The 230,686-nt window shown below is 71.2% G+C and carries 197 protein-coding genes, 3 tRNA genes and 2 pseudogenes (2 of these 202 cut by a window edge); 100 read left to right on the forward strand and 102 right to left on the reverse strand.

The features are described from left to right. Window positions 1–344 carry the 5' portion of a pyruvate dehydrogenase (acetyl-transferring) E1 component subunit alpha gene (pdhA, locus tag AC3IX6_RS17830; RefSeq protein WP_385367010.1) on the reverse strand. It extends 862 nt beyond the left edge of the window, so only the first 344 of its 1,206 coding nucleotides appear in the window; the start codon lies at window positions 342–344; its stop codon lies beyond the left edge, outside the window. 325 nt (window positions 345–669) lie between these two features. Here pdhA (AC3IX6_RS17830) and AC3IX6_RS17835 point away from each other — a divergent pair, with 325 nt between their 5' ends. Next, window positions 670–1,332: a response regulator gene (locus tag AC3IX6_RS17835; RefSeq protein ID WP_266906697.1), complete on the forward strand. Its 663-nt coding sequence runs from the start codon at window positions 670–672 to the stop codon at window positions 1,330–1,332. Window positions 1,333–1,475: 143 nt separating this feature from the next. Then, window positions 1,476–1,892 carry a pyridoxamine 5'-phosphate oxidase family protein gene (locus tag AC3IX6_RS17840; protein WP_327253906.1) on the forward strand — a complete coding sequence of 139 codons (417 nt, stop codon included), beginning with the start codon at window positions 1,476–1,478 and terminating at the stop codon, window positions 1,890–1,892. Window positions 1,893–2,008: 116 nt separating this feature from the next. On the opposite strand, the gene AC3IX6_RS17845 is transcribed toward AC3IX6_RS17840, so the two are convergent. Next, window positions 2,009–3,547 carry a protein kinase domain-containing protein gene (locus AC3IX6_RS17845; protein WP_489371112.1) on the reverse strand — a complete coding sequence of 513 codons (1,539 nt, stop codon included), beginning with the start codon at window positions 3,545–3,547 and terminating at the stop codon, window positions 2,009–2,011. A gap of 294 nt (window positions 3,548–3,841) precedes the next feature. Here AC3IX6_RS17845 and AC3IX6_RS17850 point away from each other — a divergent pair, with 294 nt between their 5' ends. From AC3IX6_RS17850 to AC3IX6_RS17900, 11 genes are all read left to right on the forward strand, one after another. Further along, window positions 3,842–5,551, forward strand: a complete 1,710-nt coding sequence (locus AC3IX6_RS17850) for a protein kinase domain-containing protein (RefSeq protein ID WP_489371113.1) — start codon at window positions 3,842–3,844, stop codon at window positions 5,549–5,551. Between the two features lie 117 nt (window positions 5,552–5,668). Further along, entirely contained in the window at window positions 5,669–6,103 is a 435-nt protein-coding gene (locus AC3IX6_RS17855) for a hypothetical protein (RefSeq protein ID WP_489371114.1), read from the forward strand. Between the two features lie 65 nt (window positions 6,104–6,168). Beyond that, window positions 6,169–6,654 (forward strand): hypothetical protein, encoded by a 486-nt coding sequence (locus tag AC3IX6_RS17860; RefSeq protein ID WP_489371115.1) that lies wholly within the window; start codon window positions 6,169–6,171, stop codon window positions 6,652–6,654. A gap of 85 nt (window positions 6,655–6,739) precedes the next feature. Next, window positions 6,740–7,423, forward strand: coding sequence for a PadR family transcriptional regulator (locus AC3IX6_RS17865; protein WP_489371116.1), 684 nt, complete (start codon window positions 6,740–6,742; stop codon window positions 7,421–7,423). 33 nt (window positions 7,424–7,456) lie between these two features. Further along, window positions 7,457–8,188, forward strand: coding sequence for an ABC transporter ATP-binding protein (locus tag AC3IX6_RS17870; protein WP_489371117.1), 732 nt, complete (start codon window positions 7,457–7,459; stop codon window positions 8,186–8,188). Then, on the forward strand, window positions 8,185–11,034 hold the full coding sequence (locus tag AC3IX6_RS17875) for an ABC transporter permease (protein WP_489371118.1): 2,850 nt from the start codon (window positions 8,185–8,187) through the stop codon (window positions 11,032–11,034). The genes AC3IX6_RS17870 and AC3IX6_RS17875 overlap by 4 nt, the downstream gene beginning before the upstream one ends. Window positions 11,035–11,129: 95 nt before the next feature. After that, entirely contained in the window at window positions 11,130–11,669 is a 540-nt protein-coding gene (locus tag AC3IX6_RS17880; protein ID WP_384658525.1) for a bacterial proteasome activator family protein, read from the forward strand. A gap of 378 nt (window positions 11,670–12,047) precedes the next feature. Next, window positions 12,048–12,971, forward strand: a complete 924-nt coding sequence (locus AC3IX6_RS17885) for an NTP transferase domain-containing protein (RefSeq protein WP_489371119.1) — start codon at window positions 12,048–12,050, stop codon at window positions 12,969–12,971. After that, a complete protein-coding gene (locus tag AC3IX6_RS17890) occupies window positions 12,968–14,278 on the forward strand; it encodes a molybdopterin molybdotransferase MoeA (protein ID WP_489371120.1) in 1,311 nt (436 codons plus the stop codon). Before AC3IX6_RS17885 ends, AC3IX6_RS17890 begins: the two co-directional genes overlap by 4 nt. Then, a complete protein-coding gene (locus AC3IX6_RS17895) occupies window positions 14,266–15,366 on the forward strand; it encodes a potassium channel family protein (protein WP_489371121.1) in 1,101 nt (366 codons plus the stop codon). Before AC3IX6_RS17890 ends, AC3IX6_RS17895 begins: the two co-directional genes overlap by 13 nt. 27 nt (window positions 15,367–15,393) lie before the next feature. Then, a complete protein-coding gene (locus AC3IX6_RS17900; protein WP_489371122.1) occupies window positions 15,394–16,371 on the forward strand; it encodes an NAD(P)H-quinone oxidoreductase in 978 nt (325 codons plus the stop codon). A 217-nt stretch (window positions 16,372–16,588) separates the two neighbouring features. On the opposite strand, the gene AC3IX6_RS17905 is transcribed toward AC3IX6_RS17900, so the two are convergent. Genes AC3IX6_RS17905 through pdhA (AC3IX6_RS17915) form a run of 3 tightly spaced genes read right to left on the reverse strand, consistent with a single transcriptional unit; the run spans window position 16,589 to window position 20,150 of the window. Beyond that, on the reverse strand, window positions 16,589–17,989 hold the full coding sequence (locus AC3IX6_RS17905; RefSeq protein WP_489371123.1) for a dihydrolipoamide acetyltransferase family protein: 1,401 nt from the start codon (window positions 17,987–17,989) through the stop codon (window positions 16,589–16,591). Further along, complete coding sequence (locus AC3IX6_RS17910; protein WP_489371124.1) at window positions 17,989–19,002, reverse strand: alpha-ketoacid dehydrogenase subunit beta; 1,014 nt, start codon at window positions 19,000–19,002, stop codon at window positions 17,989–17,991. The genes AC3IX6_RS17905 and AC3IX6_RS17910 overlap by 1 nt, the downstream gene beginning before the upstream one ends. Next, window positions 18,999–20,150: a pyruvate dehydrogenase (acetyl-transferring) E1 component subunit alpha gene (pdhA, locus tag AC3IX6_RS17915; RefSeq protein ID WP_489371480.1), complete on the reverse strand. Its 1,152-nt coding sequence runs from the start codon at window positions 20,148–20,150 to the stop codon at window positions 18,999–19,001. Before pdhA (AC3IX6_RS17915) ends, AC3IX6_RS17910 begins: the two co-directional genes overlap by 4 nt. A gap of 177 nt (window positions 20,151–20,327) precedes the next feature. Between pdhA (AC3IX6_RS17915) and AC3IX6_RS17920 the strand changes: the two genes are divergently transcribed. From AC3IX6_RS17920 to AC3IX6_RS17930, 3 genes are all read left to right on the forward strand, one after another. Further along, window positions 20,328–20,912: an Lrp/AsnC family transcriptional regulator gene (locus tag AC3IX6_RS17920; RefSeq protein WP_489371125.1), complete on the forward strand. Its 585-nt coding sequence runs from the start codon at window positions 20,328–20,330 to the stop codon at window positions 20,910–20,912. Window positions 20,913–21,005: 93 nt separating this feature from the next. After that, window positions 21,006–21,425, forward strand: coding sequence for a hypothetical protein (locus tag AC3IX6_RS17925; RefSeq protein ID WP_489371126.1), 420 nt, complete (start codon window positions 21,006–21,008; stop codon window positions 21,423–21,425). A gap of 97 nt (window positions 21,426–21,522) precedes the next feature. Continuing rightward, on the forward strand, window positions 21,523–22,140 hold the full coding sequence (locus tag AC3IX6_RS17930; RefSeq protein ID WP_489371127.1) for a DinB family protein: 618 nt from the start codon (window positions 21,523–21,525) through the stop codon (window positions 22,138–22,140). 41 nt (window positions 22,141–22,181) lie between these two features. On the opposite strand, the gene AC3IX6_RS17935 is transcribed toward AC3IX6_RS17930, so the two are convergent. Both AC3IX6_RS17935 and AC3IX6_RS17940 read right to left on the reverse strand, forming a co-directional pair. Next, window positions 22,182–22,769 carry a TetR/AcrR family transcriptional regulator gene (locus tag AC3IX6_RS17935; RefSeq protein ID WP_274548577.1) on the reverse strand — a complete coding sequence of 196 codons (588 nt, stop codon included), beginning with the start codon at window positions 22,767–22,769 and terminating at the stop codon, window positions 22,182–22,184. After that, a complete protein-coding gene (locus AC3IX6_RS17940; RefSeq protein ID WP_489371128.1) occupies window positions 22,766–24,307 on the reverse strand; it encodes a 3-hydroxyacyl-CoA dehydrogenase in 1,542 nt (513 codons plus the stop codon). The genes AC3IX6_RS17935 and AC3IX6_RS17940 overlap by 4 nt, the downstream gene beginning before the upstream one ends. A gap of 157 nt (window positions 24,308–24,464) precedes the next feature. On the opposite strand from AC3IX6_RS17940, the gene paaN reads away from it, so the two are divergent. Then, window positions 24,465–26,147 (forward strand): phenylacetic acid degradation protein PaaN, encoded by a 1,683-nt coding sequence (paaN, locus tag AC3IX6_RS17945; RefSeq protein WP_489371129.1) that lies wholly within the window; start codon window positions 24,465–24,467, stop codon window positions 26,145–26,147. 3 nt (window positions 26,148–26,150) lie between these two features. Here the strand turns inward: paaN and AC3IX6_RS17950 are convergent, their stop codons facing one another. The 3 genes from AC3IX6_RS17950 to AC3IX6_RS17960 form a co-directional block, all read right to left on the reverse strand. Then, on the reverse strand, window positions 26,151–26,924 hold the full coding sequence (locus AC3IX6_RS17950; RefSeq protein ID WP_489371130.1) for a TrmH family RNA methyltransferase: 774 nt from the start codon (window positions 26,922–26,924) through the stop codon (window positions 26,151–26,153). A gap of 186 nt (window positions 26,925–27,110) precedes the next feature. Further along, complete coding sequence (locus tag AC3IX6_RS17955) at window positions 27,111–28,334, reverse strand: HTTM domain-containing protein (protein WP_489371131.1); 1,224 nt, start codon at window positions 28,332–28,334, stop codon at window positions 27,111–27,113. Further along, on the reverse strand, window positions 28,319–29,017 hold the full coding sequence (locus tag AC3IX6_RS17960; RefSeq protein WP_489371132.1) for a DUF5819 family protein: 699 nt from the start codon (window positions 29,015–29,017) through the stop codon (window positions 28,319–28,321). The genes AC3IX6_RS17955 and AC3IX6_RS17960 overlap by 16 nt, the downstream gene beginning before the upstream one ends. A 145-nt stretch (window positions 29,018–29,162) precedes the next feature. On the opposite strand from AC3IX6_RS17960, the gene paaA reads away from it, so the two are divergent. From paaA to AC3IX6_RS17990, 6 genes are all read left to right on the forward strand, one after another. Then, entirely contained in the window at window positions 29,163–30,224 is a 1,062-nt protein-coding gene (paaA, locus tag AC3IX6_RS17965) for a 1,2-phenylacetyl-CoA epoxidase subunit PaaA (RefSeq protein ID WP_489371133.1), read from the forward strand. Further along, complete coding sequence (gene paaB / locus AC3IX6_RS17970; RefSeq protein ID WP_254382163.1) at window positions 30,221–30,505, forward strand: 1,2-phenylacetyl-CoA epoxidase subunit PaaB; 285 nt, start codon at window positions 30,221–30,223, stop codon at window positions 30,503–30,505. Before paaA ends, paaB begins: the two co-directional genes overlap by 4 nt. Continuing rightward, window positions 30,502–31,260, forward strand: a complete 759-nt coding sequence (gene paaC, locus AC3IX6_RS17975) for a 1,2-phenylacetyl-CoA epoxidase subunit PaaC (protein WP_489371134.1) — start codon at window positions 30,502–30,504, stop codon at window positions 31,258–31,260. Before paaB ends, paaC begins: the two co-directional genes overlap by 4 nt. Further along, window positions 31,254–31,784, forward strand: a complete 531-nt coding sequence (gene paaD / locus AC3IX6_RS17980) for a 1,2-phenylacetyl-CoA epoxidase subunit PaaD (protein WP_489371135.1) — start codon at window positions 31,254–31,256, stop codon at window positions 31,782–31,784. Before paaC ends, paaD begins: the two co-directional genes overlap by 7 nt. After that, window positions 31,785–32,954: a 2Fe-2S iron-sulfur cluster-binding protein gene (locus tag AC3IX6_RS17985; protein WP_489371136.1), complete on the forward strand. Its 1,170-nt coding sequence runs from the start codon at window positions 31,785–31,787 to the stop codon at window positions 32,952–32,954. A 144-nt stretch (window positions 32,955–33,098) separates the two neighbouring features. Continuing rightward, on the forward strand, window positions 33,099–34,259 hold the full coding sequence (locus tag AC3IX6_RS17990; RefSeq protein ID WP_489371137.1) for an acyl-CoA dehydrogenase family protein: 1,161 nt from the start codon (window positions 33,099–33,101) through the stop codon (window positions 34,257–34,259). A gap of 26 nt (window positions 34,260–34,285) precedes the next feature. Here the strand turns inward: AC3IX6_RS17990 and AC3IX6_RS17995 are convergent, their stop codons facing one another. The 5 genes from AC3IX6_RS17995 to AC3IX6_RS18015 all read right to left on the reverse strand — a co-directional run bounded on the left by AC3IX6_RS17995 (window position 34,286) and on the right by AC3IX6_RS18015 (window position 39,714). Further along, window positions 34,286–34,630: a rhodanese-like domain-containing protein gene (locus tag AC3IX6_RS17995; RefSeq protein ID WP_250738739.1), complete on the reverse strand. Its 345-nt coding sequence runs from the start codon at window positions 34,628–34,630 to the stop codon at window positions 34,286–34,288. A gap of 119 nt (window positions 34,631–34,749) precedes the next feature. After that, the gene (locus AC3IX6_RS18000) at window positions 34,750–35,589 is read right to left on the reverse strand and encodes a J domain-containing protein (RefSeq protein WP_489371138.1); all 840 of its coding nucleotides are present in this window, start codon (window positions 35,587–35,589) and stop codon (window positions 34,750–34,752) included. Between the two features lie 215 nt (window positions 35,590–35,804). Further along, window positions 35,805–37,301 carry a DUF2252 domain-containing protein gene (locus AC3IX6_RS18005; RefSeq protein ID WP_489371139.1) on the reverse strand — a complete coding sequence of 499 codons (1,497 nt, stop codon included), beginning with the start codon at window positions 37,299–37,301 and terminating at the stop codon, window positions 35,805–35,807. A gap of 44 nt (window positions 37,302–37,345) precedes the next feature. Continuing rightward, window positions 37,346–37,993 carry a response regulator gene (locus AC3IX6_RS18010; protein WP_489371481.1) on the reverse strand — a complete coding sequence of 216 codons (648 nt, stop codon included), beginning with the start codon at window positions 37,991–37,993 and terminating at the stop codon, window positions 37,346–37,348. A 20-nt stretch (window positions 37,994–38,013) separates the two neighbouring features. Then, a complete protein-coding gene (locus AC3IX6_RS18015; RefSeq protein WP_489371140.1) occupies window positions 38,014–39,714 on the reverse strand; it encodes a sensor histidine kinase in 1,701 nt (566 codons plus the stop codon). A gap of 330 nt (window positions 39,715–40,044) precedes the next feature. Here AC3IX6_RS18015 and AC3IX6_RS18020 point away from each other — a divergent pair, with 330 nt between their 5' ends. The 6 genes from AC3IX6_RS18020 (at window position 40,045) to AC3IX6_RS18045 (ending at window position 45,206) form a co-directional block, all read left to right on the forward strand. Then, a complete protein-coding gene (locus AC3IX6_RS18020; protein WP_489371141.1) occupies window positions 40,045–40,656 on the forward strand; it encodes a MerR family transcriptional regulator in 612 nt (203 codons plus the stop codon). Window positions 40,657–41,018: 362 nt separating this feature from the next. After that, complete coding sequence (locus AC3IX6_RS18025; RefSeq protein ID WP_489371142.1) at window positions 41,019–41,927, forward strand: sensor histidine kinase; 909 nt, start codon at window positions 41,019–41,021, stop codon at window positions 41,925–41,927. Next, entirely contained in the window at window positions 41,911–42,609 is a 699-nt protein-coding gene (locus AC3IX6_RS18030; protein ID WP_489371143.1) for a response regulator, read from the forward strand. The genes AC3IX6_RS18025 and AC3IX6_RS18030 overlap by 17 nt, the downstream gene beginning before the upstream one ends. Before the next feature lie 232 nt (window positions 42,610–42,841). Continuing rightward, on the forward strand, window positions 42,842–43,666 hold the full coding sequence (locus AC3IX6_RS18035; RefSeq protein ID WP_489371144.1) for a UbiA family prenyltransferase: 825 nt from the start codon (window positions 42,842–42,844) through the stop codon (window positions 43,664–43,666). A gap of 101 nt (window positions 43,667–43,767) precedes the next feature. Beyond that, window positions 43,768–44,544 carry an AfsR/SARP family transcriptional regulator gene (locus AC3IX6_RS18040; protein WP_489371145.1) on the forward strand — a complete coding sequence of 259 codons (777 nt, stop codon included), beginning with the start codon at window positions 43,768–43,770 and terminating at the stop codon, window positions 44,542–44,544. Then, window positions 44,541–45,206: a 4'-phosphopantetheinyl transferase family protein gene (locus AC3IX6_RS18045; protein WP_489371146.1), complete on the forward strand. Its 666-nt coding sequence runs from the start codon at window positions 44,541–44,543 to the stop codon at window positions 45,204–45,206. Before AC3IX6_RS18040 ends, AC3IX6_RS18045 begins: the two co-directional genes overlap by 4 nt. 93 nt (window positions 45,207–45,299) lie before the next feature. On the opposite strand, the gene AC3IX6_RS18050 is transcribed toward AC3IX6_RS18045, so the two are convergent. The 4 genes from AC3IX6_RS18050 to AC3IX6_RS18065 all read right to left on the reverse strand — a co-directional run bounded on the left by AC3IX6_RS18050 (window position 45,300) and on the right by AC3IX6_RS18065 (window position 50,753). Next, complete coding sequence (locus AC3IX6_RS18050; RefSeq protein WP_489371147.1) at window positions 45,300–46,544, reverse strand: lactonase family protein; 1,245 nt, start codon at window positions 46,542–46,544, stop codon at window positions 45,300–45,302. Continuing rightward, on the reverse strand, window positions 46,541–47,497 hold the full coding sequence (locus AC3IX6_RS18055; RefSeq protein ID WP_489371148.1) for a hypothetical protein: 957 nt from the start codon (window positions 47,495–47,497) through the stop codon (window positions 46,541–46,543). Before AC3IX6_RS18055 ends, AC3IX6_RS18050 begins: the two co-directional genes overlap by 4 nt. A 251-nt stretch (window positions 47,498–47,748) precedes the next feature. Further along, a complete protein-coding gene (locus tag AC3IX6_RS18060) occupies window positions 47,749–49,977 on the reverse strand; it encodes an MMPL family transporter (protein ID WP_489371149.1) in 2,229 nt (742 codons plus the stop codon). 122 nt (window positions 49,978–50,099) lie between these two features. Beyond that, window positions 50,100–50,753 carry a DedA family protein gene (locus tag AC3IX6_RS18065; RefSeq protein ID WP_489371150.1) on the reverse strand — a complete coding sequence of 218 codons (654 nt, stop codon included), beginning with the start codon at window positions 50,751–50,753 and terminating at the stop codon, window positions 50,100–50,102. A 217-nt stretch (window positions 50,754–50,970) separates the two neighbouring features. Here AC3IX6_RS18065 and AC3IX6_RS18070 point away from each other — a divergent pair, with 217 nt between their 5' ends. Then, a complete protein-coding gene (locus tag AC3IX6_RS18070) occupies window positions 50,971–51,603 on the forward strand; it encodes a class I SAM-dependent methyltransferase (RefSeq protein ID WP_489371151.1) in 633 nt (210 codons plus the stop codon). On the opposite strand, the gene AC3IX6_RS18075 is transcribed toward AC3IX6_RS18070, so the two are convergent. Beyond that, window positions 51,591–52,256, reverse strand: coding sequence for a MerR family transcriptional regulator (locus tag AC3IX6_RS18075; RefSeq protein ID WP_489371152.1), 666 nt, complete (start codon window positions 52,254–52,256; stop codon window positions 51,591–51,593). The two genes, AC3IX6_RS18070 and AC3IX6_RS18075, sit on opposite strands and share 13 nt — an antisense overlap. 214 nt (window positions 52,257–52,470) lie before the next feature. Here AC3IX6_RS18075 and AC3IX6_RS18080 point away from each other — a divergent pair, with 214 nt between their 5' ends. From AC3IX6_RS18080 to AC3IX6_RS18100, 5 genes are all read left to right on the forward strand, one after another. Beyond that, on the forward strand, window positions 52,471–53,460 hold the full coding sequence (locus AC3IX6_RS18080) for an AfsA-related hotdog domain-containing protein (protein ID WP_489371153.1): 990 nt from the start codon (window positions 52,471–52,473) through the stop codon (window positions 53,458–53,460). Beyond that, window positions 53,457–54,122 (forward strand): HAD family hydrolase, encoded by a 666-nt coding sequence (locus tag AC3IX6_RS18085; RefSeq protein WP_489371154.1) that lies wholly within the window; start codon window positions 53,457–53,459, stop codon window positions 54,120–54,122. The genes AC3IX6_RS18080 and AC3IX6_RS18085 overlap by 4 nt, the downstream gene beginning before the upstream one ends. 43 nt (window positions 54,123–54,165) lie before the next feature. Beyond that, entirely contained in the window at window positions 54,166–54,870 is a 705-nt protein-coding gene (gene fabG / locus AC3IX6_RS18090; RefSeq protein ID WP_489371155.1) for a 3-oxoacyl-ACP reductase FabG, read from the forward strand. Window positions 54,871–54,911: 41 nt separating this feature from the next. Then, window positions 54,912–55,355, forward strand: coding sequence for an ester cyclase (locus AC3IX6_RS18095; RefSeq protein ID WP_389694438.1), 444 nt, complete (start codon window positions 54,912–54,914; stop codon window positions 55,353–55,355). A gap of 111 nt (window positions 55,356–55,466) precedes the next feature. Further along, window positions 55,467–56,873 carry an MFS transporter gene (locus AC3IX6_RS18100; protein WP_489371156.1) on the forward strand — a complete coding sequence of 469 codons (1,407 nt, stop codon included), beginning with the start codon at window positions 55,467–55,469 and terminating at the stop codon, window positions 56,871–56,873. Here the strand turns inward: AC3IX6_RS18100 and AC3IX6_RS18105 are convergent. From AC3IX6_RS18105 to AC3IX6_RS18125, 5 genes are all read right to left on the reverse strand, one after another. Continuing rightward, window positions 56,776–57,183: a MaoC/PaaZ C-terminal domain-containing protein gene (locus tag AC3IX6_RS18105; RefSeq protein WP_489371157.1), complete on the reverse strand. Its 408-nt coding sequence runs from the start codon at window positions 57,181–57,183 to the stop codon at window positions 56,776–56,778. The two genes, AC3IX6_RS18100 and AC3IX6_RS18105, sit on opposite strands and share 98 nt — an antisense overlap. Then, window positions 57,180–57,608 (reverse strand): FAS1-like dehydratase domain-containing protein, encoded by a 429-nt coding sequence (locus AC3IX6_RS18110; RefSeq protein ID WP_489371158.1) that lies wholly within the window; start codon window positions 57,606–57,608, stop codon window positions 57,180–57,182. The genes AC3IX6_RS18105 and AC3IX6_RS18110 overlap by 4 nt, the downstream gene beginning before the upstream one ends. A 110-nt stretch (window positions 57,609–57,718) precedes the next feature. Further along, window positions 57,719–58,852 carry a beta-ketoacyl synthase N-terminal-like domain-containing protein gene (locus AC3IX6_RS18115; protein ID WP_489371159.1) on the reverse strand — a complete coding sequence of 378 codons (1,134 nt, stop codon included), beginning with the start codon at window positions 58,850–58,852 and terminating at the stop codon, window positions 57,719–57,721. Beyond that, on the reverse strand, window positions 58,849–60,105 hold the full coding sequence (locus AC3IX6_RS18120; protein ID WP_489371160.1) for a beta-ketoacyl-[acyl-carrier-protein] synthase family protein: 1,257 nt from the start codon (window positions 60,103–60,105) through the stop codon (window positions 58,849–58,851). The genes AC3IX6_RS18115 and AC3IX6_RS18120 overlap by 4 nt, the downstream gene beginning before the upstream one ends. Further along, window positions 60,098–60,373, reverse strand: coding sequence for an acyl carrier protein (locus AC3IX6_RS18125; protein WP_489371161.1), 276 nt, complete (start codon window positions 60,371–60,373; stop codon window positions 60,098–60,100). The genes AC3IX6_RS18120 and AC3IX6_RS18125 overlap by 8 nt, the downstream gene beginning before the upstream one ends. A gap of 341 nt (window positions 60,374–60,714) precedes the next feature. Between AC3IX6_RS18125 and AC3IX6_RS18130 the strand changes: the two genes are divergently transcribed. From AC3IX6_RS18130 to AC3IX6_RS18140, 3 genes are read left to right on the forward strand one after another with little or no spacing between them, the layout of a single operon-like run. Then, window positions 60,715–61,632: an ACP S-malonyltransferase gene (locus AC3IX6_RS18130; RefSeq protein ID WP_489371162.1), complete on the forward strand. Its 918-nt coding sequence runs from the start codon at window positions 60,715–60,717 to the stop codon at window positions 61,630–61,632. After that, window positions 61,629–63,332, forward strand: coding sequence for a phytoene desaturase family protein (locus tag AC3IX6_RS18135; protein ID WP_489371163.1), 1,704 nt, complete (start codon window positions 61,629–61,631; stop codon window positions 63,330–63,332). Before AC3IX6_RS18130 ends, AC3IX6_RS18135 begins: the two co-directional genes overlap by 4 nt. Further along, window positions 63,329–63,826 carry a TetR/AcrR family transcriptional regulator gene (locus AC3IX6_RS18140; protein WP_489371164.1) on the forward strand — a complete coding sequence of 166 codons (498 nt, stop codon included), beginning with the start codon at window positions 63,329–63,331 and terminating at the stop codon, window positions 63,824–63,826. Before AC3IX6_RS18135 ends, AC3IX6_RS18140 begins: the two co-directional genes overlap by 4 nt. Window positions 63,827–63,836: 10 nt before the next feature. Here the strand turns inward: AC3IX6_RS18140 and AC3IX6_RS18145 are convergent, their stop codons facing one another. From AC3IX6_RS18145 to AC3IX6_RS18200, 12 genes are all read right to left on the reverse strand, one after another. Further along, window positions 63,837–65,702: a YcaO-like family protein gene (locus tag AC3IX6_RS18145; protein ID WP_489371165.1), complete on the reverse strand. Its 1,866-nt coding sequence runs from the start codon at window positions 65,700–65,702 to the stop codon at window positions 63,837–63,839. Between the two features lie 493 nt (window positions 65,703–66,195). Beyond that, a complete protein-coding gene (locus AC3IX6_RS18150; RefSeq protein WP_489371166.1) occupies window positions 66,196–67,434 on the reverse strand; it encodes an MFS transporter in 1,239 nt (412 codons plus the stop codon). A 159-nt stretch (window positions 67,435–67,593) separates the two neighbouring features. After that, the gene (locus AC3IX6_RS18155) at window positions 67,594–68,433 is read right to left on the reverse strand and encodes a thioesterase II family protein (protein ID WP_489371167.1); all 840 of its coding nucleotides are present in this window, start codon (window positions 68,431–68,433) and stop codon (window positions 67,594–67,596) included. Window positions 68,434–68,484: 51 nt separating this feature from the next. Then, window positions 68,485–75,810 carry a hybrid non-ribosomal peptide synthetase/type I polyketide synthase gene (locus AC3IX6_RS18160; RefSeq protein ID WP_489371168.1) on the reverse strand — a complete coding sequence of 2,442 codons (7,326 nt, stop codon included), beginning with the start codon at window positions 75,808–75,810 and terminating at the stop codon, window positions 68,485–68,487. Beyond that, entirely contained in the window at window positions 75,810–81,566 is a 5,757-nt protein-coding gene (locus AC3IX6_RS18165; protein ID WP_489371169.1) for an amino acid adenylation domain-containing protein, read from the reverse strand. Before AC3IX6_RS18165 ends, AC3IX6_RS18160 begins: the two co-directional genes overlap by 1 nt. Next, window positions 81,563–85,249: an ATP-binding cassette domain-containing protein gene (locus AC3IX6_RS18170; RefSeq protein ID WP_489371170.1), complete on the reverse strand. Its 3,687-nt coding sequence runs from the start codon at window positions 85,247–85,249 to the stop codon at window positions 81,563–81,565. Before AC3IX6_RS18170 ends, AC3IX6_RS18165 begins: the two co-directional genes overlap by 4 nt. 11 nt (window positions 85,250–85,260) lie before the next feature. After that, entirely contained in the window at window positions 85,261–85,821 is a 561-nt protein-coding gene (locus AC3IX6_RS18175) for a DUF6817 domain-containing protein (RefSeq protein ID WP_489371171.1), read from the reverse strand. Between the two features lie 9 nt (window positions 85,822–85,830). Beyond that, on the reverse strand, window positions 85,831–86,808 hold the full coding sequence (locus AC3IX6_RS18180) for a TauD/TfdA family dioxygenase (protein ID WP_489371172.1): 978 nt from the start codon (window positions 86,806–86,808) through the stop codon (window positions 85,831–85,833). 32 nt (window positions 86,809–86,840) lie between these two features. After that, a complete protein-coding gene (locus tag AC3IX6_RS18185) occupies window positions 86,841–94,940 on the reverse strand; it encodes an amino acid adenylation domain-containing protein (RefSeq protein ID WP_489371173.1) in 8,100 nt (2,699 codons plus the stop codon). Further along, a complete protein-coding gene (locus tag AC3IX6_RS18190) occupies window positions 94,937–95,176 on the reverse strand; it encodes an MbtH family protein (protein WP_489371174.1) in 240 nt (79 codons plus the stop codon). Before AC3IX6_RS18190 ends, AC3IX6_RS18185 begins: the two co-directional genes overlap by 4 nt. A 287-nt stretch (window positions 95,177–95,463) precedes the next feature. Further along, window positions 95,464–95,772, reverse strand: coding sequence for a hypothetical protein (locus AC3IX6_RS18195; protein WP_489371175.1), 309 nt, complete (start codon window positions 95,770–95,772; stop codon window positions 95,464–95,466). A 7-nt stretch (window positions 95,773–95,779) separates the two neighbouring features. Then, window positions 95,780–95,956 (reverse strand): hypothetical protein, encoded by a 177-nt coding sequence (locus AC3IX6_RS18200; protein WP_489371176.1) that lies wholly within the window; start codon window positions 95,954–95,956, stop codon window positions 95,780–95,782. Window positions 95,957–96,347: 391 nt separating this feature from the next. Here AC3IX6_RS18200 and AC3IX6_RS18205 point away from each other — a divergent pair, with 391 nt between their 5' ends. Further along, window positions 96,348–97,319 carry a LuxR C-terminal-related transcriptional regulator gene (locus AC3IX6_RS18205; RefSeq protein WP_489371177.1) on the forward strand — a complete coding sequence of 324 codons (972 nt, stop codon included), beginning with the start codon at window positions 96,348–96,350 and terminating at the stop codon, window positions 97,317–97,319. 118 nt (window positions 97,320–97,437) lie between these two features. Further along, window positions 97,438–98,052: a 4'-phosphopantetheinyl transferase family protein gene (locus AC3IX6_RS18210; RefSeq protein WP_489371178.1), complete on the forward strand. Its 615-nt coding sequence runs from the start codon at window positions 97,438–97,440 to the stop codon at window positions 98,050–98,052. A gap of 130 nt (window positions 98,053–98,182) precedes the next feature. Here AC3IX6_RS18210 and AC3IX6_RS18215 read toward each other — a convergent pair. Beyond that, window positions 98,183–98,265: transfer RNA gene (locus AC3IX6_RS18215), tRNA-Leu, on the reverse strand. A 293-nt stretch (window positions 98,266–98,558) separates the two neighbouring features. On the opposite strand from AC3IX6_RS18215, the gene AC3IX6_RS18220 reads away from it, so the two are divergent. From AC3IX6_RS18220 to AC3IX6_RS18255, 8 genes are all read left to right on the forward strand, one after another. Next, entirely contained in the window at window positions 98,559–99,422 is an 864-nt protein-coding gene (locus AC3IX6_RS18220) for an FHA domain-containing protein (protein WP_489371179.1), read from the forward strand. A gap of 10 nt (window positions 99,423–99,432) precedes the next feature. Further along, window positions 99,433–99,936, forward strand: coding sequence for an FHA domain-containing protein FhaB/FipA (locus AC3IX6_RS18225; protein ID WP_327305713.1), 504 nt, complete (start codon window positions 99,433–99,435; stop codon window positions 99,934–99,936). A 93-nt stretch (window positions 99,937–100,029) separates the two neighbouring features. Continuing rightward, window positions 100,030–101,562, forward strand: coding sequence for a PP2C family protein-serine/threonine phosphatase (locus tag AC3IX6_RS18230; protein ID WP_489371180.1), 1,533 nt, complete (start codon window positions 100,030–100,032; stop codon window positions 101,560–101,562). 31 nt (window positions 101,563–101,593) lie between these two features. After that, on the forward strand, window positions 101,594–103,018 hold the full coding sequence (locus AC3IX6_RS18235) for an FtsW/RodA/SpoVE family cell cycle protein (RefSeq protein ID WP_382977772.1): 1,425 nt from the start codon (window positions 101,594–101,596) through the stop codon (window positions 103,016–103,018). Beyond that, the gene (locus tag AC3IX6_RS18240; protein ID WP_489371181.1) at window positions 103,015–104,481 is read left to right on the forward strand and encodes a peptidoglycan D,D-transpeptidase FtsI family protein; all 1,467 of its coding nucleotides are present in this window, start codon (window positions 103,015–103,017) and stop codon (window positions 104,479–104,481) included. Before AC3IX6_RS18235 ends, AC3IX6_RS18240 begins: the two co-directional genes overlap by 4 nt. A gap of 214 nt (window positions 104,482–104,695) precedes the next feature. Continuing rightward, the gene (gene pknB / locus AC3IX6_RS18245) at window positions 104,696–106,729 is read left to right on the forward strand and encodes a Stk1 family PASTA domain-containing Ser/Thr kinase (protein ID WP_489371182.1); all 2,034 of its coding nucleotides are present in this window, start codon (window positions 104,696–104,698) and stop codon (window positions 106,727–106,729) included. A gap of 68 nt (window positions 106,730–106,797) precedes the next feature. After that, the gene (locus tag AC3IX6_RS18250; protein WP_489371183.1) at window positions 106,798–107,187 is read left to right on the forward strand and encodes a hypothetical protein; all 390 of its coding nucleotides are present in this window, start codon (window positions 106,798–106,800) and stop codon (window positions 107,185–107,187) included. Between the two features lie 88 nt (window positions 107,188–107,275). Continuing rightward, a complete protein-coding gene (locus AC3IX6_RS18255; protein ID WP_489371184.1) occupies window positions 107,276–107,512 on the forward strand; it encodes a hypothetical protein in 237 nt (78 codons plus the stop codon). A 60-nt stretch (window positions 107,513–107,572) separates the two neighbouring features. Here the strand turns inward: AC3IX6_RS18255 and AC3IX6_RS18260 are convergent, their stop codons facing one another. From AC3IX6_RS18260 to AC3IX6_RS18285, 6 genes and pseudogenes are all read right to left on the reverse strand, one after another. Then, complete coding sequence (locus tag AC3IX6_RS18260; protein WP_489371185.1) at window positions 107,573–108,292, reverse strand: class E sortase; 720 nt, start codon at window positions 108,290–108,292, stop codon at window positions 107,573–107,575. Between the two features lie 10 nt (window positions 108,293–108,302). Further along, window positions 108,303–109,145, reverse strand: a pseudogene (locus tag AC3IX6_RS18265) (class E sortase); the annotation flags it as partial. Then, a complete protein-coding gene (locus AC3IX6_RS18270; protein ID WP_243331047.1) occupies window positions 109,112–109,750 on the reverse strand; it encodes an aminodeoxychorismate/anthranilate synthase component II in 639 nt (212 codons plus the stop codon). The pseudogene AC3IX6_RS18265 and the gene AC3IX6_RS18270, both read right to left, overlap by 34 nt. Further along, window positions 109,747–109,947 carry a hypothetical protein gene (locus AC3IX6_RS18275; RefSeq protein ID WP_254382427.1) on the reverse strand — a complete coding sequence of 67 codons (201 nt, stop codon included), beginning with the start codon at window positions 109,945–109,947 and terminating at the stop codon, window positions 109,747–109,749. The genes AC3IX6_RS18270 and AC3IX6_RS18275 overlap by 4 nt, the downstream gene beginning before the upstream one ends. Window positions 109,948–110,012: 65 nt before the next feature. Next, window positions 110,013–110,762 carry a class E sortase gene (locus AC3IX6_RS18280; RefSeq protein WP_489371186.1) on the reverse strand — a complete coding sequence of 250 codons (750 nt, stop codon included), beginning with the start codon at window positions 110,760–110,762 and terminating at the stop codon, window positions 110,013–110,015. Further along, window positions 110,731–111,507: a DUF881 domain-containing protein gene (locus AC3IX6_RS18285; protein WP_250738678.1), complete on the reverse strand. Its 777-nt coding sequence runs from the start codon at window positions 111,505–111,507 to the stop codon at window positions 110,731–110,733. The genes AC3IX6_RS18280 and AC3IX6_RS18285 overlap by 32 nt, the downstream gene beginning before the upstream one ends. Before the next feature lie 91 nt (window positions 111,508–111,598). Between AC3IX6_RS18285 and crgA the strand changes: the two genes are divergently transcribed. After that, window positions 111,599–111,853 carry a cell division protein CrgA gene (crgA, locus tag AC3IX6_RS18290; RefSeq protein WP_403711817.1) on the forward strand — a complete coding sequence of 85 codons (255 nt, stop codon included), beginning with the start codon at window positions 111,599–111,601 and terminating at the stop codon, window positions 111,851–111,853. A gap of 106 nt (window positions 111,854–111,959) precedes the next feature. Here crgA and AC3IX6_RS18295 read toward each other — a convergent pair whose 3' ends face one another. Together AC3IX6_RS18295 and AC3IX6_RS18300 are read right to left on the reverse strand one after the other, a co-directional pair. Further along, window positions 111,960–112,829 carry a rhomboid family intramembrane serine protease gene (locus AC3IX6_RS18295; protein ID WP_489371187.1) on the reverse strand — a complete coding sequence of 290 codons (870 nt, stop codon included), beginning with the start codon at window positions 112,827–112,829 and terminating at the stop codon, window positions 111,960–111,962. Between the two features lie 112 nt (window positions 112,830–112,941). Further along, window positions 112,942–113,469 (reverse strand): peptidylprolyl isomerase, encoded by a 528-nt coding sequence (locus AC3IX6_RS18300; RefSeq protein ID WP_489371188.1) that lies wholly within the window; start codon window positions 113,467–113,469, stop codon window positions 112,942–112,944. A gap of 175 nt (window positions 113,470–113,644) precedes the next feature. Here AC3IX6_RS18300 and AC3IX6_RS18305 point away from each other — a divergent pair, with 175 nt between their 5' ends. Further along, window positions 113,645–114,397, forward strand: coding sequence for a DUF5324 family protein (locus AC3IX6_RS18305; RefSeq protein ID WP_489371189.1), 753 nt, complete (start codon window positions 113,645–113,647; stop codon window positions 114,395–114,397). Between the two features lie 79 nt (window positions 114,398–114,476). Here AC3IX6_RS18305 and AC3IX6_RS18310 read toward each other — a convergent pair whose 3' ends face one another. Both AC3IX6_RS18310 and AC3IX6_RS18315 read right to left on the reverse strand, forming a co-directional pair. Then, window positions 114,477–114,983, reverse strand: coding sequence for a LysM peptidoglycan-binding domain-containing protein (locus AC3IX6_RS18310; protein WP_489371190.1), 507 nt, complete (start codon window positions 114,981–114,983; stop codon window positions 114,477–114,479). A 113-nt stretch (window positions 114,984–115,096) separates the two neighbouring features. Continuing rightward, window positions 115,097–115,576, reverse strand: a complete 480-nt coding sequence (locus AC3IX6_RS18315) for a MarR family winged helix-turn-helix transcriptional regulator (protein ID WP_489371191.1) — start codon at window positions 115,574–115,576, stop codon at window positions 115,097–115,099. A gap of 102 nt (window positions 115,577–115,678) precedes the next feature. On the opposite strand from AC3IX6_RS18315, the gene AC3IX6_RS18320 reads away from it, so the two are divergent. After that, the gene (locus tag AC3IX6_RS18320) at window positions 115,679–117,163 is read left to right on the forward strand and encodes an MFS transporter (protein ID WP_489371192.1); all 1,485 of its coding nucleotides are present in this window, start codon (window positions 115,679–115,681) and stop codon (window positions 117,161–117,163) included. A gap of 44 nt (window positions 117,164–117,207) precedes the next feature. Here the strand turns inward: AC3IX6_RS18320 and AC3IX6_RS18325 are convergent, their stop codons facing one another. Continuing rightward, entirely contained in the window at window positions 117,208–118,026 is an 819-nt protein-coding gene (locus AC3IX6_RS18325) for an isocitrate lyase/PEP mutase family protein (protein WP_489371193.1), read from the reverse strand. A 267-nt stretch (window positions 118,027–118,293) separates the two neighbouring features. On the opposite strand from AC3IX6_RS18325, the gene AC3IX6_RS18330 reads away from it, so the two are divergent. The 4 genes from AC3IX6_RS18330 (at window position 118,294) to AC3IX6_RS18345 (ending at window position 122,274) form a co-directional block, all read left to right on the forward strand. Continuing rightward, complete coding sequence (locus AC3IX6_RS18330) at window positions 118,294–118,968, forward strand: hypothetical protein (RefSeq protein WP_489371194.1); 675 nt, start codon at window positions 118,294–118,296, stop codon at window positions 118,966–118,968. 155 nt (window positions 118,969–119,123) lie between these two features. Further along, window positions 119,124–120,329 (forward strand): argininosuccinate synthase-related protein, encoded by a 1,206-nt coding sequence (locus AC3IX6_RS18335; protein ID WP_489371195.1) that lies wholly within the window; start codon window positions 119,124–119,126, stop codon window positions 120,327–120,329. A 101-nt stretch (window positions 120,330–120,430) separates the two neighbouring features. Continuing rightward, complete coding sequence (locus AC3IX6_RS18340) at window positions 120,431–121,165, forward strand: 2OG-Fe dioxygenase family protein (protein ID WP_489371196.1); 735 nt, start codon at window positions 120,431–120,433, stop codon at window positions 121,163–121,165. Window positions 121,166–121,215: 50 nt separating this feature from the next. After that, window positions 121,216–122,274 carry a DMT family transporter gene (locus tag AC3IX6_RS18345; RefSeq protein ID WP_489371197.1) on the forward strand — a complete coding sequence of 353 codons (1,059 nt, stop codon included), beginning with the start codon at window positions 121,216–121,218 and terminating at the stop codon, window positions 122,272–122,274. Here AC3IX6_RS18345 and AC3IX6_RS18350 read toward each other — a convergent pair. Next, complete coding sequence (locus AC3IX6_RS18350) at window positions 122,209–123,222, reverse strand: LuxR C-terminal-related transcriptional regulator (protein WP_489371198.1); 1,014 nt, start codon at window positions 123,220–123,222, stop codon at window positions 122,209–122,211. The genes AC3IX6_RS18345 and AC3IX6_RS18350 overlap by 66 nt on opposite strands. A 244-nt stretch (window positions 123,223–123,466) precedes the next feature. On the opposite strand from AC3IX6_RS18350, the gene AC3IX6_RS18355 reads away from it, so the two are divergent. Then, window positions 123,467–123,592, forward strand: a complete 126-nt coding sequence (locus AC3IX6_RS18355) for a hypothetical protein (RefSeq protein WP_489371199.1) — start codon at window positions 123,467–123,469, stop codon at window positions 123,590–123,592. A gap of 2 nt (window positions 123,593–123,594) precedes the next feature. Beyond that, the gene (locus AC3IX6_RS18360; protein ID WP_489371200.1) at window positions 123,595–124,437 is read left to right on the forward strand and encodes a hypothetical protein; all 843 of its coding nucleotides are present in this window, start codon (window positions 123,595–123,597) and stop codon (window positions 124,435–124,437) included. A gap of 82 nt (window positions 124,438–124,519) precedes the next feature. On the opposite strand, the gene AC3IX6_RS18365 is transcribed toward AC3IX6_RS18360, so the two are convergent. After that, window positions 124,520–124,592: transfer RNA gene (locus AC3IX6_RS18365), tRNA-Ala, on the reverse strand. A 159-nt stretch (window positions 124,593–124,751) separates the two neighbouring features. Between AC3IX6_RS18365 and AC3IX6_RS18370 the strand changes: the two genes are divergently transcribed. Both AC3IX6_RS18370 and AC3IX6_RS18375 read left to right on the forward strand, forming a co-directional pair. After that, window positions 124,752–125,303: a helix-turn-helix domain-containing protein gene (locus tag AC3IX6_RS18370; protein ID WP_243331094.1), complete on the forward strand. Its 552-nt coding sequence runs from the start codon at window positions 124,752–124,754 to the stop codon at window positions 125,301–125,303. Window positions 125,304–125,353: 50 nt separating this feature from the next. Next, window positions 125,354–126,682 (forward strand): serine/threonine-protein kinase, encoded by a 1,329-nt coding sequence (locus AC3IX6_RS18375; RefSeq protein WP_489371201.1) that lies wholly within the window; start codon window positions 125,354–125,356, stop codon window positions 126,680–126,682. A gap of 13 nt (window positions 126,683–126,695) precedes the next feature. Here AC3IX6_RS18375 and AC3IX6_RS18380 read toward each other — a convergent pair whose 3' ends face one another. The 12 genes and pseudogenes from AC3IX6_RS18380 to dnaA (AC3IX6_RS18435) all read right to left on the reverse strand — a co-directional run. Beyond that, window positions 126,696–128,003 carry a hypothetical protein gene (locus AC3IX6_RS18380; protein ID WP_489371202.1) on the reverse strand — a complete coding sequence of 436 codons (1,308 nt, stop codon included), beginning with the start codon at window positions 128,001–128,003 and terminating at the stop codon, window positions 126,696–126,698. 124 nt (window positions 128,004–128,127) lie between these two features. After that, window positions 128,128–128,262: a DLW-39 family protein gene (locus tag AC3IX6_RS18385; protein ID WP_208809277.1), complete on the reverse strand. Its 135-nt coding sequence runs from the start codon at window positions 128,260–128,262 to the stop codon at window positions 128,128–128,130. A 145-nt stretch (window positions 128,263–128,407) separates the two neighbouring features. After that, window positions 128,408–128,481: transfer RNA gene (locus AC3IX6_RS18390), tRNA-Ile, on the reverse strand. Window positions 128,482–128,587: 106 nt separating this feature from the next. Beyond that, on the reverse strand, window positions 128,588–129,133 hold the full coding sequence (locus tag AC3IX6_RS18395) for a DUF3566 domain-containing protein (protein ID WP_489371203.1): 546 nt from the start codon (window positions 129,131–129,133) through the stop codon (window positions 128,588–128,590). An 86-nt stretch (window positions 129,134–129,219) separates the two neighbouring features. Beyond that, the gene (gene gyrA / locus AC3IX6_RS18400) at window positions 129,220–131,835 is read right to left on the reverse strand and encodes a DNA gyrase subunit A (protein ID WP_489371204.1); all 2,616 of its coding nucleotides are present in this window, start codon (window positions 131,833–131,835) and stop codon (window positions 129,220–129,222) included. Between the two features lie 40 nt (window positions 131,836–131,875). Then, on the reverse strand, window positions 131,876–133,933 hold the full coding sequence (gene gyrB, locus AC3IX6_RS18405; RefSeq protein WP_327253836.1) for a DNA topoisomerase (ATP-hydrolyzing) subunit B: 2,058 nt from the start codon (window positions 133,931–133,933) through the stop codon (window positions 131,876–131,878). 537 nt (window positions 133,934–134,470) lie between these two features. Then, window positions 134,471–135,022 (reverse strand): DciA family protein, encoded by a 552-nt coding sequence (locus AC3IX6_RS18410; protein WP_489371205.1) that lies wholly within the window; start codon window positions 135,020–135,022, stop codon window positions 134,471–134,473. Beyond that, window positions 135,019–136,155 carry a DNA replication/repair protein RecF gene (recF, locus tag AC3IX6_RS18415; RefSeq protein ID WP_489371206.1) on the reverse strand — a complete coding sequence of 379 codons (1,137 nt, stop codon included), beginning with the start codon at window positions 136,153–136,155 and terminating at the stop codon, window positions 135,019–135,021. Before recF ends, AC3IX6_RS18410 begins: the two co-directional genes overlap by 4 nt. A gap of 102 nt (window positions 136,156–136,257) precedes the next feature. Continuing rightward, a complete protein-coding gene (gnd, locus tag AC3IX6_RS18420; RefSeq protein WP_243331108.1) occupies window positions 136,258–137,133 on the reverse strand; it encodes a phosphogluconate dehydrogenase (NAD(+)-dependent, decarboxylating) in 876 nt (291 codons plus the stop codon). A gap of 308 nt (window positions 137,134–137,441) precedes the next feature. Further along, the gene (dnaN, locus tag AC3IX6_RS18425) at window positions 137,442–138,572 is read right to left on the reverse strand and encodes a DNA polymerase III subunit beta (RefSeq protein ID WP_243331110.1); all 1,131 of its coding nucleotides are present in this window, start codon (window positions 138,570–138,572) and stop codon (window positions 137,442–137,444) included. 879 nt (window positions 138,573–139,451) lie between these two features. Then, window positions 139,452–140,687, reverse strand: a complete 1,236-nt coding sequence (gene dnaA, locus AC3IX6_RS18430; RefSeq protein ID WP_489371482.1) for a chromosomal replication initiator protein DnaA — start codon at window positions 140,685–140,687, stop codon at window positions 139,452–139,454. Window positions 140,688–140,698: 11 nt separating this feature from the next. Further along, window positions 140,699–141,260 (reverse strand): annotated as a pseudogene (gene dnaA / locus AC3IX6_RS18435) (chromosomal replication initiator protein DnaA); the annotation flags it as partial. A gap of 359 nt (window positions 141,261–141,619) precedes the next feature. Here dnaA (AC3IX6_RS18435) and rpmH point away from each other — a divergent pair. The 9 genes from rpmH (at window position 141,620) to AC3IX6_RS18480 (ending at window position 148,113) form a co-directional block, all read left to right on the forward strand. Next, on the forward strand, window positions 141,620–141,757 hold the full coding sequence (gene rpmH / locus AC3IX6_RS18440; protein WP_100597229.1) for a 50S ribosomal protein L34: 138 nt from the start codon (window positions 141,620–141,622) through the stop codon (window positions 141,755–141,757). Between the two features lie 23 nt (window positions 141,758–141,780). After that, on the forward strand, window positions 141,781–142,155 hold the full coding sequence (gene rnpA / locus AC3IX6_RS18445; protein ID WP_267754555.1) for a ribonuclease P protein component: 375 nt from the start codon (window positions 141,781–141,783) through the stop codon (window positions 142,153–142,155). Continuing rightward, window positions 142,152–142,433: a membrane protein insertion efficiency factor YidD gene (gene yidD, locus AC3IX6_RS18450; protein WP_007265231.1), complete on the forward strand. Its 282-nt coding sequence runs from the start codon at window positions 142,152–142,154 to the stop codon at window positions 142,431–142,433. Before rnpA ends, yidD begins: the two co-directional genes overlap by 4 nt. 3 nt (window positions 142,434–142,436) lie before the next feature. Beyond that, window positions 142,437–143,543, forward strand: coding sequence for a membrane protein insertase YidC (gene yidC, locus AC3IX6_RS18455; RefSeq protein ID WP_489371207.1), 1,107 nt, complete (start codon window positions 142,437–142,439; stop codon window positions 143,541–143,543). 15 nt (window positions 143,544–143,558) lie between these two features. Then, window positions 143,559–144,068 (forward strand): Jag family protein, encoded by a 510-nt coding sequence (locus AC3IX6_RS18460; protein ID WP_243331117.1) that lies wholly within the window; start codon window positions 143,559–143,561, stop codon window positions 144,066–144,068. A gap of 168 nt (window positions 144,069–144,236) precedes the next feature. After that, window positions 144,237–144,947, forward strand: a complete 711-nt coding sequence (gene rsmG / locus AC3IX6_RS18465) for a 16S rRNA (guanine(527)-N(7))-methyltransferase RsmG (protein ID WP_489371483.1) — start codon at window positions 144,237–144,239, stop codon at window positions 144,945–144,947. Window positions 144,948–145,211: 264 nt separating this feature from the next. After that, window positions 145,212–146,303, forward strand: a complete 1,092-nt coding sequence (locus AC3IX6_RS18470) for a ParA family protein (protein ID WP_489371208.1) — start codon at window positions 145,212–145,214, stop codon at window positions 146,301–146,303. Beyond that, on the forward strand, window positions 146,300–147,394 hold the full coding sequence (locus AC3IX6_RS18475) for a ParB/RepB/Spo0J family partition protein (protein WP_489371209.1): 1,095 nt from the start codon (window positions 146,300–146,302) through the stop codon (window positions 147,392–147,394). Before AC3IX6_RS18470 ends, AC3IX6_RS18475 begins: the two co-directional genes overlap by 4 nt. Window positions 147,395–147,495: 101 nt before the next feature. After that, window positions 147,496–148,113: a GNAT family N-acetyltransferase gene (locus AC3IX6_RS18480; RefSeq protein ID WP_250738631.1), complete on the forward strand. Its 618-nt coding sequence runs from the start codon at window positions 147,496–147,498 to the stop codon at window positions 148,111–148,113. Window positions 148,114–148,220: 107 nt separating this feature from the next. Here the strand turns inward: AC3IX6_RS18480 and trxA are convergent, their stop codons facing one another. From trxA to AC3IX6_RS18515, 7 genes are all read right to left on the reverse strand, one after another. Beyond that, window positions 148,221–148,559, reverse strand: a complete 339-nt coding sequence (gene trxA, locus AC3IX6_RS18485; RefSeq protein WP_266906852.1) for a thioredoxin — start codon at window positions 148,557–148,559, stop codon at window positions 148,221–148,223. 53 nt (window positions 148,560–148,612) lie between these two features. Next, complete coding sequence (gene trxB, locus AC3IX6_RS18490) at window positions 148,613–149,572, reverse strand: thioredoxin-disulfide reductase (protein WP_489371210.1); 960 nt, start codon at window positions 149,570–149,572, stop codon at window positions 148,613–148,615. 123 nt (window positions 149,573–149,695) lie between these two features. Next, a complete protein-coding gene (locus tag AC3IX6_RS18495) occupies window positions 149,696–150,649 on the reverse strand; it encodes an anti-sigma factor family protein (RefSeq protein WP_489371211.1) in 954 nt (317 codons plus the stop codon). Beyond that, window positions 150,646–151,347, reverse strand: coding sequence for an RNA polymerase sigma factor SigM (gene sigM, locus AC3IX6_RS18500; RefSeq protein WP_489371212.1), 702 nt, complete (start codon window positions 151,345–151,347; stop codon window positions 150,646–150,648). Before sigM ends, AC3IX6_RS18495 begins: the two co-directional genes overlap by 4 nt. A 29-nt stretch (window positions 151,348–151,376) precedes the next feature. Continuing rightward, the gene (locus tag AC3IX6_RS18505) at window positions 151,377–153,104 is read right to left on the reverse strand and encodes a protein kinase family protein (RefSeq protein ID WP_489371213.1); all 1,728 of its coding nucleotides are present in this window, start codon (window positions 153,102–153,104) and stop codon (window positions 151,377–151,379) included. Between the two features lie 117 nt (window positions 153,105–153,221). Beyond that, on the reverse strand, window positions 153,222–155,399 hold the full coding sequence (gene murJ, locus AC3IX6_RS18510; RefSeq protein WP_489371214.1) for a murein biosynthesis integral membrane protein MurJ: 2,178 nt from the start codon (window positions 155,397–155,399) through the stop codon (window positions 153,222–153,224). 46 nt (window positions 155,400–155,445) lie between these two features. After that, complete coding sequence (locus AC3IX6_RS18515) at window positions 155,446–157,716, reverse strand: DUF6049 family protein (protein ID WP_489371215.1); 2,271 nt, start codon at window positions 157,714–157,716, stop codon at window positions 155,446–155,448. Between the two features lie 187 nt (window positions 157,717–157,903). On the opposite strand from AC3IX6_RS18515, the gene AC3IX6_RS18520 reads away from it, so the two are divergent. Next, the gene (locus tag AC3IX6_RS18520) at window positions 157,904–159,370 is read left to right on the forward strand and encodes a CCA tRNA nucleotidyltransferase (protein ID WP_489371216.1); all 1,467 of its coding nucleotides are present in this window, start codon (window positions 157,904–157,906) and stop codon (window positions 159,368–159,370) included. Between the two features lie 85 nt (window positions 159,371–159,455). Here AC3IX6_RS18520 and AC3IX6_RS18525 read toward each other — a convergent pair whose 3' ends face one another. The 3 genes from AC3IX6_RS18525 to AC3IX6_RS18535 form a co-directional block, all read right to left on the reverse strand. Then, the gene (locus AC3IX6_RS18525; RefSeq protein WP_489371217.1) at window positions 159,456–160,736 is read right to left on the reverse strand and encodes an MFS transporter; all 1,281 of its coding nucleotides are present in this window, start codon (window positions 160,734–160,736) and stop codon (window positions 159,456–159,458) included. A 104-nt stretch (window positions 160,737–160,840) separates the two neighbouring features. After that, the gene (locus AC3IX6_RS18530; RefSeq protein WP_250738618.1) at window positions 160,841–161,923 is read right to left on the reverse strand and encodes an inositol-3-phosphate synthase; all 1,083 of its coding nucleotides are present in this window, start codon (window positions 161,921–161,923) and stop codon (window positions 160,841–160,843) included. A 49-nt stretch (window positions 161,924–161,972) separates the two neighbouring features. Next, entirely contained in the window at window positions 161,973–162,575 is a 603-nt protein-coding gene (locus AC3IX6_RS18535) for a PadR family transcriptional regulator (protein ID WP_250738617.1), read from the reverse strand. A 275-nt stretch (window positions 162,576–162,850) separates the two neighbouring features. Between AC3IX6_RS18535 and AC3IX6_RS18540 the strand changes: the two genes are divergently transcribed. After that, a complete protein-coding gene (locus AC3IX6_RS18540) occupies window positions 162,851–165,394 on the forward strand; it encodes a transglycosylase domain-containing protein (protein WP_489371218.1) in 2,544 nt (847 codons plus the stop codon). An 89-nt stretch (window positions 165,395–165,483) separates the two neighbouring features. Continuing rightward, complete coding sequence (locus AC3IX6_RS18545; protein ID WP_489371219.1) at window positions 165,484–166,944, forward strand: glycosyltransferase family 87 protein; 1,461 nt, start codon at window positions 165,484–165,486, stop codon at window positions 166,942–166,944. Between the two features lies 1 nt (window position 166,945). On the opposite strand, the gene AC3IX6_RS18550 is transcribed toward AC3IX6_RS18545, so the two are convergent. From AC3IX6_RS18550 to AC3IX6_RS18560, 3 genes are all read right to left on the reverse strand, one after another. Beyond that, window positions 166,946–167,977 carry an alanine racemase gene (locus AC3IX6_RS18550; protein WP_489371220.1) on the reverse strand — a complete coding sequence of 344 codons (1,032 nt, stop codon included), beginning with the start codon at window positions 167,975–167,977 and terminating at the stop codon, window positions 166,946–166,948. Window positions 167,978–168,044: 67 nt separating this feature from the next. After that, the gene (locus tag AC3IX6_RS18555; RefSeq protein ID WP_266879257.1) at window positions 168,045–169,163 is read right to left on the reverse strand and encodes a lipid II:glycine glycyltransferase FemX; all 1,119 of its coding nucleotides are present in this window, start codon (window positions 169,161–169,163) and stop codon (window positions 168,045–168,047) included. 129 nt (window positions 169,164–169,292) lie between these two features. Beyond that, on the reverse strand, window positions 169,293–169,607 hold the full coding sequence (locus AC3IX6_RS18560; protein WP_422523529.1) for a hypothetical protein: 315 nt from the start codon (window positions 169,605–169,607) through the stop codon (window positions 169,293–169,295). A gap of 250 nt (window positions 169,608–169,857) precedes the next feature. On the opposite strand from AC3IX6_RS18560, the gene rpsF reads away from it, so the two are divergent. The 4 genes from rpsF (at window position 169,858) to rplI (ending at window position 171,568) form a co-directional block, all read left to right on the forward strand. After that, window positions 169,858–170,148, forward strand: coding sequence for a 30S ribosomal protein S6 (gene rpsF, locus AC3IX6_RS18565; RefSeq protein WP_015034882.1), 291 nt, complete (start codon window positions 169,858–169,860; stop codon window positions 170,146–170,148). Window positions 170,149–170,220: 72 nt separating this feature from the next. Beyond that, window positions 170,221–170,823, forward strand: a complete 603-nt coding sequence (locus AC3IX6_RS18570) for a single-stranded DNA-binding protein (RefSeq protein ID WP_243331151.1) — start codon at window positions 170,221–170,223, stop codon at window positions 170,821–170,823. A 43-nt stretch (window positions 170,824–170,866) separates the two neighbouring features. Beyond that, complete coding sequence (gene rpsR / locus AC3IX6_RS18575; RefSeq protein WP_005315025.1) at window positions 170,867–171,103, forward strand: 30S ribosomal protein S18; 237 nt, start codon at window positions 170,867–170,869, stop codon at window positions 171,101–171,103. Between the two features lie 18 nt (window positions 171,104–171,121). Continuing rightward, a complete protein-coding gene (gene rplI, locus AC3IX6_RS18580; RefSeq protein ID WP_243331152.1) occupies window positions 171,122–171,568 on the forward strand; it encodes a 50S ribosomal protein L9 in 447 nt (148 codons plus the stop codon). 157 nt (window positions 171,569–171,725) lie between these two features. Here rplI and AC3IX6_RS18585 read toward each other — a convergent pair whose 3' ends face one another. Next, window positions 171,726–173,063: an MATE family efflux transporter gene (locus AC3IX6_RS18585; protein ID WP_489371221.1), complete on the reverse strand. Its 1,338-nt coding sequence runs from the start codon at window positions 173,061–173,063 to the stop codon at window positions 171,726–171,728. A 452-nt stretch (window positions 173,064–173,515) separates the two neighbouring features. Between AC3IX6_RS18585 and dnaB the strand changes: the two genes are divergently transcribed. Both dnaB and AC3IX6_RS18595 read left to right on the forward strand, forming a co-directional pair. Next, window positions 173,516–174,979 carry a replicative DNA helicase gene (dnaB, locus tag AC3IX6_RS18590; RefSeq protein ID WP_489371484.1) on the forward strand — a complete coding sequence of 488 codons (1,464 nt, stop codon included), beginning with the start codon at window positions 173,516–173,518 and terminating at the stop codon, window positions 174,977–174,979. Window positions 174,980–174,989: 10 nt separating this feature from the next. Next, window positions 174,990–176,375: a serine hydrolase domain-containing protein gene (locus tag AC3IX6_RS18595; protein WP_489371222.1), complete on the forward strand. Its 1,386-nt coding sequence runs from the start codon at window positions 174,990–174,992 to the stop codon at window positions 176,373–176,375. A gap of 9 nt (window positions 176,376–176,384) precedes the next feature. Here AC3IX6_RS18595 and AC3IX6_RS18600 read toward each other — a convergent pair whose 3' ends face one another. From AC3IX6_RS18600 to AC3IX6_RS18610, 3 genes are read right to left on the reverse strand one after another with little or no spacing between them, the layout of a single operon-like run. Beyond that, window positions 176,385–177,560 carry a winged helix DNA-binding domain-containing protein gene (locus tag AC3IX6_RS18600; protein WP_489371223.1) on the reverse strand — a complete coding sequence of 392 codons (1,176 nt, stop codon included), beginning with the start codon at window positions 177,558–177,560 and terminating at the stop codon, window positions 176,385–176,387. 51 nt (window positions 177,561–177,611) lie between these two features. Beyond that, window positions 177,612–178,076, reverse strand: a complete 465-nt coding sequence (locus tag AC3IX6_RS18605) for a GNAT family N-acetyltransferase (protein ID WP_489371224.1) — start codon at window positions 178,074–178,076, stop codon at window positions 177,612–177,614. Window positions 178,077–178,093: 17 nt separating this feature from the next. Next, a complete protein-coding gene (locus AC3IX6_RS18610; RefSeq protein WP_489371225.1) occupies window positions 178,094–178,981 on the reverse strand; it encodes a GNAT family N-acetyltransferase in 888 nt (295 codons plus the stop codon). 166 nt (window positions 178,982–179,147) lie between these two features. Between AC3IX6_RS18610 and AC3IX6_RS18615 the strand changes: the two genes are divergently transcribed. After that, window positions 179,148–179,798: an HAD family hydrolase gene (locus AC3IX6_RS18615; RefSeq protein WP_489371226.1), complete on the forward strand. Its 651-nt coding sequence runs from the start codon at window positions 179,148–179,150 to the stop codon at window positions 179,796–179,798. Window positions 179,799–179,919: 121 nt separating this feature from the next. Continuing rightward, window positions 179,920–181,131: a globin domain-containing protein gene (locus tag AC3IX6_RS18620; RefSeq protein ID WP_489371227.1), complete on the forward strand. Its 1,212-nt coding sequence runs from the start codon at window positions 179,920–179,922 to the stop codon at window positions 181,129–181,131. Window positions 181,132–181,160: 29 nt separating this feature from the next. On the opposite strand, the gene AC3IX6_RS18625 is transcribed toward AC3IX6_RS18620, so the two are convergent. From AC3IX6_RS18625 to AC3IX6_RS18640, 4 genes are all read right to left on the reverse strand, one after another. Beyond that, window positions 181,161–181,640, reverse strand: a complete 480-nt coding sequence (locus tag AC3IX6_RS18625; protein WP_389689729.1) for an NUDIX domain-containing protein — start codon at window positions 181,638–181,640, stop codon at window positions 181,161–181,163. Between the two features lie 117 nt (window positions 181,641–181,757). Continuing rightward, entirely contained in the window at window positions 181,758–182,921 is a 1,164-nt protein-coding gene (locus tag AC3IX6_RS18630; RefSeq protein WP_489371228.1) for a cystathionine gamma-lyase, read from the reverse strand. Next, window positions 182,918–183,409 (reverse strand): low molecular weight protein-tyrosine-phosphatase, encoded by a 492-nt coding sequence (locus AC3IX6_RS18635; RefSeq protein WP_489371229.1) that lies wholly within the window; start codon window positions 183,407–183,409, stop codon window positions 182,918–182,920. Before AC3IX6_RS18635 ends, AC3IX6_RS18630 begins: the two co-directional genes overlap by 4 nt. Window positions 183,410–183,421: 12 nt before the next feature. Further along, on the reverse strand, window positions 183,422–183,802 hold the full coding sequence (locus AC3IX6_RS18640) for a phage holin family protein (protein ID WP_489371230.1): 381 nt from the start codon (window positions 183,800–183,802) through the stop codon (window positions 183,422–183,424). A gap of 90 nt (window positions 183,803–183,892) precedes the next feature. Here AC3IX6_RS18640 and AC3IX6_RS18645 point away from each other — a divergent pair, with 90 nt between their 5' ends. The 4 genes from AC3IX6_RS18645 (at window position 183,893) to AC3IX6_RS18660 (ending at window position 186,169) form a co-directional block, all read left to right on the forward strand. Beyond that, window positions 183,893–184,210 (forward strand): cupin domain-containing protein, encoded by a 318-nt coding sequence (locus AC3IX6_RS18645; protein WP_250738593.1) that lies wholly within the window; start codon window positions 183,893–183,895, stop codon window positions 184,208–184,210. A 164-nt stretch (window positions 184,211–184,374) separates the two neighbouring features. Beyond that, window positions 184,375–184,593: a DUF5326 family protein gene (locus AC3IX6_RS18650; protein ID WP_489371485.1), complete on the forward strand. Its 219-nt coding sequence runs from the start codon at window positions 184,375–184,377 to the stop codon at window positions 184,591–184,593. Window positions 184,594–184,884: 291 nt separating this feature from the next. After that, on the forward strand, window positions 184,885–185,622 hold the full coding sequence (locus tag AC3IX6_RS18655) for an IclR family transcriptional regulator (RefSeq protein ID WP_489371486.1): 738 nt from the start codon (window positions 184,885–184,887) through the stop codon (window positions 185,620–185,622). 97 nt (window positions 185,623–185,719) lie between these two features. Continuing rightward, complete coding sequence (locus tag AC3IX6_RS18660) at window positions 185,720–186,169, forward strand: SsgA family sporulation/cell division regulator (RefSeq protein ID WP_243331178.1); 450 nt, start codon at window positions 185,720–185,722, stop codon at window positions 186,167–186,169. A gap of 253 nt (window positions 186,170–186,422) precedes the next feature. Here AC3IX6_RS18660 and AC3IX6_RS18665 read toward each other — a convergent pair whose 3' ends face one another. Then, a complete protein-coding gene (locus AC3IX6_RS18665) occupies window positions 186,423–187,829 on the reverse strand; it encodes a YibE/F family protein (protein WP_489371231.1) in 1,407 nt (468 codons plus the stop codon). A gap of 211 nt (window positions 187,830–188,040) precedes the next feature. On the opposite strand from AC3IX6_RS18665, the gene thiC reads away from it, so the two are divergent. Then, window positions 188,041–189,828, forward strand: coding sequence for a phosphomethylpyrimidine synthase ThiC (gene thiC, locus AC3IX6_RS18670; RefSeq protein ID WP_489371232.1), 1,788 nt, complete (start codon window positions 188,041–188,043; stop codon window positions 189,826–189,828). A gap of 73 nt (window positions 189,829–189,901) precedes the next feature. Here the strand turns inward: thiC and AC3IX6_RS18675 are convergent, their stop codons facing one another. Continuing rightward, window positions 189,902–190,765, reverse strand: a complete 864-nt coding sequence (locus tag AC3IX6_RS18675; protein WP_489371233.1) for an FkbM family methyltransferase — start codon at window positions 190,763–190,765, stop codon at window positions 189,902–189,904. A gap of 81 nt (window positions 190,766–190,846) precedes the next feature. Next, window positions 190,847–191,959 (reverse strand): tetratricopeptide repeat-containing glycosyltransferase, encoded by a 1,113-nt coding sequence (locus AC3IX6_RS18680; protein WP_489371234.1) that lies wholly within the window; start codon window positions 191,957–191,959, stop codon window positions 190,847–190,849. Window positions 191,960–193,281: 1,322 nt separating this feature from the next. On the opposite strand from AC3IX6_RS18680, the gene AC3IX6_RS18685 reads away from it, so the two are divergent. From AC3IX6_RS18685 to AC3IX6_RS18695, 3 genes are all read left to right on the forward strand, one after another. Continuing rightward, window positions 193,282–193,707 (forward strand): hypothetical protein, encoded by a 426-nt coding sequence (locus AC3IX6_RS18685; protein ID WP_489371235.1) that lies wholly within the window; start codon window positions 193,282–193,284, stop codon window positions 193,705–193,707. A gap of 118 nt (window positions 193,708–193,825) precedes the next feature. Beyond that, complete coding sequence (locus AC3IX6_RS18690) at window positions 193,826–194,875, forward strand: aldo/keto reductase (RefSeq protein WP_489371487.1); 1,050 nt, start codon at window positions 193,826–193,828, stop codon at window positions 194,873–194,875. A 309-nt stretch (window positions 194,876–195,184) separates the two neighbouring features. Beyond that, on the forward strand, window positions 195,185–196,015 hold the full coding sequence (locus AC3IX6_RS18695; RefSeq protein WP_489371236.1) for a hypothetical protein: 831 nt from the start codon (window positions 195,185–195,187) through the stop codon (window positions 196,013–196,015). Between the two features lie 3 nt (window positions 196,016–196,018). Here the strand turns inward: AC3IX6_RS18695 and AC3IX6_RS18700 are convergent, their stop codons facing one another. From AC3IX6_RS18700 to AC3IX6_RS18710, 3 genes are all read right to left on the reverse strand, one after another. After that, window positions 196,019–196,831, reverse strand: coding sequence for a hypothetical protein (locus AC3IX6_RS18700; RefSeq protein WP_489371237.1), 813 nt, complete (start codon window positions 196,829–196,831; stop codon window positions 196,019–196,021). A 148-nt stretch (window positions 196,832–196,979) separates the two neighbouring features. Beyond that, a complete protein-coding gene (locus AC3IX6_RS18705) occupies window positions 196,980–198,233 on the reverse strand; it encodes a metallophosphoesterase (protein ID WP_489371238.1) in 1,254 nt (417 codons plus the stop codon). A gap of 229 nt (window positions 198,234–198,462) precedes the next feature. After that, window positions 198,463–199,578 carry a LacI family DNA-binding transcriptional regulator gene (locus AC3IX6_RS18710; protein ID WP_214954921.1) on the reverse strand — a complete coding sequence of 372 codons (1,116 nt, stop codon included), beginning with the start codon at window positions 199,576–199,578 and terminating at the stop codon, window positions 198,463–198,465. Between the two features lie 362 nt (window positions 199,579–199,940). Between AC3IX6_RS18710 and hisC the strand changes: the two genes are divergently transcribed. Beyond that, a complete protein-coding gene (gene hisC, locus AC3IX6_RS18715) occupies window positions 199,941–201,023 on the forward strand; it encodes a histidinol-phosphate transaminase (RefSeq protein ID WP_489371239.1) in 1,083 nt (360 codons plus the stop codon). 15 nt (window positions 201,024–201,038) lie between these two features. On the opposite strand, the gene AC3IX6_RS18720 is transcribed toward hisC, so the two are convergent. After that, window positions 201,039–201,407, reverse strand: coding sequence for a cyclophilin-like fold protein (locus AC3IX6_RS18720; RefSeq protein ID WP_489371240.1), 369 nt, complete (start codon window positions 201,405–201,407; stop codon window positions 201,039–201,041). Between the two features lie 188 nt (window positions 201,408–201,595). Between AC3IX6_RS18720 and AC3IX6_RS18725 the strand changes: the two genes are divergently transcribed. The 4 genes from AC3IX6_RS18725 (at window position 201,596) to AC3IX6_RS18740 (ending at window position 209,535) form a co-directional block, all read left to right on the forward strand. Beyond that, the gene (locus tag AC3IX6_RS18725) at window positions 201,596–203,101 is read left to right on the forward strand and encodes a cytochrome ubiquinol oxidase subunit I (protein WP_489371241.1); all 1,506 of its coding nucleotides are present in this window, start codon (window positions 201,596–201,598) and stop codon (window positions 203,099–203,101) included. A gap of 18 nt (window positions 203,102–203,119) precedes the next feature. Beyond that, a complete protein-coding gene (cydB, locus tag AC3IX6_RS18730) occupies window positions 203,120–204,121 on the forward strand; it encodes a cytochrome d ubiquinol oxidase subunit II (protein WP_489371242.1) in 1,002 nt (333 codons plus the stop codon). Between the two features lie 88 nt (window positions 204,122–204,209). Beyond that, complete coding sequence (cydD, locus tag AC3IX6_RS18735; protein ID WP_489371243.1) at window positions 204,210–207,776, forward strand: thiol reductant ABC exporter subunit CydD; 3,567 nt, start codon at window positions 204,210–204,212, stop codon at window positions 207,774–207,776. A gap of 10 nt (window positions 207,777–207,786) precedes the next feature. Continuing rightward, window positions 207,787–209,535, forward strand: a complete 1,749-nt coding sequence (locus AC3IX6_RS18740) for a sensor histidine kinase (RefSeq protein ID WP_489371244.1) — start codon at window positions 207,787–207,789, stop codon at window positions 209,533–209,535. Window positions 209,536–209,553: 18 nt separating this feature from the next. Here the strand turns inward: AC3IX6_RS18740 and AC3IX6_RS18745 are convergent, their stop codons facing one another. Then, window positions 209,554–210,489 (reverse strand): HAD hydrolase family protein, encoded by a 936-nt coding sequence (locus AC3IX6_RS18745; RefSeq protein WP_489371245.1) that lies wholly within the window; start codon window positions 210,487–210,489, stop codon window positions 209,554–209,556. A 137-nt stretch (window positions 210,490–210,626) separates the two neighbouring features. On the opposite strand from AC3IX6_RS18745, the gene AC3IX6_RS18750 reads away from it, so the two are divergent. Further along, window positions 210,627–210,875, forward strand: a complete 249-nt coding sequence (locus AC3IX6_RS18750; RefSeq protein ID WP_489371246.1) for a hypothetical protein — start codon at window positions 210,627–210,629, stop codon at window positions 210,873–210,875. A gap of 33 nt (window positions 210,876–210,908) precedes the next feature. Further along, on the forward strand, window positions 210,909–211,814 hold the full coding sequence (locus AC3IX6_RS18755) for an LLM class flavin-dependent oxidoreductase (protein WP_489371247.1): 906 nt from the start codon (window positions 210,909–210,911) through the stop codon (window positions 211,812–211,814). A gap of 85 nt (window positions 211,815–211,899) precedes the next feature. Here AC3IX6_RS18755 and AC3IX6_RS18760 read toward each other — a convergent pair whose 3' ends face one another. The 3 genes from AC3IX6_RS18760 to AC3IX6_RS18770 form a co-directional block, all read right to left on the reverse strand. After that, window positions 211,900–214,941, reverse strand: a complete 3,042-nt coding sequence (locus AC3IX6_RS18760; RefSeq protein WP_489371248.1) for a tetratricopeptide repeat protein — start codon at window positions 214,939–214,941, stop codon at window positions 211,900–211,902. After that, the gene (locus tag AC3IX6_RS18765) at window positions 214,938–216,833 is read right to left on the reverse strand and encodes an HSP90 family protein (protein ID WP_489371249.1); all 1,896 of its coding nucleotides are present in this window, start codon (window positions 216,831–216,833) and stop codon (window positions 214,938–214,940) included. The genes AC3IX6_RS18760 and AC3IX6_RS18765 overlap by 4 nt, the downstream gene beginning before the upstream one ends. Window positions 216,834–216,995: 162 nt before the next feature. Further along, the gene (locus AC3IX6_RS18770; RefSeq protein WP_489371250.1) at window positions 216,996–217,535 is read right to left on the reverse strand and encodes an RNA 2'-phosphotransferase; all 540 of its coding nucleotides are present in this window, start codon (window positions 217,533–217,535) and stop codon (window positions 216,996–216,998) included. 135 nt (window positions 217,536–217,670) lie between these two features. Here AC3IX6_RS18770 and AC3IX6_RS18775 point away from each other — a divergent pair, with 135 nt between their 5' ends. Continuing rightward, window positions 217,671–218,528, forward strand: coding sequence for an aquaporin (locus AC3IX6_RS18775; protein ID WP_489371251.1), 858 nt, complete (start codon window positions 217,671–217,673; stop codon window positions 218,526–218,528). Window positions 218,529–218,633: 105 nt separating this feature from the next. Here the strand turns inward: AC3IX6_RS18775 and AC3IX6_RS18780 are convergent, their stop codons facing one another. Genes AC3IX6_RS18780 through AC3IX6_RS18795 form a run of 4 tightly spaced genes read right to left on the reverse strand, consistent with a single transcriptional unit; the run spans window position 218,634 to window position 223,126 of the window. Then, on the reverse strand, window positions 218,634–219,548 hold the full coding sequence (locus tag AC3IX6_RS18780; RefSeq protein WP_489371252.1) for a MerR family transcriptional regulator: 915 nt from the start codon (window positions 219,546–219,548) through the stop codon (window positions 218,634–218,636). A 10-nt stretch (window positions 219,549–219,558) separates the two neighbouring features. After that, a complete protein-coding gene (locus AC3IX6_RS18785; protein ID WP_489371253.1) occupies window positions 219,559–220,482 on the reverse strand; it encodes a metal-dependent hydrolase in 924 nt (307 codons plus the stop codon). Next, the gene (locus tag AC3IX6_RS18790) at window positions 220,479–222,251 is read right to left on the reverse strand and encodes an SDR family oxidoreductase (RefSeq protein ID WP_489371488.1); all 1,773 of its coding nucleotides are present in this window, start codon (window positions 222,249–222,251) and stop codon (window positions 220,479–220,481) included. Before AC3IX6_RS18790 ends, AC3IX6_RS18785 begins: the two co-directional genes overlap by 4 nt. Before the next feature lie 5 nt (window positions 222,252–222,256). Continuing rightward, window positions 222,257–223,126: a M24 family metallopeptidase gene (locus AC3IX6_RS18795; RefSeq protein ID WP_375949808.1), complete on the reverse strand. Its 870-nt coding sequence runs from the start codon at window positions 223,124–223,126 to the stop codon at window positions 222,257–222,259. A gap of 227 nt (window positions 223,127–223,353) precedes the next feature. Here AC3IX6_RS18795 and AC3IX6_RS18800 point away from each other — a divergent pair, with 227 nt between their 5' ends. The 5 genes from AC3IX6_RS18800 (at window position 223,354) to AC3IX6_RS18820 (ending at window position 227,641) form a co-directional block, all read left to right on the forward strand. After that, window positions 223,354–224,391: an ABC transporter ATP-binding protein gene (locus tag AC3IX6_RS18800; RefSeq protein WP_389689780.1), complete on the forward strand. Its 1,038-nt coding sequence runs from the start codon at window positions 223,354–223,356 to the stop codon at window positions 224,389–224,391. Next, the gene (locus AC3IX6_RS18805) at window positions 224,381–225,268 is read left to right on the forward strand and encodes an ABC transporter permease subunit (RefSeq protein WP_489371254.1); all 888 of its coding nucleotides are present in this window, start codon (window positions 224,381–224,383) and stop codon (window positions 225,266–225,268) included. The genes AC3IX6_RS18800 and AC3IX6_RS18805 overlap by 11 nt, the downstream gene beginning before the upstream one ends. Beyond that, window positions 225,265–226,176: an ABC transporter ATP-binding protein gene (locus tag AC3IX6_RS18810; protein ID WP_250738573.1), complete on the forward strand. Its 912-nt coding sequence runs from the start codon at window positions 225,265–225,267 to the stop codon at window positions 226,174–226,176. Before AC3IX6_RS18805 ends, AC3IX6_RS18810 begins: the two co-directional genes overlap by 4 nt. Window positions 226,177–226,190: 14 nt before the next feature. After that, the gene (locus tag AC3IX6_RS18815) at window positions 226,191–226,910 is read left to right on the forward strand and encodes an ABC transporter permease (protein WP_250738572.1); all 720 of its coding nucleotides are present in this window, start codon (window positions 226,191–226,193) and stop codon (window positions 226,908–226,910) included. Window positions 226,911–226,999: 89 nt separating this feature from the next. Continuing rightward, entirely contained in the window at window positions 227,000–227,641 is a 642-nt protein-coding gene (locus AC3IX6_RS18820; protein WP_489371255.1) for a rhomboid-like protein, read from the forward strand. Window positions 227,642–227,781: 140 nt separating this feature from the next. Here AC3IX6_RS18820 and AC3IX6_RS18825 read toward each other — a convergent pair whose 3' ends face one another. The 3 genes from AC3IX6_RS18825 to pheA form a co-directional block, all read right to left on the reverse strand. Further along, window positions 227,782–228,594: an HAD family hydrolase gene (locus AC3IX6_RS18825; RefSeq protein WP_389689788.1), complete on the reverse strand. Its 813-nt coding sequence runs from the start codon at window positions 228,592–228,594 to the stop codon at window positions 227,782–227,784. Then, the gene (gene serS, locus AC3IX6_RS18830) at window positions 228,591–229,868 is read right to left on the reverse strand and encodes a serine--tRNA ligase (protein WP_489371256.1); all 1,278 of its coding nucleotides are present in this window, start codon (window positions 229,866–229,868) and stop codon (window positions 228,591–228,593) included. The genes AC3IX6_RS18825 and serS overlap by 4 nt, the downstream gene beginning before the upstream one ends. A 527-nt stretch (window positions 229,869–230,395) precedes the next feature. Continuing rightward, a protein-coding gene (gene pheA / locus AC3IX6_RS18835) for a prephenate dehydratase (RefSeq protein ID WP_383940088.1) crosses the window boundary here: on the reverse strand, window positions 230,396–230,686 show its 3' portion. 645 nt of this gene lie beyond the right edge of the window; 291 of the gene's 936 nt are visible here — the last part of the coding sequence; the start codon falls outside the window, past its right edge — the gene reads right to left on this strand; its stop codon occupies window positions 230,396–230,398.

A 230,686-nucleotide genomic window follows, 5' to 3' on the forward strand; every position in this document is an offset into this window, starting at 1 on the left:
TGGGCGGCCTCCTGGCCGAGCAGCGAGGCCCACAGGCCCAGCTCGCCCTGGCGCTGGAGGGCGGTCGCCTCGCCGTCGAAGCGGCGGGTCATGACCATGTCGCGGTAGAGACCGCGCAGGTCATCGGTGGTGATGTCGGCGACGAAGGGCGCGAATTCCGCGACGTCGGGATTCTCCGCGACGTCGACGCGCACCCCCTCGGGCGTCAGCAGCTGTACGAGCTGAGGCTCGGCGTCATGCGTCTTCGCGGTGGCAGCGGCGGGCTTGGCGGCGCTTGCCGCGCCGGCCGGCCGCTTGGTGCCGCTGCGGCGCGGCTTGCGCGCGGCAGTGCTCTCCACGGTCACGATTGCTCCTCCGTCGGTCCGGCACCCGGGTTCTCCGGGGTCCAGTGCGGCTCACCTGGATCTCTGCCCGCGCACGGGGTGGGTGCGCTTCGGGTCTGGGATTCAGGCGTGACAGGTGCCCCGGCGAGTGCCCTGCGCAATGCACGTTACCCAGTGCGTCGCATAACTGCGAAACCCCGTTTGACCTGCGATTTTGCTTGGATTTCCAAGTAAATCGGCGGAACCGGGAACAACCACTGGTCACAGCCTTGCAGGGGGCCGGAACAACGGCACGTTATCCCGCTCGCCACCGGCAGGGAAGGGGTGAGTGTGTGAAACTGAGTTCGTGCGCGAAAACGGAAAAATCAAGGTATTCCTCCTGGACGACCACGAAGTGGTACGTCGGGGTGTTCACGAGCTGTTGTCGATGGAATCGGACATCGAGGTCGTGGGTGAGGCCGGTACGGCCGCCGACGCACTGGTCCGGATCCCCGCCACCCGCCCCGACGTGGCCGTCCTCGACGTCCGGCTGCCCGACGGCAGCGGCGTGGAAGTGTGCCGCGAGGTGCGCTCCCAGAACGAGGACATCAAGTGCCTGATGCTCACCTCGTTCGCCGACGACGAAGCGCTGTTCGACGCGATCATGGCCGGCGCCTCGGGCTACGTGCTCAAGGCGATCCGCGGAAACGAGCTGCTCAACGCGGTGCGTGACGTGGCGGCCGGCAAGTCCCTGCTGGACCCCGTCGCCACGGCCCGGGTGCTGGAGCGGCTGCGCGACGGCAAGAACGGCAAGGGCGACGACCGGCTCTCCAACCTCACCGAGCAGGAGCGCAAGATCCTCGACCTGATCGGCGAGGGCCTGACGAACCGCGTGATCGGCGAGCGGCTGCACCTTGCCGAGAAGACGATCAAGAACTACGTCTCCAGCCTGCTGTCGAAGCTCGGCATGGAGCGCCGGTCCCAGGCCGCCGCGTACGTGGCCCGCCTGCAGGCCGAGAAGGGGCGCTAGCCTCCCCGCATTCGCTACACAGCGTTACGCCCCGTGGTCGCACCATTCCACGGGGCGCGCTGTTTAATTCGGGACTAACGTCCCCGATGTGCGGGGCGGGCTCCTCTTTTCCCACACGGTGTCGGTACCCGACAGTGGATGACATGTCCCCAGAGGAACTCCACGCCATCGAACTGCTGCGCCGCGTGCCGTACGGCCGAGCCGCCACCAGCATGCGCGCGCTGCCCTTCCTCGCCGTCGCGCGCCACATCGTGGTGAACGGCAAGGTCGTCCTGAGAATGCACGCCGGTTTCGGCTACCACCACGCCTGCAACGGCAGCGTGGTCTCGTACGGAGCCGACAACTTCAATTCCGGCGAGTCCCAGCTGTGGTCGGTGCAGTTCACCGGCACCGCGAACCTCGTCGAACCCACCACCGCCGAGTTGGAACTGTTCGGACCCGGTCCGCACTTCGTGGACGGTGCGGTCTTCGACCCCGTCTACATGCGGATCGAGCCGCACCTCGTCACCGTCCACACCCTCGCGGGCAATCTGGACCGGCAGTACCAGCACGCGCTCTGATCGATCCGCTCCGCGCCGTCCCCCCCGGGACTTTGGTCCCGTCCGGCCCGGTCGACGAAGAACGGCCCGGCGGCCTCTCACCGAGAGGCCGCCGGGCCGTTCTTCATGACACAGGGCTACTCCCCGTCGTCCCCGATGCCGTTGCCCTCGGGCGACTTCGACGGGCTCGGCGACGGCGTCTTCGACGGGCTCGGCGTGGGCGTCGGCGTCGGAGTGGGGGTCGGCGTGGGCGTCGGCGTCGGGGTCGGGCTGGGCGAGTACGAGTAGCTCGGCGACGCGGACTTGCTGCGGCTCGCGGACGGCGAGTAGGAGTACGAGCTCTCCGGCGCCGACTTGGACGCCGAGTTCTCCGGCGACGGGCTCTCCGGCGTCGTACTGGCCGAGGAGGACACGGAGCTCGCCGGCGGGGTCGGGCCCGTGCCGGGGTCCTTCTTGCCGCCGAAGTTGTCGACCGCGTAGGCCACACCGCCCGCGACCGCGAGGACGGCCAGGACCGCGAACAGCCACAGCTTCCAGTTGCCGCCGCCGGAGGGACGCTCGTTGTACCCGTCGTAGCCGCCGGTCCCGCCGTTGCCGCCCCCGCCCGGGTAGGCGGAGCCGTCGTCCGGGTTCAGCGGCGGCACCATCGGCTGCTGGAACTGCGAGGTGTTGGAGTGGGAGCCGTACTGCGGCTGCCCCTGGCCGGGCGTCGCCATCGCGGTGGTCTGCGCCGGGCCGCGCCCGTGCGGCAGCGCCATGGTGACCGGGCCGGTGTTCCAGGTGCCGGTGTTGGCCCCCTGGTCGTGCAGCATCTGCAGGGCGTACTGGACCAGCCCGCGCATCTCCTCGGCGCTCTGGAACCGGTCGTCCGGGTCCTTCGCGAGGGAGCGCATGACGAGCCCGTCGAGCTCCTGCGGGATGTTGCCGCCCTCCGGCAGCTGCGAGGGCGGGATCGGCGCGTCCTGCACGTGCTGGTAGACCACCGACAGCGGGGTCTCCCCGGTGAACGGAGGACGCAGCGAGAGGAGTTCGTAGAGCAGGCAGCCCGTCGCGTACAGGTCGGAGCGGTGGTCCACGGCCTTGCCGAGGGCCTGTTCGGGCGAGAGGTACTGCGGCGTTCCCATGACCATGCCGGTCTGGGTCATCGTCGACTGCGCGCCGTGCAGGGCGCGCGCGATGCCGAAGTCCATCACCTTGACCGCACCGGTGTCCGTGATGATCACGTTGGCGGGCTTGATGTCACGGTGCACGATGCCGTGCTGGTGCGAGTACGCGAGCGCTTCGAGCACGCCGGAGGTGATGATCAGCGCCTGGTCGGGGCCCGGGGCCTCGGCACTGATCAGCAGGTCGCGGATGGTGCGGCCCTCGACCAGTTCCATGACGATGTAGGGGACGACGTTCGGGCCGACCCGGTCCTCGCCCGAGTCGTACACGGCGACCACGGCATGGTGGTTGAGGCCGGCGACCGACTGCGCCTCGCGAGTGAAGCGGGCCTTGGACACCGGGTCCTCGGCCAGGTCCGGGCGCAGCAGCTTGACGGCGACGGTCCGGCCCAGCCGGACGTCCTCCGCGGCGAAGACCTCGGCCATGCCGCCCCGGCCCAGACGGTGGGTCAGCCGGTAACGGCCGTCGCCCACCAGGCCGCCCGCGCCCCAGTGCTCAGGACCCTCTGCCATCCCGGCGCCGCTTCCCTCGGGTTCGGGTGCCATCAGTCCTCACCGTCGTCTGTCTCGGCCGCCGCTCAGCGGTAGGTCCTCATCGTGTGCTCCGACGAACGCTACAGCCTCAGAACCGGTCACCGTTCGGACAAGGAGGTCCGCGCGCGACGACGCGGACCGCCTGTGGACCCCCTGTGGCCTTGTGGTCACGGAACGGGAACCTGGCTTGACGTCTGCTTGCCCTCCGGCAGACTGAGGCCGACATGCGCTCAGCCAGGGGCGTGGGGACCATCCCGAGGGGAAGCAACAGTCATGAGCCAGGACGGCACTCAGGGCCAGTACGCGGGCGGCTCTTTGGCCGGTGGCCGTTACCAGCTGAGGGACTTGCTCGGCGAGGGAGGCATGGCCTCCGTGTACCTCGCCTACGACTCCGCGCTCGACCGGCAGGTCGCCATCAAGACCCTGCACAGCGAACTCGGACGCGAACAGTCCTTCCGCGAACGCTTCCGCCGCGAGGCCCAGGCTGTAGCGAAACTGTCGCACACCAATATCGTCTCGGTCTTCGACACCGGTGAGGGCGTCGTCTCCTTCGCGGACCCCGGGGCGGCCGACGGCGCGGTCATGCCGTACATCGTCATGGAGTACGTCGAGGGACAGCCGCTCGGCTCCGTCCTGGACGGCGACATCAGGCAGTACGGGGCCATGCCGGCCGACAAGGCGCTGAAGGTGACGGCCGACGTGCTGGCGGCTCTGGAGAGCAGCCACGAGATGGGGCTGGTCCACCGCGACATCAAGCCGGGCAACGTCATGATGACGCGGCGCGGAGTGGTCAAGGTCATGGACTTCGGCATCGCGCGGGCCATGCAGTCGGGGGTCACCTCGATGACGCAGACCGGCATGGTCGTCGGCACCCCGCAGTACCTCTCCCCCGAGCAGGCGCTCGGGCGGGCCGTGGACGCCCGATCCGACCTCTACTCGGTGGGCATCATGCTCTTCGAGCTGCTGACCGGGCGGGTCCCCTTCGTCGCCGACTCGGCCCTGGGCATGGCGTACGCGCACGTCCAGGAGGAGCCGGTCGCGCCCTCCGCCATCAACCGCTCGGTCACCCCGGCGATGGACGCGCTGGTGGCGCGGGCCCTGAAGAAGAACCCGAACGAGCGCTTCCCCACCGCCGCCGCCATGCTCGACGAGGTCGCGCGGGTGGCGGGCGCCGGGCACACCGGGGCCCCGGTCATCGTCCCGGGCGCGCACCCGACGAACAGCGGTGCCGGCCTCGGCTCGGCCGTGTTCCCCCCGGTGGACTCCGCCCTGCAGGCGCCGCCGCACTCGGTGCAGCAGCCGTACCAGGCGCCGCACACCCCGGTGCCCTCCGCGTACGCGCCGACGCCGCCGCCGGCGCCGCAGTCCGGGGCGTACGGGTACCCGCAGCAGCACCAGCAGCACCAGCAGCACCAGCCGATGCACCAGCAGGCGCCCACCCCGGCGCCGTACTCGGCCTCGACCCCGCCGCCGTACACGATCTCGCCGCAGGGCGGGCAGAACAGTCACGGCCCGGCCGCGGGCGGGACCGGCAAGAAGAAGAACAACCAGCTCGTGATCGGCGCCATCGTCGTGGCGCTGGTGGCCATCGGCGGGCTGATCGCCGTGCTGAACATGGGCGGCGACGGCGACAAGGACAAGGCCGGGCCGTCGACCCCGGGCGCCTCCAACTCGGCGTCCGGCCCGGCGAAGGCCGGGCACAAGGGGCCGGACCTCTCGCGGACGATCGAGGAGTCCAAGTGCAAGGAGCCCCGGAAGGGCTCCGACGCCACCAAGGTGGTGGCACCGGACTTCCGGTACATGAACGAGGTCTCGGTGAAGGCGTGCATCCGGGCCGGAGGCTGGAAGTACGACCCGAAGCCGAGGGACGAGGCGGTCTACGGCGAGGGGACCATCGTGGAACAGCAGCCCGCGGGCGGCGCCGAGATCAACCCGAAGGGCACCACCTTCACCCTGTGGATCTCGACCGGCGACCCGGAGTAGATCCGGAGTAGACCCGGAGCAGGGGCACGCCCCGGAAGGGTGAAGCGCGGTTCGCCCGCGGGGCGCCGGTACTGATACATACGCGCAGGTCACACCCGCCGCACTCCGGGAGTCCTGTTGCACCACCGCGCACGCAACCTCGTACGTCTCCTCACCGCCGGCGCCGCGGCGCTGGCGGTGGGCGCGCTCGCCGTCTCGCCCGCCTCGGCCGCGGGGGCCTCGTCCAGCTGCGAGACCACCGGCGCCTACGGCAGCGCCGACTGGACGTGGCTGAACCGCTCCACCCTGATCCACATCAAGCTCACGTCCGTGGACACCTCGGACGACGCCCGCGTCGCGGGGATCCGGCTCTACACGCTGGACCACAGCGGCGGCTCGCACGACTGGCCCTGGCGCTTCAACAAGCGCGGGGCCGGCAAGAGCCAGACCTGGGAGACCACCCTCCAGGACAAGCGCGGGATCGACCGGGTCGGCGTGGAGGCCGCGGCGTTCAACGACGCCGGCTACCGGAGCCTGTGCGGCTCCGCTTCCGTCAGGAACCCGACCTTCTAGACGGGCGGCATCCCGAACGGCCCGTCCGGGATGCCGCTTATGTCCCTTTATGTAAATCTGAGTCCGTGACCTACGCCCGCGCGCTGCGCTGGACCGCCGGGGCAGCGATGGCAACCGCCGCGCTGCTGATCACGGCGCCCGCGCAGGCCGCGGCCCTCACCCCGCTCGCCCCCCTCGCCGCTCCCGTCGCCGCGTCGTCCAACGACCCCGCGCCCGCGACCGAGGTGGCGGACCGGGCCTTCGAGGATCTCGCCGGAAGCTCCGCCGGAGCCGGCCGGGAACGGCCCGGACGGCCGGTGGGCGAGCCCGCGAATCCCGAGACGGTGCTCGCCGCGCGTCCCGTCCCGGCGCACCCGCGCACCGAGCAGGTCCCGGCGGTTCCCGCGGCCCCCTCCGTCCCTCCGGTGAACGAAGTGATCGGCGCGTTCGGCACCGAGCCGAACGAGCGGGCCGCCGACCTGGCCGCGCACATACTGCCGCTCGGAACGGGATTCGCCCTGATGGGGCTGGGTCTCGGGTTCATGGGAATGCGGCTGCGCCGGGGCATGTAGCCCCCCGTCCGACCCCCGGGTCCCCCTTGGGACGTAGGCCCCAGGATGGTTGCGGTGAGGTACATACTCGGTATACATACTGAGTATGTCGATCCGCCACGGCCTTCTCGCCCTGCTGGAACGGGGCCCTAGGTACGGGTCCCAGCTCCGCACCGAATTCGAGTCCCGCACCGGTTCCACCTGGCCGCTCAACGTCGGGCAGGTGTACACCACGCTCGCCCGTCTGGAGCGCGACGGCCTCGTCGCCCCCGGTGGCGCGGACACCGCCGGGCACACCCTGTACGCCATCACCGAGACCGGACGCCACGAACTGCGCGCCTGGTACGAGCGTCCCGTCGACCGGGCCAACCCGCCCCGCGACGAGCTCGCCATCAAGCTCGCCATGGCCGTCGGCGCACCCGGCGTGGACATCCGCGCCGTCATCCAGGCCCAGCGGCACGCCACCGTCCAGGCCATGCAGGACTACACCCGGCTCAAGGCCCAGGCGCTCGCCGCCATCGAGAACGGGCGCTCCGGCGAACGCGACGACATCGCCTGGCTGCTGGTCCTGGAACAGCTGATCTTCCAGACCGAGGCCGAGGCCCGCTGGCTCGACCACTGCGAGTCCCGGCTCGTACGGCTGTCCGCGCGCGGGGAGCTCGCGCCGGCCGAGGCCGAACCGCCCGAGGGCACCGCGGCCTCCGGGGCCCCCGGCGCCCCCACCGTCCCGACCACGCCCACGACCACCGACCGGTCTCTTTCCCGTACCGCCCGCACGCGGCGGGTCTGAACCACCGCTCCACGTCCCAGGGGGGAACCCTTCATGCCCGACCAGCCCGTATTGCAGCTGGACCAGCTCGTCCGCATCCACGGCAGCGGCGCCACCGAGGTGCACGCCCTGCGCGGGATCGACCTCTCCGTGTACCCCGGCGAACTCGTCGCCGTCATGGGCCCCTCCGGGTCCGGCAAGTCCACGCTGCTGACCCTCGCCGGCGGACTCGACACCCCGAGCCGCGGCAGGGTGATCGTCGAGGGCACCGACATCACCACCGCGAGCCGCAAGCAGCTGGCCGCCCTGCGCCGCCGCAGCATCGGATACGTCTTCCAGGACTACAACCTGATCCCGGCGCTCACCGCCGCCGAGAACGTCTCCCTGCCGCTCGAACTCGACGGCGTCTCCGCCCGCAAGGCCCGGGTCTCCGCGCTCGCGGCCCTGGAGGAGATGAACCTCGGACAGCTCGCCGACCGCTTCCCCGACGAGATGTCCGGCGGCCAGCAGCAGCGCGTGGCCATCGCCCGCGCGCTGGTCGGCGACCGCCGCCTGGTCCTCGCCGACGAGCCGACCGGCGCCCTGGACTCCGAGACCGGGGAGTCCGTCCTCGCCCTGCTGCGCTCGCGCTGCGACGCCGGCGCCGCCGGGATCCTGGTCACCCACGAACCACGCTTCGCCGCGTGGGCCGACCGCGTGGTGTTCCTGCGCGACGGCAGCGTCGTCGACGAGACCCTGCGCAGCCAGGCCGACTCCCTGCTCTCCGGGCAGGCGGCCGCTCAGTGATCTCCTCGTACCACTCCTGGATCGCGGCGATCCGGATAGCCCGCCGCGACGCCTGGCGCTCCAAGGGCCGCAGTGCCCTCGTCCTGGCCATGATCGCCCTGCCGATCGTCGGCGTGAGCGCCGTCGACCTCACCGTGCGCAGCTCGGAACTCTCCCCCGAGCAGCGGGTCGTACGGGTGCTCGGCGCCGCCGACGCCAAGGTGCGCGACCCCCACATGGGCACGCCCATCTACCAGAGCCCCGACGCGCAGAGCTACGCCCCCGTCGGCGGATTCGACGACTACCAGCCGAGCGCCGGCGGCGGGGAAGAGGTCACCACCGCGCCCCAGCTCCCGGCCGGATCCCAGTCCGTCAAGGACAGCCTCTCCTACGCCAAGGTCCGCACCCGGTACGGGATCCTGGACACCGAGCTGCGCGAGATCGACCCGGCGAGCCCGCTGGTCAAGGGCCTGTGGACGCTGGAGCGCGGCCGACTGCCGCAGGCGGCGGGCGAGATCCTCGCCACCGGCGCCTTCCTGGAGGAGTCCGGGTACTTCCTCGGCTCCAGCGTGACCCCGCGCGAGTCGAAGACCTCGTACAAGATCGTCGGTGTCTACGAGCTGCCCGACGCGCTGGACTCGGCGCAGCTCCTCGCCCCGCCCGGGACCCTGCTGGCCCCGCTCGACCGGGACCTCAAGGCCGCCGGCGGCACGGGAGTTCGCCCCCAGGACGAGTTCCTGGTGAAGGTCGGCGGCGAAGGTTTCACGTGGAACATGGTCAAGGAGACCAACGCCAAGCAGCGCCTCGTCGTCGAGTCCCGCGCCGTGCTGCTGAACCCGCCGGCCGACTCCGAAGTGCCGCTCTACACGGAGCAGCCCAGGGACGCCTGGCGCCCCGGCGCCATGATCGGACCCGCCGAGCTCGCGATCGTCACCACCGTCGTCGGCCTCGCCATGCTGGAGATCTGCCTGCTGGCCGGACCCGCCTTCGCGGTCGGCGCCCGGCGCTCGCGCCGCCAGCTCGGCCTGGTCGGCGCCAACGGCGGTGACCGGCGGCACATCCGGGCCATCGTGCTCTCCGGCGGCCTCGTCATCGGCGCCGCGGCGGCCGTCATCGGCACCGCCCTCGGCATCGCCCTCACCCTGGCGCTGAGCCCGCTGCTGGAGTCGACGATCGGCCAGCGGTTCGGCCACTTCGACGTCCGCCCGCTGGAACTCCTCGCCATCGGCGGGCTCGCCGTCCTGACCGGGCTGCTGGCCGCGATCGTCCCGGCCGTCAACGCCTCCCGGCAGACCGTGCTGGCCTCCCTCACCGGCCGCCGCGGGGTGCGCCGGGCCAACCGGGTGCTGCCCGTCATCGGCCTGATCGCCATCGCGGGCGGGGCCGCCATCGCCCTGTTCGGCTCCGTCTCCAAGATGGGCGCCACCGTCGTCGCGGGCGGCAGCGCCATCGCCGAGCTCGGCGTCGTCGCCCTCACCCCCACCCTGGTCGGCCTGTTCGGCCGGGCCGGCCGGTGGCTGCCGCTGTCGCCCCGCCTCGCGCTGCGCGACGCCGTCCGCAACCGGGGGCGTACGGCACCGGCCGTGGCCGCCGTACTGGCCGCCGTCGCCGGCACCGTCGCCGTGGCCACGTACCAGCACAGCAAGGAGATCCAGGCGCGGCACGAGTACGTCGCCAGCCTGCCCTTCGGCACCGGACTGATCGAGACCAACGAGTTCACGGCGTACCGGGACGTGCCCGTGATGCGCGAGACCCTGACGAAGGAACTCCCGGTGGCCGTACGGGCCGACGTGGAGCGTCCCGTCGTCGGCAAGCCGGGCTGCACCCCGTGGGGCGACAGCCCGGACTGCGGGCGGGCCGAGATCATCATCCCCAAGGTGCAGCGCTGCCCGCTCTACGGGGCCGAGAACGGACCGAGTTCGTTCACGCTGGCCCAGCAGAAGGAGCTGCGCAACGACTGGCGCTGCCAGCACGACCGGTTCGGGGTTGCGAACTCCCTGGTCGTCGCCGACGAGAAGCTGCTGTCCGTGCTGGCCGTCGAGGACCCGGGCGCGGTGGCCGCGCTGAAGGCCGGCAAAGCCGTCTCCTTCAAGAAGCAGAACGTGCTCGCGGACAAGGTCACCGTCCGGCTGATCATGGGCCGGGGCGAGCCCGCCCCCGGGTCCGCCCCCGATGAGCCGGGAGCCGGCCAGGACAAGGTCTTCGCCGCCTACCAGGTGCCCGAATCGGTGAAGGGCTACGGCGTGGAGCTCGTGCTGCCGCCCACGGCCGCGAAGAGCGCCGGGATCGCCTCCGTCCCCTTCGGCTCGTACTTCACCCTCGACGGGGACGCGAGCTCCGAGCAGCGCCAGCGGCTCGAAGGGGCCCTCGACAAGCTGGGCATGGACACCAGCGTGCGGATCGAGAAGGGCTACGAGGGCGACGACAGCCTCGTCATGCTCGTCCTGACCGTCTTCGCGGGCCTGGTCACCATCGGCGCGGCCGGCATCGCCACGGGCCTGGCCCAGGCGGACGCCGAGGGCGACCTGAAGACCCTGGCCGCCGTCGGCGCACCGCCGCGGGTGCGGCGCACGCTCAGTGGCTTCCAGTGCGGGGTGGTCGCCCTGATGGGCGTCGTCCTCGGCTCGGCGGCCGGGATCCTGCCGGCGGTCGGGCTCCGGCTCACCGAACGGCGGGCCGCGGCCGATCTGGTCCGCAACGGCATCGAGAACGGCTACTCGGCCGCCTCCGAGGCCATTCCGTACATCCCGATCTCGGTGCCGTGGGCCACGCTGGGCGGCCTGCTGATCGTCGTCCCGGTGGGCGCGGCGCTGCTGGCGGCCCTGGTCACCCGTTCGAGCGGAGCACTGGCCCGTCGCGAGGTCTGACGAATCCGGTACCGGTTGGTGCCCCCGCACAGGGTGGATCACGCCCGTGCGGGGGCACACCGTGTGAATACGAAGGTGTGCGAGAGAATGACGGCATGGAGATGCCGAGGAGTGAACGGTCGCAGGACAGCCCCCCGCACGGCCTGATCGTGGGGCAGGACGGGATGCCGGTCGGCGGCGCCGATGACGAGTCGCGCGAGGTCCCGGTGACGGAGATGGTCGAACAGCCCGCCAAGGTCATGCGGATCGGCAGCATGATCAAGCAACTCCTGGAAGAGGTACGCGCCGCACCTCTGGACGAGGCCAGCCGGGTCCGTCTCAAGGACATTCACGCAGCGTCGGTGAAGGAGCTGGAAGACGGCCTGGCTCCCGAGCTGGTGGAGGAACTGGAGCGGCTCTCCCTTCCCTTCACGGAGGAAGCCATCCCCTCCGAGGCGGAACTGCGGATCGCCCAGGCCCAGTTGGTGGGCTGGCTGGAAGGCCTGTTCCACGGCATCCAGACGGCCCTGTTCGCGCAGCAGATGGCGGCGCGGGCCCAGCTGGAACAGATGCGCCGAGCCCTCCCGCCCGGCTCCTCCCACGAGGACGACGAGGAAGGCCCCCACGGCGCCATCCGCTCGGGCCCCTACCTCTAACCACCCCACCCACCCCACCGGGGCCGCCCCAGGGCGGCCCCGGAGCCATGTCCAGCCACCCACCACTCAAGGACCGGGGTCCGGTCCCTTTCAGCCGTCCGGCGTCTGAGGACCGGGGTCCGGGGCGGAGCCCCAGGGGGTCCGGGCGCAGCCCGGCACCCCTCCCAGCCCGTCCGGCGCTTGAGGACCGGGGTCCGGGCAGAGCCCGGGGAACGGTGGAAGGGCGGGTAGGGGACTTCGCCCCGCGCAGCGGCAAAGGTCGCAGCTGGGACTCCGCCCCGCGCAGGCGGCACACCTCGACCGCCCCCACGGGCCACCGGGTAAGAACCCGGTAAACGCCACAGCCCATCCGGCCCCAACCCACCGCATACTCGGGGAATGACCTACGACGCCATCGTCCTGGCAGGCGGCGCCGCCCGCAGACTGGACGGAGCCGACAAGCCGGGCCTCCTGGTCGGCGGCCGCCCCCTCCTGGACCGCGTCCTGTCCGCCTGCGAAGACGCCCGCACCACCGTCGTGGTGGCCGGCCGCAGGCCGACCGCCCGCCCCGTGCGCTGGGCCCGGGAGGACCCCCCCGGCGGCGGCCCCCTCGCCGCGCTGGACGCCGGGCTGCGGCACACCACCGCCCCCCTGGTCCTCGTACTCTCGGCCGATCTGCCGTTCCTGGACCGCGACACCGTCGCCACCCTGCTCCGCACCCTCGACGCGCCCGAACACCACGCCCGGGACGGAGCGCTGCTCCGGGACCCGGCCGGCCGCGACCAGCCCCTGGTCGCCGCCTACCGCGCCGAGCCCCTGCGCAGGGAAATCGCCCTGCTGGCCACCGAACACGGCTCGGTGAACGGCCTCCCCCTGCGCGCCCTCACCACCGAACTCGACCTCACCCCGGTCACCGCGGCCGCGCCCCTCGCCTCCTTCGACTGCGACACCTGGGACGATCTCGCCGCCGCCCGCGCCCGAATCAGAGAGCATGGAACCGTGCTGGAGCAATGGATCACCGCCGTCAAGAACGAGCTGGGCATCGACGTGGCCGTCGACACCAAGACCCTGCTCGACCTCGCCCGTGACGCCGCGCACGGCGTCGCCCGGCCCGCCGCCCCGCTGACGACCTTCCTCGTCGGCTACGCGGCGGCCCAGGCCGAAGCCACCGGGGCCGACCCCGCGCAGGCCGTGGCCGAGGCCTCCCGCAAGGCCGCCGAACTGGCCCTGCGCTGGGCCGCGGAAGGCGAGGCCGCGGAAGCCGCCGGGGCTCCGGGAGCCGGCCGCGAGGCCACCGGCCCCGAAGCGACCGGCTCCGGATGACCGCCGACCCCGGCACCGACGCCGACCGCGCCCTCGACCAGGCCCTCGCGCTGGTCAGCCGCGACCCCCGTTCCGCCGCCGCCGGCGGCCACCGCGCCGCGCCCTGGCACCGGGCCCGGGAGACCGCGACCCGTGCCGGTTCGGCCGTCCCCGGCCGCACCCACCGGATCTCCCTGTCCGCCGCCCTCGGGGAGGTGCTGGCCGCGCCCCTCGACGCCCTGGGCGACCTGCCGTCCTTCGACACCTCCGCGATGGACGGCTGGGCCGTCGCCGGGCCCGGCCCGTGGGCCATCCGCCCCGGCGAGAGCGCCCTGGCCGGGAGCGAGCGCCCCGCGCCCCTCGCGGACGGCGAGGCCGTACGGATCGCCACCGGCGCCCGGATCCCCGCGGACACCACCGCCGTGATCCGCAGCGAGCACTCCCGCGAGGCCGGCACCCTGCTGTACGCCGAACGTCCCGTCGCCACCGGCCAGGACATCCGCCCGCGCGGCCAGGAATGCCGCTCCGGCGACCTGTTGCTGCCCGCGGGCTCCCTGGTGACCCCGGCCGTCCTCGGCCTCGCCGCGGCCGCCGGGTACGACGAGCTCACCACCCGCCCCCGGCCGCGCGTGGAGATCCTGGTCCTCGGCGACGAACTGCTCACCGAGGGGCCCCCGCACGACGGGCTCATCCGCGACGCCCTGAGCCCCATGCTGGGCCCGTGGCTGACCCGGCTCGGCGCCGAGGTCATCGCCGTCCGGCGGCTCGGCGACGACCCGGCGGGCGCCGAAGCACTGCTGGCGGCCGTCACCGGCTCCGCCGCCGACGTGGTCATCACCACCGGCGGCACCGCCTCCGGCCCCGTCGACCACGTCCACCCCGTGCTCGCCAAGGCCGGCGCCGACCTGCTCGTCGACGGCGTGGCCGTACGCCCCGGGCACCCGATGCTGCTGGCCCGCATCGGCGGGGCCCCCGGCCCGGACCCGGTCCGCCACCTGGTGGGGCTGCCCGGCAACCCGCTGGCCGCCGTCTCCGGGCTGCTCACCCTCGCCGAGCCGCTGCTGCGCGCCCTGGCCGGCCGGCGCCCGCGCCCCCGGTACGCGGTGCCCGTGGAGGGCGACGTACCGGGTCACCCGCACGACACCCGGCTCGTACCGGTCCTGCTGACCGAGGACCACGCCGTACCGCTTCGCTACAACGGGCCGGCGATGCTGCGCGGCGTGGCCGCCGCCGACGCGCTGGCCGTCGTGCCTCCGAACGGGGCGCGGTCCGGACAGGAGTTGGAGATCCTCGATCTCCCGTGGGCCTCGGGGGGATGTTTCACGTGAAACTTCACGGATCCGACGCGATGGCGCGCGGCGCCGACGAGAAGCTCGTCTCGCGCCGCATCAAACTGCCCAAGCGCGTCGTCGAGAAACCGCTCCGGCAGGTCTCCCGGCGCCTGTTGATGGCGCTCTTCGTGATGTCCCTGACCGTGCTGATCGTGTGGATCGACCGCGAGGGCTACCACGACAACGCCAACGACAAGGTCGACTTCCTCGACTGCGTCTACTACGCGACCGTCACCCTGTCGACGACCGGCTACGGCGACATCGTCCCGTACAGCGACAGCGCGCGGCTGGTCAACGTCCTGCTGATCACCCCGCTGCGCGTGCTGTTCCTGATCATCCTGGTCGGCACCACCCTGGAAGTCCTCACCGAACGCACCAGGGAAGAGTGGCGGCTCAGCCGCTGGAGGAAGAACTTGCGTGACCACACGGTCGTCGTCGGCTTCGGCACGAAGGGCCGCTCCGCCCTGCAGACCCTGCTGGCCACCGGCCTCAGCAAGGAGCAGGTCGTCATCGTCGACCCCAGCGCGAAGGTGATCGACATCGCCAACGCGGAGGGGTTCACGGGGGTCGTCGGCGATGCCACGCGCTCCGAAGTCCTGCTGCGCGCCGAGATCCAGAAGGCCCGTCAGATCGTCATCGCCACCCAGCGCGACGACACGGCCGTCCTGGTCACCCTGACGGCACGCCAGCTCAACCGCGGCGCGAAGATCGTGGCGGCCGTCCGGGAAGAGGAGAACGCGCCGCTGCTGCGCCAGTCGGGCGCCGACGCGGTCATCACGAGCGCGAGCGCGGCGGGCCGGCTGCTCGGCCTCTCGGTGCTCAGCCCGAGCGCGGGCACGGTGATGGAGGACCTCATCCAGCAGGGCAGCGGGCTCGACCTGATCGAGCGTCCGGTGAACCGGGCCGAGGTCGGCAAATCGGTCCGGGACACCGACGACCTGGTCGTCAGCGTCCTGCGCGGCCACCGCCTGCTTCCGTACGACGATCCGCACGCGAGCCCCCTCCAGCTGACGGACCGCGTGATCACCATCGTCCGCGCGGCCCCGTCGGCCACCCCGCCCGTGGTGCTGGGTTCACCGGACTGAGCGCTCCCGGGGCGATAGCCTCCGGCCATGCATGCGATCACCATCGAACAGCCCGGCGGTCCCGAGGCCCTGGTGTGGGCCGACGCACCCGACCCGGTGGCCGGCGACGGCGAGGTCCTCGTCGAGGTCGCGGCGAGCGCCGTGAACCGCGCCGACGTCCTGCAGCGGCAGGGTTTCTACAACCCTCCGCCCGGCGCCTCGCCCCATCCCGGCCTGGAGTGCTCCGGACGGATCTCCGCGATCGGGGCCGGGGTGTCCGGCTGGTCCGTCGGCGACGAGGTGTGCGCGCTGCTCGCCGGCGGCGGGTACGCCCAGCGGGTGGCCGTCCCGGCGGGCCAACTGCTGCCGGTACCGGCGGGCGTGGACCTGGTGACGGCGGCGGCCCTCCCCGAAGTCGTCTCGACGGTCTGGTCGAACGTGTTCATGGTGGCCGGCCTGCGCCCGGGCGAAACCCTGTTGGTGCACGGCGGATCGAGCGGCATCGGGACGATGGCGATCCAGCTGGCGAAGGCCGTGGGCGCGCGGGTCGCGGTCACGGCGGGCGGCAAGGAGAAGCTGGCGCGCTGCGCCGAGCTGGGCGCCGACATCCTGATCGACTACCGCGAGCAGGACTTCGTGGAGGAGATCCGGGCGGCCACGGACGGCGCCGGGGCCGACGTGATCCTGGACATCATGGGCGCGAAGTACCTGAGCCGGAACGTGGACGCGCTGGCCGTGAACGGCCGCCTCGCGATCATCGGCCTCCAGGGCGGCGTCAAGGCGGAACTGAACCTGGCCGCCCTGCTGGCGAAGCGGGCGGCCATCACCGCCACCACGCTCCGGGCCCGCCCCCTGGAGGAGAAGGCCGCGATCGTCGCGGCCGTACGCGAACACGTCTGGCCCCTGGTCGCGGCAGGCCGCATCCACCCGGTGGTCCACGCCACGTACCCCATGAGCGAGGCGCCCGAAGCCCACCGAGTCCTGGAGGCAAGCACCCACGTGGGCAAACTCCTGCTGACCACATGAGCTGACCGGGGTGCCGGGCGCCGCTGCGCGGGGTCGAGTCCCCTACCCGCCCTCAAACGCCGGACGGGCTGGATGTGCCGCTGCGCGGCAAAACTTCAGCCCCGCCGGCGTTTGAGGCGCGGGGTCCGGGGCGGAGCCCCGGGGAACGGGCGAAGGGCGGGTAGGGGACGGCCCCGCAGGGCAGACCACCCACACCCGCCCCGCCACACCCGCGGAGCTACAGGCTGCGCAGCAGCACCGAAGGCGACTCGACGCAATCGGCGACGTACCGCAGGAACCCGCCCGCGGTCCCCCCGTCACACACCCGGTGATCGAAGGTCAGCGACAGCTGGACGACCTGCCGGACCGCCAACTCCCCCTGATGCACCCACGGCTTCGGAATGATCCGCCCCACCCCGAGCATCGCCGCCTCGGGATGGTTGATGATCGGCGTGGAGCCGTCGACCCCGAACACCCCGTAGTTGTTCAGGGTGAAGGTGCCCCCGGTGAGATCGGCCGGCGCCAGCTTCCCCGCCCGGGCCAGCTCGGTGAGCCGGGCGAACTCCGCCGACAGCGACTCCGCGCTGCGCGTCTGCGCGTCCCGGACCACCGGCACCATCAGGCCCCGCTCCGTCTGCGCGGCGAAACCCAGGTGCACGGCCGGGAGCCGGACGATCTCGTTCGCCGCGAGGTCCACCGTGGAGTTGAGCTCCGGGTGACGGGCCAGTGCGGCCGTGCAGATCCGGGCGAGCAGCGCGAGCACCGAGATCTTGGGGCCGCCCGCGGCGTTCATCGCCGCCCGGGCCGCCATCAGCTCGGTGGCGTCCGCGTCGACCCAGCAGGTGGCGTCCGGAATCTCGCGCCGGCTGCGCGACAGCTTGTCCGCGACCGCCCCGCGCACCCCCTTGAGGGGGATCCGCACGGCGCCCTCCGACGCGGCGGGAGCCACGGCCGACGCCGACGCCGACGCCGACACCGACGCCGACGCCGCCGGAGCCGGTGTCGCAGCCGGAGCCGGTGCGCGCAGCGCCGTCTCGACGTCCGCACGCAGGATCAGGCCCTCGGGTCCCGATCCGCGCAGGGCGCGCAGGTCCACGCCGTGGTCCCGGGCCAGCTTGCGCACCAGCGGCGAGATGACCGGCACCGGCCCGGCGACGACGGCCGGTGCGGTGGCCGCCGGTGCCGTGACGGCGGGTGCCGTGACCGCCACGCCCCCTGGGAACACGGCCGGAGCCGGGCCCGCGGGAGCGGCCCCCGGCGCGGCGGAGCCGGGTCGCACCCGCCTCCGACGCGCCGGACGTGAATCGTCCGAGCCGTACCCGATCAGCGGCCGGGGCGCGTTCGCGGAGTCCGGGGCTCCTTCGGGGGCGACGGCATCGGCCGGCATGCACTCCGCACCCACCGCCACCGTGATCAGCGGTGCGCCGACGGGCAGTTCGGTCCCCTCCTCGCCGAAGCGGGCGGTGACCACGCCCCCGTACGGGCAGGGCACCTCCACCATCGCCTTGGCCGTCTCGACCTCGACGACGGGCTGGTCGATGGCGACGACGTCGCCGACGGCCACCAGCCAGCGGACGATCTCCGCCTCGGTGAGCCCTTCTCCCAGGTCCGGCAGCTTGAACTCCATGACCTGCGGCATCAGTTCTCCCACTGCAGACGGGCCACGGTGTCCAGGATCCGGTCCACGCCGGGAAGGTGGTGCTTCTCCAGCATGGGCGGCGGATACGGGATGTCGAAGCCGGTGACGCGCAGCACGGGCGCCTCCAGGTGGTGGAAGCACCGCTCCGTGACCCGGGCGGCGATCTCCGCGCCCGGTCCGCCGAAGCCGCCGGACTCGTGGACCACCACCGCGCGCCCGGTCCGGCGTACGGAGGCCACGACGGTCTCCTCGTCGAAGGGGACCAGCGACCGGAGGTCCACGACCTCCAGGTCCCAGCCCTCCTCGCGGGCCGCCTCGGCCGCCTCCAGGCACACCGGCAGCGAGGGCCCGTAGGTGATCAGCGTCGCGCTCGTGCCGGTCCGCCGGACGAGCGCCTTGCCGATCCCGGGGACCGCCGCGGGCGCCTCGGGCGACCAGTCGGCCTTGGACCAGTAGAGCCGCTTCGGCTCCAGGAAGATCACCGGGTCGTCGCTGGCTATGGAGGCGCGCAGCAGTCCGTACGCGTCCTCGACCGTCGCCGGGGTCACGACGGTGAGCCCGGGCGTGGCCACGTAGTACGCCTCGGAGGAGTCGCAGTGGTGCTCCACCCCGCCGATCCCGCCGCCGTACGGCACCCGGATGGTGATCGGCAGCGGCATCGCGCCCCGCGTGCGGTTGCGCATCTTCGCCACGTGCGAGATCAGCTGCTCGAAGGCCGGGTAGGCGAAGGCGTCGAACTGCATCTCCACGACCGGCCGCAGCCCGTACATGGCCATGCCGACGGCCGCGCCGAGTATGCCGGCCTCGGCGAGCGGGGTGTCCGTACAGCGGTCCTCGCCGAACTCCTTCGCGAGGCCGTCCGTGATGCGGAAGACCCCGCCGAGCGCCCCGACGTCCTCGCCCATGACGTGGACGGCCGGGTCCTCGGCCATCGCGTCGCGCATCGCCCGGTTCAGGGCCTGGGCCATGGTCGCCGGCTTGGTGGTCGCCGGCTTCACCGCCACGGTGGTCATGATCCGTCCCCCTCTTCCTGCTCGGCCGCGTCCAGCTCGGCACGGAGCATGGCCGCCTGTTCGCGCAGCCGGCCGGTCTGCTCCGCGTAGACGTTTTCGAAGAGGTCCATCGGGTCGAGCACGGGCTCCGCGTTCATTCCGTCGCGGAGGGCCGCCGCCATCGCCTCGGCCGCGTCCTTGGCGGCCTTGATGCCCGCCTCGTCCAGCAGGCCGCGGGCGGTGAGCTCGCGCTCCAGCAGCTCGATCGGGTCGTGCGCCTTCCAGGCCTCGACCTCGGCGTCGCCCCGGTAGCGGGTGGCGTCGTCGGCGTTGGTGTGGGCCTCGATGCGGTACGTGACGGCCTCGATCATGGTCGGTCCGCCGCCGGACCGGGCGCGCCGGACCGCCTCGGACAGCACCTCGTGCATGGCGGCGATGTCGTTGCCGTCGACGAGGCGGCCGGGCATCCCGTACCCCACGGCCTTGTGGGCCAGGGTCGGGGCGGCCGTCTGCTTGGCGAGCGGGACGGAGATCGCGAATCCGTTGTTCTGCACGAGGAAGACGACCGGCGCCTGCCAGACGGCGGCGAAGTTCATGGCCTCGTGGAAGTCGCCCTCGCTGGTGCCGCCGTCGCCGACCATGGCGAGGGCGACCACGTCGTCCCCGCGCAGCCGGGCGGCGTGCGCCAGGCCGACCGCGTGCGGCAGCTGGGTGGCGAGGGGCGTCGAGAGGGGGGCTATCCGGTGCTCGCGCGGGTCGTACCCGGTGTGCCAGTCGCCGCGCAGCAGCGTCAGCACCTGTACGGGATCCAGTCCGCGCGCCACGGCCGCGAGGGTGTCGCGGTAGCTCGGGAACAGCCAGTCCTGCTCCTCCAGGACCATGGCTGCGGCGATCTCGCACGCTTCCTGGCCGACGGTGGAGGGATATACGGCCAGACGGCCCTGCCGGGTGAGGGCGGTGGCCTGGGCGTTGTAGCGGCGGCCGCGCACCAGCTCGGCGTAGCACCGGCGCATCAGCTCGGGGTCGAGCCGGTCGGCGGCCGGGGTGCCCAGCACCCGGTACGGCTCGGGGTCCGGGAGCAGCGGGGCGGCATCCGTACGGGGCCTCCAGGCGGGCGGCGGGGTGGAGCGGTGGGACGCACCGGCACCGGGCAGCTCTTGGACCGTCATGGCGGTGTACACCTCCTCGTGGGAAGCGGGCAGGGAGGCCTCGGGTGTGAGGCCCCTCACCTACCGATTGTTCGGTTGCCCGGGCAATTTGGCTACAGGCGGCGTCAGGCTGTGGACAAAGTGGCGCCGACGCCCTGGTATGGGTGCAGGACGTCCAGGAGAGGCAGGCATCGGGCGATGACGGATGAACAAATGGCCGGAGCGGGTTCCGGGGCGGCTTCCGGAGCGGGGGGCGCACTCGGGGGCGCGCCCGTACCGCCGGTAGCCCCCGGGCCGACGGCACCTCCCCGCCCGCTGGACCCGATCGACCGGGCGATCGTGCGCCTGCTCCAGGCGGACGGCCGCGCCTCGATACGCTCCGTCGCCGAACAGGTCCACGTGTCCCGGGCCAATGCCTACGCCCGGATCAACCGGCTCATCGACGACGGGGTGATCCGCGGGTTCACCGCCCGCGTCAACCACGAACGCGCAGGTCAGGGCGCTTCCGCCTATATCACCCTGAAGATCGTCCAGAACTCCTGGCGCACGGTCCGCGAACAGCTCCGCGAGCTCCCCGGCGCGGCCCACATCGCCCTGGTCAGCGGCGATTTCGACGTCCTGCTCCTGGTCCACACCCCGGACAACCGCACCCTGCGCGAACTGGTCCTGACCCGCCTCCAGTCCATCCCGGAGGTGCTCTCCACGCGCACCCTGCTGGTTTTCGAGGAAACGGATCTGCTGGCCCGCGACCAGAGCGCCGGCCCCACGATCACCGAGGACTGAGGTCCGCCCCCGAAGGGCCGTCTAGCCCTTCCGGCCGGGACCCTCCTCCTCGCGCATGACAACCGGAGGTCCCGGGGCCCCGTCTGCCGGGACATGAACACCAGCACCACCCCTGACACCGGCCCCGCCCCCTCCCCCGCGCCGCGCCTGCCCGAACCGCTGCGCTCCCTCGCCTGGGCCGCGGCCCTGACCGCCCTCGTCACGGCCCTGGGCTACGCGGCCCACCACTGGGCGGGCCCCGGCACGGGCACGCCCCTGGAACCCCTCCCCGGCTCCCCGTGGCCGTACCTCACCGCGTGGGCCGTCCTCGGCTTCTGGGCGTTCCTGCTCGTGCGCTGGGTGGCGCACCACCTGGAATGGGACGCCGTCCTCACCGCAGCGCCCGTGTTCATCGGCCTGCGCACCGGCCTGGCCCACCGCCCCGACCCCGCCCTCCTGTACGGCTACGGCGCCCTGACCCTGGCCGTCGCGTCCGGCGCCGTCCTGCTCTGGCGCCTGCGGGCCCGCACCTGAAACCGGGGAGCGCCGCGGTCGCCGCCCATGGCAACCTGACACGTCACCGCGATGCGTCCCCCTTGCGGAGCGAGCCGTCCACCACCGGAGAACACCCGTGATCCCACCCCGCCTGGTCCCTCTGCTCGATCAGTTCGACTTCGCCCGCGAACGCCTCACGGCCCGGATGGCGGGGCCCGTCATGGACAGCGGGGACGGTTCGGACACCGAGGTCGGCCCGATGACCGACGAGGAGTACTTCTGGGAGCCGGTGGCGGACTGCTGGTCCGTGCGCACCCGCGCGGCCGGACCCGGGCCGCGCGCGACCCTGCTGGCGGGCGCGGGCCCCTGGGGGCGCGACGCCGCGGCCTACCCGCACCCCTGGCCGCCCCCGGTCACCACGATCGCGTGGCGGCTCAGCCACCTCGGCGAGATGATCGCCCTGCGCGCCGACCACGTGGCCGGCAGCCGCACGCTGACCCGGGACGTCCACCCGGTGCCGGGCGGCGCCGTGGAGGCGGTCGCCGCCTTCGACGCGGCCGCCGCGGCCTGGCGCACGGCACTGCTCACCGTGGACGACGGCGCGCTGGACACGGTCGGGTACTCCAGTTATCCCCACGGCAGCGATCCGCAGGACGCCCTCGTCGACGTCGTGTGGTGGGTCAACCAGGAGCTGCTGCACCACGGGGCCGAGATCGCCCTGCTCCGCGACCTGTACCGGGCGCGCCCGCGCTGACCCGCACTGCTGAACCTCCCCGCTGACCCGCCCCGCGGGCCTTAGCGCTGCGTGCGCAGCCCGTCCAGGGCCATGCTGACCACCGCGTCCGCGAGCTGGTCGGGGGTGGTGCCCGGGTGCGGGCGGTACCACTCGACCAGGGAGTTGACCATGCCGAAGAGGAGGCGGGTGGCGAGCCGGATGTCCACGTCCGCCCGCAGGTCGCCCTCGGCGGCGGCGGCCTTCAGCAGCTCCGCGACCTGGTGGTCGAACTCGCGGCGGCGCTCCAGGGCCCAGCGCTCGGTGCGGGTGTTGCCCCGGACCCGCAGCAGCAGGGTCACGTAGGGGAGCTCTGCGACGAGGACCTCGACCGTGCGGCGCGTGACGTACTCGACGCGTTCGACCGCGCGGCCCCGTATCGCCCCCGGCTCCGCCAGGACCGCGAAGAGCTCGTCCAGGGCCCGGCTGACGGCGCGGTGGAGCAGCTCCTCCTTGCCGGCGACGTGGTGGTAGATCGAGGACTTCGAGATGCCGGCCGCCTTGGAGAGGTGCTCCATCGAGGTGCCGTCGTAGCCGCGCTCGTTGAAGACCTGGACGGCGACGGACAGGAGCGTCTCCGGCGTGTACGTGTCCCGCTTGGCCGTGGTCATTCCGTCTCCCCCGCCTCGTCGTCCGGACCCTCGTCGTCGCCCGCCGCGTAGCCCAGCTTGTACAGCGCCAGCGAGGGCGCGTACCGGCCGCCGGGGCAGCGCTCGTCGAGGTGGTGCAGCAGGTCGTACGCCCAGTCGCGGCCCAGCCGGTCGTGCCATTCGGCGGGGCCCACCGGGTAGTTGACCCCGAGCCGCATCGCCGTGTCGATGTCCTCGGCGCCCGCCACCCCGCGCGCGACGGCGTCGGCGGTGAGGTCGATCAGCATCGCGACCGTCCGGGCGACGATCATGCCCGGCACGTCGCCGATGACGGAGACCTTCTTGCCGAGCTTCTGGAACAGCCCGACGGCCTCGGCGAGCGTCCGCTCGCTCGTGTCCTCGCTGACGGAGAGCGCGATCCGGGTGGCGTCGCGGTAGTCGAAGGCGAGGTCGAAGTAGACGACGTCGGCGAACTCGATCGCCGTCTTGCCGTCGGCGAGCACGAGCTGCCCCTCGCCGGGGAGCTGGATGTACGGGCCCCCGTGCTCGACGGGCGCGACCTCGATCCCGGCCTCCTCCATGAGGTCGAGGAGGGCGGCCGCCGGTCCGAGGTCGCCGACGACGGTCACCTTCGCGGGCGCGTCGGCCGGGTCGACGGGAGCGGCGGTGTGCGGGGCCGGGGCCTTCGCGTCCGGGCCGTACGGGTACCAGCCGTGGCCCGACTTGCGGCCGAGGCGGCCCGACTGGACCAGCCGCCGCTGCGCGAGCGACGGGGTGAACTTGGGGCTGCGGAAGAAGGACTCCCACACCGAGCGGGTGACGGCCTCGTTGACGTCCTGGCCGATCAGGTCGGTCAGCGCGAAGGGGCCCATCTTGAAACCGCCGCTCTCGCGGAGCACGGCGTCGATGGTCGCCGGGTCGGCGCCCTGCTCCTCGTACACCGCGAAGGCCTCGGCGTAGAAGGGCCGGGCGATCCGGTTGACGATGAAGCCCGGGGTGTCGGCGCAGCGCACCGGCGTCTTCCCCCAGCCCAGGACGGTGGCGTACGCGCGGTTCGCGGCGGCCGGGTCCGTCGCGAACCCGGAGACCACCTCGACCAGCGGGAGCAGCGGGGCCGGGTTGAAGAAGTGCAGGCCCAGGAAGCGGCCGGGGTGCGCGAGTCCGGCGGCGAGCTCGGTGACCGAGAGGGAGGAGGTGTTGGTGGCCAGCAGCGCGTCCGGCGAAACCACCTCTTCGAGCGCCGCGAAGAGCGCCCGCTTGACGGTGACGTCCTCGACGACCGCCTCCACTACGAGGGCGGCGCCGGCCAGCTCCGGCAGCCCGGCCGCCGCCGCGATCCGGCCGATCGCGTCCTCGGACTCGGCGCGGTCCAGACGGCCCTTGGCGGCCATCCGCTCGACCCGGTCCTGGACGAATCCGACCGCGTCGGCGGCGAGCGCGGCGTTGATGTCGTAGATCAGCACGCGGTGACCTGCGAGAAGGGCGACTTGGGCGATGCCCTGCCCCATGGTGCCGGCGCCGACGACCGCCACTGTGCGGGACCGCTCGATTGCTGTCATGCCCAGATCCTCCCGCACCGACTTGTCCACAGGTCTGCCGGGCCCTCTTGTCCCGACCGATCGTTCGGTTACTCTAACTCCAGTCTGCTCTTGTTCATCCCTTCTTGCCTGCCCCGATCGCCTGATCCCGCCCGGCTCAAAGAGGAGTTGGTCCCTGATGGCCGCCGAGCTCACCGTCCCCCAGCTGTCCGCCAAGCACCGGCCCACCCTGGACCAGGCGCTGGCCACCATCCGCAGCCGCGCCTACTGGTCCCCGCACCCCGAGCACCCCAAGGCGTACGGGGAGACCGCGCCGGCCGACGGCCTCGCCGCCTTCGAGGCGCTGCGCGGCACCCGGCTCGACCTCGGGCAGCCCGGCACCGACGGCTGGACGGGCGCGGAGACCTCCCCGTACGGGGTGGAGCTCGGCGTCGAGTACCCGCACGTGGACCCGGAGGTGCTGCTGCCCGCGATGCGGGCCGGCATGGGCGCCTGGCGGGACGCCGGGCCCGAGGCGCGCGCCCTGGTCTGCATCGAGATCCTGGCCCGGATCTCGGCGCGGACGCACGAGTTCGCGCACGCCGTCATGCACACCAGCGGCCAGGCCTTCATGATGGCGTTCCAGGCGGGCGGCCCGCACGCCCAGGACCGCGGTCTGGAAGCGGTGGCCTACGCCTACGAGGAGCAGACCCGCGTCCCGGGACAGGCCGACTGGTCGAAGCCGCAGGGCAAGAAGGACCCCCTCGAACTGGGCAAGACCTTCACGGCCGTCCCGCGCGGCATCTCCCTGATGATCGGCTGCAACACCTTCCCCACCTGGAACGGCTACCCGGGGATCTTCGCCTCCCTCGCCACGGGCAACCCGGTGCTGGTCAAGCCGCACCCGCGCGCCGTCCTCCCGCTGGCGCTGACCGTCCAGGTGGCCCGCGAGGTCCTGGCGGACGCCGGCTTCGACCCGAACCTGGTCGCGCTGGCCGTGGAGCGCCCGGGCGAGGGCATCGCCAAGGAGCTCGCCGTCCGGCCCGAGATCAAGGTCATCGACTACACCGGGTCCACCGAGTTCGGCGACTGGCTGGAGGTCAACGCCCGCCAGGCCCAGGTCTACACGGAGAAGGCCGGCGTCAACACCGTCGTCCTGGACTCCACCGACAACTACAAGGGCATGCTCTCCAACCTGGCCTTCTCGCTCTCCCTCTACAGCGGCCAGATGTGCACCACCCCGCAGAACCTGCTGATCCCGCGCGACGGCATCGAGACGGACGCCGGGCACAAGTCCTACGACGAGGTCGTCTCGGACCTCGCGGGCGCGGTCGGCGGCCTGCTCGGCGACGACGCGCGGGCCAACGCCCTGCTGGGCGCGCTGGTCAACCCGGACGTGAAGGCCCGTCTGGAGGCAGCGGCCGGGCTCGGCGAGGTCGCGCTCGCCTCGCGCGAAGTCACGCACCCCGATTTCCCGGGCGCCGTCGTGCGCACCCCGGTGATGGTGAAGCTGGACTCGGCCAAGCCGGACGACTCCGCCCCCTACCTCTCGGAGTGCTTCGGCCCGGTCTCCTTCGCGGTCGCGGTCGACTCCACGCAGAGCGCCCTCGACCTGCTGCGGCGCACGGTCCGTGAGAAGGGCGCCATGACGGTCGGGGCGTACACCACGTCCGCGGACACCGAGCGGGCCATCGAGGAGGTCTGCCTGGAGGAGTCGGCGCAGCTCTCGCTGAACCTGACGGGCGGGGTCTATGTGAACCAGACCGCGGCCTTCTCCGACTTCCACGGCTCAGGCGGCAACCCGGCGGCGAACGCCGCGCTGTGCGACGGGGCCTTCGTCTCGAACCGCTTCCGCGTGGTGGAGGTCCGCCGCCAGGGCTGACCCCTAGAAGGTCTCCTTGGGCCCGCCCCAGTGGAAGAGGGTCATGGCCACGCTGGTGGCCAGGTTGTAGCTGGAGACCTGCGGCCGCATCGGCAGGGACACCAGGTGATCGGCGCGGGCGCGCAGCTCGGGCGAGATGCCGTGGCGTTCGGAGCCGAAGGCGAGCAGGGCCTCGTCCGGGAGGGTGAGGGCGCGGATGTCCTCGCCCTCCGGATCGAGGGCGTACAGCGGGCCGGGCGGCAGCGTGTCCAGCTCCACCCGGTCCACGGTGGTGGCGTAGTGCAGCCCCGCGCCGGCCCGGACCACGTTGGGGTGCCAGGGGTCCAGATCCCCCCGGGTGACCACGCCGGTGACGCCGAAGCCGGCGGCGAGCCGGACGACGGCGCCGACGTTGCCCAGGTTCCGGGGGTTGTCCAGGACCACGATCGGGGCCGTCCTGGGCCGTGCGTCGAGCCGGGCCCGCCCCTCGGCCCGGCCGGGCCGGACCGCGAGGGCCGCCACCCCGGTGGGGTGCACCCGCGCCAGCAGCCCCTTGAGCGGAGCCCGCCGCACCAGCCGGGCGACATCCGCCTCCACGTCCTCGGCCAGCTCGCGCGCAAGGCCCCGTACGGCGTCCGGCTCGTCGGCGACGACCATCCGCACGTCCGCCCCGAACCGCAGGGCGTGCTTCAGCGCATGAAACCCGTCGAGAAGCACCAGGTCCTCCCGCCCGACGGCCTCCCGCCAGCGCCGTTCGGTGTCCTCGATGCCGTCGGGGGTCCCGTGCTGCTCACTCATACAGCCGACCCTACGGCCCACCGGCCGAACCCCACCCCTCCGCCCCGAACCCCACCCCGCCGCCCCGATCCAGCCCCTCCGGCGTTTGAGGAGCGGGGTCTGGGGCGGAGCCCCAGGGGGGTCCGGGGCGCAGCCCCGGGGAACGGGCGAAGGGCGGGTAGGGGACAAGCCCCCGCAGGGCCGGCCTCAGCGCGGAACCGGGCTGGGGAGCGCAGGCTCCGGATCCGGATCCGCGTAGGGCTCCCGGTCCGCGACGGACCGCCCCCCACCCACCCGCCGCGCAGCGACCCACGCGCCGAGCCAGACCAAAAACGCCGTCGGCAGAAACACCGCGTCAGCGGCGATCATCGCCATCGAGAAGAACGGCAGCCCCAGCAGCACCGCGATCCCCGCATGCTCCAGCATCATCAACGCCAGCAGCACGTTCTTGATCCGCCGGTTGAACAGGGTGAACGGGAAGGCCACCTGCACCGCGACCGTCCCGTAGGACAGCAGCATGACCAGCGTGCCGCTGCTCCCGAGGAAGGCCGAGACCCCGGGCCACGGGGTGAAGTAGTCGAGGTTCAGCGGGTAGTACAGCGCCGTGCCGTCCTGCCACCGCGAACCCTGGATCTTGTACCAGCCGGCCGTCGCGTAGATCAGGCAGACCTCCACCATGATCACCAGCATGCCGGCGTTGTGCAGCAGGTTGGCCAGCACGTCGAGGACGGCCCGCCCCTCCCCCTCCGGCTCGTAGCGGTCGACCATCCACCACAGCGCGGTGAGCACCCACAGGGCCGTGAAGACCACCAGCCAGCCGGTGCTGAACCGCCCGGTCGCGGCCCCGTACACGAACACCGCGCCGAGCACGAGCCACAGCACCGGCCCCGCCCGCCCGGCCGAGGCCGCGCCGAGCCGGCGGGCGCGGCGGGCGTCCAGCGACCAGACCTGCGCGCACCGGGTCAGCACGAGGTAGATCGCCATCAGGTGGATGACGTTGTCCCCGCCGTCGCCCATGAAAACGCTGCGGTTCTGCAGGGACAGCACTCCGACCGCGAACACCACGGAGGTCGCCCGGGTGCGCCAGCCCAGCACCAGCAGCACCGACGCCAGCACGGCCACGGCGTAGACGATCTCGAACCAGAGCGCCGAGTCCGACCACATCAGCACCGTGAAGGCACGGTTCGAGTCGATCAGCCGCCGCGCCAGCTCCCAGCTCCACGGCCCGTCCGGCCCGTACAGCTCGTGGCGGTGGGGGAACTCCCGCAGCAGGAAGAACAGCCAGGTACCGGCGAAGCCGATGCGGACCACGGCGCTCTGGTACGGCCCCAGCGCCTGCCCGCTGACCCGGGCCAGCGCCCGGCCGGCGGAGGCCCTCAGCCCCGCGATGCCGGACCCCGCCGCACCGGGCCCCTTCACACCGTCCACCACGGCAGCTCCCGGTAGTACGTCTGGGTGTCGGCCTTCTCGTCGGACCACTGGGGCGCGGCGACCTCCGTCGTCGCCCCGCGCAGCTGGATCCGTACGATCTCGCCCTCCGCCGGATGCCCGCCCTTGCCCACGGCGGTATCGGCCGGGGTGCGCGGGTCCAGCCGGTCCAGGGCGATCCGGCGCAGGTACTGCTCGGCGAGTTCGCCGCGCTCGCCGGTGGACTTGTTGTCATCGTCGTGGGAGGCCGTGAAGAAGTCCCAGGCCCGGCGGAGCTCGTTCTGCTCGGTGTGGCTCGGCAGCAGGCTGTGGCGGATGGCCGCGCCGTCCTCGGCGGACAGCCCGCGCCAGTTGCCCGTCACCAGCTGTCCGTCGTCCGTCCGCACTTCCGCGCGCACCTCCACGGCGATGTTCTGCTGGAGCGGGTTGGGGGCGAAGAGCTTCCAGTTCTGTTCGAACTCGGGGTAGATCCAGTAGTCGATCACGCCCGCGTGCCGCTTGCTGACCGTGTTGGACGGGGCCACGTGCAGGAAGACGAGGGCCAGGTGCCCGCAGGCGGCCACCGCCACCGCTCCGAGGGCGAGGGCCGTGACGACCCGGTACGGGGTGGACAGGCCGGCGATTCCCGGCGCCCTGGGCGGGAGCGGAGCCGCTCCCGCGAGGGGCTCGCGCTCGTTCGAATCCATCCCGCCCCGATCATCCGGTGTCCACAGGGTTGACCACAGAGGTTGACACCCTACGGGCCCTCGTCCCACCATTGAAGAGCATGAACCGAACGATCGGTCGGTCGGGCGGGACGAGGCGGGAAAAGACCTCTGACAGGGGGCCGTGATGGTGGCAGTGACCCCGGCAGTGACATCGGGGACGGAGGGGCGGAGCGCGGAGCAGGACGCCGAGCGGGGCGCGGGGATCGGCGTGAGCGCCGACCTCGGCGCACAGCTCGCGGCGGCCTTCGACGCGGCCGTGGCGGCCGACGAGCGGGTGGAACCGCGCGACTGGATGCCCGACGAGTACCGCGCCTCCCTGGTCCGCCAGATGGCCCAGCACGCCCACTCCGAGATCATCGGCATGCAGCCCGAGGCGAACTGGATCACCCGCGCGCCCTCCCTCCGCCGCAAGGCGATCCTGATGGCGAAGGTCCAGGACGAGGCCGGCCACGGCCTGTACCTGTACAGCGCCGCCGAGACCCTGGGCACCAGCCGCGACGAGCTCCTCGACAAGCTCCACGCCGGGAAGCAGAAGTACTCCTCGATCTTCAACTACCCCACGCTGACCTGGGCCGACGTCGGCGCGATCGGCTGGCTCGTGGACGGCGCGGCGATCACCAACCAGGTCCCGATCTGCCGCTGCTCCTACGGGCCGTACGCGCGGGCCATGGTCCGGATCTGCAAGGAGGAGTCCTTCCACCAGCGCCAGGGGTACGAGCTGCTCCTCGCCCTCTCCCGGGGCACCGAGGCCCAGCACGCGATGGCGCAGGACGCCGTCGACCGCTGGTGGTGGCCCTCGCTGATGATGTTCGGCCCGCCGGACGCCGAGTCGGGGCACTCCGCGCAGTCGATGGCCTGGCGGATCAAGCGCCACACCAATGACGATCTGCGCCAGCGCTTCGTGGACATCGCCGTCCCGCAGGCCGAGTCACTGGGGCTGACCCTGCCCGACCCGGACCTGAAGTGGAACGAGGAGCGCGGGCACCACGACTTCGGAGCCATCGACTGGGCGGAGTTCTGGGAGGTCCTCAAGGGCAACGGCCCGTGCAACGAGGAACGGATCGGCCAGCGCCGCACGGCGCACGAGGAAGGCGCCTGGGTGCGCGACGCGGCCGCGGCGTATGCGGAGAAGCAGGCGGCGGCCACGGCCACCGCGGCGACCATCGGAAGCGAGGCTCGGGTATGACGCGGAACTGGCCCCTGTGGGAGGTGTTCGTCCGCTCGCGGCGCGGCCTCTCGCACACGCACGCGGGCAGCCTGCACGCCCCCGACGCGGAGATGGCCCTGCGCAACGCCCGCGATCTCTACACCCGGCGCGGCGAGGGCATCTCCATCTGGGTGGTGCCCTCCACGGAGATCACCGCCTCCTCCCCGGACGAGCGGGACCCGTTCTTCGCCCCGTCCGCCGACAAGCCCTACCGGCACCCGACCTTCTACGAGATCCCCGAGGGGGTGCAGCACCTGTGACGAGCACCGAGATCAACACCGAGACGAGCACCGCATCGGGAACGGCCGCCGTGGCGGCGGCGCTGGCCCTCGGCGACGACGCGCTGATCCTTTCGCACCGCCTCGCCGAATGGGCGGGCCACGCGCCCGTCCTGGAGGAGGAGGTCGCCCTGGCCAACATCGCCCTCGACCTGCTCGGCCAGGCCCGCGTCCTGCTGTCGACGGCCGGTGACGAGGACGAGCTGGCCTACCTCCGCGAGGAGCGGTCCTTCCGCAACCTCCAGCTGGTCGAGCAGCCGAACGGCGACTTCGCCCACACCATCGCGCGCCAGCTCTACTTCTCGTTCTACCAGCACGAGCTCTACGGGGAACTCGCGGTCGGCGGCGGCCCGTTCGCGCCGCTCGCCGCCAAGGCGGTCAAGGAGACCGCCTACCACCGCGACCACGCCGAGCAGTGGACGCTGCGGCTCGGCGACGGCACCGAGGAGAGCCGGCGCCGGATGCGCGCCGGCCTGGACGGGCTGTGGAAGTACACCGGGGAGATGTTCCGGCCGGTGGACGGGCTCGACGAGATCGACTGGGCCGCCCTGGAAGGCCGTTGGCTGGCCGCGGTGGGCGGCGTACTGGAGCGGGCCGGTCTGGAGCCGCCCCAGGGGCCGCGGCACGGCGCCTGGGCCGCCGGAGCCGGCCGGCAGGGGCTGCACACCGAGTCGTTCGGCCGACTGCTCGCGGAGATGCAGCACCTGCACCGCAGCCACCCGGGGGCATCGTGGTGACCGGCACCGGTGCGGGCGCTGCCGGCGCCTGCACCGAGCAGACCCGGCTGGAGGTGGAGCTCGCCGCGCTGGCCGGCTCCGTCCCCGACCCCGAACTGCCCGTGCTCACCCTCGCCGAGCTCGGCGTGATGCGCGGGGTGCGGATGCACGAGGACGGCCACGTGGAGGTCACCCTGACCCCCACCTACACCGGCTGCCCGGCCATCGAGGCCATGTCCGCCGACATCGAGCGGGTCCTGACCGACCACGGCATACCGGAGGTCCGGGTGCGGACCGTGCTGGCCCCCGCCTGGTCCACCGACGACATCAGCGCCGAAGGCCGCCGCAAGCTGGCGGAGTTCGGCATCGCCCCGCCGCGGCCGCACGCCGCCGGCGGACCGGTCCCGCTCACCCTGTCCGTCCGCTGCCCGAACTGCGGATCGACCGACACCGAGCTGCTCAGCCGGTTCTCCTCCACCGCATGCAAGGCGCTGCGCCGCTGCATCGCCTGCCGTGAACCGTTCGACCACTTCAAGGAGCTGTAGATGGCCGTGTCACCGCCGTCACCCACGCCGGTGTCGCCCGCAGGCCCGGCGGCCGCCGCGTCGGCGCGCCCCGCGCGCCACGGTGCGTTCCACACCTTGACGGTGACGACGGTCGACCGGCTCACCGAGGACTCCGTGGCCCTGACCCTGGCCGTCCCGCCGGAGCTGCGCGCCGAGTACCGGCACGCCCCCGGCCAGCACCTCACCCTGCGCCGCGGCGGCTCCGGCACGGCGGGCACCGCGGAGGTGCGGCGCACCTACTCGATCTGCTCCCCCGCCCCGGCCGCGGACGGGCCCGGCCCCGCCGCGCTGCGGGTCGGGGTGCGGCTGGTGGAGGGCGGGGAGTTCTCCTCCTTCGCCCACAAGGAGATCGCCGCCGGGGACGTCCTGGACGTGATGGTCCCGGCCGGCCGCTTCGTCCTGGACCCCGCGGCCGCGCCGGCCGCCGCGCACTACGCCGCGATCGTCGGCGGCAGCGGCATCACCCCGGTGCTGTCGATCGCCGCCACCCTCCTCGCCGCCCGCCCCGACGCGCGGTTCTGCCTGGTGCGCAGCGACCGCAGCGCGGCCTCGACGATGTTCCTGGAGGAGGTCGCCGACCTCAAGGACCGCTATCCCGACCGGTTCCAGCTCGTCACCGTGCTGTCCCGGGAGGAGCAGGAGGCCGGTCTGCCCTCGGGGCGGCTCGGCGAGGAGCGGCTGACGGAGCTGCTGCCCGCCCTGCTGCCGGTCACGGAGGTGACGGGCTGGTTCCTGTGCGGGGCCTACGGTCTGGTGACGGGAGCGGAGCAGGCACTGGCCGCTCTCGGTGTCCCGCGGACCCGGGTCCACGAGGAGGTCTTCCACGTCGAGGACACGGCGCCGCCCGCGCGCACCGCTTCGGCCGACACCACCCGCGGCCGGGTCACGGCGCGGCTCGACGGCCGCTCGGGCACCTGGCCGGTACGCGACGGCGAATCCCTGCTCGACGCGGTGCTCCGGGCCCGCGCGGACGCCCCGTACGCCTGCAAGGGCGGGGTGTGCGGCACCTGCCGGGCCTTCGTCGTATCGGGCGAGGTGCGGATGGACCGCAATTTCGCGCTGGAGGAGCAGGAGACGGAGGCCGGGTTCGTGCTGGCCTGCCAGTCGCACCCGGTGTCGGAGGACGTGGAGATCGACTTCGACCGGTGAGCGGGGGACGGCGCGGACTGCGCCGTCCCTCTTGCTGCCGCTCCTGCCGTCGCCCCTGCCGTCCCCCTGTCAAATTTCCAGAACGTGTTCTATCTTGACGCACCGTCAGGCAGAGCGCGATCCGGGTACGCGGGAGGACAGGCAGTGGACTTCACCTTCACCGAGGAGCAGCAGGCCGCCGTCGAGGCGGCCAAGGCCGTGTTCGCGGACGTGGCCCCCGACGGCGTGCCCAGCCCCGCACTCACCCCGAGGGCGGTGGCCGAGGAGTTCGACCGCGAGCTGTGGGCGAAGCTCGCCGACTCCGACCTGTTGAGCCTGGTCCTCACCGAGGAGCACGGCGGCTCCGGACTCGACGCCATCGCCCTGTGCCTGGTCCTGCGCGAGTCGGCGAGGGTACTGGCCCGGGTGCCGCTCCTGGAGCACTGCGCCACCGCCATGACCGTCCAGGCCCACGGCAGCCCCGAGCTGGCCGGCGCCCTGCTGCCCGGCGCCGGGCAGGGCAGCCTCGTCCTCACCGTCGCCGCGCACGGCCGCAGCGGCCACGACCCGGCCGAACTGGCCGTCACCGCACGGCGGGAACGACAAGAACGACAAGAAGGGGACACCTGGGTCCTGGAGGGCCTCCAGACGGCCGTCGCCTGGGCGCACAGCGCCGACTGGATCGCCGTACCGGCCCACACCGGGGAGGGCGAGGCGGTCCTCGCGTTCGTCCCCCGGGACGCCGGGGGCCTGTCCCTCGCGGAGCAGTACTCCACCAGCGGGGAGCGGCTCGCCGAGCTCACCCTCGACGGCGTACGGGTCCCGGCCGCGCACCTGATCGAAACGCCCGGCGCCTGGGACCACCTGCGCCAGCTCCTGGCCACCGGGACCTGTGCGCTCGCGCTCGGCCTCGGCGAGAACGTGCTCACCATGACCAGCCAGTACACGAGCAAGCGCGAGCAGTTCGGCTTCCCGGTGGCCAGCTTCCAGGCCGTCGCCGTCCAGGCCGCCGACCGCTACATCGACCTGCGCGCCATGGAGGTCACCCTCTGGCAGGCCGCCTGGCGGCTCGACGCCTCCACGGGCGGGGCGGGCGGGCCGCTGCCGAGCGCCGGCGATGTGGCCGTGGCCAAGATCTGGGCCTCCGAGGGCGTACGCCGCGTCGTGCAGACCGCACAGCACCTGCACGGCGGCTTCGGCGCCGACACCGACTACCCGCTGCACCGCTACCACGCCTGGGCCAAGCAGCTGGAGCTCCAGCTCGGCCCGGCCGCGGCCCACGAGGAGGCGCTGGGCGACCTGCTGGCCGCCCACCCCCTCGCCTAGCCCGTCGCCTTCGGCAGGCAGTCGTCTCAGACGACGAAGCCCGGGGTGCCCGCGTCGGTGACGACCGGGCGGCCCGCGGCCTCCCAGTCCTGCATGCCGCCGGCCACGTTCACGGCGTCGATGTCCTGGCCCCGGAGGTACTGGGCCACCTGGGCGGAGCGTCCGCCGACCCGGCACATCACGTAGACCGGGCGCTCGTCCTCGATCTTCTCGGTCAGCTCACCGATGCGCGCCACGAACTCGCTCATCGGGATGTGCAGTGCGCCCTCGGCATGGCCGGCCGCCCATTCGTCGTTCTCGCGAACGTCGAGGACAAAGGCTTCGGAGGGCAGCGCGGAGGCGGCCACCGAGGGAAGCGGTCCGGAGTTCATGTCTGTCGCCTTCTCTCGTCACGGATAGCTGAGCCAACCTATCCGACCCGGCCCGCCGACCGGTCCGCCGCGGCCCCGGCCTCAGACGGGGGCCGGCAACGGCAGCCGCGGACTCGGCCTCACTCGGCGGTGAGCGCCGCCAGCTCCGCCTCGCGCTTCTCGACGTCGCCGAGCAGCTGCTCGGCGATCTCCTCCAGCAGCCGGTCCGGGTCCTCCGGAGCCATCCGCAGCATCGACCCGATCGCACTCTCCTCGAGGTCCCGGGCCACCACCGACAGCAGCTCCTTGCGGCGCGAGAGCCACTCCAGGCGCTCGTACAGCTCCTCGCTCTCGCTCAGCCGCTGCTCGGCCGGCGCCGGGCCCTCCGCCCACTCCTGCGCCAGCTCGCGCAGCGCCTGTTCCTCGCCGCGCCCGTAGGCCGCGTTGACCCGCGCGATGAACTCATCGCGCCGCTCGCGCTCGGCCTCGTCCTGGGCCAGGTCGGGATGTGCCTGGCGGACCAGCTCGCGGTAGAGGCGGCGCACCTCCTCCGAGGGGCGCACCCGCTCCGGCGGCCGCACCGCGCGGTCCGTGAGCATCGCGGAGGCGTCGTCGGACATCCCGTCCGAGTCCAGCCAGTCGTGGAACAACTCGTCCACCCCGGGCATCGGCATCACCAGCGAGCGGGCCTCGCGCGCACGGCGCAGGTCCTCCGGGTCCCCGGTGCGCTGCGCCTTCGCCTCGGCGATCAGCGCGTCCAGCTCGTCGAGCCGCGTGTACATGGGGCCGAGCTTCTGGTGGTGCAGGCGGGAGAAGTTCTCCACCTCCACCCGGAAGGTCTCCACGGCGATCTCGAACTCGATCAGCGCCTGCTCGGCGGCCCGTACGGCGCGCTCCAGGCGCGCCTCGGGCCGCTCGTCGGCAGCGGGGCCGGGGCCGGAGCCGGGCTCGGACGCTTCGGGAACAGTCTGCTCGCTCACCCGGCCAGCCTAAGGCCCGGAGGCCCGGCTGTTTCACGTGAAACATCCACCGGTTTCACGTGAAACATCCCGGCTGCTCGACCCCGGACACAGACCCGGCACAGCCCCGGGCACAGACCCGGATCCAGACCTCTGCCTCAGACCTCTGCCTCAGACCTCTACCTCAGACCGCCGGCTCAGACCCGCGGCTCAGACCGCCGGCTCAGACCCGCGGCTCAGACCCCGGACTCCGCCGCGATCCGGCCGGACCGCACCGCCGCCACCAGCACCGCGTGGTCGGCCTCGCTCCGGTCGGCGTAGGCCACGGCGAAGCCGGCGATGGCCTCGTCCAGCTCGTCGCTCTTGCCGCAGTACCCGGCCAGCAGCCGCGGATCCGCGCTGTGCGCGTGCGCCCGCGCCAGCAGGGCTCCGGTCATCCGCCCGTAGTCGTCGAACTGGTCGGCGGCCAGCGCCGCCGGGTCCACGCTGCCCTTGCGGTTGCGGAACTGGCGGACCTGGAAGGGCCGCCCCTCCACCGTCGTCCAGCCCAGCAGGATGTCGGAGACCACCTGCATCCGCTTCTGCCCGGCCACCACCCGGCGGCCCTCGTGCTCCTCCGGCGGGGAGACGAAGCCGAGCCCGGGCAGGTGCGGCAGCAGTGCGGAGGGCCTGGCCTCCTTCACCTGGAGGACCAGCGCCTCACCCCGGTGGTCCAGCAGCAGCACCACGTACGAGCGGGTGCCGACACTGCCCGTGCCCACCACCCGGAAGGCCACGTCGTGGATCGCGTACCGGGCCAGCAGCGGCAGCCGGTCGCCCTGGAGGGTCTCCAGGTACGGGCCCAGCGCGGCCGCCACGGCCGCCGCCTCCTCGTCCCCGACCCGGCGCAGCACGGGCAGCGCGTCCACGAAGGCCCGGCCCCCGTCGGCCGTGAGCTCGGTGGACTTGGCGGCGAACCGGGCGGAGGTGTTGTTGCGGGCCTTCTCGGAGACGCGTTCCAGTGTGCCCAGCAGGTCACGGGCATCGGTGTGCGAGACCAGTTCCTCGTCCGCGATGGCGTTCCACGCGTCGAGGGCCGGCAGTTTGGCCAGCAGGCGCATCGTGCGCCGGTAGGCGCCCGCCGCGTCGTGCGCGGCCGCCCGGCAGGTCGCCTCGTCCGCACCGGCCACCCGGCCCGCGAGGACCAGCGAGGTGGCCAGCCGCTTGAGGTCCCACTCCCACGGACCGAAGACGGTCTCGTCGAAGTCGTTGAGGTCGATGACCAGCCGGCCGCGCGCGTCCCCGTACAGGCCGAAGTTGGCCGCGTGGGCGTCTCCGCAGATCTGCGCGCCTATCCCGGTCACGGGACCGCCGGAGAGGTCGTGGGCCATCAGCCCGGCCGCCCCGCGCAGGAACGCGAAGGGAGTGGCGGCCATCCGGCCGACCCGTATCGGAGCGAGTTCGGCGACCCGCCCGACGTTGGACTCCTCCACCGCCCGCACCGCGTCCGGACGGTCGGCCGGGGCCTCGAACCGCGCGTGCGCCGACCGGGGCACCCGCGTGCGCAGGGCCTTGCCCGCCTCCCGGGGCGAGACGGTGGGCGAACCGGCCGCCGAACCGGCGGCGGAACCGGCCCGCGCCCCCGCACCGCGCGCCGCCGGGCCCGCGGAGTGCCGCGGAGCGAACCCCTCGACCACCGGGATCCGTACCTTCGACTCCGGTCCCACGCCCTGCTGCTGCGCTACCGCCGTCATGCGCCCCGCCCCCTGATCGCCATCGGATTTCGGCCCGACCGTACCTACAGCCCGGCGTCCCTGGCCAGCAGGGCCGCCTGTACCCGGTTCTCGCATTCCAGTTTCGCCAGGATCCGGCTCACGTACGTCTTCACCGTGGCCTCGCTCATGTGCAGCCGCCGCCCCGCGTCCGCGTTCGACAGCCCCTCCCCCAGCAGCGCCAGCACCCCGCGCTCGCGCTCGCTCAGTTCGGCCACCCGGCGCCGCGCTGCCTCGTCACGGCCGGCCGTCCGGCCCGACGCGATTTGGTCCACCACGTGCCGGGTCGCCCCCGGGGACAGGTACGCGTCCCCCGCCGCGGCCGCCCGGACGGCGCCGATGAGTTCTCCGGGCGCGGAGTCCTTCAGCAGGAACCCCGCTCCGCCGCCGCTCAGCGCCCGCAGCACGTTCTCCTTCTCCCCGAAGGTGGTCAGGATCAGCGCCCGCACCTCGGGTGCCGCCCGGCCGAGCTCGGCCAGCGCCGTCAGCCCGTCCATCACCGGCATCTGGATGTCCAGCAGCACCACGTCCGGGCCGTGCGCCCGGGCCAGTTCCACCGCCTCCCGGCCGTTCGCCGCCTCGGCGACGACCTCGATGTCCGCCGCCGAGGTCAGGATCATCCTGATCCCGGCCCGGATCAGCGGTTCGTCGTCAGCGATCACCACGCGGATCACCTTGGCTGTCACCCGTGCTCCTACTGCTTGGCCTGGTACGCCTGCTTGTCGACGAGCTTGCCGTCCTTGAAGCAGAACCGGAAAACGCTGTCGCTGCCCAGATCGGAATCGTCGTCCGCCAGGAAGACCACACAGGCCGCGCCCTGCGGACGCGGCGGTCCCTTCCGGTCGAGCCCCTCGGTCAGGATGCTGTCCCCGCTGGGCAGCTGCGACCGTACCGCCTCCTCCGGCTCGCCCACGTGGACGGCGTCGTACTCGTCCTTGCCGATCATCGCGTCGCTCACCGAGCCCACGAGCAGCGCCACCGCGGCCCCGATCACGATCACCAGCACCACCGCCGCCGCGACCGCGATCCCGCAGCCCAGCGTCACGCCCCCGGCGCGGCCGCTCCCGCTCAGCAGCTTCCGGTCGACCGCGTCCCAGTCCACCGGTCCGGCGCTTCCGCTCAGTGTCCTGGCCTGCATCTGCTGTCCGAAGTCGTCGGCGATCCCGGCCTCCTCGGCCGCCGCCTCCTCGGCCCCGGCCGGCTCGGTCCCGTACGGGAGCACCCCGGCCACCCGGAACCCGCCGCCCTCCACGGCCCCCGCGTAGACCATGCCGCCGACCAGCCGGGCCCGTTCGCGCAGCCCGGTCAGCCCCTGGCCGCCGGACACCACCTCACCGGCGCCCGGGCCGGCCGCCGGACCGTTGGCGATCTCCACCACCAGGGAGTCGTCCTCGTACCTCAGTTCCACCGTGATGGGCGCGCCCGGCGCGTGCTTGTAGGCGTTGGTCAGCGCCTCCTGCGCGATCCGGTACGCCGCGTGGTCGCACGCCGCGACCAGCGGCCTGGGCTGCCCCGCGGTGGTGAGCCGTACGTCGGTCCCCGCGCTCCGCGCCGACTCCACGATCCCGGCGATGCCCGCCACCCCGCGCGCGGCGGGCTGCGCCTCTTCGACCGGCAGCGGCGCCTCCACCCCGTCCCGCAGGATGCCGACGACCTCGCGCAGCTCGTGCATGGCCGCGACCGACGCCTGGCGCAGGACGCCCACCGCCTCGCGCTGCCGGTCGGTCAGGACCGGATCGACCTCCAGCGCACCGGTGTGCACCGAGATCAGCGCGAGCTGGTGGCCGAGGCTGTCGTGCATGTCCTGGGCGATGCGCTGGCGTTCGCGCAGCCGGGCCTGCCCCGCGACCATCGCACGCTCCCGCAGCAGCTGGGCGTTGCGCTCCTGGAGGGCGCGCAGCAGCGTGTGGCGCTGGGACCAGTAGCGGCTGGCCAAACCGGGCATGACCACCATGGCCAGGAACATCAGCGCGCTGAAGACGACGATCAGCACCGCGCGGCCCTGCGGGAACTCCTTGACCACGCTGAGGCCGATGGCCAGGGCGAAGGCCACGGTGAAGGCACCGAGCGCCCGTCCGACGCCGACGATGCGCCGCCCCGCCGACCAGCCGAGGGGGATCACCACGAGGAAGGCCCCGGGCAGGTAGACACCCACCGCCGAGCCCGCCACCAGGGTGCACACCGGCAGCCGGCGCCGCAGCAGGGTCAGCGCCACCACGACCACGGAACTGGCCAGCATCCGCGCCCCGGAGCCGTTGTCGAGGTCCTCGACCCCCAGCCCGAGCAGCACGAGCACGCCGGCGAGCGACAGATCCCCCGCCAGCATCCGCCGGGTCCAGGGCTCGGGCCCCTTCACCCAGTCCCAACCCGCACGCACCCTCGCCGTCGCATCCACCCGCCCGACCCTAGACACCCGGCCGCCGCCGGGCTGCCCTCTTTCGTCGCGCCCCGCGCGACGAAAGTCGTGCGGCACAGCGCTGACCGGGGGTGGTACGCACCGGGTGCGTCCGTTGCGTGCCTCCCGGGGAAGGCTTCCGCCTTCTCCGCTACAGGCGGCCTGCCTCCGAAGAGGAACACCCTCCTACCTCTTTCGAGGCAGCACCGCCGCCGGCGGGCCGCTCCGCCTTGTGAGCCCCGTCTCTCCTACCTAAGGTCCTGCCATGACCGAACGGAATGGATCACGCGGGGAAACCGGCGGCACAGATGATCGGCGGGTGGAAGCGGCGTGCAGCTACCGGACCTGAGCGCCGAGATCCACATACCCCTCCGTGTCCTTCAGCTTTACGTGCGCATGGGACTGCTCCCCGCTCTTCCCGCGTACGACGAGTCCCACGTCCGCAGAGCCGTATTGGTCAGAACGCTGCTGGACGTCGGCGGTCTTTCGTATTCCTCCGCGCGCCGCGTCGTGCGGAAGATAGAGATGTCGCCGCCGCCGATCGGCGAACTGTGCGGCACCATCCAATACGCCCTGCCCGCGCCCGGTTCGGAGGCGCAGGACCAGAATTGGGACCGGGCCCGGGAGCGTGTTCAGGCACTGGCACTGGCGCGAAACTGGCGGGTGAGTCCGGAGAATCCGGCGTGGCACACGCTGACGCAGACACTCGTCGCCGTGGAGTGGCTCGGACACGACGATCTTCTGCGCCTCCTGGACACTTATGCGGACGCCTTGGAACCGGTTGTGGCCGCCGAGGTGCGCCTCCTGCACGAACAGCCTGACCCGGAGAGTGCGGCCGCCCACATGGTGACGGGAACCGTTCTCGGGGACGTCGCATTCTCCGCACTGCGCCGCCTTATCCACGAGCACGCTTCCTCCCAAGAACCGTCTGAATGTCCGTAACGGTAACTACCGCCCAGTAAGTACCTTAAGGTTGACGCCCCTACGGTTGACGTGCATGCTGTTTGGTGATCACTGGAGCCCACTCCTTCCGAACAGAACGACCGTAAGGGGACGGCGACTTCGGGCTACAGCAAGGGCGGGGGATCTTGCGGTACAACCCAGACGGACACGGGATCGATACACCAAACAAAGCAAGAGAAGAGGTGGGATTAGCAAAGAAATTCCAGCACCAGCAGCCAGAACTCCTCGAGGATTACCGAAACACCCTGGTCGAGCATCACAATCCATTAGGCTCGAACCCGGAAGCATGGGCCACCTGCAGAGAACAAGCCCAGCACATTCTCGCCGAATGCCTCCGCGCGTTGGAAGACGGAGCCGAGGAAGAACCACTCGACACCCACCTCATCGCGAAGACCCGAAGGCTCAGCGGCGCCCGCATCTCGCAGGGAATCGCACCCATCCATTCGGTGCGCGCCGGAGCCCTGCTCTTCCAGGTCGCGACGAGCCACCTCATCCGGATCGCCTCGGCAGGGCCCGAGGACCAGCGCTGCCTGATGAAGATCCTGCCCGTGCTGCAGTCATCGATCACCCAGCGGCTCGAAGCCGGCTCCACCGGGCACGACCTCTTCCTGCTCGACGTCGTACGCGATGCCACCCGGCACGGCCGTGACGGCATGGCCCGCGAGATCCACGACCGCATCGGCAGCTCCGCCAGCCTCGCCCTGCGCCAGCTGGAGCTCTACGAGCTCACCCGGCACCCGTCGGGGACGGACCCCCGGCTGGAGGCCCTGAAGCAGGCCATCCTGGAGACGCTGTACACCACCCGGGACATCGTGACGGACCTGCGGACCCGGGCGGAATCCACCCAGTCCCTCTACGTCTCGCTCTCGGCCTTCGTCTCCGCCATGGCCATGGACGACCTGCAGGTCGACATCCACGTGACCGATCCGGGCGACCTCCTGCCGGACGAACTCACCGAGGACCTCTACCTGATGCTCCGCGAATGCCTGCGCAACGCCTTCACCCACTCCCGTTCCTCACGGATCGACATGGAGGTCCGCGTCGAGGCGGGCCGGGTCGACGCATCGGTACGGGACGACGGCAAGGGCTTCGAGCCACACGCCCACCGCCGGGGAAACGGACTGTCCTCCCTGACCGAGCGCACCAAACTGCTGGGCGGCCGGTTCACCATCGACAGCTCTCCGGGGCACGGGACGGCGATCGCGCTGTCCATCCCCTTCGACACGGAGAACCATGCACACGCCAACTGAGCAACGCCCGGCCCCCGAACCGCTCCGCATCATCGCCGTCGACGATCACTCGCTGCTCCGCCGGGCCCTGTGCGAGCTGATCGAATCGGAGGACGACCTCACCGTCGTCGCCGATACGGACACCTCCGAGGGACTGGCCGAGCTGGTGGAACGCACCAGACCGCACGTGGTCCTCCTCGACGTGGAAATGCCGGGTCACCACGCACCCACCGTGGTCCGCGCCCTGACCACCCGATTTCCCCAGGTGCACGTACTGATCCTGACCATGCACAGCGACGCCCAGCTGGTACAGGAGCTGCTGGCCCACGGAGCCCGCGGCTACCTGCACAAGAGCGTCCCGCGCGAATCGCTGCTCGCCGCGCTGCGCAACACCGCCACGCGCGATCCGCACGTCACGATCGCCCTGCCGAGCAGCGGCGTCCCCACCGTCGGATTCAGCACCTCGCACCAGACCCTCTCGCCACGGGAGCGGGAGGTGCTCACCTTCGTCGCCGCCGCCCTGAGCAACCGGCAGATAGCCGTCCGGTTGCGCATCACCGAGGGCACCGTGAAGCGGCACTTGCGCAACGTATTCGAAAAACTCGGCGCGATATCACGTATCGACGCGGCGAACAAGGCAATTGATGCGCGGCTCATCAGGAGGCCGGGGCCGGAAGACCGGCCGGGCGCCGGAAGGGGATAGGACCAAAAAGCCGCACAACAGGCCCTCCCACATACCTCTTTGAGAGTATCGGGGTTACTCCCAGCGGGTCTGCCCCGGGTTGGGGCCGTCCGAATATATTCAAGCCATGCCGTCAAAGACGCCCATAATTTCCGATGGAATTGAGCGTTCCACAAGACCGTTATCTCCTTCGGCCGCACCCCTCAAATGGGTCCGGGTCCTGCTGCTCTGCTTCCAGGAATCCCGGGCAGCGGTGCAGGCCATTTTCCTGATGCGCTTCCTGCTGGCCGCCACAGCCGGAGCCACGTCCTATCTGACGCTGCCCCCCGCCCTGTTCGGCGGGGCCGGCGTCTGGCTGCTGGCCGCGACGTCCGTCTACCTGTTCAACGGGGTGACGGACGTCGACGAGGACCGGGCCAACGGCTCCACCCGGCCCATCGGACGCGGCGCGCTCTCACCCGCGGACGCCCGTCGTACCGCGCACGTGATGGCCGCCGCGGCGCTGGCCGGCGGTGCGTGGATCGGCCCGGCGATGCTCACGGCGACCGCGTGCATGCTCCTCCTCGGCTTCGTCTACTCCGCTCCGGGCATCGCCCTCAAGACCAGCACCCCCGGCACCATGGCCACCGTGATCGGCAGCGGCGCCCTCACCTACACCGCCGGCATCGTGTGTTCCGGGAGCCCCGTCTCGCCGTCGCTGATCGCGTTCTGCACCGCGATGTGCCTGTGGATGGGGCTGGTCGGGGCCGTTACGAAGGACTTTTCCGACGCCGCCGGCGACGCCCGGCACGGCCGGCGCAACTGGACGGTCCTGTGGGGGTACGCGAGGACGGCCGCCGTCGTCTCGCTGAGCGCCGTGGCGGTGGGGGCGGGGCTGCTGGTGTCCGCCCTGGCCCTGGAGGCGCCGCAGCTGCTGGTCCCCGCCTTCGTCCTGCTGGGCGGGGCCCTGGCGCTGGCGGCCGCGGCACTCACCGGGCGGTCGCAGGACTCGCGCTCCCGGCGCAGGCTGCCCTACCGGATGTTCATGGTCACGCAGTACGCGGCGCATCTCGTCGCTTTCGCCCAGCCCATCGGCTGAACGACAACGGGGGAACCACAGTGAGGCACAGTCAGATCCATCCCTGGGCATCCACCCGCCCGGACGCACGACCCGGTGCCACTGCCGACACCGGCGCCGCGATGCGCCACGACGGGTTCGGCATCCGCATCCTCGGCCCGCTGGAAGCGGTCAACGGCGCCTCCGCGCACCGCCCGCGCGGCCCCAAGGTGCGCAAACTGCTCGCCCTTTTGGCCGTCCGCGCGGGGGACATCGTCGAGGTGGACACGCTCGTCGAGGAACTGTGGGACGGATCGCCCCCGCCCACCGCGGTCAGCACGGTCCGTACGCACGTCTACCACCTGCGCCAGGAGCTGGGGCGGGAACTGGGCGACACCGACGTCCGCCGCGTCATCACCACCGAGGGCACCGGGTACTCGCTGTGCCTGGCCCCCGGCCGACTGGACCTGGAGCAGTTCACCCAGCTGTACGGACAGGCCCGCACCGACCTGCACGCCGGCAACGCCGAAGCCGCGCTGGAGCGGCTGGACACCGCGCTCGGCCTCTGGCGGGGCCGCGCGCTCGCCGATGTGAGCCGGGGCCGCGTGCTGACGGGACACGGCGCCCGCATCGAGGAACTGCGCTCGCGGGCCCAGCAGTTGTGGATCGAGGTCATCATGGTCCTGGGGCGCCACGGCGAGGTCGTGCCGGAGCTGCTCCGGCTGGTCACGGTGGATCCGCTGAACGAATGGCTGCACGCCCGTCTGATAGACGCCCTGTACCGGAGCGGGCGGCGGGGCGACGCCCTGCGCGCCTTCCACCACGTACGGACCGTACTGGCCGAGGAGTTGGGGCTGGAGCCCTCCGACGACCTGCGCCGGCTCCAACACCACATCCTGGCGGGTGGAGCGGCCGCGTGAGCATCCGGATCTGGACCGTCCCGACCGCGGACGCGGCGGCCTGGGCACCGTACGAAGAGGCGTACGCGGTGATGGACTCCCGGGAGCGGCACCGGCTGGCCCGCTTCGGCCGCGCGACCGACCGGCTGCGCTACCTCGCCATCCACCACGTCTACCGGAGCCTGCTCGGGCGGGAACTCGGCATCCACCCGGCCGAGGTGGTCTTCCGCCGGTCCTGCGCCCGCTGCGAGAGCCGGGAGCACGGCCGGCCGGTGCCCCACGGGCCGGACGGGACCACCCTGTCGGTGAGCCTGTCCCATTCGGCTGCGTACGCCGTCGTCGCGATCGGCGACAGCCCGGACGTCCCGGTCGGAGTGGACATCGAGCGGGTGCGGCCGCACATGGACTGGAGCCGCATCCCGTGCGTCCAGGGCGTGCGCACGACCCACGGCTTCGAGCAGTGGACGCGGGCCGAGGCGCTCGTGAAGGCCGCGGGCACCGGCCTGGAGGCCGACCCGCCCCGCTACACCGGCCACGCCTTCGGGCCGTGGCGCGCCGCGCTCGTACCGGGCTCGGCCCAGGACTGGTACGTACGCAGCATCCGCTCCCCCGAGGGGTACGCCGCTTCGCTGGCATCCGCGAGCGCGGACGCGACGGTCACCCTCACGCAGTGGCGGCCCTGACGGCCGTCAGGGCCGGAACGGCAGAAGGCAGAAGGCAGAAAGAGGCCGGCCCCCGGGAAGTTCCGGGGGCCGGCCTCCTGTCTGTGCGCGCCCCTACCGCAGCAGGACGCAGCTGGGGCTGGGCACGGCGAGCGGCGGCGCGGCCGGGGTGAGCCGGCCGGTGGCCGGGTCCAGGCGGAAGGCGCTGACCGACTGCCCGGCCTGGTTGGCCGTGTACACGTACCGGTCGGAGGCGTCGAGGGCCACGTCCCGCGGCCAGCAGGTGCCCGGCGCCTTGGCGCTGACGGGCTGGGACTCGATGAGCGCGAGGCTCCGGCCCGCGTTGCCCACCCGGAAGGACTCGACGGTGTCGAGCCCCCGGTCGGCCGTGATCAGGAGCCCGCCGTCGCGCGTGAGGTGCACGGCGGAGGGGGCGTTGCGGGGGTTGATGCCGGGCGGCGCGACGGACGCGTGGGTGACCGGGCGGAGCTCGCCGGTGCCGGCGTCGTAGGACAGCACGGTGACGGTGTGCCCGAGTTCGTTGGTCACGTAGGCCAGGTCTCCCCGCGGGTGGAAGACCAGGTGCCGCGGGCCGATGCCGCTGCCGAGCCGGACCCTGCCGGCCGGGCGCAGGCCGCCGGTGGCGGAGTCGAAGTCGTAGACGTGGATGTGGTCGTCGCCCTTGTCGGGAACCAGCACCCGGCGGCCCGCGGGATCGAAGGCGATCATGTGCGGATGCGGGCCGCGCTGCTCCTCGGGGTGCGGGCCGCGGCCGTCGTGGCGTACGACGGTCACGGGCTCGCCCAGCGATCCGTCGGCCGCCACGGGCAGGACGGCGATGTGCCCCGAGTCGTAGTTGGCCGTGAGCAGGAAGCGGCCTTCGGGATGGACCGCGAGGTGCACCGGCGCCGCGCCCGCGCTGGAGCGGGGGCTCCCGAGCGGGTGCAGCCGGTCCCCGTCGATCCGGTAGGCGTGGACGGCTCCGGTGGCTCCGTCCGGAAGCTGGCTGACGGCGTAGAGGCGGGCCCCGTCGGGCGAGAGCGCGAGGAACGAGGGGTTCTCGATCCCCCGCTGCCACCGCCTGACGTCGAGCCGCCCGTCGGCGCCGACGGCGGCGATCCCGATGCCGGGAAGGCCCGGCAGCCCGTACTCGCCGATGGTGAAGCCGCCGATGTAGGCGTGGCGGGCATCGGGACGGGGTGCTTCGCCCGCGGCGGTGGACATGCCGGTCCAGCCGATCCCCGCGAGGGCGCCCGCCCCGGCGAGCGCGAGGAATCCGCGCCGGTCGTAGGAGGAGGAAGAAGAAGAAGAAGGAGATGGGGCCGGGGCCCGTCCACCAAGTCTGCTGCGGCGGTTCACAGTGCGGCTCCGAAGATCAGCCCGGGTGCGAGGAGGACGGCGAGCCCTCCGCCGGCCAGGGCCAGCAGGACCTGCCACCCGGTGCGCAGGTTCCTGATCCGGGCCCGGCGGCGGGCCAGGGCGAGCACCGCGACCGACGCCGCCCAGGCGGGGAGTGCGATGCGCAGGCTGACCTCGCCGGTGAACAGGAGTCCGGCGCGGCCCGTGATGCATTCGGCCGCCGAGCACCCGTCGGGCGGGGCGGACGAGGACCACAGGACCCCGAGCCCCAGGAAGAGCAGCGGGGCCAGGGCCGCGAGTCCGGTGGTCCACACGTAGGGCGACAGTCCGGTGCTCCGGCGGGCCCGCCGCCGGGTGATGGCGAAGGCGGCCAGGGCGGGTACCCACCCCGTCAGCACGCCGAACAGTCCCGCGTGCGCGGCCTCGGAGAGCGCGGCCCAGGCGCCGTCCGCCCCCCAGCCGCCCCGCAGCAGTGCGAGGAGGCCGGTGGCGGCGGCGAGTCCGGCCGCGGTGTGCGCCCAGGTCCGTGCGAAGGAGGGGGCGCCGGCCCAGCCGACGAAGACGCCGGCCAGCGAGACCAGCAGTACGGGCGGACCCGCGGTCACCCCCCAGGGCAGCGGAAACCCGGGCAGCCCGTCGCCCAGGGGCGCCGACCAGCCTCCCCAGTCGCCGAACAGGGCCGCCAGGACGGCGGTGACACAGGCGGCGACGGCGCCGGCGTGCTGCACCCGGTCGGTCTCGGCCCGGGCCCGCTCGGCCCGTTCGGCCTCCGCCCGGGCCCGCCGCATCCGGTCGGCCTCCGCCTGATCGGCGCCCGCCTGATCCGCCTCGGCCTGATCCGCCTCGGCCTGATCCGCCTCCGCCTGATCCGCCTCCGCCAGAGCACGCTCCCCCCGATCAGCCGCGCCCCCGGACTCCCCGGACTCCCCGCCGCCTGCCAGGACGAGCGCCACGCCCCGGCCCCGGAACGGGGGAGGTCCGGAGACGGGGCGCGGCGCCGCCTGCGGGATCGCCGGGCCGGTGGAAGCCGGCCCGGTCGCGGCCCCGTGGGCAGCCTCGGAGGGAAGTCGGGGGACCATCCCCTCCGAGGCGGTTCGTGGCTTCGGGCCGAGGGGGCCGGCGGCTATGTCCGCCTCCGGCTCCCCGGAACCCTCCGCGGTCGCGGGGCGCCCGGCTGCGGACGCTCCTGCGGGCCGGGCCGTGGTCATCGCCCGGCCTCGGCGGCGTGGGCGGTGTCGGCGGTGTCGGCGGCTCGGACACCTGCCTGCGGCGCAGGGCCCGTACGCTCCCCGGCCTCGGACTCGCGGAAGCCGTAGCGGGACCACCAGCGGGCCAGCGGCGCCGGTGCCCACCACGCCCACTTGCCCATCAGGGCCATGGTGGCGGGCACGAGCAGGCCCCGGACCACGGTGGCGTCGATCACCACCGCGATCACCAGACCCACCCCGATCATCTTCATGAACAGGATGGACGAGGTCGTGAACCCGCCCACCACCACGACGAGCAGCAGCGCGGCACTGGTGATGATCTTCGCGGTGCGCTGGAGCCCGATGGCCATCGATTCGACCGGGTCACCACTGGCCTCCCACTCCTCGCGCACACGGGAGAGCAGGAAGACCTCGTAGTCCATGGCCAGGCCGAAGGCGATCGCCACGATGAGCACGGGGAAGTTGGCGTCCACCGCGCCGATGGGCTCGAAGCCGAGCAGCCCGGAGAGGTGCCCGTCCTGGAAGATCCACTTGATGGCGCCGAAGGTGGCCAGGAGCGACAGCAGGTTGAGGATCACGGACTTCAGCGGGAGCAGCAGCGAGCCGAAGGCCAGGAAGAGCACCAGGAAGGACACGACGGCCACGAACAGGGCCATCCAGGGAAGACGTCCGCCGATCATGTCGACGATGTCCACGCGGGAGGCCGGCATGCCGGTCACCAGCGTCTTCGCGCCCTCCGGCGCCGCGGTGCCGCGGACCCCGTGCACCAGGTCCACGGCCGGGCGGGACATCGGGTCGGGCGCGTACCGCACGGTCACCCGCGCGTCGTTGCCCGCGAAGGCCGTGGGCGTCGCGGACGTCACGCCCGCCACCCCCTCCAGCCGGTCCGCGTACGCCTCCACGGCGCCGCGGTCGGCCGGGCCGTCGAAGCGGACGACCGAGGTCATGGTCCGGCCGGGGTTGGTGTCGAAGTCGGCGGCCAGGGTCTTGCTGACGACCTTCGCGTCCCCGCTCGACGGCAGGACCCACTCGCCCGGCCGGGCCCAGTTGATGCCGAGCAGCGGCGCACCGAGGCCGACCAGGACGGCGACGATCGCCAGCGAGGACAGCAGCGGTTTGCGCATGACCGCGTGCGCGGTGCGGTACCAGCGCCCCTGGGTCAGCGGCTTCGCCGCGCCGCCCCGGCCGCCCGGCAGCGGGATCCGCCACTTGTCGATGCGGTGTCCCGTGTAGCGCAGCAGCGCCGGGAGCAGCGTCAGCGAGCCGACGACCGCGAAGGAGACCACGGCGACGGCCGCGTAGCCCATGGAGGACAGGAACCGCGACGGGAAGAGGGCCAGGCCCGCGAAGGAGATGGCCACGGCGAGACCGGAGAAGGCGACCGTGCGCCCGGCCGTGGCCGTCGCGCGCCGGACCGCGGTGTCCACGTCCGCGCCGGCGTGCAGTTCCTCGCGGAAGCGGTTGACCAGGAAGAGGGCGTAGTCGATGGCCAGACCGAGGCCCAGGATCGTGATGACGTTGATGACGGTGCTGGAGATCTCGGTGAACATCGTCAGCACGCGCAGCACCACGAAGGATCCGAGTGCCACGAAGGTGCCGACGGCCAGCGGCAGCAGCGCGGCGACCGCACTGCGGAAGATCAGCACCAGCAGGACGAGCAGGACCGGGATCGAGAGCATCTCGGCCCGGGCGATGTCCGAGCCGGTCAGGGCGTTGACCTGTTCCGTCATGGCGGCCACGCCGCCGAAGCGGGCGGTGACCCCCTCCGCCTCGAACTCTTCCTTGATCTTCGTCAGCGTCTCGACCTGGTGCTGGTCGTTGTCGTCGGCGAACTGCACGGTCGCGTACATGCGGGTGCCGTCCCGCGATACGTAGGCGTCCGCGCCCTGGGCGCCTGGGTCCCAGAAGGAGCTCAGGCGTGCGATGCCCTCGCGCGGGACTCCGTCGAGCGCCGACCGGACGGCGCCGCCGAACTCCTCGGCGCTCCGGCCGGCGACCTTCGACTCGTAGAGGACGATCACGTCGTTGGACTCGCGCCCCAGCGGGCCTTCGAGAACCTTGTCGGCCTCGACCGACTCACTGGCCGGATCGTCGAATCCGGCACCGCCGGTGAACGAGCCGAAGACGCCGGTACCCCACACGCCTGCGAACAGTGTGAAGACGACCGCCGCGATCACGACCCATTTGCGACGCCGCGCGGTGAATGCTCCGATGGCGGCAAACAATTTTCTCTCCCTGGCTGGTATCGCTCTTGCTGAGGCTTGCTGAATACGTCGACCCCGCGCAGGTTCGGTTCCCGACTCTTTCAGAGCCGGTAATTACGCGGAATGCACATTCGGGTTGTTCGCTATACCTCTTTCGACACATTCCCGGCCGAGGTCCGCACGGGAAGGGCGAGCCGGGTGGTGCGCCGCTGCGCGAGCGAGGCGGCCACGCCCACCACCAGCGACAGCCCCAGACCGATGGCGACCGAGTGGACCGGGTCGTCGCTGAGCGCGTCGCCGAAATAGCCCACCCCCACGGAGTACGCGGTCCATATCAGCTCCGCGAGCGCCGCCCCGGAGGCGAACCTGCCCAGCGGGTACCCGGCGGCGCCCGCGGAGAGCCCGCCCAGCAGCCGCCCGCTCGGCAGGAAGCGCACGCCGACGACGAACGGAATGCCGCGCCGGCGCACCTGCCCGGACATCCACTCGAAGAGCTCGCCGCGCCGCCCGCGCGCCAGGGCGCCCAGGCGCGCCCGGTCCCCGAGGAGCCGGCCGCAGCGGTGTATCAGCAGGTCACCGAGGAGCGCGCTGCCGGCCACCGACAGCACGACCAGGACGATCGACATCTCCCCGCGCGCCGCGAGCACACCGCTGGTCACCAGCAGCACGTTGTTCGGCAGCAGCGGCGGCAGGGTCGTGAGCGCCAGGATCACGTACGCCCAGCACGCCGCGCCCGACAGGTTCCCCGCCAGGCCGGAGGTGACGTCGACCCAGGACACGAGCGAGTTGATGTCCACGGCCTTCCCTCCATCCGTTTCGTCCCCGGCCACGAAGGGTCCGGGGCAGCCGGCACTACCTCTTTCGAGGCATGTGCCGGGTCATTGGTGAGTGATGACCCCAGGTCGGCGGGTCACTAGCGTCGGTTCGGCAGCGGACGAACGCGCCTCCACAAGAACTGTAACCTAAGGTATCGATAGATTCACTATCACCTATGACCAGGCTAGGCGGGCGCACATGACCGACGTGATGCTGTTCCTCAGAGAGTTCGCCCGGACCCGTCGGGACACGGGAGCCATCGCTCCCAGCAGTCCCTTACTGGCCCGGGCCCTCACCCGCTACGTGATCCCCAGTCCGGGCAGGCCGCGCGCCGTGCTCGAAGTCGGCCCCGGCACGGGCGCCGTGACCCGGCACATCCAGCCGGCACTGGGTCCCCTCGACACCCTCGAACTGATCGAGCCCAACCCGCGGTTCGCCGACCTGTTGCGGCACACCTACCGGGACGACTCGCGCATAGGCCTGCTGCCCGGCCTGGTCCAGGACCACGAACTCGGCTCCTACGACACGATCGTGTGCGGCCTGCCCTTCGCGAACTTCGAGGCCCCGGTCGTGGAGGACATCCTCGGGCAGCTATTGGGCGCGCTGAACCCGGGCGGCACGCTGTCCTTCTTCGCGTACGCCGGGGTCCCGCCCCTGCGCCGGGCCCTCACCTCGGGCGAGACGCGCGAGCGCACGCTGGGCACCCAGGCGGTACTGGAACGCACCCTGCGGCGCCACCGGTTCCGCACCGAGACGGTGCTGTGGAACGTACCGCCCGCCCACGTGCACCACCTGGCCCTGGTGGCACCCGCGCTCGCCTACAGCGCCTGATCCCCCACCGGCACCTGGTCCTCCGCCCCGGCGGACACCCGGCCGGACGCGTCCTCCTGGGCGATGCGGCGCAGGGCCGACATGGCCGCGTCGCCGAGGAGGGTGCCGAGGACCACGCCCTCCACCTTGCCGTCCACGCTGGGCACCCGGGCGAGGGCGGCCAGCTCGGCGCCGGCCAGGCGCCCGGCCACGGCCGCGTACTCGTCGAGCAGGGACAGCAGGTCGCCCCGGCCCAGGTCGCGGTAGGTCACGACGATCTGGGCCAGCGCCTTCCAGCCGGGGTTCTCGGGCTTGACCGCCCAGCCCTGGCGCCGCACCAGCTCCTCGACGGTGCGCTCGGCGCCCGCCCAGTCGCCCTCCGGATTCGGGTCGGCCACGGCGCGGGTGACCGCGGACTGGGCGACGCCGAGCATGCCGTGGACCGTGCGGTGGGGCGAGTCGACCTCGGCGAGCACCTCGCGGACGGCGGCGATCGACAGACCGCCGACCTCCAGCATCGCCCGGATCAGCCTGAGCCGGTGCGCGTGCTCCTCGGAGTAGCTCACCTGGTTGGGGCTCGTCCGCTCGCCGGACGGCAACAGCCCTTCACGGGCGTAGTACTTGACCGTCGCTACCGAAACTCCGGTACTCCGCGCCAGCTCTCCGATACGCATTCCCACAGGATACTGCGTTTCCCCTCCACGTTTACCCCCCGGCCACAACAACCCGGCCACGGTCCGCCGCATCCGCGAATTGCCCAGCTTTTATCGGTCTTGAATTTGCGCACGATCACGCTTCCATGCCGGACTGCCAGGCTCAATCCGTACCCGAACTCTCCTCTTGGAAGCCAAAGAACCCAGCCGAAGAACACAGCCGAAGGAATCAGGTATGACCACAGAAGTGGTTCCGGAGCTTCCCTCGGAGCCCGGCGATCTCGCCTACGGGCGCACCGTGGACCGCTCCCTGGTCCACCGGGCCGCCGTCTCCGAGGTCTTCGTCACCGACATCAGGCCCCTGACCGCCATGCGCGTACGCACCGCGGTCCAACTACCCCTGACGCACGGCTACTACAGCGACCACGTGCAGCAGCCCGCCCTCTACGACGCCCTGCTGCTCCTGGAGTCGGGCCGGCAGGCCGCGATCGCCGGATCGCACGCCCACATGGGCATGTCCCAGGGCACCACGATGATCGTCGACAGCTTCCGCATGGACCTGTACGGCCTCGCGGCGCTGAAGATCGGCTCGAAGCCGGGACGGCTGCGCATCGACACCGAGTACTCCGGCAAGGCGAACCGGCGCGGCCGGGTCCGCAAGGGCATGGTCGCCCAGCGGTACTTCATGGACGGCGTCGAGGTCGGCGACCACGAGATGGACGTGCTCTTCCTCAACCCGCACGAGAACGAGGTGCTGCGGCACGCCCAGCGCGGCACCGCGGCGCCCCTGACCTCGGACTACGGCCGCCACGGACCGGGCGACGACGGCAGCGGACAGCAGCAGCCCGGACAGGTCGGCCGGGGCAACCCCCTCAACGTCGTGCTGTCCGGCGCCCGGTACGCGCCGGACGCGGTCACGGCCCGGGTGACGCCCCGCTACGACAACCGCGCGCTCTTCGACCACGTCTACGACCACCTCCCGGCCATGACCCTCGTCGAGGCCGCCCGCCAGCTCGCCCTGCTCACCACCGGCGAACCCCTGGCCACGTACGCCGTCGGCTTCGAGGCCCGGTTCGACCGGTTCGCCGAACTGGACGACACCGTCCTGGCCGAAGCGGCCCGCCCCGCCGGGGGTGCACCCGGAACGGTTCCGGTGCGCTTCGTCCAGGCCGGGGCGCAGATCGCCCACGTCACCGTCACCACCGCATCCGGGAGCCAACTGTGAGTACGCGGCGCCTTGCCGTCTGGACCGACTTCGGCGGTGTTCTGACGCCTCCGATCTCCCACACGATGGCCGCCTTCTGCGCGGCACAGAACCTCGACCAGCAGGTGCTCGGGCAGGCCCTCGGAAAGGTCACCGCCCGCTACGGCACGGTCGACCCGATGGAGCCCATCGACACGCCCCTGATCACCGAGGAGCAGTGGCTCGACGAGATCTCCGCCGTGCTGGCGGCCGATCACGGCATCACCGGCCGCAAGCTGACGACCCTCGCCGACACCTGGTTCGACGGCCGCGAGACCAACCACGCGTGGGTGGCCGAGCTGCGCAAGGCCCGCGCGGGCGGCGCCTTCGTCGGGATGATCTCGAACATGGTCCCGACCTGGGACGCCCACTGGCGCCGCATGGTCGACGTGGACGAGCTCTTCGAGGACGTCCTCCTCTCCTTCGAGGTCGGCCACCGCAAGCCCTCGCCCGCCATGTTCGCGCTCGCCGCGGAGCGGGCCGGGGTCCCCGCCGCCGACTGCGTCCTGATCGACGATCTCGCGCACAACGTCGCGGGAGCCGAGGCCGCCGGCTGGACGGCGATCCACTTCACCGACACGAGCACGGCGGCGGAGCGGCTGAGCTCCCTGCTGGCGTCCACCTCCGTCTCCGCGCCCGCGTAATCGACCCCGTTGCCGTCCGACCTTCGATAAGGAGCCCCACACCGTGAGCCGTTCCGTGCTCGTCACCGGCGGGAACAGAGGCATCGGCCTCGCCACCGCCCGCGCCTTCGCCGAACAGGGCGACAAGGTCACCGTCACCTACCGCACCGGCGAGCCGCCCGAGGGGCTCTTCGGCGTGCGCTGCGACGTGACGGACCCCGAGTCCGTGCGCCGCGCCGTGGAGGAGGCCCGCATCCAGCACGGGCCGATCCAGGTACTGGTCTCCAACGCGGGCATCACCCGCGACGAGCTGTTCGCCGGCATGCACGCCGAGGACTTCCGCGCCGTCGTCGAGACGAACCTGCTCGCGGCGGTGGCCGTCACCAAGGAGGTCCTGCCGGACATGCTCAAGGCCCGCTGGGGCCGGATCGTCCTCGTCGCCTCGGTGAGCGCCATGTCCGGCGCCCCGGGCCAGACCAACTACGCCGCCTCCAAGGCCGGCCTGATCGGGTTCGGCCGCTCCCTCGCACGGGAGGTCGGGCGCCGCAAGGTCACCGTCAACGTGGTGACTCCGGGCCTGATCGAGACCGACATGGTCAAGGACGTCACGGGCCCGCGCCGCGAGCACCTGCTCAGCCAGACCTCCCTGTTCCGTGCGGGCGAGCCCGAAGAGGTGGCCGGCGTCGTGAAGTTCCTCGCGAGCGACGAGGCCTCGTACGTCACCTCGGCGATCGTCCCCGTCACCGGCGGCCTCGGCGTCGGCTACTGACCGTCCCCACCCGTCACATCCATCCGCAGGAAAGGAAACCCATGGCGAACGACAAGGTCCTCGAGATCGCCCACCAGATGGGCCGGATCTTCAACGACCTGGACGCGGAGGCCGCCCACGCGCTGGTCGCCCCCGACTTCGTCGACTACGAGGCCCCGCCCGGCACCCCCGGCGGCCCCGACGGCTACCTCGGCACCGCCCGCTGGATGAACTCCGTGTTCTCCGAGGCCGGCTGGGACCACCTCGACTCCTTCGCCGACGGCGACAGGGCCGTGATCCGGGTGCGGTTCACCGGAATCCACACCGGCAACTTCCTCGGCTTCGAGGGCACCGGCAACAAGGTCGACGTCGAGCACATCCACATCTACCGCGTCGGCGACGACGGCCTCGTCCACGAGCACTGGGCCTGCCGCCAGGACCTGTTCCTGCTGGCCCAGATCGGCGCGGTCGAACTGAAGCTGCCGCCCACGGGCACGCAGGCGTAACCCCTTCCCCGCTCCACCACTCAGGTCGCCGAACACCCCACGGGTTCGGCGGCCTGTGTGCATGTGCGGCAACAGCGCACGACAGACACCACAGAGAGGAACGAAGCCGTGATGAGAGCCGACCGGCCGGCGTGGGCCCTGGTGGCGACCTCGCTGCCCATGTTCATGGTCGCCGTGGACAACCTGGTGGTCACCAACGCCCTCGCCGTGATCGCCGATGACCTGAACACCACCCAGACCGGCCTGCAGTGGGTGGTCAACGGCTACATCCTGCCCTTCGCCGGACTCCTGCTCGCCGGCGCCGCACTGGGCGACCGGATCGGCCGGCGCCGCGTGTTCGTCTGGGGCATCGGCGTGTTCACCGCCGCCTCGGCCGCGTGCGCGCTCGCCACCTCGGTGGGCGCCCTGATGGCCGCCCGCGTCCTGCAGGGCGCCGGAGCCGCCGCGATCCTGCCGGTCTCCCTGACCCTCGCGGTCGCCGCGGTCGGCCCGGCCAAACGGGCCCTGGCCGTCGGCGTGTGGGGCGGGGTCAACGGCCTGGGCATCGCCATCGGCCCGATGGCGGGCGGGATGGTGACCCAGGGCCTGGACTGGCACTGGATCTTCTGGCTCAACGTGCCGGTGGGCCTGCTGGCCCTGCCGCTCGCCCTGTGGGCCGTACGCGAATCGACCGGTGCGGCCCGCCCCCTCGACGTGTGGGGGACCCTGCTCTCCTGCGGCGCCGTCGTGGCCGCGGTCTGGTCCATCATCCAGTCCGCCGGCGAGGACGTGTCACTGCTCCGCACGCTCCTCGGCGTCGCGCTGACCGCCGTGCTCGCCGCCGCGTTCGCCTACCGCCAGCGCACCGCCGCGCACCCGCTCATCCCGCTCCACCTCTACCGGGTGCGGCCGTTCATGCTGAGCAACCTGCTGGCAATGGCCATGTACTTCGGCGTGTTCGGATCGATCTTCTTCCTGGCCCAGTTCCTCCAGGGCCCGATGGGCTACTCCCCGCTCGAAGCGGGCCTGCGCACCCTGCCCTGGACCGTGGCCCCGATGGTGGCCGTACCCGTGGCCAGCGCCCTGCTGGACCGGGTGGGCGGCTGGCGGCTCCAGGCGGCCGGCGCTCTGGCCCAGGCCCTCGCGCTGGCCTGGCTCGGGCTGATCGCCCGGCCCGGCGTGTCCTACGGGCCGATGGTCGTCGCCATGGTGCTCGCCGGCGTCGGCATGGGCCTGGTCTTCGCGGCCAACCCCGCGACGGTGATCGGCTCCGTGAAGGAACACGAGCACAACCTGGCGTCCGGGGTGAACAACACCGTCCGCGAGTTCGGCGGCGCCCTCGGCATCGCCGTGCTCACCCTCGTGTACGTACAAGGCGGCCTCCGCAGCGCTGTGCTGACGGGGGCCGCCGTGGTGTTCGCGGGTGCCTTCGCGGGACTGGCTATCGGGCGTACGACAGCACGGCCCGGGTCCGTGCCAGCACCTTCCGGGCCCCCGAGCGCACGGTCAGATCGACCCGAACCGAGCCGTCTTCCCTGACCTCCGCCACCGCGCCGTCGACGGTGATCTCCACACCGTCGGCGGTGTCGGGGACCACGACGGGGCGGGTGAACCGGGTCCCGTACTCCGCGAAGACGGCCTCCTCCCCCACCCACCCGCGCAGGGCCGTCGCGGCGAGGCCCATGCTGAGCATCCCGTGGGCGATCACCCCCGGCAGACCCACCCGGGCGGCCGTGGAGTCGGACCAGTGGATCGGGTTGTGGTCACCGGAGGCCGCCGCGTACCGGACGAGATCGGCCCGGGTCACGCGGAAGGTGCGGGTGGGGAACGTGTCTCCTGCGGCGGTCACCGGCCGGCCTCCTCTTCGTGCCGCGAAACGAGCGTGGACGTCGTCGTGCACACCAGCGCGTCGCCGTCCGCCTCCCGGACCAGCCCGCGCAGGGTGAGCACGTCGTTGCCGTCGACGGTGGCGGCGGCGAGCACCTCGATCACGACGACGAGGCGGTCCCCCGACCGGACCGGCCGCACCGCGTCGAACCGCTGGTCGCGGTGGAGGACCCGGGAGAAGTCGAAGCCGAGCCCCGGATCGTCGATCACCTGCCGCTCGGCGTGCATGGACAGCACGATGGGGAACGTGGGCGGCGCCGTCAGGCCGTCCCCGGCCTCGGCGCCCACGGCCCGCGAGAACTCCCGGATGGTCTCGCGGCCGACTTCGTAGGGCTCGCTCGGCGGATACGTACGCCCCGCGAAGGACGTGTCGAAGGCAGCTGGCATGGGACCTCTCCTCGGAAAGTGCGGACGAACGAACGGACGACACCAACGGCCGGACAGCACAGCGGCGCCCGCGTGAGGGTTCGCGGGCGCCGCTGTGAGCCGGCCGGACATCAGCGGGGTGAACGCACCACCAGGGCGGCCGCGTTGCCGTCCCACCCGACGGAGGTGATGAGCGCGGTCACCCGCCGCGCGGGCGGCCGCGCCTTCCACTGCGCGAGGAGACCGGCGAGCTGCATCGCGCCGCTCGCGCTGTACGTCTCACCGAGCACGTCGGCGATCCGCAGGGTCGCCGCGGGCGCACCGCCCAGCGCGACCCGCACGCCGCGCCGTTCGACCGCTTCCAGACCGCGCTGGTGGCCGGCCCCGAAGGAGACCACGTCGATCTCGGCGGGCTCGACCCCGCTGCGCTCCAGCGCACGCGAGACGGCGAAGGCCAGCCCGTCGGCGTAGTCGCGCGGATCGGCGGTGAACCGCGACTCGCACGCGAGGAGCTCGGCCAGCTCGCCACCGGCCGGCCGGTCGGGCTGGACGGTGAACACCGCGGCGCCCTCGCCGAGCGCGGCGCCCTCCCGCAGCACCCCGGTACGGTGCCAGCCCCAGGCCGCCGGAGCGCTCAGCTCCTCCACGCCGCCGACCAGCAGCCGGTCCGCGCGCCCGAGCGTGAGCGCCAGCCGGGCGTGCCGGAAGGCGAGCAGGGAGGCCGTCTGGCCGCCCGCCACCGTGGCGTTGAGCCCGCGCAGTCCGTTGCGGATGGCGATCTGGCCGGTGGTGCTGTTCATGACCGTGTTCGGGAACCGGCCCGGATTGACCAGGTACGGCTTCTCCAGCGTCAGCGTGTCGTAGAGCAGGGTGCTGTGCGTGGACACCGATCCGGTGTTCGTGGCGAGCACCACGCCCGTGCGCGCCCCGTCGACCTCGATCCCCCGGAGCACCTCCTTGCAGGAGACCAGCCCGAAGGAGGTCAGGCGGTCCAGGTACTTCGTGCCCTTGCGTCCGAGCTGTTCCTTGGCGTCCAGGCCCCGCACCGCGCGGACCGGACGCGGCGGGTAGTCGGCCGCGTCCTCGCCGACCGGTTCGTCACGGGACCCGTCGGGGGCCTCGTCGCCGCCGAGCAGCCGCTCGGCCAGCGCGTCCAGGCCCAGACCGGCCGCGGAGACGACGCCCGCCGAAGCCACGTAGAGCGGTTCGACGACGGTCACCTTCCGCTCTGCGGCAGCGCCGGCGGCCTCGGTCGTGGCGGTCACGAAACCCTCCCCAGGATGGTGATGACGTTGTTCCCGCCGAAGGCGAAGCCGTGGTTCTGCACGATGTTCAGGCGGGCCTCGCGGCCGGTGCCCGGCACGCAGTCGACGCCCTCGCCGAGCTCGGGGTCCGGCTCGGTGACGTGTGCGGTGGGCGGCAGGAAGTCCTGCTCCAGCGCCTTGCAGCAGGCGATCGCGCCGAAGCCGGAGGCCGCGCCCATGGTGTGTCCGAGCATCGACTTGATCGAGCTGATCGGCGGGATGCGGTCGCCGAACACCTCACGCGCCGCCGCCACTTCGGTGGCGTCGTTGGTGGGGGTGCCCGTTCCGTGCGCGCAGATGTAGTCGATCTGCCCGGGGTCCACCCCCGCCGCCTCGTGCGCGGCCCGGATGCCGGACGCGATGCTGGCCGCGTCGGGGTGCACCATGTGGGAGGCGTCGCAGTTCGCCGCGTAGCCGAGTACCTCGGCGTACATGCGGGCACCGCGCCGCCTGGCGTGCTCGTACGTCTCCAGCACCAGGACCGCGCCGCCCTCGCCGGTGACGATGCCCGTGCGGTCCGCGGAGAAGGGCCGCGGAACGTCCTCGGCCATGGCGCCGAGGGCGTAGAACCCGGCGTGCGTCAGCCGGTTGACGGCATCGGCGCCGCCCGCCAGCATCACGTCGGCCTCACCGCTGCGGACCAGGTCGAAGGCGTACCCGAGCGCGTAGTTGGAGGCGGAACAGGCCGTCGGGATCGTCTGGGTGTCGCCGCTGAGCAGCAGCTCGGAGCTGACCGCGTTGGCGATCCGCGCGGCCGGGGTCTGCCCGGCCAGGCCGCCGTCGATCGACTCCAGGCCGCCCCGGATCCACTGCTCGGCCAGCTCCTGGACGACGGCGGACTCCCCGCTGGTCGTCCCCATGATCGCGCCGGCACCGGCGGCTTCCAGCTGGCCCTCGTCGATCCCGGCGTCGGCAATGGCCAGCCGGGCGGCCGCGGCGGCCAGCAGGCCGCTGCGGCCCCAGCGGGCCGGGTCGAGCCGCTTGAGGTGGTCGGTCGGATCGAAATCGAGGACCTCGCCGGCATTGCGCCGGGGAAAAGCACTCGCGTCGAAACTCTCGATCGGCCCGGTACCGCTCTCGCCCGCACGGATGGCGGCGGCGAACACATCGGCACCGATACCGACCGGAGACACCGCGCCGAGCCCGGTGATGACCACCCGGCGGTACGTTCCCGCCGCCTTGCCGGCAGTACGCGCGGGTCCGGTCTCAGCCATTCGCGTTCTCCTTGGCATACCGCTCGACACCGTCCACCAGGAGGCGCAGGTTCACGAGTTCGGTGAGGTCGGTCTTCGGAATGACCACACCCAATTCCTTCTCGATCCTGGCAACGACGGTGATGAGGGAGAGCGAGTCGCTGTCGTAGTCGTCGATGAAGTGGCCACCGTCGGTGAGCTCGCCGTCTTCGAGCTCGAGCTCTTCGTTCACGATCGCGCTGACAGCCGCGTAGAAGTCACTCACGGTTGCCGCAGTCTGCTGAGTCATGCGCTTGCCTCTCGTCGCCTTCGAACCGTTCGAACAGGACCGTATGCGGGTATGAATTGACCGGGCAAGGCCCACTCAACCAAAGAGGCAGCACATTCCCCCAAAGTGGCAAGAGTACTCCCCGACTCCCTTGGCCCGCCATTTGTACGGGGTTTTATCGACGGTTTATTGCGGGTTTATCGAGGGTTTATCGAGATTCCAAACCTCCCTGCCAGAATCATCGGGACGGTGATATCGGGACGGCGGAAGAGGTCGAGATGAGCGGTCCGAGCGGCCCACGAGGTCAGCGTGGTCCACGATTGGCTTTGATATTTCCGGGCCAGGATGCGCGGCATCCCGGAATGGGGCGGACCTGGGCCGACTCCCCGAGCTGGTTCCTGACCGGGCGCGCGAGCGAGGTCTCCGGGCACGACGTGGCCCGCCTGCTGCTGGACCCCGCCCACGGCGCGGACGGCACGGACCACCCGCCACGGACGGACGCCGCCCAGATCGCCACCTTCGTACTGGAGATGGTGATCCTCGCCGACCTGCGCCAGGCCCTGCCCGCGGCCTCCCGGCCCCTCGTCTGCGCCGGCCACGGCCTGGGCGAGTACTCCGCGCTCGTCGCCGCCGGGATCATCGGCTTCGACGAGGGCGTCCGCCTGGTCGCCGCCCGCGGCAAGGCGATGCACGAGGCGTCCGACGCGGTCCCCGGCACCATGGCGGCCGTGCGGGGGCTGTCCCCCGAAGCCCTGGAGCGCGCCGCGGAGTCGGTGCGCGAGGCCGGCGGCCGGGTCTGGGTGGCGCACCTCGACTCGGGCGGGCAGGGCGTCCTGTCGGGCGACCCGGCCTCCGTGGCCCGCTGCCGCACCCTGGCACGGGAGCTGGGGGCCGCCCGGATCCTGCCGGTCCCCCTCGGCGGCGCCTTCCACACCCCGCTGATGGCCGGCGCCGCGGCGGGCCTCTCCACCGCCCTCGCCGCCACGGAGTTCCATCGCGGATCCGCGCCCGTCGTGGCCAACGCGGACGCGCGGCCGCACCACGGCACGGACGGCTGGCCGGGCCTGCTGGAGCGCCAGCTGACCGGCCCGGTGCACTGGGCGGACTCGGTGCGCACGATGGCCGACGGCCTGTACTGCGACATGTTCGTGGAGGTCGGCCCCGGCCGGACCCTCACCGCGCTGGCCCGCGAGAGCGCGCCGCGCGTATCCCGCCTGACCATCTCGGAGCCGGGTCAACTGCCCGCCGTCCCGAGGACCCTCGTACGGAGCGCCGCATGAACACGACCACGACCACGCACCCCCGCACCGACGCGGCCGCGACCACGGCCGCCCGCACCCACTGGGACGCGATCGTCATCGGCTCGGGCATCGGCGGCCTGGTGTGCGCCGCCTACCTCGCGGTCGGCGGCAAGCGGGTCCTGGTCGCCGAACAGGGATCGGTCGCGGGAGGCAACAGCCACGTGTTCCGCAGACGCCGCGCCTACGAGTTCGACGTCGGCGTGCACTACCTCGGCGACTGCGGCCCCGACGGCATCCTGCCCGCCATCCTGGACGGCCTGGGGCTGCGGGGCAGGGTCCCGTACGAGGAGATGGACCCCGACGGCTTCGACCACATCGTGGCCGGGGGCACCACCCTCGACATGCCGGCGGACTGGAAGCGGTACCGCGAGCGGCTCCAGGAGGCCTGCCCCGCGGACGCCGCCGGGATCGGCACCTTCCTGGACGTGGTGGCGGGGCTCGGCGCCGAGCGCCGCGACGCCATCGTCTCCGCGGCGGACCTTCCCATGGCCGAGCTGCAGCGCCTCGCCCCGCAGTCGGTGGCCTGGGGCCGCCGGACGCTGACCGAGCTCTTCCACCACTGCGCGCTCTCCACCCGCGCCCGCACCCTGCTCGCCGCCCAGTCGCCCAACTACGGGATGTCGCCGAACGAGGCGACCGTCGCCACGCACGCCACCCTCGTCGACCACTACGTCCGCGGCGCCTACTACCCGCAGGGCGGCGGGCAGATGCTCGCCTCGGGGCTGCTCGAAGTGATCCGCGCGCACGGCGGGGCCCTGCGGACCCGCGCCAGGGTGACGCGGATCGCGATCGAGGAGGGCCGCACCCGCGGGGTCGAGTTCGCGGACGGGACCGCCGCCACGGCTCCGGTCGTCGTCTCGAACGCCGACTACCGCCGCACCATGCTCGACCTGGTGGGCGAGGACCGGCTGCCCCGGCGCCTGGCCGCCAAGACCAGGGACGCCCGGATGGCGCTGCCCTGGGCCACCGTCTACGTGGCCCTGGACAAGGACATCGAGCGCCACGCCAACGTGTGGTGGTACCGCGGCGAGGACATCGGCCGCTTCTACGCGGACCTCCGCTCCGGCGCCCCGTCCCCCACCACCGACTTCCTCTTCATGTCCTTCGCCTCCGGCAAGGACCACGTCGGCCGCCGCATCTGCCCGCCCGGCCACTCCAACTTCCAGCTGATGACGCTCTGTCCGCCCGGCCTCGACCGCTGGGGCCTCGCCGACGGCCCCGCGGACGGCGGGACGTACCGCGACAACCCGGTGTACCGCAAGGAGAAGGCACGGCTCACCGAGTCCGTCCTGGATGCCGCGGAGGAGGTCCTCGGCCCGTTCCGCCGCCACATCACCCACGTGGAGACCGCGACCCCCCTCACCCAGGAGCGGTACACGCTCTCCACCGGCGGCACCCCCTTCGGCATGGCCCAGTGGGGCGCCACCGGCGCCCGCCCGGACACGGCCACCCTCATCGAGGGCCTGCACATCGCCGGGGCCAACACCCGCTACGGGAACGGCATCACGGGCTCGGCCGTCAGCGGCATCGCCTGCGCCGGCCAGATCCTGGGCCGCCGCCTCATGCACGAGGTGCACACGGGCTCGGTCCTCGGGGACCCCGCGCTGCTCCCGGACCGCGGCGCGGACTGGGACCCCCTGACGGTGTCCCACGGGCCGTCGCCGCGCAGGCCGGCATGAGGCTGAGCGCGGACGAACGCCGGGAAACGGTGCTCCGGGCCGCGATCGCCGAGTTCGCCACCGGCGGCTACCACGGCACCTCGACGGAGGCGATCGCCCGCCGGGTCGGGGTCTCGCAGCCGTACCTGTTCCGGCTGTTCCCGACCAAGCGCGCCCTGTTCCAGGCCGCGGCGGTCCGTTCCTTCGAGCGGACCGCCGCGGTGTACGAGCTGGCCGCCGCCCGGCTGCGGGGCACCGAGGCGCTGGACGCCATGGCCCGCGCCCGCGACCGCCTCCTCGCCGAGGAACCCCTCCCCCTGATGCGGCTCCAGGCCGTCGCCGCAGCGGCGGCCCTGGACGACCGACCCTTCGCCGCCCTCGTCCGCCGCTCCTGGTGCGACCTGTGGGACCTGGTCCACACCGCCTCCGGCGCCGCCCCGGCCGAGGTCACGGCCTTCTTCGCCCACGAAGCCCTGGCCACCGCACGAGCGGCCATGACCCTGCCGGCGCCGTAGACGTGCAGGCCTACGCGGGGATCCCGTGGGCCCAGACGGCTCCGCGCAGCTTTCGGCCTCCGGCACTTGCGGAGGCCCACTGGTTGGTCGTGGCCCCGGGAACCAGGACGCGTACGGCCGTCCAGCCGAGGACGGGGTTGGGCAGTTCGGCCACCAGGACATCCCGGCCGGCCGCGCCCAGCGTCTCCACGAGCGATGCCAACTGCTCGGAGGCGCCGGCGGATTCCGGTCCCGTGGGATCGCCCTCCGGGAGGTGTTCGAGGTAGTCCAGCAGCTCGGACGTCACCTCGGGACGGCACCATGCGTCGAAGGCGTCCGCGAGGGAGAGCTCTCGGCCCCGGTGGGACTGCGCCAGCAGCTGGCGAGCCTCCTCCAGTGCCCGCTCGCGCGCCTCCCGCCAGGTGAGGCCGCTTCCGGTGCCCCGAGCCGCTACCGGCGTGTCCGTCTTACTACTGTCCACGACGAAGGCATGCACCAGGGGGACCGGCGCATCCGGATACACCACGCAGAACGTCTGCTTGTCGTCGAAGACGGCGTCCGGCTCGGCCCGCAGCAGGGTTCCCGGGCGCTGGTGCATGAAGTTCGGGTAGAGAGAATCCCTTTCCAGGACTTCGCGCAGGCCTCGCAGTACCGCTTCGTCGCGTCCGGGGTAGGAGGCGAGTCCCGAGGTGTCGCCCTTGCTCGGCCGGGTGTGGCCCGAGCTCGGCAGGTACGGGAACGCGACCAGGCAGGCCGGGACGTCGTAGGAGTCACCGGATACCAGTGACACGGCCGTGGCCCACTCGATGTCGGGCGAGCCTTCGCACCGGTGAGCCTCATACAGCTCGCCGAAAGCGTGGAAGTCCTCAAGTCCGTATCGCCGCGGGTGCCTTCGCGCTCCGTGGGCGGCGTTCGCCTGCCACGCCGCGAACCGTTCTGCGGTCTCACCGAGGGCGCGCTCGGTGGCCTTGCGTACGGTGGCACCCTTTCCGCTGTTCGACTCGTACTCGGCAGTGCCCACCCCGCACGGGGTCCGGCAGGTCACCACCTGGATCCCCACATCGCCGCTCAGTGGCTCGGTCACGAGATCCTTGACGAGGCCCTTCGCCCAGTTCAGCTCACCCAGCAGGTCCTCGGGCGGCCGGGGCCGCGTCCGGAGACCGGTCCACAAGGCCACCTCCCTCGTTCCGTCGACGAGCACCGCCCCGTCACAGCGGCCGCCGCCCAGGACGGCGGCAACGGCCCGCGCCAGGTCCCGGGGCCCTTCGGGCACTCCGGAGAGCAGCGGGAGCGGACGCTCGCGCATGCCCAGGTCGCGCAGGTATCGATCGGAGGCCCAGACGTCGGTCGCCTCAAGGTAGTCGTCGAGGTGCGATTCCTCGGTGAACAGCGGACCGATGTGTGTGCCGTCGGAGCACTCTCCCGCCCACAGCACCGGCCGTGAGCGCAGCAGTTCCCGCATCCATGCCGAGGGGATCACGGGCTCACGATCAGCGAGAACGAGCACCGGCGTCCGGTCGGATGCACCGAGCTCCTGCGCGTCAGGGAGGACCGACGTGGTCACGATGCCCTGGTGAGCGAGTGCGTCGCGCAACAGCCGCACGTCCGGCCGCCCGACGAGGTCGAGGAGGATCAGGTCGGGAATGCCATGTCCGCGTACCGAGTCGAGAGTGAGGTCGATGAGCGGTTCGGGGACTGCCAGGGTGAAGTCCTGACGGCCGGCGGCCACCAGCGCAGCGCCGGTGACGCCCTCGCGGGTCCCCAGCAATGCCATGCGCGGGCCCACCAGGTACAGCTTCCCGGATCCCTGCGGCATCGGCACGACCCAGGGCGCGAGTGTGAAATGGCTGGTGCGCACTACGGTCGACCCAAGGCCGGGATATTCGGTGTCGGTCATGTTCCCCCCTTGGGATCGCCAGAAATATAAGGCCAGGTAGGCGGCGACACGAGGTGCCGCCGCCTATCCTGAATTCAGCGCACTTTTGCCGGGACTACTACCAGGACTTCGACTGGACCACGATCGAAGGGCCCTCGGTGTCCAGGGTCTCAATCTCGAACTGGTTGTCCTGCATGTCACTACCTCCGGTTTAGGTTTATCTGGGAATACTTGCTCAACTGCGGCGACACAACATGCCACCGCCTACTGCGAGTCCGACGGCTACGAGCCGGCTCTACCAGGACTTCGACTGGACCACGATCGAAGGGCCCTCGGTGTCCAGGGTCTCAATCTCGAACTGGTTGTCCTGCATGTCACTACCTCCGAATTGAATTCCTCCGGAAAGGTTTCTCCTTTCCGGCCGAACAAGAACTACATTAACCACTGATTCCCGCGGCGCAACCCCTTTCCGGGGGGCGATCGAGAATTTCTCGCACATCCGCGGCGCTGCGGCCTATTTGAATTCACGGATACGCCAGATTCTGGTGGTGGCCAGCACGCAGGGGATGAGGACGAAGCCGATGGCGACCAGAACCAAGGCGGTGCGTACGCCGACCGCGTCACCCAGCGATCCGCCCACCAGGGCGCCGACCGGCAGGGCGCCCCAGGTGACCGTTCTCGTGGAGGCGACCATGCGGCCGAGCAGCTCGGGCGGACAGGAGGCCTGCCGCCAGGCACCCGTGATCACGTTGAAGATCGCGATCCCTCCCGCGAGGAAGGCCGCACCGATCGCGAACAGCGAGACCCACCAGCCCGGTTGGGCCAACGGGACGCACAGGCCTCCCACCGGTCCCAGGACCAGGCCGATCCGCACGGCCGTCCCGCTGGACAGCCGTTTGGCGAGACGACTCGCCAGCAGCCCGCCGGCCACGCCCCCGACCCCGGTGAAGGCGAGGAGCAGTCCGAGGACCCCGGTCGGAACATCCAGGACCCGCAAGAGGAAGACGGTCACCAGAGTGTGCTGTGCGGCCACGCAGAAGTTGAGTGCCGCTCCCGTGCCCGTCAGCGCACGCAGCACCGGATCCGCGAAGACGTACCGGAGCCCCTCCCCGATCTGCTCGCGCAGCGGCTGGCGGACTTCCTGTTCCGGTCTTCGCTCCTCCACCGGCAGGGAACGGAGCAGGAGCGCCGAGGCCATGAAGGACACCGTGTCGAGGAGGATCGCCACCGGCGCGGTCAGGGCTTGGACCAGCACCCCGCCGAGCCCCGGGCCGGCCACGGACGTGGTGGCCTGGCTGGTCGCCAGTCGTGCGTTCGCGTCGACGAGGCCCTCGTGCGGGACCAGGCTCGGCAGGTACGCCTGGTAGGCGATGGTGAAGAACACGGTGAGGGCCCCGACGAGCAGGCCCACGACCCACAGCTGGCTCATCGTGAGGATGCCGAGCCACCAGGCCAGCGGAATGCTCGCCAACAGCAGCCCCCGCCCGGCGTCGGTCCACGCCACGACCCGGCGCTTGCTCCATTGGTCCACCCACGCCCCGGCCAGCAGGCCGATCAGCAGCCAGGCACCCTCCTCCGCGGCCACCAGAACGCCCACGTCGGAAGCCGACGCGTTCAGCTGGGTGACGGCGATCACGGGAAGGGCCACCGCAGAAATCTGCGTGCCCGCCATGCTGACGGTGTCGCTCAGCCAGAAACGGTGGAACACCGGCCCGAGCCGGATGACACGGTGCCTCTCGGCGACAGTCGTCATGTCACACCCCAGCCATCCGGCTCTCGGAGAACCGGGGTGCGCCGGGTTCGACAGCCGTCTCGGACTCCGGGGCCGGGGCTGTGAGCGGACCGTCGCGCCACGATATGAGGTGGGCGCAGCACTGGGGAAGCGTCAGGCTGGGGAGCTCTGTCGGGTGCATCACTGTCCCTTTCGGTTGGGTCGGTTCACCAGGTCGGTCGGGCGCCCAGCGGCCCCCGGCGGTGGCCCGGCGGTGGCCGTCAGCGCGGCGCGGACCGTGTCCACGAGCGCGGTCTGCGCGCTGTTCAGGAAGAAGTGGTCGCCGGGCAGGACATGGCGGCTGAAGCCGCCCGTCGTCTGCTCGTGCCAGGAGGCCACCCGGTCGGGCGGCACCTCCCGGTCCTCCGTTCCGGCGAAGGCCACGACGGGGCACCCGAGCGGCGGCTCGGGCCTGTGCACGTACGTTTCGACGACCGAGAAGTCCGCGCGGATCGTCGGCATGAGCAAGGCGAGCAGTTCCGGTTCGGCGTACACCTCCTCCGGGACGGCGCCCAATGCGCGCAGCCTGGCCACCACGACCTCGTCCGGCTGATCGTGGATCCGGTGGAGCCGGCGCGGGAGCTGGGGGGCGGGGCCGGCGGAGACGAAGAGGACGCGCGGCTCGGCGGCGCCGCGTCGGCGCAGCGCCCGGGCCAGCTCGAACGCCAGCAGGGCGCCCATGCTGTGCCCGAAGAGTGCGTAGGGGACGTCGAGTTCGCCCTCCAGCGCGGTGGCGAGCGCCTCGGCGAGCGGCTCGGCCCGTTCGAAGGCGCTCTCGCTCCAGCGGGTCAGCCGGCCGGGCAGTTCGACCGGGCAGACCTCGATGTCGTCCGGGAAGAGGGCGGGCCACGCGGCGTAGGTCGAGGCCCCGCCGCCGGCGTACGGGAGGCAGAAGAGGCGGACGGACGGTGCGGCGGGGCGGGGCGCGCCCACGATCCAGCCGTGGGCGCGCGTCACGCGCAGTGGTGCGGTTCGGTTCACGTTCGGGTCTCCGTCGCTGATCGGCTCAACTGATCGGCTCAACTGAGCGGCTCAGTCGGTGAGCAGGGCCTGAGCTTCTTCCTCGGACAGTTCTTCGATCTCGGCGAGGAGGTGGTCCTCTACGACGAGCGCGGTGTCCTCCAGCGTCTGGCTGTCGAACAGGACGCGGATCGGGACTTCGGTGCCGAGCGCCTTGCGCAGGTGGACCACCGCGCGCATGGCCATGAGCGAATCCCCGCCGAGGGCGAAGAAGTTGTCGTGGATGCCGACCCGCTCGATCTTGAGCATGCTCGCCCAGATCTCGGCGACGACCTCCTCGACCGGTGTGCGCGGGGCCTCGTAGGGCGGCGCCGCCTCCCCGGCCACGTGCTCGGGGACCACCAGCGCCCGCCGGTCGACCTTGCCGTTCGCGGTGAGCGGCAGGGTGTCGATCTGCACGTAGACGTCCGGCACCATGTAGCGCGGCAGCTTGGTGGTGAGGAACTCGCGGAGGTCCTGCGGCACGCTGTGCTCGGCCTGCGGGACCACGAAGGCGATCAGCCGCTTCGCACCGCGCGGCTCCCCCTGGACCACGGCCACGGCCGCCCGGATGTCCGGGTGCTGCGCGATCGCCGCCTCGATCTCGCCGAGTTCGATGCGGTAGCCCTGCACCTTGACCTGGAAGTCCTCGCGTCCGAGGAACTCGATCTCACCGCTCGGCAGGAAGCGTCCGAGGTCTCCGGTGCGATAGAGGCGCAGGCCGGTCTCCGGGTGGACGATGAAACTGGCCTTCGTCTTGACCTCGTCGTGCAGATAGCCCTGGGCCAGACCCACGCCGCCGATGTAGAGCTGGCCCGGCACCCCCGTCGGCCGGGGCCGGAGTGCATCGTCAAGGACATGGAACGTCTGGTTCCGCATCGGCCTGCCGTACGGGATGCTCGGCCAGTCGGCGGGCACGTCGCCGATCGGGTGGAGGATGGACCAGATCGACGCCTCCGTCGCACCGCCGAGGCTGACGACCTCGGGGGCGCCGAGCACCTGCCGGATGCGGTCCGGCAGCGCAACCGGCAGCCAGTCGCCGCTGAGCATCACCAGCCGCAGCGCCGTGCTGGTCGCCTGCTTCACGCTCATGTGCTCGACGAGCAGCTCCATCAGCGCCGGCACGGAGTTCCAGAGGGTGACCCGGGCCGATTCCAGCAGGTCGAGCCAGGCCGCCGGGTCGCGGTGCGCGCCCGCGTCCGGCATGACCACGGCGCCGCCGACGGCCAGCGGGCCGAAGACGTCGTACACCGACAGGTCGAAGCTCAGCGAGGACAGGGCCAGGACCCGGTCGTCCGCCCCGACACCGAAGCGGTCGTTGACGTCCACGACCGTGTTGAGGGCGCCGCGGTGGTCGATCATCACGCCCTTGGGGAGACCGGTCGACCCCGAAGTGAAGATGACGTAGGCGAGGTCGCCCGGCGTGGCGGGACCGTCCAGCCGCAGACCGCCGGCCGCGTCCTCCTCCAGGGGGAGTTCGTCGACCCGGAACACGGCCGGCACCCCGGCGAAGCGGTCGCCGCGGCCCTGCACGACCCGGCCCTGGGTGAGGACCGCGCGGGCCTGCCCGTGTTCCAGCAGGAGCCCGATGCGCTCATCGGGCAGCTCGGGGTCGACGGGCAGATAGGCGGCGCCGGCGGCGAGGATGCCGAGGACCGCGGCGCACTGCTCCCAGCCCTTCTCCATCACCACGGCGACCAGGTCGTTGGGGCGCACGCCGAGGTCGGCCAGGCGACGGGCGATGCCGCCGGCCCGCGCCGCCAGTTCCCCGTAGCTGAGCGTGCGGCCCGGGGTGACGACAGCGGTGCGCTCGGGCGTCCGGGCCGCCGTGGCGAAGAACGGCGCGTGCAGCAGCCCCGACGGCAGCGGGCCCTCGGTCCGGTTGTAGGCCTCACGCTCGGCCAGTTCGGTGCGCGGCACGAGCAGCGGCGCGGGCCGGCTCCAGTTCCGCTCGTCCCCGGCGAGCCACTGCAGCAGCTCCAGGGTGGCCGAGTGGATCGAGGCGACCAGGCCCTCGGGGAAGAGCTGCTCGACCGCGTCGATGTCGAACGCGAGGGCGCCGTCCACCTCGTAGACCTGTGCGTCGATCCAGACCTGCGGGGTCTGCGAGATGCTGTAGGCCACCTCGCCGATCGGGGTGTCCTGACCGTGGTCGAGGAAGAGGCTGGTGAACACGACCGGCATGGCCGCCGCCGCGTCACCGCGTGCCTTCTTCATCTCCCGTATCACGCGGACGCCGCTGAACACGCGGTGGTCGATGTCGGTGATCAGCCGGTCCCGCACGGCGCAGGCACGCGCCTCGAAGGTTGCCTCGCTCGCCGCGTCGACCTCCAGCAGCGTCACCGAGGTGAAGTCACCGACGATGGCGTCCACTTCCGGATGGAGCGGGAGCCGGTTCGCCATGGGGAGGTTGAGCGTGAAGCTGCGGTTCTTGGACCAGGTGGCCAGCGCCTCGCTGTAGGCCGTCAGCAGCAGCGCCGTGGGCGTGATGCCGCGCCGCGCCGCGCGTCCCTTGACCAGGTCCCAGGTCTCCCGGGGGAGCAGGCCCTCCACCCGCTTGAAGTGCGGGGAGTCGATGGTGCGCGGTTCGCAGGCCAGGGGCAGCTCCGGGGCGAGCGCCAGGGTGGGAATCCGCTCGCGCCAGTAGGTCTCCGCACGGTGGTACAGCTCGGAGGACTCCAGGCTCTTCTCCGCCAGCACGTAGTCGCGGAAGGACAGTTCCAGCGGGGGCAGCTCGACGTCCGGCTGCTCGTAGAGACGGGCGAGTTCGCGCAGCAGCACGTTGGAGGCACGGGCGTCGGTGACGAGGCCGTCGATGCTGTAGTGCAGTCGGGTGCGGCCGCCGTCCAGGACCGAGGCGCGCAGTTCGAACAGCGGCCAGCGGTCGGCCTCGAAGTTCTGGTGGGACATGGCCGCGCGGGTGCTCGCGAGCGCCGCGTGCACCTCGTTCCCGGGCAGCCCGCGCAGGTGCTCCGTCTCGATGACGTAGTCGGGCACGTCCGCCAGGATCTGCTGCTCGCCGTGTGGGAGCACGATGGCGCGGAGCATGCCGTGCCGCTGGATGAGCCGGCGGAAGGCGCCTTCCATGCGGGGCAGGTCCAGGTCCTGGACGTCGAACTCCTCGTACCCGTGCATGCCGACGTTGCCGATCTCGAAGACGCCGGTGCGGCCGATCCAGTACGCCTGCTGGACGTCCGTCAGCGGGAAGGGCACGCCCTCGTTCGCGGGGTCCGGGTCGACGGCCGGCAGCGCCTCCGGCAGGGTGTCTCCGGCCTCGTCAAGGGCGGTGCGCACGGCGGCGGCCAGCCCGTGGATCGTCGGCTCGGCGACGAAGGCGCTCAGCGGGACCTCGGCGCCGCAGACCGTACGGACCTGCGCGACGAACTGCGCGGCGAGCAGGGAGTGCCCGCCGAGCTCGAAGAAGTTGGTGTCCGGTGCGATGTCCGGCACGCCGAGGAGGTCCGTGAAGATCGCGGCGATCTGACGCTCGATGTCGTCGGCGTACTCCGGGCGGGTCTCGGCGGTCGCGTCCGGCGCGGCGGACGCGGCGGACGCGGCGGACGCGGCGGACGCGGAGTCCTGCGCGAGCTCGGCCGCCGGTTCCACGACCGCCTGGCAGCTGCCGGGAGCGGCGCCCACCACGCGGGCGGCCCACCGCTCGGCGGTGGCGGGATCCGCGTGCGACCACACGAACCCGCTCCACGGGATCTCGGACTCGCGGCGCGCGAGCGCGACCTGTGTCTCGACCTGTGCGGCGACTAGCGAGAGGGACGGCTCCAGTGCGGCGTCGCCCACGAGATGGACCTCGCAGGCACGCAGGAGCCCCTCGGGCATCCGGGCGATGGCCGCCGTGGCGCGCTCCAGTGTCTCCAGCACCTGGTGCCGCGGCGCGCACGCGTCCAGCAGTACGAGGACGGTGGCCGGTGCCGCCGGGTCCTGGGCGGCGGACAGCGGGGTCACCGTGGCGCCCGCGTACGACAGGGCCCGGGCGAAGGCGGCCGCGATCGGCTCGTCGCCCACCGATGCGTAGGACGCACCGGTGTGCCGGGCGGTGGTGGTGCCCGGTGCCGAGCTCAGGGGAACCAGCTCGGGCACGAAGCGGTGCACGCCGCGGAACGCGACCACGGGCTCCTCGGCCGCGGCGCCGAGCTCCGCGAGCAGCGCGTCGACCAGCCGGCGGACGGCCGCGGCGGTCCCGGGTGTGTTCACGTCGAGGAGTGTCCGGGCTCCCGGCCGGCCCGTACGGGCCCACGCGGTCAGCGCGCCCTTCCCGGGTACGAGCGGTTCCTCACCGGTGACGTCGAGCGCGCCGGACACCACGGTGACGAGCCGTGCACCGGTGTCGCCCCGTGCCGCGAGGGCCCGCTCCAGTGCCTCCAGCTCCTGCGGCGCGCGGCCGGCCCGGGCCCCGTCACCGGTGCCGAGCAGTACCGCGTGGATCACGCCCGCGATGCGCTCGCCCTCGGGGAAGGAGGATCCGAGGAGCCGGGCGCAGTCGTCCTCGGTGCCCACGGCGCCGGCCGGGACCTCGACCACCCGGCGGTGCGTGCCGCGCAGGCGTTCGGCGAGGCCGTGGAGGGCGCCCGCCTCGTCCGCGACGACCAGCCACGCGGTCGGTGCCGCGGCGTTGCCCGCGGCCGCGGGGGTTGCCGGGCCCACCCGGCGGAAGCCGCGCACGGCCAGCCCGTCCGCGTTCGCACGCGCCGTGCGGGTACCGCGCGGCGGGTCGACCCAGCATCGCTCGCGTTCGAAGGGATACGTCGGGAGGACCGTGCGACGCGGTGTCTCCTCGCCGTGCAGCGCCTCCCAGACGAGCGGCGCTCCCAGCCGCCACAGCTCGCCGGCGGCGCTCAGCATCTCCTGCTCGGCGTCGGTGTCGGGGGTTGCCGACGGGAGCGAGGCGACCGCCCCGTGCAGGTCGTTCCCCCGCGGCGCGAGGCTTGTCAGGACGCGGCCCGGGCCGACTTCGAGGAGCGTCGCCTCCGGGCGGCACACCGTGCGCAGGCCGTCGGCGAACCGCACCGTGGAGCGCAGTTGGCGCGCCCAGTACGCCGGACTGGTGGCCTCCTCGTCGGTGATCCACGTGCCCGTCACATTGGACACGAACGGGAGCTGCGGCGCCGTCAGCACCACGCCTGCGACCTCCGCCTCGAACGCGTCGGCGGCGCCGTCCATCATCCGGGAGTGGAAGGCGTGCGAGGTCCGCAGCCGCTTGGTGGTGACCCCGCGCTCGGCCAGGCGGGCCTCGACGGCCGCGACGGCCTCGAAGGGGCCGGACACGACACACTCGCGCGGTCCGTTCACCGCGGCCAGGACCACTTCGGTGCCCAGGAGGGGCGTGACCTCGTCCTCCGGCAGCGGCACCGCCGCCATCGCGCCGGCGGGCGCGCCCTGCATCAGCCGCCCGCGTACGGCGACCAGGTGCAGCGCGTCCTCGTACGACACGACGCCCGCCAGGCACGCGGCGACGAACTCGCCGAGGCTGTGGCCGAGCATGGCCGCCGGGCGGACGCCCCGGGAAGCCCACAGCGCGGCGAGGGCGTACTCCACGACGAAGAGGGCGGGCTGCGCGTACTCGGTCCGCCGGATCTTCTCCCGGGCACTCTCCCGGTCCGCCTCGCCGGGGTACAGCAGGCCGCGGAGGTCCTCGCCGAGGACCGGCAGGAGGATCTCGGCGGCGCGGTCGACCTCCGCACGGAAGACCGGCTCGCGCTCGTACAGGGCGCGGCCCATGCCGATGCGCTGTGCGCCCTGCCCGGGGAAGGCGAAGACGACCTCGCGGTCCCGGTCCGTCTCGGGCTCGGCGGCGTGCGCCGGGACGGGCCCGGTCAGCGCCTCGGCCGCCTCCTTGGTGCTGCCGGCCACGACGAAGCGCCGGTACGGCAGGGTCCGCCGGCCGCGCTGCAAGGTGTACGCCACCTCGTCGAGGCGCTCCTGCGGGCGGGCGCCCAGATGGGCGGCGAGTTCCGCGGCCGCGGCGGCGAGCGCGGTGGGCGTGGCGGCCGAGAGGGGCAGCACGTGCCGACCGCGCCCCGGCCCGGCGGGGGAAGGCTGCGGCGCCTCCTCCAGGACCACGTGGGCGTTGGTGCCGCCGATCCCGAAGGAGCTGACTCCGGCGCGCAGCACGTCGCCCCGCCACGGCGCGAGTTCGGTGTTGACGTAGAACGGCCCTTCGGTGAGGGCGAGGTCGGGGTTGGGCGTGGCGCAGTGCAGCGACGGCGGCAGCTCGCGGGCTCGCAGCGCCAGGGTGGCCTTGATCAGGCCGACGACGCCGGCGGCGGTGTCCAGATGGCCGATGTTGGTCTTCACCGAGCCGAGGGCGCAGCGGTGGTCCGCGCCGGTGTTCCCGAAGGCCTGGTGCAGGGCCGCCACTTCGATCGGGTCGCCGATCCGGGTGCCGGTGCCGTGGGCTTCGACGTAGGTGACGGTGGCCGGGTCGACGTCGGCGACGGAGAGGGCTTCGGCGACCGCGTCGGCCTGCCCCTCGATGCTGGGGGCGGTGAAGCCGACCTTGCGCGAGCCGTCGTTGTTGATGGCGGTGCCGCGGATGACGGCGTGGATCACGTCTCCGTCGGCGAGGGCGTTGTCGAGACGCTTCAGGACGACGACGCCGGCGCCGCTGGCCGGCACGGCGCCGCCGGCCCCGTCGGCGAAGGCCCGGCAGTGGCCGTCGGGCGACAGGACGCCCCCTTCCTCGTACCGGTATCCCTGCTGCTGCAGGGCGTTGACGGTGGCACCGCCGGCGAGTGCGACGTCGCACTCGCCGTTGATCAGCGCCTGGAAGGCCAGGTGGACGGCGACCAGGGAGGTGGAACAGCCGGTCTGGACGCTGACGCTGGGGCCGCGGAGGTCGAGCTTGTACGACACCCGGGTCGGCATGAAGTCCTTGTCGTTGCCGAGGGCGCTCTGGAAGGCGCCGATGCGCTCGACCAGGCCCTTGTTCGCAAGGAGGTTGTGGTGCAGGTAGGAGCTCTCGCCCACACCGGCGTACACGCCGGTGACGGTGGTATCGGGGTCGGCGGGACAGCCCGCGTGTTCCAGAGCGTGCCAGGCGCATTCGAGGAAGAGGCGGTGCTGCGGATCGAGCATCTGCGCCTCGCGCGGGGAGAACCCGAAGAAGCGCGGGTCGAAGTCGCCGACACCCTCCAGGGCGCCGAACGCCTTCACATAGGCGGGATCCGCCAGGTCCTGGGCGGCCACGCCGGCGGCGAGCAGTTCCTCGTCGGTGAAGAACGTGATGGATTCCACGCCGTTGCGCACGTTCTCCCAGAACTGCTCCGGGGTACCGGCGCCCGGGACGCGCAGGGCCATCCCGACGATCGCGATGGAGTCGGCCGGCATCGAGTTGTCGTCAATCATCAGTTGTCTCCAGTGTTTCGGGGCGCGGCAGTGTTTCGGGGCGCGACCGATCGCCTGCGAGGCGTGCGCGAGCCTTGTTGCAGCTTTCGTTCCGCGGCGCGGCGGCGCCCTGCGGCGCCTCCGGCCGGCCGGGGTCCGTCACCGTCGGCGAGGTGCCTCGCGAGTGTGCGCACCGTCGCGTACCGGAACAGGTCCACCACGGGAATGTCCCGGCCCATTACCTCGGTCAGCTGGGCCTGCACCCGCAGGATCAGCAGGGAGTGGCCGCCGAGATCGAAGAAGTTGTCGTCGGCGCCGATGTGTTCGGAGCCGAGCACATCGCCCCAGACGGCGGCGACGGTCCGCCCGAGTTCGGTCTCGGGCCGGTCGCCGGGCCGCGGGGCGCCGGGGACCGCAGCGGTCGCGGGCGCGGGGAGGGCGCCGCGGTCGGTCTTGCCGCGCTCGCCGCGCGGCAGCCGGCCCAGGGGCACGACAGCGCTCGGCACCATGTAGCCGGGCAGCCGCTGCGCGAGGTGGGCCCGCAGGTCCGGCGGCGCGGCGCCGCCGTCGACGGCTATGTAGCCGACCAGTTGGGGCCGACCGGGGGTGTCCTCGCGCAGGAGTGCGGCGGAGTCGCGGACGTCCGGGTGGGCGGCGAGGGCCGCCTCGATCTCTCCGAGATCGATCCGGAAGCCGCGCAGTTTGATCTGGTCGTCGCCGCGGCCGAGGAACTCCAGCTCTCCGTCGGTGGCGCGCCGGGCGCGGTCGCCGGTGGCGTACATGCGCGCGCCGGGGCGGCCCCACGGGTCGGGCAGGAAGACCGCGGCGGTACGGGCCGGATCGCCGAGGTAGCCCTGGGCGATGCCTTCGCCGGCCAGGTGGAGCTCGCCGGGGACGCCGATCGGGACGGGCCGCAGCTCGGCGTCGAGCACGTAGGCGCGCACGCCGGGCAGGGGGCGCCCGATGGGGACGGTCGCATCGGCCGGCCGGTCCGCCCCGGGCCTCGGGGCCGCGCGGTCCGGCTCGTACAGGGTCGCGGTGATGGTGGCCTCCGTGGGGCCGTAGGCATTCAGCCAGCGGACACGGCCGGGCGCGGCCGCCTGCCAGAGGGCGAGCCTGCCGCCGTCGACGCGTTCGCTGCCGGTGACGACCAGCCGCAGGGCCGGGCAGGAGGAGGGCGGGAACCGGTCGATCACCGCCACCCACTCGTGCCAGTACGAGGCGGGCAGGTTGAGCACCGTGAGCTGCTCGCTCCGTACGAGCGAGATCAGTTCGTCGATGCCGGGCACCGGCCCGGCGGGCGGCAGGACGACGGTGGCGCCCCGGACGAGCGCGGAGAACAGCTCCTCGGCGGCTACGTCGAAGGTGAGCGCCGCGAACTGGAGCACGCGGTCGCACGGTCCGAGGCCGTAGCGGTCGGCGACCGCCCGGATGGTGTGCGCGAGGTTCGCGTGGCTGACGACCACTCCCTTGGGCCGTCCGGTGGTGCCGGAGGTGTAGAGCACGTACGCGGGGGTCTGCGGGTGGACGGCCGCGGCGGGCTCCGGTGCCTGCACGGTGGTCTCCCGCAGAGCGTCCTCCACTGCGGCGAAGGGCACCGTCGTGCCGGTCGGCGGGGTGTCGGCGTGCGAGCCGAGGACGAGGGCGGCACGGGCGTCGCCGAGCATGGCCTCGAAGCGCCGCTGCGGCGCCTGCGGATCGGTCGGCACGTACGTCGCGCCGGTCTTGAGGATGCCGAGCAGGGCGGCCGGCCAGAGCGGGGTGCGCTCCAGCCGGACGACGACGGTGGCGCCGTGACCGATGCCCCGGGCGCGCAGGAACGCGCAGATCCGGTCGGACTGCTCATCCAGTCCGGCATAGCTGAGGGTCCGGCCGGCCTGGCTGATCGCGGGCTGGTCGGGCCGCTCGGCGGCGACCGCGCGGATCAGCTCGTGCACCGGCCGGGCCGCTTCGCCGGCCGGCTGTGGACCGCGGTCGGCCGCTCCGACCAGCTCCGCGGTCTCCTGCTCGCTCATGGCGGGCAGCCCGCGCAGCGGGGTCCGCGGTGCGCCGAGCGCTGCCTCCAGCAGGCGGAGATAGTGCCCGGAGAGCCGCTCGGCGGTCGCCCGGTCGAACAGGTCTACGTCGTACTCGATGTATCCGCCGAGGGTGCTGGAGGGCAGCGTCCCTTCGTCCCAGACCACGGTGAGGTCGAACTTGGAGGTGCGGACGGCCGACTCGTGCACGATCACGTCGAGCCCGGCCAGGGCGGTGGTGGTCTGCGGCACGTTCTGCATCGCCAGCATCACCTGGAACAGCGGTGCCCGGCCGGCCTGGCGCGGCGGCCGGACCGCCTCGACGACCTGCTCGAACGGCACGTCCTGGTGCGCGTACGCGCCGAGCGTGACCTCCCTGACCCTGCCGAGCAGGGCTTCGAAGGTCAGCTCCTCCTCCCAACGGGTGCGGATCACCAACGTGTTGACGAAGAACCCGACGAGTTCCTCGAATTCGGGACGCACCCGGCCGGAGACCGGCGTCCCGACGCTGACATCGCGCGTGTCCGAGTAGCGGCCCAGCAGCAGCTGGAACACCGCCATCAGGACCATGAACCTGGTCACCCCGTAAGTGCGGCACACCTCGTCCAGGCGCAGGGTGAGCTCCGGTCCGAGCCGCACCGGGAAGGTGTCGCCCCGGTACCGGGGCACGTCCGGGCGGGCCCGGTCGACGGGCAGGTCCAGCGCGGGCGGCGCGTCGCGCAAACGCTCGCGCCAGTAGCCGAGCTGCTGCTCGCCGACCCCGCCGGCCAGGTGCTCGCGCTGCCATGCGGCGTAGTCCGCGTACCGGACGGGCAGCGGGGCCAGGGCGGACGGGCCGCCCTCGGCGGCGGCCGCGTAGAGCGCGCCGAGATCGCGGACCAGTACGCCCACGGACCCACCGTCGAAAACCGTGTGGTGCAGCGTCAGCAGCAGGTGGGCACGGTCCTCGGCCAGGCGCAGCAGGCGGGCCCGCAAGAGGGGCCCGGTGGCGAGATCGAAGGGGCGCTGCGCCTCCTCGCGGGCGAGCCGGTCCGCCTCACGTGCGCGGACGTCTTCGGGAAGGTGCGCGAGTTCGGTGACGCCGAGGCGGTCGGCGGCCTCGTCGACGACCTGGTGGGGCTCGGTGTCCCCGCCGGCGAAGCGCGTGCGCAGCGCCTCGTGACGGTCGAGCAGCCCCCGAAGGGCGGTGCGCAGCGCCGGCAGTTCGAGCGGGCCGGTGACCTCCAGGACGAGGGGCACGTTGTAGAGCGCGCTCCCCGGGGTGAGGCGGTCGAGGAACCAGAGCCGCTGCTGCGCGAAGGAGAGCCGGTGCGGCCCGGCTCCGAGGCGCGGGACGGGGGTGTGCGCGGCGGCCCGGGGGGCCTCGGCGGCACGGGCGGCGAACCGCGCCACGGTGGGGGCCTCGAACAGGTCGCGGACGCCGAGTTCCACGCCGAGCCGTTCCGCGACCCGGGCGACGGCCCGGGTGGCGAGGAGCGAGTGACCGCCGAGAGCGAGGAAGTCGTCGTGGACGGAGATCCCGGGCAGACCGAGCAGTTCGGCCCAGACCAGCGCGACGGTTTCCTCCGCGGCGTTGCGCGGGGCGACGTGCTCGGCGGCCTGGACACGGTCGTCGGCCGTCGGATCCGGGAGGGCTCGGCGGTCGACCTTGCCGTTGGGGGTGACCGGCAGTTCGGGGAGGGTCACGTACCAGGACGGGACCATGGCGGCGGGCAGCCGGGCGGCGAGGCCGGCGCGCAGCGCAGCCGGGTCGGCGGGGAGACCGTCGTGGGTGGTGACATAACCGACGAGGCGGCGCTCCTCGCCCTCGCCGCGCACGTCGACGACGGCGGACCGTACGGCCGGGAGGTCGGTCAGGGCCCCGGCGATCTCCTCGGGTTCCATCCGCACCCCGCGGATCTTGATCTGGGCGTCGGCGCGGCCGAGGTACTCCAGTTCCCCGTCCTCGCGCCACCGCACGATGTCACCGGTGCGGTAGAGCCGCTCGCCGTGGCCGAAGGGGCTGGGCACGAACTGCTCGGCGGTGAGGTCCGGCCGTCCGACGTAGCCGCGGGCCAGGCCGGCGCCGCCGAGGTGGAGTTCGCCGGGCACACCGATACCGGCTTCGCGCCGCCACGGGTCGAGCACGTGGAGCCGGGTGTCGGCGATCGGCCGGCCGATCGGCAGCCGGAAGCCATCGGGCGCGCCGGCGGACACGGGGTGGACGGCGGCGATGGTGGTGCCCTCGGTGGGGCCGTACGCGTTGACCAGGCGCAGCCCGGGATTGGCGCGCCGCAGGGCGCTCACCCGGCGGGTGTCGGCGGCCTCGCCGCCGAAGAACAGGGTGCGCAGCGGGGCGAACATGGCCGGGTCGTGCTCGGCGCAGCGGTTGGCCAGGACCGTGGTGAGCAGCATGGCGGTGACACCGTGCTCGACGATCCGCCTGCTCAGCCGCTCGGGTGCGAGGACGTCGTCCTTGGCGACGCCGACGAGCCGGGCGCCGTTCAGCAGGGCGCCCCAGATCTCGAAGGTGGCCGCGTCGAAGGAGGTGTTGGCGACCTGGGCGACGACGTCGGACGGGCCCAGCCCGAGGTACTCGGCGTCGTGGACCAGGCGCACGATGCCGCGGTGGGTGATGGCCACGCCCTTGGGACGGCCGGTGGAACCGGACGTGTAGAGCACGCAGGCGCGCTGGTCCGGGTGCGGGACCGGGAGCGGGCCCGCGAAGGGGCGTGCCGCGCCGGCCGCGGGGGTCGTGTCCGGCTCCTCCGGTGTGTCGTGTGCCGGACGGTCGGTGCGCAGCACCGGTACGTCGCCGGCGAAGGCGAGGTCCCGGTCGGCCAGGACCAGACAGGCGCCGCTGTCCGCCAGCATGTGGGCGAGGCGGGCGTCGGGATGGCCCGGGTCCAGCGGCAGGTAGGCGCCGCCGGTGGCCAGCACGGCGATCATGGCGGTGACCAGCGCGGCGGAGGACTCCATGGCCAGTCCGACCACGCTCTCGGGGGTGACGCCGTGTCCGGCGAGCCGCTCGGCGAGCAGGGTGGCGCGCTCCTGGAGTGCGCCGTAGTCGAGCGTCCCGTCGGCGAAGTGGAGCGCGACGGCGTCGGGGGTCTTCCCGGCCTGGGCGCGGAAGGCCTCCACGACGGTACGGGCGCTGGTCTCGGCGGGCCGCCGGCCCCATGTGGTGAGGAGTTCGCGCTCCTCGGGGGTGGTGTGGGTGAGGTCGCGGACCGGCACGCCGGGTGTGGTGAGGGCGGAGTCGAGCAGGGCCAGGTAGTGCCCGCAGAGCCGCTCGGCGGTCGCCCGGTCGAACAGGTCGGTGTCGTAGGCGAGCAGACCGTGCGGCTCGGCCGAGTCGAGCGCCGGCCCGTCCCACAGGCATGCCACGTCGAACCGGCCGCCCAGCGGCAGGTCGGGGCCGCCGCCGGCGACGAAGAGCACCGCTCCCGGCGCGGCGGTGCCGGCGGCGGCGTCCCGCTCGTTGCGGGCGCCTTCGAGCAGAGCGGCGAAGGTCGTGCCGTCGTCCCAGGCCGCGCGGGCCGGAGACAGACCGCCTCCCGGGTGCCCGACGACGATGGTGACGTCGCGGGTGCCCGTGGAGCGGCCGATCAGCAGCCGGTAGGCCGTGAGCAGGATGGCGAACCGTGTCGTGCCGTGCGCCCGGGCCAGCTCGTCGAGCCTGCGGGTCCGTTCCCCGCCCAGAGCCAGGGCGAGTCGGCCGTGGGCCGGCCGGCCCACGGGGGGCCGGGCCCGGTCGGCGGTCAGCTCCGGAAACTCGCTCATGCCGGGACTCCTGCCGCGGAGGGCGCGTCATCGCTTTCGGTGATGCGCGCGACGCGGCCGCCGTCCAGGCGCACGATGCGGTCGGCGTCGAGCAGGACATCGCGACGGTGCGCGATGACGAGGACGGTGGCACTCGCCAGTTCCGTCTCGAAGGTGCGCCGGATGCGCGCGTCGGTCTCCGCGTCGAGGCTGGCGGTCGCCTCGTCGACGAGGACGATCCGTGCCCGGCGGAGCAGGGCGCGGGCCAGGCAGAGCAGCTGGCGTTCGCCGGTGCTCAGCTGGGCTCCGCCCGAGGTGACGCCGTGGGCGAGACCGTCGGGCAGGGCGAGCAGCTTGTCGGCGAGGCCCACCTTCTCCAGTGCGGATTCCAGCTCCGTGTCGGAGAAGGTGCCGTAGGGGTCGAGGTTCTCCCGCAGCGTGCCGGGCAGCAGCACCGGGTCCTGGGGGATGATCTCGATCCGGGAGCGCAGGTCGCCGAGGCGCAGGGTGGAGACGTCGACGCCGTCGATCAGGATCCTGCCGCGCTCGCACTCGGTGAACCGCAGCAGCGCGGTGAACAGGCTCGACTTGCCGCTGCCGGTCCGCCCCTCGATGCCGGTCTTGCGTCCGGCGGGAGCGTGGAAGGTGATGCCGTCCAGCGCGGCCGGGGCGCCCGGCGCGTACCGCAGGGTCACGTCCTCGAAGCGGATGTCACCGGCGGACGGCCAGTCCGCGGGCGCGGCCACGCCCGCTGCGGACTCGACCTCCAGCTGCGTGTAGTCGTGGACCCTTTCGTAGCTGGCGAGGGCGAGGTCCATCATCTGGACGGTCATCAGGCTCATGGCCAGCGTTTCGATCAGCATGTAGACGAAGCTGATGCCGACTCCGGCGTAGCCGGCCCCGATGCCACCCTGGACGACGAGCAGCGCGGCATAGCCGAACAGCACGAGGGCGCCCATGAGGTCGAGTCGCAGGTTGAAGTGGCGGGAGAGCGAGTTGACGGTGTAGTCGGCGTAGTGCGCGGCCTGCGCGCGGCCGCGGAAGGTGGCCTCGTAGCCCTTGACCCGCGCCTCGCGCCCCTCGATGGAGGCGACGCCCTCGATCGCCTCGGTGAGCAGCGCGATCACCGGCTCCTTCGCCTGCTTGGCCAGGCGCGAGGCCTCGACCGTGCTGGAGCGGGTTCCCCGCTGCCACCGGAGGTAGACCAGCAGCACGATCGGGGTGAAGACCGCGGTGAGCGGGCTGGTGAAGGCGAGCGACAGCAGCGGGACGATCATGCCGACGGCGATCTTGAGGGTGTCCATCGTGTACTCGGGCAGTTCGAGGTCGATGGTCTCGGTGTCGGCCGAGAAACGGGTCAGGACACCGCCGGAGGAGTTCTTCTCGAAGAAGGAGAGCGGTGCGCGGAGCACCCGCGTCAGCATCGAGTCGTGCATGGTCTTGCCGGCCTTGACGCCGCGCGAGAAGCCGAAGGTGAACAGGGTGCGGTCGAGCACGAGGGTGAGCAGGCCGATGCCCGCGAAGACGCCGGCGTACCACGCGGTGTCCGCGTCCGTGTGCTCGGTCCAACGGCCCAGCCAGAAGGAGGAGGCGCCGAGCATGCTCTGCCCCGCCACGGCCAGGCCGACCAGGGCGACGAGCAGGATGCCGGGGGTCAGCACCCGCAGGTAGCCGCGGTAGGTGTCGCGGAGCACCCTGCCCCTTCGCACCGGGTCCGCGGTCTCCTCGGCCGTGGCCGCCTCGGCTTCCACGGCTTCCCCGTCCGCGTCGGCGGGCTCCGCCGCCGCGCATTCGGCCGCGTCGCGGTGGGCCTCCGGCAGCAGCTCGGGCATCTTGGCCTGGACCTCGTCGAAGGTGCCGACGGCAACCACCCGGCCGCCGTCCATGACGACGACGCGGTCGGCGCGCCGGGCGAGGTCGAGCCGGTGGGTGGCGACGATCCTGGTCCGGCCGCCGAGCACCTCCGAGAAGAGCGCGTTCGTGATCCGGGTGGCGACGGCGTCGTCGACGGAGCTGGTCGGGTCGTCGACGAGGTAGACGTCGGCGTCCTCGTAGGCGGCGCGGGCGAGCGCGACGCGCTGGCGCTGGCCGCCGGAGAGGGTGGTGCCGCGTTCGCCGAGAACGGTCGCGTCCCCGGCCGGCAGGGAGGCGAGATCGGCGTCGAGAGCGGTGGCGCGCAGGACGGCGGCGTACCGCTCGGGGTCGTACGGGGCGAAGCAGCGGATGTTGTCCGCGACGCTGGCCTGCATGACCCAGGGGCGCTGCGGCAGGTAGACGGTGCTGCCGTGGGTGTGGGCCGTTCCGGAGAGCGTACGCATGGTGCCGGCGAGCGCGCCCAGCAGCGCGGTCTTGCCGCTGCCGACCTTGCCGAGGACACAGACGAGTTCGCCGGGCGCGATCCGCAGATCGACGTCTTCCAGGCAGGCGGTGGCCTGCTCGTCCTTCCCGGGCCACGCGAAGGAGGCTCCCGTCAGCTGGACGGTGCCCGCGGGTGCCTGGTCGGTTCCGGATTCGCTGCCGGCGGCCGGCGCATCGGCGGCCTGCGCGTCGGCGTCGGGGGTGTCGAGGAAGGCGGAGACCTTGCCGAGCGCGACCCGCCATCCGTTGCGCAGGTCGAAGTAGCGGACCAGCTCGGGCAGTTGGGAGCGCAGGACCGTGAGCACCGCGATGGCGGCGAAGACGTCGGCGGCGCGCAGGCGGTGGCCCAGGGCGACGTAGGTGACCAGCGTCGCGGTGACCATCAGGACGGGCGTGGCGGCGTTGACCAGGTAGAGCGTGGCCAGCCGCTTCTGCCGGCCGACGAGCAGGCCGTTCAGCTTGGCGCGCTCGCGGGTGACGGTCCGCTCCGCGACGTCCTCCCAGCTGTGCGAGCGCAGGGTGCGCATGGCGCCGAGGTACTCGCCGACGAGACCGATGCGTACGCCGTTGGCCTCGCGGATGTCCGGTTCGACGGCGTACAGGCGGTCGTTGGCCATGGTCGACAGCTGGAGGCCGCCGATGAGCACGGCGATGCCGACGAGGCCCGCCCAGCCGAGCAGCACGCACAGGATCACGCAGGAGCCTGCGATGCCGAGCGGCACCGCCCACGCCATGTGGAAGAACGCGAGCTGCCCGGCCTTCAGCGAGTCCCTGGACGCGAGGGTGATGACATCGCCGGCGGGGTGCGCCAGCCGTGCGCCGCGGTCCATCCGCAGGTATTTGTGCAGGATCTGGGTGCGCAGGAGGGCGTTGATGGAGTGGGTGGTCTTCCACGCCTCCGACCACTGGTGTTTGTGCGCCAGCGAGTCGGCCACGTGGAAGAGCCCGAGGGCGGCGGCGATGAGCAGGCCCTGGCTCATCACCCCGTGGCCGGTGCCCTCGAACCACTGGATGAGCTCGCGCACGAACAGCGGTCCGAGGGTGGCGCAGACCTGATAGGCGCAGAAGACGAACGCGGCGAACCAGAAACGCCGCCGGTAGGTGTCGTACAGTGCCCGGCGCAGTCCGTCTTTCTGGTCGCGCCGCTGTGCCCAGGCGCTCTCGAAGGCGGGGGTGACGCGTTCCAGGTGGTCGTACGTCGGGGGGACCAGACTGTCCGACGGTTCAAGTGCCCGCTGGGATCCGGTGGCCACAAGAGCGGCGGGCCAATGGATGAAGATGCGGGAGATCAGTCCCGCCCTTCCTTCGGCACTCGGACGGCTCGGCAGCGTGTCTGTGTTCGCCACGTCGTCTCGTTTCAGGTCGTCGGCTGGGTCAGCGGGCGGAAGCGGTAGGCCTCTTCCAGCGCTTGCCGGGGGGCGGCGGGCAGGAGTTGGCACATCGTGCGGAAGTCACGCGCCCGGCTGTTGCGGCTGGATTCCGGGAAGCGGGGCCGCTGTTCGAGCCAGTTGGCCACGGTGAGCACCGCGAGGTCGGTGTACTGCCGGTCGGTGATGCCGACCTGCCCGCCCGTACGGGTTTCCAGGAGGAAGGGGGCGCCGTCGAACGCGGCGTCGAAGATGGAGCTCCGGGCGACCGTGCCGAAGAGGTGGACGAGGGTCTCGGCCTCCTCGCCGATCAGACCGCGCACGACCGGGCGCAGTTCGATCGGGACGGCTCCGGTGGGGAAGATCTCGGTGCCGTACACCGAGTGGAAGAGCCCGGCATCGCACAGCTGGGTGTGGCAGCCCCATGCGCGCAGCAGATCGTGGACGCCCTGCAGGTGTGCGAGGAGGTCGGCGCTGGAGTGAGCGAGACCGTCAACCCCGTGCTGCTGGAGGAAGGCGACCTTCTTCTCGAAGGATTCGGTGCTGGTCACGGCCGGCCGTCACGCTTCCGAGCGGCTGGACAGCGAGCCGGTCATGGCGACGAGCACCTTGCGGGGGCCCTCGAAGCGATTGCGCCCGTGGGAGAGCGTCAGGTTGTCGATGACCATGAGGTCCCCGGACTGCCAGGGGAAGGCAAGGGTCTGGGCCTCGTACGCCTTGCGGACCGCGGCCAGGTCGGCGTCGGAGATCGGGCTGCCGTCGCCGTAGTAGGCGTTGCGCGGGAGGTCCTCCTCCTTCATCAGCTCCATCAGGGCGAGCCGGGTCGCCTCGTTGAGGTTGGAGACGTGGAAGAGGTGTGCCTGGTTCATCCACAGCGTTCTGCCGGTCACCGGGTGCACGGTGACGGCCTGGCAGGTCTCTGTGGTGCGCAGCGAGTCGCCGCCGTCCAGCCATTCCACGGCGATGTCACGTTCGGCGCAGAAGCGCTCCACCGCCGCGCGGTCCATGCCGGGGAAAGTCTCCTGCCAGGAGATGCCGAGGCCCGTGCGGTAGTTGCGGACATAGCGCACGCCGTGCCGTTCGAAGCGGTCGCGGACATCGGCGGGGATGCTCTCGTAGACCGCGTGGCTGTCGGCGAGGGGGGTCTCGCCGCCGGAGACGGCCGCGAGGGCGGAGTAGAACCAGAGCCGCTCGGGCCAGGTGCTGGTGTACGCCATCTCGTTGTGCTGCGGGATGATCTCGCTGGCCGGGTACTCCGTCGAGGTGTAGACGTCGCCGACCTTGGTACGCGGGGTCGAGCGGTAGGTGTACTCGTTGAGCTCCTCGCCGAAGACGCGCACGAACCGGGAGAAGACGCTCTCGTCCGGGACGTCGAAGCCGCGCAGCAGGCAGGCGCCGGCCGTGGCGAGCCGCTCGGCGACCAGGCCGGAGTTCTGCTCGGCCCATGCCACCGGGGAGAGGCCCGGCTCCGTGGCCTCGAAGAGGGCCACGCACTCCCGTTCGGGGAAGAGCAGGGATTCCTTCACGTTGTCGGTCATCTCGTGTGATCCGTTCTCTGGGTTCGTGGGGTTCAGGACTCGGCGCCGTCCGCCATCTCGCGGAGCACGCCCTCGACGAGGGCTGCGAGCTTGGCGATGTTGTCGCGGTCGTTGAGATTGCGGCTGAAGCGGAATCCGAGGCGCAGCGCGCCGTCGTAGACGCGACCGTCGACGATGAGCCGGTGCATCCGCTGGAGTTCGGGCGCGGGCCAGGCGTCCTCGATGGGGGCGCCGAGCAGCGGCGAGTCGTCGGTGAACTTCCCGACCTCACCCCAGTTGTTGACGAGGATGTCCGGCTTGCCGAGCGGGGCGAGGGCCTGGGCGACGTCCGGCCGGGCGCCGATGTACCGGAGCAGGCCGAACCCGAGGCCGCTGCGCGGCACGGCCCGGAGCTGTTCGGCGACCGAGTCGAGCAGGGCGCGGGTGCCGGGGACGGCCGGCAGGTCGAGCAGTCGCGGCGAGGTCATCGAGAACCGGCCGATGGCGCGCGAGAGGTCGAGCTCCTCGCCGCCCAGTTCACGGCCGCGGGAGACCAGGTCGAGGAGGACCGAGTTCTGCCCGGTCCACTCGGCGAAGCCCTTCACGACGGCGGCGACCAGCAGGTCGTTGAGGGCCAGCCCGTAGTCGCGCCGGATCAGCCGCTGCAGGGAGGCGGTGTCCGCGCTGCTCAGGTCGACGAGGACCGAGTCCTCGGACGCCATGCTGTCCACGCCGTTCTGGTGGTCCAGCGGCCAGTGCGAGACGGCCCGTCCGGCGAGGGCCCTCCAGTAGGCGGCGTCCTCGTCCAGTGCGGCGGAGCGCGCGAGTGCGTCGAGGTTGCGTGCCCACTGGGCGAAGGACGCGGTCAGCGGGGCGAGTTGCGGCTCCTTGCCGTCGGCAACGGCGAGGTAGGCGGCTTGCAGGTCTTCGGTCAGAACGCCCCAGGAGCTGTTGTCCATCAGCTGGTGGTGGACGATGGCCACCAGCCGGTCGGGCCGCTCGGCGCCGAAGCGCACCAGGGCGAAGTGCAGGAGCGGCCCGTGTGCGAAGTCGACCTTGCGGTGCAGGGTGGTGTCCAGCCGCCGGAAGGCGACGTCCTGGGCCGCCGGGTCGAGCGCGGAGAGGTCGACGAAGGTGAACAGCGGCTGTTCGAAGCGGTCGTGGATCTTCACCCGGTGGGCGCCGCCCTCCTCGGGGAAGGAGATGCGCAGCGAGTCGTGGTGGGAGACCACCGCGGCCACCGCCCGCTCCATGAGCCGCGCGTCCAGCCGTTCGAGGGTCTCGAACATGAAGATGTGCGTGTAGAGGTGCTTGTCGGCGAAGTCCCGCTCCTGGAAGGCCAGGTTCGAGGGCACCAGGGGGACGGTGCCCGTCTCGGCGGGCCCCGCACCCGGCTCGGTGCGCTCGGTGGCGACGGCGGCGAGGCCGGCGACGGTGGGGTTCGCCATGAACTGCGCCGGCGTGATCCCGATACCCGCCCTACGGGCCCGGTCGACCACCCGGATCGCATGCAGCGAGTCACCGCCGAGCTCGAAGAAGTCCTCGTCGTCGCCGACCTCCGACAGCCGCAGCACCTCCTTCCAGATCCCCGCCAGGGTCTCCCGGTGGCGGGCGCCGGGCGCCTGCGGATCGGTGGCGACGGCGGCGAGGCCGGCGATGGTCGGATTCGCCATGAACTGCGCCGGCGTGATCCCGATACCCGCCCTACGGGCCCGGTCGACCACCCGGATCGCATGCAGCGAGTCACCGCCGAGCTCGAAGAAGTCCTCGTGCGTACCGACCTTCGCCAGCCGCAGCACCTCCTTCCAGATGGAGACCAGCTCGACGACCCGGTCGAGGTAGCCGGTGTCGTCGGCGGCGAGGCGGGGAGCCCCGGCCGTAGGGGTGGTGCGGGTCTGCACTGGTGTCGCCTCCGTCGCGAGGAGCGCCACGCGGTCGACCTTGCCGTTGGAAAGACGCGGCAGGGAGCCGACCGTGACGATCGTGGGAATCATGTAGTCGGGCAGCTTCTCCCCGAGGCGGGCGCGCAGGCCCGCGGCCGTGACGCCGGTGTCCGGCCGGAGCGTGACGTAGCCGACCAGACGCCGCTCGTCCGCTCCGTCCTCGACGCAGAACACGGCACACTCGCGCACACCGTCGAGCGCGGCGAGCTCCGAGGCGACCTCGCCGGGCTCGACCCGGTGACCGCGGATCTTGGCCTGGTCGCCGATGCGGCCGAGGAACTCAAGCGCGCCGCCGGGCAGGAACCGCCCGCGGTCGCCGGTGCGGTAGAGGCGTCCGCCTGCCGGGCCGTACGGGTCCGGGACGAACCGCGTTGCGGTCAGCTCCGGGTCGCCGAGGTAGCCACGGGCGAGGCTCGGGCCACCGACGACGATCTCCCCGGGGTGACCGGGCGGGACACGGCGCAGTTCGTCGTCGACGATGTGGATGCGCGTGCCGTCGAGCGGGCGGCCGAGCGGTACCACCACACCGCGGCCGGCGCGGTCGGGGGCGACCGGCGCGGTGGCGACGATGCCGGTGGTCTCGGTCTGGCCGTACATGTTGGCCAGGCGCGGCGCGCCGGGCCGGCTGCGGATCGCCTCCGGCAGGTCTTGGAGCAGTGGCTCGCTGGCGGTCAGGACGTACTGCGGCTGCCAGGCCTGGCGGGCGAGTGCCGGTGCGACGACCCGAAGGTAGGAGGGCACGAGGTCCAGTACCTGCACACCGTTGCGGGCCGCGTAGGCCAGGAGCTCGTCAGGGGAGGCGAGCTGCTCCCGGGTGGCGACGACGACCCGGCCGCCGTGGGCGAGCGGCACCATCAGCTGGCGGACGGAGGAGGAGAAGGCGAAGGAGGCGGTGTGCAGGACCACCGGGCGCTCGGGCAGCTCCAGGTCCCGGGGCAGTGAGCGCACGTAGGCGTCCAGCCCGGTGTGGGTGAGCACAACGCCCTTGGGCTTCCCCTGGGTGCCCGAGGTGTAGACCACGTACGCGGGGCGGTCCGGTGAAAGGCACTGCGCCGGCGGCAGCTCACCGACGGCCGCGCCGGCGGTGTCCTCCAGGACGAGCAGCCCGCCCGGTACGACCGGGGCCGCGGCGTGAAGGGCGCGCGAGGTCAGGACCAGCGCGGGCCGCGCGTCGGCGACGATCTCGGCCACGCGTTCACGCGGGTAGCCCGGGTCCAGCGGCAGGTACGCGCCGCCGGCCTGCAGCACCGCCAGTACGGCGACGACGAGGTCCGTCCCGCGTTCCAGGTACACCGCGACCGTCGTCTCGGGGCCGACTCCGTTGCCGCGGAGCATCCGGGCGAGCTGTTCGCTGCGGCGGCCCAGCTCTCCGTACGAGAGGGTGCTGGCGCCGCAGGTGACGGCGGGCTCTGCGGGCATGCACGCCACCTGCTCCCGGAAGCGCTCCAGGAAAGTGCGGCCGTCCGCGCCGGCACTGTCAGCGGTACCGGACAGGGCGTCCAGCTCGGCGTGCTCGCCGGACAGCAGGAGGTCGGTGTCGAAGACCCGCTGTGCCGGATCGGCGACGAGCCGTCCCAGCAGCGTCTCGAAGCGCTGCATCAGGCGGGCGATGGTCTCCGCGTCGAAGAGGTCGGTGCTGTACTCGGCGTGCCCCTGGAGACCGTCCGCGGTCTCCCACAGGTCGACGACGAGGTCGAAACGGGCCGTGACCTGCTCGCTCTCGATCTCGCTGAGCGTGAGCCCTTCCCCCGCGTCGGGCAGGCCGCCCGACATGTTCTGGAGCGCGAACCGCACCTGGAACAGCGGCGAATGGCTGAGGCTGCGCTGTGGGGCGACGGCGTCGACGACCATTTCGAAGGGGACGTCCTGGTGCACGTAGGCACCGTTGGCGGTCTTCTTGACGCGTGCGAGCACCTCGGTGAAGCTCGGATTGCCGGCGAGGTCGACGCGCAGCGCCAGGGTGTTGGCGAAGAAGCCGACGATGCTCTCCAGCTCGGTCATCGTCCGGTTGGCGATGGGCGTGCCGACGGTGACGTCGTGCCGGCCGCTCACGCGTGCCATGAGGACGTCGAATCCGGCGAGCAGCGCCATGAACAGCGACACGCCCTCGCGGCGGGCCAGCTCCGCGACCGCGTCGGACAGCTCGCGCGACCACTCCACCTCGTGCCGGGCGCCCCGGTAGCTCTGCACCGCCGGCCGCGGCCGGTCGGTGGGCAGGTCGAGCATCGGCGCACCGCCGAGCTGCTGCTTCCAGTAGCCGAGTTGTGCGTCGCGGGTCTCCTCGTCCAGCCAGGAGCGCTGCCAGAACGTGTAATCCACGTAGGTGTGCGGCAGCGGGGCGAGCGGTGAGGGCTGGTCGGCGGCGAACGCCCGGTAGAGGGCCATGAGTTCGTCCATCAGGATGGAGACGGACCAACCGTCGGACACCGAGTGGTGCAGGGTGAGGAGGGCCAGGTGGGCGTCGGGGGCCAGCCGCAGGAGCCGTCCGCGCAGCAACGGCCCGCGCGCCAGGTCGAACGGCCGGCTGGCCTCCTCCCGGACGAGCGCGTCGAGCCGGGCCCCGGTGACGGCCGTGCCGGTCAGGTCGCTCTCCTCGAAGGGGACCTCCCCGGCTGGCAGGAACTCCTGGACCGGGTCGCCGTCGGGGGACGCGAAGCGGACGCGCAGCCCCTCGTGCCGGTCCCAGAGCGCGGCGACCGCGGCCCGGAACGCGTCCGGCCGGAAGACGCCGTCGAAACGCAGGGCGATCGGAACGTTGTAGAAGGAACTGCCCTCGGCGAGACGGCTCATGAAGTAGAGGCGTCCCTGTGCGTACGACAGCGGGACCGGGCCGGTGCGGGGGGCGGTCACCAAGCCGGGGCGCGGCGCGCGGCCGCCGAGGGCCTCGATGCGCTGGGCGAGGTCGGCGAGGGTCTGCGCCTCCAGGAACAGTGAGAGCGGCAGGTCGATGTCGAGAGCCTTGCGCAGGCGGGCGGCGGCCTGCACGGTGAGCAGCGAATGCCCGCCCAGCGCATTGAAGTTGGCGTCCCGGCCGACCGAGGACAGGCCCAGGACGTCGGCCCAGATCTCGGCGATGACCCGCTCCAACGGGGTGGCCGGGAGGTCCGCGGCCGCATCGGGGGCGTTCGTGGCGGGCTGGGGCAGCGCGCGGCGGTCCACCTTGCCGCTCTGGGCGAGCGGCAGTTCGTCCAGCACCACGAAGTGGTCCGGGACCATGTACTCGGGCAGGCCGGCGCGGAGCTCGGCGCGCAGGTCCTCCTCGGCGCACCGGAAGGCCCCGTCGTTCACCGGGGTGACGTAGGCGGCGAGCCTGCGCTCACCGGGCCGGTCCTCGCGGAGCAGCACCACTGCCTCGCGGACCGCGGCCAGCCGGGTCAGGGCGGCCTCGATCTCCTCCAGCTCGACGCGGTAGCCGCGCACCTTCACCTGGGTATCGACCCGGCCGAGGCACTCCAGCTCGCCGTCGGGGCGTACCCGGACCAGGTCGCCGGTGCGGTAGAGGCGCTCGCCGCTCCCGTCCGCGAACGGGTCGGGAACGAAGCGCTCCGCGGTGAGGTCGGGGCGGTTCCAGTAGCCGCGGGCCACTCCGGCACCGCCAATGAACAGCTCACCGACCGCGCCGCGGGCGACGGGCTTCAGGTTGGTGTCGAGGACGTAGAGCCGGGTGTTGGCGATGGGCCGGCCGATCGGAACGGTGCCCGACAAGTCGGTGTGCTCGTCCACCTCGTACACGCAGCAGCCGACGACGGTCTCGGTGGGTCCGTACTCGTTGACCACGCGCAGGCCGGGGGCGCGCTTGCGCCAGGCCGCGACGGTGCCACCGTGCAGGGACTCCCCGCCGACGACCAGGTAGCCGTCCGCCGCGATCTCGACGGGCGGCACCGACTTGTCGAGTGCGTCCAGGTGGGCGGGCGTCAGCTTGACCAGCCCGTGGTCGAGGTCCCGGCCGAGCATGCCGGAGAGCCGGTCCAGCTCCTGTCCCTCCGCCACCAGGGTCAGCGGCCGGCCCGCGAGCAGCGGGCCGAAGAGAGTCGTCACGGACAGGTCGAAGCGCAGCGGCGAGACGAGGGGGGCGCCGCCGCCGTCGGCCACCCGGTAGGCGCGGAGGCTCCACTCCAGGTAGTTGCCGAGCCCCCGGTGGGTGACGACGACGCCCTTGGGGCGTCCGGTCGAGCCCGAGGTGTAGATGACGTAGGCGGCGTTGTCGGGGTGCGGGCGGGGGTGGGCCGGGGCATCGACGGGCACCGGGGTTCCCAGGGCCTCCTGCGCGATCAGCACGTGCGCCCCGGACTGCGGAAGCACGGCCGCTCGGCGGGTGTCGGTGACGACCACCCGGGCGTCCGCGTCGGCGAGCATGTGGGCGATGCGCTCGGCGGGGTCGCCGATGTCCAGCGGCACGTAGGCGCCACCGGTCTTCAGCGTCGCCAGTACCGCGACCACCAGGTCGACGCCACGCTCCAGGAAGAGCGCGACGCGCTGCTCCGGGCCGACGCCCTCACACCGCAGGCGGTGGGCGAGACGGTCGGCGAGCGTGTTCAGCTCCGCGAAGGTCAGCCGCTGCTCGTCGGTGACGAGGGCGATCGCGTCCGGCGTACGGCCCGCCTGGTCCTCGAAGAGCTCGTGGACGGGCCGGTTGCCGAGGGTCGGGTCCTCGGTGCGGTTCCGGCCGACGACCAGCTCCCGCAGCTCCTCCTCGGCGAGGAGGGGGGCATCGCCGATCCGGGTCCCGGGGTCCTCGGTGAGCGCACCGAGGAGGATGCCGAGGTGGGTACCGATCCGGGCCACGGTCGCCTCGTCGAACAGGTCGGTCGCGTATTCGAAGACACCGTGCAGGACGTCGTCGGCGCCGGGCCAGACCTCCAGGCTCAGGTCGTACTTGGCGGTCGCGGTGTGGTGCTCGACCACGCTGACCCTCATCGCGTCCACGGCGACGTCCATCGCGGGATCCTGGACGAGCGCGAACAGCACCTGGGCGATCGGCGTGTGGCTGAGGTCGCGGGCCGGGTCGACCGCCCCGACGACCCGGTCGAAGGGCACCTCGCCGTGCGCCAGGGCCTCCTGGGTGAGGTCGCGGACCCGGCCGACCAGCTCGCGGAAGTCCGGTTCTCCCGAGGTGTCCACCCGCAGCGCCAGGGAGTTCACGAAGAAGCCCACCAGGGACTCCAGCTCGGCGCGCGGCCGGTTGGCCACGGGAGTCACCGCCGTCACCTCGTCGTGCGAGGTGTAGCGCGACAGCAGCGCGGCGAAGCCGGCGAGCAGCACCATGAACGGGGTCGCACGGTTCTCCGCCGCGATCGCCTCCACCCGCGGCCAGACGCCGGCCGGCAGCGAGAAGCGGTGGCGGGCGCCGCGGAAGCTCTGCACCGCCGGGCGGGGCCGGTCGAAGGGCAGCTCGATGACCGGTACGGCGCCGTCCAGGGACCGGCGCCAGAAGGCCAGCCCCTCGTCCAGCTGCGCGGTGCGCTCCGGCCCGGCTTCCCAGGCGGCGTAGTCCGCGTACTGGAACGGGAGCGGCTTCAGGTCGACTTCGTCGCCCTTGGACAGGCCCCCGTAGAGCGCGAGCAGTTCGTCGATGACGATGCTCATCGACCAGCCGTCACACACGCTGTGGTGGACGACCAGCAACAGGACGTGGTCCCCGGTTCCGGTCCGGAAGAGCGTGACACGGGCGAGGGGCCCGTGTTCCAGGGAGAAGGGCTGCGACGCCTCTGCGACCAGCGCCTCCCGCAGAACGTCCTCGTGGCTCCCGGCGGTGGGGGCCGCCAGGGTGACGGGCGTGAGGTCCACGTCGAGATCCGGGAGGATCCGCTGCACCGGGTCGTCGCCGACGGAGGGGAACACGGTGCGCAGGGACTCGTGCCGGCGGAAGACCTCGCGGATCGCCCGCTCCAGCACGTCCGGCCGCAGTGCCCCTTCGAAGCGCAGGGCCACCGGGACGTTGAACATCATCCCGCCGGGGTTCAGCTGATCCATGAACCACAGGCGGCGCTGGGCGTACGACAGCGGCAGCCGCCCCGCGCGCGACACCGGCTTGATGGCGTCCTCGTCCGCCTGGCGACGCCCGGCGATCCGCTTGGCGAGAAGGGCGCGCTTCGCCGCGGACATCGTGTCCAGGCGGGCTCGTGCGGTGCCCGGCTCGCCCGGTACGCGGGCCGCCTCTTGACCGTCGGTCTCCGTCCCGAGGACGGCACCGGTGCTGTCGGAGGTCATCGCTGCTCCCCCGGACAGTCCGCGGAGGTCTGCGCCATGTGAGCCACCAGGCTCAGCGGACGCATGTCGGTCCAGTGCGCGTTGATGTACTCAAGGCACACGGACCGGTCGGTCGCGCCGTGGCACACCGTCCATCCGGCCGGGACGTCAACGGCCTCGGGCCAGATCGAGTACTGGCCTTCGTCGTTGACGACGACGTAGAAACTGCCGTTGGGGTTGTCCAGCTGGTTCGACATCACACCTCTGCTTCGCCTGGGTTCAAATGGGATTGCGCCGACCGCCGGGTCGGCCGTGGTCAGGCCGCCGCACGCTGCGACCGGCCCGGGGTTCGACGAGACATGCCGGGTTTATGCGTCGTTGCGGCTTTCCTTAGGGAACAGCCGTCGCGAAGACCTGGCGAAGGGAAATGGCATGGGGCACGAAGCGCTCCGACGGCTCGGTGCCGGACTGCTGTCCTGCAGGAACAGCGGTCGAAAGACAAAGACCGGCCGTGGCGGCGTGCGGAAAGCGGTGGGTGACGCGACTACACCAGCGCGTCGGGCCGCAGATAGCGGAGCTGCATCAGCGGGGAAGCCACATGGCAGCGGTGGAGCAGAGAGGCGGCGCGGTGTGTCGCGCTGCGGAAGCCGGGCGCGGTGGAATCGCGCGTGAGCAGGTACACGAGCAGGTCGACACGGTCGCTCTGAGCACGGCCGGAGGCGTGCTCCAGACCGTCCTCCAGTGTCGCGTGGGCCCAGAGGGCGCCCAGCACCTCGGAGACCTCGGACACCTCGCTCGCCGGATCGGCAAGGGCCCTGCCACGCCGGCTCAGACTGGTGTAAACGATGTCCATGCCCCGGTCAGCCGCCCCAGGTACCGGTGTCCTGGGACTCCGTCCGGGGGCCAGCGGCCAGGTCGGCCGTGGCCGTGACCGTGGTGGAAGGTGCAGCCGCGACCGTGGCGGGGGTGAAGAGCACGGTGACGCCGAGCACGAGGGCGGCGACCGCGGTGGCCTTGGCAATACAGGTGCGGATCATGGTGGCCGTTCCTTTCACATCACATGGCGAGGTGTCCTGCTCCGGCCTCGCGTCCCGCGGTTGACGCTTCGGCCGGCTGCCGTACGGACTGTCCCGTGTCGACGATGAGTAGCTTCGCCGCAAACCCGGGCCGCTGGAAAGGCTTCCGGGAGTCCTGAACAGGGCCTATCCGGATCAGGACACGCGGCCACGCCCATTTTGGGCAGATGCCAGTTTCGTCCGGTTAGCGCGCCTGGACGATGTGCCGATATGCCATCGGCGGAATTCCCATCGGCCGGCTCTGAGAGCTGTGGGCCAAATTACCTTGAAAGGTGGTGCTCAATATTGAGAGTATGGGCTCGACGCCGACCGGGGGGGGACGGCGTTCAGGGGGAACAAGGGGAACAACCACATGCTCCAAGCACTCGGAGTCAGCATCGACGCCGCAGACGTTTACCAGGCGATGCTCGACCACCCCGACCACGGTGTCGACCAATTCGCCGACGTATGCGGCCTGACTCCCACACAAGTCCACGCTTGTTTCGACGAACTCGGCGAGCTCATGCTGGTCCGGGCGTCCAGCGAGCACCCCGGACAGATGCGGGCCGTCGATCCCGACATCGGACTGGCCGGCATCGTTGCCCGCCAGGAGGCCGAACTGGCAGCCCGGCAGGCCCAACTGGCCGCATCCCGCGCGGCGGTCACCCGCATGGTCGCCGATCGCGCCCAACAGCGCTCCGCCCACGGCGGACGCCTGCTCGGCATGGACGCCATCCACAACCGGCTCGAACACCTGTGCCGCACTGCCCAGACCGAGATCATCGGCGTTCAACCAGGCATCCAGCGTCCCGAGGACCTCAGCGCCGGACGCGACCACGACCTCGCAGCCCTTGGCCGTGGGGTCGCCTTGCGCGCCCTGTATCAGGAGCACGCCCGCCACCGCTCCCACATCGCCACGTACGCTCAGGAGCTGCTCAGCCACGGTGGAGAGGTCCGCACGGCCCCCACCATCCCCCAGCGCATGGTCATCGTCGACCGAACCCACGCCTTGGTGCCGACCGACCCCGCCGACAACCGCAAGGGTGCGCTGCACGTCACCGAACCCGGCATCGTCACCGCCCTGCTCGAACTCTTCGAGCAGGCTTGGAACACAGCCGTACCCCTCGGGACCACCCGCCCCGACGACCCTCAGGCCGGCCTCACCGACCACGAACGCGAACTCCTGCGCCTGCTCGGCACCGGCCTCACGGACGAGGCGGCCGGACAGCGCCTCGGCCTCACCGATCGCACCATCCGGCGACAAGTCGCCTCAATCATGGAACGCCTCAACGCCTCCAGCCGCTTCGAAGCAGGCATCAAAGCTGCACAACGCGGCTGGTTTTGACGAAACCGATTTACCACGTCCCGGCATTGAACATATCCGTGAACCGCGACTAATGACTTGAGTCATGAACAATATGAGGGAACTGGAACCGACATCCCACAGCTCTGCGCAACTGTGGTTGATACGCACGGATGTCGGGCACAGCGGCGCGCTCGATCTGCTTGACGAGAGCGAACAACAGCGCGCGGCGGCCTTGCATTTCGAGGAGCACCGCCGCCGCTATGTCGCTGCCCATCTGGCGCTGCGCAGGATCCTGGCCGAGGCCGTCGGGGACGGACCGGGTGACCTCCGCTTCACGCGGTTGCCCTGCCCGGGATGCGGCGCGCGGCACGGGCGGCCTGCCCTCGCGGACTTCCCCGATGCCCACTTCTCCCTGTCCCACAGTGGCGACCTGGCGCTGGTGGCACTTGCGGCGGTCCCGGTCGGCGCCGACGTGGAGGAGCTGCCCTCTCCCGAGGCCGTCAGGGAGCTGACGCGGCTCCTGCACCCGCGCGAGCGCGCCGAGATCGCGGCGCTCGACGCGCCCCCCGAGCGCCGGCTCGCCGTTGCCAGGACCTGGGTGCGCAAGGAGGCGTTCCTGAAGGGGATCGGCACGGGCCTGTCCCGCGGCATCGACCGCGATTACGTAGGCGCCATGCCCGACCCCTCGGCCGCGCCCGACGGCTGGACCCTGTCCGACGTTCCCGTGCACGCCGACTACGCAGCAGCCGTCGCCCTCGCCCCGGCCCACTGACGAGCCCGTACAGCGAGACATGGGGGAACAGTCACACCCACCCCAAGACCGGCGCCCCGGCCCGGTCCGCCCGTCCGGGCACAGCAAAACGGTCGTCATCGTTATCACGATGACGACCGTTCCGTCGTTGTGCGCGAGGGGGGATTTGAACCCCCACGTCCCGAAGGACACTGGCACCTGAAGCCAGCGCGTCTGCCGTTCCGCCACTCGCGCAAAGTGACTACCAGCGGTTCTTCCCTTGCGGGCCGTTCCCCTGGCGACATCGGAACATTAGCACGTCGGAGGGGCTGGATTCACATCGCTTTTCGTGCTCTCCCGACGCCCGCCGACGACCGCCCCTCCCGTACTCGGCCGCCGGTGCGGGACACTGTCCTCGGGGCGCCCCTACGATCGCTTGTGAGGACCAACACTCATGCGCACGTGACCGATGGGGAACCACCCGAATCCGCCACGCGTGGATACGATCAGTAAGCAGTACAGGGCGACAACGACGGAGGAGGTGCCCCATGGGAGTCCTGAAGCGGTTCGAGCAGCGACTCGAAGGTCTGGTGAACGGCACCTTCGCCAAGGTGTTCAAGTCCGAGGTCCAGCCGGTGGAGATCGCGGGCGCCCTCCAGCGCGAGTGCGACAACAACGCCACCATCTGGAACCGCGAGCGCACCGTCGTCCCCAACGACTTCATCGTGGAGCTGAGCACGGGCGACTACGAGCGCCTGAGCCCCTACTCGGGCCAGCTCGGCGACGAGCTCGCGGGCCTCGTCCGCGACTACGCCAAGCAGCAGCGCTACAGCTTCATGGGCCCCATCAAGGTCCAGCTGGAGAAGGCCGACGACCTGGACACCGGGCTCTACCGGGTCCGCAGCCGCACGCTCGCCGCCAGCACCTCCCAGTCCCCCGGCCAGCCCGGTCCGGGCCAGGGACAGGGCCACCAGGCCCCCCCGGCCCAGCCCGGCGGCTACGGGTACCCCCCGGCCTCCGCGCCGCCCATGCCCGCAGGACCGCCCCCGGGCGGCCCCGGCGCACGCCGACAGAATCCCGGCGCGCTCGGCGGACCTGGCGGACCGGCTCCCGTACCTTCCGGCGGCGCCGTCCGGCGCCACTGGATCGAGATCAACGGCACCCGCCACCAGATCTCGCGCCCTACGCTCGTACTCGGCCGGAGCACCGAGGCCGACGTGCGGATCGACGACCCCGGCGTATCGCGCCGGCACTGTGAGATCCGGACCGGAACGCCCTCGACGATCCAGGATCTTGGGTCCACCAACGGCATCGTGGTGGACGGGCAGCACACCACCCGCGCTACGCTCCGCGACGGTTCACGGATCGTCGTGGGCAGCACCACCATCATTTACCGGCAAGCCGAAGGGTGAAGCGGGGGCAATGTCAGAGCTGACCCTGACGGTCATGCGGTTGGGTTTCCTGGCCGTTCTGTGGCTGTTCGTCATCGTGGCCGTTCAGGTCATCCGCAGCGATCTCTTCGGTACGAGAGTCACGCAGCGCGGTTCCCGACGCGGCGGGGGCGCTTCCGGCGCCCCGGCGCAGCAGGGCCGCCAGGCCGCTGCTCCACCACAGCAGCGCCAGCGCCGCGGTGCGCCGACCAAACTCGTCGTCTCCGAGGGCACCCTCACGGGCACCACGGTGGCCCTCGCCGGCCAGACGATCACCTTGGGCCGCGCCCACGACTCCACGATCGTGCTGGACGACGACTACGCCTCCAGCAGGCATGCCAGGATCTACCCCGACCGTGACGGTCAGTGGATCGTCGAGGATCTCGGGTCCACCAACGGCACGTATCTCGACCGGACCCGGCTGACCACCCCGACGCCCATTCCGCCGGGCGCCCCGATCCGCATCGGCAAGACCGTCATCGAGCTGCGGAAGTAGTACGAGAATGAGCGAGCGGAGCGAGCGAGCCGCAGCGGTCCGTCCCACCGGGGACACGGACCCGAGCGCGCTCCAGGCCGGAGGGTGGGCAGTGTGGCTCGAGACCGGTTGTACCCCGAGGCAGCATCAGCGTCGACAGGGCAGGTGCGCATGAGTCTGTCCCTGCGGTTCGCCGCCGGATCGCACAAGGGCATGATCCGGGAGGGCAACGAGGACTCCGGCTACGCCGGTCCCCGTCTCCTCGCGATCGCCGACGGCATGGGCGGCCAGGCCGCCGGCGAGGTCGCCAGCTCCGAGGTGATCTCCGCCCTCGTGCAGCTCGACGACGACGTCCCGGGCTCCGACATGCTCACCGCGCTCAGCACCGCGGTGCAGCGCGCCAACGACCAGCTGCGCGTCATGGTCGAGGAGGACCCCCAGCTCGAGGGCATGGGCACCACGCTCACCGCCCTGCTGTGGACGGGCCAGCGCCTCGGCCTGGTCCACGTCGGCGACTCCCGCGCCTACCTGCTCCGCGACGGCGTCCTGACACAGATCACCCAGGACCACACCTGGGTGCAGCGCCTCGTCGACGAGGGCCGGATCACCGAAGAGGAAGCCACCACCCACCCGCAGCGCTCCCTGCTGATGAGGGCCCTGGGCAGCGGCGACATCGTCGAGCCCGACCTCTCCATCCGCGAGGTCCGGGTCGGCGACCGCTACCTGATCTGTTCCGACGGGCTCTCCGGCGTGGTCTCCCACCAGACCCTGGAAGAGACCCTCGCCGACTACCACGGCCCCCGCGAGACCGTGGCCTCGCTCATCCAGCTCGCGCTGCGCGGCGGCGGCCCCGACAACATCACCTGCATCGTGGCCGACGTCCTCGACACCGACAGCGGCGACACCCTGGCCGCGCAGGTCAACGACACCCCGGTCGTCGTCGGCGCGGTCGCCGAGAACCAGCACCACCAGCTCTTCGACGGCGGCAACGCCATGCAGACCCCGGCCGGCCGCGCCTCCGGGCTCGGCCGCCAGAGCCCCCCGCCCGCCGGCGCCTTCGGCCCCCCCGGCAGCGGCGAGGCCCCGGGTTACGGCGGTTACGGCGCCCAGGGACAGGGCGGCGGAGCCGACGCGTACGGCAGCTTCGGCGACCCGGACCCGTACGACGGGGACTCCGGGTACGAGGACACGTACGACCACCCGCGCAGGCGCCGCGGCAAGGGCCGCAAGTGGACCACGCGCACGCTGACGCTGCTCGTGGTCCTCGGTGTCATCGGCGGCGGCCTGTACGCGGGCTACCGCTGGACCCAGACCCAGTTCTACGTCGGGGTCAAGGACGAGCACGTCGCGCTCTTCCGCGGGATCAGCCAGAAGCTGGGGCCGCTGGAGCTCTCCAAGGTGGAGACCGACCGCCCCGACATCGAACTGAAGTACCTGCCGCCCTTCAAGCGCAAGCAGGTCGTGGACACGATCAGCGAAAGCAGCCTCGACTCCGCCCGTACGAAGATCGACGAGCTCGGCACCCAGACCTCCGCGTGCAAGAAGGACGAGGAGCGGCGTGCCGCCGAGGCCCAGGGCAACCAAACACCCGGCCCCGTCCTGACTGCCGCCGAGCAGCAGGTCGTCGGCCTGTGCGAGAAGCAGTAGACATACGCGGGCACAGGGGGCCCGCCACACCATGAGCGTTGTCACCAACACGACCACCATCGGCGCCATCGAGGCGCCGAGCCGGCGGAACACCGAGCTCCTGCTGCTCGCCTTCGCCGTGGTCATCCCGATCTTCGCCTACGCCAACGCGGGCATGTCGCTCCACGGGAAGCTGCCCCCGGGCATGCTCACCTACGGGCTCGGCCTCGGCGTCCTGGCGGGCATCGCCCACTTCGTCGTACGGCGCTACGCCAAGTACGCCGACCCGTTGCTGCTGCCGATCGCCACGCTCCTCAACGGGCTCGGCCTCGTCCTGATCTGGCGCCTGGACCAGTCGGAGCGGCTGCAGAACCTGGCGAAGCGGTCCTTCGGAGCCTTCTCCGAGTCCGCGCCCCGCCAGATGATGTACACGGCCCTCGCCATCGCCCTGTTCGCCGGCGTCCTGCTGGTCCTCAAGGACCACCGCGTGCTCCAGCGGTTCACGTACATCTCCATGGCCGCCTCGCTCGTGCTGCTGATCCTGCCCGTGATCCCGGGTCTGGGAGCCGACGTCTTCGGCGCCAAGATCTGGATCAGCGTCGGCGGGTTCTCGATCCAGCCCGGCGAGTTCGCGAAGATCGTCATCGCCGTCTTCTTCGCCGGCTACCTCATGGTCAAGCGCGACGCCCTGGCCCTCGCCAGCCGCCGCTTCATGGGCCTCTACCTGCCGCGCGGCCGCGACCTCGGCCCGATCCTGATGATCTGGGCGATGAGCCTGCTCGTCCTGGTCTTCGAGAACGACCTCGGCACCTCGCTGCTCTTCTTCGGCATGTTCGTGATCATGCTGTACGTGGCCACCGAGCGGACCAGCTGGATCGTCATCGGCCTGCTCATGAGCGTGGGCGGAGCCACCGTGGTCGGCGCCACCGCCAGCCACGTCAAGGCCCGCGTCACCGCCTGGCTCGACCCCTTCGCCTGCTACCAGAAGTCCGGCGCCTGCGAGCAGGTCGGCCAGTCGATCATGAGCTTCGGCTCCGGCGGGGTCCTCGGCACCGGCTGGGGTCAGGGCAACTCCGACCTCATCGGCTTCGCCGCCAACTCCGACTTCATCTTCTCCACCGTCGGCGAAGAGCTCGGGCTCGCCGGGGTCATGGCCTTCCTCCTGCTCTACGGCCTGATCATCGAGCGCGGCGTGCGCACCGCCCTCGCCGCCCGCGACCCCTTCGGCAAGCTCTTCGCGATCGGCCTCTCCGGCGCCTTCGCGCTCCAGATCTTCGTGGTCGCCGGCGGAGTCATGGGCCTCATCCCCCTGACCGGCATGACCATGCCCTTCCTCGCGTCCGGCGGCTCGTCCGTCCTCGCGAACTGGATCCTCATCGCCATCCTCATCCGGATCAGCGACACCGCACGCCGCCCTGCCCCGGCCCCGGCACCGTCCCCCGACTCCGAGATGACCCAGGTGGTCCGCCCGTCATGAACAAGCCCCTGCGCCGCATCTCGATCTTCTGCGGGCTGCTCGTCCTGGCACTGCTCGTGCGGACCAACTGGCTCCAGTACGTCAAGGCCGAGGAGCTGAGCACCCGCAAGGAGAACCGCCGGGTCCAGATCGCCCAGTACGCCACCGAGCGCGGCAACATCATCGTCGAGGGCAAGCCGATCACCCGCTCCGACGTCACCGACGGCAGCGACTACAAGTACAAGCGGGGCTACCTCAACGGCCCGCTCTGGGCGCCCGTCACCGGATACGCCTCGCAGGCCTTCGGCTCCACGCAGCTCGAATCCCTTGAGGACGGCATCCTCACCGGCAACGACGACCGGCTCTTCTTCGACCGCACGATCGGCATGTTCACCGGCGAGAAGAAGCAGGGCGGCAACGTCGTCACGACGCTCAACGCCGCCGCCCAGGAGGCCGCCTTCAAGCAGCTCGGCGACAAGAAGGGCGCCGTCGCCGCGATCGACCCGCGCACCGGCGCGATCCTCGCCCTGGTCAGCACCCCCTCGTACGACCCCACGTCCTTCGCCGGCAACTCCAAGGCCGACGAGAAGGCCTGGGTCGAGCTCAAGGACAGCGAGGACAAGAAGCTGGTCAACCGCGCCCTGCGCGAGACCTACCCGCCCGGCTCCACCTTCAAGGTGGTCACCGCGGCCGCGGCCCTGGAGAACGGCGTCGTCACGGACATCAACGCGCCGACCGACACCGAGGACCCGTACATCCTCCCGGGCACCAAGACCGAGATGGTCAACCACGCCCCGAACTGCGGCAAGGCCACCCTCAACTACGCCATGCAGGTCTCCTGCAACTCCGTCTTCGCCCGCATGGGCGACAAGGTGGGGCGGGACAACATGGTGAAGACCGCCGAGAAGTTCGGCTTCAACAACGACAAGATCGACACCCCGGTCCGCGCCTTCGCCAGCGTCTACGACAAGACCATGGGCAAGGACGGCAACGCCCTCAGCTCCATCGGCCAGTTCAACACCGCGGCCACCCCGCTCCAGATGGCCATGGTCACCGCCGCCATCGCCAACAACGGCAAGCTGATGAAGCCGTACATGGTCGACCAGTTGCAGTCGCCCAACGTCGACGTCATCGAGAAGCACGAGCCGCAGGAAATGAGCCGGCCCCTCTCCCCCGAGAACGCGGAGAAGATCCGGGCCATGATGGTCAACGTCGTCGACAACGGCACCGGCCGCACCGCCAAGATCAAGGACACGATCGTCGGCGGCAAGACCGGCACCGCCCAGCACGGCGAGGGCAACAAGAAGCGCCCGTACGCCTGGTTCATCTCCTACGTCCAGAACTCCGACGGCAGCTCGCCGGTCGCCGTGGCCGTCGTCATCGAGGACAGCGGCGCGGACCGCGAGGACATCTCCGGCGCCGGCCTCGCCGCCCCCGTGGCCAAGGCCGTCATGCAGGCCGTACTCAAGAGCAACAAGGGGTGACGGGCGGGGCCCAGCGCCACGCGAGAGCCGCAAGGGGCACACAGATGTGATCCGGGTCACCGTTCCCGCCCGGATCCGAGCGTACGGTACCGGTCCGGTATCAGCCTGTGGTCACGAACCGATCACCGACGATCGGCCGGTAGCCTTTGCGCGAACAGCACACCGCCGGACCACACACGGGTGCGGTCGGGACTGACGGAGAGGGCTGCACGTTATGGAAGAGCCGCGTCGCCTCGGCGGCCGGTACGAGCTGAGCCACGTGCTCGGCCGTGGTGGCATGGCCGAGGTCTACCTCGCCCACGACACCCGGCTCGGCCGTACCGTCGCCGTCAAGACCCTGCGCGCCGATCTCGCCCGCGACCCGTCCTTCCAGGCCAGGTTCCGCCGCGAGGCCCAGTCGGCCGCATCGCTCAACCACCCGGCGATCGTCGCCGTGTACGACACCGGCGAGGACTACGTCGACAACATCTCCATCCCGTACATCGTGATGGAGTACGTCGACGGCTCGACCCTGCGCGAGCTCCTGCACTCCGGCCGCAAGCTGCTGCCCGAGCGCACCCTGGAGATGTGCATCGGCATCCTCCAGGCGCTGGAGTACTCGCACCGCGCCGGCATCGTGCACCGCGACATCAAGCCCGCCAACGTCATGCTGACCCGCTCCGGCCAGGTCAAGGTCATGGACTTCGGCATCGCCCGCGCCATGGGCGACTCCGGCATGACCATGACGCAGACCGCCGCCGTCATCGGCACCGCCCAGTACCTCTCCCCGGAGCAGGCCAGGGGCGAGCAGGTCGACGCGCGCTCCGACCTCTACTCGGCCGGCTGCCTGCTGTACGAGCTCCTCGCCGTCCGGCCGCCGTTCATCGGCGACTCCCCGGTCGCGGTCGCCTACCAGCACGTACGGGAAGAGCCCCAGCCCCCGTCGAACTTCGACTCCGAGATCACGCCCGAGATGGACGCGATCGTGTTGAAGGCACTGGTCAAGGACGCCGACTACCGCTACCAGTCCGCCGACGAGATGCGCGCCGACATCGAGGCCTGCCTCGACGGCCAGCCCGTCGCCGCCACCGCCTCCATGGGCGCCGCCGGCTACGGCTACCCCGACCAGGGCAACGGCTACGGACACCAGGGCTACGACCAGCCCACCACCGCCCTGCGCACCGCCGACCCGAACCAGACCTCCATGCTCCCGCCGATGCCCCAGGGCGACGGCGGCTACGGGGGCCCCGGATACCCGGACCAGGGCGGCTACGACCAGGGCGGCCGCGGCCGGCGTCCGCAGAAGAAGAGCAAGGCCTCCACGATCCTGCTGGTCACCGCCGGCATCCTCGTCCTGGTCGGCGCGATCCTGATCGGGCGCTCCCTCTTCAGCACCAACGCCGACAACCGGCCCGCGGTCCCCAAGCTCATCGGCGAAACCCTCGAAGCGGCCAAGTCCAACGGCACCAACGTCGGCCTCGTCGTGCAACAGGACGGGGAGATGCCCTGCGACGCCGCCCCCAAGGGCAGCGTCTGCGAGCAGAACCCGGCCGAGGGCACCAAGGTCGCCAAGAACTCCGTGGTCAAGGTGAAGGTCTCCACCGGCGCGCCCAAGGTCCTCGTTCCGAACGTGATCAACCTGGCGATCGCCGACGCGGAGAAGGCGCTCCAGGAAAAGGGCTTCCAGATCGAGAAGAAGGTCGTCGAGTCCGAGCGGCCCGCAGGCACCGTCATCGACCAGAGCCCGAAGAACGGCGAGGCCGAGAAGGGCTCGACCATCCAGCTGACGGTGGCCAAGGAAATCTCCAAGGTGACCGTCCCCGACCTGACCGGCAAGAGCCAGGCCGACGCGTCGAAGGCCCTGCAGGCCGTCAAGCTGAAGCTCGGCAGCATCACCGAGGTGGACGCGCCCCCCGGCACGGCCCCCAAGACGGTCGTCAGCCAGGACCCCGGCATCAACAGCCAGGTCGACGTCAACTCGACGGTCAACATCTCGGTCGCCAAGCCGATCCAGCAGCTCACGGTCCCGAACCTGGTCGGCAAGACGATCAACCAGGCCAGGAACGAGCTGGCCTCCAAGGGCCTGATCTTCGGATCCGTCCTGTCGGGCTCCTCGGACGGCAGGGCGAAGATCCTGAGCACCGACCCGATGATCGGCACCCAGGTGGCCCCCAACACGGTGATCAACGTGAACACGGTCCCCGACAACCAGCAAAACGGCGGCAACGACGGCGGCGGCGGCTTCTTCGGCGGCCTCGGCGGCAACTAGCCACCCGGCACCACGCACCAACGGGTCCGGCCCCTCTCACAGAGAGGGGCCGGACCCATTTTTCGTACGTGTCTTCGTATGTGGCGGCGTATTACGAGGTCACCGAGGGCGTCGTTCGCGCCCTACTGTTCGACCACCGCGAGGAGCTGGAGTCCAACGGCTACCGGGTTCTGACAGGTACAGAACTGAGTTACTTCAAGCAACTCAGTGACCTCGACGCCGAGACCGAGGTCCGCACACGTCCTGTGGATAACCTTGTCCACAAGGACAGTTGGGACGAGCTCGACGAGCGGATCGACAACCGCATCACCGACGTGCTCGGCAAGACCCTCGTGCCGATGCTGAACGTCCTGATCGAGACGTCGGGCGAACAGCGGCGAGAGCTGATCTCCCTCCGGGAGGACGTCCAGCAGATCCAGATGAAGCTCGTCGAGCACGACCTCCAGCTCAGGACGTGAGGGCCCTCACCGGGGTCATCGGCACGATCGACGCCATGACCTGGAAGGAGTTCGAGCTGCACGTCGCAGAGCTGCTGCGGAGGGACGGGTGCACCGACGTGGAGGTGTACGGCGGGCACGGCTGCGGCACGTGCTCAGCGGCGAGATGCAGAAGTTCCTCGGCTCCTCCAAGGTCCTCCACCGGGCCGACGTGGCCCTCTACGTGGCCGCCTGCGCCTTCACCCGGGAGTCCCTGGCCATCGCCGCTCAAGGAGGTGTCACGGCCGTCCACAGGGGGCTTCTGGAGGCCTGGAGCGCCGGAGTCCGGCTCCAGGTGCTGCGCTGATTTCGAAAGAGACAGGCTGTCTCTTTCAAGCGGGAGTCGTCCACAGCCCCGTAGCGGGGCTCAGCGGAGCTCCGCCGGGAGGGTCCGCTTCGTGTCGACCTTTTCCGTGCGGACCAGCTCGCCCCACACGATGTAGCGGTACTTCGAGGTGTACACCGGCGTGCAGGTCGTCAGGGTGATGTAGCGGCCCGGGGCCGTGCGGCCCGACTCCTTGGGGATCGGGCTGATCGAGTCCACGTTGTACTTCGAGGTCTGGCTCAGCTCGGCGAAGACCTTGTACACGTACCAGGTGTCGCGGGTCTCGAAGACGACCGCGTCGCCGTTCTTCAGCTTGTCGATGTTGTGGAACTTGGCCCCGTGCCCGTCGCGGTGGGCCGCCAGCGCGAAGTTTCCCCCCGCCGGGTCCCACGGCAGCGCCGACTTCACCGGTTCCGTGTAGTACCCGGCGACCCCGTCGTTCAGGACCTCCGAGTCGGTGCCCCGCTTGACCAGCACCTCGCCGTTCTTCATCGCCGGCACGTGCAGGAAGCCGATGCCGCCCTGGGTGTCCAGCGCCCCCGGCGCCGCCGCCGACGTCTGCGAGGGCGCCGCCTTGTCCCACTGCTCGCGCACCGCGTCCCCGCGCGCGGACGCGTCCCGGTCCGCGAGGACGTTCGTCCACCACAGCGAGTACGCCACGAACAGCCCGAGCACCAGGCCCACCGTGATCAGGAGCTCGCCCAGCAGGCTCAGGAACCCCGCGAGGGCGCTGCGGCGCGGGGGCGGTGCGACACGTGACACTGCGGATCCTCTACGGGCTGGTCAGCTCGGGCGGAGCACCCTGGCTGCGGGGGCGTTCACCGGTCATCCTGCCCCATACGATCATCCGGTAGGTGCTGGTGAACTCCGGGGTGCACGTGGTCAGCGTGATGTACCGGCCCGGGGAAGTGAAGCCCGATCCGACGGGCACCGGCTTGATGACCGACACGTTCGACGGCGGGGTCTGCGCGAGCTGCGAGCTCATCTCGTACGTGTAGTACGCGTCCCGCGTCTCCACCACGATCTTGTCCCCCGGCACCAGCCGGTTGATGTAGCGGAACGGTTCGCCGTGCGTGTTCCGGTGGCCCGCCAGTGCGAAGTTGCCCTGCGGATCGGCCGGCATCCCGGTCGCGAGCGGCCCGTCGGCGTAGTGCCCGACCATGCCCTTGTCGAGGACCTTGGCCTTGTTCGTCCCCTCCGCGACCGGCACCTTCACGTCCAGCTTGGGGATGTACAGGATCGCGAAGCCCTGGCCCGGCTCGAACGCCGCCACGGGCGGGGCGGCCGCCCCACCCGGATCACGGTCCCAGTTCTGGAGCAGGGAGCCGGCGGCGTCATCGGCCGTCCGGCCCGCCAGGAAGTTCGTGTACCAGAGCTGGTAGCCGACGAAGAGGAGCATCACCAGGCCCAGCGTGATGAACAGCTCCCCGGCGAGCCTGCTGGCGACCACGACCGGCCCGCCGGAGGCCGGCCTCCTGCGCCGCCGCCCCCGGCCCCGCGCGCGCCCGCGCTTCTCGGCCGCCTGCGCCGCCCTGCGTCGCGCTGCCCGGCCCTCGGTGGGCGCGGACGGCGCGAGCGCCGTCACGCGACGGCCTTGCCCACCACCGGGGCGAGCCCCACCGAGCGCTCCACGGCGCCCGCGTCACCGCAGCGCACCAGCCAGTTCGCGAGCATCCGGTGGCCCCACTCGGTCAGCACGGACTCGGGGTGGAACTGCACGCCCTCGACGTCGTGCTCGCGGTGGCGCAGGCCCATGATGATCCCGTCCTCGGTCCGCGCCGTGACCTCCAGCGTGTCCGGGAGGGTCGGGGGCTCGGCCGCGAGGGAGTGGTACCGGGTCGCGGTGAAGGGCGAGGGCAGTCCCTCGAAGACGCCGAGGCCCTCGTGGACCACCGGCGAGGTCTTGCCGTGCAGCAGCTCCGGAGCCCGGCCGACGACCCCTCCGTAGGCGACGGCCATCGACTGCATGCCGAGGCAGACGCCGAAGACCGGTACGCCCGTGTCCGCGCAGTGGCGGACCATGTCCACACAGATGCCGGCCTCTTCCGGCGTCCCCGGGCCCGGGGACAGCAGGACGCCGTCGAAGCCGTCCTGGGCGTGGGCGAGCTCGACCTCGTCGTTGCGCAGCACCTCGCACTCGGCGCCGAGCTGATAGAGGTACTGGACCAGGTTGAAGACAAAGCTGTCGTAATTGTCGACAACCAGAATGCGCGCGCTCACGGAGTCGCTCCCGATCCCTCGTCCACCGTCACATCGTTGAACGGAAGCAGCGGCTCGGCCCACGGGAAGACGTACTGGAACAGCACGAACACCACCGCGAGCACCAGCACGAGGGAGATCATCACGCGTACCCACGCGTTACCCGGCAAATGCCGCCAGATCCAGCCGTACATGCCGCCTGTGTCCTTTTCGTCCACGATCGTTCAACGCACCGCAGGGGCGGTACGTCCACAGCCTAAAGCCACCCGCCCGGCGCGGAGGGTCACCTTGCCAAACCCTCCGGTGAGCCCTGTGCGAGGGTCCGCATACCGGTCAGTTCGGCCCAGACCACGAGCCGGTGGCTGTGGCCCCATTCCGGGTCGCAGGTGGTCAGCGTCAGGTACTTGCCCGGCCCGGTGAAGGGCGAGCGGCTCGGCACCGGATCGACCACTCCGACCTCCGTGGGGAGCGTGCGCAGCACCTCCGCGCGGACGGTGTACGTGTACCAGCCGGTGGCGTCCTTGAGGATCACGAGGTCGCCGGGGCGCAGCTTGGGGATGTCCTTGAAGGGGTCCCCGTACGTGCGCCGGTGGCCGGCCACCGCGAAGTTCCCGGTGCCGCCGAGCCGGGCCGTGCCGGCGTAGTGGCCCAGGCCCTTCTTCAGCAGCTCGGTGCCCGTGCCCTCCAGGACGGGCTTGTTCCAGCCGGGTCCGAAGCGCGGGACGAACATCTCGGCGAAGGCCCGGCCCGGCGGGTACGCGGCGGTCTCCGGTGCGGCCGGAGCCGCGGACGGCGCCGCCGAAGGGGCGGGCTGCGGGGCGGCCGCGGGCGCCGCGGACCAGCGGTCGCGCATGCGGGCCATCTCCCCGTCCATGGCCTGGTCGGCCTTGACCCCGGTCCACAGCAGCACGTAGGCCACGAAGAGCACGATGAGCGAGCCCGCGGTCAGGCACACCTCGCTGAACGTCCGTACCAGCAGGCGCGGCACGTCGACGCTACGGTCACGGGGTGGCGGACTCCAGCGGCTTCGCATAGTGGAGGTCCACTGTGCCGGAGTAGCCCGGCAGTGTCAGCGCCTTGTGCTCGTCCACTTTCCAGCCGAGCCCGTACGCGTTCACGTACAGCTGGTAGTTCTGCAGCGCCGGGGAGGCCGCGAGGGCCTTCTTCAGCGCGCCCGGGTCGCCGACGGCCGTCACCTTGTACGGGGGCGAGTACACCCGGCCCTGGAGGATCAGGGTGTTGCCCACGCAGCGCACGGCGCTGGTGGAGATCAGCCGCTGGTCCATCACCTGGATGCCCTCGGCGCCGCCCTGCCAGAGGGCGTTGACCACGGCCTGGAGGTCCTGCTGGTGGATCACCAGGTCGTTGGGCTGCGGCTCGGGCACGTTGGGGATGCGGGCCGTGGCGTTCGGGGGCGCGTCGTTCAGGGTGACCGTCACGGCCTTGCCGGTGAGCTCCTCGGTGCCGGAGGCGGCGCGCAGGGCGGCCAGTTTGGCGTCCTCGGCCTTGGTGCTCCCGTTGTCGCGTTCGGCGAGGGCGTCGACCTGGCCGCGTGCGGTGGCGGTGCTCTTCTCCAGCTCCAGATTGCTCTGGCTGCGCTCCTGGATCAGGTCGGACAGCTTGAGGAGCGAGGCGTCCGTCCGGATGTTCGTACCCTTGGAGGTGTTGAAGCTGGTGACGAAGATCAAGCCGGCCAGGGCGAAAACGGCGGCCGTGAGCAGCCGGACCGGTCTGGCACGGCGACGGGGACCCGCGGAGGAGTCGTCGGAATTGCTCAACGTACCCTTCTCCTTCAACGCCACAGGTCCACTACGCTAACGGACGCCCGGGGCAGGCCAGGTCCCCAGCCCATCGACAGGAGAGCCCCTCGTGCCGAAGTCACGTATCCGCAAGAAGGACGACTACACGCCGCCCCCCGCGCGGACGCCGCAGTCGATCAAGCTGACGAACCGCAACTGGGTCGCCCCGGTCATGCTGGCGTTCTTCTTGGTCGGTCTGGCATGGATCGTCGTTTTCTATCTGTCCGAGACCCAGCTTCCGATCGAAGCCCTCGGAAATTGGAACATTGTGGTCGGATTCGGCTTCATTGCGGCAGGATTCGGCGTCTCCACGCAGTGGAAGTAGCCCGGCTCCGCAAGCTCTCCCCATGAGTTATCCACAGCGTCATCCACACCTGAGGAAAAGACAGAAGATCTGTGGATAACTCTGTGGAGAGTTGACGCCGGTGTGATCAGGTGAGTACGGAAAGTTCGGCCGTACGGATCGCGATCAAGGCTGTGGCCAGCAGGAACACCGCCACACAGGTGCCCCACTGGACGAATTTGCGATTCCGCGCGCCCATGTCCTTGGTGGGCCACAGGAAGCCCGAAGCGACCAGGGCACCGGTGACCAATCCACCGATATGGGCCTGCCACGACACGTTCAGCCCCGGCATGAAGGTCAGCACCAGCATGAACACCGCCATGGTGATCAGCGGGCGCATTTCGTACCGCATCCGCCGGAACAGCACCACGGTGGCGCCGAGCAGACCGAAGACGGCGCCGGAGGCGCCGAGGGTCGCGACCATCGGCTCGGTCAGCAGATAGACCGCCACACTGCCGCCCAGGGCGGACAGCAGGTACACGGTGAGGTAGCGGGACCGGCCGAGCGCCTGCTCCAGCGGTCCGCCGATGAACCACAGGCCGAGCATGTTGCTGAAGATGTGCCACCACTCGACGTGGAGGAACGGCGAGGTCAGCAGCCGGTAGTACTCGCCGGTGGAGACGCCGGCCTGGTCGCCGTACCAGGCGAGCATCACCAGATCGAAGTTCAGCCCGGGGACGGCCTTCACCAAGAGGTACACCGCCACGTTGATCCCGATCAGGATCTTGGTGAGCAGGTACGGATCGGCCGCGACCACCCCGCCCGCGATCGTGCGCGGGGCGTTGGCGGCTCGGCCGTGGCCCGTTCCCGAGCCCCCGCGGACGCACTCGGGGCACTGGAAGCCGACCGAGGCGCTGATCATGCACTCGGGGCAGATCGGCCGCTCACAGCGCGTACAGCTGATCCCGGTCTCGCGGTCCGGGTGCCGGTAGCAGCCCGGAAGACGGTCGGTGTCCATCGGTCCCCTCGATCGGCGGCGGAGAACGCAGCGGCCGGGACGGCGGATCAGCCCGCGCCCGTCCGGTACGTATCGAGGACGGACGGGCGGGGCCGAAAGGTTCCCCCCGGGGTCAGCGCTTCTCGATGACGACGGAGTGGATGATCACGTCGTCCAGCGGGCGCTCGGTGCGCGGGTTGGTGGGACCTGCGGCGATGGTGTCGACGATCTTCTGGCTGGCCTTGTCGCCGATCTCGCCGAAGATGGTGTGCTTGCGCGTCAGCCAGGCGGTGGGGGCGACGGTGATGAAGAACTGCGAGCCGTTGGTGCCCGGGCCGGCGTTCGCCATGGCGACCAGGTAGGGCTTGGTGAAGGCCAGGTCGGGGTGGAACTCGTCGGCGAACTGGTAGCCGGGGCCGCCGGTGCCGTTGCCCAGCGGGTCACCGCCCTGGATCATGAACCCGCTGATGACGCGGTGGAAGACGGTGCCGTCGTAGAGCGGGTCCGTGGTCTTCTGGCCGTCCGTGGGACGCGTCCACTCGCGCTCACCGGTGGCGAGTTCGACGAAGTTCCGCACGGTCTTCGGAGCGAAGTTCGGCAGAAGCTCGATCTCGATGTCGCCGTGGTTGGTCTTCAGGGTGGCGTAGAGCTTCTCGGCCACGGATCTGCCTTCCCTCGTCATCACTGTCGGTTTCAGATCCTCCCACGGAGAGCTGCACCGGGCGGAAATCGTCCACTCGTATGCCCTGTCGCGCATGCCGGTCGGCGGTATGGGAGGCATGATCCGACAAAGGGTGGAAAGGTGAACTGTGTCCGCCACCGAGGAGGAGGATCCCGTGACAGGCAAGGAAAGCGTGCGCCTGGCAGCATCAAGTGCCAGGGATACGGCGCGGCACGCAGCGGAAGTGGTGGCGCCGTACGCGGAATCCGCCAAGCACGCTGCGGTGCATTACGCCCACGAAGCAAATGAACGGCTCGCACCGAAGGTCTCGTACGCGGCCGGCGAGGCCGCCAAACAGGCCCGCTCGACGTACTGCTGCCACGTCCAGCCCCGGATCAGATCGGTCCGCGCCCATGTGCCGCCGAATGTGGACCGGGCGGCGTCCAATGCCGTGAAGCAGACCCGCCTGGCGGCCCGGTCCGCGGTGGACTACACGCAGCCACGGCTGGAGAGCGCCCTCGCGGCGGCCCAGCCGGTGGCCGAGGAGGCCGCGTCCCGGTCGACGGCGGCGTTCGCGGCGCTGCGCGGCCAGGTGTCGGCCAAGGAGGTCCAGAAGCTCGTACGGCGTCACGAGCGGCGTGCGCGCTGCGGCCGGTGGGTCAAGGGCGCGGCGGTGGCCGGCGTCCTGGCCGGCGGCGCCTACGCCGCGTGGCGCTGGTGGGACCAGCAGTCGAACCCGGACTGGCTCGTCGAGCCGCCGGCCGCGACCGAGCTGTCGGCGCGGGAGGAGGAGGCCCCGGCCTCCTTCGACGAGGAGCTGGCGGTGAAGGAGCGCGAGGCCAGGGAGTCCGTGTCCAGCCTGGAAGCGGAGGCCGAGGCCGTGCAGGAGCGGATCGACGCGGAGGACGCGAAGCGCAAGCACCGCTGAGGAAACGCGCGAGGACAACGAGAGTGGGGCCCGGATCCTCTTCCAGGATCCGGGCCCCACTCTCGTTGCTCGGGTCCCGCTAGCTGGGGAGGGTGAGCTTCATCCCCGGGTGGATCATGTCGGGGTTCGAGCCGATGACGCCCTTGTTCATCGCGTAGAGCTCGCGCCAGCGGCCCTCGTTGCCGAGCTCGCGGCGGGCGATCGCGGAGAGCGAGTCGCCCGAGCGGACGGTGTACGTGCGCTGCGCCTTGGGTGCCGGCTTCGGCATCGGCGCCGCGGGCACCGCCTTGTGCGCGGCGGAGGCCGGCGTGGGCGTGTGCGGGGCGGGCTTCGCGGCGGGGGGCATCGATGCGGCCTTGGGCGGCATCGGTGCGGGCTTGGGCGGCGCCGCTGCCGCCATGCGTTCGGCGGCCGCCTTGGTCGCCGCTGCCGAGTCGGTGTACTTGGTCCCGGTGTCGCCGGGCATCGCGGACGGCGGCGCCGGGGCGTCCGCGGCCTGCTGCTGCACCTGCTCAGCCGCCTTTTGGGCGGCCTTCTCGGCTTGTTCCTTCTTCTTGTCGGACCTCATGAAGTCGAACAGTCCCATGTGCGTACGCCTCCGGCATGGTGGTGCCCCCCTGGGCTGAGTGCCTTGTTCCACTGTCTGCCAGAAGGCGCGGGACGGCCCTGTGACGGGGCCATCCGGGGGATCCCGGGCTGCTACTGGCGAGCCCTGCGGGCCGGCCTCGGGCTCTCCGACGGGGTCTCCAGATCACCCTTGACCAGCAGGTTCAGTACTCGCAGCACGGCCTCGCGGTCCGCGTCGGCGAGGGAGCCGAGGGCCTCGGCGTGCACCTGGTCGACGATGCGGCTGCTCTCCTGCGCCAGGGCCGCGCCCTTCTCCGTGACGACGATGACGCGCGCCCGGCGGTCCGTGCCGGACTGCCGCCGCTCGGCCAGTCCGGCCTTCTCCAGGGCGTCGACGGTGACGACCATCGTCGTCTTGTCCATGCCCCCGATCTCGGCGAGCTGGATCTGCGTCCGCTCCACCCCCAGCGCGTGCACGAGCACGCAGTGCATCCGTGCCGTGAGCCCGATCCGGTCCAGTGCCGCCGCCATGCGGGTGCGCAGGACGTGGCTGCTGTGGTCCAGGAGGAAGGAGAGGTCCGGCTCGTTCTGTGCGGGCGCCATGGCTGTCATGTCCACCAGCCTACCAATTCAGTCTCCAACAGATCGTCCGCAACGGAACTATCTGATACGGTCCTACCAAGTCAGCCCGCCGCTCACCGACTGGGGACACAGATGCCTGCCACCTCCGCTCCCGCTCCTGCTCCCACCCCCTCCGCCTCCGCCACCGCGGCCACGCCCACGGCCGCACCGCGCGGGCTGCGCTCCCGCTGGACCGCCCTCGGGGTGCTGTCCACCGGCGTCCTGATGACCGTCCTCGACGGCAGCATCGTCACCGTCGCGATGCCGGCCATCCAGAAGGACCTGGGCTTCACCCCCGCCGGCCTCAGCTGGGTCGTCAACGCCTACCTGATCGCCTTCGGCAGCCTGCTGCTCCTCGCCGGCCGGCTCGGCGACCTCATCGGCCGCAAGCGGATGTTCCTGGCCGGGACCGGCGTCTTCACCGGAGCCTCCCTGCTCGCCGGATTCGCCGGATCGCCCGAGGTGCTGATCGCCGCCCGGTTCCTGCAGGGCCTCGGCAGCGCCATGGCCGCCGCCGTCAGCCTGGGCATCCTGATCACGCTGTTCACCGAACCGCGCGAGCGGGCCAAGGCCATCGCCGTCTTCTCCTTCACCGGCGCGGCCGGAGCCTCCCTGGGCCAGGTGCTCGGCGGGGTCCTGACCGACGCCCTCGACTGGCACTGGATCTTCTTCATCAACCTGCCCATAGGCCTGGCCGCCCTCGCACTGGCCCTGCCCGCGCTCCCCGCCGACAGCGCTCATGCCGGACCGGGCCTGCGCGCCGGAGCCGACGTCATCGGCGCCCTCCTGGTCACCGCGGGCCTGATGCTCGGCATCTTCACCGTCGTCGAGGTGGAGCGCTACGGCTGGGTCTCCGCGCACACCCTCGGCCTCGGCACGCTCTCGGTCGCCCTGCTCGCCGGCTTCACCGCACGCCAGGCCAGGACCCGCACCCCGCTGGTACCGCTGCGGATCTTCCGTTCGCGGACCGTGGTCGGCGCGAACCTGGTCCAGATGCTGATGGTGGCCGCGCTGTTCTCCTTCCAGGTCCTGGTCGCCCTGTACCTCCAGAACGTCCTGGGCTACGGGGCCGCCGAGACCGGCCTGGCGATGCTCCCGGCGGCCGTGGTCATCGGCGGGGTCTCCCTCTTCGCCTCGGCCCCGCTGAACTCCCGCTTCGGCGAACGGGCCGTCCTGCTCGCCGGACTCGCCCTGCTCGTCGCCGCCCTGGGCCTGCTGACCCGGCTCCCGGTCCGCGCCGACTACGTCACCGACCTGCTCCCCGTGATGCTGCTGGCCGCCGGCTTCGGTCTGGCCCTGCCCGCCCTCACCGCGCTCGGGATGTCCGGCGCCGACGAGCGGGACGCGGGCCTCGCCTCGGGTCTGTTCAACACCACCCAGCAGATCGGCATGGCCCTCGGCGTCGCCGTCCTCTCCACCCTGGCGGCCGCCCGCACCAACACAGCGCTCGACACCGGCCTCGACCGCGCCACCGCCCTGACCTCCGGCTACCACCTGGCCTTCACCATCGGAACCGGTCTGATGCTCACCGCCCTCGCGCTCGCAGCGACCCTGCTGCGGACCGGCCGGCGCCGGTGAATCCCGCCCGATGTTTCACGTGAAACATCGGGCGGGCCGGGCGCCTACTTCACGAAGAGGCCGTTGAGCGTGCCGTAGTCGACCGCCCCTTCGAGCGCCCCGTACGTTCCCTGCTCCAGCACCTCGACCGCAGCGGCGCGGGCCGCCGTGTACGCCGCCTGCGCCACGCCCGTCCCGACGCTGACCCGGCGCACCCCGGCCTTCGCCAGCTCGGCGACGGACGGACCGCCCGGCCCGGCCATGGCGTTGACCGGCAGCGGGCCCCGCGCGATCTCGCTCAGGGCGTCCAGGTCCAGCAGCCCCGGCACGAAGATCCCGTCGGCCCCGGCGGCCGCGTACGCCTCCACCCGCGCCAGTACGTCGGCGAGGCGGCCGGACTCCTCGCCGATCCCGAACAGGAAGACATCGGTACGGGCGTTGATCACCAGCTCCGGCAGTCCGGCCCCGGCGGCCGCCGCACGGGCGGCGCGGATCCGGTCGGCCTGCTCCGCGGCGGTGTGGAGCGTACCGTCGGCCGCCTTGGAGTCCTCCAGGTTGATCCCGACGGCGCCCACCGCCACCACCTCGCGCACGGTGGCCGCGACGTCCTCGTAGCCGCCCTCGATGTCCACGGTGACCGGGACCTCCACGGCCGCCACGATCCGCGCGGCCGCCGCCAGCATCTCCGCCTTCGTCGCGTGCTGCCCGTCCCCGCGGCCGATCGACCAGGCCACGCCACCGCTGGTGGTGGCGATGGCCACCGCCCCGGCCGACTCGATCACCGCCGCGCTGCCCGCGTCCCAGGCATTGGGGAGCACGATCAGCGACCCACCCAACTCCCGCAGCCGCAGGGCCTTCTCGGTGGTATTCGGTTCCACGGGCATCCGAACTCTCCTCAGCCGTAGCGTTGCCGAGTGATCGTCACATCGGCTCACAGGTAGTGGACCTTAGCCCGAGAGCGTGCTGGTCATCCGGCGGTTTTCCGACCGGTTCGCCGTTACGCATCCAGGACAGGAATCCCACGTTCCGACCGATCGAGATCCGTAGATTCCTCATCAGCAGCCCCGCAGACCTGACCGGACGAAACCCCGACAGAGACACCGCGGCATGCGACTCTCCGCCCCGCCCCGACCATGCTCCAAGGAGTCGTTATGCGTCCCGCCCTCCGCACCTCGATCGTCATCGCCGCCCTCGCCGGAGCCCTCCTGGCACCCGCCGCGACGGCCATCGCCGCGCCCGCCCGGGCCGCGACCACGGTGTCGGCGGTGTCGGCGAGCGGTACGGGCCACGACCGCTACGACGGTGAGATCGTCCCGCTGGGCAAGGGCCGGATCGCGGTGCTGCGCAACGAGTCCGAGGGCCCCGAGGTCTGGATCCGCGCCGTCTCCCCCGACTGGAAGCCGGGCCACGGCTGGGCCGGCCGCGTCCTGGCCAAGCTCGACATCACCCACCCCCTCGCCGTGCTCGACGGCGTCCAGTACAAGCTCACCGACAAGGGCGAGGGATTCGACATCCGCGTGCTGGGCGAAGGCGCCTCGACCTTCCAGCTGATGCCCAAGGCCGAGCCGGCCGCCAAGCCCAGCACCAAGCCCGCCGCCAAGCCGGCCGACAAGGCCGCCGCCAAGCCCGCCGCGACACCCGCCACCGCCACTGACGCCAAGCCGCAGACCGGCGTCGTCCCCAAGGGCTCCGTCGCCGCCGGCGCCGAGCTCGCCCCCCGGGACGGCAACTCCACCGCCGCCACCGGCGCCGCCCTCATCGCGGTCCTCGCCGGACTCGGCGCCGCCTTCATGGTCCGCGCCCGCAAGGCCCGCGCCCGCGGCTGAACCAGCCACGGGACGCCCGTACACCCCGCGAGGTCCTCGGACCCACCGCGTCCGGGACCGGCCATGGCCGGGCGCGGAAGGCCGGAATCCATTGTCCGGAAGTCCGCCGCAGGGAAATCTCCTCTCTTGTGAACCGCGCCAAGGTTGGAGAGACCATGCAGTCCCCGCTCATACGTTCCTTCTCGCAGCTCGACACCCTGGACCCGAACCGTCCCGTCGTCACCCTGTTCAGCGGCGGCCTCGACAGCTCGTACCTGCTGCTGCGGCTGCGCCGCATGGGCGTCCGCGACGTGCACGCCGTCAGCGTCGACATCGGCGAGGACGAGTCGAGCCAGTACAAGCGCCAGGTGGCGGAGGCGCTCGGCGCGACCATCCACATCCTCGACCGGCGCGAGGAGTTCGCCGGCCAGTACGTCGCCCCCGCGATCGCCGCCCAGGCCGTCTACCTCGGCATCCACCCGGTCAGCTCCACCCTCAGCCGCCCGCTCATCGCCCGCAGCGCGGTCGACCTGGCACGCGCCCTCGGCGCCCAGACCGTCCTGCACACCGCGAACCGCTCGCAGAACACCCTGCGCCGGCTCAACGGCGCGCTGACCCTGCTCGGTTGGGAGGGCAGCTTCGGCAGCCCGTACGACCTGGACCCGGTCACCCGGGAGGAGAAGCTCGTCGAGCTGCGGTCCGCGGGGATCGACCTGCTCGCCGGCCGGATCGTCAGCGGCGACTCCAACCTGTGGTGCCGCGAGTTCGAGTCCGGGATCCTCGACGACCCGGAGCGCCACGCGGTCCCGGAGGACATGTACACCTGGAGCCGCCCCACCGCCCTGCCCGGCGACTGCGACACCCTGACCGTCTCCATCGAGCGCGGACTCCCGGTCGCCGTCGACGGGGTGCCGATGCCGCTCACCGACCTGATCGACCAGCTCAACCACCGGGTGGGCGCCTACGGTCTCGGCCGCTACTCCGGCCTGGAGCACCTGGACCACGGCGAGAAGGTGCTGGAGATCCGCGAGATGCCCGGCGCCTACCTGCTCCTGAGCAGCTACCGGCACATCGAGAGCGCCTGCCTGGACGCCGAACTCATCCGGGAGAAGCGCCACTTGGAGCAGGTCTGGGTGCGCGAGGCACTGGAGGGCCGCTGGTTCGGCGACCTGCGGCTCACCGTCCAGGCGTTCATGGACACCTGCGCCGCCCGCACCACCGGCTCGGTGACCTGGCGGCTGCGGACCGGCGGGGCGGACACCCGGGCCATCAACGCCGTCAAGCCGCTGTACCTGCGGGACCGCGAGGCCTGGGAGGAGCAGGCGATCGCAGCCGAGTCCGCGCCGTTCGCCCGCGCCGACTCCCTGCTCACGGCCGTCTGAGCCCCCTTTCCCCGTAGGGATCCCGCGTGGGAACCCCCCGTAGCGATCCGCGTGCCGATCCCCGTACCGACTGTTCTTCCTCGTTTCCACGGAGCACTTCCATGACCACTGCCGCTTCCACCACGCACCCCGTCGCGCTCGACGCCACCGCCGCCCTCGCCGGAGCCGGCGGGCACCTGATGCCCGCCCGGGCCCTCTCCGACCTGGTCGACGCCGACGCCTCCGACTGGGCCCGCTTCGCCGCCCACTGGGACGAGCTGACCCTCGACACGCACATGGCCGACGGCGGCACCTACCGCTTCCGCCGCTACGGCCAGTTCGAGCTCGACGCCGACTCCGGCGAGCTGAGCCTGCTCCCCCACGAGCCGTACCGCCAGGAAACCGAGGTCAACCCCCTCAACGGCGGTGTGGAGCGCGTCTTCGACCCGCTGACCGGCGCTTTCGTCGGCGACCAGCTCCTGCGGTCGGTCCTGGTCGAACTGGGCCGGATCTTCACGGCGGTCGACGGTACGAGGACCTGGAACATCAAGCTCCACCCGTACCGGATCATCGCCTCCGCCGACCAGGAGGGGCAGCCGGCCCCCGAGGGTCGCCACCGGGACGGCGTCACCTTCATCACCTCGCTGATGATCGGCCGGACCAACGTCACCGGCGGCGAGAGCGGCGTCCACACCGACGCCGGCGAGCACCTGCTCACCACCACCCTGACCGAGCCCGGCGACCTCCTGCTCGGTGACGACCGCCGGACCCTGCACTCGGTGACCGGACTGCAGCCCGTCGACCCCCGGGCCGCGGCCCACCGTGACGTCCTGGTGATCGCCTACACCGCCCGCTGAGCCCGCCCCACCGCTCCACCCCTCCCCCACACCCCGTAGGAGTAGTACCGATGACCGCCACCGCCACCGCCCGGGCCCGCCGCGCCTGGCTGACCGATCTGCCCGTACTGCTGGTCGCAGTGGTGTGGGGATCGAGCTACCTGGCCGCCAAGGGCGTCACCACCACCCAGACCGTGCTGGCCGTGCTGGTGCTGCGGTTCGCGGTGGCCCTGCCGGTGCTCGTCATCGCCGGGTGGCGCAGGCTCCGCGCCCTCGGCGGGGCGCAGGTGCGCGGCGCGGGCGTCCTCGGGCTGATCCTCGCCGGGATCTTCCTGCTGGAGACCTACGGGGTGGTGCACACCTCCGCGACGAACGCCGGGCTCATCATCAGCCTCACGATGATCTTCACCCCGATCGCGGAGAGCCGGATCCGCGGGACCGCGCTGCCGCGCCCCTTCATGGCGGCGGCCGGGCTGTCGGTGGCGGGCGTCCTGCTGCTGACCCAGGGGGCCGGCTTCACCGCGCCCTCCCTCGGCGACCTGCTGATGCTGGGCGCGGCCCTGGCCCGTACCGTCCACGTCCTCGCGATGTCGCGGATGAAGTCGGTCCGGGGCGCGGACTCGATGTCGATGACCACGCTCCAGCTCGGCAGCGCGGTCACGGTGTTCGCCCTGCTGTCCTTCGCGCCGGGCACCGGCGCCGCCCCGTGGGCGGCCGCCGCCGCGTTCGACGTGTCCGACTGGCTCTGGCTGGTCTACCTGTCCGTGTTCTGCACGCTCTTCGCCTTCTTCACGCAGATGTGGGCCGTCCGCAAGACCTCGCCCTCGCGGGTCAGCCTCCTGCTGGGCACCGAGCCCGTGTGGGCCGCCGTGTTCGGCATCGCACTGGCCGGGGACCGGCCCGGACTGCTCGGCCTGGCGGGCGCGCTGCTGGTCCTCGCGGGCACCGCCTGGGGCCGCACGGCCGCCGCCGTCCCGGCCACAGCGGACGAGGCCGACCCTGACGAGACCGCCCCGAACGAGGCCGCCGCGAACGAGGCCGCCCCGCAGACCGGGGCCACCGCCTCAGTCGTCGAGCCAGCCCAGCCGGACCGCGCACACACCGGCCTGGAACCGGCTGGCCGCGCCTAGCCGTTCGGTCAGCTCGGAGACGAGACGGCGGACCGTGCGCTCGGACACCCCGAGCTTGCGGGCCATCGTCTCGTCCGTCAGTCCGCCCTCCAGCATCCGCAGCAGCTCGCGGTGGCGGCCGGTGGGCTGCCAGCCGCCCCCGCCCCCCGGGGCCTCCGCACTCGCCGCGGTGACGCCCTCGCCCAGCACGCCGGCGGCCGCCCAGCAGTGCTCGAAGATCCCGCGCAGGACGCCGACCAGCGTCTCCCCGCGCAGTACGACGGCGGCGATGTCCCCGTCCACCGGCTCGGGGGCGGGGACGATGGCCAGGGAGCGGTCCACCACGATCAGCCGCAGCGGCAGGGTGTGCGCGGTGCGCACCTGGGCCCCGGCGGTGTTCAGCCTGCGCAGGTACGCGCTCATGTGCGGCACGGCGGCGGCCGACCCCAGGTGGATGGTGCGGATCTGCACCCCGCGGCCGAGCGCCAGCCGGTCCCGCTCCAGGCCCGCTTCGATCATCTCGGCGGGCAGCGCCCGTCCCGGGTGCAGGGAGAGCACCTCGCGCTCGACCCGCTGCGAGGCGTCCTCCAGGGCGGCCGAGACATTGGCGGCGCCGGTGACCACCTCCATCTGCACGGAGGACAGTTCCCGGGCGTGCACCGGCTGGAAGTCGGTGACGACCTGGGCGAGCGCGGCCCGGGTCTGCTGCACGGCCGAGAGCAGGGCCCCCGTGTGCTGTTCCTCCTCCAGCAGGAGGTTGCGCAGCGCCGTGTCCGGGGCCAGCGCCGTCCAGCCGTTGCGCGTCTCGGGCGAGGGCACGAACAGCCCGAGCCGGTTGAGCAGACGCAGGGCGTCGGCGAACTCCGGGTCGGTCCACCCGCGTTCGCCCGTGACGAGCTCCGGCCGCCAGGACGCGTCGTCCAGTGCGATCCGGTACAGCTCCTGAGCCTTGGCCCGTACGTCGTCCACACCGCCCCCTCGGCTTGCCGAACCATCCCCCACGGTTCGCACCCGCGATCCTAGGAAGGGGTCCGCACTACGGCCAGTGAGGTCCGGCATACGGACATCCGCAGAGGTGGGAGCCGCTGCCGGACCGCCCTGCGTGTCCGCCCCTGGCCATGGCCGGTCCCGGAACTTCGCATCCGTAGCCACCGCCGAAGCCCCCGCAGCATGCTGGTCCCACACCACAGCACAGATCTTCCGGGGGTTCTCCATGTCTCGTGTCCGCACCGCTCTGCTCGCCCTGATCGCCGCCGCCTTCGTCCTCGGCGGAGCCCCCGCGGCCCTCGCCGCGCCGCAGCCGGCGGCCGCCTCGACCGACTCCTTCATCTGGGGCTGACCATGACGAGACGACCGGAAGTCGCGGTCGTCGCCCCGCTGACCGGCCCCCGGGCCGCCTGGGGGGCGGCGCTCCTCGGAGGGATCGAGCGGGCGAAGGCCGAGCACCCCGCGGCCGCCGACTGGCGGGTGCACGACGAGACCGCGGGGGTCGAGGAAGACGTCGTGGCAGGGGATTACGCGGCGGTGGTCGGACACACCGACCCGGCCCGCGGCAAGGCCGCGGCGGCGGCGTACGAGGCGGCGGGGCTGACCTGCCTGCTGCCCTTCCTGCCGCCCGGGGCCACCGCGCTCAGCTGGGCTCCCGACGAGGACTCCCTGCCGCGCTTGATCGTCGAGGGAGCGGCCGCACTGGGGGCGGCCTCTCTCTCGACGCTCCACGACGGCAGTGCGCAGTGGACGGAACTGGCCCGCCGGGTCGGCGAGGAGGCCGCCGCGGCCGGCCTGGCCACCACCCCGACCGCGGGCGCCGCCGCGCAGGACGTCCTCGCGGTACTGGCCCCCCAGGAACTCTGCCTGCGCCTCGCCCGCGCGGTGGCGCCCAGGGGCCCGGTGCTGATCCCCGCCGACTGCGGGCTCGGCACCTTCGGCTCCCTCGACTCGTACGCGGCGGGCCTCGAAGTCTGGGCCGTCCACGCGCACTCCTGCGCGGTGCGCCGGGCCGACAGCGCGGTCACGGCCCTGGCCCGGACCCTCACCGCCGCCCCGGACCTGCGCGGCCCGGCACTGACCGAAGCGGTACGGGCCAACTCGGGCGTCCTGCTGACCCCCCGGGGCGCACCCGTGGGCGAGGGCTGGCGCATCTCCCGGCTCCACGAACTGTGCCGCCGCCCCGGCCCCCGCTGACCCCCGCCGACCCCGCGGAGCCGTGCACGAAAAAACCCTGCCTGACCGGCGTTTCCGCTGGTCAGGCAGGGTTTTCTTGATGTGGAGCCTAGGAGATTCGAACTCCTGACATCTGCCTTGCAAAGGCAGCGCTCTACCAACTGAGCTAAGGCCCCGTATACGGGCACGGCCGTCCTCCGGGAGGGAGTGACCGTTCCGTAGGACAGAGTACCGGGTGTACCCCCTCATCCCGCAAAATGATAGGGACTCCCGCCCCGCGACCACTCTCCGTAAGATGCTCGCGAGGTTCGCACCAGCGAAGGGGAGTAGTAAGAGTGGACGCAGTACAGCAAGAGGCGACCGCCAGAGCCAGGGAACTCCAGCGGAGTTGGTACGGGGAGCCGCTCGGCGCGCTCTTCCGCCGGCTCATAGATGACCTCGGTTTGAACCAGGCCCGCCTCGCTGCCGTCCTCGGGCTGTCGGCTCCGATGCTGTCCCAGCTGATGAGCGGTCAGCGGGCCAAGATCGGAAACCCCGCCGTGGTCCAGCGGGTTCAGGCTCTCCAGGACCTCGCCGGCCAGGTGGCCGACGGGAGCGTCAGCGCGGGAGAGGCGACCGACCGCATGGACGAGATCAAGAAGACCCAGGGAGGTTCCGTCCTCAGCAACAGCACCAGCCAGGCCGCCACCGGTTCCGGCGCACCGACCGTCAAGCGCGTCGTGCGCGAGATCCAGTCGCTGCTGCGCTCGGTCTCCGCGGCGGGCGACATCATCGACGCGGCGGACACCCTCGCCCCGACCCACCCGGAACTGGCAGAGTTCCTCCGGGTGTACGGAGCGGGCCGCACCTCCGACGCCGTCGCGCACTACGAGGCGCACCAGAACTGACGCGCGACGCACGCGACGGACACAGCTGACGACGGGGGACGGGCGCAGCAATGGGTGAGATCTTCGCCGGCCGGTACGAACTGATCGACCCGATCGGACGTGGCGGCGCAGGCGCCGTATGGCGTGCCTGGGACCACCGGCGCCGCCGCTACGTCGCAGCGAAGGTCCTCCTGCAGAGCGATGCCCACACCCTGCTGCGGTTCGTCCGCGAGCAGGCGCTGCGGATCGATCACCCGCACGTACTGGCCCCGGCCAGCTGGGCGGCGGACGACGACAAGGTCCTCTTCACCATGGACCTCGTCGCCGGCGGTTCCCTCGCCCATGTGATCGGGGACTACGGGGCCCTGCCGCCCCGGTTCGTGTGCACGCTGCTCGACCAGCTCCTGTCGGGGCTGGCGGCGGTGCATGCGGAGGGTGTCGTGCACCGCGACATCAAACCGGCCAACATCCTGATGGAGGCCACTGGAACCGGGCGGCCGCACCTGCGGCTGTCCGACTTCGGCATCGCCATGCGCAAGGGCGAGCCCCGGCTGACCGAGACCGCCTACGTGGTCGGCACGCCGGGCTATCTCGCCCCCGAACAACTCCTCGGCTCCGAACCCGACTTCACCGCCGACCTGTTCGCCGTCGGACTGGTCGGCATCTACCTGCTCCAGGGCGCCAAGCCCGACTCCCAGGCCCTCGTGGAGCAGTTCTTCACCCACGGCACCCCCGATGCCCCCGAGGGCGTTCCCGCGCCGCTGTGGGACGTCCTGGCCGCGCTGCTCCAGCCGGACCCCCGGAGCAGGTTCCAGACGGCCACCGGGGCGCGCAGGGCCCTCGCCGAGGCCGTGGAACTGCTGCCGCCGCCCGGCCCGGACGGGGATCCGGTCGAGGTGTTCGACCAACTGGGCCCGGTGCCCGCCGGTTTCACGCCTCAAGGACCCCGAACACCCCACCTGCCCCAGCAGGTCACTCACGGGGATGCACCCCAGACCGCGCATCAGGCCGCGCACGAATCCCGGTACCAGGCCCAGTACCAAGGTCCGTCCGAGACCCCGCCCACGGCACCCCACGCGCCTCCCGTCGCCGACGCCCCCACCCCCGTCACCACTCCCCTCGGGGTCTTCGGGCCCTCGGAGACGGGCAGCTTCCACCTCCCGCCGCCCCTGGCCGCCGCCGACGCGACTCCGCAGAGCCCGCCGCAGCCGCATCCGCAGACGACGCCGACGGCCCCGTATCCGTACGCGCCGCAGCCGCAGCCGGAGCCCCAGCCGGCCCCTCCCGCCGCACCCCGCGCCACCGCCCTCGCGCCCCCGCCCGCGAAGGTCACCGCCGGGATCCTGCTCGCGGCGGTGCTGTGCTTCGCCGTCGGCATCTGGGCCCTGACCCAGCTCTAGGGCGCACCGCCTTCTAGGGGGTGCGCCGCCGGGCCAGCAGGATCCAGCCGCCCAGCACGAGCAGCAGCAGCGTCCCCGTACCGAAGCCGGCGCCCGCGACCACCCGCATCACCGACCGGTTCGCGGCGGCGGCGTCGGCCTCCACGGCCGTGCTGCCCTCCTTGGCCGCGGTGCGGTCCTGGGCCCCCACCCCGAAGCCGGCGGCCGCGAGGTCCTCCGCGTAGGCCGGGGCCTTGCCCGGCGTGCCGATGACCTCCATGCGCAGGGTCAGCGGGACGGGCACCGCGTCCTGGGTGAACTCCCCGACCTTCTGGGCCATGGTGACCGCGACGTAGTACCAGCCGGCCACCCGGACCGCCCCGACCTTCCGGTCGGGGGAGAAGCGGTTCTCGTAGGCCACGGGCGGCGTCCGCGGCAGGGTGAGCCCCGCCTGCTTCCCGTCGTACGTGGCCTCCTTGTCGTCGACCAGGGACCGGTACGGGCTGTACAGCGAGACGGTGAGCCCGGACGGGGCGTACCCGGAGTCCTTCGTCAGCCGGCCCGCGGAGAGTTCCGCGGCGAGCCCGAGCTGCTGCCCCCAGTCGAGCGGCACCCGGTAGAAGCGGGTCTGCCCGGGCCGCAGCTCGTCGCTCCAGACCCCGGTGTCCAGCGCCCGCGCGTCGTTGAAGCCGGTCCCGCCGGTGCGCTGCGCCGGATCGCTGCCCGGCAGGGTCGGGGAGGCGGAGGGCCAGACGCTGGGGGCCGCGGTGGGGGCGTTGCCCCCGCCGAGCTCCGGTTCGCGCTGGACCTTCAGCTCCAGGGGCCAGGCGGCCTGCTCCCCGTCCTTGCCCGCCTCGCGGGTGACCTTGACGTAGTAGGTGGCGCTCCCCTGGCAGTCGGCGTCCTCCTGCCGCACCCGGGCTCCCACGGCGCTGAGCGGAACGGCGTCGTAGCCGAAGGCCGCCCGCCCCGGGCTGCCCGGGCAGGAGCGGTTCTCGGCGTTCAGGACCTCCACCTCGAGGCCGTCGCTGTAGCTCACCTTGGCACCGCCCGGGGGCTGGAGCACGGCGGAGACGTACACGCTCGAACTGCCGTCGAGGTAGAGCCGGTAGTAGCGCTCCCCCGGCGCGATCGAGTCCTTGTAGACCGACCCGGCCTTCAGCTCCGGGGCGCCGGCCGTGGAGGGCTTGCCCGCCACCGCCACCGCACCGTCCGCGCCCCGGTAGGACGGCACCGGCTGCGGGCTCCCCGCGGCGCCCGCGACCCCCGGCAGCACCGCGACCAGCCCGAGGGCGGCCAGCCCCGCGACCGCGGCCGTCCGTACCCGACGTACCCCACCCATCACGCGCACCCACCCCGAGTTTGCCAACGCAAGCAAGTTCTTTGCATACCGCAACAATTCGTCACAGAGCAGCACAAAGCCCCGACCGCAGCGGCAGTCGGGGCTCTGGGATCAACCTCGGGTCTCACACACCGGAACCAGAAGGCACGGAGTCGGTTGCCTCCGTCCACAGGTCCTGCTCCGCACGGTCCGCCTGGATCTGGCGGTACACGAGGAGCCCGCCGATGGCGGCCAGTGCGACCAGGAGCAGCTTCTTCACCGCGCGACCTCGTCTTTCGTTGACGTAGGGGACTTCTGGCGCCCAACAATACACACCGACCGATACCGATCGGTGACCTACCACTGCACCAACTGGCCCAACGACAAAGACCCCCAGGCCATGGGCCTGGGGGTCTTCGACACTGTGGGGCTAACAGGATTTGAACCTGTGGCCTCATCCTTATCAGGGATGCGCTCTAACCAACTGAGCTATAGCCCCATCCGCGCTGCGCGCTGACTTCTGAAGGTTAGCGCACAGACCCGGTGACTCCAAAATCGATAGCGGCGGCCCGTCTGCGCAGGTCATCCGCCCCGTCCTCGGAGGCCTACTCGTCCTCGGCGAGCGTCAGCTCCACACCGCCGACGAATCCCGCCGACAGGTTGTAGATGAACGCGCCCAGGGTCGCCAGCGCCGTCATGAGCACCACGTCGATGACCGAGATCACCGTCGTGAAGATCAGAACGCGCGGCAGCGACAGGAAGGTCTGGAGGTCGAAGCCGTTGCTCTCGTTCGAGCCGGTCGCCTCACTGATCGTGCCGCCGACGCTGGAGAAGATGCCCATGGCGTCCATGACCATCCACAGCACCACCGCCGCGACGATCGTGCACACGCCCAGCGCGATCGACAGCAGGAAGCTGACCTTCATCACCGACCAGGGGTCGGCCTTGGCCACCCGGAGCCGCGCCTTGCGCGTCCTGGGCGCCATACGGGCCCCCGTGCGCGGCTTGCGCTGCGCACCGGGGTCGCCCGCCCCCCGCGGCGCCCCGGGGCCCTGGGGCACCGAGTACGCCTGCGGCGGGTGGTAGGGCTGCTGAGGGCCGGCCTGCGTCTGAGGTGACTGAGGCGGCTGCGGTCCTCGGGTGTCCGTCACGGTTCCCCCCTGAGAGTCCGCGGCGGGGCCACGGGCACCATTCGCTCCAGTGTGGGCCGGTCCGGCGCCCGTGGCTCCGCTCACGCTTACTCCTCGTGCTCCCCAGCCGAGGGCTCCGTGCCCCCGGCAGCCTCGGCGGCCTGTCCTTCGACGGCCGCCTCGGTCCCGATCTCGTTCTCGCTGTCGTCGGCCTCGTCAGTTTCCTGACCGGCCTCCGCGTTGCGGGCGATGCCGACGACGGCATCCCGCTTGCCCAGGTTGATCAGCTGGACGCCCATGGTGTCACGGCCGGTCTCCCGTACTTCGTTGACGCGCGTACGAATCACACCACCGCTGAGCGTGATGGCGAGGATTTCGTCCGTTTCGTCGACCACGAGCGCCCCGACGAGCGAGCCGCGGTCCTCCACGATCTTCGCCGCCTTGATGCCCAGGCCACCACGGCCCTGGACGCGGTACTCCTCCACCGGCGTCCGCTTGGCGTAGCCGCCGTCGGTCGCGGTGAAGACGAACGTACCGGGCCGGACCACGCTCATGGAGAGCAGTTCGTCCCCTCCGCGGAAACTCATGCCCTTCACGCCCGAGGTGGCGCGGCCCATCGGGCGCAGCGCGTCGTCGGTCGCCGTGAAGCGGATCGACTGCGCCTTCTTGCTGATGAGCAGCAGGTCGTCCTCGGCGGACACCAGCTCGGCGCCGATCAGCTCGTCGTCGCTGCCGTCCTCGGTCTCCCGCAGGTTGATGGCGATGACGCCACCCGAACGGGGCGAGTCGTAGTCCTTGAGCGCCGTCTTCTTCACCAGGCCGCCCTTGGTGGCCAGGATCAGGTACGGGGCGATCTCGTAGTCGCGGATCGCGAGGATCTGGGCGATCTTCTCGTCCGGCTGGAAGGCCAGCAGGTTCGCCACGTGCTGCCCGCGGGCGTCACGGCCGGCGTCCGGGAGCTCGTACGCCTTGGAGCGGTAGACCCGGCCCTTGTTCGTGAAGAACAGCAGCCAGTGGTGCGTGGTGGACACGAAGAAGTGGTCGACGAGGTCGTCCTGCTTCAGCTTCGTGCCGCGCACGCCCTTGCCGCCGCGCTTCTGCGAGCGGTAGTCCTCGGTCTTGGTGCGCTTGACGTACCCGCCGTGGGTGATCGTGACGACGATGTCCTCTTCGGCGATCAGGTCCTCCATGGACATGTCGCCGTCGAAGGGCACCAGCTTGGAACGCCGGTCGTCGCCGAACTTCTCGACGATGGCCGCCAGTTCCTCGCTGACGATCTGACGCTGGCGCTCCTCGGAGGCCAGGATCGCGTTGTACTCGTTGATCTTGGCCTGGAGCTCGTCGTGCTCGGCGACGATCTTCTGCCGCTCCAGGGCCGCCAGGCGGCGGAGCTGCATCTCCAGGATCGCGTTCGCCTGGATCTCGTCGATCGACAGCAGGCCCATCAGGCCCTCGCGGGCGATCTCGACCGTGTTGCTGCGCCGGATCAGCGCGATGACCTCGTCGATCGCGTCCAGCGCCTTGAGCAGACCGCGCAGGATGTGGGCGCGCTCCTCCGCCTTGCGCAGGCGGAACTTCGTGCGCCGGACGATGACCTCGATCTGGTGCGTCACCCAGTGGCGGATGAACGCGTCGATCGACAGCGTGCGCGGCACGCCGTCCACCAGCGCCAGCATGTTCGCGCCGAAGTTCGTCTGCAGGTCGGTGTGCTTGTACAGGTTGTTCAGCACGACCTTGGCGACGGCGTCGCGCTTGAGGACGATCACCAGGCGCTGGCCCGTCCGGGACGAGGTCTCGTCGCGGACGTCGGCGATGCCGCCGACCTTGCCGTCCTTCACCAGGTCGGCGATCTTCTGCGCCAGGTTGTCGGGGTTGGTCTGGTACGGAAGCTCCGTGACCACCAGGCACTGGCGGTTCTGGATCTCCTCGACCTCGACCACCGCGCGCATCGTGATGGAGCCGCGACCGGTCCGGTACGCCTCCTCGATGCCCTTGCGGCCCACGACCAGGGCGCCCGACGGGAAGTCCGGGCCCTTGATCCGCTCGATGAGCGCGTCCTGGAGCTCCTCGTGCGAAGCCTCCGGGTGCTCCAGCGCCCACTGGGCGCCGGCCGCGACCTCGCGCAGGTTGTGCGGCGGGATGTTGGTGGCCATGCCGACCGCGATGCCCGCGGAGCCGTTGATCAGCAGGTTCGGGAACCGCGCCGGCAGGACGGTCGGCTCCTGGTTGCGGCCGTCGTAGTTGTCCTTGAAGTCGACGGTCTCCTCGTCGATGTCCCGGAGCATCTCCATGGCCAGCGGCATGAGCTTGCACTCGGTGTAACGCATCGCGGCCGCCGGGTCGTTGCCCGGGGAGCCGAAGTTGCCGTTGGAGTCCACGAGCGGCATGCGCAGCGACCACGGCTGGGCCAGGCGGACCAGGGCGTCGTAGATCGAGGAGTCACCGTGCGGGTGGTACGTGCCCATGACGTCGCCGACGACGCGGGCGCACTTGTAGAAGCCCTTCTCGGGCCGGTAGCCGCCGTCGTACATCGCGTACAGCACGCGGCGGTGGACCGGCTTGAGGCCGTCCCGTACGTCGGGCAGCGCGCGGGAGACGATGACGGACATCGCGTAGTCGAGGTAGGAGCGCTGCATCTCCGTCTCGAGCCCCACGGGCTCGATGCGTACGACGGGCTGCTCCTCCGCGGATTCCGCGGCGGTGGGCGTGGTTTCGTCGGCCATTGCTGGTCAGAGGTCCTTTCAGGCGGTCAGCTGAGCCGACTCAGATGTCGAGGAAGCGAACGTCCTTGGCGTTGCGCTGGATGAAGGAGCGCCGGGCTTCGACGTCCTCACCCATCAGCACCGAGAACAGGTCGTCGGCCTGCGCGGCGTCGTCCAGGGTGACCTGGCCGAGCACGCGGTGGTCCACGTCCATCGTGGTGATGCGCAGTTCCTCGGCGTTCATCTCGCCCAGACCCTTGAAGCGCTGGATCGAGTCTTCCTTGATCCGCTTGCCGTTCTGCTTGCCGAGCTCGACCAGGGCGTCGCGCTCGCGGTCCGAGTACGCGTACTCGAAGTCGTCGCGGCCCCACTTGATCTTGTACAGCGGCGGACGGGACAGGTACACGTGCCCGGCCTCGACCAGCGGCCGCATGAAGCGGAACAGGAAGGTCAGCAGCAGGGTGTTGATGTGCTGGCCGTCGACGTCGGCGTCCGCCATCAGGATGATCTTGTGATAGCGGAGCTTCTCGATGTCGAAGTCCTCGTGCACACCCGTGCCGAAGGCGCTGATCAGCGCCTGGACCTCGGTGTTCTGGAGGATCTTGTCGATACGGGCCTTCTCGACGTTCAGGATCTTGCCGCGGATCGGCAGGATGGCCTGGTACATCGGGTTGCGGCCGGACTTGGCGGAGCCGCCGGCCGAGTCGCCCTCGACGATGAAGATCTCGCACTTGGTCGGGTCGTTGGACTGGCAGTCCGACAGCTTGCCCGGCAGCGAGGCGCTCTCCAGCAGACCCTTGCGGCGCGTCAGGTCGCGGGCCTTGCGGGCCGCGACGCGCGCCGTGGCCGCCTGGATCGACTTGCGGATGATGTCCGCGGCCTCGTTCGGGTTCCGGTCGAACCAGTCGTTGAGGTGCTCGTGCACGACCTTCTGCACGAAGGTCTTCGCCTCCGTGTTGCCCAGCTTGGTCTTCGTCTGGCCCTCGAACTGCGGCTCGCCCAGCTTCACCGAGATGATCGCCGTCAGACCCTCGCGGATGTCCTCGCCGGCGAGGTTGTCGTCCTTCTCGCGGAGGAACTTCTTCTCGCGCGCGTAGCGGTTGACCAGGCCGGTCATCGCCGCGCGGAAGCCCTCTTCGTGAGTGCCGCCCTCGTGCGTGTGGATCGTGTTCGCGAAGGAGTAGACGCCCTCGGTGTACTGCGAGTTCCACTGCATCGCGATCTCGACCGAGAGCATGCGCTCCTTGTCCTCGGCCTCGACGTCGATGACGGTCGGGTGGATCAGTTCGCCCTTGCGCGCGTTCAGGTACTTCACGAAGTCGACGATGCCGCCCTCGTAGTGGTACTTGACCGTGCGCGCCTGCTGGTCGTCGGTCTCCTCGGCGGTGTCCGCGCCCATCGTGGCCTTCGCCGACTCGCGCTCGTCCGTCAGCGAGAGGGTCAGGCCCTTGTTGAGGAAGGCCATCTCCTGGAAGCGGCGCGAAAGCGTCTCGAAGGAGTACTCGGTGGTCTCGAAGATGTCGCCGTCGGCCCAGAAGGTGACCGAGGTGCCCGTCTCGGACGTCTCCTCGTTCTTCAGCAGGGCGGCCGTCGGCACACCGAGCTTGTAGTCCTGGGTCCAGCGGAAGCCGTCGGTCTTGACCTCGACCGCGACCCTGGTCGACAGGGCGTTCACGACGGAGACGCCGACGCCGTGCAGACCGCCGGAGACGGCGTAGCCGCCGCCGCCGAACTTGCCGCCCGCGTGCAGGACCGTCAGCACGACCTCGACGGCCGGCTTCCCCTCGGACGGCACGATGCCGACCGGGATACCGCGGCCGTTGTCGACCACGCGCACGCCGCCGTCGGCGAGGATCGTCACGTCGATGGTGTCCGCGTGCCCGGCCAGGGCCTCGTCGACCGAGTTGTCGACCACCTCGTAGACGAGGTGGTGGAGCCCGCGCTCACCGGTCGAGCCGATGTACATGCCGGGCCGCTTGCGGACCGCGTCCAGGCCCTCGAGGACCTGGATGGCACTGGCGTCGTACGAGGAGGTGACCTCGCCGTTCTGGCCGACTGTGGACTGGTTGTCGTTGGGGTTGCCGGAATCGGCCACGAAGCGCCCTTTCTGGCACAGCACAGGCCGTACTCCGGGCCGGCATGCATGCAAGCGGGAGCGGCTGCGTCGATCTGCGTTGTCAGCGGTGGTCAGCTTTACTCGACTGAATCCCGCGCGTGCGCGGGATTCTCGTTCAGTCTACCGGTATCACCCCCATGAATGGGCGTTTGCCGGTACCTGAGTCCGCATGTGCCGCCCGGAAACTCCTCTCTCCGACTCCCCATATCCAGGGAGGGGCTCAAAGAGGCTCACACGGGCATTGAGCGCTTCGGGCTGTCAACCTCCCGCTACCGTGAGGGACACCACCCGCACAGCCGTCCGCACGAGGCGACCGCGGGTACCTACTCACCCGTACGGGTGCCCGCGCGGGCGGGCCGTACGGGTGTACGCGCATCGGGGCGCGGGACCGGGCGCAGGACCGGGAACGGGCCGGGGCACGACCGGTACACGCAGGGCCGGGCACGCCGGTTCAGCCGTCCGCGCTCAGGCACTCAGGTACTCAGGCGCGCGGAACCGGGCCTCGCGGCGCCAGGCCCCGGCGACGCACGGCCCGCGGGCTCACCCGTACGTGTCCCCCGGGCCGGTGCTCCCCGGCGCCCGCCAGGGCCCGTACCGCTTCGGCCCGCCGCCCGGGCCGTGGACCTTGATCAGCCGTACGGTGCCCTGCCCCAGGTCCGCGTTGAGCCGGGCCACCAGCTGCGGGGCCAGCAGCTTCAGCTGCGCCGCCCACGCCGAGGAATCGCAGCGCACCACCAGCTCGCGGTCCTCGTACGTGGCCGGCACGCAGTGCGCCGCGATGTCCGGGCCGACGATCTCCGGCCAGCGCTCCATCACGCCCGCCACCGCCATCGGCATCTCCCAGCCGCGCTCCGTGCGCAGCCGGTCCAGCGCCGCCATCAGCGGCATCGGGTCCCGGCCGTCCGCCCGGGCGCCCGAGCGCAGGCCCGGCCGGTAGGCGCCCTTCTTGTTCTGCGCCGCGTTGCCGCGGGCCCGCGCCTGCTCGCGCGCCGCCGCCAGCGCCTGGCGCGCCAGGTCCACGCCGGAGGGTTCGGCCGCCTTGCGCGGCGGGTCCTGCGGGTCCTGCGGGGGGTCCTGCTCCTTGCCGCTCACAGCCGGGTCACCTCCCCGCCGGCCACCGCGAACCGGGTCCCGACCAGCACCCCGGGCACGTCGTCGTCCACCGCCGCCGTCACCAGCACCTGCTCGCCGGGCGCCACCAGCTCCGCCAGCCGCTCCCGGCGCCGCGCGTCGAGCTCCGCGAACACGTCGTCGAGGATCAGCACCGGCTCGCTGCCTTCCGAGCGCAGCAGCTCGTAGGAGGCCAGCCGCAGGGCCAGCGCGTACGACCAGGACTCGCCGTGGCTCGCGTACCCCTTGGCCGGCAGCTCCCCCAGGCGCAGCACCACGTCGTCGCGGTGCGGGCCGACCAGGGTCACCCCGCGCTCGATCTCCTGCTTGCGGACCTCCGCCAGGGAGCCGAGGAGGACCTCGTACAGGGCCTCGCGGGTGCGGGCCTCGCCGCTGTCCACCTGCTCGCCCGCGGAGGACTTGTAGGCCGCGCCGAGCGGGCCGCCGCCGGGCGCGAGCTGCTCGTACGCCTTGTCCGCCAGCGGCAGCAGGGTCGCGATCAGGTCGAGCCGGTGGGCCAGCAGTTCCGCGCCCGTGCGCGCCAGGTGCTGGTCCCACACGTCGAGCGTGGACAGGTCCATGGAGCGGCCGCCGTGCCGGCGGGCCATCGCCGCCGACTTCAGCAGGGTGTTGCGCTGCTTGAGCACCCGCTCGTAGTCCGAGCGCACGGCCGCCATGCGCGGCGAGCGGGCCGTGACGAGCTCGTCGAGGAACCGGCGCCGCTCCCCCGGGTCGCCCTTGACCAGCGCCAGGTCCTCGGGGGCGAACAGCACCGTGCGCACGATGCCCAGCACGTCCCTCGGCCTGACCTGCGAGGACCGGTTGATCCGGGCCCGGTTGGCGCGGCCCGGGTTCAGCTCCAGCTCCACGAGCTGCTGGCGCTCGCCCTGGGTGACCGCGGCCCGGATGACGGCGCGCTCGGCGCCCATCCGCACGAGCGGGGCGTCCGCGGAGACGCGGTGGCTGCCGAGGGTCGCGAGGTAGCCGATCGCCTCGACGAGATTGGTCTTGCCCTGCCCGTTGGGGCCCACGAACGCGGTGACGCCCGGGTCGAGGGGAACCTCGGCCCGGGCGTACGAGCGGAAGTCGGCCAACGAGAGATGCGAAACGTGCATGTGGCGCCGACCTCCCCCGGCTTCCTGCTGCTCTGCCGTGCTCCGCTCCACAGGCTGTGGACTACAAGCCGTGGCCCTGTGGACCTGTGGAGCGGTTGTGGATTACTTCTTCTCGACCGCGTGGCCGCCGAACTGGTTGCGCAGCGCGGCGATCATCTTCATCTGCGGGGAGTCGTCCTGGCGCGACGCGAAGCGCGCGAAGAGCGAGGCGGTGATCGCCGGCAGCGGCACCGCGTTGTCGATCGCGGCCTCGACCGTCCAGCGGCCCTCGCCGGAGTCCTGCGCGAAGCCGCGCAGCTGCTGCAGGTGCTCGTCCTCGTCCAGCGCGTTCACGGCCAGGTCCAGCAGCCAGGAACGGATGACCGTGCCCTCCTGCCAGGACCGGAACACCTCGCGGACGTCGGTGACCGAGTCGACCTTCTCCAGGAGCTCCCAGCCCTCGGCGTAGGCCTGCATCATGGCGTACTCGATGCCGTTGTGGACCATCTTCGCGAAGTGGCCGGCACCGATCTTGCCCGCGTGCACAGCGCCGAACTCACCCTCGGGCTTGAGGGCGTCGAAGACGGGCTGGACGGCCGCGACGTGCTCCTTGTCGCCGCCGTACATCAGCGCGTAGCCGTTCTCCAGGCCCCAGACGCCGCCCGAGACTCCGCAGTCCACGAAGCCGATGCCCTTGGCGGCCAGTTCGGCGCCGTGCTTCTCGTCGTCGGTCCAGCGCGAGTTGCCGCCGTCGACGACGATGTCGCCGGGCGAGAGCAGGCCGGCGAGCTCGTCCACGGTGGACTGGGTCGCCGCGCCGGCCGGGACCATCACCCACACCACGCGGGGGGCCTGCAGGCTGTCCACAAGCTCCGACAGGCTGTGGACATCGGCGAGGTCCGGGTTGCGGTCGTATCCGATGACGGTGTGGCCGGCGCGGCGGATGCGCTCGCGCATGTTGCCGCCCATCTTGCCGAGACCGACGAGACCAAGCTCCATCAGGTGGTTCCTTAAGCGTTGTGGCCGTCTGTGCCGGGGGTCACCCCTGCCCGGGGACATCCCCCCGTGCCGAGCCTACGCCGGGCCGTGCCGCCCGGCGCCACGGGCACTCCGGGTGTCGGCGCCCGGGCGCCGGGAGGGCCGCGCACGGGGCTCCGTACGGGCTCCCGCACGGCCGCCGCAGGACCCCTGCGGGGCTGCTACGGGCCCGCTACGGGGCTCCGCGGGCGGGCGGCGGAACGCCCTCGGGCCCGGTCCCGCGGGAAGCGGGGCCGGGCCCGAGGGGCTTGCCGCGTCGTTTCCCGGTCTCAGCCGGAGAGGCGGACCGGCATGATCAGGTACTTGTACGCCTCGTCGGCCTCGGCGTCGACCGCCGGGCGGCCGCTGAGCAGCGCCGGCTTGGTGGACGTGGTGAAGCTCAGCTGCGCGGCCGGAGAGTCGATCGCGCTCAGGCCGTCCAGCAGGAAGGTCGGGTTGAAGGCGATCGAGATGTCGTCGCCCTCGAGCTTCGCGTCGACGCGCTCCACAGCCTGTGCGTCGTCGGAGGAGCCGGCCTCCAGGATCAGCACGCCCTGCTCGAAGCTGAGGCGGACCGGGGTGTTGCGCTCGGCGACGAGGGCCACGCGCTTGACGGCCTCGACGAACGGGGCGGTCTCGATCACGGCGACCGAGTTGAACTCCGTCGGGAAGAGCGTGCGGTACTTCGGCAGGTCGCCCTCGAGGAGGCGGGTGGTGGTGCGGCGGCCGGCGCCCTCGAAGCCGATGAGGCCCTCGCCCTGGCCGGAGCCCGACAGCGCGATGGTGACCGTGTCGCCGCTGGTGAGCGACTTGGCGGTGTCCAGGAGGGTCTTGGCGGGCACCAGGGCCACGGCCGAGGCCTCGGGGTCCTCGGGCTTCCACAGGAACTCGCGGACCGCGAAGCGGTAGCGGTCGGTGGAGGCCAGGGTGACCTTGTCGCCCTCGATCTCGATGCGGACACCGGTCAGCACGGGCAGCGTGTCGTCGCGGCCGGCGGCGATGGCGACCTGGGCGGCGGCGGAGGCGAAGACCTCGCCGGGCACGGTGCCGGTCGCGGTGGGCATCGTGGGCAGCGCCGGGTATTCCTCCACAGGCAGGGTGTGGAGTGTGAATCGCGAGGATCCGCAGACCACGGTCGCCCGTACACCGTCTGTGGAAATCTCCACCGGGCGGTTGGGGAGGGCGCGGCAGATGTCGGCGAGCAGCCGGCCGGAGACCAGGACGGTGCCGTCCTCCTCGACGTCCGCCTCGACGGAGACGCGGGCCGAGACCTCGTAGTCGAAGCCGGAGAGGGACAGCTTGCCCTCCTCGGCCTTCAGCAGCAGGCCCGCGAGAACGGGCACCGGCGGCCGGGCCGGGAGGCTACGGGCAGCCCAGGCCACCGCCTCCGCGAGTACGTCGCGCTCCACCCGGATCTTCACCGGAAACCGCCTCCTGCTGTTGCTCGCTCGTCTGCCGGCCTTCGTCGTCGGCTCGTCGATGCCTCGACCGATGCCGGGGACCAGTCTGACGTACGGCGCCGACAGTCGTCGCTGCTGGCGGTCAAGTCGGGAGCGAGGTGTCGGGGAGGGCGATCCACGGAGTTGTGCACAGGACCCGCTTGAAAACCGAAACCGGGCTAACTCTCTATGGGGGTAGTAGTAGGGCCTGTGGAAACAGTGGATAACGCTGTTTTTGCAGGTCAGACCCAGTTTTTTATCCCCACACCCTGTGGGCGACACCGGTGGACAACCAGGTGTCTCTGTGGAGAACGAAAACTTCTGCACAGGCCATCCCCAGATGACCCCGACTACTCCACAGGTGTGTCCCCAGGTTTTCCCGAGTACTCCACAACCCAAACGTCGACTTCGGTGTGACCGCTTTCACTCGGGGCGGTGATGGAGGGTTCCTCGTTGCCGAACAGTGGACAACGGTGTGGGGAAGTCGTCTGATCCTGTGCACAGCACCCGGGAAGCTGTGGACCACCGGTGGACAACGCGGTGGACGGACCTGTGGATGAATATTTCGTCCACAGCCTGTGGATAGCCGTTTCGCACAATTCCACAGGGGTCTGACCAGCCCTGATGGTGCCTCACGCCTGGGACCTGTGGACAGTCTTGTGGGTGACGCAACCCGTCCCCAGGCTGTGGACGGAAGAAAGTCGCCCAATCTGTGGATGAGTTGCCTCCAAGGGGGCGTATTCGAACAGGTTGGGGGCGCACGCATGAAGAAGGGCGCCCCCGAAGTGACCCGGGAGCGCCCTCTGAAAGCGGTTTGAGAGGCTCGACGACGCCCCGAACGGTCCGTGCACAGAGCCGGCGTCAGCCGTTCTTGATGCGGTTGGTGAGCTCCGTTACCTGGTTGTAGATGGAGCGGCGTTCCGCCATCAGAGCGCGGATCTTGCGGTCCGCGTGCATGACGGTGGTGTGGTCGCGGCCGCCGAACTGCGCCCCGATCTTGGGCAGGGAGAGGTCGGTGAGCTCCCGGCACAGGTACATGGAGATCTGCCGGGCGGTGACCAGGACCCTGCTGCGCGAGGAGCCGCACAGGTCGTCCACGGTCAGCCCGAAGTAGTCGGCGGTGGCCGCCATGATGTCGGTGGCGGTGATCTCGGGCGAGCTGTCCTCGCCGCCCGGGATCAGGTTCTTCAGGACGTCCTCGGTCAGGCCCAGGTCGACCGGCTGCCGGTTCAGGCTCGCGAAGGCCGTGACCCGGATCAGCGCCCCCTCCAGCTCGCGGATGTTGCGCGAGATGCGGGAGGCGATGAACTCCAGCACCTCCGGCGGGGCGTTGAGCTGCTCCTGGACGGCCTTCTTGCGCAGGATCGCGATACGGGTCTCCAGCTCGGGCGGCTGGACGTCGGTGATCAGGCCCCACTCGAAGCGGTTGCGGAGCCGGTCCTCCAGGGTGGCGAGCTGCTTGGGCGGCCGGTCGGAGGAGAGGACGATCTGCTTGTTGGCGTTGTGGAGCGTGTTGAAGGTGTGGAAGAACTCCTCCTGCGTCGACTCCTTGCTCGCGAGGAACTGGATGTCGTCGACGAGAAGGATGTCCATCTCGCGGTAGCGCTTGCGGAAGGCGTCGCCCTTGCCGTCGCGGATCGAGTTGATGAACTCGTTGGTGAACTCCTCGGAGCTCACGTACCGCACCCGGGTGCCGGGGTAGAGGCTCCGCGCGTAGTGCCCGATGGCGTGCAGCAGGTGCGTCTTGCCCAGGCCCGACTCCCCGTAGATGAAGAGGGGGTTGTACGCCTTCGCAGGCGCCTCGGCGACGGCCACCGCGGCGGCGTGCGCGAAGCGGTTGGAGGCGCCGATGACGAAGGTGTCGAAGAGGTACTTGGGGTTCAGCCGGGCCGTCGGCTCCAGCGGTCCCGAGGTGGAGCCGACGGACGGGGCCGAGGGCGCGGGCCGGCTGGGCGCCTGCCGCGCGGGCGGCTGCTCGTACTGCTGCTGCTCGTACTGGCGGGAGGAGCGCTGCTGCTGACCCTCGTACTGCTGCTGCTCGTACTGCTGCTGTTCGTAGGAGCCCTGGTCGTAGGAGGAGGGCTCGGACTGCTGCATGTAGCCCGGCTGCGGGGAGGCGTACGGGTCGCGCTCGGGGAAACCGCCGAGGCGGGGCTGCTGCCAGCCGTAGTCGTCCTGCTGGCCGCCGCGGGGCCAGGCGCCGGGCTCGGAGCGCTGCTGCTGGTAGTCCGGGTAGGCGGGGCGGGCGTTGGGGAGCTGGTCGTCGGCGGGGCCGGTGTGGCCGCCGGGGCCCGTGTGGCCCATCGGACCGGTGTGCCCGCCGGGGCGCTGGCCGCCGTACGGTTCGTAGTCGTCGCGGGAGGAAGAGGCGGACGGGGCCGGGGGCGAGGGCTCGCCGGCGGAGTCGTCGACCGTGATCGCGATCCGGATGGGGCGGCCGCACTCACGGCTGAGGGCATCGCTGATGAGCGGGGCGAGCCGGCCCTCGAGGACGCGCTTGCCGTACTCATTGGGGACGGCGAGCAGCGCGGTGTCCGCCACCAGGGCCAGGGGCTGACAGCGCTCGACCCACTGCTTGTCCTTGGGCTCGATGCTGTTCTGTCCCTCCCCGAGGAGCTTTTCGAGCACCCTTGGCCACACTGCGGCAAGATCGGCAGGTACGTCAGCCACAGAGCACGCTCTCTCAGAGGGGGTCCCACGAATGTGTGGTTCTTTGGGACGGTCGGGACAAAAAATCCAGGGTCGGACAACGGTAGTCAGGCCAGCGGGTACGGTTCAAGTCGTTGTCCACAGCCTGTGCACAGTGTGGGGCACCGTCGGCTCGGTTTGACCGGATGGCGTAGCCGCGCGTACCGTAACGAGGTCGAGTTGTCGATGGCTGCTGCCGCCTGCCTACCGATGGGCGAAGATCACTGGTTGTGATCGTTTTGCGGTGCCACTCGGGCGAACACGCGAGTTTTCTCCTCGTGGGCGCACGGTGACAGCCAGGCGATGTCCCGCCTAAACGATTTATTCTCTGGAGCCCCCGAGTGAGCAAGCGCACCTTCCAGCCGAACAACCGCCGTCGTGCCAAGACCCACGGCTTCCGTCTCCGGATGCGTACCCGTGCCGGCCGCGCCATCCTCGCGAACCGTCGTGGCAAGGGCCGCGCCGAACTCTCCGCGTAACTGACGCGGCGGATCGTGACGTCGTGCTGTCTCCCGAAAATCGGCTGAGGCGGCGCGAGGACTTCGCGAGCGCGGTACGCCGAGGTCGCCGGGCTGGTCGCCCGCTCCTCGTCGTCCACCTACGTACAAGCGGTGCAACGGACCCGCACGCGCCGGGGGAGATCGATCCCTCGACGCGTGCGGGTTTCGTCGTCAGCAAGGCTGTCGGCATCGCCGTCGTACGCAACCGGGTCAAGCGCCGTTTGCGCCATCTCGTCCGCGAGCGGCTGTCTCAGCTGCCCGAAGGTAGCCTGATGGTGGTACGGGCTCTGCCCGGAGCGGGTGATGCCGGTCTCGACGAGCTGGCCCGGGACCTTGATGCCGCACTGCTGCGGCTCTTGGGAGGCGTGGCTCGATGAAGTACCCGCTGCTCGCATTGATCAAGCTGTACCAGTGGACCATCAGTCCGCTGCTCGGGCCGGTGTGCCGCTACTACCCCTCGTGCTCGCACTACGGGTTCACGGCCATCGACCGGCATGGTGCGGTGAAGGGGACGGCTCTGACCGCCTGGCGGATCCTGCGGTGCAATCCGTGGTCCCCGGGTGGCGTGGACCACGTCCCACCCCGGAAACGCCCGCGTTGGCACGAGCAGCTGCGCAGTGCGTTGCGTAGATCTCGCAATGCTCAAGGAGCCTGATTAGTGGACACGATTGCCAGTCTGTTCAGCTTTATTACCACGCCTGTCTCGTGGATCATCGTCCAGTTCCACAAGGTGTACGGCGCCATGTTCGGCGCGGACAGTGGGTGGGCCTGGGGCCTGTCCATCGTCTCCCTGGTGATCTTGATCCGTATCTGCCTGATCCCGCTCTTCGTGAAGCAGATCAAGGCGACGCGCGGCATGCAGGCGATCCAGCCGAAGATGAAGGCGATCCAGGAGCGCTACAAGAACGACAAGCAGCGCCAGTCCGAAGAGATGATGAAGCTGTACAAGGAGACGGGTACCAACCCGCTCTCCTCGTGCCTTCCCATCCTGGCGCAGTCCCCGTTCTTCTTCGCGCTCTACCACGTGCTTGCCTCCATCGCCAACGGCACGCCGATCGGCAAGATCGACGGCCCGCTGCTGGAGAGCGCGCGTAACGCGCACATCTTCGGAGCCCCGCTGGCTTCCAAGTTCACGGACAGCGCGGACAAGGTCGCCGCTCTGGGCGCCGACATCACCGACGTACGCATCGTCACCGCGATCATGATCGTGATGATGTCGCTGTCGCAGTTCTACACGCAGCGCCAGCTGATGCAGAAGAACGTCGACCTCTCGGTCAAGACGCCGTTCATGCAGCAGCAGAAGATGCTGATGTACGTCTTCCCCCTGATCTTCGCGGTCATGGGCATCAACTTCCCCGTCGGTGTCCTCGTCTACTGGCTGACCACCAACCTGTGGACCATGGGCCAGCAGATGTTCGTCATCAGCCGGAACCCCACCCCGGGCAGCCTGGCCCAGGACCAGTACCTGACGCGCCTGCTGAAGCAGATCACCTCCCACGGCGAGCTCAAGAGCCGGGGCAAGAAGAAGATCGTCGCGGCGATCGTGGCCAAGGGCCCGGACCGCAACGACAACGAGCGCAAGTTCATCACCGGTCTCACCAAGCAGGGCCTGGCCGCGCAGGCGGACGGCTCCGTGGCGAAGAGCGTCGAGGCGACCGTCGACTCCGATGCGGCCGGCGGTGGTGCCCAGAAGCGGCAGCAGCCCAAGCGCCAGTCGAAGTCGCAGCGTCAGACGCCCCCCAGCAAGCCCTCTCCCAAGAAGTAAGAAGGAGTCCCTCCCGTGACGGAAGGCACCACCACCGCCGCCGCTGAGAGTGGCGACACCCTGACCCGCCTCGAGCAGGAGGGTGAGATCGCGGCCGACTACCTTGAGGGTCTGCTGGACATCGCCGACCTGGACGGCGACATCGACATGGACGTCGAGGCGGACCGCGCCTCTGTCTCCATCGTCAGCGAGTCCGCTCGCGACCTGCAGAAGCTCGTCGGCCGCGACGGTGAGGTGCTGGAGGCTCTGCAGGAGCTGACCCGCCTCGCCGTGCACCGCGAGACCGGGGACCGCAGCCGGCTGATGCTGGACATCGGCGGCTTCCGGGCGAAGAAGCGCGAGGAGCTGACGGCGCTCGGCGCCAAGGCCGCGGAGGACGTGAAGACGTCCGGTGAGCCCCTGAAGCTGGACCCGATGACCCCCTTCGAGCGGAAGGTCGTCCACGACGCCGTGGCCGCCGCCGGTCTGCGGAGCGAGTCCGAGGGCGAGGAGCCGCAGCGCTTCGTCGTCGTACTTCCGGCCTGACCGGAAGCCTGTGTGTCCGGCCCCGTCTGTCTCGCAGGCGGGGCCGATCTTTGTCAGCCTGGCAGTGACGGCAGCAACGGCAGTGACGACAGTGCTGTGGTCGGGGTATTCACAACCATGCGGTACGGAAGGACGGTCCCCGTGACGGAGGCAGCTGAGCTTCCCCCGATGCCCGAAGAAGCGCCCCCGGCACCTGAAGAGGCGCGCGTGGTGTTCGGCGAGCATTTCCCGGAAGCTGTGCGGTACGCGGAGCTGCTGGCGGACGCGGGTGTCAAGCGGGGCCTGATCGGGCCGCGCGAGGTGCCGCGGCTCTGGGAGAGGCACCTGCTGAACTGCGCCGTGCTCTCGGAGGTGGTGCCCGAAGGCGTCACCGTGTGCGACGTGGGGTCGGGTGCCGGTCTCCCCGGCATTCCGCTGGCCCTGGTCCGGAGGGACCTGAAGATCACGCTGCTGGAGCCGCTGCTGCGCCGCACGAACTTCCTCCAGGAGGTCGTGGAGCTGCTGGGGCTCGACCATGTGACGGTGGTGCGCGGGCGGGCCGAGGAAGTCCTCGGCAAGCTCCAGCCGGTGCACGTGGTGACGGCGCGTGCGGTGGCCCCGCTGGACCGGCTGGCCGGGTGGGGCGTACCCCTGCTGCGCCCGTACGGCGAGATGCTGGCGCTGAAGGGCGACACCGCCGAGGAGGAGCTGGTGGCGGCGAAGGCCGCGCTGACCAAGCTCGGTGTGGTGAAGACCTCGGTGCTGCACGTGGGTGAGGGGATCGTGGATCCGCTGTCCACCGTGGTGCGGGTCGAGGTCGGGGAAAGCCCCGGCGGGGTGCGGTTCGCGGCGAAGCGGGCCAAGGCCGCCCGTACGAGCCGCACGCGCCGGCGTCGCTGAGCCCCTGCCGGGCAGCGCCCGCAGGCGTATCGCTGGGGTGTTGAGCCCTATAGGTATGGATTTCGGAGTGTCGTAGCGGCCGGATGACTCCGTCCGGGCATCGTGTTTCACGTGAAACGTCGCTCTCTGCTGCACGGAATCATCAGCCGCGGTCGTGCGGCCACGTCCCCCCGTCTCCGCAAGGGCGAAGGGGGGACGGAGTTGTCCACATCGGTGGATTCATCCACAGGAGTACGGGCCCCGCTGGTTCGCGACCCCGGTGACATGGCAGGCTCTGTTCATCGCGAGCCTGATGCCGAGGAGAGTGACACCGTGCGGTCAGACGCCAACCTTGCGGGGCCGATGGCCGATCCGGTCCCCGGTCCCCGCTCTGAATCCCCGGGCGACGATGTTTCACGTGAAACATCGGCCCCGCCCCTAGTGGACAACGAAGACACGCCCATCGGCCGAGCCGCCCAGATCGCGGTCGAGGCCCTGGGGCGTGCGGGTGAGGGCCTGCCCAGGCCCCCGAAGACCCGGATCATGGTGGTGGCCAACCAGAAGGGCGGCGTGGGCAAGACCACGTCGACCGTGAACCTGGCCGCATCCCTGGCCCTGCACGGTGCACGGGTCCTGGTGGTCGACCTCGACCCGCAGGGCAATGCCTCGACGGCGCTGGGCATCGACCACCACGCGGACGTGCCGTCCATCTACGACGTGCTCGTGGACAGCCGCCCACTGATGGAGGTCGTCCAGCCGGTGGCCGACGTGGAGGGCCTCTTCTGTGCGCCGGCCACGATCGATCTGGCGGGTGCGGAGATCGAGCTGGTGTCCCTCGTGGCACGGGAGAGCCGTCTCCAGCGGGCCATCCAGGCGTACGAGCAGCCGCTCGACTACATCCTGATCGACTGCCCGCCCTCGCTGGGCCTGCTGACGGTGAACGCCCTGGTCGCGGGCGCGGAGGTGCTGATCCCGATCCAGTGCGAGTACTACGCGCTGGAGGGTCTCGGTCAGCTGCTGCGCAATGTGGACCTGGTGCGGGCCCACCTGAACCCGACCCTGCACGTGTCCACGATCCTGCTGACGATGTACGACGGCAGGACCCGGCTGGCCTCGCAGGTCGCGGAGGAGGTGCGCACCCACTTCGGCAAGGAGGTGCTGCGCACGAGCATCCCGCGGTCGGTCCGCATCTCCGAGGCTCCGAGCTATGGGCAGACGGTGCTGACCTACGACCCGGGTTCCAGCGGTTCCCTCTCCTATCTGGAGGCGGCGCGGGAGATCGCGCTGCGCGGGGCCGGATTCCAGTACGACCCCCAGCACCCCCATCAGGGTGCGGGCATGAACAACACGCACAGCATGGCGGAGGGGATCCAGTGAGTGAGCGACGTAGGGGTCTGGGGCGGGGGCTCGGCGCGCTGATTCCCGCGGCTCCCCAGGAGAAGGTGCCGCCGGTGATCGGTGCCGGGTCGACGTCTCCGTCGGCGATGCCGGTACTGCCCTCGGAGCGGGGCATCGCAGCGGCGAAGCTGGCTTCGCTGGCGCAGGCCGATGTTTCACGTGAAACATCGCCGGTGGCCGCTTCCGTGAGCGAGCCCGAGCCGGTCGCTGCCCCGGAGGCCGGCGAGGTGGCGGGGGCTACGTTCGCGGAGCTCCCGATGGACTCCATCACGCCGAACCCGCGGCAGCCGCGCGAGGTGTTCGATGAGGACGCGCTGGCCGAGCTGGTGACCTCCATCCAGGAGGTGGGTCTGCTCCAGCCGGTGGTGGTGCGCCAGTCCGGCCCCGGTCGCTATGAGCTGATCATGGGCGAGCGGCGCTGGCGGGCGTGCCGGGAGGCCGGTCTGAACCGTATTCCGGCGATCATCCGGGCCACGGACGATGAGAAGCTGCTGCTGGACGCGCTCCTGGAGAACCTGCACCGGGCACAGCTGAACCCCTTGGAGGAGGCGGCCGCGTACGACCAGCTGCTCCAGGACTTCAACTGCACGCACGACCAGCTGGCGGACCGGATCGGGCGTTCCCGTCCGCAGGTGTCGAACACGCTGCGGCTGCTGAAGCTCTCTCCGCCCGTGCAGCGGCGGGTGGCGGCGGGTGTGCTGTCGGCGGGCCACGCGCGGGCCCTGCTGTCGGTGGACAACTCCGAGGAGCAGGACCGGCTGGCGCACCGGATCGTGGCCGAGGGGCTGTCGGTGCGTGCGGTCGAGGAGATCGTGGCGCTGATGGGTTCGCAGTCGCCGAGTGCGGTGAAGCCGAAGGGCCCGCGAGCGGGCGCCCGGGTCGCTCCCGCGCTCAATGAGCTGGCGACGCGGCTGTCGGACCGGTTCGAGACGCGGGTGAAGGTGGATCTGGGCCAGAAGAAGGGCAAGATCACCGTCGAGTTCGCGTCGATGGAGGACCTGGAGCGGATTCTGGGGACCCTGGCGCCGGGCGAGGGCCGGGTGCTGGACCAGGGCGCTGCCGGGGAGTAACGCGCAGCCCGGGGGCGGGTCGTGCCGGTGTGAGCCGGTGCGGCCCGCCCCTTTGCCTTGTTGCGGTTTCGGGTGATTCGAGCTGTGGATACGATGCGGTCATGGGTCGTCGGCTGGTACCTCTCACGCTGGACAACCTTCAAGACCTGCCCCGGCGTTGCCGGTCCTGTGTCTTCTGGGAGCTGGACCCCGTCAGCGGCGAGGCGGCCGTGAAGGCGGGAAATCCTGCCGAGGAGAAGGAGGCGTGGATCTCCGCCGTCCTCCTGGAGTGGGGCTCGTGCGGCCGGGTGGTCTACGTGGACGAGGTTCCCGTGGGCTTCGTTCTGTACGCGCCGCCGGCGTACGTGCCGCGTGCGACGGCGTTCCCGACCAGCCCGGTGTCCCCGGACGCCGTGCAGCTCATCACCTCGTGGATCATGCCGGGGTATCAGGGCCAGGGGCTGGGGCGGGTGATGGTCCAGACGGTGGCGAAGGATCTGCTGCGCAGGGGGTTCCGGGCGATCGAGGCCTTCGGCGACGCGCGGTGGGACGGTCCGGCCTGTCTGCTGCCGGCGGACCACCTGCTGGCCGTGGGGTTCAAGACGGTGCGCCCGCATCCGACGCGTCCCCGGCTGCGGTTGGAGCTGCGGTCCACGCTGTCGTGGAAGGAAGACGTGGAGCTGGCCCTGGACCGGCTGCTGGGCGCGGCACGGAAGGAACCGGCGCTGCGTCCGCTGTGAGACGGGAGCATCCTCGTCCCGGGCCGGCCTGACATGCGGACGGGGCCGCCCCTGGCAGGGGGCGGCCCCGTGTCACGCGTTCGCGTCCGGTCCCGGACGCGGGTGCGTCAGGCCTTGATGGTGACGAAGCCGTCGAGGTCGCGCAGGATGGCGGCCTTCGGCTTGGCACCGACGATGGTCTTGACGACCTCGCCGCCCTGGTAGACGTTCAGGGTCGGGATGGACATGACGCCGTACTTGGCCGCCGTCTCCGGGTTCTCGTCGATGTTGAGCTTGACGATCTCGATCTCGTCACCGTACTCGGAGGCGATGGCCTCGAGGGACGGGGCGATCTGGCGGCACGGACCGCACCAGGCGGCCCAGAAGTCCACCAGGACGGGCTTGTCGCTCTTGAGGACGTCGTCATCGAAGCTTGCGTCGGTGACGGTCTTGAGGGTGCCGGCCACAGCGGCCTCCTTCTTTTCCTGCGGGGAGTGGGGTGTGGTGCTGCTTGAGGGTGTCAGACCGCTGCGTGCGTCTTCTCGGCGTCCGCGAGGGCGGCGAGGAAGCGCTCGGCGTCGAGGGCCGCGGAGCAACCGGTGCCCGCGGCGGTGATGGCCTGACGGTAGGTGTGGTCGACCACGTCGCCCGCGCCGAACACACCGGTGAGGCTGGTGCGGGTGGAGGGGGCGTCGACCAGGAGGTAGCCCTCCGCGTCCAGTTCCAGCTGGTCCTTGAACAGCTCGGTGCGCGGGTCGTGGCCGACGGCGATGAAGAGGCCGGTCACGGGCAGCTCGGAGGTCTCACCGGTCTTGGTGTTGCGCAGGGTGAGGCCGGTGAGCTTCTGCTCGCCGTGGATCTCCGCGACCTCGCTGTCCCAGGCGAACTTGATCTTCGGGTCGGCGAAGGCGCGGTCCTGCATGGCCTTGGAGGCGCGCAGGGAGTCGCGGCGGTGGACGATCGTGACGGACTTGGCGAACCGGGAGAGGAAGGTGGCTTCCTCGATCGCGGTGTCACCGCCGCCGATCACGGCGATGTCGTGGTCCTTGAAGAAGAACCCGTCGCAGGTCGCGCACCAGGAGACGCCGCGGCCGGAGAGGGCGTCCTCGTTGGGCAGACCGAGCTTGCGGTGCTGGGAACCGGTGGTCACGATCACGGCCTTGGCGCGGTGCACGGTGCCGGCGGTGTCGGTGACGGTCTTGATCTCACCGGTGAGGTCCACGGCCACGACGTCGTCCGGAATCAGCTCGGCGCCGAAGCGCTCGGCCTGGCCGCGCATGTTGTCCATGAGGTCCGGACCCATGATGCCGTCCTGGAAGCCGGGGAAGTTCTCGACCTCGGTGGTGTTCATCAGCGCGCCACCTGCGGTGACGGCGCCTTCGAAGACCAGGGGCTTGAGCGAAGCGCGTGCGGTGTACAGGGCGGCCGTGTAACCGGCCGGCCCGGAGCCGATGATGATCACGTTTCGAACGTCGCTCACGGGTTGATTCCTCGTCTCTGCGGACTGCCTGCTGCCTACCGGGGGGCCGGTGTGAACTCTCACCCCACCCAACGGATCCTACGGCGCCCGCATTCCCGAGTCGTCCTCCCGGGTTCCCGGCTGTCAGGTCCTCGGGTAGGTACGGGTGAGCAGAGGCTTTCCGGGAACGGCCGAGGGGTCGGTGACGCAGGCGGAGCCGACGAGATAGGCGTCCACGGAGGTGGTGTCACCGGGGTGGGGCAGGACGACGAGGAAGACGTCCTTGCCCTCGTAGGTGCCGGACTCGAATCCCAGGGGGGTCTCGGTGCGGCCGGTGGCTTCCTGTACGCAGGCGGGGGGCCTGGGCGCCACGCCGTCGGCCGGGGCGAGGCTCGGTTCGGACGGAGGGCTGTTCTCCACTCCGAAGGTGTTGTTCCCCTCCCCCGCCGCCTTGTCTCCGCGGGCGCCGGACGCGAGGAGCTGGCGCACCGTGCCGGGGAGCCCCTGCGCGGTGTACTCGGGCGTGCCGGACCCGGACTGCGCGGTGGACGCGTCGCTCCGCGCGGACATGTCCTGGGCGGGGCGGTCGCCGGACATCAGGCCGAACACCAGGATGCCGGCGGTGCACGCCGCGAGCAGTCCGCCCGCGAGGGCGATCCGGCGGCGTGCGCGGCGCCGTCCGGGGCCGGTTGCGCCGACCGGGTGACCGGAGGGCCGTGGGGCGCCTCCTTCACCGGGCGGGGCGGCGGGTGTTTCACGTGAAACACCGGGACCGGCGGGCTCGTCGGCCGCCCGGGCGGTGTGGTCGGGCGCGGGCTCCCGGTGCGGGGCGGTGGCGTCGAGGAGTGCTTCGGCGGCGAGGGCCGCGTCGATCCGGCCGGCGATGTCGGCGGGCATCCGGGCGGGCCCGGGCAGGGTCCCGAGCAGGGCCCGGATCTCCTCCAGAGAGGCGCGGACGTCCGCACACAGGGGGCAGTCGCCGAGATGGCTGCGTACCTCCGCCGTGCGGGACGGGGAGAGGAGGCCTTCCGCCAGCTCGGAGATCTCCGAGACGTCGGGGTGCCCGATCGTGCCGGTCGCGCCGGTTGTGGGGTTCACGCTCGTCCACCTCCGCCCTTCACTGCATTGGGATCCGGGGCCGTGTCCCCGCGGTCTGCCGCCGGTGGGACGGTTGTCCCCGGTGTCCGGTTCCTTCCCCGCTCGGTATCGGTGTTATCCCCGGTATGCGTGCGCAGATGAGTGAGGAGCGGGACGAGTTTGGCCCTGCCGCGTGCGCAGCGGCTCTTCACGGTGCCGACGGGGACGTCGAGGATGCGGGCGGCCTCGGCGACGGGGTATCCCTGCATGTCGACGAGGACCAGTGCCGCCCGCTGATCGGCCGGGAGGGTGCTCAGGGCGGCCAGTAGCTGCCGGTGGAGGTCCTGGCGCTCCGCGGGGGCCTCGGCGGACTCGTGGGGCTCCAGAAGGCGCTCCAGGCGGTCCGTGTCGTCGAGGGGGGACGTCCTGCGGGAGGCGGCTTTGCGGGCCCGGTCCAGGCAGGCGTTCACGGTGATGCGGTGCAGCCAGGTCGTGACGGCGGATTCGCCGCGGAAGGTGTGCGCGGCCCGGTAGGCGGAGACGAGGGCGTCCTGCACGGCGTCCGCGGCTTCCTCCCGGTCGCCGAGGGTGCGCAGGGCCACGGCCCACAGCCGGTCGCGGTGCCTGCGCACGAGCTCACCGAAGGCGTCCGGGTCTCCGGCGGCGTGCAGCGACAGGAGCTCCTGGTCGCTGCGGCCGCCGGGTGTGGCTTCGTCCAATGCCGGCCCCCTCCCCTGCTGTCCGTCCGTCAGCCCGTGAACTTCACGTCCGTGATGGCTTGCTTGTACCCGGCTCCGGTGTAGCTGTCGGCGGGCGCCATGGGCATCGCGGTGATCCAGAGGAGGACGTACCGCGTCTTGACCGGCTTATCCGCGGTCAGGGCGAAGCTGGTGTTCGAGGTCTTGGCCGTGGCGATCCTCGGCATGGAGGCGATCTTGGCCGACGGGTTCAGGGAATCGACCGCGTAGAGCGTGGTGGTGGTGTGGTCCCCCGCGAACCGCAGCTCTATGGAGGCGCTGCTGACCTCGTGTTCGGCGCCGAGGTCGTAGACGATGCCGACGCCGGACTTGTACTCCTTCTTCAGGTCGGGGCCGTCGAAGTAGGACTTGGTGCGCCAGTACGTGGAGGAATCCCCGTCGAAGGTGTTCTTGACCTTCGAGGGGTCCTGGTCGTTGCCGTCCACGGTGTGCTCGCGGGCATCGGAGATGGCGAGGGGAACGGGTACCGGCTTCGACGAGGTGTCGTCGGCCTCTTCGTGGCTGGTCTGGCTGCCGCTGGTGCTGCCCTGGTTGCTCCGGTTGAGCAGGGTGTCGGCGAGCTGCCAGCTGCCCAGACCGAGGGCGGCGATCAGCAGGGCGGCCACGCCCCACTTGAGGACGCGCCCGGTACGGCTCTGCAGGGGCGGCGGCGGGGGGACGACGGTGAGGACCTGCGCGGTGGGCATACCGGGGCCCTGGGGCCTGCCGTAGCTGCCCTGCTGGTACGTGGTGTGCTGGTACTCCGGAGGCGCGGTGAAGGTGGGCTCCGGCGGCCGGATGCGGGGCATCGCGGCCACGGCCTTGGAAAGCTCTTCCGGGGTGGTGCAGGCGGGTTCCTGCCGCGAGGCGGTGGCCCCGTCGTTGGCGAGGGCGCGCATGGCCAGCTCGGCCAGCCCCCGGTGCACGCCCGCGCGGACCTGGTCGGGGGCGATCAGGCCGACGCCCTTGGGCAGGCCGGTGAGGCCGTAGGCGTCGTTCTCGTACGGCCAGCGCTGGGTGAGCGAGGCGTACAGGAGGGCGCCGATGGCCTCGGTGTCCGAGCGCTGCGGGGTTTCGCTGGTGATGCCGCGCAGGGCGGCGTTCACGGCGAGGCCCCGGATGCGGTACTGGCCCGTGGAGGTGCGCAGTATCGCGCTGGGGGTCAGGCGCAGGTGCGCCAGGCCCTCGCGGTGCGCGGCGGCCATGGCCTGGGAGACCTGGCTGACGAGTTGGTAGGCCTCGTGCGGCTCCATGGGGCCCGCGGCGAGGACCGCGGTGAGCTCCGTGGCGTCGGGGAGCCATTCGTGGACGACGTAGACGAGGTCGTTCTCCTCCACGGCGTCGAGGACCTGGACGAACCGGGGGTCGCCGAGCAGGGCCGAGGAGCGGGCCGCGGCCAGGACGGCGCGGGCCCGGGCGTGGTCGGCCGGCAGGAGGTGGACGCCCACGGCCCGGCGCAGCTTCTCGTCCATCGCACGCCAGCTGCTGAATCCGTCCAGACGGGTGACGCATTCTTCGAGCCGGTAGCGTCTGGCCAGTTTGTGGCCGCTGTGCAGCTCGGGCGCGGCAGCGGGTACCGGGTTCCTGCGTTCGCCGTCCTTCTCGGGCATGGTTCCGTCCGCGGCTTGTCCGTTCTGGATGTCCACCCCGTCGGCCGTGGCCTGGGCCGTCTCCGCGGCCAGCGGCTCGTCGCCGCTGTTGTCGGCCACGTCGACGGCAGCCGTGCTACGTTCCGCCACCGTCGTCCCCGCCTCCCCATCCGTTGCGCGCTGTCGGCCAGTCTGCGAAGCCAAGCCAATTGTGCCCACAGTCCACCGATCTGCACGACACGCCAGAGGACGGGATGGTTGTACGCATCAGCGCCCCAGGCGCCCGCGGACCATCCCGACCATGGCGTTGAGTTCTTCGATGCGCATCCGCTTGGCGGCGACGAGGAACACCGCCGCCAGGGAGATGCCGCCGGCCACCAGGGCGGTGAGGGAACCGAGGGCTCCGCTGCCGATGAAGTGCAGGACGGCGAAGGCGACCGCGCCGGCCACGGCGGCGGCGGGTACGCAGGCGCCGATGAGCCGGGTGTAGGTGCGCATCACGTGCGCTCCGTCGAGATCGCCGCCGAGGCGGGTGCGCAGTCGGCGCCACGCGACACCGACGCCCACGGCGTAGCCGAGGCCGTAGGCGGCGGCCATGCCGACGACGGCCCAGCGGGCGGGGAGTACGAAGAAGGCGACGGCGGACATGCTCGCGTTGACGGCGGCCACGATGACCGTGTTGTAGAAGGGCGTCCGGGTGTCCTCGTAGGCGTAGAAGCCGCGCAGGACCACGTACTGGACGGAGTAGGGGATCAGCCCGAGGCCGAAGGCCATCAGGATGAAGCCGATGTTCTGGGCGCTCTCGGTGCCGGAACCGGCGTAGAGCAGGCCGGCCATGGGGACGCCGAGGGCGAGGAACGCGAAGGCGCAGGGCACGATCGCGACGGCCGAGGTGCGCAGTCCGTAGGAGATGTCGTCACGGACGGCGGCGGCGTCGCCGTCGTGCGCGGACCGGGAAATGCGCGGCAGGACGGCGGTCATGACGGAGACGGTGATGATGGCCTGCGGCATCTGCCAGAGCAGCAGGGCGTAGTTGTAGCCGGTGATGCCGGTACCGCCGTGGCCCTGCTTGTCGGCCACCTCGCCCGCCCAGGTGGCGAGCTGGGTGACGACGATGAGGCCGAGCTGGTTGGCGAGGACGAAGAAGAACGTCCACTTGGCCAGGCCGGCGGCCTTGCCGAGGCCGTGGCCCTTCCAGTCGAACCGCAGGCGCGGCTTGAAGCCGGCGTCGCGCAGGTAGGGAAGCATCGCCAGGGACTGGACGACGAGGCCGAGCAGGGTGCCGAGGCCCAGGAGCCGGACGCCTTCGGGGGTGATGCCGGCCTCGGTGACGCCCGTGGTGGTGAAGCCGCCGAAGGCCCAGATGAAGGCGCCGAAGGTGGCGATGACGACGATGTTGTTGAGGACCGGGGTCCACATCATCGCGCCGAACCGGCCGCGGGCGTTGAGGATCTGACCGAGGACCACGTGCACGCCCATGAAGAACATGGTGGGCAGGCAGTAGTGGGCGAAGGCGACGGCGACGTCCAGCCGCTGCGGGTCGTCGGCGATCTTCTGCGACATCATGCCGATGAACAGCGGGGCCGCGAGCACACAGACGACGGTGACGGCGCCGAGCAGGACCATGACGAGGGTCAGCAGCCGGTTGGCGTACGCCTCTCCCCCGTCCTCGTCGTTCTTCATCGCGCGCACGAGCTGCGGGATGAAGACGGCGTTGAGGGCGCCGCCGCCGACCAGGACGTAGATCATCGTCGGCAGGGTGTTGGCGACCTGGTAGCTGTCGTTGAGGGTGGCGACGCCGATCGCCCCGGCGATCACCAGGGTCCGCATGAAGCCGGTGATGCGGGAGACGATGGTGCCGGCGGCCATCAGGGCGCTGGACTTGAGCAGGCTGGAGGCGCGTCCGGCGGGCTTGCTCGGTGCCGGGGCGGCAACGGGCGCGTCCTCGGCGGGCGTCCGGGGCGCCGCGTCCTGGTCGCGGTAGAGGTGCGCGAAGGCGTCGGGGCGGGGGTCCTGGTCGGCGGCCTTGGTCACGAGGGAGTCCACGCCGACGAACTGCGTGGTCGTGGCGTGGTCGCCGTAGGGAAGGTGCCGGGAGGGGCCGTCCGGCTCGGGCGGCGGGGTCTGGGCCCAGACCCGCGGGTCCGGGGAGTAGGAGGGGGCCGGCGGGGCCGCGTAGAGCGGACCGGGCTCCTGGAAGGTGCCCGGCGGTGGCGGCGGGTGCGAGGCCCGGTCGTACAGGACTTCGGCCACCGGGTCCTGGGCGGAGAGGTCCTGCGCCCGGTACGGGTCGTAGGCGTAGGCGTCCTGGACATAGGGGTCGTGGTCCGGCGCTGGCGCGGGCGCGGGAACCTGTCCCGGCACCGGGGCGCCGGGGGCAGTGCCCTGGGCGGGCGCGGGCCCGCCAGTGCCCTGCGCGCGGTCACCTTCGTACGGCGCGTTCATCGAAACCCCACCTCATCGTCCCCAGGCCGACCGGCCACGGCATCGCTCAACGGTCCACTGTCTCACCCGTGCCGGACGGGTCCGCGCTTTGCGGTCCGGTGTCCGGGGACTCGTCACTCTGCTGCGTGTTCTCCTCGGCGGCGGCGCGTGCCGCGACACGCTTGCGGGTGGCGTACATCTTGATGCCGGCCAGCACGAGGAGCAGTACACCGCCCGCGATGACGAGCATGACGGTCGGGGTCACCTCGGTGGCTTCGACGGTGAACTTGCGGGCCTTGCCGTAGGGCACGCCGTCGGTGGTGAAGAGCTGGGCCGTCACCGAGACGGGGCCGCTCGCGGTGGCGTTGGCGGGGAACTTCACGGTCTGGCTGTGCCCGCCCTGGATGGCGACTTCCTGCTGGGCCTCGCCGCTGTCGCCGAACATCAGCCGGGTCGGGTTGGCGGACTGCAGCCGCAGGACCAGGTTGTGGGTGTCCTGGACGAGGCTGTTCTGGACGGTGACCGGGATGGTCGCGCTGTGTCCGGAGAGCGTCGCGTCGGACTTGGGGATGATCTTGACCTTCTCGGTGAGCCGGATCAGGTACTGCTGTACCTGGTCCCGGTAGGCCCGCGCAGCGTCGGGGCGGCCGCGCCAAGAGGAGGACATCTCCCGGTTGGTGGTGTTGCCGAAGGGGATCTCGACGCGGTCGGGCGCGGTCAGGATCACCTTGAAGTGGTCGAGGGTGTTCTCGGTGGTGCGGATCTTCTCGAAGGCGGAGACCGGCAGTTCCTGCTTGCTCAGCGCCTCGGGGTACTGGCCGGCTCCCGGGACCTGGGTGGCGGCGCGGGGGTCGGGAGTCGCGGCGGCCGCCGCCTCCAGGTCCACGCCCTGGCTCCAGCGGCCCGACTGCAGACCCCGGATGGCGGCGGCCATCGTCTGTGCCTGGCTGGAGCTGGGCATCCGCTGCGGAGTGACCACGAAGCTGCGCTGGTTGCCGGTCTTCTGCAGGTTCAGGGCGAGGGTCTGGGCGAGGAACTGCTGCACCGCGAGGGTGGAGTTCCCGGCGCGGAGCATGTCGCCCTGGAACGCGGTGGAGAGGTCGGCGTCGGCGACGACGGCCGTGGTGCCCGCGCCGATGGGCCGCGCGGCCGACGGGGTGTAGCCGAGGGCGCCGGTCTCCTGGAGGCTGTCGCTGCGGGTGAGGACGTTGTGGGCACCGGCCGATGTGGCGACGTTGACGATCGCCGGGTCGATCGCCCCGTCCACGGGCCAGGAGAAGTCGGTGCTCGCGGGTACGTGCAGGACCGTCTCGACGGCGTCCTTCGCCTTGTCGGTGGCCGGCCGCAGCTGTCCCAGGGTGCCGGAGACGTCCTTGCCGCGGTGGGCGAGCGAGGCGATGTCCGGATCCGCGAAGGGCAGTGCGACGACCTTCTTGCCCTGGACGGCGCTTTCCAGCGCGCTCAGCCACTGCTCGGCGACGGCCTTGTTCTTGCCCTGGACGGTCTTGCCGTCGGGGGTGCGGATCCGGTAGCCCTTGGTCATGGCGTCGACGGTGTAGAGCAGGTCCGGATCGATGACCCAGGTGATGGGAAGGTCCTTGCCGAGGGTGACCATCTGCTCCAGGCGGCCGCCGGTCCTCAGCTCGTCGGCGAGGCTGTCGTCGAGGAAGACGGGGGTCTGCAGCTCGTCCGAGCCGGTCTCCGAGGTCAGGTGCGTGGTGGAGATCAGCGGCCAGGCGTACGCGAGCTGGGAGCGCTTGGCGGCCGGCTCCGGCTGCCAGGGCAGGAAGGTCCGCTTGATGCCGAGGACCTGCTCGTACTGGCGGCTCTCGGTCTCCCCGGACACCGAGACGCCGAGCTGGTAGACGCCGTCCTCGTCCAGGTCCAGCTTGTTCACCGGAACCTTCAGGGTGAACGGCTGGCTGACCTTCGAGGGCAGCGAATCGATCTTCACGGCGAACTCGGGGCCGACCTCCGCCGGGTCGGTACCCGCCCGGAATCCGCCGCGCTCCGCGGCCTCTTCGATGGAGCTGCGGTCCCCCAGCGCCGGCCCGACCCGCAGACCCACGTGCGCGTCGGTGATCTTCTCGGAGCCGTTGTTGATCACGGTGCCCGAGATGGTCAGGGTGTCGCCCTTGACCGGTGCGCTCGGCGCCAGGCCGTCGAGCTGGACGTCGACGGCGGCGGCGGCCGTCTCGGCGGCCTGCGCTTCGGGTACGTGCGAGTAGACCAGGCCGGCGAGCACCGGTGTCCCGGCGAGCAGGACGACCGCGCGCCGCAGCCAGCGTCGCCGGGCAGGAGCGAGGGACGCCCCCTGGATGTCTGCCGCCTCGGCCAACGCGCTCGCCCGTCCCTCGGAGTGTCAGTGGTCGTCGTTTGTGCGTCCACGCATGGTAACGAGGCCCGCTGTGCGCGAGTGCCGCGCCTTGCTCCACATGATCGGGCCCGCCCCGGAGCGGCCGCGGGCCGGGGTGGCCGCAAAACACGGGAGCTCGCGGCGGGCCGGGCACGTACCCTTTTCTGTTGTGCCGAACGCCAACGAAGACAACCCCACTGTCCTGAATCACGGGCAGGCCCGCGCAGTGAGCGAACTGCTGCGGATCGCCCCTGTCGCCGACGAGCTCGGCCGCCGTTTCCAGGAGGCGGGTTTCCGCCTCGCCCTGGTCGGCGGGTCCGTCCGCGACGCGCTGCTCGGGCGCCTCGGCAACGACCTCGACTTCACCACCGACGCCCGGCCCGAGGACGTTCTCAAGATCGTCAGGCCGTGGGCCGACTCGGTCTGGGACGTCGGCATCGCCTTCGGCACGGTCGGTGCGCAGAAGGACGCCCGCGTCGGAGACGCTCATAGAAGCTTCCAGATCGAGGTGACCACGTACCGCTCGGAGTCCTACGACCGGACCTCGCGCAAGCCCGAGGTCTCCTACGGCGACTCCATCGAGGAAGACCTCGTCCGCCGCGACTTCACGGTGAACGCGATGGCCGTCGCGCTCCCCGACAAGGTGTTCGTGGACCCGCACGGCGGTCTGGAGGACCTCCGGGAGGGCGTGCTGCGCACCCCGGGCACGGCCGAGGACTCCTTCTCCGACGACCCGCTGCGGATGTTGCGGGCGGCGCGGTTCGCCGCGCAGCTCGACTTCGAGGTCGCCCCGGACGTGGTGGCGGCGATGACGGAGATGTCCGGCCGCATCGAGATCGTCTCGGCCGAGCGGGTCCAGGGCGAGCTGAACAAGCTCCTGCTGTCCGCACACCCGCGCAAGGGCCTGGGCCTCCTCGTGGACACGGGGCTGGCCGAGCACGTGCTGCCGGAGCTGCCGGCGCTGCGGCTGGAGAGCGACGAGCACCACCGGCACAAGGACGTCTACGACCACTCGCTGATCGTGCTGGAGCAGGCGATCGCGCTGGAGGAGGACGGCCCGGACCTGGTGCTGCGGCTCGCGGCCCTGCTGCACGACATCGGCAAGCCCCGGACCCGCCGGTTCGAGAGCGACGGACGGGTCTCCTTCCACCACCACGAGATGGTGGGCGCGAAGATGACCAAGAAGCGCATGACCGCGCTCAAGTACTCCAACGACATGGTCAAGGACGTGTCCCGGCTGGTGGAGCTGCACCTGCGCTTCCACGGGTACGGGGACGGGGAGTGGACCGACTCGGCCGTGCGGCGCTACGTCCGCGACGCCGGTCCGCTGCTGGACCGCCTGCACAAGCTGACCCGCTCCGACTGCACCACGCGCAACAAGCGCAAGGCGAACGCGCTCTCCCGCACCTACGACGGGCTGGAGGAGCGCATCGCCCAGCTGCAGGAGCGGGAGGAGCTGGACGCGATCCGGCCCGACCTCGACGGCAACGAGATCATGCGGGTCCTCGACGTGGGCCCGGGCCCGGCGATCGGCAAGGCGTACGCGTTCCTGCTGGAGCTGCGGCTGGAGAACGGCCCCATGGAGCACGACGCGGCGGTGGCCGCCCTCAAGGAGTGGTGGGCCACTCAGGCCTGAGGACAGGTCTGGCAGACAGGCCTGAGGGCTCGGACGCCCGATGTTTCACGTGAAACATCGGGGCGGGGAGTCGGTCGTACTGCGGTCAGGGCGATGTTTCACGTGAAACATCGCCCTGACGCACGAGGAGTGCCGCGGTCGCCGCGTAGAGCAGGGACACCCCGAGGATCAGGGGAACGGAGTGCCCGTCGAGCGGGAGCACGAGGGCGGCCACCCCGGCGGCGCCGACGAAGGCGGCGTTGAAGAGCACGTCGTAGACGGAGAAGACGCGGCCGCGAAAGGCGTCGTCCACCTGGGACTGGACGACGGTGTCGGTGGAGATCTTGGCCCCCTGAGTGGCCAGGCCCAGGACGAAGGCGGCTGCCAGCATCGGCCCGGGTGCGAAGAACAGGCCGAGCGCCGGCACCAGCACCGCGGCGCCCGCGGCGCACAGGGTGATGGTGCCGAGGGCCCCCAGCCGGCCCACCAGCCAGGGAGTGACGACGGCGGCCGCGAAGAACCCGGCCCCGGAAACGGCGACCGTGACGCCCAGCAGGGCGAGCCCGTCGGCCTCGTTGTCCGACCAGGCGTAGCGGCAGAGCATGAGCAGCGTGACGAACAGGGCTCCGTAGCAGAACCGCATGACGGTCATGGCGGTGAGCGCCCGGGCCGCCTCGCGCCGGGAGGCCAGGTGGCGCAGGCCCTCGGCCAGGCCCCGCACGGTGAGGGCGACCCCCTGGACGACCGTCGGGTTGATCCGACCGGGAGGGTGGTCGGGCCCGAGGAGATCCAGGGCCAGGCGCAGGGAGACCAGGGCCGCGCACAGGTAGAGGCCGGCTCCGAGGAGGACGACCAGGGCGTCGGAGTCGTCGGCCAGTACGCGGACGAGGAAGGCCAGTCCCCCGCCGGCGACGGCGGCGAGCGTTCCCGCGGTGGGTGAGAGGGCGTTCGCGGTGACCAGCTGGCCGGGTCCGACGACCCGCGGCAGGGAGGCGGCGAGTCCGGCCAGGACGAAGCGGTTGACCGCGGTCACGGACAGGGCCGAGGCGTAGAAGAGCCAGTCGGGGACGTGCGCGACGATCAGCATGCCGGTGACGCAGGCGAGGAAGGCCCGCAGCAGGTTGCCGTAGAGGAAGACCTGGCGGCGGCGCCAGCGGTCCAGCAGGACTCCCGCGAAGGGGCCGATCACCGAATAGGGCAGCAGGAGTACCGCCATGGCCGAGGCGATGGCCGCGGGCGAGGCCTGCTTCTCCGGGGAGAAGACGACATAGGCGGCCAGTGCGACCTGGTAGACGCCGTCGGCGGCCTGGGAGAGGAGGCGTACGGCGAGCAGGTTGCGGAAGTCCCGCAGACGCAGGAGTACGCGCAGATCACGTACGACAGCCATGAGGGAAAGGGTCACACACGCGGAGGGTCCCCGGGCACATTGCCCGAGGACCCTCCGCGGAAGAGCTTCCGAAGTCCAGGTGTCCTTGCGGACGCCGGGTTCGACTAGCGCTCGACCTCGCCCTTGATGAACTTCTCGACGTTCGCGTAGGCCTCGTCGTCGAAGTACTGCACCGGCGGGGACTTCATGAAGTAGCTCGAGGCCGACAGGATCGGGCCACCGATGCCGCGGTCCTTGGCGATCTTCGCGGCGCGCAGGGCGTCGATGATGACACCGGCGGAGTTCGGGGAGTCCCACACCTCGAGCTTGTACTCGAGGTTCAGCGGGACGTCACCGAAGGCGCGGCCTTCGAGGCGGACGTAGGCCCACTTGCGGTCGTCGAGCCACGCGACGTAGTCGGACGGGCCGATGTGGACGTTCTTCTCGCCGAGCTCGCGGTCGGGGATCTGCGAGGTGACGGCCTGAGTCTTGGAGATCTTCTTCGACTCGAGGCGGTCGCGCTCCAGCATGTTCTTGAAGTCCATGTTGCCGCCGACGTTGAGCTGCATGGTGCGCTCAAGACGGACACCGCGGTCTTCGAACAGCTTCGCCATCACGCGGTGCGTGATGGTGGCGCCGACCTGCGACTTGATGTCGTCGCCGACGATCGGGACGCCGGCCTCGGTGAACTTGTCCGCCCACTCCTTGGTGCCGGCGATGAAGACCGGGAGGGCGTTGACGAAGGCGACCTTGGCGTCGATGGCGCACTGGGCGTAGAACTTCGCCGCAGCCTCGGAACCGACCGGCAGGTAGCAGATCAGGACGTCGACCTGGCGGTCCAGGAGGGTCTGGACGATGTCGACCGGGGTCTCGGCCGACTCCTCGATGGTCTCGCGGTAGTACTTGCCCAGACCGTCCAGGGTGTGGCCGCGCTGAACGGTCACGCCCGCACTCGGGACGTCACAGATCTTGATGGTGTTGTTCTCGCTGGCGCCGATGGCGTCCGAAAGGTCGAGGCCGACCTTCTTCGCGTCGACGTCGAACGCGGCGACGAACTCGATGTCGCTCACGTGGTAGTCGCCGAACTGGACGTGCATCAGACCGGGGACCTTGGCCGCCGGGTCGGCGTCCTTGTAGTACTCGACGCCCTGCACCAGCGAGGCGGCGCAGTTGCCTACGCCGACGATGGCTACGCGAACCGAACCCATTCCGGTTGCTCCCTGTTTGTTCTCGGACGAGGCCTGCGAGATGCAGACCTCACTTTGCAGTTTCGTCGGACGGACCGGGTCGTCTCTGATCCCGTCCCGCCCGCTCACTCTCGATGAGCTCGTTCAGCCAGCGCACTTCGCGCTCCACGGATTCCATGCCGTGGCGTTGCAGCTCGAGCGTGTAGTCGTCGAGCCGCTCGCGTGTGCGAGCCAGCGAGGCGCTCATCTTCTCCAGGCGCTCCTCAAGGCGGCTGCGACGGCCTTCCAGTACCCGCATGCGTACGTCTCGTTCGGTCTGGCCGAAAAAGGCGAAGCGGGCGGCGAAGGACTCGTCCTCCCAGGCATCGGGGCCCGTGTGGGAGAGGAGCTCCTCGAAGTGCTCCTTACCTGCTGCCGTCAACCGGTAGACGATCTTGGCGCGGCGCCCTGCGAGTGAAGCGGCGAGAGCGTCTTCCGGGGCATTGCCCGGCTCTTCGATCAACCAGCCGTTGGTGACGAGCGTCTTGAGGCAGGGGTAGAGCGTCCCGTAGCTGAACGCTCTGAACACCCCCAGCGAGGTGTTGAGCCGCTTGCGCAGCTCGTAACCGTGCATGGGGGATTCGCGAAGCAGGCCGAGAACAGCGAACTCGAGGATGCCTGAGCGCCTGCTCATCCGCCTGCCCTTTCCCCCGCCTCGGAGTCTTTATGTCGAGCTGATGTATCGGCTCGATACATCCAGACGATAGAACGGGTAGCCGTCAGCTACAAGTGGTGACACGGTGACCGGCGTCACATCACTGATTTGCGCGAGGCAAGTTGCCTGATTTGGGGTGACCTTCGGCACTGATTGGCTTTTGCGCGTGCGTAGTCTGTGCGCCATGACACCGGGGGGACCGGAACTCACCTGCCGCTTCCAGGCCACTCGCCTGCCCGAGGAGTAGTCGTTCGATGAGCGAGCACCGCCGCAAACCGCAACAGCCCCAGGGCGGCGGCCGCGCCGCCGCCCGCAAGGCCGCCCAGCAGCGCCCCGCCAGGGGCGCCGGTTCCGGGCGCGACGTCCCCACCGCGTCACCCAGCGGTCCGTATGGGCAGCAGCCGGGGCACGGCAGCCGGTCGGACGCCCGGAGATCCTCCGGCCGCGCCCCGGCGGGACGGGGCAGGGGCGCCGCGGGCGCCGGCCGCCCCAAGCGGTTCATCAACTATCCGCGCGGCGAAAAGGTCGGCTGGAAGCGCTTCGTCCCCTCCTGGAAGTTCGTCTGCGGCACGGCCCTGGGCTTCTTCGCGATCATCACGGCAGGCGCCGGCATCGGCATCGCCATGGTGAACAAGCCCGACGCGAACAAGACGGCCGATGCGCAGAACAACGTCTTCTACTGGTCCGACGACACCCAGATGGTCGCGACCGGCGGCTCCGTGAACCGCCAGATCGTCCCCATCGGGAAGATCCCCCGGTCGATGCAGAACGCCGTGATCGCGGCGGAGAACGAGTCCTTCGAGTCGGACAAGGGCGTCGACCCGATGGGCATCGCCCGCGCCGTGTGGAACATGGCCAAGGGCGGATCCACCCAGGGCGGCTCGACGATCACCCAGCAGTACGTGAAGAACACCTACCTCGACTCCGACCAGACGCTCAAGCGGAAGGTCACCGAGCTCTTCATCTCGATAAAGCTGGGTGTGAGCGAGGAGAAGAACACGATCCTCGCCGGCTATCTGAACACCGCCTACTACGGTCGTGACGCCTACGGGATCCAGGCGGCCGCGCGCGCCTACTTCGGTAAGGACTGCGACCAGCTGACCCCCTCCGAGAGCGCCTTCCTCGCCGCCGTGCTCAAGGGCCCGAACCTCTACAACCCCGACGGCGGCATCGGCTCCGCGGCCACGCCCGAGGCGAACAAGGACCGGGCGGTGAAGCGCTGGGCCTGGGTGCTGGACCGTGAGGTCGAGGTGGGCCGCATGCAGCAGGCGGAGCGGGACCAGTTCAAGGAGTTCCCCGCCCTGATCGAGGCTCCCGAGGCCGCCGGCATGTCCGGCCAGATCGGCTACCTGGTCGAGACGGCCAAGCTGTACATGCTGAAGACCAACGGCATCAAGGTCGAGGACCTGGCCAAGGGCGGCTACCGGATCTACACCACCTTCGACAAGACGAAGGTGGACGCGATGGTCAAGGCCGTCGAGGGCACCCGCGACGGGCTGATCGACGAGAAGAAGCGGCCCGACACCGACACGTTCGTACAGTTCGGCGCGGCCTCGGTGGACGTGAAGACCGGAGCCCTCGTCGCCCTGTACGGCGGTCCCGGCATCGACAAGAAGCACTTCAACAACAACGCCAACACCTCCGGCGTCCAGGTCGGCTCGACCTGGAAGCCGTTCGTACTGGCGGCGGCCATGCAGTACGGCACCCAGAACTCCAAGGGCAAGGGGATCTCGGTCGACAGCAAGTACCAGGCGAACGACCTCACGGTGATCAACAACCGTGCGGGCCAGCCGCTGCGCGACGGCTCCGGCAAGCCGTTCAGGCAGAAGAACGAGAACCCGGCCCCCTTCGGCTTCGTGACCCTGAACGAGGCGATGGAGAAGTCCATCAACGTCCCCTTCGCCCAGCTCGTCTTCGACGTCGGCCACGACAAGGTGAAGCAGGTCGCCGAGTCGACCGGCATCCTGAAGGAGTCCTTCGACCCGAACGACAACGCCTCCTTCGCGCTGGGCACCTCGACCCCCAGCGCCATCCGGATGGCCGACTCGTACGCCACCTTCGCCGCCTCCGGCACCCACCACGACCCGTACTCGGTGCGCAGCGTCAAGAAGGACGGCAAGGACGTCCCCGGCTTCGAGGCGCCCAAGGCGGAGCGGGCCATGGACAACTCCGTCGCGGACAACATCACCAAGGTCCTGAAGAACGTCGTCGAGAACGGCACCGGCACGAAGGCCAAGAAGCTCGGCCGGCCCGCCGCGGGCAAGACCGGTACCACCGACAAGAACATGTCGGCCTGGTTCGTCGGCTACACCCCCGAGCTGTCCACCTCCGTGGCGCTGTTCCGCTCGGACCCCAGCGCGGAGAAGAAGGAACTGATCTCGATGAGGGGCGTGGCGGGCATCCCCTCCCTCCACGGTGGTGACATCCCGGCCGAGATCTGGACCAAGTACATGAAGGAGGCGCTGAACGGCGTCCCGGAGTCGGACTTCCCGGAGCCCGACGACCTCGGTGTGGTCGCGGACGCCTCCGGCGCTCCCTCGCCCTCCCCCTCCATGTCCCCCTCCCCCTCGCCGTCCCCGTCGAACTCGCCGTCCCCGTCCCCGTCTCCCAGCCCGAGCCCGTCGCGCACCGGCGGCAAGCCGACCTGCAAGCCGTGGGCCATCTGCGATCCGGACCCCAGTCCCAGCCCGTCGCGGTCCCCCTCGCCCTCGCCCAGCAAGACGGGTGGCGGCCGGCCGGGCGGCACGACGAACGGCGGGACCGGAGGCTTCCCGATAGGGGGCTCCACGGGCGGCTGACCGGGCGCCCACGACACGGCAGGAGAGGGCCGTCGCACCGAGTGCGACGGCCCTCTCCCATGTGCGGCGCCGTACGGCAGGATGTGCGCATGACGAAGGTGCACGAGGACAGCCCCGTACTGCCCACTCAGCAGGACGAGGTGGCCGCCGCGGGGAGCGAGCTCATCGGCGGCCAGCTGGGCCGCTACGCCCGGCTGGGCGGCCACTGGCTGACCCCGGTGCGGGTCGTCGTGCTCGTCGCCCTGGGGATGTTCGCGCTGGGCATGGTGCAGAAGCTGCCCTGCTACGACTGGGCGTGGTTCCGCGGGGCCGGCTCCCAGTACACCCACGCCTGCTACTCGGACATCCCGCACCTCTACGTGGTCCGCGGCTTCGCCGACGGCCTCACCCCGTACTTCGACCGGATCCCGGGCGACATGCAGTTCCTGGAGTACCCGGTGCTCACCGGGCTCTTCATGGAGATCGCCTCCTGGATGACCCCCGGCAGCGGCTCCATGCAGCACCGGGAGCAGATGTACTGGATGGTCAACGCGGGCATGCTGATGGTCTGCGCCGCCGTGATCGCGGTGTGCGTGGCCCGTACCCACCGCCGGCGGCCGTGGGACGCGCTGCTCTTCGCCCTCGCACCCGCCTTCGCACTCACCGCGACCATCAACTGGGACCTGCTGGCCATCGCCCTGACCGCCGCCGCGATGCTCATGTGGTCGCGGGGCCGGGCGGTGTCCTTCGGTGTCCTGATCGGCCTGGCCACCGCGGCCAAGCTCTATCCCGTCCTGCTCCTCGGGGCCGTGTTCGTGCTCTGCTGGCGGGCCGGGAAGTGGCGTGCCTTCGGCGACGCGGTCGGTGGCGCCGTGGTCGCCTGGCTCGTGGTGAACCTGCCCGTGATGCTCTTCGCCTGGGAGGGCTGGCAGAAGTTCTACACCTTCAGCGAGGAGCGGCCCATCGACTTCGGATCCGTGTGGCTGCTGATCTCCCAGCGCTCCGGAAATCCCCTCGAAGGCGCCAACACCTACGCGACGGGCATGACGCTGCTGCTGTGCGCGGGCATCGGCCTGCTCACGCTCGCCGCGCCCCGCCGCCCCCGCTTCGCGCAGCTGGCCTTCCTGCTGGTGGCAGCCTTCATCCTCGTCAACAAGGTCTACTCGCCCCAGTACGTGCTCTGGCTCATCCCGCTCGCCGCGCTGGCCCGGCCGCGCTGGCGGGACTTCCTGATCTGGCAGGCCGGCGAGGTCGTCTACTTCCTGGGGATCTGGTTCTACCTCGCCTACACGACCAGCGGGGACAAGCACCAGGGCCTGCCTCTGGAGGGCTACCAGCTGGCGATCACGGCCCACCTGCTGTGCACGCTCTACCTGTGCGCGGTGGTCGTACGCGACATCCTGCTGCCCGAGCGGGACGTGGTGCGGCGCGACGGTTCGGACGACCCCTCCGGGGGCGTCCTGGACGGCGCCGAGGACGTCTTCACGCTCTCGCGGACCGCGAAGGCGCCGCGGGACGCGGCGCCTTCGGAGGGTCAGCGGGTGGACTGGGGCGCGCGCCCCGGGGAGTGACTCAGGCGTCGAGCACCCGGTCGAACTGCGTGGTGGTGTGGCGCAGGTGCGCCACCAGCTCGTCGCCGACCTTCGGCTCGGGAGAGTCCGACGGCACGAACAGGATGGACACCTGCATGTGCGGCGGCTCGGCGAACCAGCGCTGCTTGCCCGCCCACACGAACGGCGACAGGTTCCGGTTGACGGTGGCGAGTCCGGCGCGGGCGACGCCCTTGGCGCGCGGCATCACCCCGTGCAGGGCCTTGGGGGCCTCCAGGCCGACTCCGTGGGACGTGCCGCCGGCGACGACGACCAGCCAGCCGTCGGAGGCGGCCTTCTGCTGCCGGTAGCCGAAGCGGTCGCCCTTGGAGACGTGGGTGACGTCGAGCACCGCGCCGCGGTACTCGGTCGCCTCGTGGTCGCCCAGCCACAGCCGGGTCCCGATGCGGGCCCGGAAGCGCGTCTGCGGGAACTGCTGCTGCAGCCGCGCCAGCTCCGAGGCCTTCAAGTGGCTGACGAACATGGTGTGCAGCGGCAGCCGGGCGGCGCGCAGCCGGTCCATCCAGCCGATGACCTCCTCGACGGCGTCCGAGCCGTCCGGGCGGTCCAGCGGCAGGTGGAGGGCGAAGCCCTCCAGCCGGACGTCCTCGATCGCCGAGTGCAGCTGGCCGAGCTCCTGCTCGGAGATCCCGTGCCGGCGCATCGAGCTCATGCACTCGATGACCACACGGGCGCCGACCAGGCCGTGCACCCCGTCCAGCGAGGACACCGAGCGGATGACCCGGTCCGGCAGCGGCACCGGGTCCTCACCGCGCCGGAACGGGGTGAGGACGAGCAGGTCACCGCCGAACCAGTCCTTGATGCTTGCGGCCTCGTAGGTCGTGCCGACGGCGAGGACGTCGGCGCCCATCCGGGTCGCCTCCTCGCAGAGCCGCTCGTGACCGAAGCCGTAGCCGTTGCCCTTGCAGACGGGGATCATCCCGGGGAACTGGTCCTGGATCTGCTTCTGGTGCGCACGCCAGCGCGCGGTGTCGACGTAGAGCGTGAGCGCCATGCCCGTCCGGAGCCTCTCTCGAAAAGCTGCGTGGTGCAGCGGTGCGGTGTGTGTGGATGGGGCGGGTTCAGCGACGCGACATGTAGATGTCGAGTGCCTTGTGCAGCAGCTTGTTGAGCGGGAAGTCCCACTCGCCGACGTACTCGACGGCCTCGCCGCCCGTGCCGACCTTGAACTGGATCAGCCCGAACAGGTGGTCGTTCTCGTCCAGGGTGTCACTGATGCCGCGCAGGTCGTAGACGCTTGCGCCGAGCGCGTAGGAGTCGCGCAGCATGCGCCACTGCATCGCGTTCGAGGGACGGACCTCGCGCTTGTGGTTGGCGGAGGCGCCGTACGAGTACCAGACGTGCTGGCCGACGGTGAGCATCGTGGCGGCGGCCAGCGGCTCCCCCTCGTGCGTGGCGATGTACAGCCGCATCCGGTTGGGGTCCTCGGAGTTGAGGGCCGTCCACTGGCGCTGGAAGTAGCTGAGCGGGCGCGGGCGGAACTTGTCGCGCTCGGCCGTGACCTCGTACAGCTTCTGCCAGGTCGGCAGGTCGTCGTAGCCGCCCTGGACGACCTCGACGCCGGCCTTCTCGGCCTTCTTGATGTTGCGGCGCCACAGCTGGTTGAAGCCCTTGAGGACGTCGTCCAGCGAGCGGTTGGCCAGCGGTACCTGGAAGACGTACCGGGGCTGGACGTCGCCGAAGCCGGCTCCGCCGTCCTCGGCCTGCTGCCAGCCCATCCGGCGCAGCTTGTCGGAGACTTCGAAGGCGCGGGGCTCGATGACGGAGGCCTCCACGTCGCGCAGGCGCTTGACCTCCGGGTCCTGGATACCGGCCTTGATGGCGGTCGAGTTCCAGCGGCGGATGACGACGGGCGGGCCCATCTTCACGGTGAAGGCGCCCTGCTGCTTGAGGTGCGCCAGCATCGGCTGGAGCCACTCTTCGAGGTTGGGGGCGTACCAGTTGATGACCGGGCCCTCGGGGAGGTACGCGAGGTACCGCTTCACCTTGGGCAGCTGTCGGTACAACACGAGTGCGGCGCCGACGAGTTCGCCGGACTGGTCGAACCATCCGAGGTTCTCGGAACGCCACTCGTTCTTCACGTCGGCCCACGCCGGGACCTGGCAGTGGCTAGCCGAGGGCAGGCTCTGGAGGTAGCCCAGGTGCTGCTCTCGGCTGATGGTCCTCAGGGACAGGCTCATGCGGGGCGTCTCCTCGGCGGCTTCGCTGGCTATGGCGCGAAGCCTACTGCGACGGGGGCGCCACCCATCTGGGGGACAGGCCGTGCCTGGGCCGGTGGGAGGCCGGCGCCCCGTCGCGGAGGCACCCGGTCAGCCCAGCCAGCCGCCGAAGAGACCGCCGTGCGCCATGCCGAGGAAGAAGCCGATGGCAGAGGCTCCGAGGCCGATGATCAGTGCTGTGCGTTCGCGTGTCGTGGCGGAGATGAACTGCCCGTAGAGCCCGGTGACGATCCCGATCAGCCCGGTCCACGAGCTGAGCAGGTGCAGATGGTGGAAGAAGCCCGTGACGAACGCCACGGCGCCGAGGATCAGGGTGACGGCCACCAGGGTGTCCTGGAGCGGATGGGGCTTGCCGTCGGTCGCGAAGAGCGAGATGGAGGACTGGCGTCGCATTGCCTGTGCCATCGGAAGGCACCTCCTGGCTGCAGCAGAGCGGTGCTGCGGGCTTCCTCCGGCAGGGGCCGAAGGCATAGCACCGAGCACACCCGATGCATACAGATTGTCGTCTCCTGGTGCCGGATTTCAACCGGAAGGAGTCGAGGAGGTAGTCTGTACAGCTGCGCGGTGTCTGCTCTGCAGATGCCGTGCGCACGCATCACGACCCTCCTGCCACGGAACGACCGTGGCCGCTGAGTCCAAAGGAGGTGGGTTCCACATGCGTCACTACGAAGTGATGGTCATCCTCGACCCCGATCTCGAGGAGCGCGCTGTCTCCCCGCTGATCGAGAACTTCCTTTCTGTCGTCCGTGAGGGCAACGGAAAGGTCGAGAAGGTCGACACCTGGGGCCGTCGTCGTCTCGCTTACGAGATCAAGAAGAAGCCCGAGGGCATCTACTCGGTCATCGACCTCCAGGCCGAGCCTGCGGTCGTCAAGGAGCTTGACCGACAGCTGAACCTGAACGAGTCGGTTCTCCGGACCAAGGTCCTCCGCCCCGAGACCCACTGAACTTCGGTTCAGCGGTAATCGGGACCGAGTAGCACAGCAGCCCAGCAGCAATCCCCGCCGAGAGGTTCATCCATGGCAGGCGAGACCGTCATCACGGTCGTCGGCAATCTCGTCGACGACCCCGAGCTGCGCTTCACCCCCTCGGGTGCGGCGGTCGCGAAGTTCCGTGTCGCGTCCACTCCCCGCACCTTCGACAAGCAGACCAATGAGTGGAAGGACGGCGAAAGCCTGTTCCTGACCTGCTCGGTCTGGCGCCAGGCGGCTGAGAACGTCGCCGAGTCCCTCACGCGGGGCATGCGCGTCATCGTGCAGGGCCGGCTGAAGCAGCGGTCGTACGAGGACCGTGAGGGTGTCAAGCGCACGGTCTACGAGCTGGACGTCGAGGAAGTCGGCCCCAGCTTGAAGAACGCCACGTCCAAGGTCACCAAGACCACTGGTCGCGGTGGTCAGGGTGGATACGGCGGCGGTGGCGGCGGTCAGCAGCAGGGCGGCGGCGGTGGCAACTGGGGCGGAGCCCCCAGTGGCGGCGCCCCCCAGGGCGGCGGAGCTCCCTCCGACGACCCCTGGGCGTCCAGTGCGCCGGCCGGCGGCCAGCAGCAGGGCGGCGGCGGTGGCGGTTGGGGCGGAAGCTCCGGCGGCTCCGGCGGTGGCTACTCGGACGAGCCGCCCTTCTAGGGCAGCTCGCACCCCCACTTCTTGATTTCACAGGAGAGACACAATGGCGAAGCCGCCTGTGCGCAAGCCTAAGAAGAAGGTCTGCGCGTTCTGCAAGGACAAGACCGCGTACGTGGACTACAAGGACACGAACATGCTGCGGAAGTTCATTTCCGACCGTGGCAAGATCCGTGCCCGCCGCGTCACCGGCAACTGCACGCAGCACCAGCGTGACGTCGCCACGGCTGTGAAGAACAGCCGTGAGATGGCACTGCTGCCCTACACGTCCACCGCGCGATAAGGAAAGGGTGACCGAATAATGAAGATCATCCTGACCCACGAGGTCTCTGGCCTCGGCACCGCCGGCGACGTCGTCGACGTCAAGGACGGCTACGCCCGCAACTACCTGGTCCCGCGTGGTTTCGCGATCCGCTGGACCAAGGGTGGCGAGAAGGACGTGGCGCAGATCCGCCGCGCCCGCAAGATCCACGAGATCGCGACGATCGAGCAGGCCAACGAGTTCAAGGCCAAGCTCGAGAACGTCAAGGTCCGTCTGGCCACCCGCGCGGGTGACGCCGGTCGTCTCTTCGGTTCCGTCACGCCCTCCGACATCGCCACGGCGATCGAGGCGTCCGGTGGCCCGAAGGTCGACAAGCGCCGCGTGGAGCTGGGCTCCCCGATCAAGACCCTCGGCTCGTACCAGGTCTCCGTGCGTCTGCACGCTGACGTGGCCGCGACCGTCGGCATCGAGGTCGTCGCCGCCTAAGGGCTGCGCATGAAGGGCCGCACCCCTGTGGGGGTGCGGCCCTTCTTCGTTGTTTCACGTGACCCATGTTTCACGTGAAACAACGGCTCGCCGACTGGTCCGCCGTCGTTGTTTCACGTGAAACATCGCCCCGGGGCTGTCCCGGAGCTGCCGAGGTCTAGCGTGTGGCTCCGGCGACCAGCCAGCGGCCCGAGCGGGCCCGCAGCTGGAGGGTGACCATCCGGACCAGCATCATCAGGGTCATGGCGCACCAGAGGGCCGTCAGCCCGCCGCCCAGGGCCGGTACGAGCAGGGCGGCCGGGGTGAAGACGGCGAGGGTCAGCAGCATGGCCCAGGCCAGGTAGCGCCCGTCACCCGCGCCCATCAGGACGCCGTCGAGGACGAAGACGATGCCGGAGACGGGCTGTGAGACGGCCACCACGAGCAGGGCCGGGAGCAGGGCGTCCTCGACGGCGGGGTCGCTGGTGAAGAGCGGGATGAACACCGGGCGGGCCGCGATCACGAGGAGGCCCAGGACGATGCCGGAGGCGATCCCCCACTGCAGCATGCGGCGGCAGACGGCCTTGGCCCCCTCGGTGTCGCCCGCGCCGAGGTAGCGGCCGATGATGGCCTGCCCGGCGATCGCGATCGCGTCGAGGGCGAAGGCGAGCAGGCTCCACAGGGCGAGCAGGATCTGGTGGGCGGCGATGTCGGCGTCCCCGAGGCGTGCGGCCACGGCGGTCGCGATCAGCAGGACGGCCCGCAGGGACAGGGTGCGGACCAGCAGGGGCGCACCGGCCTGCGCGCAGGCCCGGATGCCCTCGGCGTCGGGCCTCAGGGAGGCGCCGTGCCTGCGGGCGCCCCGGACGACCACGACCAGGTAGGCGGCGGCCATGGCGCACTGGGCGATCACCGTGCCCCAGGCGGAGCCGGCGATGCCGAGGCCGGCCCCGTAGACGAAGGCGACGTTCAGGGCCCCGTTGAGGGCGAAGCCGCCGATCGCGACGTAGAGCGGGGTCCGGGTGTCCTGGAGGCCGCGGATGACACCGGTGGCGGCGAGCACCACGAGCATCGCGGGAATGCCGAGGGCGGAGATCCGCAGGTAGGTGATCGCGTACGGGGCGACGGTGTCGGAGGCCCCGAAGAAGGAGATCAGGGTGGGCGCCGTGGGCAGCACGAAGGCGACGACGGCCGCGCCGAGGAGCAGGGCGAGCCAGATGCCGTCCATGCCCTGCCGGATGGCGGCCTGGAGGTCGCCCGCGCCGACGCGGCGGGCCACGGCCGCGGTGGTGGCGTAGGCGAGGAAGACGAAGATGCTCACGGCCGTGGTGAGCAGTGCGGCCGCGATGCCGAGACCGGCCAGCTGGGGTGTGCCGAGGTGCCCCACGATGGCGCTGTCGGCCAGCACGAAGAGGGGTTCGGCGACGAGGGCGCCGAAGGCGGGGACGGCGAGTGCGAGGATCTCGCGGTCGTGCCGTCTCGGGGCAGCCTTCGGTGCGGTGGGGGCCTGTCTCATGTGCTCAATCTAATCTTCCACAGGTAATGGATGCAAGGCTTCTAGGACCCTTACCGATACGCCGATTCGAGCGTTCGTCCCACCTCATTGGAGGCGATCTCGAGACAGTGGCGAAAAATTTTCTCCCCCACAGTCGACGGGGGAAGAAATGCCAGGTCAGGCGGGGTAAGTGGGTGGGTCAGGTGATTTTGTCCACAGCACCGTCCCCCGGTCCGTGCACAGCTTCCGGGGAGTTACCCACAGCATTGGCGCCGTCATCCACACCTCATCCACACAGCCTGTGGATAACAAGATTGGCTGACGTCGCTCCCGGGCCTACCGTTGGTCGTTGTCCGACTCGCCGAGAGCCGATTCGGGTGCCCCAAATGTCAGAGCCGTGTCGTAGAAAGAGTGACACGGCAAGGTCCGCGTTGCGGACGGGAGGAGGCGGCCCGGTGAGCATGTCCGAGCCCATGGACGACCCCTGGGCCGACAGCGGTCCAGGTGACCGTCTGCCCGCCCGTACGCGCCGCAACGGCGAAGGCCGTGGCCGCGGGGACGACGACGGCGACCGGGGCCGCGAGGGCGGCTCCTGGGACGGCGGGGGCGGCGGCTTCGAGCGGGTCCCGCCCCAGGACCTCGACGCCGAGCAGTCCGTCCTGGGCGGCATGCTGCTGTCCAAGGACGCCATCGCCGACGTGGTCGAGGTGCTGAAGGGCCACGACTTCTACCGCCCGTCGCACGAGACGATCTACCAGGCCATCCTCGACCTGTACGCCAAGGGAGAGCCGGCCGACCCGATCACCGTCAGCGCCGAACTGACCCGGCGCGGTGAGATCAGCAAGATCGGCGGCGCCCCCTACCTGCACACCCTGGTCCAGTCGGTCCCCACGGCGGCGAACGCCGAGTACTACGCGGAGATCGTCCATGAGCGGGCGGTCCTCCGCCGGCTGGTCGCCGCGGGCACGAAGATCACGCAGATGGGCTACGCCGCCGACGGCGACGTCGACGAGATCGTCAACAGCGCCCAGGCCGAGATCTACGCCGTCACCGAGCAGCGGACCTCCGAGGACTACCTGCCGCTCGGCGACATCATGGAAGGCGCCCTCGACGAGATCGAGGCGATCGGTTCGCGCAGCGGCCAGATGTCGGGTGTCCCGACCGGCTTCACGGACCTGGACTCGCTGACCAACGGTCTGCACCCCGGCCAGATGATCGTCATCGCGGCCCGACCCGCCATGGGTAAGTCCACCCTCGCGCTGGACTTCGCCCGGGCCTGTTCCATCAAGGCCAATCTGCCCAGCGTCATCTTCTCCCTCGAAATGGGGCGCAACGAGATCGCGATGCGCCTGCTCTCGGCGGAGGCCCGGGTGGCCCTGCACCACATGCGATCCGGCACGATGACGGACGACGACTGGACCCGGCTGGCCCGCCGGATGCCGGACGTCTCCGCCGCCCCGCTCTACATCGACGACTCCCCGAACCTGTCGATGATGGAGATCCGGGCCAAGTGCCGCCGGCTCAAGCAGCGCAGCGACCTGTCGCTCGTCGTCATCGACTACCTCCAGCTGATGCAGTCGGGCGGCTCGCGCCGGCCCGAGAGCCGCCAGCAGGAGGTCTCGGACATGTCCCGAAACCTCAAGCTCCTGGCGAAGGAGCTGGAGGTCCCGGTGATCGCGCTGTCCCAGCTGAACCGTGGTCCCGAGCAGCGCACCGACAAGAAGCCGATGGTCTCCGACCTGCGTGAGTCCGGCTCGATCGAGCAGGACGCCGACATGGTGATCCTGCTGCACCGCGAGGACGCGTACGAGAAGGAGTCCCCCCGAGCGGGCGAGGCGGACCTGATCGTGGCGAAGCACCGTAACGGTCCGACGGCCACCATCACCGTGGCCTTCCAGGGCCACTATTCGCGGTTCGTGGACATGGCCAACACGTAGCATCCGCCCCATGGATGCCGTATCTGAAGATCTTGTCCTGCTGCCCGCGACCCGGCGTGCGCTGAGCCACCGGATCGCGGTCGCGCAGCGCGAAGGCCGGGCTCCGTCCCTGGTGGCCGCCGTGGTGCGGAGCGGAGAGGTGGTCTGGGAGGGGTCCCGGACCATGGTCGAGGGGCACGGTCCCGACAGAAACGTGCAGTACCGGATCGGATCGATCACCAAGACGTTCACCGCCGTGCTGGTGATGCGGCTGCGGGACGAGGGCCTGCTGGAACTGGGCGACCCCGTCGAGAAGTTCCTTCCGGGAACGGGAGTCGGCGAGGTGACGGTGGGCCAACTGCTGTCCCATACGGCCGGGCTGGCGGCCGAGACGCCCGGCGAGTGGTGGGAGCGCACGGCGGGCACGCTGCGGCCGGAGCTCTCGGACGTCCTGGGAGAGCGCCCCTTCCGCTTCGCGCCCGGACGGCGCCATCATTACTCCAACCCCGGCTACACGCTGCTCGGTTCGCTCGTCGAAGCCGTCCGCGGCAAGCCGTGGGAGGAAGTGCTCCGTGCCGAGGTGCTGGAGCCGCTGGGGCTGGAGCGCACGACGGCGCGGCCGGTGGCCCCGCACGCCGACGGCTGGGCGGTGCACCCGTGGGCGGACGTGATGATGCCGGAGCCCCTGGAGGACCTCGGGCTCATGGCCCCGGCCGGCCAGCTGTGGTCCACCACCGGTGATCTGGCGAAGTTCGCCGCCTTCCTCGTACGCGGCGATGCGCGCGTGCTGAGCGCCGAGTCCGTACGGGAGATGCGGACGTCGGCCACTCCCCCGGAGCCGGGCCTCGCCGATCTCGGATACGGGCTCGGGATGCAGCTGACGCTGAGCGGCGGGCGTCGGCTCGCGGGCCACAGCGGCTCGCTGCCCGGCTTCGTCGCCGGGCTGTGGCTGAGCGAAGCGGACGACGTGGCCGTGGTGGTGCTGGCCAACTGCACCTCGGGGCTGCCCGCTTCGACGCTGGCGGCCGGACTGCTGGGCATCGTCGCCGAGGCGGAGCCGCGGATCCCCGAGCCGTGGCGGCCGCTGCGGGAGGCCGATCCCGTCGCGCTGGAGCTGTGCGGGCCTTGGTACTGGGGCACGTCGGCCCAGGCCGTGCGGCTGGCCTACGACGGATCCCTGGAGCTGGGGCCGGTGGGCGGCAGCGGCCGGTCCGCGCGCTTCCGGCCGGAGCCGGACGGCAGCTGGACCGGACTGGACGGCTACTACGCCGGTGAGTCGCTGCGGGCCGTGCGGCGGCCGGACGGATCGGTGAGCCACCTCGACCTCGGCTCGTTCGTCTTCACCCGCGAGCCCTACGACCCCCAGTCCCCGGTGCCCGGCGGGGTCGACCCGCAGGGCTGGCGGGGCATCGGCTAACGGGCGCCCTCATCCCGCTGCGAGTTCACGCTCCAGCGGGGTGCGGAAGCGCGGGGTGACACGGGCCTCCCCCAACCAGGCGGCGAGCCGGACGGACTCGGCGGCGATGGCCCTCACGGCTTCGCTGCCGGGGTCGGCCAGCAGCCGGTGGACGATCTCTCCGTCGCCGCGCTGGGCCCAGCCGCCGACGATCTCACCGTTCCACCACACGGTGGGGCCGATGTTGCCGGAGTGGTCGAAGAGCGGCGGACGGTGGGCGGGGTCGAGATGGAAGCCCCGGTCCGCCCAGCCCATCGCGCTCGGGTCGAGGGCGGGCAGCAGCGCGGCCCAGGGCTCCTGGTCGGGTTCGGGCCCGGTGTCCCCGGGGCAGACGAGCGCGGTGGCGCCGTTCTCGAGCCGGACCTCGTCGGGGCCGACGGCCGCGAGGGCCTTGCGGACCTCGGTGAGGGTCCAGCCCGTCCACCACTTGAGGTCGGCCTCGCTGGCCGGGCCGTAGGAGTGGAGCCAGCGGCGGGCGATCTCGGCGCGGGCCTCGGCCGCCGGCACGGCCGGCCACGGCTCGGTGTGGACCCAGCGGTACTGGCTGGAGGTCCACGATCCCCGGGGCCGGTCCCGGCGGATCCGGCCGTCGGCGGCCAGCAGGCGGATGACACGGGTGGCGACACCGGTCTCGGTCTCGTACTTCTTGCCCCGGCCGTAGACGAACTTCCGGCGCAGGGCGGGGACGGCCGTGGAGAGCTGGCTGCCGGTGGAGGGGCCGTGGGCGTCGAGCGCGTCCAGCACGGCGCTCTCCACCTGGGCCAGCCAGTCCGCGTCGAGGCCCTGACCGTCCTCGTCGAGGTGCTTGAGGAAGGTGCGGCGCTCCTTCACGGCGATCCCCCGGGCGGCGGAGGCATCGACCAAGGGGGCGAGCTCGGTGGAGACGGCGAAGAGCGTGTTGCGCATGCTGAGCAGCCGCACGAGGGTCATGTCCTCGTACAGGGCCCGTTCGATCGTGGCGGGCGCGCCTTCGCTCAGCCGGGCGCGGGTGGAGAGGAAGACGGTCGCGGCATCGGTGGCGTGCAGGGCGACGACGGAGTCCGCGGCCCCGGACACGGTGGCGGCGCGTGCCGACGGGGCCAGCCGGTGCCTGCGGCCGAGGCGGCGGCGGCGCTCCGCGGTGGTGACGAGGGGAAGGCTGCTCATCCTCCCGATCGTAGGCCGGGCCGCCGACAGCGACCCGGCCCACACGGAGGCTCAGAGCTGGAGCTTGAACCCGACGTGGGAAGCGGTGAAGCCGAGCCGCTCGTAGAAGCGGTGGGCGTCGGTGCGGGTCACGTCCGAGGTGAGCTGGACGAGCGCGCAGTTCTCGGCACGGGACCGCTCGATGGCCCATTCGATGAACCGGGTCCCGAGTCCGCTCCCGCGTTCGTCGGCGTGGACGCGTACGCCCTCGATGATCGAACGGGTGCTCCCCTTGCGGGAGAGTCCGGGGACGATCGTCAGCTGGAGGGTGCCGACGACGCGGCCCTCGCGGACGGCGACGACCACGTGCTGGTGGGGATCGTCCGTCAGCCGCTTGAGCGCCGCCACGTACGGGGTGAGGTCGTCAGCGGACTCCCGGGTGGCGCCGAGGGGGTCGTCCGCGAGCATCGCGACGATCGCGGGCAGGTCCTCCTCGGTGGCGGGACGGATGAGCAGATTGGAATCGCTGTCGGTCATGGTCGGTTCCTCCTGGCTCAGCCGGCCGCCACGGTGAGCGGAGCCCAGCGGCGGGTCCAGTCACCGGGCAGACCGGGGATGTCCCGGGTCATCACGGTGTTGAAGGCCACGGAGCCGAGACCGCGGTCCTTGAGCCAGCCGAGCAGCTCTTCGTGGCGTACGTCGACATCGGTGCGCAGGGGCCGGTCGGTGGCCGCCGCGAGGGTGGTGACCAGGGCGCGGGCCACCCCGGTGTCGCGGGCCACCAGCGGTCCGATGACATGGGTCTCCATGTTCGGCCAGATGGCTCCGTAGCCGATCAGCTCGCCGGCCGGGTCCTCGGCGACGAGCAGCCGGTCGGTGAAGGCCGGCAGCCGGGTGACCAGATGGGTTCGGTCGGTGCCGAAGACCTCGGAGTCCAGCAGCAGGATCCGCGGGATGTCCTCGCCCCCGGCGGGCCGGACGCGGACGGTGTCCTGCGCGGGAGCGGCGGCATCCGGGCTGAAGGAGCCCCGGAGCATCTCGGCGCGGCCGGTGGTCTCGAAGCCGAGCTCTTCGTAGAGGGGCCGTCCGTACGGGGTGGCGTGCAGGGTGAGTGGAACGTCCTTGAGGACGTCGTCGCAGATGTACGTCATCAGGCGGCGGCCCAGACCCTGGCGGGCGTAGCGCTCGGCGACCAGGACCATGCCGATGGCGGCGAGTTCGGGATCGGCCAGCGGAGGTCCGTAGTGGGTGACCACACAGGCCGTGGCGAGTCCCAGGCCGTCGGGGGCGTCGATGCCGTAGCCGTGTCCGGCGGCGAGCAGCAGCCCCCACTTGTGGTCCTCGCGGGGCCAGCCGCGGTCTTCTGAGAGATCGGCGCAGTGGCGGAGATCGTCCACGGTCAGTGCGCGGATGGGGAGGGCGGTGAGGTGGGGTGGTGTCACGGCCTCAGAGTGGTTCATAGAACCGGGACCGGTCCAGGGGATTTGGTGTCGATGTTTCACGTGAAACATCCACTGCCGTCCGCCTGCCACCCGGCTGCCGTCCGTGCGGCTTCTGTGAGCGCGGCCCACTGTTTCACGTGAAACGAACGTACTAGCCTCGATGGCTATGACCCTCCTGCACCTGTTCGACCTCGACGGGACCCTGATGTACGGCACGGCCTCGCCGGTCGAGATCTCCCGGCAGCTCGGGCTGTCCCGCGAGATCGCCGAGCTGGAGCGGTCCTTCGCCGCGCGCGAGCTCCAGCCGCACCAGTTCGCCCTGGCGGCGCAGAAGCTCTGGACGGACCTGACTCCGGCCCATGTCCGGGCGGCGTTCGACGGGGCTCCGTGGCTGTCGGGGATCCAGGAGGTCTGGCAGGAGATCCGGGAGCGCGGGGACTACTGCGCGGTGATCTCGCTGTCGCCGTCGTTCTTCGTGGAGCTCTTGCTGGAGTGGGGCGCGCACGCCGCGCACGGCTCGGTCTTCCCGGAAGTGCCCTTCACCCGGCCGGTGGACGTGGCCGGGATCCTGACGCCGGAGGGGAAGGTCACGGTCGCCGACCAGCTGTGCGCTCGGTTCGGCGTGACCCGGGCCGACTGTGTTGCGTACGGGGACTCCAGCACCGACGTGGCGCTCTTCGAAGCGGTCCCGCTTTCGGTCGCGGTGAACGCCCGGCCCTACCTGGTGGAGCGGGCGACGCACGTCTACGAGGGCCGTGACCTGCGCGAGGCATACCAGCTGACAGGGGTGGCGCGCACGGGAGTTGAGGCATCTTAAGGGGAAAGTGGGTTCGAAACGCGGATTTCCCGCATTTCCCCGCAGGCTCTGGGGCGGACTGGCACGCTGTGAAACCGGGAACCACGGATTCGAAGGCCGTGGCGTGTGCAGACCTACCGAGATGCTCGAAGCGAGGCACCGCATGGACGCTCCGCCCACCAGATCGGCAAGACGGGGGCCGTCCCGGATACCGTCCGGGGACGGTGAGCCCGAGCCCTCCCCCGATGCGGTTCTCATCCGCCGGACCCTCGCGGAGATCGCACCCGTCGCCGACAAGGTGACCTCCTACTTCTACGCCGTCGTGTTCACGGGACACCCTGATCTCCGGGGGCTGTTCCCCGCCGCGATGGACGTGCAGCGCGACCGGCTGCTGAAGGCGCTGCTGACGGCCGCCGAGCACATCGACAACCCCGAGGTGCTCACCGCCTACCTGCGCCGGCTGGGCACGGGGCACCGCAAGTACGGAACCCGGCCCGAGCACTATCCGCCGGTGGGAGAGGCCCTGGTCGGGGCGCTGGCCAAGTACGCGGAGGCCACCTGGGGGCCGGAGACCGAGGCCGCCTGGGTCCGGGCGTACACCGCGATCTCCCAGATCATGATCGACGCGGCGGCCGAGGACGAGCCCAAGGCGCCGCCGTGGTGGCACGCGGAGGTGGTCTCCCACGATCTGCGCACCTCGGACATCGCGGTGATCACCGTCCGCCCCGATCAGCCCTACCCCTTCCTCGCGGGCCAGTACACGAGCCTGGAGACCCCGTGGTGGCCGCGGATCTGGCGGCACTATTCCTTCGCCTCGGCACCGCGCTCGGACGGACTGCTGTCCTTCCACGTCAAGGCCGTACCGGCGGGATGGGTCTCCAACGCGCTCGTCCGGCACGCCCGGCCCGGCGACGTGCTGCGGCTCGGGCCCCCGACGGGATCGATGGTGGTCGACCACAGCACCGACAACGGAATGCTGTGCCTGGGTGGCGGCACGGGGATCGCCCCGATCAAGGCGCTGATCGAGGACGTGGCCGAGCACGGGGAGCGGCGCCCGGTGGAGGTGTTCTTCGGGGCGCGCAGCGACGACGACCTGTACGACAAGGACACGCTGCTGGGACTGCAGCGCTCGCACCCCTGGCTGTCGGTGCGCCCGGTGGTCTGTGACGAGGGGCTCGCCGGACAACTGCCGCAGGCCGTCGGCACCCACGGGCCTTGGAGCTCGTACGACGCGTTCGTCTCGGGGCCGGCTGCGATGATCCGCAGTGGGGTGGACGCGCTGAAGAGGATCGGGATCCCCGGTGAGCGGATCCGGCACGACGAGGTGGAGGAGCTGGCGGGCGTCGCCGGCTGACTGGCGCGGCGGCGCCCGCGTGCGGTGGGTCAGCCCAGGTCGGGGGCGTGCATCGCGCGCACGCCCTCGATGTTGCCGTCGAGGTAGTGGCGCAGGGACAGCGGGACGAGGTGCACCGCGGCGATGCCGACGCGGCTGAAGGGCACGCGGACGATCTCGTACTCGCCCTCCGGTTCGTCGATCTCGGGGCCGTGCCGCTGGCTGGGGTCCATGGATTCGAGGTGGCAGACGAAGAAGTGCTGCACCTTGACGCCGGTCACTCCGCCGTCGGCGATGTGCTCGACGGTGTCGACGAAGCAGGGCACGACATCGGTGATCTTCGCGCCGAGTTCCTCGTGGAGCTCTCGGTGGAGGGCGTCGACGACGGTCAGGTCCGAGGACTCCACGCCCCCGCCGGGGGTGAGCCAGTACGGGTCGACGCCGGGTTTGGTCCGCTTGATGAGGATCAGGTCGTCACCGTCGAGCAGGATCGCGCGGGCGGTGCGTTTGACCACTGGACGTTCGGTCATGGGAGAAGAGTGGCCCAGACTTCCGCTTCTGAAACGCGCCCCGGTGAAACCCGCCGGGCCGGGATCCGGGCGGTCCGAGCTGCCGGACGGCGTGCTCGGACCGCCCGGGACGGCCGGTCAGCCCTGCGCGACCGCCAGGTCGAGTGCCCGCAGCACGTCCGCGACCAGGTCCTCGGTGTCCTCGGCCCCTGCGGAGAAGCGGATGAACCCCTCCGGAACGGCGTCGCCGCCCCACCGCCGGCGGCGCTCGGCGGTGGACCGCACGCCTCCGAAGCTGGTGGCGTCCTCGACGAGCCGCAGGGCGGCCATGAACCGTTCCGCGTGGGCGCGGTCGGCCAGGGTGAAGGAGACCACGGAGCCGAAGCCCCGCATCTGACGCGCGGCCGTCTTGTGGGACGGGTCCGACGGAAGGCCCGGGTAGCGCAGCCCGGTGACGTCACCGCGGTCGGCGAGGGCCTCGGCGACGGCGAGCGCGTTGGTCCACTGGCGCTGCGCGCGCAGCTGGATGGTGGACAGGGAACGGTGGGCGAGCCAGGCCTCCATGGGGCCGGGGATCGCGCCGACCACCTTGCGCCAGCGGCGGATGCCCGCGGCGAGCTCGGCGTCGCGGCACACGACGTAGCCGAGCAGCAGGTCGCCGTGGCCGGTCAGCCCCTTGGTGCCGCTGGCCACCGAGAAGTCGGCGCCCAGTTCGAGGGGGCGCTGGCCGAGCGGGGTCGCGAGGGTGTTGTCGACGGCGACGAGGGTTCCGCCGGCGTGCGCGGCGTCCACGAGGCGTCGTACGTCGCAGACGTCGAGCCCCGGGTTGGACGGGGTCTCCAGCCACAGCAGCCGGGCGCCGTCGAGCACCGAGAGCTGGGCGTCCTCGCCGGTGGGGGCGGTGCGCACGTGGACTCCGTACGCCTCCAGCTGTTCCCGTACGAGGGGCAGGACCTGATACCCGTCGTCCGGCAGGACGACGGTCTCGCCGGCGCGTGCCTGGGAGAGCAGGACGGCGGACACCGCGGCCATGCCGGAGGCGAAGACGACCGTGTCCACCCCGTCCAGGCCGGGGGCCTCCAGCTCCCCGATGGCCCGCTCCAGCAGGGTCCAGGTGGGGTTGGTGTCGCGGCCGTAGGCGTAGGGGCCCTCGACGTCGCCGGGCAGGTGGAAGTGGGCGGCGAAGACGGGGCCGGGCAGCGGAGGCTCGTTCTTGACGGGCTCCGGCAGACCGGCACGGACGGCGACGGTGCCGTCGCCGAGCCGCTCAGCCCTCGGGGGCACGGGGTCGGGGGCGCTCATGGGGTGTGCTCCTTCAGGGCTTCGCTCACGGCGGCCAGCAGGCCGGGGCTTGCCGCCTCGACCAGCTGCAGGCACTCCTCGAATCCGTCGAGGGAGCCGTAGTAGGGGTCCGGTACGTCGGTCTGAGCGGCGGAGGCCGCCGGGTCGTAGGACCGCAGCAGCCGGACCTTGGCGGCGTCCTCGGGGGTGGGGGCGAGCGCCCTCAGGTCACGCAGGTGCCCGGCGTCGAGCGCGATGACGAGGTCGAGGCCCGCGAACCAGGAGGCCCGGAACTGCCGGGCCCGGTGGCCCGGCTCGTACCCGGAGGCTTCCAGGACGGCCACGGTGCGCGGGTCGGCCCCGTCCCCCTCGTGCCAGCCGCCGGTGCCGGCGCTGTCGACCTCGACCAGGCCCGAGAGCCCGGCGTCGGCCACGTGGGAGCGGAAGACCGACTCGGCCATGGGCGAGCGGCAGATGTTGCCGGTGCAGACGAAGCACACGCGGTACATGGGCGCCCGGCTTCAGTTCTTGTCGGGCAGGACCATGTTCACGGCCCAGGAGACGACGGAGATGATCAGGGCGCCGACGACGGCGGTCCAGAAGCCGTCGACGTGGAAGCTGAGGTCGAACTGCTTCGCCAGCCACGAGGTCAGCAGCAGCATCGCGGCGTTCACCACGAGGGTGAACAGGCCCAGGGTGAGGACGAAGAGGGGCAGCGAGAGCAGCTTCACCACGGGCTTGACGATGAAGTTGACCAGGCCGAAGATCAGCGCGACCAGGATCAGGGAGAGTGCGCGGTGGCCCATGCTGGTGCCGTCGTCCAGCGTGATGCCCGCGAGGAGCCAGATGGCGACGGCCAGGGCTGCCGCGTTGGCAAGGGTCTTGACTACGAAATTCGTCATGTGTCTGATCGTTGCAGAGATGGTCCCGGTGGAACATCAGCTGATCTGCGGATGCTCGCCGGACGAGAGAGCACAAGGGGTACAAAGAAGATGAAGGCCTTCCGGCTGGACGAGCTCGAGGCCGAGCGGGCCGCGAACAAGGGTGCCTACTTGCAGTTCCTGCGCGAGCGGAACATGTCGGTCGGGCTGTACGCGCTGGACGCCGGGCAGAGCGATCCCCAACAGCCCCACGGCCAGGACGAGGTGTACTTCGTCGTGAGCGGCCGGGCCTCGATCACCGTCGGGGAGGAGACGACGATGGTCGCCAACGGGAGCGTGGTCTACGTGCCGGCCGGGGTGCCGCACAAGTTCCACCACATCACCGAGAACCTGAAGGTGATGGTCGTCTTCTCTCCGCCGGAAGGGTGAACGGACCCCGGGACTGAGGGTCCGGAGCCCCGTCCCCCTAGGGGGCGGATCAGGGGAGTACGGGGGCTCGAGGGCCCCCGCCGGGGGCCGTGGCCTCCTAGCATCGAGAGCAGGAAGTCACGGACTGGATGGACTAGGAAGAAGAGGTCGAGGACATGGAAGGCATCCGAGGGATATTCGAAGGCATGCCCTGGTGGGTCAAGTGGGTCGCCGTTCCGCTGCTGGTGCTGTTCGTCTTCGGTGGCGTGATCACCAGCGTCATCGGTGCGCTGATCGGCTTCCTCTTCAAGGCGCTGCTCCTCGTGGCCCTCGTCGGAGGCCTGATCTTCGTCGTCAGGAAGTTCAAGGGCGCCGAGTCGAAGTCCTCCGCCGGAGAGTGGTAGAACTGGCGCAACCAGGGTCACAGCGGGATTAACCCAGCTGAGGGAACGTGAACGGCCAAACCGCTCACAGCCCGGGAATCGGCGGATAGAGTGGCAATCTGTGCCGTTCCCTGGGCACCGAACGCCGGTAGTGCCGCTCTGACCTGCGGTTGTTGGTTACAGCCACCGAGCACGACCCCCAGGAGTCATGGCACACGCGGGGGCGGCCCCCGCAGGGCGGGCCCCCCCAAGGCTCGCCGCCACGCCTGGGGGTGAGCTTTGTCTTCGGTTCACAATGCCGGTGTGCCGACTCTGATCGGTTCGGTGCAGCGGGCACTGAGGCTGCTCGAAGCGGTGGGTTCCCATAGTGAGGGAGCCCCGGCGAAACAACTGGCGCGTGAGGCCGGGCTCCCGCTTCCCACCGCGTACCACCTGCTGCGCACCCTGACGCACGAGGGCTATCTGCGACGGGAGAGCGGAGTCTTCGTCCTGGGGGACGCCGCGGGCCGCCTGGCCGGTGGCGGGCTTCAGCAGAAACGTCGCAGCATGATCCTCGACTCCCTCGCGCACTTCCGCGACGCAGTCGGGGCCCCCGTCTACTTCGCGGTCTACCGCGAGGGTGAAATCGAGGTCGTGGGGGTCTCGGACACCCCGGCGAACCCGGCCTGCGAAGAGTGGGCCGATTTCCGCGAGACCGGCCACGCGCACGCCATCGGGCAGTGCCTGCTCGGCCAGCTCGACGAGAAGGCGCGCAAGGACTACTACGACCGTCACCCGGTCGAGGCCATCACCGCCTTCACCGTGCGGGATCTACGGGCTCTGGAGCAGCGGATCGGCTCCATGGAGCGGATGCAGCCGGTGACCGAGCGGCAGGAATACGCCCTGGGAACGGTGTGCGCGGCCATCCCCATCACGGCCGGCGACACCGCCGCGACAATGGCGATTTCTCTTCCTCTGCACCAGGAACATCGATTGCTGTATGCGGTCGATCGGCTACGGAGTGAAGTAGGCGCGCTGTTGAGCACCCTCTCCTTCTCTATCAGTATCTGAAAACTCACTCCTTGTGATCTGCTAGCGCTTCCACCACTCTTGTCAAGAGGGCCTTGGGGGATCATTCCTGGCCACTTCCACTACAGCGGGGTAGGCAATGCGCGAGTCGGTACAGGCAGAGGTCATGATGAGTTTCCTCGTTTCCGAGGAGCTCTCGTTCCGGATCCCGGTGGAACTCCGGTACGACGCTCGTGACCCCTACGCAGTCCGCCTGACCTTCCACCTTCCCGGAGATGCGCCCGTGACCTGGGCGTTCGGCCGGGAGCTCCTTCTGGACGGCATCAACAAGCCGTGCGGTGACGGCGATGTCCACATCGCCCCGACCGACCCGGAGGAGCTGTCCGATGTCCACATCCGGCTGCAAGTAGGCGCAGACCGGGCTCTCTTCCGTGCGAGCGCGGCGCCACTCGTGGCGTTCCTCGACCGCACCGACCGGATCGTTCCGCTCGGCCAGGAGCGCAACCTCGGGGACTTCGAGGAGAACCTCGACGAGGCGCTCGACAAGATCCTCGCGGAGTCGCAGCAGAACGAGCAGAACGCGGGCTGACGCGAGTCCGGCCGGACACCGCCTGACCAGGGTGTGCCGGCAAGCGTCAACGCACCATCCGGATCAAGCCGCATGACGGCACCATCAGCAACGGCGCCGCCTGCATGACGGCACCATCAGCACCACGGCACCACGGCAGCACCGCACCACCGCACCACGGCTCAGCGTGCCGACGCGCTGAGCGCTCCACCTTGCCGTTCCTCACGGCCGGCCGTGTGCGCGATCTGACCAGTTGCGCCCGCCGGTCCGCCTTTCAGCGCTTGCGTCGCCGGCCCCGGCCGCCGCGGAGCGGCCCCGAGGCCGCCGTGGCCGCCGGGGATTCCGCGCGGTCCGCGGACACCACGAGTGCGGCCAGGGCCGTCGTCACGGGTACCGAGGCGACCAGTCCGATCGAGCCCACGAGGGTCCGTACGATCTCTTCCGCGACCAGCTCGCTGTTGGCCACCGAGCCCATGCTGCTGTTCGCGATCGAGAACAGCAGCAGCAGGGGCAGCGCCGCGCCCGCGTACGCCAGTACCAGGGTGTTGACCACCGAGGCGATGTGGTCCCGTCCGATGCGGATGCCCGCCCGGTAGAGCCCGCGCGGGCCCATCGACGGGTCGGCCTGGTGGAGTTCCCAGACCGCGGAGGTCTGAGTGACGGTCACATCGTCGAGTACGCCGAGCGATCCGATGATGACACCCGCAAGCAGCAAACCGCTCATGTCGATGTTCGGGTAGAGCCCGTGGATCAGCCCGGTGTTGTCGTCCGTGTTGCCGCTGAGGAACGCCCAGTCGATGAACAGCGAGCCCAGCAGGCCGATCAGCAGCAGCGAGATGATGGTGCCGAGGACCGCGACCGAGGTGCGGGCCGTCAGCCCGTGGCACATGTAGAGCGCGATCAGCATGATCGCGCTGGCTCCGACCACGGCCACGACCAGCGGATTCGACCCCTGCAGGATCGCCGGGAGGATGAAGAGGGTCAGCACGGCGAAGCTGACGACGAGGGCGATGAGCGCGAACAGCCCGCGCATCCGCCCGACGAGGACGACCGAGAGGGCGAAGATGCCGGCGAGCAGGGCCATCGGCAGCTTGCGATTCACGTCGATCACGGAGTACTGGAGATCCCGGGGCGCGTCCGGGGCGTAGGCGACGACCACGTCCTGGCCGTCCGTCAACTGCCGTGGTGCACCCGGCTGGACGATCTCCACGAACTCGCGGCCCTTGTCCGGTCCGCTGCCGACCTTGATCGTGGCCTTCTTGCATTCGCCGTTCTGCGCGGCCAGGGCCTCGCGCCCCTCGGGGGTGGAGGTGTCGCCGGTGGGCGGGACCTGCGCGGCGTTCACGGATTTGCAGTCGACGTGCTGGAGGGCGACGACCGTGCCCTGCTGGGTCTGCCGGTCGAAGCCGACCCCGGTGCGCTCGTGGCCCGGCGCGCCGCCGGGCCAGAGCACCACCATGCCGATCACGACGGCAGTGGCGAAGGGGATCAGAACGGCCGCGATCACCTTGCGCAGGTGCTTCGAGACGGGGGCCGCCGGGCCATGGCTGTGCGCATGTCCGTGGGAGTGCCCGGGAGAAGGGGCCGGCGAGTGACCGGGGTCCGCGTGCGTGTGGCCTGCGTGGCCGGCGTGACCAGCGGGATCCGTGGGGTCGGTGGGGGGCTGCGGCGAGGACGTCACTGGCTGATCATCGCAACAGATGAGGGGGCCCACTGTTCAGCACGCCACACATGACGCTAGCGTGGGGGCTACTTTGCACAACGCGGGAGCTCGGAGCACCGGGCTGAGAGGGCGCTGATCACCGTTCGCATTCGAATATGCGTACGGGAGGAGGCTGCGTCGACCGCCGAACCTGTTACCGGGTAATGCCGGCGTAGGGAGATTAGGTCTCATGACCATTCAGGACGCACGCACGCCTGCCGTCAGCCAGGACGCCGACGGCCAGACCGAGCGCCAGCCGGGCTGGCACAAGGGGTACGTGGCGGGCTCCCGCCCCGACATCCGGGTGCCGGTTCGCCAGGTCCACCTCACCAACGGCAAGGACGTGACGCTCTACGACACGTCCGGTCCGTACACCGACCCGCAGATCGAGACCGACGTGCGCCGGGGCCTGCCGCCGCTGCGCGAGAACTGGATCATCAGCCGCGGCGACACCGAGGAGTACGCGGGCCGCCCCGTGCGCCCCGAGGACGACGGCATCAAGCACACCTCGCCGCGCGGTGGCCTCAAGAACCTCGACGCGGTCTTCCCGGGCCGTCCGCGCCAGCCCCGCCGCGGCCGTGGCGGCGTCGCGGTCACGCAGCTCGCGTACGCCCGCCGAGGCGAGATCACCCCGGAGATGGAGTACGTCGCGATCCGCGAGAACGTCTCCCCCGAGGTCGTCCGCGAGGAGATCGCCGCAGGTCGCGCGGTCATGCCGGTCAACGTGAACCACCCCGAGATCGAGCCGATGATCATCGGCAAGCGGTTCCTGGTGAAGGTCAACGCCAACATCGGCAACTCCGCCGTCACCTCCTCGATCGAGGAGGAAGTGGACAAGATGACCTGGGCGACCAAGTGGGGCGCCGACACGGTCATGGACCTCTCAACCGGCCGCAACATCCACACCACCCGCGAGTGGGTGCTGCGCAACTCTCCCGTGCCGATCGGCACCGTGCCGCTGTACCAGGCGCTGGAGAAGGTCGACGGCCGCGCCGAGGACCTGACCTGGGAGATCTACAAGGACACGGTCATCGAGCAGGCCGAGCAGGGCGTCGACTACATGACGGTCCACGCCGGCGTGCTGCTGTCGTACGTGCCGCTGACCGCGCGCCGCAAGACCGGCATCGTCTCCCGCGGCGGCTCGATCATGGCCGCCTGGTGCCTGGCGCACCACAAGGAGAACTTCCTCTACACGAACTTCGAGGAGCTCTGCGAGATCCTCGCGGCGTACGACGTCACGTACTCCCTGGGTGACGGCCTGCGCCCCGGTTCCATCGCGGACGCCAACGACGCGGCGCAGTTCGCGGAGCTGAAGACGCTGGGCGAGCTGAACACGATCGCCAAGCGCCACAACGTGCAGACGATGATCGAGGGCCCCGGGCACGTCCCGATGCACAAGATCAAGGAGAACATCGACCTTCAGCAGGAGATCTGCGAGGAGGCGCCGTTCTACACGCTCGGCCCGCTCACCACCGATGTCGCGCCCGCGTACGACCACATCACCTCGGGCATCGGCGCCGCGATGATCGCCTGGTGGGGCACCGCGATGCTCTGCTACGTCACGCCCAAGGAGCACCTGGGCCTGCCGAACCGCGACGACGTGAAGACCGGTGTCATCACGTACAAGATCGCGGCCCACGCGGCGGACCTGGCCAAGGGCCACCCGGGCGCCCAGGAGTGGGACGACGCCCTGTCGGACGCGCGGTTCGAGTTCCGCTGGGAGGACCAGTTCAACCTGGCCCTCGACCCGGACACGGCCCGTGAGTTCCACGACGAGACCCTCCCGGCCGAGCCGGCCAAGACCGCGCACTTCTGCTCCATGTGCGGTCCGAAGTTCTGCTCGATGAAGATCTCCCAGGACATCCGCCGCCAGCACGGTGGCGACCTGGGTGCCGAGGAGATCGAGGCGGGCATGGCGGAGAAGTCCGCCGAGTTCGCGGCCGCGGGCAACCGCGTGTACCTGCCGCTGGCGGACTGACCTCCCGCCCCGGCACACACGGACGGCCCGCGACACCGAGGGGGGAGTCGCGGGCCGTCCGTCGTACGCCGTGTCAGCCCAGGGCGGCGAGGTAGCGGTTCGGTGCGTCCGGGGCGGCGAGGTTCCGCACGCTCAGCTGGTTGAGGCAGTAGTAGGCGAGGTCGGTCGAGTCGTAGACGTGGTGGGCGATCAGGGCCAGCTGCCCGAGCTGCTCGTCGGTCATGGACTCGGGACGGCCGAAGTCGCGCACGTACACGACATCGGCTTCGAGGAGCTGGTGGCGGGCCTTGCGGAAGTCGCCGCCGAAGACCACGGGGGCGATCGGCCAGCGCTTGATCGCCGCGAAGGCGTGCGGGATGAATCCCTGGCCGCGCAGTTCCTGGTCCACGTCGCCGAACACGGGCTGGTTCTCGTACAGCGGGACGAAGGAGACCTCCGTGTGCACGGCTACGGCCCCGGCCAGTTTTTCCCGGGCGCCCTGGAAGACCATCAGCTCGGCGCCCTGGATGTCGATCTTCAGCAGGTCGAAGGCGCCGACCGCTTCGACGTCGTCCAGCCGACGGGTGGACACCTGGACCTCTTCGCGGATCCGGCCCCATGCGCCGAAGCCGTTGAAGAGCCCGAGCCTGTTCGGGTCGGGGCGGAACAAGCTGGTCATCCCGGAGCTGGTGGCCACGCAGAGCGTGTGGGTGCCGCCGTCGCCGAGGGCGTCGGGCAGGTAGGTCTCGTACGGGCCCTTGCGGCGTTGCAGTGTTTCCAGGGCCTCGGGCTGGGGCTCGAATCCGGTCACTCTGCACAGGCCGGCCTCGAGCATGCCCCGGTACGGCGGGTCCCCGTCGATCGGGTTGGCGCCCACGTCGACGATGTGGGTCGGACGGGCCGGCTGCACCAGGTCGAGCAGGGGGGAAACGGGACGGGGCGAGACCGTGACGGTCATGGGCGCTCTCCGGGTATCGAGCTGACGAGGCGTGACGAGGGCGTGACGAGGGCGTGCCGAGGGCATGACTAGGGCGGACGGTCAGGCGAAGGCCCGGGATCCCAAGCCGAGCTTGCGCCGCGCGAACTCGAGGTTCGCGAGGACCCGGTCCTGCTGGTCGTCGGGCAGCTTGCCGTCCTGGAGCAGGCGTTCGCAGCAGTCCAGGGACTCCTGGTACTCCCCGGTCCAGTAGGCCGCCACCGCGAGTTCGTCGAGCGCGCGCCAGTCGTGCCAGGCGAACTCGACGAAGAGGATGTCGTCCGGGTGCGGCACCCGCACTGCCTGCCGGGCGAACATGTAGGCGAGGGGCCAGCGGCTTTCGAGACGGCAGAGCCGGGCGAGGTCGCCGAGGGCCTCGGCGCGCGAGGGACGGCTCTCGTGTGCGCGGAGGTAGCGGTCCATGACCTCGGCCGACGGCCTCTTCAGGGTGACGGCCAGCCGTGCGGCGTAGAGCTGCGCGCAGTAGGTCTCCTCGGCCCAGCCGCCCATGGCCACCCGGCGGTCGTACGCGTCGAGGGACTTCTCCGGCTCTCCCGCGTCACGCCAGCTCTGGGCCAGGTAGAAGGCGTAACGGGCGTTGCCGGGCTCCTTCGCGAGGCCTTCGGTCAGGACTTCCGCATCGCGCAGGTACTTGGCCCGCTGGCCTTCCTCCCGGAAGCGGGCCCCACCGCCGACGGAGAGGATGTTGAAGCCCTCGATCACGTCGCGGCCGTACTCGGTGCCGCAGTCGATGTACTCGTGGAGCACGCCCACGTACCGCCAGGGCAGCCGGGTGGCGACCAGCGCCGGCCGCCAGTGGACGATCGGGCCGTCGTGCAGCGCCACCTGGTACGCGTCGAGCGTCAGGTCCGGCATGCGGAACCCGGGCTGGATCTGCATCTCGTCGTCGCCGTCGATGAACAGCAGGTAGTCGGCGCTGGAGCGCGCGAGTTCGATCGCCTCGGTGCGGCTGCCGTCGAATCCCTTCCACGGCCGGTCGTGGAGCGTGCCGGGCAGATCGGCGAAGCAGTCCCGGATGACGTCCTGGGTGCCGTCGGTGGAGCCCGTGTCCACGATCACCCAGGTGTCGATCAGGGGGCGCACCGACTCCAGGCACTTCCGGATCGTCGGCGCCTCGTTCTTGACGATCATGTTCAGACAGATGGTCGGCCTCACCGCAGCACCCTCTCGTCGGACGGATCGCGGGCGACGTTAGGGAGTGCGGCTGCCGTTGGGTCGGCGGCACGCCGGTGGCGCTACCCCCCGGTGGGCGTCGGCGCAGCCGTTCGGGGGGGTCCGATAAGCCGTTCTGCTGATTAAGATCCCGGGCAACTCAAGATCCCGGCGGCTCCGCCCGTAAGTCCCAGGGACGTTCGAACTCGCAGCCGGGGCGTCGATCGTTCCGGCTCGCCTTCCGTTCCCGAGGAGCGCTGCAGATGAGTCGTGAGCACCAGACCAAGCTCCGCCTTGGTCCTGTCCCCCGTAACCGAGCCTGGATGGCGGGAGGTGCCCTGGCCTCGCTTTCCCTCGTACTCGTGGGCATGGCCACCCCCGTCATCGCGGCGGTCAAGCCGACGGTCACGGCCGTGAGAGCCACCGCCCCGTCGGGCGGCGGAGGCGAGGACTGCGAGCCGCACGACGGGCCGCCGGAGGACAGGTACCGGGGCGGCGGGGACGACGACGGGCACGGCGGCTGGGGAGACGACGAAGGGCGCGACCACCACGACGGGCATGATGACGACTGCCCGGCCGTCGGTCCGACGGGCCCCACAGGCGCGACGGGTGCGACGGGTGCCGATGGTGCCACGGGTGCGACGGGTGCCGATGGTGCGACGGGCGCGACGGGTGCCGATGGTGCCACGGGCGCGACGGGCGCGACGGGCGCGACCGGCCCGACGGGTGCCACAGGTGCTGACGGTGCCACGGGCGCGACCGGCACCGACGGTGCCACGGGTCCGACCGGCCCGACGGGTCCCACGGGTGCTGACGGTGCGACCGGTGCTGACGGTGCCACGGGTGCGACCGGCGCCACAGGTGCTGATGGCGCTACGGGTGCGACTGGCGCCGATGGTGCGACGGGCGCTGATGGTCCGACCGGTCCGACCGGTCCGACCGGCCCGACGGGTGCCACGGGTGCTGACGGTGCCACGGGTGCGACCGGTGCTGATGGTGCGACGGGTCCGACGGGTCCGACCGGCCCGACGGGCGCTGATGGCGCCACGGGTGCGACTGGGGCCGACGGCGCGACGGGTGCCGACGGTGCGACGGGTCCGACCGGTGCGACGGGTCCGACCGGTGCGACCGGCGCGACCGGTGCGACCGGTGCGACCGGCGCAACGGGTGCCACGGGTGCCACGGGTGCCACGGGTGCCACGGGCGCAACGGGTGCGACGGGTGCGACGGGTGCGACCGGGACGACCGGTGCCACAGGCGCGACCGGGGGGTGCAACGCCATCGCCAACTACAAGCCCGCCGCCAACCGCGAGATCAAGGCGGTAATGATCAACGGGGTCGCCTACGTCGGAATCCGGGGTATCCAGCCGAACGCGACGCCCTTCGACTGGCACAACCTGACCATCGCCGCGCGGAACCCGGGCTATCCCACCGGACTTGCGTGCGGAATCGCCGTCGATGAACACTCCAACGGTGCCAACATCGAGATCGCGACCATCGACGGGCGGGTCTTCGAGACCTTCTGCTCAGTCAACAACATGACACCGTCCCTGGACTGCGGGACGGCGATGGCTACGCACCCGTGGACCGAGGTCGTCCCCGGCCCCACGAGCGCTCCCCCGACGAACGTGGCCGCCAAGAACCAGCCCTTCAAGAGCCCGCCCGCCAAGAAGCCTGCCGTAAAGCACCAGGCTGCCAAGAAGCCGGCCGCCAAGCACACGGTCGACAAGGGCAACAAGCACCGCCCCTGACGACAGCGGTATGACCCACCAGTGAACCCAAGTGCCGGGCCGCTCCTGAGGGAGCGGACCGGCGTTTGTGTGCTTGCGCTGGAGCGCGCTCCAACTCCTACAGTGCGGGCCCATGAGCATGCGATACCGAATTCTGGGTGGGACCGGCATCGAGGTCAGCACGCACTGCCTCGGCACGATGATGTTCGGCGCGGTCGGCAATCCGGATCACGAGGAGTGCGCGCGGATCATCCACGCCGCGCTCGACCACGGGATCAACTTCGTGGACACCGCGGACATGTACTCCGCCGGGGAGTCCGAAACGATCGTGGGCAAGGCCCTCAAGGGCCGGCGGGACGATGTCGTCCTCGCGACCAAGGTGCACTTCCAGATGGGCGAGGGCCGCAACCGCAGCGGGAACTCCCGGCGCTGGATCGTGCGTGCCGTCGAGGACAGCCTGCGCCGACTGGACACGGACTGGATCGACCTCTACCAGGTGCACCGGCCGGATCAGGGCACGGACGTCGAGGAGACCCTGTCCGTCCTGGGCGACCTGGTCCGGGCCGGCAAGATACGGGCCTTCGGCTGCTCCACCTTCCCGGCCGAGGACATCGTCGAGGCGCACCACGTCGCCGAACGGCGGGCTCTGCCGAGGTTCCGGACCGAGCAGCCGCCGTACTCGATCCTCGCGCGCGGGATCGAGAGCAGTGTGCTGCCGGTGGCCCGGAGGTACGGGATGGGCGTCCTGACCTGGAGCCCGCTCGCATCCGGATTCCTGAGCGGGAAGTACCGGCTCGGCAGCGCCGTCGACATGACCTCCGGGCGTGCGGCGCTCACTCCGGCCCGCTTCGACCCCGCGGTTCCGGGCAATGTCGCGAAGCTGGAGGCCGTGGAGCAGCTGGTGGAGCTCGCCGGCTCCATCGGCTGCACGTTGCCCGAGCTGGCGGTGGCCTTCCCACTGGCTCATCCCGCCGTCACCTCCGTGATCACCGGTCCGCGGACCATGGAGCAGCTGGAAGCACTGGTGAAGGGCGCCGGGCTGGTCCTCGACGATGCGACCCTCGACCGGATCGACGAGATCGTGGAGCCGGGCCGGAACCTGTACCACCCGGACGGCGCCTGGCGCTCGCCGGCGCTGGCGGACGTCGGGCAGCGGCGGCGGGTGCTCGGTGACCGGTCCGCCGGCTAAGGGGGCGAACGCTCCGATGTTTCACGTGAAACAGAGACGGTGTTTCACGTGAAACACGGTGCCCGGAAGCCGGCCCTGACCGGCCTGGGGGCGTCACCGAGACAGGGCACACGTGCGGCATGCCCGGGCGCAGACCCGTGTGGCCGTGCGGCAGGCCGCCAAGTGGCGGTGTGCACTGAGCCGTTCCGCTGACGGATGGGCGTGCCGATCGGACTCGCGGGGTCGGGGTCTTCAGGATGGCCCGCGGAGACCGGTCACATTTACGGACTTCGCAGATCGATTCGATCCGGTGTGTGCGAGGAGCGGTACATGAGTTCTGAGAACAACGCCCGTACCTACCTGGGGCCGTTGCCCCGACGGGCCGGCTGGCTGACGGGAGGCACGCTCGCCTCGGTGGCGCTGGTGCTGGCGGGCCTGACGACTCCGGCGGTCGCGCTGGCCGCGGCGCCCGGGAGTCCGGACCGCTGCAAGTCCCAGCACCAGAGAGCGGGTGCGCCGGCGGCGGCTCACGGCGACGACTGCAAGGTGGGCCCGCGCGGCCCGCGCGGACCCAAGGGAGACAAGGGCGCGACGGGCCCCACCGGCCCGCGGGGCGCGACCGGTCCGACGGGGCCGCGCGGCTACCCGGGTGCGACGGGTGCGACCGGTCCCACGGGCGCCACCGGTGCGACCGGTCCGACGGGAGCCACGGGTGGGACCGGTCCGACGGGCGCCACCGGTCCGACGGGCGCCACGGGTGCCACCGGTCCGTGCAATGACATCGACAGCCTCTCGCCCTCGAGCACCGAGGACTTCCACGCTGCCCTGGTCGGCGGGGTCGCCTACGCGGGGATTGCGTCCACGCAGGGCGGCGTGCCGGTCTGGCAGAACATCAGCGACGTCGACGACAACCCGGGTTTCCCGGTCGGCCTTGCCTGTGGCATCTCCATCTTCGCCCACGACAACGACGCCTTCATCAAGGTGCTGACCACGACCGGCCAGGTGTTCCAGACCCACGGAGACGTGGGCGGCGGTGACTTCACCTGGAACGAGGCCTGGACCCAGCAGCTGCCGGCTCCGAACCCGATGCTCGGACTCCGCAGCAAGGGCATCGAGTGGAAGGGCGACCTGGCCCACTCCGGCTCGCCGAACGGCCAGTAGCGCTCACTTCGGCTCGGTCTCCGGGCCGCCGAAGTCCGGACTGGTGAAGTCCGGAGACGTGTAACCGGGACGGGGCCCCTCAGCCGGGGCCCCGGGACTGGTGAAATCGGGCCGGGTGTATCCCAGGTTGGGGATGCGCCCGGTTCCCGGCTTTCTGGGGGCCGGGAAGCCGGCCCCCGCGCTGGGATCGGCCAGCGCGTCCCGGAGGAACGGCACGATGCCCCGCTCCAGCAGGGCGTTGCGCCAGGCCTCCCGGGCCCGCGCCACCTCGTCGGGCACCGCCTCGGTCTCGTCCGCCACCACCTCGGTGGAACTGTTGCGGACGGCCGTCACGAGCAGCCCGATCACGGCGAAGAGCAGTGCGGCCGCGGTGAGTCCGCCGAAGAGCCAGCCCGCCGTCAGCATCGTGTCGGCGAAGGCCGGTTCCGGTTCGATCATCTTCAGGATGTAGCCCACCAGCAGGAAGATCAGCATGGCGGTGCCGGCCAGGACCGGTGCGAGGACCGCGACGATGGCGCTGACGCCCGCGCCACCGTCCTGCCCGTAGCCCTCCTCCCCCGTCGTTCCGGGGGTGGACAGGACCTCGTCCTGCCGCTCTTTGCGGACCTTCACGTAATGGTCGTACTCGGCCGCGGCCGCGGCCGTCAGCAGTCGGGTGGCCCCCATGGCCATGGTGCGCAGCTGTTCGGCGTTCAGCCGTTCGCCGAGGGCGGCGAGCTCGGGCCGGGCGCTCGCCGTGCGCAGCGCCTCGTCGAGGAGCCGATCGAACTCCGGTCGGTCTTCGGTGAGCAGGTGCGGAGCGCTGGTCATGTGCATCCCCCGATGCTCCGTGGGGACCGGTATGTCCGTGTTGAACGGGGCGCCGGCACAAACGGAGGAGAGCCTGCTACGGATAGAGCGATGGTAGAGCGCCCACGCCGTGCGTCGACAGGGGCTTTCCGGAAATACCCAGCTCCGGGAAGCCTCAGTCGTTCAGCGGGAGTTGCACGACGAGCAGTTTGCCCGCCATCGTCACGCCGCCGTCCATTGCGATGGCCAGGCCGTCCGCGTAGACGTGCGGGCCGACGACGGCCTCGGGACCGTGCGCACCGTCACCGTCCTCGGTGCCCACCTCGCCCAGCAGGTACGGGATGGGGCTGTGGCCGTGCACGACGCGGCTGCCGCCGTAGGTGCCGATGAGCTCGCGTACGGCCTGGGGGCCGGTCTCCTCGTCGCGGAAGGCGAAGCGCTTGGTGAACTTGCGGAACAGGTCCCAGGTGATGTCGGCATCGTTGCGGTTGAGCAGCTCGTGGATGGTGTCGTTGACGTCCTCGACCGAGTCGCCGTAGTCGAGGTAGGCGGTGGTGTCCGAGTGGAGGAGCAGGTGGTCGTCCACCAGGACCGCGGCGTCCAGCCGGGACATCCACTGGAGGTGGACGTCCTGCAGGCGGTCCATGTCGGTGCGCTGACCGCCGTTGAGGAGCCAGGCGGCCTGGAAGGTGGCGGTGCCGGCGCCGGAGACGATGGGGGTGTCCCCGAACCGCTTGGCGCCGATGAGCAGCAGCTCGTGGTTGCCCATGAGGGCCTTGCAGTAGCCGCCCGCGGCGGCGGCTTCGGCGGAGAGCCGCATGACGAGGTCGATGACCCCGATGCCGTCGGGTCCGCGGTCGGTGAAGTCGCCGAGGAACCAGAGCCGGGCGTTGCCGGCGGACCAGTTGTGGTCGGCGTCGATGAGCCCCTGGAAGCGCAGTTCGGCGACGAGTTCGTCGATGTAACCGTGGACGTCGCCGACGACGTAGAGCGGGCCCGGGCCCTCGCCCGGGGTCTCCTGGGGGACGTACTGGATCTGAACGGTGTCGCCGGGCCCGCCGAGGGCGCCGCGCCCGATGACGGGGAGATCGCGCTGCGTCGGCGTGTACCCGTCGGGGTCGCTCTCCTCCGAGGCGTGACCCATCGGGTGGGCGGCGGGCTCTCCGAAGGCGCCGGCGGCGCCGTACGGGGCTTCGTGGCCGTACCCGTGCTGCGCGGGGACGGGAGCCGGGCCCGCGTCGTAGTAGGCGGGGTACGCGCCGTAGACGGGGGCGTCCGCCCCGAAGCCCTGGCTTCCTGGCAGGCCGCCCGATCCGGCTGCTGCGGCTCCCGGGTGCACGGCATGCGAGGCGGGTTCGGCGACCGGCAACCGGAAGTCCCGCTCGGTGTCCGTCCGCACCGCGGGTCCCTGACCGGCCCCCTGAGACATCGACCCCTCCACCACCGTCGCGCTGCCGTACACCTGCGGACCCACCCGCCTCGGGGGCGGAGGGTCCGTGATGTCGTGCGCCCATCATAGGAATGCAGCTCGCGCTCTGTGACGCACCAGGGGTGGTGAATCCTGGTCGGAGCTGGCCCTTCCTACCGGTTTCTCCCGATATGAGTGTTGCTGAAATCCTCGGCGGGGCCGGCGGCCCCGCCGTTGGGCCGGTTGGTGGTCAGTCCTGTGCCGGGGATCGGGGCGGACTGACGGTAGTTCGGGGCTGCCTGCGCTGGGACGAGGTACGGATGATCAGCTCGGTCGGGATGACCTGTTCGACGGGTCCGCCCGTGTCGACGCCCTCGATGGCGTCGATGAGCAGCTGGACGACGGCGGTGCCGATGCGGCGCGGTTTGAGGGACAGGGTGGTGATGGGCGGTTCGGTGTTGGCGTACACGGTGGATTCGCTGCAGCACACGAGCAGAAGATCCTCGGGAACGCGCAGGCCGTAGCGCCGGGCGGCGGCGAGCAGGTCGGTGCCGTTGGGGTCGAACAGGCCGTAGACGGCATCGGGCCGGTCGGGCCGGGCGAGCAGCCGGTCGGCGGCGACGGCGCCGGCGCACGGATCGTGGGCGGGGTAGGACTCGTAGACGGGATCTTGGCCCACGCGCTCGCACCAGCGCAGGTAGGCCGTCGTGGAGAGCCGGGTGTAGGTGTCGGTGGTGGTGCCGGTCAGGAGCCCGATGCGGCGTGCTCCGGCGGCGGCGAGGTGGTCGAGGAGGCCCAGGACGGCGGCCTCGTGATCGTTGTCGACCCAGGCGGTGACGGGGAGTGAGCCGGCCGGGCGTCCGTCGGATACGACGGGCAGACCCTGGCGGACCAGTTCGGTGACGACGGGATCGTGGTCGGAGGGGTCGATGACGACGGTGCCGTCGAGGGCCACGTTGGACCAGACGTCGTGTCGGGAGGTGGCGGGGAGGATGACGAGGGCGTAGCCGCGAGCGAGCGCGGCGGAGGTGGCGGCCCTGGCCATCTCGGCGAAGTACGCGAATTCGGTGAAGGTGAAAGGTTCATCCCCGTACGTCGTCACGGTCAGGCCGATGAGGCCCGACTTGCCGGTACGGAGGGTGCGGGCCGCCGCGGAAGGGCGGTAGCCCAGCCGGTCTGCGACCTCGCGAACGTGGCGGCGGGTGGCGTCCGGCAGCCGTCCCTTCCCGTTGAGGGCGTCGGAGACGGTCGTGATCGAGACGCCCGCCGCGGCGGCCACGTCCCTGATGCCGGCCCGGCCTTGTCGGCCGGCGGCCCGCCGGGTGGTCTCGGTCCGGCTCACCTGATGCTTCCCTGCTGCTGTCATGGCGAGCCGATAGTAGGGCTCGGTGGGCAGCGCGGTCCGGATGCATATGCACGCGTTGACAGGCACGATTCTGCACGGTTCGCCACCCCCAATGACCTTGGAAATGAAGGTCTTTGGTCACTGGGAGTATCTGGTGTCCTTGTCGACGGGACCGTGCATGCCAAAACGGTGCGCTTCCGGGCTCTGCTCAACTCACCTGTACGAGGGACGCGCGCCACGGCGCAGGCCACCGGCGCACGCATATATGCGTGCGCTCTCCCGCATTCCAGGCGCCTGCCGTTCTCGGATGGACGGAATCCTCATAAGGTGAGGAGTATTGAGTCGACGGCGACGTCGTACGGGACGGTCGAGGAGGACCTGCGGTGAGCGAGAAGAGCCCGAAGCTGCGCGCCGAGCTGGACGGCATCCCCACCTACAAGCCCGGGAAGCCCGCTGCTGCGGGCGGCCCGGTCGCGTTCAAGCTGTCCTCGAACGAGAACCCGTACCCGCCCCTGCCTGGGGTGCTGGAGAGCGTGGTCGCGGCGGCCGGCCACTTCAACCGGTACCCGGACATGGCGTGCACGGGCCTGGTGAACGAGCTCGCCGACCGCTTCGGGGTCCCGGTCGAGCACATCGCCACCGGCACCGGCTCGGTCGGTGTCGCCCAGTCGCTGATCCAGTCGACGGCGGGTCCGGGTGACGAGGTCATCTACGCCTGGCGGTCTTTCGAGGCTTATCCGATCATCGTTCAGATCTCGGGTGCGACGTCGGTCCAGGTGCCGCTCGCCGAGGGTGACGTGCACGACCTGGACGCGATGTTCGAGGCGATCACCGAGCGGACCCGCCTGATCTTCGTCTGCAACCCCAACAACCCCACCGGCACCGCCGTGCGCCGTGCCGAGCTGGAGCGGTTCCTGGACCGGGTGCCCTCCGACGTCCTCGTCGTCCTCGACGAGGCGTACAAGGAGTTCGTCCGCGACGCCGAGGTCCCGGACGGCATCGAGCTCTACCGCAGCCGCCCCAACGTCGCCGTGCTGCGTACGTTCTCCAAGGCGTACGGGCTCGCCGGCCTGCGCGTCGGCTTCGCGGTCGCGCACGAGCCGGTGGCCGCGGCGCTGCGCAAGACCGCGGTGCCCTTCGGCGTCAGCCAGCTCGCCCAGGACGCGGCGGTCGCCTCGCTGCGGGCCGAGGACGAGCTGATGGGCCGGGTCGGGTCGCTGGTGGGTGAGCGCGCCCGGGTCTACGGGTCGCTGCTGGCCCAGGGCTGGACCGTGGTGCCCGAGACGCAGGCCAACTTCGTGTGGATGCGGCTCGGCGAGCGCACCGCCGACTTCGCGGCGGCCTGCGAGAAGGCCGGCGTGGTGGTCCGGCCATTCGCGGGCGAGGGCCTGCGGGTCACGATCGGCGAGCCCGAGGCGAACGACCTCTTCCTGCACACGGCGGAGGCGTTCTTCAAGGAGCTGTAGGGCTCCGGACCGGCGTCAGGCCAGTTCCACGCGGATGGGGTCGCCGTCGCGGACGGTGGCCAGCAGGCGGGGGTCGCCGTCGAACGAGCCGAGGACGTTGCACGGGCTCGCCAGGCGGCTCTCGCCCCCGCGGGAGATCGGGGTGGGGCCGTAGGGCAGCGCGAGCGCGTCGCCCTCGGTCCAGAACGCGACCGTGCCGGGCTCGACGACCTGCTGGGCGTCGTGCTCCAGTGCCACGGAGACGCCGGTGTCGAAGTAGACCTCCTCGCCCCAGGTGTTGGCGGAGGCGGAAATCGGGAGCGCGGCGGCGAGCGCCTTGGCGGTCGGGGTCTCGTCGAGCGTTGCGGTGAGCTGGCCGGCGGGCCAGAGGAATCGAATCTTCATGGTTCGCATTCAACAATCTGTTGAATTTATTCGCTAGGGGGACCCCCCTGAAAGATGCCGACAGCAGTACGACATAATGCTTGTGAATGTGAACGCGTTCACAAGCGTGTCCTGCTTCCTCCCGGATTGAGTGGGATACAAGAGGCAAACTGCGGCTGTGACCACGGCGAAACGAAGGAGACGACGACGTGGACCTAGCTTTGGCGCCAGAGACCCTGGCGCGATGGCAGTTCGGTATTACCACCGTCTATCACTTCCTCTTCGTTCCCTTGACGATCTCGCTGGCCGCGCTCGTCGCGATCTTGCAGACCGCCTGGGTGCGTTCGGAAAAGGAGAAGTACCTCAAGGCCACCAAGTTCTGGGGCAAGCTCTTCCTGATCAACATCGCGATGGGTGTCGTCACCGGCATCGTCCAGGAGTTCCAGTTCGGCATGAACTGGTCCGACTACTCGCGGTTCGTCGGTGACATCTTCGGAGCCCCGCTGGCCTTCGAGGCGCTCATCGCCTTCTTCTTCGAGTCCACCTTCATCGGCCTGTGGATCTTCGGCTGGGACAAGCTGCCGAAGAAGATCCACCTGGCCTGCATCTGGATGGTCTCGATCGGCACCATCCTGTCCGCGTACTTCATCCTCGCGGCCAACTCCTGGATGCAGCACCCGGTCGGCTACCGGATGAACCCCGAGCGCGGCCGGGCCGAGCTCACGGACTTCTGGCTGGTGCTCACGCAGAACACCGCGCTGACCCAGTTCTTCCACACCATGACGGCGGCCTTCCTGGTCGGCGGCGCGTTCATGGTCGGCATCGCGGCCTTCCACCTGGCCCGCAAGAAGCACATCCCCGTCATGCGGACCTCGCTGCGGCTCGGCCTGGTCGTCATGATCATCGCCGGTCTGGGGACCGCCATCAGCGGAGACCTGCTCGGCAAGGTGATGTTCAAGCAGCAGCCGATGAAGATGGCCGCCGCCGAGGCGCTCTGGGACGGCGAGGCGCCGGCTCCCTTCTCCCTCTTCGCCTACGGAGACGTCGAAAAGGGCCACAACACGGTCGCCATAGAGATTCCCGGCCTGCTGTCCTTCCTGGCCAACGACGACTTCAGCTCCTTCGTCCCCGGCATCAACGACGTCAACAAGGCCGAGCAGGAGAAGTTCGGGCCCGGTGACTACCGGCCCAACATCCCCGTCGCCTACTGGGGCTTCCGCTGGATGATCGGCTTCGGGATGGCCTCGCTCGGCGTCGGCATGCTGGGGCTCTGGCTGACCCGCAAGAAGTTCATGCTGCCGCCGGGGCTGCGCACCGGTGAGGACGAGGTCCCGCACCTGGTCCTCTTCAAGAAGGCGCTGAGCCCCAAGTTCACCAACTGGTACTGGATCATCGCGCTCTGGACCATGGGCTTCCCGCTGATCGCCAACTCCTGGGGCTGGATCTTCACCGAGATGGGCCGCCAGCCCTGGGTGGTCTACGGGGTCCTGCGCACCAGGGACGCGGTCTCGCCGAACGTCTCCCAGGGTGAGGTGCTCACCTCGATGATCGGCTTCACGCTGCTCTACGCCGTGCTCGCCGTGATCGAGGTCAAGCTCCTCGTGAAGTACGTCAAGGCCGGCCCGCCCGAGCTCACCGAGGCCGACCTCAACCCGCCGACCAAGATCGGCGGGGACGACAAGAACCCCGACCGGCCGATGGCCTTCTCGTACTGAGGCTGAGGAGACCACACCATGCAACTCCACGACGTCTGGTTCGTGCTCATCGCCGTTCTGTGGATCGGCTACTTCTTCCTGGAGGGCTTCGACTTCGGTGTCGGCGTCCTGACCAAGCTGCTGGCCCGCAACCGCACGGAGAAGCGGGTCCTGATCAACACGATCGGGCCCGTGTGGGACGGCAACGAGGTCTGGCTGCTCACGGCGGGCGGCGCGACCTTCGCCGCCTTCCCCGAGTGGTACGCCACCCTCTTCTCCGGCTTCTACCTGCCGCTCCTGCTCATCCTGATCTGCCTCATCATCCGCGGGGTCGCCTTCGAGTACCGGCACAAGCGGCCCGAGGACAGGTGGCAGACCAACTGGGAACACGCGATCTTCTGGACCTCGCTGATCCCCGCGTTCCTGTGGGGCGTGGCCTTCGCCAACATCGTGCGCGGAGTGAAGATCGACCAGGACATGGAGTACGTCGGAACCTTCTTCGACCTGCTCAACGTCTACTCGATCCTCGGCGGCCTGGTCACCCTGACCCTGTTCACCTTCCACGGCGCGGTGTTCACCTCGCTCAAGACGGTCGGTGACATCCGGGACCGTTCGCGCAAGCTGGCCACGCAGCTCGGGGTGGTGACCGCCGTCCTGGCGCTCACCTTCCTGATCTGGACCCAGGTCTCGCGCGGTGACGGCTGGAGCCTGATCGCCATGATCGTGGCGGTACTGGCCCTGCTCGGGGCCCTCGGCTTCAACCTCGCGGGCCGCGAGGGCTGGTCCTTCGGCCTGTCGGGGGTCACCATCGCGGCGGCCGTCGCGATGCTCTTCCTGACGCTGTTCCCGAACGTCATGCCGTCCTCGCTGAACGACGCCTGGAACCTCACGGTCACCAACGCCTCGTCCAGCGCGTACACCCTGAAGATCATGACCTGGTGCGCGGCGGTGGCGACCCCGGTCGTCCTGCTCTACCAGGCGTGGACGTACTGGGTGTTCCGCAAGCGCATCGGCACGCAGCACATCGTCGACGTGCACTGAGAACGTGCGCTGAGAACGTGCACTGAGACGTGCACTGAGCCGACTCCGTCGACTCGCTCCGTCCGCTCCTGTATGGGGGATGTTTCACGTGAAACCGATCGACCCGCGCCTGCTCCGGTACGCCCGGTCCACCCGCCTCTTCCTGGGGGCGGTGGTGGCCCTCGGTCTCGCCGGGGCGGGGCTGGTCGTCGGCCAGGCGATGCTGATCGCCGAGATCGTGGTCGGCGCCTTCGAGGACGGGCTGGACGGCGGAGCCCTGCGGACGCCCCTGCTGCTGCTCGCGGCGGTGGCGCTCGGCCGGGGCCTGGTCGCCTGGCTGACCGAGCTGGCCGCGCACCGGGCGAGCGCGGCGGTCAAGTCGGAACTGCGCGGCCGGCTGCTGGAACGCGCGGCGGACCTCGGGCCCGGCTGGCTGAGCGGACAGCGGACGGGCTCCCTGGTGGCCCTGGCCACTCGGGGAGTGGACGCGCTCGACGACTACTTCTCGCGGTACCTGCCCCAGCTGGGGCTCGCGATCGTCGTCCCCGTGGCGGTGCTCGCGCGGATCGTCACCGAGGACTGGGTGTCGGCGGCGATCATCGTGGTCACGCTCCCGCTGATCCCCCTCTTCATGATCCTGATCGGCATGGCCACCCAGTCCCGGATGGACCGCCAGTGGCGGCAGCTGTCCCGGCTCTCGGGGCACTTCCTGGACGTGGTGGCCGGCCTGCCGACCCTCAAGGTCTTCGGCCGTGCGAAGGCGCAGGCGGAGTCCATCCGCAAGATCACCGATGACTACCGGCAGGCGACGATGCGCACGCTGCGCATCGCGTTCCTGTCCTCGTTCGCACTCGAACTGCTGGCGACCCTGTCGGTGGCGCTGGTCGCCGTGACCATCGGCATGCGGCTCGTCCACGGGGAGCTGGACCTCTACACCGGGCTGGTCATCCTGGTCCTGGCGCCCGAGGCGTATCTGCCCCTGCGTCAGGTCGGGGCGCAGTACCACGCGGCGGCGGAGGGACTGGCCGCCGCGGAAGAGATCTTCGAGGTGCTGGAGACCCCGGTCGCCGCATCGCGGGGGACGGCCCCCGTCCCGGTATCCGATCTGCGGATCGAGCTCGACGGGGTGGCCGTCCGGTACGAGCGACGGGGCGAGGACTCCCCCGGACCCGTCTCGCTGACGGTGGAACCGGGCGAATGCGTGGCCCTCACCGGACCGAGCGGCGCGGGCAAGTCCACGCTGCTCCAGGTGCTGCTGGGCTTCGTGACGCCGAGTGCGGGCCGGGTCCTGGTCGGGGGCGCGGACCTGGCCGGGCTGGCGCCCGAGCAGTGGCGGGAGCGGATCGCGTGGGTCCCGCAGCGGCCGCACCTGTTCGCGGGGACGATCGCGGAGAACGTACGGCTGGCGCGGCCCGGCGCCGACGATGCCGAGGTGACCGCCGCGCTGGTGGACGCCGGGGCGTGGGAGTTCGTACGGGCCCTGCCGCGGGGGGCGGACACCCTCCTCGGAGAGGGCGGGGTCGGACTGTCCGCCGGACAGCGCCAGCGCCTCGCGCTGGCCCGGGCGTTCCTCGCGGACCGGCCGGTGCTCCTGCTCGACGAGCCGACGGCGGCCCTGGATGGCGAGACCGAGGCGGCCGTGGTGGAGGCGGTACGCCGCCTCGCGGTCGGCCGGACCGTCCTGCTGGTGGTCCACCGGCCGGCGCTGCTGGCGCTGGCCGACCGGGTCGTGCGGGTGGGGGCCGGCCCCGCCGGGGCCTCCCCCGCCGCGCCGCTTCCCGCCGTGCCGGCGGGGCGGCCGGCGTCGGGTCCGGCACCGCGCGATCCCGGCGAGTGGATCCTCGGAGACGCACCGGAGAGAGCGGGCACCACCGTTGGCGGCGATGCCGGCGGGGGCGATCCGCTCCGGCGGGTACGGGGTGTGGCCAAGGCCTGGCAGGGACGGTTCCAGCTCGGGCTGTTCCTCGGGGCACTGGCCGTCGGGTGCAGCGTCGGGCTGATGGCCGTCTCGGGATGGCTCATCTCGCGCGCCTCCGAACAGCCGCCCGTGCTGTACCTGATGGTGGCCGTCACCGCGACGCGGGCCTTCGGCATGGGACGGGCCGTCTTCCGCTACGCGGAGCGGCTCGTGTCCCACGACGCGGTCCTGCGGATGCTCGCCGACCTGCGCGTCTCGGTGTTCCAGCGGCTGGAGCGCATCGCGCCCGCCGGGCTGCGCACCCAGCGGCGCGGGGATCTGCTGACCCGGCTGGTGGCCGATGCCGACGCCCTGCAGGACTACTGGCTGCGCTGGCTGCTGCCCGTCGGCACCGCGCTGCTCGTGGGCACCGGCTCGGTGGCGTTCACCGCCTGGCTGCTGCCCGGGGCCGGGGTGGTGCTCGCCGTCGGGCTGCTGGCCGCCGGGGTCGGCGTACCGCTCGTCAGCGCGGTCTGCGCACGCAGGGCGGAGCGCCGGCTCGCGCCCGCCCGGGGGGAGCTCGCCACCCGTGTGGCGGATCTGCTCACCGGAACCGCGGAGCTCACCGTCGCCGGAGCACTCGGCGGGCGCAAGGCCGCCGCGAAGGAGAGCGACCGCACACTGACCGGGATCGCGGCCCGCGCGGCCGCCGTCACCGGGCTCGGGAGCGGGCTGTCGGCCATCGCGTGCGGACTGACGGTCGTGTGCGCGTCCGCCGTCGGGGCGAACGCCGTCGCCGGGGGCCGGCTGTCCGGGGTGGCCATGGCCGTGGTCGTCCTGACCCCGCTGGCCGCCTTCGAGGCCGTCAGCGGGCTTCCGCAGGCCGTCCAGTACCGCCAGCGGGTCCGGCGCAGCGCCGAGCGGGTCTACGAGGTCATCGACGCGCCCGTCCCGGTCACCGAGCCGGAGCGGCCCGAAGCCCTGCCCGCCTCGCCCTTCCCGCTCCGGCTGAGGGGGCTCTCCGCCCGGCACCCCGGGCAGGAGAACGACGCGCTGGGCGGGCTCGACCTGACCCTGGAGGCGGGCCGCCGGATCGCGGTCGTCGGGTCCTCGGGAGCCGGCAAGACCACGCTGGCACAGGTCCTGCTGCGTTTCCTGGACCAGCACGAAGGCTCGTACACCCTCGGCGGGACCGACGCGCGCGCCCTCGACGGGGACGACGTGCGCCGGGTCGTGGGCCTGTGTGCCCAGGACGCCCACATCTTCGACAGCTCCGTACGGGAGAACCTGCGTCTGGCCGCCCCGGGGGCGAGCGAGGACCGGCTGCGGGAGGCCCTCGCCGCGGCCCGGCTGCTGGAGTGGGCCGAGGGGCTCCCGGACGGGCTGGACACGCTGGTCGGCGAGCACGGCGAGCGGATCTCCGGCGGTCAGCGCCAGCGTCTCGCCCTGGCGCGGGCGTTGCTCGCGGACTTCCCCGTGCTCGTGCTGGACGAGCCTGCCGAGCACCTGGACCTGGCCACCGCCGACGCGCTGACCGCGGACCTGCTGGCCGCGACCGAGGGCCGTGCCACCGTGCTGATCACGCACCGGCTGGCCGGTCTGGAAGAGGTCGACGAGGTCCTCGTCCTGGACGGCGGCGCGGTGGTCCAGCGCGGTGCCTACGCGGAGCTGGCGGCGGTCCCCGGTCCGCTGCGCGGGCTGCTGGAGCGGGAGCGGGAAGCGGACGGGACGGGCGTCATCGCACAGGCTCGACTTTCCTCGCTAAACGGGACTAACTAGGCTCAAGGGCATGTCAGCGCAGGAGTCCCAGGAATCGCCCGAGTACCCGCCGGAGTCCTCACCGGAATCGCCCGACCCGCTGGAGGCCGCGACCGCGGCCACCCGGAGTCTCCAGGGACTGTCCACCGAGCTCACGGCCCGGGTGCCGCAGTTGCTGGAAGCCATGCGGTCGGTCGGTACCGGCCTCGAACTGCACTCCACGCTGGACCGGATCTGCGAGACGGCCGCCGAGCTCGCGGACGCCCGCTACGCGGCCATCGGCGTGGTCGACACCGAGGGCCGGGGGCTCTCGGACTTCGTCACCTTCGGGATCAGCGACGCGCTGGCGAAGAAGATCGGGCACCGCCCGGACGGGAAGCGCGGCCTGCTCGGCGCGCTGATCTCGCACCCCGACACGGTGCAGCTCGCCGACCTGACCAAGGACCCGCGCTCGGCGGGCTTCCCCGCCCATCACCCGCCGATGAAGACCTTCCTCGGCGTTCCGATCCGGGTCCAGGGAGAGATCTTCGGGAACCTCTACCTCGCGGAGAAGAACGGCGGGGGCCCGTTCAACGACTACGACGTCCACATGGTCCGGGTGCTGGCCACCGAGGCGGGCATCGCCATCGGCAACGCCCGGCTCTACGAGGCCGCCACCCAGCGCGAGCGCTGGATCGACGGCTCGGTGGCCGTCACCACGGCCCTGCTGTCGGGCGGGGACGCGGACGACGCGCTCGCGGTCGTCGCCGAACAGGCCCGCCGGCTCGCCGATTCGGCCGCCGGGATCGTGATGCTCCCGGCCGAAGAGGGCGGGATGGAGATCGTCGCCGTCTCCGCGGAGAACCCGGCGACCTCGCTCGGCGTCGTCATCCCGGCCGAGAGCCCGGTGGTGGCCAGGCTGCTGGAGGGCGAGCCGGTCTTCGTGGACGACGCCGCCTCCGACCCGCGCATGATCAGCCGTCTGACCAGCCAGTACGGGGCCTGCATGATGCTTCCGCTGCAGAGCGGGGGCCGGGTGCTGGGGGCCCTCGTCACGCCGCGGGCGCGCGGAAAGCGGCCGTTCACCGAGGCGGAGCGGACCCTGGCCACGCAGTTCGCCTCACAGGCGGCCCTGGCGCTGATGATGGCGGAGGCGCAGCGGGACCGGGAGCGCCTCGCGGTGTTCGAGGACCGCGACCGGATCGCCCGCGACCTGCACGACCTGGTCATCCAGCGGCTCTTCGCCACCGGGATGATGCTGGAGGGCGCTCAGCGCCGCTCCATCGTCCCGGAGGTCCGCGACGGCGTCGGCAAGGCCGTGGACGAGCTCGACGTGACGATCCAGGAGATCCGCACCGCGATCTTCGCGCTCCAGCAGGGACCGGCGGAGGCCCCCTCGGGGCTGCGCACCCGGGTGCTGCGGGAGATCAACATGGCTGCCGTGCCGCTGGGCTTCAAGCCCGCGCACCGGTTCCTCGGACCGATCGACGCGGTCGTCGGGGAGCTCGTCGGCAAGAACCTGATCGCCGCCCTGCGCGAGGCCCTGTCGAACGCGTTCCGCCACTCGGAGGCCTCCCGGATCGAGGTGGTGCTCGACTCCACCGTCAGCCTGGCCGACGGGCGCCCCGGGGTCCGGCTGGAGGTGGCCGACGACGGGGTGGGCATCCCGGAGGGCGGACGGCGCAGCGGGCTGCGGAACCTGCGCCGGCGGGCCGAATCGCTCGGCGGCTCCAGCTCGTACGGCCCCGGCCTCGGCGAGGAGGGCGGCGGGACCACCCTGGTGTGGGAGGCCCCGCTGTAGCCGGGCTCCGGCCCGTGGCTACGCCTCGGTGCGGGCGGTCCGTTCGGCCAGGATGCGCTCGATGACCAGGGCGACGCCGTCCTCGTTGTTGGCGACCGTACGGCCCGAGGCGGCCGCGATCACATCCGGATGGGCATTGCCCATCGCGTAGGAGGTGCCGGCCCAGCCGAGCATCTCCACGTCGTTCGGCATATCGCCGAAGGCGACCACCTCGGCCGGCGAGATGCCGCGCTCCTCGCAGCACAGCGCCAGGGTGCTCGCCTTGGAGACCCCCGGGCCGCTGATCTCCAGCAGGGAGGTCGGGCTGGAGCGGGTGATCGAGGCGTACGCACCGGCGACGGAGCGGGCCAGGGCCAGGAACTCGTCCGGAGCCAGTTCGGAGTGGTGCGCGAGCACCTTGAGCACGGGCGCCGAATCGTCGTCCGTGGCCTCGTGGAGCAGGTTCTCGGCAGTGGCGACGTTGGCGCCCGGGTCCTGGAAGAACGGCGGGTACTGCGGTTCGTAGTTGATGCCGGTGGTCAGCTCGACGGCGAAGGAGGTGCCGGGGGCGGCGGCCCGCAGGGCCTCCACCACCTTGAGCGCGGTGATCCGGGGCAGCGGCCTGACCTGGACGAACTCCCGGCCCGCGGGCTGCCGGCCGGTGGCGTGCTCGTCGGTGGCGTGCCGGTCGATGGCATGCAGGTCGACGACGGCGGCGCCGTTCGCGCAGATGGCCAGGCCGTGGCCCTGGACGTGGTCGCTGACCACCCCCATCCAGCGGGCCGGGCGTCCGGTCACGAAGAACACCGCGATGCCGGCCTCCTCGGCGGCGGCGAGTGCGGCGACGGTGCGCTCCGAGACGGACTTGTCGTCACGCAGCAGAGTGCCGTCGAGGTCGGTGGCGATAAGCCGGGTCGCGGGGGTGGGCCCGTCGGGGCGCTGGGGAGCCGAGGTCACGGCTCCATCTTCGCCCATGCCGGCGGTCGGCGATGTTTCACGTGAAACATCGCCACATGGTTGTCAGTGGGTGGTGGAAGGATCTTCTCGCCGGCTCCGCTGCCGTTCGCGCCGCCGGCTCGGTGCCGGTTCCGACGACGTCACACGGGGGCGACGTGCTCATCCCTTCAGCCCGCACGCCGGACTGCGATGCCTGTGGCGGCCCGCACGCCACCTGGGCCGTGAGCCTGGCGATGGTCCTGTGCACGGCCTGCGAACGAGCGAGCACCCACCACCCGGAGCGAGAACCGGTCCTGGTGGGCAAGGTCCTGGCCGACGCGGCCGACGCCCTGGCCCACACGGCCCACCCCTACTCCGCCGTCCTCCTCGCCCTGTGGCGGACCAGGGCCCAGCGCGGGACATGACGGCGTCCGGCACGGCGGTCGTAGGCTCTGGTCATGACTCTTCGCCTGAGCACCGTGATCCTTCCCGTCCACCGGTGGCACGAAGGGGGACGCGAACGCTGGCAGCGGGCCGAGGAACTGGGGTTCCACGCGGCCTACACCTACGACCACCTGTCCTGGCGGACCTTCCGGAACGGGCCGTGGTTCGGCGCGCTGCCGACGCTTACGGCCGCCGCGACGGCGACGGAGCGGCTGCGCCTCGGCACGCTCGTGACCTCGCCGAACTTCCGCCACCCGGTGACGCTCGCCAAGGAGCTGCTCTCCCTCGACGACATCTCGGGCGGCCGGATCACGCTCGGCATCGGCGCCGGCGGCAACGGGTTCGACGCCACCGTGCTCGGACAGGAGCAGCCGTGGACCCCCAAGGAGCGCGCCGACCGGTTCGGGGAGTTCCTGCCGCTGCTCGACCGGCTGCTCACCGAGGACTCCGTCTCCCAGCGGGGCACGTTCTACTCGGCCGAGGAGGCCTTCAACATCCCCGGGTGCGTCCAGCGGCCCCGGCTGCCCTTCGCCGTCGCCGCGACCGGCCCGCGCGGGCTGAAGCTCGCCGCGCGGTACGGGCAGGCGTGGGTGACGACCGGTGATCCGAAGATCTTCGACGAGGGCACCCCGGAGCAGTCGGTGCAGGCCCTGCGCGGCCAGGTCGAGAAGCTGGGCAAGGCGTGTGCGGAGACCGGCCGGGACGTGGACGAGCTGGACAAGGTCCTGCTCACGGGCTTCACCCCGGACCGGGGACGGCCGCTGGAGTCCGTGGCGGCCTTCGTCGACTTCGCGGGCCGCCACCAGGAGCTCGGCTTCACCGAGCTCGTGATCCACTGGCCGATCCCCGACTCCGACTTCGCCGCCGACCAGGGCGTCTTCGAGCAGATCGCCACCGAGGCGCTCGCCCAGCTGGGCTGAGCTGCGCGGAGCTGGACCGCTGCCGCTGCCGCTGCCGTCGCCCCGGGCTTCCGGAGCGACGGGCAGCGCGTGGCGGCGCGCCGCCTCAGGGCGAGGTGCGCAGCAGGTGCTCCGTCGTGCGTTCGGCGCTTTCCAGGAGCCACTCCGGAGCCACGCCCTCGGGCAGCGCGCGAACCTCGGCCGCCAGTGCCGAGACCCGGGCGGCGCCGGCTTCGGGCCGTCCCAGCTCGTGTTCGGTCCAGGCGGCGTTGTTCACGCACTGGAACCGGGCCTGCAGATGGTCCGGGCCGAGCTCCGCGTGGAGGGCGGCGGCCCGTTCCCAGAGCAGGATCTCCTCCAGCCGCAGCGCCTCCAGCTCCGCCGCGCCCAGCGGTTCGGCGGGCCCTGAGCCCCCGCCCTCCTCTTCCTGATCGCCTTCCTCGCGTGCCTCCTCGTCGGCGCGGACCCGGCGGTCGAGGACCTGGGCGAGCTGGTTCCAGGTCTCGGCCAGTTCGGCCCGTGCCTCGACGTCCTCGGGCGCGTCCGCCAACGCGGCGGTCAGGACCTCGGCCGCCGCGTCCATCCGGGACCGGGCCCCCGACACGGCCGCGTCGGTGACCTCTTCGCGCAGCCCCAGCCAGGCCAGCGACCGCAGGATCCGCACCTCGGCGACCGGCGCGTCCTTCGACCGCCTGCGCAGTTCGAGCGCCCGCTCGTACGCGGCGACCGCCTCCGGCACCAGACGTGCCTCGGAGAGCTGATCGGCGGCGGCCTGGGCGAAGTTCGCCTGCGGACGCGGGTCCTCCCAGTCCTCGGAGAGCTCCGCCGCCAGCAGGTACTGCTCGGCCGCGCCCCGGGGGTCCTGCAGTTCGCGCAGCAGGTCGCCCAGGAACTCCCGTACGGAGACGGCCTGGCCCTCACCGTGCTCCAGCAGGTCCGGCAGCGTCGACTGCAGCACCTCGGCCGCCTCGGCGGTGTGGCCCTCGCGGGCGTGGCACCGGGCGAGCAGCAGTCGGGCCTGTGCCCCGCCGTCGGCGGTGAGCCCCGCCTGATCGAACCAGTGCGCTGCCTCCATAGCGTGCCGCGCGGCCTCCGCGTCGGCCTCGCCCCGCCCCAGCAGGATGTCGGCGAGGGTGAGCCGTACGACGCCCTGCGCCTCGGCGTCGGTCACCTCGGCGGCATGCGCCAGCCCGGCCCGGGCCGACTCCTCGGCCTCCGCCGCGCGGTCCAGCGACATCAGCACGCCGGCCCGCAGCACGAGCGGGTCCACGGCGAGCCACGGCCGGCCCGCGGACACCGAGCGGTCGGCGGATCCGGCGAGCAGCGTCACGGCACGTTCCGGGTCGCCCTGCGAGAGGGCGAGCCGTCCCAGCATCTCCTCGGCCTCCGCCACCACGTCGGGCAGGGCCGCGGCGTAGGCATCGGCGAAGGCGGCGAGTTCGGTGGCCAGCTCACTGTGCCCGTGCCCGTGCCCGTCCTGATCGTGGCCGTGGCCATGCCCGTTGCCGTCGCCGTGCCCGTGCTCGGGGTCCTCGGTGGCCTCGACCGAGCGCAGGTACGACTCCACCCGGATCCCGGTCAGCTCCGCGAGGGCGATCCGCCGGGTGCGCAGCGGCTCGTCCGCGTCCAGCGCCTCGGCGGCGCGCAGGGCGACGGCCAGCAGCGCGCGCAGCTCCCCCGGCTCGGTGCCCGACTGCGCGGCCACGGTCGCCAGCCGCAGTTCGGCCAGGGCGGCGCGCTCCGCGATCCCCAGCCCCCGGTAGCGCTCGCGTACGCCGGCCAGTAGTTCCGCGGCGTTCGCGGCGCCGGCCCGTGCGGCTGCCAGGGCCCGGTGGTCCGCCACATCGGCGGCGGCCAGCGGATCGGACCCGGCCGCCGCCTCGGGGCGCAGGGCCACCTCTTCCCACAGGCCGTCCGCGCCGGGATGCCCGAGGTCGCGTGCGGCCCGGGCCCGTTCCACGAGTTCCGCGAAGCCCTCGGCCGGTGCTGCCGCCCTCGCCACGGGGGCGGGGCCCGGCTTCGGGAGCGCCGCGAGTGCGGAGCTTCGTACGCCCAGCGGCAGGACCGCGGTCAGCGGGGCCGCGGCGATCCGCGCGAGGAACCGCTCCGAGACCCGGGTGGAGCCGTTGCGCGCGTCGAACCGCCGGGCGATGTCGAGGGAGCCCGCGCGCAGGGCCTCGTACAGCTCGGACACGGTGCGCGGGCTGCCTTCGTAGGGGACGGCGGGGCTCTGTCCGTGGCCCAGATCCGTCAGTCGGCGCAGCAGGACGAGGATTCCGCCGTGGAAGGCCAGCTGGTCGGAGAGGTTGGCGAGCGGTGCCACGTGCGCGGCGTGCTCGGCCAGGATCTCCAGGCCGCGGGACTCGTTCCCGGTGAGCGCGCAGAACTCGATGTGCCGTCCCACCGAGGGCAGCAGGCTCTCCTTGTCGCGGGCCAGCCGGTATCCGCGCAGATGGGCCGAGCGGGCCTCGTCGAGGCGGCCGAGCCGCACCAGCGGGAGCAGCGAGGAAGCCAGGACCCGGTGGGGTTCCTCGGCACAGGTCTGCTCGCCGGACAGCACCGGCTGCCAGACCTCCAGGGCCTCGGCGTCGTCACCGCGCAGCATGGCGTAGTGGCCCTGGCTGTTGAGTTCGCAGGCGTGGCAGTCGCTCATGTCGTCGCGGTCGGCGGCCTGCCAGCGGGCGTACGCGCGTCCGGCCCGCTCGTCGTCGCCGGTCGTGTCGGCGAGCCACAGTTCGGCCTCGCGCACGGGGCGTTCGCTGTAGCCGGCGATCCGGTAGCGCCGTTCCATCTCGTCCAGCCAGCCGGCGGCCGACTCCAACGGGATCTCGGGCGAGTGGCCGATGGCGCTGGCGATCCACTTGAACTGCCAGAACAGCGAGTGGGCGTCCCACTCGTCGAAGGCGCCGGGGTCCTTGTCGTACTCCTGGAGCAGCCGGGCGAAGGGCACGAGCATCTTCGGCGACTCGGAGCTGTACAGGTAGGCGTTGATCAGGTTGTCCAGCGCCGCACGGAACAGCGGGCGGTCCCCGGTCGCTTCGGCGGCGGCGGACAGGGCCTCGGCGTGGGCGTTGCGTGCGGCCCCGCCCGGAGCCTGGCGGTTCTCGGCCAGTCCGCGCTCGATCTCCTCGCCCGTCATCGTGCTCACTTCTGCCCCTCCTGGGTGTCGGTGCTGTCCGTGCTGTCCGTGCTGTTCGTACGGTCGGTGCCGTCCGTGCCGTTGACGGCGTGGGTCGCCCATTCCAGGAGCCCGAGGAAGGCCCGGTTGAGCAGGGTGGTGTCGGCCGCCCGCAGGGGCCGCTGCGACCTCAGCAGGGCCTGGCCGTACAGCGATTCGACGGCGGTGGCGGTCAGCGCCTCGTCGGGGAGGGCGGCGATCCGTCGGATGAGCGGGTTGTTGTGGTTGAGCACGAGGCGGGCGCGCGGGGCGGAGCCGCGCAGCGAACCGAGGATGCCGCTCCACAGCGAGTCGGCCGTCTCGAGGGCGGCGGTGCGGTCGCGCTCCTGCCGGGCCTGGCGGTCGTCGAGGTAGAGCGCGGGGACGTTGGCGGGCTGGAAGGCGCGCAGGACGACGTCGCAGCTCTGGGGTTCCAGGCGGGTGCGGGCGGTGGCCAGGAAGGGGGCCAGGGCCAGTTCGGCGGAGGTCGGCACCGGATCGAGGCGCTCGGTGACGGCTCCGGCATCGAGCTCGGTGACCTTGAGCTCCGGCCGTACGGCGGGCAGCAGGGCCAGCAGGTCGGCGTCGTAGGTGTAGCCGGCGTTGATGACCCCGAGGCCATGGGCCGCCGCGATCGGGGCGATCTGGCGGAACTCCTCCACGGTCCGGGTGAAGTGGATCTCCGTGTGCGCGGCGGCGAACTCCTCCAGGTTCATCGAACCGTCACTGGTCTCGAACGGCAGCCACGGCAGCATCAGGCCGAGCAGCTCGGCGTCGTGCCGGGCCAGCGACTTCACCCCGAGGTGGTGGACGCTCAGGAAGGCGGCCAGCCGCTCGGGTTCGCTCGTGGCGAGCTCGGCGAGCCAGGCGCGGACGCGGGCGCCGAGGGCCTCGCGCACGGCGGCGAGCGTTTCGTCGTCGTACAGGTTCTCGCGGGAGGCGGTGGGCCGCAGGGTGTCGGTGTCGAGGACGGCGCGGACGAAGAACGCCCAGTCGGGCAACAGGTTGTCGGCCTTGTCGGTCAGCAGCATGCCCTTGAGGTGGACGCGGTGTCCGGACCGGTGGGCGGGGCTGGTCGGCTCGGGCAGGACGTACGCGACTCCGCGCACTCCGGCCACGGGAAGGTCGAGGTCGATGCTGTCGAGCGGGGTGAAACCGAAGAGCTGCGCGCAGTGCCCGGCGAGCGCGACGCGGCGGGCCGCGGGGGTGGGGAAGGGCCGGTCCCAGACGGCGGGCCGGTCGGTGACCGGGCGGGGTCCGGCGGCGGAGCCGTCGTCGAAGGTGATGTCGTAGGGCAGCAGGGAGCCGTAGTCGCGGGCCAGTTGCTCGACCTTGGCCGGGACGGTCCACTCCTCGGCGCCCGGACGGGCCTCCAGGACGACGGTGGTGCCGGGCTCCGGGCGGGCGTCGGAGGGCAGTTCGCGGACCGTGTACGAGCCGTCGTCCGTGGCCAGCCATTCGACGGGCGCGGCCAGCGGATCGCGGGCGGAACGGGTGACCACGCGGATCTCGCGGGCGACGACGAAGCAGGCGAGCAGACCGATGCCGAACTGGCCGAGGAACTCCTGACGGGTGGTCTCCAGGCCGTGCGGGCCTCCGCGCTTGGAGCTGCGTCCGATGGTGGCGAGGAGGGAGTGGGCCTCGTTGGCGGTCAGGCCGATGCCGCTGTCCTCGATGGTCACCCGGTTCCCGGTCGCCGACAGGCGGATGGCGATCTCGGCTTCGGGGTCCAGGGCGTGGCGGGCGGTGACCGCGTCGACGGCGTTCTGGAGGAGCTCGCGGACGTATACGCGGGGACTGGAGTAGAGGTGGTGGGAGAGCAGGTCGACGAGGCCGCGCAGATCGACCTGGAAGGTGTTCGGATGAGGTTCTTCGGGGATCATGGAGCGTCACCTCGCGTGCTGGTACGGGTTGTTCGGCGACCGCGAGGTACCCCCCTCACAGATCCCGGAGTGAGGAACAGAGTAGGGGGATGATCCGACAATCCCTCTGTGAATTCCGGGGCATCCGGGGCTACTCAGGGGTTTCTCGGGGGCTCCCCCGGTTTATTGGAACCGCAGGAATTGCGGCGGTACGGAGTCCGCCAGCCACACCCCATTGGCGCTGATCCGAAAGACGTGCCCCGCGGCGCGCATCGCCCCCGCGTCCACGGCGAGGACGACCGGCCGGCCGCGCCGTGCGCCGACGCGGGTCGCGGTCTCCCGGTCCGGGGAGAGATGGACGTGGTGGCGGGCCATCGGGCGCAGTCCTTCGGCGCGGATCGCGTCCAGGGCGGCCGCGACGGTGCCGTGGTAGAGGTACGCGGGCGGTTCGGCCTCCGGCAGGTCCAGGTCCACGGGGACGGTGTGCCCCTGGCTGGCGCGGATCCGGCTGCCGTCGACGGCGAACCGCTGCTTGTCGTTGGCGGCGACCACGTGGTCGAGCTCGGCCCGGCTGATGGCGAAGCCGTGTGCGGCCGCGGCGCTCAGAAGATCGTCGATCTCCACCCAGCCGTGCGGGTCGAGCACCAGTCCGATCCGTTCCGGCTGATGGCGGAGGTGTTTCGAGACGTATTTGGACACCTTGACGGTGCGCTTGTCATCCATTCGCCCAGCGTGACGGCTCGGCCGGGTCCGGCGCAGCGATTTTTCGCCGTTCTCTCGAACCTGGACTCCCCCTATCGCGTTTCCAAGATACGGAATACATTTTCCGCTGAACTGCCACTCAAGGGGAAGAAAAGTATGACAAACAGTGCGTCTCTGTCGCGGCGTGCGACCGCCGAGCTCGTCGGCACCGCCGCCCTCCTCGTGGTCGTCATCGGATCGGGAATCCAGGCCGCGGCGCTCACCTCCGATACGGGGGTGGCCCTGGTCGCCAACTCGCTCGCCTCGGCCATCGGACTCGGGCTGATCATCACCCTCTTCGGGCCGCTCTCCGGCGCCCATCTCAACCCGGTGGTCACCCTCACGGCCTGGTGGGGCCGGCGCACCGGCGGCGAAGGGCTCGACGGCCGGGAGGCCCTGGTCTACGTGGCGGCCCAGACCGCCGGGGCCATAGGCGGCGCCGTCCTCGCGGAAGCGATGTTCGGCCGCGTCCCCGGAGCCTTCTCCACCCAGGTCCGCGACGGGGGACACCTGCTCGTCGGCGAGGTCGTGGCCACCGCCGGACTGGTCCTGGTGATCCAGGGCCTCGGCCGCATCGGCCGGCCGAAGCTGATCCCGGCCGCGGTCGCCGCCTACATCGCCGCCGCGATCTGGTTCACCTCCTCCGGGTCCTTCGCGAACCCGGCCGGCACCATCGGGCGCAGCTTCAGCGACTCCTTCACCGGAATCGCCCCGCAGTCGCTGCCGGGGTTCGTCGCCGCCCAGCTCGTCGGCGGGATCCTCGGCCTGGTCCTCGCGGCCGTGCTCTACGGGAACACCCGCCGGGCAGCCGCCGACGCCACCGACGCCCTTGGTGCGGCCGCCCCGGCCGGCACCACCGGCACCACCGGCACCACCGGCACCACCGGCACCACCGGCACCACCGGCACCACCAAGACCACCGGCCCGGTGGCCGAAACCAGCGCGCCCGGACCGGCGTTCCAGGCCGTCGGCTGACCCTCCGGTCCGGGTTCCCCACAGGTCGGCCGGACTTGTCCACAGCCCTTTGCGCCGGTTTCGGCGACAAAAGCGTGATCCGGCCTGTGGACTACTGAGCGAGCACTACCGGCCGCCGCGGCTGGCCAGATCGTTCATCGTCCGGGCCTGCAACTCCCGTTCCGTGGCGGCCCGGACGAACTCCGCCACATGGTCGGGCCCCACCAGCTCCTGCACCGCCCGCACGGTCTCCGCGGGCAGCGCCACCGGGGCCGGCCCGGACGGCTGAGGGGTCCCGACGGCCCCGAGGTGCTGCTGCAGGTGGCGGGTCGCGAAGAGGCGCATCGCCCGCGCCAGCTCCGCGTCCACCGTCTGCTGGGCCAGGGGCCGCAGTCTCCGTACCATCGTCGCCGCCTCGGCCGCGTCGGAGTCCGTCGGGGGGACGGACCCCAGGTACCGGGCGAAGACGTGCTCCGTGGTGAACTCCAGGAAGCGCGAGGCGATCAGCTCCACCTGGCCGCGCAGCTCCCGCAGATGACCGGTGATCGCGGGTAGCGGGACCCCGGCGGCGTACAGTTCGGCGGCCACGGACAGCTCCTGCGGGGACGGTACGAGGAACTGGTCCGGGCGCCCCGGGATCCGCTCCAGCACGCCCAGTTCGCACGCCTCGCCGACGGCTTCCTCGTCCGGCTTGCCGCCGAACCGCTCGTTCAGCTCGTCCCGGCTTATCCGGGCCGCTTCCTCGTCCGTCCACGGCCCGTGCACCTCGGCCACGAGCCCGAGCACTCCGCCGAGCCCGCGGCCCGCGTCCCAGGCCTCCAGCAGTTCCTTGATGGAGGCCAGGGTGTACCCGCGGTCCAGCAGGTCGGCGATCTGGCGCAGCCGCGCCAGATGCGTGTCCCGGTAGACGTTGGAACGGCCTCGCCGCTCCGGCTTCGGCAGCAGACCGCGGTCCTGGTACGCCCGGATCGTGCGGACGGTCGCACCGCTGTGGTGCGCCAGATCCTCGATCCGGTACTCGGCTACTGCCTGATCGGACAATCCCGGCTCCCTACGACATGGCGGCTCGGCCGAGCGCGCCCGCAGCTGACCGGGCGGCAGGTGAAGCCGCGAGGTACTCGACCGCCCTGCGCAGCGAGCCCTCCTGCGAGGGATGGTACGACCGCCGCAGGTAGCGGGGTATGGCCATGCCGAGCTCTCTCCAAGTGGGCAGCAGACCCTTGGCCACGGCCCGGTTGTGCTCGCGCAGCGAATAGCGGGTCCGTCCGCGCAGTTCGGGGTCGTTGCGCAGCAGGTACGAGGCCCCCGCGATCCACAGCCAGCCCAGGACGGGCGCGACCACGGCCATCCCCTCGATGCGGCGGAGGTAGCGGGGCAGGCCCGCGCCGCCGCAGTGCTGGTACATGTCGAAGGCGACGGAGCGGTGCTCCACCTCCTCCGCGCCGTGCCAGCGCAGCAGGTCGAGCATGACCTCGTCCGCTCCGGCCGCATCCAGTCCCTCGGCGCCGAGGACCCAGTCCCCGAGGACCGCCGTGAACTGCTCGATCGCGGCGACCAGCGAGAGCCGGAAGCGCAGCCACTCCTGGGCCGTGATCGGGGCACCGAACGGCGGGGTCTCCCCCAGCAGCTTCTCGAAGAGGAAGTCCACGTACTTCGTGTACGCCTCGGTGGGCAGCCGCTGTTCGGCGAGGTGGTCCAGGACGTAGGAGTGCTGCACGCTGTGCGTGGCCTCCTGGCCCATGAACCCCTTCACGTCGCTGCGCAGCTTCGGGTCCGTGACCAGGGGAAGGCCCTCTTTGAAGACCTTCACGAACCACCGCTCGCCGGCCGGCAGCAGCAGGTGCAGCACGTTGACGACGTGGGTGGCGGTGGGCTCGTCCGGTATCCAGTGCAGCGGGGTGGTCTTCCAGTCGAAGGCCACCCGGCGCGGTGCGATCGCGTACCGGGCAGCCCTGCCCAGGACCGCCCCGCTCACAGCTTGGGCTCCAGTTTCGCGAACCGCCGCAGGGTGCCCGGCGCGAACCGGGACATCCACAGGGCGCCCTTGGACTCGGGGGTCACCGGGACCACGGCCTGGTTCTTCACGACCGCGAGCAGGATCGCGTCCGCGACCTTCTCCGGCGGGAAGTTGCGCAGCCCGTAGAGGCGCGAGGACTTCTGCTGGCGCCGCTTCTCCTCGGCCTCGTCCACTCCGGCGAAGCGGGAGGTGGCGGTGATGTTGGTGTTGACGATGCCGGGGCAGATCGCCGAGACCCCGATCGACTTCGAGGCCAGTTCGGCCCGCAGGCACTCGCTGAGCATCAGCACCGCCGCCTTGGAGGTGCTGTACGCGGGCAGCGTCTTGGACGGCAGGTAGGCCGCGGCGGAGGCGGTGTTGACGATGTGCCCGCCCTGGCCGCGCTCGGCCATCTGCTTGCCGAAGAGCCGGCAGCCGTGGATGACGCCCCACAGGTTGACGTCGAGGACCCTCTTCCAGTCCTCGGCGGTCGTGTCCAGGAACGGGCCCGACAGGCCGACGCCGGCGTTGTTGACCAGGACGTCCACGATCCCGTACTCGGAGGCGACCTTCTCGGCGAGCTTCTCCATGGCCTGCTCGTCGCTGACGTCGACGCACTCGCCCCAGGCCTGCGGCGAGCCGACCAGGCGCGCCATGTCGGCGGTGCGGGCGGCGCCGTCGGCGTCCCGGTCCACGCACACCACACGGGCGCCGGCCTCGGCGAACGCGAAGGCGGTGGCCCGGCCGATGCCGCTGGCGGCTCCGGTGACCAGGACCAGCCGGCCGCCGAAGCGGTCCGCGTACCGGCCCGGGGCCTTCTGCTCCGGCGCCCGCGTGGCGGGCTCCTCCCGGGAGGTGACGAAATCGGTGATCCACGCGGCCAGCTGGTCCGGCCGGGTCCGCGGCACCCAGTGCTTGGCCGGCAGGGTGCGCCGCACCAGGTCCGGGGCCCACAGCTCCAGATCGTCGTAGAGCCGCTCGGAGAGGAAGGCGTCCCCGGTGGGGGTGATCAGCTGCACCGGTACGTGGGCGTACGCGTCGGCGCGCGGTCGGCGCATCCGGGGCCGGACGTTGTCCCGGTAGAGCCAGGCGCCGTGCGCGGCGTCGGAGGGCAGGGAGGCCGTCGGGTAGTCCCCGGCCGGGACCTGCTCGACCCGCTCCAGCATCTTGGGCCAGTGCTTGCCGAGCGGTCCGCGCCAGGCGAGCTCGGGCAGCACGGGCGTGTGCAGCATGTACACGTACCAGGACTTGGCGCCCTGGTTGAGCAGCTGGGCCAGCCGGCGCGGGGTGGGCCGGGCCATCCGCTTCTTGATCCAGTGCCCGAAGTGGTCCAGGGAGGGCCCCGACATCGAGGTGAAGGAGGCGATCCGGCCCTCGGTCCGGGCGACCGTCGCGAACTCCCAGCCCTGTACGGATCCCCAGTCGTGGCCGACCAGGTGCACCGGGCGGTCCGGGCTGACCGCGTCCGCGACCGCGAGGAAGTCGTCGGTCAGCTTCTCCAGGGTGAACCCGCCGCGCAGCGGCTGCGGGGCGGTGGAGCGCCCGTGTCCCCGTACGTCGTAGAGCACGACGTGGAACCGGGAGGCCAGCTGCTCGGCGACCTGCGACCAGACCTCCTTGCTGTCCGGGTACCCGTGCACCAGGACGACCGTCGGCCGCTCCGTGTCGCCGAGTTCGACGACGCACAGCTCGACCCCGCCGGTGCTCACCCAGCGCTCGCGCCCGCCCGCCAGGCCCGCGTCCGTCATTGCGCTCATGCCGCCTTCTCCTCAGCCCAGCGCCGCACGTGCGGCAGATCGTCGTCCAGCCAGTACGCGCTCTCCTCGGGGTCCCGGGAGTCGGTGACGACCAGGATCTCCTCGAACTTCGCGCCGGTGCCCCGGAAGCCCAGGTGCGGCTCCACCGCCCACAGGCCGGGCTGGGGCGGGTGGTCGGAGAAGCGGTACGGGCTCCACAGCGGGGACCAGCCCTCGCGGTGGCCGCGCAGGGCATCGGAGGCCAGCCCCTTCAGGGCCTGGGTGCCGAAACCGAACGCCGTCGGTGCCCAGCTCCGCTCCTTGACCCGGTCTATCTTGTGCGCGATGACGCCGAAGGGGTAGGCCCGGTGCCGGTTGGTGTACCCCTGGCCGATCATGAGCCGCTCCACCTCCTCGTAGATGTCGCGCAGGGAGCGGCGCTCGCGGACCTGGTCGAGGATCAGCGCGCGGTGCGCCTGCAGATCGGACATGAGCCGGTCCTGGACCGGGTTGAGGCCGAGGCTGCCCGAGTACCCGATGTCCGCGGTGTGGCCCTTGTAGACCGGGGCCATGTCGAGGATGAAGGGCATCCCCGGCTCCAGGGCCCGGTTCGTCGGGAAGAACTGCAGGGGGATCTTGAAGCCGGTGAAGGCGGTCCGGTCCCCGAACCACGCGAACGGCATGTGGAACCAGTCCCGCACCCCGCGCTCGCGCAGCCAGTCGCGCTGCATCCGCGCGGCCTCGCGCTCGGTCACGCCGGGGCGCAGCTGCGCCGCGACGGCCTCCGCGCACTCGTAGGAGAGGCGCTGCACTTCCTTGAACCCGCGCAGCTCGGCGGAGAGCTCCGTGGTGCGTCGCTTCGTGCGTTGCCTGGTGTCCCCAGCCATGCCAGCCGTCCGTCCATGTAGCCGTACGCGCCCGTAACTTGACACTGATGAATGTGACAATGACCGGAGATCACGTCAAGGCCCGTGCACGGACCTGTGGACAAACTTGTCCGGGACGCATCAGCCCTACGTCAGCCTTATGTCGGGGTCTGTAGTCCTGAAGGCGGAGAAAGGATCGAGCTCCAGGTCTGACGATCCGGGCCCGGCGCGCCACTAACGTCGTTCACGTGACTGTCATCGCGACCGAAAGCCTGAGCAAGCGGTACCCCCGAGTGACCGCCCTCGACCGGCTCTCCTTGGACATCGGCCCCGGAGTTACCGGGCTCGTGGGCGCCAACGGAGCCGGCAAGTCCACGCTGATCAAGATTCTGCTGGGACTGTCCCCCGCCACCGAGGGCACCGCCGCCGTGCTCGGACTCGACGTAGCCACCCATGGCAGCGCGATCCGCGAGCGCGTCGGCTACATGCCCGAACACGACTGCCTGCCACCCGACGTCTCGGCCACCGAGTTCGTCGTGCACATGGCGCGCATGTCCGGGCTCCCGCCGACCGCGGCCCGTGAGCGCACCGCGGACACCCTGCGCCACGTGGGGCTGTACGAGGAGCGCTACCGCCCCATCGGCGGCTACTCCACGGGCATGAAACAGCGCGTCAAGCTCGCCCAGGCGCTGGTCCACGACCCGCAACTGGTCCTCCTCGACGAGCCCACCAACGGCCTCGACCCGGTCGGCCGCGACGAGATGCTGGGCCTGATCCGCCGCGTCTACACCGACTTCGGCATCTCGGTCCTGGTCACCTCCCATCTGCTCGGCGAGCTGGAGCGGACCTGCGACCACGTCGTGGTCGTCGACGGCGGCAAACTGCTGCGCTCCAGCTCCACCAGCGACTTCACCCAGACCACCACGACCCTCGCGGTCGAGGTCACCGACTCCGACGCCCACCCGGACGGCACCGCCGCCCTGCGCAAGGCGCTCACCGAGGCGGGAGTGACGCTGCACGCGGGAGAGGAGGAGGGCCTGCCCGGCGCCGGCCACATCCTCCTCGTCGAGGCCACCGGCGAGGCCACGTACGACACCGTCCGCGACACGGTGGCCGATCTCGGCATCGGGCTGGTCCGCATGGAACAGCGCCGCCACCACATCGCCGAGGTCTTCCGCGACAGCGACGCGGCGGCCGCCCGGGCCGAGCAGTTCGCAGCCCAGTCCGCCCAGGCCACCGCCTGGGCCGCCACCCAGCAGAAGGGAGCCGGTTCCGATGGCGCCTGACACCTCGACCCAGATCCACAACATCGGCTACCGGTCCTACGACGGCCCCCGGCTCGGCCGCTCCTACGCCCGCAAGTCGCTCTTCGTGCAGTCCCTGCGCGGTGCCTACGGACTCGGCCGCTCGGCCAAGTCCAAGGTGCTGCCGATGCTGCTCTTCGCGGTGATGTGCGTTCCCGCGCTGATCCTCGTCGCGGTGGCCATCACGGTGCCCGGCTCCACCTCGCTGCCGATCAAGTACACGACGTACGCGATGACCACGCAGGTGATCGTCTACCTCTACCTCGCCTCGCAGGCACCGCAGTCCGTCTCGCGCGACCTGCGCTTCAAGACGGTGCCGCTCTACTTCTCGCGGCCCATCGAGCGCGTCGACTACGTGGTGGCCAAGTTCGCGGCCATGGCCTCGGCCCTGTTCATCCTCACGGCCACCCCGCTGCTGATCATGTGGATCGGCTCGCTCCTGGCGAAGTTCGACTTCGCCGACCAGACCAAGGGATTCGGGCAGGCACTGGTGTCGGTACTGCTGCTGTCGCTGCTCTTCTCCGGACTCGGCCTGGTCATGGCCGCGCTCACCCCGCGCCGCGGCTTCGGCGTCGCCGCCATCATCGCCGTGCTCCTGATCCCCTACGGCGCCGTGTCCGCCGTCCAGGCCATCGCCTACGAGACCGGCTCGACCGGCGGCATCGATTGGCTGGGCCTGTTCTCCCCGATGAGCCTCATCGACGGCCTGCAGACCGCCTTCCTCGGCGCCGACTCCGGCTTCCCCGGCAGCGAGGGCCCCTCGGGCGCCGTCGGCTTCGTCTACCTGCTCGTCATCCTCGGCCTCATCGCCGGCTCCTACGCCGCCCTGATGGCCCGCTACCGGAAGGCCGGGCTGTGAGCATCATCGACATCGACCACACCTCCCGCTGGTTCGGGAACGTCGTCGCCGTCAACGACGTGACCATGCGCATCGGTCCCGGAGTCACCGGCCTGCTCGGCCCCAACGGCGCCGGCAAGTCCACCCTCATCAACATGATGGGCGGCTTCCTCGCTCCCTCCACGGGCACCGTCACCCTCGACGGCACCCCGATCTGGCAGAACGAGCAGGTCTACAAGCAGATCGGCGTCGTGCCCGAGCGCGAGGCCATGTACGACTTCCTCACCGGCAAGGAGTTCGTCGTCGCCAACGCCGAACTCCACGGTCTCGACGAGGCGGCCGCCCAGCGGGCGCTGGCCACGGTCGAGATGGAGTACGCGCAGGACCGCAAGATCTCCACGTACTCCAAGGGCATGCGCCAGCGCGTGAAGATGGCCTCCGCCCTGGTCCACGACCCGTCCGTGCTGCTGCTCGACGAGCCCTTCAACGGCATGGACCCGCGCCAGCGCATGCAGCTCATGGAGCTGCTGCGGCGGATGGGCGACGACGGCCGCACCGTGCTGTTCTCCTCGCACATCCTGGAGGAGGTCGAACAGCTCGCCTCCCACATCGAGGTGGTCGTCGCCGGCCGGCACGCCGCCTCCGGCGACTTCCGCAAGATCCGCCGCCTGATGACGGACCGCCCGCACCGCTACCTCGTCCGCTCCTCCGACGACCGGGCCCTTGCCGCGGCCCTGATCGCCGACCCGTCCACCGCCGGGATCGAGGTCGACCTCAAGGAAGGCGCCCTGCGCATCCAGGCCGTCGACTTCGGGCGCTTCACCCAGCTGCTGCCGCGGGTCGCCCGCGAGCACGGCATCCGGCTGCTGACGGTCTCGCCTTCCGACGAGTCCCTCGAGTCGGTCTTCTCCTACCTCGTCGCGGCCTGAAGGAGCTGGCACCCATGTACAACCCCACCGTTGCCCGGCTCACCTACCGGGCCCTGCTCGGCCGCCGCCGCGCGCTGATCCTCTGTGCGCTGCCCGTCCTGCTGATCGCCATCTCCATCGCCGTGCGCGCCTTCACGGGCCTCGACGACAAGGTCGCCGCCGATCTCCTCGGCGGTTTCGCCCTGGCCACGATGGTCCCGCTGATCGGCGTCATCGCCGGCACCGGCGCCATCGGCCCGGAGATCGACGACGGCTCGATCGTCTACCTGCTCTCGAAGCCGGTGAAGCGCCCGACGATCATCCTGACGAAGCTGACCGTCGCGATCGCCGTCACCATGGTCTTCTCCGCGATCCCCACCCTGATCGCCGGCTTCATCCTCAACGGCAACGGCCAGCAGATCGCCGTCGCCTACACCGTCGCCGCCCTCGTCGCCTCGGTCGCCTACAGCGCCCTGTTCCTGCTGCTGGGCACCGTCAGCCGGCACGCGGTCGTCTTCGGCCTGGTCTACGCCCTGATCTGGGAGTCGCTCTTCGGCAGCCTCGTCGACGGCGCCAAGACCCTCAGCGTCCAGCAGTGGTCGCTGGCCCTCGCGCAGAAGGTCGCGGGCGAGGGGTACGTGGACGCCACCGTCGGGCTGCCCACCGCGGTGATCCTGCTCGTCGCGGTCACCGTCGGCGCCACCTTCTACGCCGGACAGAAGCTCCGCCGCCTGACCCTGGCGGGCGAGGAGTAGGACGTCCGCACCGGATGTTTCACGTGAAACAGTGCCCCGCCCGGCCCACCGGCCAGGCGGGGCACGGCTTTGCGCGAGATCATCGGTGCATGATCGAGTACACCGAGCCCGAGCCGTCCAGGCCAGTGCGGTCCTGGATACGCTCCGCGCCCGGCACCCACATCTGGCTGCTGATCATCGTGGTCACCAGCGTCGTGGTCGTGATCGTGCCCGACCATCTCGAACACGTGCTGCTCCACCGCAACAGCAGCAATATCCACGAGCTCGCCCGGCACCCCATACGGGCCCTGCTCAGCAGCGCGTTCTGGATCGAGGATCCGGCCTCGCTCCCGCTCTACTTCGTCCTCTTCGAGATCTTCCAGGCCAACGTCGAGCGTTGGCTCGGCACCCTGCGCTGGCTCTTCATCATCGCGACCGGGCACATCACGGCCACGCTGATCAGCCAGAAGCTGGTCCTGATGGCCATCCAGGACCACCGCGCCCCGCGCAGCATGGTCCACGTCGTCGACATCGGCGTCAGCTACGGACTCGCGACCGCCGTCGGGGTGCTGACGTACCGCCTGCCCGGCCCCTGGCGCTGGTTCTACCTGGCCGGGTCCGTGGCCTTCTTCGGACTCCCGCTCGTCAGCGACGGCACCTTCACCGACTTCGGCCACGCCATCGCCCTCGCCGTCGGCCTCCTCGCCTGGCCGCTGACCCGGCACCCGAACCCGCGCCGGAATCCCGGCTGACGGACGGAAATTCACTGGTACGAGGCGTGCGGCGGGGGCAGAGTGAGCCGTGCGGGGAGAAACAAGAAGGTCCGGAACGGCCACTTCGAGCGCGCTTCGCGGCGCGGGCCGTTCCGGACCTTCCTTCGTCTTCCGCTCGGTTACGCGGCGCCCAGCAGACGCTCCAGGACCACGGCGATGCCGTCCTCCTCGTTGGAGGTGGTGACCTCGTCCGCCACCGCTTTGAGCTCCGCGTGCGCATTGGCCATCGCCACACCGTGCGCGGCCCAGCCGAACATCGGGATGTCGTTGGGCATGTCGCCGAAGGCGATCGTCTCGGCCGCCTTCACCCCCAGCCGGCGCGCGGCCAGCGAGAGGCCGGTGGCCTTGCTCAGTCCCAGCGGCAGGATCTCCACGACACCGGGACCAGCCATGACGATGCCGACCAGGCTGCCCACGGTCTCCCGCGCCACCTGGACGAGGGCGTCCTCGTCCAGCTCGGGGTGCTGGATGTACAGCTTGTTCAGCGGAGCCGACCAGACCTCGGCGGTGTCCTCCAGGTAGAGCGCGGGAAGCCCCTCCTGGACCTGGTAACCGGGGCCGAAGAGCACCTCGCCCTCGACTCCGTCCCGGCTGGCGGCGAGCGCCAGCGGACCGACCTCGGCCTCGATCTTCTCCAGCGCCAGCGCGGCCAGCTTCCGGTCGAGCGTCACCGAGGTCAGCAGCCGGTGCGCACCCGCGTCGTAGACCTGCGCGCCCTGTCCGCAGACGGCGATGCCCTTGTAGCCGAGGTCATCGAGGACGTGACGGGTCCACGGCACGGCGCGGCCGGTGACGATGATGTGCGCTGCGCCCGCCGCGGTGGCCGCGAGGAGCGCCTCACGGGTGCGCTCCGAGACGGTGTCGTCGCCGCGGAGCAGCGTCCCGTCGAGGTCGGTCGCGACGAGCTTGTACGGGAACGGGGCCGTGCTCACTTGGTGATCGGCTCCAGGATTTCCCGACCGCCCAGGTAGGGCCGGAGCACCGGGGGAACCCGGACCGTGCCGTCGGCCTGCTGGTGGTTCTCCAGGATCGCGACGATCGTGCGCGGAACCGCGCAGAGCGTTCCGTTCAGGGTGGACAGCGGGGCGGTCTTCTTGCCGTCGCGGTAGCGGATCGACAGGCGGCGGGCCTGGAAGCCGTCACAGTTCGAGGCGGAGGTCAGCTCGCGGTACTTGCCCTGGGTGGGGATCCACGCCTCGCAGTCGAACTTGCGGGAGGCGGAGGCGCCCAGGTCGCCGGTGGCGACGTCGATCACCTGGAACGGCAGCTCCAGGCTGGTCAGCCACTGCTTCTCCCAGTCCAGGAGCCGCTGGTGCTCGGCCTCGGCCTCCTCCGGCGCGACGTACGAGAACATCTCGACCTTGTCGAACTGGTGGACGCGGAAGATGCCGCGGGTGTCCTTGCCGTACGTCCCGGCCTCACGGCGGAAGCACGGGGAGAAGCCGGCGTAGCGCAGCGGCAGCTTGTCCGCGTCGATGATCTCGTCCATGTGGTACGCGGCGAGCGGGACCTCGGAGGTGCCGACCAGGTAGAGGTCGTCGCCCTCCAGGTGGTACACGTTCTCCGCGGCCTGGCCGAGGAAGCCGGTGCCCTCCATGGCGCGCGGGCGGACCAGCGCCGGAGTGAGCATCGGGGTGAAGCCGGCCTCGGTGGCCTGGGCGATGGCCGCGTTGACGAGGGCGAGCTCCAGCAGGGCGCCGATACCGGTGAGGTAGTAGAAGCGCGAGCCGGAGACCTTGGCGCCGCGCTCGACGTCGATGGCGCCCAGGGACTCGCCCAGCTCGAGGTGGTCCTTGGGCTCGAAGCCCTCGGCGCCGAAGTCGCGGATGGTGCCGTGCGTCTCGAGGACGACGAAGTCCTCCTCGCCGCCGACGGGCACGTCCGTGTGGACGATGTTGCCGAGGCGCAGGAGCAGCTGCTTGGCGGCTTCGTCCGCCTCGTTCTGCTCGGCCTCGGCCGCCTTGACGTCCTGCTTGAGCTGATCGGCCTTCTTCAGCAGCTCGGCCCGCTCCTCCGGAGAGGCCTTGGGGATGAGCTTGCCGAGCGTCTTCTGCTCGTTGCGGAGTTCGTCGAATCGCATGCCGGAGGACCTGCGGCGCTCGTCGGCGGAGAGCAGTGCGTCGACGAGGGCGACGTCCTCTCCACGGGCGCGCTGCGAGGCGCGGACACGGTCAGGGTCTTCACGGAGCAGCCGGAGGTCAATCACCCCTCCAGGCTACCGGGCCGGGCTTCCGAGGATCGCACCGATATCACGCTGCGTGTCGCTTTGTCCTAATTGCCGCGAATGGAAAACTTCCGGCGGGAGACCGGAAGCGACCCTTCCGTGAGGGCCGATAAAACCTCCCCCATTCCCCGAAAAGGGGCGGAGCGGCAGCGATCGGGCGGCCCCTGAGCAGGAGGGGAGGGGCTTCCTTGTCCACAGGAATTCCCCAGGCGACCGGCTTATCCACAGGCTGTGTGCCGGATCTGTGGACACAGGAATAGATCATTCTCGACTGCGGAGCGAGCGAGCCCAATCAGGGTTCAAACCACCCTCACACACTCATTCGGGTGGGAATGACTCGCCCCAAAGAGTTGATCGGTGATACAGGGGTGACGCCGTTCACCTCCCGCTCGTCAGCGCGAAACCTGCGCCACCCGACCGATTTGTCGACCTTGTCGGGCTGCTCTGTCGACTTGTCCCCAGGTTCACACCGATCCCTGTGGATAACTCTGTGGACAGTGGACAGAGCGTTAGGGGCGCCCGTCGAGGCAACGCGTCAGCCAGTCCGAGGCCGCGGTGAAGTCGCCGTCGGAGGTGCCGGCCCGGGCGGCCTGGACGTCACCCTGAGCGACACCGGCGCGCGGGTAGGAACCGAGGAACCGGATCTGGGGACAGGTGCGCTTGAGACCCATGAGAGCCTCCCCGACCCGGCGGTCGGAGATGTGGCCCTCGGCGTCGACGGCGAAGCAGTAGTTGCCGATCCCCGCACCCGTCGGCCGGGACTGGATCAGCATCAGGTTCACCCCGCGGACGGCGAACTC

The organism is Streptomyces sp. GL_141, from assembly GCF_057834385.1.

Coding starts and splice junctions, on each gene's coding strand:
- AC3IX6_RS17840 (WP_327253906.1), top strand. CDS start 1,476: ATGTCCCCAGAGGAACTCCACGCCATCGAACTGCTGCGCCGCGTGCCG.
- AC3IX6_RS17845 (WP_489371112.1), bottom strand. CDS start 3,547: ATGGCAGAGGGTCCTGAGCACTGGGGCGCGGGCGGCCTGGTGGGCGAC.
- AC3IX6_RS17850 (WP_489371113.1), top strand. CDS start 3,842: ATGAGCCAGGACGGCACTCAGGGCCAGTACGCGGGCGGCTCTTTGGCC.
- AC3IX6_RS17865 (WP_489371116.1), top strand. CDS start 6,740: ATGTCGATCCGCCACGGCCTTCTCGCCCTGCTGGAACGGGGCCCTAGG.
- AC3IX6_RS17870 (WP_489371117.1), top strand. CDS start 7,457: ATGCCCGACCAGCCCGTATTGCAGCTGGACCAGCTCGTCCGCATCCAC.
- AC3IX6_RS17880 (WP_384658525.1), top strand. CDS start 11,130: ATGGAGATGCCGAGGAGTGAACGGTCGCAGGACAGCCCCCCGCACGGC.
- AC3IX6_RS17885 (WP_489371119.1), top strand. CDS start 12,048: ATGACCTACGACGCCATCGTCCTGGCAGGCGGCGCCGCCCGCAGACTG.
- AC3IX6_RS17890 (WP_489371120.1), top strand. CDS start 12,968: ATGACCGCCGACCCCGGCACCGACGCCGACCGCGCCCTCGACCAGGCC.
- AC3IX6_RS17895 (WP_489371121.1), top strand. CDS start 14,266: ATGTTTCACGTGAAACTTCACGGATCCGACGCGATGGCGCGCGGCGCC.
- AC3IX6_RS17900 (WP_489371122.1), top strand. CDS start 15,394: ATGCATGCGATCACCATCGAACAGCCCGGCGGTCCCGAGGCCCTGGTG.
- AC3IX6_RS17905 (WP_489371123.1), bottom strand. CDS start 17,989: ATGCCGCAGGTCATGGAGTTCAAGCTGCCGGACCTGGGAGAAGGGCTC.
- AC3IX6_RS17910 (WP_489371124.1), bottom strand. CDS start 19,002: ATGACCACCGTGGCGGTGAAGCCGGCGACCACCAAGCCGGCGACCATG.
- pdhA (WP_489371480.1), bottom strand. CDS start 20,150: ATGACGGTCCAAGAGCTGCCCGGTGCCGGTGCGTCCCACCGCTCCACC.
- AC3IX6_RS17920 (WP_489371125.1), top strand. CDS start 20,328: ATGACGGATGAACAAATGGCCGGAGCGGGTTCCGGGGCGGCTTCCGGA.
- AC3IX6_RS17925 (WP_489371126.1), top strand. CDS start 21,006: ATGAACACCAGCACCACCCCTGACACCGGCCCCGCCCCCTCCCCCGCG.
- AC3IX6_RS17935 (WP_274548577.1), bottom strand. CDS start 22,769: ATGACCACGGCCAAGCGGGACACGTACACGCCGGAGACGCTCCTGTCC.
- AC3IX6_RS17940 (WP_489371128.1), bottom strand. CDS start 24,307: ATGACAGCAATCGAGCGGTCCCGCACAGTGGCGGTCGTCGGCGCCGGC.
- paaN (WP_489371129.1), top strand. CDS start 24,465: ATGGCCGCCGAGCTCACCGTCCCCCAGCTGTCCGCCAAGCACCGGCCC.
- AC3IX6_RS17950 (WP_489371130.1), bottom strand. CDS start 26,924: ATGAGTGAGCAGCACGGGACCCCCGACGGCATCGAGGACACCGAACGG.
- AC3IX6_RS17960 (WP_489371132.1), bottom strand. CDS start 29,017: ATGGATTCGAACGAGCGCGAGCCCCTCGCGGGAGCGGCTCCGCTCCCG.
- paaA (WP_489371133.1), top strand. CDS start 29,163: ATGGTGGCAGTGACCCCGGCAGTGACATCGGGGACGGAGGGGCGGAGC.
- paaB (WP_254382163.1), top strand. CDS start 30,221: ATGACGCGGAACTGGCCCCTGTGGGAGGTGTTCGTCCGCTCGCGGCGC.
- AC3IX6_RS17985 (WP_489371136.1), top strand. CDS start 31,785: ATGGCCGTGTCACCGCCGTCACCCACGCCGGTGTCGCCCGCAGGCCCG.
- AC3IX6_RS17995 (WP_250738739.1), bottom strand. CDS start 34,630: ATGAACTCCGGACCGCTTCCCTCGGTGGCCGCCTCCGCGCTGCCCTCC.
- AC3IX6_RS18005 (WP_489371139.1), bottom strand. CDS start 37,301: ATGACGGCGGTAGCGCAGCAGCAGGGCGTGGGACCGGAGTCGAAGGTA.
- AC3IX6_RS18030 (WP_489371143.1), top strand. CDS start 41,911: ATGCACACGCCAACTGAGCAACGCCCGGCCCCCGAACCGCTCCGCATC.
- AC3IX6_RS18040 (WP_489371145.1), top strand. CDS start 43,768: ATGCGCCACGACGGGTTCGGCATCCGCATCCTCGGCCCGCTGGAAGCG.
- AC3IX6_RS18070 (WP_489371151.1), top strand. CDS start 50,971: ATGACCGACGTGATGCTGTTCCTCAGAGAGTTCGCCCGGACCCGTCGG.
- AC3IX6_RS18075 (WP_489371152.1), bottom strand. CDS start 52,256: ATGCGTATCGGAGAGCTGGCGCGGAGTACCGGAGTTTCGGTAGCGACG.
- AC3IX6_RS18080 (WP_489371153.1), top strand. CDS start 52,471: ATGACCACAGAAGTGGTTCCGGAGCTTCCCTCGGAGCCCGGCGATCTC.
- AC3IX6_RS18095 (WP_389694438.1), top strand. CDS start 54,912: ATGGCGAACGACAAGGTCCTCGAGATCGCCCACCAGATGGGCCGGATC.
- AC3IX6_RS18100 (WP_489371156.1), top strand. CDS start 55,467: ATGAGAGCCGACCGGCCGGCGTGGGCCCTGGTGGCGACCTCGCTGCCC.
- AC3IX6_RS18110 (WP_489371158.1), bottom strand. CDS start 57,608: ATGCCAGCTGCCTTCGACACGTCCTTCGCGGGGCGTACGTATCCGCCG.
- AC3IX6_RS18120 (WP_489371160.1), bottom strand. CDS start 60,105: ATGGCTGAGACCGGACCCGCGCGTACTGCCGGCAAGGCGGCGGGAACG.
- AC3IX6_RS18125 (WP_489371161.1), bottom strand. CDS start 60,373: ATGACTCAGCAGACTGCGGCAACCGTGAGTGACTTCTACGCGGCTGTC.
- AC3IX6_RS18130 (WP_489371162.1), top strand. CDS start 60,715: ATGGGGCGGACCTGGGCCGACTCCCCGAGCTGGTTCCTGACCGGGCGC.
- AC3IX6_RS18135 (WP_489371163.1), top strand. CDS start 61,629: ATGAACACGACCACGACCACGCACCCCCGCACCGACGCGGCCGCGACC.
- AC3IX6_RS18140 (WP_489371164.1), top strand. CDS start 63,329: ATGAGGCTGAGCGCGGACGAACGCCGGGAAACGGTGCTCCGGGCCGCG.
- AC3IX6_RS18145 (WP_489371165.1), bottom strand. CDS start 65,702: ATGACCGACACCGAATATCCCGGCCTTGGGTCGACCGTAGTGCGCACC.
- AC3IX6_RS18150 (WP_489371166.1), bottom strand. CDS start 67,434: ATGACGACTGTCGCCGAGAGGCACCGTGTCATCCGGCTCGGGCCGGTG.
- AC3IX6_RS18160 (WP_489371168.1), bottom strand. CDS start 75,810: ATGATTGACGACAACTCGATGCCGGCCGACTCCATCGCGATCGTCGGG.
- AC3IX6_RS18165 (WP_489371169.1), bottom strand. CDS start 81,566: ATGAGCGAGTTTCCGGAGCTGACCGCCGACCGGGCCCGGCCCCCCGTG.
- AC3IX6_RS18180 (WP_489371172.1), bottom strand. CDS start 86,808: ATGACCGACAACGTGAAGGAATCCCTGCTCTTCCCCGAACGGGAGTGC.
- AC3IX6_RS18185 (WP_489371173.1), bottom strand. CDS start 94,940: ATGACCTCCGACAGCACCGGTGCCGTCCTCGGGACGGAGACCGACGGT.
- AC3IX6_RS18190 (WP_489371174.1), bottom strand. CDS start 95,176: ATGTCGAACCAGCTGGACAACCCCAACGGCAGTTTCTACGTCGTCGTC.
- AC3IX6_RS18195 (WP_489371175.1), bottom strand. CDS start 95,772: ATGGACATCGTTTACACCAGTCTGAGCCGGCGTGGCAGGGCCCTTGCC.
- AC3IX6_RS18200 (WP_489371176.1), bottom strand. CDS start 95,956: ATGATCCGCACCTGTATTGCCAAGGCCACCGCGGTCGCCGCCCTCGTG.
- AC3IX6_RS18205 (WP_489371177.1), top strand. CDS start 96,348: ATGCTCCAAGCACTCGGAGTCAGCATCGACGCCGCAGACGTTTACCAG.
- AC3IX6_RS18220 (WP_489371179.1), top strand. CDS start 98,559: ATGGGAGTCCTGAAGCGGTTCGAGCAGCGACTCGAAGGTCTGGTGAAC.
- AC3IX6_RS18225 (WP_327305713.1), top strand. CDS start 99,433: ATGTCAGAGCTGACCCTGACGGTCATGCGGTTGGGTTTCCTGGCCGTT.
- AC3IX6_RS18235 (WP_382977772.1), top strand. CDS start 101,594: ATGAGCGTTGTCACCAACACGACCACCATCGGCGCCATCGAGGCGCCG.
- AC3IX6_RS18240 (WP_489371181.1), top strand. CDS start 103,015: ATGAACAAGCCCCTGCGCCGCATCTCGATCTTCTGCGGGCTGCTCGTC.
- pknB (WP_489371182.1), top strand. CDS start 104,696: ATGGAAGAGCCGCGTCGCCTCGGCGGCCGGTACGAGCTGAGCCACGTG.
- AC3IX6_RS18280 (WP_489371186.1), bottom strand. CDS start 110,762: ATGCGAAGCCGCTGGAGTCCGCCACCCCGTGACCGTAGCGTCGACGTG.
- AC3IX6_RS18295 (WP_489371187.1), bottom strand. CDS start 112,829: ATGGACACCGACCGTCTTCCGGGCTGCTACCGGCACCCGGACCGCGAG.
- AC3IX6_RS18310 (WP_489371190.1), bottom strand. CDS start 114,983: ATGGGACTGTTCGACTTCATGAGGTCCGACAAGAAGAAGGAACAAGCC.
- AC3IX6_RS18315 (WP_489371191.1), bottom strand. CDS start 115,576: ATGACAGCCATGGCGCCCGCACAGAACGAGCCGGACCTCTCCTTCCTC.
- AC3IX6_RS18320 (WP_489371192.1), top strand. CDS start 115,679: ATGCCTGCCACCTCCGCTCCCGCTCCTGCTCCCACCCCCTCCGCCTCC.
- AC3IX6_RS18325 (WP_489371193.1), bottom strand. CDS start 118,026: ATGCCCGTGGAACCGAATACCACCGAGAAGGCCCTGCGGCTGCGGGAG.
- AC3IX6_RS18330 (WP_489371194.1), top strand. CDS start 118,294: ATGCGTCCCGCCCTCCGCACCTCGATCGTCATCGCCGCCCTCGCCGGA.
- AC3IX6_RS18335 (WP_489371195.1), top strand. CDS start 119,124: ATGCAGTCCCCGCTCATACGTTCCTTCTCGCAGCTCGACACCCTGGAC.
- AC3IX6_RS18340 (WP_489371196.1), top strand. CDS start 120,431: ATGACCACTGCCGCTTCCACCACGCACCCCGTCGCGCTCGACGCCACC.
- AC3IX6_RS18345 (WP_489371197.1), top strand. CDS start 121,216: ATGACCGCCACCGCCACCGCCCGGGCCCGCCGCGCCTGGCTGACCGAT.
- AC3IX6_RS18355 (WP_489371199.1), top strand. CDS start 123,467: ATGTCTCGTGTCCGCACCGCTCTGCTCGCCCTGATCGCCGCCGCCTTC.
- AC3IX6_RS18360 (WP_489371200.1), top strand. CDS start 123,595: ATGACGAGACGACCGGAAGTCGCGGTCGTCGCCCCGCTGACCGGCCCC.
- AC3IX6_RS18375 (WP_489371201.1), top strand. CDS start 125,354: ATGGGTGAGATCTTCGCCGGCCGGTACGAACTGATCGACCCGATCGGA.
- AC3IX6_RS18380 (WP_489371202.1), bottom strand. CDS start 128,003: ATGGGTGGGGTACGTCGGGTACGGACGGCCGCGGTCGCGGGGCTGGCC.
- gyrA (WP_489371204.1), bottom strand. CDS start 131,835: ATGGCCGACGAAACCACGCCCACCGCCGCGGAATCCGCGGAGGAGCAG.
- recF (WP_489371206.1), bottom strand. CDS start 136,155: ATGCACGTTTCGCATCTCTCGTTGGCCGACTTCCGCTCGTACGCCCGG.
- gnd (WP_243331108.1), bottom strand. CDS start 137,133: ATGGAGCTTGGTCTCGTCGGTCTCGGCAAGATGGGCGGCAACATGCGC.
- dnaA (WP_489371482.1), bottom strand. CDS start 140,687: ATGCAGCAGTCCGAGCCCTCCTCCTACGACCAGGGCTCCTACGAACAG.
- yidD (WP_007265231.1), top strand. CDS start 142,152: ATGAAGTACCCGCTGCTCGCATTGATCAAGCTGTACCAGTGGACCATC.
- rsmG (WP_489371483.1), top strand. CDS start 144,237: ATGCCCGAAGAAGCGCCCCCGGCACCTGAAGAGGCGCGCGTGGTGTTC.
- AC3IX6_RS18470 (WP_489371208.1), top strand. CDS start 145,212: ATGGCAGGCTCTGTTCATCGCGAGCCTGATGCCGAGGAGAGTGACACC.
- AC3IX6_RS18480 (WP_250738631.1), top strand. CDS start 147,496: ATGGGTCGTCGGCTGGTACCTCTCACGCTGGACAACCTTCAAGACCTG.
- murJ (WP_489371214.1), bottom strand. CDS start 155,399: ATGAACGCGCCGTACGAAGGTGACCGCGCGCAGGGCACTGGCGGGCCC.
- AC3IX6_RS18525 (WP_489371217.1), bottom strand. CDS start 160,736: ATGGCTGTCGTACGTGATCTGCGCGTACTCCTGCGTCTGCGGGACTTC.
- AC3IX6_RS18530 (WP_250738618.1), bottom strand. CDS start 161,923: ATGGGTTCGGTTCGCGTAGCCATCGTCGGCGTAGGCAACTGCGCCGCC.
- AC3IX6_RS18535 (WP_250738617.1), bottom strand. CDS start 162,575: ATGAGCAGGCGCTCAGGCATCCTCGAGTTCGCTGTTCTCGGCCTGCTT.
- AC3IX6_RS18540 (WP_489371218.1), top strand. CDS start 162,851: ATGAGCGAGCACCGCCGCAAACCGCAACAGCCCCAGGGCGGCGGCCGC.
- AC3IX6_RS18545 (WP_489371219.1), top strand. CDS start 165,484: ATGACGAAGGTGCACGAGGACAGCCCCGTACTGCCCACTCAGCAGGAC.
- AC3IX6_RS18550 (WP_489371220.1), bottom strand. CDS start 167,977: ATGGCGCTCACGCTCTACGTCGACACCGCGCGCTGGCGTGCGCACCAG.
- AC3IX6_RS18555 (WP_266879257.1), bottom strand. CDS start 169,163: ATGAGCCTGTCCCTGAGGACCATCAGCCGAGAGCAGCACCTGGGCTAC.
- AC3IX6_RS18560 (WP_422523529.1), bottom strand. CDS start 169,607: ATGGCACAGGCAATGCGACGCCAGTCCTCCATCTCGCTCTTCGCGACC.
- rpsF (WP_015034882.1), top strand. CDS start 169,858: ATGCGTCACTACGAAGTGATGGTCATCCTCGACCCCGATCTCGAGGAG.
- AC3IX6_RS18570 (WP_243331151.1), top strand. CDS start 170,221: ATGGCAGGCGAGACCGTCATCACGGTCGTCGGCAATCTCGTCGACGAC.
- rpsR (WP_005315025.1), top strand. CDS start 170,867: ATGGCGAAGCCGCCTGTGCGCAAGCCTAAGAAGAAGGTCTGCGCGTTC.
- rplI (WP_243331152.1), top strand. CDS start 171,122: ATGAAGATCATCCTGACCCACGAGGTCTCTGGCCTCGGCACCGCCGGC.
- AC3IX6_RS18585 (WP_489371221.1), bottom strand. CDS start 173,063: ATGAGACAGGCCCCCACCGCACCGAAGGCTGCCCCGAGACGGCACGAC.
- dnaB (WP_489371484.1), top strand. CDS start 173,516: ATGGACGACCCCTGGGCCGACAGCGGTCCAGGTGACCGTCTGCCCGCC.
- AC3IX6_RS18595 (WP_489371222.1), top strand. CDS start 174,990: ATGGATGCCGTATCTGAAGATCTTGTCCTGCTGCCCGCGACCCGGCGT.
- AC3IX6_RS18600 (WP_489371223.1), bottom strand. CDS start 177,560: ATGAGCAGCCTTCCCCTCGTCACCACCGCGGAGCGCCGCCGCCGCCTC.
- AC3IX6_RS18605 (WP_489371224.1), bottom strand. CDS start 178,076: ATGACCGACAGCGATTCCAATCTGCTCATCCGTCCCGCCACCGAGGAG.
- AC3IX6_RS18615 (WP_489371226.1), top strand. CDS start 179,148: ATGACCCTCCTGCACCTGTTCGACCTCGACGGGACCCTGATGTACGGC.
- AC3IX6_RS18620 (WP_489371227.1), top strand. CDS start 179,920: ATGCTCGAAGCGAGGCACCGCATGGACGCTCCGCCCACCAGATCGGCA.
- AC3IX6_RS18625 (WP_389689729.1), bottom strand. CDS start 181,640: ATGACCGAACGTCCAGTGGTCAAACGCACCGCCCGCGCGATCCTGCTC.
- AC3IX6_RS18630 (WP_489371228.1), bottom strand. CDS start 182,921: ATGAGCGCCCCCGACCCCGTGCCCCCGAGGGCTGAGCGGCTCGGCGAC.
- AC3IX6_RS18635 (WP_489371229.1), bottom strand. CDS start 183,409: ATGTACCGCGTGTGCTTCGTCTGCACCGGCAACATCTGCCGCTCGCCC.
- AC3IX6_RS18640 (WP_489371230.1), bottom strand. CDS start 183,802: ATGACGAATTTCGTAGTCAAGACCCTTGCCAACGCGGCAGCCCTGGCC.
- AC3IX6_RS18645 (WP_250738593.1), top strand. CDS start 183,893: ATGAAGGCCTTCCGGCTGGACGAGCTCGAGGCCGAGCGGGCCGCGAAC.
- AC3IX6_RS18660 (WP_243331178.1), top strand. CDS start 185,720: ATGCGCGAGTCGGTACAGGCAGAGGTCATGATGAGTTTCCTCGTTTCC.
- thiC (WP_489371232.1), top strand. CDS start 188,041: ATGACCATTCAGGACGCACGCACGCCTGCCGTCAGCCAGGACGCCGAC.
- AC3IX6_RS18675 (WP_489371233.1), bottom strand. CDS start 190,765: ATGACCGTCACGGTCTCGCCCCGTCCCGTTTCCCCCCTGCTCGACCTG.
- AC3IX6_RS18685 (WP_489371235.1), top strand. CDS start 193,282: ATGATCAACGGGGTCGCCTACGTCGGAATCCGGGGTATCCAGCCGAAC.
- AC3IX6_RS18690 (WP_489371487.1), top strand. CDS start 193,826: ATGCGATACCGAATTCTGGGTGGGACCGGCATCGAGGTCAGCACGCAC.
- AC3IX6_RS18695 (WP_489371236.1), top strand. CDS start 195,185: ATGAGTTCTGAGAACAACGCCCGTACCTACCTGGGGCCGTTGCCCCGA.
- AC3IX6_RS18700 (WP_489371237.1), bottom strand. CDS start 196,831: ATGCACATGACCAGCGCTCCGCACCTGCTCACCGAAGACCGACCGGAG.
- AC3IX6_RS18705 (WP_489371238.1), bottom strand. CDS start 198,233: ATGTCTCAGGGGGCCGGTCAGGGACCCGCGGTGCGGACGGACACCGAG.
- AC3IX6_RS18710 (WP_214954921.1), bottom strand. CDS start 199,578: ATGACAGCAGCAGGGAAGCATCAGGTGAGCCGGACCGAGACCACCCGG.
- AC3IX6_RS18720 (WP_489371240.1), bottom strand. CDS start 201,407: ATGAAGATTCGATTCCTCTGGCCCGCCGGCCAGCTCACCGCAACGCTC.
- cydB (WP_489371242.1), top strand. CDS start 203,120: ATGCAACTCCACGACGTCTGGTTCGTGCTCATCGCCGTTCTGTGGATC.
- AC3IX6_RS18740 (WP_489371244.1), top strand. CDS start 207,787: ATGTCAGCGCAGGAGTCCCAGGAATCGCCCGAGTACCCGCCGGAGTCC.
- AC3IX6_RS18745 (WP_489371245.1), bottom strand. CDS start 210,489: ATGGGCGAAGATGGAGCCGTGACCTCGGCTCCCCAGCGCCCCGACGGG.
- AC3IX6_RS18755 (WP_489371247.1), top strand. CDS start 210,909: ATGACTCTTCGCCTGAGCACCGTGATCCTTCCCGTCCACCGGTGGCAC.
- AC3IX6_RS18765 (WP_489371249.1), bottom strand. CDS start 216,833: ATGATCCCCGAAGAACCTCATCCGAACACCTTCCAGGTCGATCTGCGC.
- AC3IX6_RS18770 (WP_489371250.1), bottom strand. CDS start 217,535: ATGGATGACAAGCGCACCGTCAAGGTGTCCAAATACGTCTCGAAACAC.
- AC3IX6_RS18775 (WP_489371251.1), top strand. CDS start 217,671: ATGACAAACAGTGCGTCTCTGTCGCGGCGTGCGACCGCCGAGCTCGTC.
- AC3IX6_RS18790 (WP_489371488.1), bottom strand. CDS start 222,251: ATGACGGACGCGGGCCTGGCGGGCGGGCGCGAGCGCTGGGTGAGCACC.
- AC3IX6_RS18795 (WP_375949808.1), bottom strand. CDS start 223,126: ATGGCTGGGGACACCAGGCAACGCACGAAGCGACGCACCACGGAGCTC.
- AC3IX6_RS18805 (WP_489371254.1), top strand. CDS start 224,381: ATGGCGCCTGACACCTCGACCCAGATCCACAACATCGGCTACCGGTCC.
- AC3IX6_RS18815 (WP_250738572.1), top strand. CDS start 226,191: ATGTACAACCCCACCGTTGCCCGGCTCACCTACCGGGCCCTGCTCGGC.
- AC3IX6_RS18820 (WP_489371255.1), top strand. CDS start 227,000: ATGATCGAGTACACCGAGCCCGAGCCGTCCAGGCCAGTGCGGTCCTGG.